Genomic DNA, 230,686 nt, shown 5'->3' with positions numbered 1-230,686 from the left:
TTTCGAAAAATATGCTTTTCCATCTTTTGTAGCATGTAAGAAATACAAATATTCTGTAGTTTCAGCGTTATTCAGTGCTTCATATGAAGCCACTCCTACTGAAGCGATAGGCCCAGGAGGTAGTCCTACTGTTGTATATGTATTATATGGTGATTGTAGAGATAATTCTCTTTGTGTAGGAGCTCCAGATAACTTATCGGCAGCATAGTTAGCTGATGGATCTGTCTGCAGTTTCATTCCTTTTGCTAAACGATTGAAAAACACGCTGGCAATAAGTTTATTTTCATTTGTTTTAGTTGATTCTTTTTCTAAAATACTTGCCATTGTAATGTAGTCATGAATAGAAATTTTTACTTTTTTATTATTAATTACCCATTCCTTTTTGTTTTGTTTATACAGTGGAACAACTCTATCATTAGTAGTTTTCACCATTTTAGTGATTAATGATTCTACAGTCTCATTATCTTCTATATTGTAAATTGCTGGATATATATATCCCTCAAGTGCATATTTAATATCTTTACTATATATATCATCTGTAATAAGCTCAGGGAATTGTTTTTGCAATTTTTTTATAAATTCAGCATCATTAACTTTCTCTAAAAAATCTTTACTACTTAATTTAGTTTTTTCTAGCTTTTGAGCGAGTTTCAGAATATTATCACCCTCAATAACAGCAAAACTATTGGTTGATTTAGCTTTATCTTTTGAACTAAGTTCATCTATGATTTTTGTCATACTCATACTAGGTTTTAAAGAAAAGCTACCTACGTAAAATGATGTATTTGATTTTATTCTTGTATAAAGCTTAAAAACAGTTTGGTTTCTGATTAAACCTTTATTTTTTAATTCTTCTGCTATTTTAGTACTACCATAATTTTCTTTAATTTCAATTGTTATGTCATTATTATTACTTTTATCTACAGGTGTTGTCATGTAATAAAAGAATGATAATACCGAAATAGCTGCAATCAATATTACTGTTAGAAAAATTGGAAGTATAGGGGATTTTCTCTTAATTTTTCTATTCTTTTTTCTTAATTCTTCTCTGCGTTTTCTTACTTGTTCTTCGTTCATTCTTTACTCACTCTCGTCATAATAAAAAGTATCTAATACTTCTGAAATCATATCATATTCTTCATCAGTTTCTACTGGTTCAAAACGAATATTATCTTCATCATCTTCTACACATACCATAGGGAAAATGCTAATTTCCTCTTCATCAATAGTTTCTTCTTCTGCAAAAATATAATATAGGTTACCATTAGTCGGGTTTGTAAACTCTAAAATTTTACGATATTCTTTCTCTTCCCCTTCTAATGTACTAAGCGTGTAAACTTCCTCTGTATTATCTATACTAATATTTTTTAAGTCTTTCTCTTGCATCTTATTATCCTCCATAATTTTAAAATTTATCTAAATAAGTTTGTAATATAAGAACTGCTGCCATTTTATCAATAACATCTTTACGTTTTTTTCTTGAAACATTAGCTTCAAGAAGCACTCTTTCTGCCCCTATTGTTGTAAGACGTTCATCTTGTAAAATAACCTCAACAGTTTTTATTTTTTTCTTAAGAACTTCTACAAAATATAGTGTAGCTTCTCCTCTAAACCCAATACTATTATCCATATTTTTTGGTAAACCTACAACTATTTTGCCTATGTTATATTCATTAACTAGTTCTTTTATACGTTTTATCTTGAAGTCTTTTATCTGTTCATTAATATTAATAGTCTCTACACCTTGTGCAGTCATTCCTAATAAATCGCTAACAGCGACTCCTATTGTTTTTGAACCATAATCTAGTCCCATTATTCTTTTATCTAACATTTATGACTCCTGTATAAAAAAGTATAGTAAGTATTCTAATATATCATCTATTTCTATTAATCTTATTTGCTCTCTTGCATGGTTATCACGAGGAATATAAATAGGGTCTCCTGTTTTAATATATCCCATAAGTTGATTAATAGGATCATAGCCACGTTGTTTTATCGTACCTACAACGTTTTTTAGTATACTATGGATATCATTTTTGTCATAAAAATTGTTATCAAATAATCTTGTTTCGTCAAAGTTTGTCATAATCTTATCCTCCGATTATACTAATTCTATTAAAATACCTACTGCGTTCTCACCTGTATGAGTTGAAATTATTGGTGTAGTCGTAAAAATATCATTATCATTCACTGTATAATTATATTCTTCTTGCAATTCCTCTTTGATTAGTTTAATATACTCATCTGCCAAAGTATTAGGAAGACAAATATGTTTAATCTTTTTATCAATTTTTTCCTTATTAATATGTTTAATTAATGAATGTACTAATTTTTTCTTTCCTCTAACTTTATCTATGGCAACAAGTTCAGTTTCTTTTAATTGTGTTAAAACTTTTATATTAAGCAATCCACCAATCAATGCTGCTGACTTGCTAAGTCTTCCACCTTTTACTAAATTGTCTAGATTATCAATAGTAACAAACGTTAAAATATTCTTAGCTTTTTCACGTAAATTTTCAGAAATGGTATTTATATCTAATCCAGTTTTCAATTGTTCAATACAAGAATCTAAAAGATAAACCATCCCTCTTGTTGTTGTTTTAGTATCAACAACTTCAATATTATCAAAACCAGCAGCTGCAGCTAGTGCCGTATTGTAAGTTCCGCTTAATGCTGAAGAAATAGTAAGAACAATTATTTTATACCCTCTATTAGTCCATTTTTCAAATGCTTCTAAAAATTTACCGATAGCCGGTTGACTTGTAGAATATTCATTTGCAGTACGCATACGTAGTATATATTCGTCATTATCCATACTTTGATAATCATATTCTTGTCCATCTATATTAAAAGTCAATGGAACAACTTCAACATCATATTTATTTATTTCTTCATTTGTTAAATCGCTTGATGAATCAATAATGATTTTTACTTTTTCCATATTTTACATCTCTTTCTTTTTTATGTAATGCATAAAAACATAATCGTAATCATTGTTTTCGTCTTTTTTAAATTCTTCACGACTAACGAGTTCCCAATTATTTTCATCGAAATTTGGAAACTTAGTATCCGCCTCAGCTATAGTATCAACTTCTGTTATAAACATTTCATCACATCTATCGAAATATTTTTCATAAATTGTACCACCGCCAAAAATAAATACCTTTTGAGTAGTTATATTTTCTAAAATACTATCATCTGTATAAATCTCGACATCATCATAATCTTTCAATAGGTCTGGATTTTTTGTTAATACTCTATTTATTCTATTTGGAAGAGCTTTTCCTATACTGTCAAGTGTTTTTCTTCCCATAATTATTGTTTGATTAGTTGTTAGAGCTTTAACCCTTAACATATCTGCACGGAGGCGCCATGGTATCGTATTTTCATTTCCGATAGATTTATTTTTGTCGTACGCTACTATTAAAGATAACATAAAACCCCTCCTTACTAAACTGCTATAGGAGCTTTTATAAATGGATGACTATTATAGTCTACAAGCTCCACATCACTAATTTCTAAATCAAAAATACTATCAAAGTCATTTATTCTAAGGCTAGGAAGTTCATATGCCTCTCTTGAAATTTGTTCATTCACTTGTTCAAAATGATTTATATAGATATGAGCATCTCCTAATGTATGAACAAATTCTCCTACTTCTAATCCACATTCCTTAGCAATTAGAATAGTAAGTAATGAATATGATGCAATATTAAATGGTACTCCTAAAAATACATCCGCACTGCGTTGATAAAGTTGACAACTAAGCTTTCCATTACTCACATAAAATTGGAACATAGTGTGACAGGGTGGGAGAGCCATACTATCAACCTCAGCTGGATTCCATGCAGAAACAATTAGTCGACGTGATGAGGGATTCATTTTTATCTGTTCAATAACATTTTTTAATTGATCAATACCATTAAAATTTCGCCATTGTTTACCATAAACATTTCCTAAATCACCGAATTTTTTAGAAAAATTGTCATCATTAAGGATATTTTCTTTAAAAATATTCATTTGTTTTTTATATTCTTCTGCAAAATCTTTATCTTTAAGTGCTCTATGTCCAAAATTAGTCATGTCAGGACCTGTATAGTTTTCACTTTCAATCCACTTTTTAAATGCCCATTCATTCCAAATATTATTTTTATTTTCTAATAAAAATTTGATGTTTGTGTCACCTTTAATAAACCATAGCAATTCAGACCAAACCAAGTTAAAATTAATTTTTTTTGTTGTTAATAGTGGAAAGCCCTTATTTAAATCAAACTTCATTTGATAACCAAAAATACTTTTAGTTCCTACCCCTGTTCTATCATCTTTAGTGATTCCATTTTCTAAAATAGTTTTACATAAATTTAAATATTCTTTATCTGCCACGCCACTTCTCCGTTATGCTTTATAATTATTTTTTTTAAGATACTTCATAAGATCTTTTATCTTTTCTAGGGAACTTTTTCCAAAGTGATGTTCAATTCCCTCTACCTCTTCGTAAATCTTATCTTTATCCACCCCTATTAAAAGTAAAAATTCTTCTAATAATTCATGCCTAGTAAGAGCGTATTCACCCATTTTTTTTCCTATATCAGTTAATGCTATTCCTCGATATTTTTCATATACTATATATCCTTCAGCATCAAGTTTTTTCAACATTTTTGTTACTGTTGAAGGATAAACTTCTAATTTTTCTGCTATATCTGCACTTCTGGCATAACCTTTAGTTTTCACTAATGAATAAATGACTTCTATATAGTCTTCCATAGTTGGTGTTGCTTTGGCCATGTATGTTCCTCCTTATAGTGTTTTAAATGGCGATTGTTCGACTTTAGATTTTTGTACATTTATAGACAATTCGCCTATGTATTCAAGAAGTAAGTCTTTTACAAGATGTTCTGTAAAATGTCCCACATCTATGATATTTTTTTTCATTTCTAATGCATCTAAAGCTACATGATATCCTACATCACCTGTTAAGTAAATATCTACTTCAGGTAATGTATAGATAAAATCAGCTCCACTTCCACCTAGAAGGGCTACTGTTTTTATATTATCGTTATTTCCTAATACCGCCGAAATAGTCTCCAAATTGAACTTTTCTTTTATATATGTAATAAACTCCTTTTGAGTAAATTCCTCTGATAACTCCCCTATTCTACCTAGTCCAGCATTTTTATATATTTCATGTTCAAAAAGTATTCGTATATTTTTCAATTCTAATTTTTTCGCGAGAAAATCATTTAAACCATATGTCGCTGAATCTAGATTAGTGTGAAATGAAATAACTGAAATATCATTTAGAATTAAATCCCTTAGTATGTTAGACTTGAAATTATCTGTAAAATCAAGTGATTTCAAGGGCTTAAATATTAATGGATGATGAGAAACAATTAAATTAACATTATTAGCTATTGCTTCATTAACTACTTTCGTTGTAACATCTAAACATACTAATACTTTTCTTGCTTCACTATTATAATCACCTAGCATCAAACCAACATTATCCCATTTTTCTGCAAGTTTTATGTCAGCAAGTTTATTTAAATGATCAAATACATTTCTTACAGTAGTCAAAAACCTATTCCTCCTTTAATCTTATCATATAATTATAACATTTTATAAAAAAAATTGCCATAACGAAACTTATTTTGTAATTAAAATAAAATATCTACTCCCAATTTAAATATCAGAAGTAGATATTTTATTTTATTTAAGTTTATTTTTTAAATTTTTTATGTAATTCTTTGTAGAATAATAAACCTATTAACGTTAATCCAATCCCTCCTAAAGCCAAAGTAATTTGAGATGTTAGTGTACTGATTAAAGTATATAATCCTCCCAAAATTGCTATTATAGGGACAATAGGATATAATGGAACTTTATATGGGCGTTCTAAATCAGGGTCTTTCTTACGTAATATTATAACTGCAAAGAATGTTGCAGTATAGAAGAACCACATTACAAATACTAATAAATCTGTTAACATGTCAAAGCTTCCTGTTAACATCATAATTCCTGACATTACCAATAGTAGTAGACCTGAATTTACAGGAATTGCACTTTTATTTAATTTTGTCCAAACATGTTTAAAAGGTATTTGATCGCTCAATGCCATAGCGTATGGAATACGAATACCAGCCATAGTGAATCCATTTATAGCTCCGTAAACACTTATTAAAATACCAATTGTTAGTATTTTACCACCTAGCCCACCAAACAATTTAGCAGCAACTTCACTGGCTACTGTTTGGTTCCCAGCAACTCTATCTAGAGGTAAACTCATTAAATATGCAATATTTATAAGAACATAGACTGCCATTACGACTGCTAGACCTAAAAAGATAGCTCTAGGTAAGTCTTTTTTAGGATTTTTCATTTCTCCTGCCATGCTTCCTACATTAGTCCAACCTTCATATGCAAACATTGCAGCAAGTAGTGCTCCACCTAAGCCCCCAACAAATGAAATATCTTTTCCAGCTTCTATTGGGAATAATTGTAAAGGTTGAGAATTTTCTTGGAATAACCCAAAAATTATAATAGCTCCCAATGGTATCAATTTACAAATAGTAGCTACTGTTTGTATAATCCCCCCCGTTTTCCCACCTAAGAAATTTAAAAACATAAGTGAAGCAGCTGTTATAAATGCAATAGGTATATGCCATGTTTTATCTAAATTTAATAAACTAAGAACTTGAGTAGAAAATATAACAGCTAGTGCAGCTATCATTGCAGGAAAGTAAATAATTGATTGCGCCCATCCAAGAAGAAAGGCAGCTGTTTTCCCATATGTTTTTTCTATCCAAACAACCATCCCCCCCACTTCAGGAATAGAGGCAGCAAGTTCTGCAACAGTAAGACCTGCACAAATTGTAATAACTCCGGCCAGAACCCATGCAAGTATCCCTAAACTCATAGTTCCGGTAGTTTTATAAATAACAGCAGCTTTAAAAAATACCCCTGCTCCAATTACCGATCCAATAACTGTCATAAAAGCAGGCATAAAACCTATAGTCTTCTTTAATTCATTCATAAAAATATCTCCTTTGAAATCGTTTTATTTGTAATTATATTATATCTTATTTTTTTAAAAAAATAAAGAGAAAACTAAAATAAAAAAACTATAACAGTTTTTTTATTCGCTAAATTTTAGTAATTATATATAATAATAAAGTAAAACACATATTTTTCCAGTATATACTACAGACATTAAATATAGATTGAATATAATTAAAAATAAAAACATTTCTATAGCACTTGAATGTAAAAAATTCTGCTAAGCTAGACTTTTTTGAATTTATATATTATTATTAATATAATCAAAATATGTATGTAGGAGTTTATTATGGAGACGGTAGAAGGTTATCTTAATAAGATTATTTTTCACAACAAAGAAAATAATTATTATATTTTATCTATTTTCTTAAATGATAATTACGATTTTATTGATAGTGATTATCTTAGTGTTGTAGGAACTTTTGATGATATTGATTTTATAGAAGATGATTTGTATTTATTTAAGGGACAACTAGTTCAGCATCGAAAATATGGAATGCAACTTTCTGCAATTATTGCTGAACCTGTAATTGAAAAAGATAAAGATGCTATTGTCTCTTACTTATCTAGTTCGATTTTTCAAGGTATAGGAAGAAAAACAGCTGAATTAATAGTTGATAGTTTAGGGATAGAAGCTCTAGATAAGATTTATAACGATAAGACAACTCTATATGATATTAAGGGAATTTCTACTTCAAGGAAAGATGTTATCTATAACACAATAGTCGCTAATAAACAAACTCAAGATATCATTTTGAAATTAAACGAATATAATCTTAGTAATAATCTTATTTTAAAAATCTATAACTTTTACAAACATAATACACTACGCACAATAACAGAAAATCCATACTCTCTTATTAAAGATATAAAAGGAATTAATTTTAAAACTGTTGATAAGATAGCCGAATTAAATAAAGTAGAAGCCAATAATCGCGAAAGAATTTTATATGGCTTTATATATACAGTAAATTCATTTTGCTTCTCTACTGGAAATACATATATAATGAAAAATGCCCTGCTTTATAATACATTTAATGTCCTCTATTCTTCTCGTAATATAGCTGTAGATAAGGATGATATACTAGATGCTCTTACCTATTGTTTAGATACTGGAAAGCTTATAGAACTAGAAGAAAAAATTTTCCTTCCAGAAATTTATTATTCAGAGTATGCGATATACAATGATATAGAACACCGTCTGACTAAACAAAAGTCCATAAACATTAGTGATAAACTTTTAGATAAGTATATTAAAGAAATTGAAGAAGAACTTGGAATTGAATATGACATAGTACAGATAGCTGCAATTAAAAATTCTATAGTTAATAATTTTTCCATCCTTACCGGAGGTCCAGGGACAGGTAAGACAACAATTATTCTTGCAATAATAAAAGTATTTCAAAAGATTAAGAATTATAATCTTGTGGAGCTTCAAGATGAAACTAAAAGTATATTAACATTATGCGCTCCAACAGGAAAAGCTGCAAAACGAATGGCTGAAAGTACAGGACTTTATGCATCAACTATACATAAAGCTATAGGTTGGACGGTAGAAGATGAGAATATGGAAGAGTTTGTTAGTGAAAAAAGGATAAAATCAGAATTAATCATAATCGATGAAACTAGTATGATTGATGTATTTTTAATGTATAATTTACTTAAAATAATTCATCCTGATGCAAAAATTCTTTTAGTTGGAGACAACGATCAATTACCATCAATCGCTCCAGGAAATGTCCTTAACGACTTAATTAACGCTCAAGTAATTCCAACTGTTAAATTAAATAAAGTTTTTAGGCAAAGTGAGCATTCAAGTATAATAAATATTTCTCACTCTATTAAAAATAATATTCCTTTCGATATACTTGAAAACTTTGATGATAAGGAATTTCTACTAGCAAATAAAAATGAAATATTAGATGTTATAACTACAACATACAATAGTATATTACAAGAATCAAAAAAGGAAAAAATACAGATACTTGCTCCTATTTATAAAGGTGGGGCTGGTATCAATGAAATCAATAAAACTATTCAAACCCTCTTTAATCAAAATGAACTTCAAGTTGAATATGGAGATTTAATATATAAGGTGGATGATAGAGTTATGCAGCTTGTAAATCGTCCAGAAGACAATATTTTTAATGGCGATATTGGATATATTTATGATATTTTTAAAGAAGCAGGAAAAATAAAAATAGTTATTGATTATGATGATAACTTTGTAACATATGAAAAACAAGAACTTAATCAAATAACCCTATCATATGCTTGTTCAATTCATAAAGCCCAAGGTTCGGAATTTGAGAATGTAATTATACCGTTTATTGATAGTTATAACTTTATGTTAAATAAAAATCTAACGTATACCGCCATAACTCGTGCTAAGAAAAAATTAATTTTATGTGGGGATCCAAATGTGTTTTATAAATCAATAGAACCTACTAATACAGTAATAAGGCAAACAGCATTATCTACTTTCTTTACTAATGAGAAAACAAAAGAAATAAATATAGAACTAAATGAAGACTATATTTTAACGTATAAAAACCTTAATACCATTGACCCTATGATTGGAATGAATGACATAAAACCTGAAGATTTTATTTAAAAAAACTTTCGAAATAATTCGAAAGTTTTTTAAATATTAGCTAATTCACGAGTTAGTCTATCTATATCATTGATAATTAAAAATGCAGAAGCTATCGCTGAACCGTTCTTAGATGTAATTGAACTATTTACTGCATTAATAATTACTGGAGTTAATTTTTCAATTCTCAATAAACGGCTGGTTAATTCGTTGAGTTTATCATATTTAGTGTTTTCACTAGATAATAATTTAAAGAAAGTGATATCTGAAGTTATACGTTCTTTCACTTCATTAAAGCTATTGATTTTATTCCCTAAGTCTCTTCCTTTGTTAAGATCTGTTTCAATCGTTCCTGCAAGTTCATCTAATGCTATCAAATCTTTTGTGAAATTTGATAGTTTATTTTTTATATAATCAACTGAATATTTTTTGTTATCAACACTATATTTTTTGTTATCAACACTACTAGTATTAAATGATATACTATTGCTATTTTTAGTGACTATCTCTATATTGAAATCTTTATTATCAAATTCTTTTGAATTAATTGATTTTTCAACAAGTTGCTTTCCAGAGAAATTATTAATTTTTAATGTTGATAATAATTTATCTAATTCTTCTTTGGTTACAACCTCTTCTTTAGTAGTAATAACCAGTTTATTCTCTCCTACGTTAAATTCAGTTTTTTCTAGCTGGTTAATAGTTACTGAATTTGTAAGATTTTGGAGCTGTTCTGTTGAGAACTTTTCTTTAGAACTACAGCCCTGCAATAAAAGCAAGGCTGTAATCATTATAATTAATTTTTTCATATTCTTAATTAGAATAACTCTGGTGCTGAGATGATGTTTAAGTTTTCATCGATTTCAAATACTAATGGAGTACCTGTTGGTAAATTAAGATCTAAGATTTTTTCGTCCGAGATATTTAATAAGTATTTGATTAACGCTCTTAAACTATTTCCATGAGCAGAGATAAGAACATTTTTACCAGCTTTTATTTGTTTAGATATATCGCTTTCCCAATAAGGAAGCACTCTATCAATAGTAAGTTTTAAACTTTCTCCTGTTGGGATTTCTCCTTCTGGAATATCTTTGTATCTATCAATATTTCCAGGGTACATATCGCTATTTTTATCTACTTGTGGAGGTGCTACATCAAAACTTCTTCTCCAAATATGTACTTGCTCATCTCCATATTTTTCGGCAGTTTCAGCTTTATTTAATCCTTGAAGAGCTCCATAGTGTCTTTCGTTTAGTCTCCAACTTTTATAAACAGGAATCCATAATAAATCTAATTCCTCTAAAAATAAATTTAATGTTTTAATTGCTCTTTTTTGATATGAAGTATAAGCTACATCGAAAGTAAGACCTAATTCTTTTAAAGTTTGTCCACCTTTAATAGCTTCCTGTCTTCCTTTATCAGTGATATCAACATCAACCCATCCAGTAAATCTATTTTCAAGATTCCATTGACTTTCACCATGTCTAGTTAATACTAATTTCATTTAAGAAATCCTCCTAGTTAATTATTATATTTTTCATTATACAATAATTTTAAACAAGTGTACATACTTTTAAATAAAAACTATTAAGAAAACGTTCTATCATTTGTTTTAAGTTTTATTTTTTATTTACTATTGGCATTATTAAACTATACATAAATTTTTCCGTATAAAGTTTTCTTAATAAACTTTACGATTAATTTTGTTTCTTTTTACAACTTTTAACTTATTAGTTTCAAAGAAAGTAAATACTTTCGCTAATAAAAATACAATAATCACCCAATATATAAACATAAAATTACCTTCTTTCTTTTTGTACGTAAATCTTAATTTATTCTCTATTAATATAATAACATACGGAAAACCGAAAATCAAGTATAAAATTCATATTTCTTAATTTTTTTATAAATATACTTGATTTTTATTACGGTTTACTTTATAATTTAAGATAAGAATAAAGTAACGATTGGATAGAATATTATGACAACTATATTTAGCATTAGATTTAAACAATGTTTAAAAGAAAAAAATATAAAACAAGCGGAACTTGCTCGCTCTACAAAAATTACCCCTTCATCTATAAGCGATTGGTCAAAAGGAAAATATGTTCCTAAAAGAGATAAACTCCTTGCTATTGCAGAATATTTATCTGTTAATCCTGATTGGTTAGTGGGTGATTGTGATAATATGTTTGTGGAAGAACATATAACTTCCTCTTCTGATGAAGATTCAGATGAGTATATCGACAACACTTCTAAACTTCCAATACTGGGGACTATTTGTGCTGGAGATGGGGTTTATATAGAAGAAGAATATGATGAACATATTTTTATAGATCAAGGAATGGGTGCTGATTTCGCTCTTCGAGTCAAAGGAGATAGTATGATTGAGGCTGGAATTTTTGACGGAGATTTGGTTTTTATCCGTCAACAGTCTTCTGTTCGCAATGGTAAAATTGCAGCTGTTCGTTTGACTGAATGGAATGAAGCATCGTTAAAAAAGATTTTCGTTAAAAATGATAATGTAATTCTTTATCCTTGCAATCCAGATTATGAGCCTATAGTCACTCGAAATGTTGAAATCATAGGGGAATGCGTTGGGGTTTATAGAGAATTATAATAATACACTAATAATATAAAGAATACGAAGTTTGACACTTAATTTTTAATATGGTCATACTTCGTATTTTTTATATTTGTGATTTCAATACCGCTATTCTATCTCTACCATTTATATCTTTATAAACGACAGTTTCAAACTTATTATTTTCTCCTAAGGTAATTATTTTTTCTTTTTGATCATAACCTATCTCAAAAAATATAACTCCTTTTTCATTTAAATATTGTCTAGATTTCTCTATTATATTTCTATAAAAGTACATTCCTTCTTCATCAGCGAATAATGCTAAATGAGGATCATAATTTAAGACATTTTCTTTTATAGTTTTCTTATCATCATGTGCAATGTACGGGGGATTAGATACTATTATATCAAACTTATCTTGTATATTAGAAAATAAATCTGATTCAACAAAAGATATATCTGCTTCCAAAGAACTAGCATTTTCTTTTGCGACCGTTAGTGCTCTACTACTAATATCGCTTGCTAAAATTTTGACATCAAATTCTTCTAATTCTTTTTTTAATGTAATACCTATAATTCCACTTCCAGTACAAAGATCTAATATCTTTATATTAGTTAGATTATTTTTTCTAATATAATCAATTACTTTGTAAACAAGTTCTTCTGTTTCCATTCTTGGAGATAATACATCACTTGTTACCTTGAATTTTCTATCATAGAAATATTCAAATCCCACTAAATGACTAAGTGGAGTATCATCTTTTATGTGTTTATTAATTAATTGAAAATATTTTTGTTCATCTTCTTCTGTTAATTCAAGTGCTAAATTCTCATTAAATTCACGCATTTCATCTAACATATACATTAGTAAAAATCGTGCTAAACTCTCTTCTTTTGCTTGTCTTCTCAAAAGAAGACAAGCCTTTGTTATAGCTTGCCTTCTGTTCATTATAGTTCTTCACCTTTATTAAGTTCTGCCATTTTTTCAGCTTGTTCAGCTATACGAAGTGCTTCTAAAACTTCATCAAGTTTACCTTCCATAATTTGGTCCAGTTTTTGAATTGTTAAACCAATTCTGTGGTCAGTAACACGATTTTGAGGATAGTTATATGTTCTAATGCGTTCAGAACGATCTCCTGTACCTACTTTAGATTTACGTTCCGCATCAAACTTAGCTTGTTCTTCTTGTTGATATTTATCATAAACACGTGCACGAAGTACTTTCATGGCTTTTTCTTTGTTCTTAATTTGAGAACGTTCATCTTGCATTGATACTACTACTCCTGTAGGAATATGCGTTAAACGAACAGCAGACATAGTCGTATTAACAGATTGCCCTCCTGCTCCACTAGATGCAAAAGTATCAACACGAATATCATTCTCGTTAATATCTATTTCAATTTCTTCAGCTTCTGGAAGAACAACAACAGTTGCTGTAGAAGTATGAATACGGCCACTTGATTCAGTTGTAGGGACACGTTGAACACGGTGTGCTCCACTTTCAAATTTCATCTTAGAATATACATCCTCACCCGAAATAATAAAGATAGCTTCTTTAATTCCACCAATACCTGTCTCAGAACGTTCTAATACATCAACTTTCCATCCTTGAGATTCTGCAAATCTAGTATACATACGAAGAAGATCGCCTGCAAATAATTGTGCTTCGTCCCCTCCCGCTGCTCCACGAACCTCAACAACAACGTTTTTACCATCATTCGGATCTTTTGGTAATAATAAGATTTTTAATTCTTCTTCCATAGGAGCAAGACTAGGTTCTAACTCTTTAATCTCATCCTGCATCATTTCTTTCATTTCTTTATCTTCTTCGATTTCAAGAAGTTCTTTTGTATCTGCTATTTGCTGAACGATATTTTTATATTCTCTAAATACCACAACAGTTTTTTCGATAGAACGTTGTTCTTTTGAATATTCCATAAGTTTTTTTGTATCGCTAACAACATCTGGATCACTTAATAGTTCATTAAGTTTCTCATAACGTTCTTCTACAACTTCCAGTTGTCCTAATATCTCCATCTGGTCCTCCTAATAATTTATTTTCTTATTTCATGACAATGTCTACATCTTGCTTCGTATGATTCACTAGCACCTATTACTACTATTGGGTCATCAAAACGCGCGGGCTCACCATTAATTAATCTTTGACTACGACTTGCCTCTTGACCGCACTTATTACAAACAGCATGTAATTTTGTAACCATTTCGCTTATCGCTATAATTTCAGGCATCGGTTGGAATGGTTCAGCTTTAAAATCCATATCTAACCCTGCGACAATTACACGAACGCCACTATCAGCAAGTGTATTTATAACACTAACTATTTTGTTGTCAAAAAATTGTATTTCATCAATACCTATAATATCATATTTTTTATCTTTTACATAGTCATAAATTTGCTCAGCACTATCTATACTAACAGATTCATAGCTATTTCCATTATGTGTTGAGACTTTGTTTTCATCGTATCTGTTATCGATACTTGGTTTGAATAACAAGACATTTTGTTTTGCTATTACTCCTCGTTTAATCCTTCTTAATAATTCTTCTGATTTACCAGAGAACATACTTCCACAAATGCACTCTATCCAACCAAATTTTCTATTTTCTACCATAAATTATTTCTCCAAATTAGATTAGTATAAATACTTTACTGTTTCAGAATTTTATACGTAATATATAGAATAAAAACAGACAATCCGAAAAGATATGTCTGTTTTATTTTTCTTACTTGATACCGTATTTTTTGTTGAAACGTTCGATACGACCATCTGCTTGAGCGAATCTTTGACGCCCTGTGTAGAATGGGTGTGTGTCTGAACTGATCTCAACTTTTAATAATGGGTATGTATTTCCATCTTCCCACTCGATAGTTTCTTTAGATGGTTTTGTAGAACCACTTAAGAATTTGAAACCACTAGTAGTGTCCATGAATACAACTTTACGGTAATCTGGGTGAATTCCTTCTCTCATTATTATCGTCTCCTTCTGCCCTGAACGCTTTTAATACGAACAGAGTTATTTTTGAAGTGATCTAATCACATACCTATTTATTATAAATAATAAGTAGGAAAAAATCAAGTACTTTTATTAATATTTGTAAACTTTTTTTGTTGACAGCTAAACAAGTAGAAACTACATTATTCAATAATGAATTATTATAAAAAATACATAGCAGTATATTCTTTAAAACTTCTATTTACTTTTTACTTCTTCAGTTGCAACATCTTCTCCAAACCATTTATTTGAAATTTCTTGAAATTTACCTTCTCTGTATAATTCATAAAAGGCTTCGTTTATTTTTTTAACAAGTGTAATATCAGCCTTTCTAGCTCCTACTGCAAAAGATTCACTATCAAATCCAGCATTTAAAATATTAAAATCATCAAGTTTATTTTGTTGTTTTAAATAATAATTAGCATAAACTTTATCTATAAGCAATGCGTCTATTCTATCATTTTCTAAATCAATTAAAGCCTCATTAAAGCTTTCATATTGTGTTGCATCATTGTTTTTAACAATATTTTTTAGTACTTCTGGACTTGAATTAAATGTATCATAACCTGATGATCCATTTTGGGCTCCTAGTACTTTATCTTTTAAGTCAGAAATAGCTTTAATATTTTTCGATTTTTTAACGACAATAACTTGTTCATTAACCATGTATTGTTTAGTAAATTGAATTATACTTTCTCTTTCGTCAGTCTTAGAATATCCATTCCATATTAAATCAATATTACCATTTTTTAATTCTGTTTCTTTTAAATCCCAATTTATAGCTTGCCATTGTACTTTTATACCATATTTTTCGAAAACTGCATTAGCAAGATCGATGTCAAATCCCACATCTTTTCCACTTTTATCCTGAAATCCCATAGGTACAAATGTGTTATCAAATCCTATTACTACTTTTTTATCTATTTGAAAATCGTTCCAGTTATCTTTTCTTGGTTTTTCTTTTCCACCAGAAGCGCAACCGGTAATTACTAATACCATTACAATAAGTGTAATAACAAATTTAAATTTTCTCATTTTATCACCTCTTATTTAGGTTCTACTTTCAAAATACTATCAGCAATATTTTCAGCAAATTGTAGATCATGGGTAACAACAATCTGAGTAATACCTAGTTCTTTATTTTGAAGAATTAATTTTTCTACCTCTAATCTTAATTCTGGATCTAATGCGCTTGTTGGTTCATCATATCCAATAATTTTTGGATTAATCATCATTGCTCGTGCCAATGCAACTCGTTGTTTTTGTCCACCAGATAGGGAATTAGAATAACTATTGATTTGTTTACTTAATCCAAGTTTTTCTAGCAATAATAATGCCTTTTGTTCGGCTTCTTCCTTTGACATATTCATTGTCTTTATTGGCGACAGCACTAAATTTTCTAATACTGTAAGGTGTGGAAATAACTGAAAATCTTGAAAGACAAACCCTAATAAATTTCTTTTCTCTAACTCATCTATAGGTAATGATTCTCCATTATAAATAATTTCTCCAGAATCAATTTTTTCTAAACCAGCAAGCATTCTTAGTAAGGTAGTTTTTCCTCCACCAGATGGTCCAACAATTGCTAAAATTTTATTTTCTTCTACAGTTAAATTAAAGTTAGATAGTATCTGTCTATCTTTAAACCTTTTACTAATATTCTTTAATTCTAACATATCTTACCTCCTATCATAATCATAACGTTTTTCAACACGTTTAGATACAATCGTTACAATACCAATTAAAATTAAATAAATTGCTCCTGCAACAAACATAGGTAACAGACTAGCATCTCTGTTAGCTGCTGTTCTACTTGCTAAAATCAAGTCGCTAATACCTAACGCATATACTAAAGAAGTATCTTTAACTAAACTCATTATTTCATTAAATACACTCGGTAATACAATTTTTATTACTTGTGGAAGAATAATAAATCTAATTGCTTGAAATTGTGTAAATTTCAGTACTTTTGCTGCCTCATATTGACCTTTAGGAATTGATTCTATACCACCTCGAAAAATTTCTGCAAAATACGCCGCATAATTTAACGTAAATGCAAGTATTGCTGCAGGTAATCTATCAAAGCGTATCCCTACTGATGGTAATACATAGTAAATAAAAATTAACTGAAGTAATAAAGGTGTCCCTCTCATAATCCATATATAAATGTTGAGGAAGTAATTTAACACTTTAATATTAAAGCGCATGATAAATGCAATAAAAACACCTAGTGGAATAGATAAAATTAAAACTAGAAAAAATACTTCTATTGTGATAAGAGCACCTTTTATTAAACTTGGTAATATATTAATTAAATATTCCATACAATAACCTCCTTATAAAATATAAAAACTTCATTTTTAATGAAGTTTTTATTTAAAATTTATAGACTATTATAACATATTTTCATATAAAGAAAAACCTCTTAAAATTAAGAGGCTAAATAACTATTATTTATTTAATTTTGAATCGTGGAATTTTTTCATAATTCCTTCTTTTGATAATAAACTTCTAACAGTGTCAGAAGGTTGAGCTCCATTACCTAACCATTTTAATGCTAACTCTTCATCGATTTTAACTTCTGCTGGGTCTTTAACAGCATTGTAAGTACCGATAGTTTCGATAGAACGTCCATCACGTGGAGATCTTGAATCAGCAACAACGATACGGTAGAAAGGTGATTTTTTAGCACCTAATCTTTTTAAACGGATTTTTACTGCCATGTTTGTACTCCTTATATTTCAACTTTTTATTAATTTTTAATGTGTGTTTATGAAGTGTTTAATGAAAAAGTTGAATCTATAACGCTAAGTTTTTAAGCTAGATATTATTCTACCATTAAAATAAATGTCTGTCAATACTTTTTAAAGAAAAATGTCAACTTTTTTTCTTGACTCTTCTAATAGCTATTGTATCAGTATATATTAAGCATGTAAAGAAAAAATATTTATAAATAATTATTCGGATAAAAGCAAGATATACGTTCTTGCCTTTATCTGAATATTTTAGTCCTCTAATACCTTTTCAATTTCTTTTAATACTTTGTCTTTTCCTAATTTAGTAACTGATGAAAATGGAATTACCGCCATACTATTTGTTAAATCCAGTTCACGTTTTATAATAGCTGTATTTTTAGCTAGTTCATTTTTTGAAATTTTATCTATTTTTGTTAAAACTACAACAAATGGAATTTCGTAGTAATTTAAAAATTCATTCATTTCTATATCATCTTGTGATGGTTTATGACGACTATCTATAAGATGTAGAACAAAACCTAGATTTTCACTAGTTGTGAAATATTCTACAATCATATCATATAATTTTTCTTTTTCTGACTTTGATAATTTAGCATAACCATAACCTGGGACATCAACTAGAACTACTTTATCATCAATGTCAAAAAAATTTAATGTACGTGTCTTACCAGGTTTCGCTGAAACACGTGCATAATTTTTACGTTCTAGTATAGTATTAATAAATGATGATTTTCCAACATTAGAGCGTCCGCACATCGCTACTTCTGGCTTAGTATGCTCTGGATATTGTTTCTTTGAAACCGCACTGATTAATAAATCTACATTATGTGTATTTAACTTTGTCATTATTTTTCTCCAAATACTATATTGAATACTTCACTTATATTATCCACAGTATAAATAGTAAGTTTTGCCAAAATATCTTTTGGTATATCTATTAAGTCCTTCTTATTTTTTGTAGGAATAATAATTTTATTAATATTCATTTTTTCTGAACTTAAAATTTTCTCCTTAATTCCACCTATTGGTAATACTTTACCATGAAGCGTCATCTCGCCTGTCATCGCAATATCATTATTAACTGCTTTTCTAGTTAATGCAGAATATACCGATGTTGTTATAGTAATCCCTGCTGATGGTCCATCTTTTGGAACGGCACCTTCTGGAACATGAAGATGAATGTCTATCTCAGAAAAATTAATTTCATCTATTCCCAACTGTTCGGCATTAGAACGCAAGTAAGAGATAGCCATTTGAGCGGATTCTTTCATTACATCCCCTAGTTTTCCGGTCAAAATGATTTTACCAGTTCCTTTAGATATACTTGTTTCTATTTCAAGAGTATCTCCTCCAACAACAGTGTACGCTAAACCATTAACCAACCCTATTTCTGGATGAGAGTTTTTATCTTTTGAACTATATTTTTCAGGCCCAGCATACTCTTCTAAATTATTAACACCAATTTTGATCCTTTCTTCACCTTTAAGTATTTTTAAAGCAACCTTACGACAAATTGAACCAAGTATACGTTCCAAATTCCTAACTCCAGCTTCGTAAGTATAACCATTAATAACTTTATTAATCGCTTGTTTCGTAAAAGAAATTTGTTCTTTTTTAAGCCCATTTTCTATGATTTGACGAGGAATTAAATATTTAATCGCAATATTTTCTTTCTCTTTTACCGTATAAGATTCTAATTCAATAACTTCCATTCTATCACGTAATGGTGCTGGGATTAAGCTTAAATTGTTAGCTGTAGCAATAAATAATACTTTTGATAGATCAAATGGAATATCTAGATAATGATCGACAAATTCATTGTTTTGAGCTGGGTCTATTACTTCTAACATTGCAGAAGCTGGATCACCTTTAATATCAGATGCCATTTTATCTATTTCATCTAATAAAATTACTGGATTTTTTGTCTTTATTTTTTTCAATGATTGAATAATTTTTCCAGGTAAAGCTCCTAAATATGTTCTTCTATGACCTCGAATTTCCGCCTCGTCTCTTACTCCACCTAAAGAAATACGTACAAAGTTACGCCCCATAGATCTTGCTATAGACTTGGCAAGAGAACTTTTCCCAACTCCAGGAGGTCCAGATAAGCATAAAATTGGTGATTTCATATCATCTCTAAGCTTTTTAACAGCAAGAAACTCTAAAATTCTTTCTTTTATTTTATCTAAGCCATAATGGTCTTCATCAAGAATTTTTTCAGCTGTTTTTATATCAATCTCATCTTTTGTCAATATATTCCAAGGTAATGCAACAACTGTATCCAGATACGTTCGTATAATAGAATGCTCCGGACTCATAACAGGAGTTTTTTCTAATCTATCTACTTCTTTTAATAATATTGTTTTATCTTCATCTGATAATTCAATTTCGGCAATTGCTTTTCTAATCTTTTCAACATCATCATCTTCTGGTGAAATTTGTTTTAATTCGTCTTGAACTACTTTCATTTGTTCACGTAAAAAGTATTCTTTCTGTTGTAAGTCAAGATTTATTCGAACCTTATCATCAATTTCACGTTTAAAACTATTTCCTACTAAAAATGTTTCTAAGCTTCTACTTAAGAAAATCGCTTTTTTTTCTAAATCTAATAAATACAAAATACGTTTCTTTAATAATCTATCTAAAGGGAAGAACTTCATATTTTTATTAATAAATTTTTCCAGATTATCTGTTTTATAGTAATCTATTTCAAAATTCTCTCTATCAAGATATTTCTTAAATAACTCTTCTATATTGTTAAGCATAGTGTTTTTATCAAAACCATTATCTTCTATATTTTTTATAGTAATATCTAAATACTCTACTTGATTGTCATTGTACACACCACTTTTCACTTCAGCAACACCATAACAGTGATACTCATATTTATTAGCTTTTTTATCTATTGTAAGTTGACCATATGTTCCAAAGAAAACGTTGAATCCTTGGTTATCAAACATGTCATCTTCTGAAAACTTTTCATCATATGTATCTATTGGTTTTCTTTTACTAGTAACAAATACAGATATTTTATCTTTCTTCAAGCCTTTTATAGTCTTTAAGAATTTTTTGTCTGTTACATCAATATTATATGTATTAGACGGAAAGAATATATCTCTATTTTCTAATAAGTAATATTTTGTCAAAACAAACTCCTTTCGTTATATTATTATTTTAATTTAGGTGTAGTTTTATTAACTATATTATCCTTGGTTATTGTACAAGTTTTAACACCTTTTGTACTTGGAAGTTCAAACATAACATCTAAAAGAGCTTCTTCTATAATTGAGCGTAATCCGCGCGCTCCAGTTTTTCGTTTTATAGATTCACGAGCAACTTCTTCCAATGCATCTTTTTCAAAAACAAGATTTACTCCATCTAACTTAAATAAATATTCATATTGCTTAACAACTGAATTTTTAGGTTCTGTTAAAACTCTTACTAAATCTTGTTCATCTAATTCTTCTAGGTAGCATATCACCGGTATACGCCCAATAAATTCGGGTATTATACCGAATTTTACCAAATCTTCATGTTTTACTTTAGAAATAATGTCAGAATCATCATTAAGTTCATCGCTTTTTGAAAAACCTATTATTTTATCACCTAAACGACGTTTTATTATTTCTTCAATCCCTGAAAAAGCACCACCTATAATAAATAATATATCTTTAGTATTGATTTTTATCATTTCTTCGCCAGGATGTTTACGCCCACCTTGTGGGGGAACGCTGGCCACAGTACCTTCTAGAATTTTTAGTAATGCTTGTTGCACCCCTTCTCCAGAAACATCACGTGTAATCGATACATTTTCACCTTTTTTAGCAATTTTATCTATTTCATCAATATATATAATTCCTTTTTCTGCTCTTTCTATATCATAATTAGCATTTTGAATTAGACGTAATAATATATTTTCAACATCTTCCCCAACATATCCTGCTTCTGTAAGTGTTGTTGCATCAGAAATCGCAAAGGGTACATCTAACATTTTGGCTAAGGTTTGAGCGATTAAAGTTTTCCCCGAACCTGTACTTCCTATTAATGCTATATTACTCTTTTGTAATTCTATAGTTTCATCATTTCGCTTAGCCATAATACGCTTATAATGATTATAAACCGCTACAGCAACTGATTTTTTTGCTTTATCTTGACTTATCACATACTCATTAAGGTAATCCATAATTTCTTGAGGTTTTAATAACTTAAATTCTGGTTCCTTTGTTATATCTCTATATTCAATCTCTTCATCTATTATATCTGAACATAGTTCCACGCACTCATCACAGATAAAGACGTCATTTCCTGCTATTAATTTAAATACTTCGTTTGGATTTTTACCACAAAAAGAGCATCTCATATCTTTTTTATCGTTTACCATAATTACACCTCATTTGCCTTGAACTTTATTTTATATCTTATTGTTATTTCAATATAAAGCCCAAAAAGATACAATATATTATAACATAAATAGATATTTTTTTCTAGTAAATTAATTTTTATAAACCTTGATATAAACACTTTTTTTTAATTTATACACTTAAAATTTCTATTTGAAAAGAAAAAGAAAAAATATTACCATAATTAGTAACTACTTTTTTATAATAGAATAATCACATTAAAATATAAAATAAAAAGTTAATTATAAATATTAATTTTACTTTTATAGGCTGTAATTTAATGTTATAATTAAAATATAAAATTTAGGAGGAAACATTATGTCATTTTTTTCAAAATTAGGTGAAAACATCATACTTCCACAAGACGTACTTATTCAATCAAAAGAAACATCTGTTGTTCCAAACGCTGTTAATGCTACGATAGGAATTGCAACAGATAACAAAAAAGCATTATCACTTCCATCAATTAATGAAGTTATAAAGGAACTAAGTACAACAGATTACCTACCATATTCTCCAACTCCAGGTTTATTAAAAATAAGGGAAGTATGGAAAGAGAAAATTTTTAAAGAAAATAGCATTATCAATCCAGAATATTTGAGTTTACCTATGGTTACTACTGGTATCACCCAAGGGATTGATATTGTGGCAAATTTATTTAGTGAAAAAGATGATGCACTACTATTACCTAATCTATTTTGGCAGAACTATGCCCAAATATTTACTATTAAACTGGGGAATAATATTTATAAATACAATCAATTTGATAATGAAAATAATTTTAATCTATCTGATTTTAAACATACGTTATATAATATTAAAGAAAACAAAATTTCTATAATACTTAATTTCCCCAACAATCCAACTGGTTATACCCCATCAACAGAAGAATTAACACAATTGGTTAGCATCATAGATGTGTTCGCAAAAGAAAATCCAAATAAAAATCTAATAATAATTTCTGATGATGCTTACTTTGGATTATTTTTTGAAGAAAATCACAAAACTCCTACTTTAAGTGCTACATATAGACTTGCAGATAATAATAATTGTCTAGTAGTCAAATTAGACGGAATAACTAAAGAGTACTACGGTTGGGGGCTTCGTGTCGGATTTATAACATATTACACTAGTGATGATAAATTACGAAAAATTGTATTAGAAAAAACTCAAGGATACCTTAGAAGCACTACATCATCACCATCAAATCTATCGCAACAAATTGCTCTTAGATTATTAGAAAGTTCACAAGCAAAACAAGAAAAAACATATAATGACAGTATAATAGAAGAGCGCTATCACATTTTAAAAGAAGCCATAGTTAAATATAATTTAGATAATGACGTAACTATATTGCCATTTAATTCAGGATACTTTTTCACTATCAAGATGCCAGAACACATTGATGCACATAAATTCAGATTAAAATTCCTTAATGACTATAAATATGGTGTTTACTCTATGGATGATTCTCACATAAGAATAGCTTTTTCATGTCTTGATAAAGAATTAATACCAGATTTAATTAAAAATTTCAAACTTTGTATTAAAGAATTTTCTAAATAGTATAAATACCTCCTAAAGTTGAAACTTTAGGAGGTATTTATTATTTAATTCCTTTTTTTAATAATTCTGCCATAAATTTATTAGCATTATACTCAACCGAATCGTCCAACTTTGGAAAATCATATGAAGAGTATTTGTTATCTAATGCTGCTTTTATTAAATAATCTGTAACACGAGGGTTTTTAGGTAAAATAGGACCATGTAAATAAGTTCCAATTAAATTATTGTATAGTAACCCTTCCTTTTTATCATCATCGTTGTTTCCAAATCCAACAATTACATTACCTAATGTTTCATAATTATGATAAGTTCTTCCTCCATGATTTTCAAAACCAACTATGTTTCCAAATTTCTCTGATTCAAGCAAAATATTACCAATTAAACGAGGTTTATTAGGTAAAGACTCAGTGTAAAAATCGAGAATATTTAAACCCGGTAGCTTAATTCCATCGACAGTCTTATAATATTCTCCTAAAAACTGATATCCTCCACAAATTGTTAGTGCAGGAGTCCCATTTTCTATAGCTGCTTTAAATTCATTTTTTATTTTACTAAATTGCTCTGTAGCTATACACTGTTCTCTATCTGAACCACCACCTATAAAGAATATATCGCAATTAGATAACTTTATACCTGATGTAGAGGTGATATTTTCAATTTTTAAATCTATTCCACGCCATTCACAGCGTTTTTTCAAGGAAATCACATTTCCTATATCACCATACAAATTTAATTTATCTGGCATGAAATGATACAATTTTAATTCCATATAACTATTTCTCCAATTCCTTTTGAGTTTCAGTTAACGCTGTATAATTTGGTATAGCAATAGCATATCTCTCAGGGTATTTTTTTAATTCTAAAACCGCCTCTGTAATATTCTCATTGACTGTTATATTAGCTCTAATATCACTATATTTCAAACGTAATGCTAATTCTTTAGCTCGCTTTCCTGAGCAAATAATATTTTTAATATTTTGATTAAGTAAAATATTAAAATCAGTATCCCAAATCCATGATATATCTAAACCATCAGCACCATTATCATTTAATACTAGAAGATAATTTATATCTTCCTTGATCGTATTACCAATTGCCAACGATGCATTAAGTCCTGCTGGATTTTTCGCTAAGTTAAGCAACACTGTAGCATCTTTTGATATACTAATACTTTGCATGCGTCCATTTTTAGATGTATAACTGCCTAATCCTTGCTGAATTTCTTCCTCAGTTAATCCTAGCTCTTTTAATAGTGAATATGCTGCAAGTAGATTATATATATTATAGTCTCCTGCCAATCTTGTCTCAATAGCTTCACTATTATTAACGCTAAACTTTATAAATGGCTCGACAACCGCATTTGTTACTTTATATTTTACTTCGGGGTGTTTAAAATTACATTGTATACATTTATAAAAACCTAACTGACTATAATGAATATAATCATAGTCTAATTCATGTCCACAATTTGGGCAAAATTTCGATTCCGGAATACCATAATCAACAAAGCTATATGCATCCTTACTTATTCCAAAACAAACATTATTCTTACCATATTTTGATAATCGTGTAACAAAAGGGTCATCGCTATTTAAAATAAGCTGTATACCTTTCCCTTCTAATTGATTACCGATTGTTTCAATTAAAGTATCTATTTCTCCAAAGCGATCAATTTGATCTCTAAAAAAATTATTAATAACAAATTTTGTTGGTGTTATATAGTTCATAACCTTGGGAATAGAGCCCTCATCTATTTCAATGACAGCTAATTTTGTATTGTTTTTTGACTGGATAGCAAACGTGGATATAATTCCATCTAACATATTTGCCCCTTCAAAATTATTAATAAAATCTTTATTACATGCTTTTAATGTATGCCCTATTAAATTTGAAGTTGTTGTTTTACCATTTGTTCCAGTTACAAAAACAATTTCATCATAATTAGTAGCCAATTTAGAAAGCACATTACTATCAAGTTTTCTTAATACTTTTCCCGGTAAATCTGTTCCTTTCTTGCCTGCTGTTCTACTGGCTTTTCTTGTCAATTTAGCCAAAAATTTGTAAAATTCTAACATAACATCTCCTGTTAAATCTCTTAAAGGTTATTTTGTGATGTATCAAACTTATATCCTATCCCCCACACAGTAACAATCATTTTTGAAACTTTTGAAGAAATTTTATCAAATTTTTTCCTTACTCTTTTTATATGAGTATCTACTGTCCTAAGATCCGAATAAAAATCATAGTCCCATACAGCTCTAAGAATTTCATTTCGTCTAAATGCTTTATCTGGCGATTTAGCTAAAAACAATAATAAATCAAATTCCTTAGGTGTAAGAAGAACCTCTGTATCCTCTACGATAACCTTATGTGAATTCACATCTATTATCAACCCTGGGAAAACTAATACATCTTTTGTATACAATTCTGGTGTATAAAAAACACTACGTTTAGTCCTTTGTAAAATTGCATTTATTCTTAACATAAGTTCTCTAGGACTGAATGGTTTTATTACATAATCATCTGCACCTAATTCAAATCCTTCTACACGGCTTTGTTCGTCGGCCTGTGCAGACATTATTATAACAGGTGTCGCTTTAGTTTTTCTAAGTTCAGATAATATTGATTTTCCATTCAGAATTGGCAAATGCACATCTAAAAGAACACATGAATAATCCATGTATTTCAAACGTTCTAAACCATCTTGACCATTACTAGCCTCATCAACAATGTATCCTTCTTTTTCTAAGTACATTATTAATAGTTTTCTAATTCTCTCCTCATCATCTATCACTAATACTCTTTCTGCCACTAAATATCACTTCCTATAAATTACTTATCTCCATTTTTAGCTTTATTAATTAATCTTTTTACTTCATGAATAGTAAGAATCCTGTACTCACCCTTACGTAATCCATCTAGTGTCAAATCTTCAATAGATTCCCTTTTTAATTTCATTACCTCATAACCTAACGCTTCGAACATTCTACGTACTTGCCTATTTTTACCTTCATGAATTGTTAATCTTACTAATGTATTACCACTCTTATTTTTATTTTTTACAATATTAACCTCTGCTGGAGATGTTTTGTAATTATCAATCCTTACACCAGAACGTAGTATTTTTAAGTGATGTTCTTCTAATTTTCCGTTAATTTTTGCAACATATGTTTTTCTTATTTTGTGCTTCGGATGGGTAATTAAATTTATAAACTCTCCATCATTAGACATAATTAATGCACCAGATGTGTCATAGTCTAGACGTCCAACGGGTACTACTCTTTCAGTAACTGCTTCAAAGAAATCTTTAACACAAACTCTATCTTTTTCATCAGACATTGATGTAATAACCTTTTCAGGTTTATAAAATAGATAGTATCTTTTATTTTCTTTTAATAAGCGTACTCCTTCAACAATTATAACGTCACTTGGTTCGGCTTTCATTCCTAACTGATTGACAACCTTACCATTTACGCTAACTTTTCCTTCTAGTATTAATTGTTCAGCTTTTCTTCTAGATGTATAACCTGAAGCTGCTATCAATTTTTGTAGCCTTTCCGCCATGTCATCCTCCTATTTTTCCAAAAATTTACTTATATCACTTTCACTTATATCCTCTGATTTTGGTAACTCATTTAGACTTTCTATACCAAAAACATCTAAAAATGTTTCCGTTGTTTCGTACAGTTTTGGTTTACCTATTGTATCCAATGTTTTATTTGAGATAATTAGATCTTTAGAAAGAAGTGAGTTTATTATAGAGTCACTGCTAACCCCTCTTATTTTATCTATTTGAACCTTTGTTATCGGTTGATTATAAGCGATTATCGCTAGTGTTTCTAATGAAGCTTTAGATAATTTTACGAGATTTTTTGAAACAATAGCTTTTTTAATCATTTCCGATATCTCTTCATTCAACAACATTTTATATACTGTTCCAAACTTTCTTATTATTAGAGGGTTATCTCTTGTATTATATTCCTCCAAAAATATATTAAGCATATTCTCTGCTTCATGAGGCTCTACTTCCATAAATGTTGCAAAAAAATCAATGCTTAAACCTTCTTCACCTTTCATAAAAAGTAAGGCTTTTATAATCTTTTTTGTTTTATCTAATAACATAGCTTATTCCTTTAATTTATATTCCAGAATTATTTCATTTTCATTATCTATACATATCAATTCCTGATCTCTAATCATTGTTAAAACACTAACAAATACTAAAACAATTTCATTTCTTTCAGTATAATTTTTTATTAGTCCAGAAAAAGATAATTTTTTATTTTTATTGAATCTTTCAGTCAATTCTTGTTTTATATCTTCAAATGAAATCTCACGGCGATAGCCAACGAATGCTTTATCATTCTCATTATTATTAAAAGTTTTTAAAATATTTTCCATAGCTTTCAGCAACTTTATTGAAGGTATTCTTAAAGATCCTATATTATCTTGTATATCTAAATCTATACTTTCTTTTTCCAGGTATTGAGCTCGCTCTTTTTGCAAAATTTCCAATTTAGTACTAAGTTCCTTATAGTTTTTATAATCCAATAACTGTTGTACTAAATCTTCTTCCTCTTCCGCAACATCTTCTTCAAATTTTGGTAGTAGACTTTTACTCTTTATATGGAGTAAAGTTGCTGCCATTACTATATATTCTTCTGCAATTTCAAGAGAAAACTCTTCACTAGTATTTATATACTCTAAATAACTCTCTGTTAATTTTGCAATAGGTATATTATATATGTCTAACTCCATTTTTTCAATTAAATGCAATAATAAATCAAGTGGTCCTTGAAAAATCTCTAAATTAACATTATACATTTACTATTATTCCTTTAATTAATTGTTTTTCTTGGATGATTGATTAGAGTTCTCTTTTGCCCTGGTTTTTTTAGATTATTAAAATACAACTTTAAACTATGAATATTTTTTAATCCTAGAAGTTCTTGTACTTCTTCTGCTGGAACCTTATCTTCTAAAAGATGAATAGCCAATGAGTTTCTAAAATTCATTGTATTGAGTTCTTTCTCAAGCCCTAAATCTTGTTGACGCTTTTTAAAAATTTTCCAAAAGCCTTGACGACTTATTCCTTCACCATCATGATTTAAAAATAACTTACTTTCATCCTCAATATCAGGATATTCTTTTTTCAATTCTTCAATATACTCTTTAATTGCATCAGTCGATTCTCTATTCAATGCAACTGTTCTATAACCTTCTTTTTTCTTATATTTTAAATATCCTATAGTTGTGTTAACATCTTTTAATTCCAAATTAATACATTCTGTTGGTTTAATACCTATAGAATATGATAATTCAAAAATAGCCTTATCTCTATAATCCATCCAATTTTTTGTATCAATATCTAAAATTCTAGCTATTTCCTGTCTTGTGAAAATAATAAGATTATGTTGATTATCTTTGTCAATATGAACATCTATATTGATTCTATCATTAATTATCCCTTTAATATAAAGATATTCAATAAAAATATGAACTGTAGAAATTGTTCTTGATAATGTTGCTGATGAATAGTTTTTTTCTTTTAGATACCTCAAATATCTTGTAATTAATTCCTCATTCAACCAAGAATATTCCTCAATTGAATATCCCATTTCAACTAAATACAAAAAGATTTTTCTCAAATCCCTATCATAAGAATTAATTGTGTTCATAGAGAACTTTTTCTTATTTTCTAAATATTCTCTAAAATCGTTCAATAACTTTTCACTCATAAAAATACCCCCTTAGTATCTCATAACACTCCCCAATATTAAGTCCTATATAATGATTATATCATCTATAAAACTTTATGTAAATGTATTTGTAGCATTTTAACATTCACTATTAAAAAACTTTGAATAGTTTTTTGTAATAAACAAAAATCTCCCAAAGTTTTATATTTATTTATTATACTAAATTTTTTTTCTCCCAAATTTATTTCGAATCCCTATCGCAAAAAATAAATTAATTATCATTATTGCGATTGGAACTAAAATAGCATTGTGAAAATAATATTTAGACATTGCTGCGCCAAAAATAACACCAAATAAAAATACTAAAACTACTGTTAAATAAATTAAAAGTGGATATCTACTTTCACTTTTTTTTTGAAAAATATATTTGTGTAAATGTTCACTCAAAGAACGTAAGTTCCCAGTACAAAATACACTAGCAAAAACGAGATTATTAACTTTTCTAAATCCATCAAATTGGATAGCACAAACGAATGAAATAACAATTGGCCGAATATCTAAACCAAATAATGAACCTTTGAAAAATATAAAAGTTAATGCCATAATTTGAATAAACAACAACATATAAATATGTTTAAAAATAGACAATTCTTTATATTTTGATTCTATATATTTACTAATTAAAACCCCTATTATAAAAGATAGTACAGGAATAAGATAATGTCGGACTTCATATAAATCCCCATTAATCAAACCTATTCCTACAAAAATTAAATTTCCTGTTTGTGCATTAGCAAAAATTCCTCCACAATTAACGAAAGTGTATGCATCGAAAAAACCGCCTACTAAGGTCAATAATAAACAAAACATCAACTGTTCATGTACAGGTAGATTTTTATTAATTAATGTCTCACGAATATTCATATATCAAACCTCTCCTATATTATTATAAATTAATCAAAAATTGTTTCCCATTTATCAGGATTTTCAAAACAAGAAAAACACATTTCTAATTGTTTTTTAGTTGTTCTTTGAACTGAAAGCTCTGGTAGATTATCTAAAGAAAAGAAATCTGCAGCTAGCGTCTCTGTATTTGCTTCAAAATCATGATCGATATACTCACACAAGACAAAAATTTTAACCATACCAAGTGGAAAGCTGACTGGATGATGTCTGTTATAATCTAACACCGCAATAATTTTTTTAGGTTTAATAATAGCTCCTGCTTCTTCTTTCGCTTCTTTTATAACATTTTCCCTTACACTTTTTAAAGCATCTTGATAACCACCAGGAAGAGCCCATTTTTCGTCTAACTGTTCCTTAACTAAAAGAATTTTATTGTCTTTGATAATAGCAGCTCTGGTTTCTACTTTAGGAGTTTGATATCCTATTTCACTAGCAAAATTCTCTTTGATTTTTTCTGGAGATATATCATATTTATAAGCAAGCATTTCACAGGAAATTTCTCTAATTCGTTCTGAACGTTCTCTATCAAATTTATCTTTGCTATACGCAAGAGAACATTGAGCTAAAAATTGCAACTCTTTAGCCCACGATTGCCAGATACCTTCCATATAAACTCTAACCACATCTTCTATTCTTCTTATAAAAATTGCATCTTTTACATCTAGAAAATCATAGTCATCGCTCATTAAAAAAACATTAGCTAACTTAGGATTAATACTATTTTTATCAGCAGTCAAATACAGTACATTACGTTGAAAGGAGTCAATCCCTTCTGAAAAAGTATAGTTAATGTTATTATTACTAAATACTTTTTCTAAATCTTTCGTTATTTTACATTCTAATTTTTTATCTATTAATAATTTTTGGTACATAACGCAACCTCCACACTTATCTATATATTATAACATACTTATTTTCATTTTTTCTACTTAATTTTCTACTTAATTTCCAACACTTACAAAGTTATGATCAATACAATATATTTTTTATTAATTATCATATAAAATTACTGTTAATAATTAAAAATTTTCTCAAACTTCTTGTAAGTTTTGATTATTAGTTGTATAATTACTATTGTAAGTATACAGTAAGGAGGGAATAAAATGAAATATATTATTTCTTTATTTTGGGCTTTTATTTTTTCATTTATAACAATATTTATAATTACATCTATTTTGGGGAGCAACTCTGAAGTTAATACACTTAGAGATTGCGCAGTTTTATCTGTAATTTTCACAGCATTCGTTGCACTACTTGATGCCGTTGGTTTAGACAAAAAACGCCGAGAAAATTAATTTATTTTAAATAAAAATTATTATTAAAATAGGAATAGCGCGTGTGTTGCTTTCCTATTTTTTCTAAATAGGAGTACTACATATATGAATAATTTACTTGCAACTATGTGTTATATTGATAATGGTGATAGTTATCTTATGCTCAAACGTAATAAAAAAGAAAATGATATTCATGAAGGGCTTACTATAAGTGTTGGTGGTAAGTTTGAAATTGGAGAAAGTCCTGAAGACTGTGTTATTCGAGAAGTAAAAGAAGAAACAAATCTTGATATTATTAAGCCAAAACTTCGTGGTATAATCACTTTTCCAAATTTTGATGGACGTAAAGATTGGTATACATATGTCTTTACAGCAAAAGAGTATACGGGTAACCTTACAAAAGACTGCAACGAAGGTGACTTAGTTTGGGTGAAAAAAAATGAAATTCAAAATATAAAAACCTGGGAAGGTGATTATATATTTCTTGATTGGCTAGTACAAGATAAACCTTTCTTTTCAGCTAAATTTAATTATAAAAACAATAAATTTATTGATTATGAAGTAACTTTTTACGACTAAAGGAGCAATATTATGAATATTGAATTAAATAAAATTTTTGAAACACACTATACTGTCAAAGATGAAAATAGTGCTAAAAATATGGGAAGTGGTGATTTAGAAGTATTATCTACACCTAGTCTAGTGGCTTTTATGGAAAATGCTGCAAAAAATTACTTAAATAATTTTCTTAATGATGAACTAGGCAGTGTTGGTAGTAATATTAATATAAATCATCTTGCTCCAACTCTTATTGGAAAAAATATAATTGTCAAAGGCTCAATAAAAGAAATTATTAAAGAAAAGATAATTATCTTCAACCTTGAAGCATATGAAAGTGATACACAAATTGCAACAGCTAATCATACACGTGTGATAATTAATAATAAGATATTTATGGAAAAATTAATATCTAAATAAGCAAAGAGAAAAACCTCCTAAATAGGAGGTTTTCTCTTACAATTTTACATTTTAAAATTCATTAGAGAATATTAGTTCTAAGAAATATTCTTTAAGTACTTTTATGTATGTACCTTTCATACCTAATGATTTTGATTCTATAATACCCGCACTTTCTAATTTCCTAAGTGCATTTACTATAACTGAACGAGTAATTCCTACCCTATCTGCAATTTTACTTGCGATAAGCAATCCTTCTGTTCCATCCAATTCTTTAAAAATATGTTCAATTGCCTCTTTTTCTGAATATGACAATGAGTTAAGAGCCATATTAACCATATCCTTATCACGAGCTAGATTTTTTTCTTTGTCTTGTTTTTCGTGAAGAATTTCTATTCCTACTACTGTTGATGCATACTCTGCCAACACCAAGTCGTCATCCTGAAAATTGTTATCCATTCTTCCAATAACTAGTGTCCCTAGACGCTCACCGCCACCTCTTATTGGTAAAATTACAGTATATGTATTTCCCTCAAATCTTTCTGTTTCTTCTTCGGGAAAAATAGAAAGTGGATCTTGAAACGGAATATTAACCTTCGTTGCATATACTTTCAATGTAGCATCTAAATAAACTTTAGGAACTTTCCTAGCACGAATAATTTCTTCCATACGCTCATTAGAATAATCCATAATTGAATCATATCCAAGAATATTACCTTCTACATCTAAGATATAGACAACTGAATCTAAAATAGGACTTAAACGCATTGCCATCGCTTCAAAATCGACATTTTCATGACGTCCTTCTTGTAAAATTGTACTTATTTTTCTTGTTTTTTGTAATAAACTCGCCATTTTTTTCTCCTTACAAAAATGCTTCCTTGACTATTATACCACTATTCCAAGGGAATTGTAAGACTTTTTGAGAAAATTTTTTAATCTATTCTGAAATTTTCTAAAATTTCTAATGATCTTTTTGCGTATTTTTCATATTTTTCCTTCTTATCTCTTATTTTCTCTGGAAGAGGTTTTATTATACCGAAATTTGCATTCATAGGTTGGAAGTTTTTACTCGTATTATCCACTATATAATTTGCCATTGCTCCAATCATAGTTTCAGTTGGGAAAACTACTTCTTTTCCTTCAGTGTTATATAATGCATTTAGCGCTGCTACAATTCCAGAAGCTGCACTCTCAACATAACCTTCAACACCTGTCATTTGTCCTGCAAAATAAATATTTTTTTCATCTTTTAGACGATATGTTTTTTCTAACAATTGAGGAGAATTTAGATATGTATTTCTATGCATAACTCCATAGCGAACAATGCTGGCATTTTCTAAACCGGGAATCATATTAATAATTCGTTTTTGTTCACCCCATTTTAAATGTGTTTGGAATCCAACTATATTATATAGCGTTCCCTCACTATTATCTTGACGAAGTTGTACTACAGCATAGGGACGTTTATCAGTTTTTGGATCTTCTAGACCTACTGGTTTCATTGGTCCAAATAATAAAGTTTTTTCCCCACGTTTAGCCATTTCTTCAAAAGGCATACACCCTTCAAAATAAATTTCTTTTTCAAATTCTTTTAGTGGAGCTGCTTCTGCCGTAATTAATTCATTATAAAATGAAAGAAATTCATCTTTTGTCATCGGACAATTTAGGTACGCAGCTTCCCCTTTGTCATAACGTGATTTTAGATATACTCTATTCATATCTATAGAATCTTTTTCAATAATTGGGGCTGCCGCATCATAAAAATACAATCCATCCTGTTTTGTATATCCCTTAATGTTCTCACTCAGTGAATCAGATGTTAAAGGTCCTGTAGCAACAATAACAGGATTTTCTCCTTTAGGAATTTCTGACAACTCTTCTTCTATAACATTAATATTTGGATGGTTTTTAATAGTATTTGTAATCATTTCTGAAAACTTATCTCTATCAACCGCTAACGCTCCTCCAGCAGGAACTTGCGTAGCATCTGCACATTTCATGATTAAAGAATCAAGCATTCTCATTTCTTCTTTCAATAAGCCTACAGCATTCGTAATATTATTAGCTCTTAATGAGTTTGAACATACTAACTCAGCAAAATTTTGCGTTTTATGTGCTGGGGTCATCTTTTTTGGACGCATTTCATAAAGATCAACTTTAATTCCACGCTTAGCAAGTTGCCATGCTGCTTCGCTTCCAGCAAGACCGGCTCCAATTACAATTATTTTCTTTTCCATTAACTATCTCTCTTTCTATTTTATAATAAATCCGAAAAATCTTCTTTTTCTTCTTTGTTTTCTTTTATATCTTGTGTAATTATACGACCATTTTTATCAAAAAGATATGTCTCAATACTTGCTAATGTTTCATCAATAAGCTCTGAATAATCATCACGTGATTCATAAGCGACAATTTTTTCTAATCTCGGTTTTGTTTTTGGAGCTTTTGGTGTGAAAATTGTACAGCAATCTTCAAATGGAAGATTAGAAATTTCTAACGTATCTATTTCTTTTGCAATTTTTATAATATCCACTTTATCCATAGTTAACAATGGGCGTAGTATAGGCATATAAGTTACATTATTGATGCAATTCATAGATTCCAATGTTTGGCTAGCTACTTGCCCTAGTGATTCTCCAGTTGCGATAGCTAAACATCCCTCTTTTTTCGCTACTTCTTCAGCAATACGAAGCATAAATCTTCTTGTAGAAGTCATTGTATAATTTGATGGGACACGTTTAACTATTTCAGTTTGTAACTTAGTAAAATTAACAACGTGTAATTTTATTTTCCCTACAACTTGGCTAAGTTTGATAGTTAAATCGAAAATCTTTTTCAATGCATCAGCTGATGTAAATGGTGGAGATTGGAAATGAATCATTTCTACTTCCACACCTTTAACTTGTAACATATGCGCTGCAACAGGAGAGTCTATTCCTCCTGATAAAAGAAGCAATGCTTTTGATGAGGTATTGACAGGAAAACCTCCAATACCTTTTATAAAGTCTGTGAAAATAAAAATTCCTTCACTACGAACTTCTACATTAATGATAAAATCTGGTTGTTTTACATTAACTTTTAAGTTTTTATAATTAACAAGAACATGACTACCAAAAATATTATTCATTTCATTGGTATTATACTCAAAATTTTTATTAGCGCGTTTTGTTTGAATCTTAAACGTATATTCTTTATCTAATTTTGTTTTTAATAGATTATCTACTACTTTCTTCGCTTCTTCTATATCCAGCGGTGCTCGTAATACTGGTGAAAAATTGTGGATTCCTGGAACGCGTTTTAATCGATTCATTATTTCTACCACATCATCGTTATTATCTAAATGGATATACATTCTATCACGTTTTGTTTGAACATGAAATCCTTTTAATCCTTGAAGATTGTAACGAATATTTTTTGTAAGCTTTTTTAAAAATTCATTTCTATTTCCAGACTTCAGAGTAAGTTCTCCATATCTGACTATTATATGACTATATTCCACTTTCAATTACCTCTTTAAATTTTTTATAATATTCATCTTTAAATACTTCGATAAATTTTTTAACTTCTTCTAGTTTTGTCTCATATGAGAAACTAACTCGAATACTTCCTTCAATATTTTCTCTTGATAAACCACGAGCGTATAAAGCTTCATTCAAATGAAAAGTTCTTGACGAACAAGCACTCGTTGTTGAAACCATAATTCCACGTTCATTTAATGCATTGATAATGGCTTCTCCTTTTATTTTCGGAAGACTAATGTTAATTATTGAATCTACAAAATCATTTTGTAACGGCGAATTAATTATTACGTGCCCTATTGCGCTTAATTCATCAACAATTAATTTCTTATATTCATAATGTTTTTCTTTAACATCATTTACTTTCTCTTGAGTTAGTCTCAATGCTTTAGCAAGACTTACTGCTCCAGGAACATTTACAGTACCACTTCGAAGACCATTTTCTTGCCCTCCTCCAAAAGTAATATTGTGCGTCGTTCTTCGTGATTTTAAATATAATACTCCTACACCTTTCAAGCCGTGAAACTTATGTGCAGAAATAGAATAACTATCAATCACAGTTAAATCAATTTTTTCTTTCAGTACCCCCTGAACTCCATCAACATGAAAATGAATTTTTGGATAATCTTTGAGTAGTTCTACAATTTTACCAATAGGTTGAATGGCTCCAAAAATATTATTAACATGCATTACACTAACTAGAATAGTTTCTTTTGTTAACAATGATTTTAAATGTTCTAAGTCGATAAATCCATTTTCATCAACATTAACATAGTCTAAAATAAAACCACGATGTTCTAATTCTCTAAACGTCTCTAATACTGAAGGATGTTCTATCCTCGAAACTATAATTCTATTTCCAAAATCTTTTTTATGTTCAACACTCCCTAAAAGAGCTATATTATTACTTTCAGTTGCACAAGATGTGAAATATACTGTATCACTTTCCACACCTAATATATCTGCAACTTGTATTCTAGCTGCATTAAGAAGTTTATTCACTGTTTTCCCATATTTATTAATACTAGCGGGATTCCCATAATAATTATTATTAACCTCAACAAAAGTTTTCAAAACTTCATCATAAGGTTTTGTAGTCGCACAATTATCTAAGTATATCATTTTTGACACCTTTCAATTACATATTTGTTGTTAACAAATCACTATAAAAGTATATAACAAATAGCTAGTTTTATCAATTGAAATAAATTTAATTTCAATTTTCTTTAATTACTAAAATTGTATATATCTGGTTGACTTATATCTATGTTTAATCAATAAATATAAAAACAGCTAAAAATAAATTACTTCCATTTATTTTTAGCTATTTCTTTATTCTCCATTAACTACATCTTTTAAAATCTGATCCCATTTTGGAAGATTTCTATCAATACGAACAGCTCGGTCGCTATCAGTCCCTAAAATATTATGTGATGAAGTTGCAAGTGCTACAACAACACCATCAACAGATAATTCATAAGAAAAAATAGTTTTTATTCCATTATGTTTTTCTATCCACGTCTTAATAAACATATCTTGATTCTCAAATCTGATGTTATTTTTGATAGAATATTTAACCTCTATATCAGAATAATATAGATTATAGTTAATTAGAGAATCTACATCTATCCCCAAACTATTTAGATAGTACTTTTTGGCTAAATTAAGCCAATCATAAATATACTTATTATCTAAAAAGCCTGCTGAGTTAAAAAATTTTTTTTCTAATTTGAATTTTATAGTTTTTTCGTACATATTACTTCTCCTTTACTATTAAATCAGAAATAGCTTGCATTAAGATAGCTGTAATTTCGTCATGACTTTTTTCTTCTTCTTTCAAACTAGTGGCATCTATTTCATCACCTACAACTATTTTAATTTCTGAAAATAATCTAAAATTTTTACTTGGAATTATTGCAAACGGAATGATTTTCGTTTTAGCTCTTGTTGCAATAAAAGATGCACCGTTATGTAATTGACCTAGATCTAACTCTTTTGAATGGGAACGTGTACCCTCAGGGAAAACACCAACTACTTCTCCTTCTTTTAATAACTTAATACTATAATTAATAGCTGCTCTATCGAAAGTTCCGCGTTTAATAGGAATTGCTCCAGTTGCTTTTAATGATTGCTTTATGAATGGAATTTTAAATAATTCTTCTTTTGCAATAAATCGAATTTTTTTATCAAAAAATGCTGGAAACAATAATGGATCATGATTGCTCAAGTGATTTCCTGAAATAACAACACCTTTTGCATTCTCTATTTTTTCGCCATTAATTACTGTTACTTTATAAAAAATTTTATAAAACAATAATAACAATGTTTTTACAAAGTTATACATTCTTTTCTCCTTATCCTTCTGCCTTCTTAATTAATTCTGTCATCTTTTCTACTACTTCAGTTATAGTTAAATTAGTTGTATCTATCAACACTGCATCATCTACTTTTACAAGTGGTGCTATATCACGGTTTTCATCTTGATAGTCACGCGCCGCTATATCAGCTTTAACCTTATCGAAATCAATATCAACTACCCCTTGTCGGTCAAAATCTAAAACACGACGTCTCGCTCTTTCTTCAACGGATGCTGTCAAGAAAATTTTTACATCCGCGTTAGGTAACACTACCGATGCTATATCTCGACCATCCATTATTATATTATTACTCATTGCAAGGTTTCTTTGAGTGTCAATTAAAAATTCGCGAACCGCAGGTGATTTAGCAAATAGTGACGTAAATTTTGACACTTCTGCAGTTCGAATTTTTTCACTAACATCTTCACCATTGACGAAAACATATTGAACTCTATCTATAAACTTCACTTCAAACTTTACTTTGCTCAATAGTAACTCTATTTTTTTTTCATCTAATTCTGTTAAATTATTTTTCAAAAAATCATATGTTAATCCACGATACATAGCACCTGTATCAACATAATTATATCCTAAATCTTTTGCTACCATTTTAGTTATTGTGCTTTTACCTGAACCAGCTGGTCCATCTACGGCTACTGATATGTATTTCATTATTTACCTCTCAGTCAAATTTTTTCATGATTAATTATAGCATAAACTCATACTAAACACTAGCTTTTAAAGAGAAAAATTCCATTTATAGCAACTTGAACTATACTCTTAGATTTGTTTTTTAACATCATAGTATAACATTAATTAAATTTGTATAAAATCAAATACTTATTTTAATTTAAGTCCTAATAGTTTATCACGTAAGGCATTATTTTCCAAACTTTCCTGCTTCATATATTTTTTCATATCAACACGACTCGCCTTATCTTTTTTATTATTTTTTATACGTTTATCTACTTCTTTTTGCTTTAATGAATTTCCGCATACACATCTATAAGTAGAGTTTTCTCCACTTCCGAATAAAGTCATCTTCTTATGACAATTATCACAGCGAAGATTTGTCAAACGACTTATTACTTTTCTATTTCTACAAGTAGGAGATGAACATTTTAACATCTTTGTTCCTTTTTTATCTACCTCAAGCATATAGCTTCCACACTCTTCACACTTTTTCCCGCTAATATTATCATGTTTAAACTTATCCTGACTATCTTTTATTTCTAAAATACATTCCCTCGTATAATCCTTAATATCTTTTAAAAACTTATCTTTTGATAGTTTGTTTTTAGCAATATTGTCTAATTGTTTTTCCCACGTTGCAGTAAGCGAAGGGCTTTTTAGATTTTTTGGTACTAAGTTTAACAGTTGCTTAGCTTTGTTTGTTGTTTTTATCCTACCGTTATCTAAAACCAAATAATCATTAGTAAATAATTTTTCTAGAATATCTGCACGAGTCGCTACTGTTCCTATACCATTAGTTTGTTTTAGAATTTTTCTTTCATTATCATCATCTACAAACTCAAAAGGATTTTCCATCGCATAAATTAAACTACCTTCTGTGTAATAACTCGGTGGTGTTGTTTGTTTTTTATTATACTGCAAACTATCCAAGCTAAATTCTTTAGTAGAAAAACTAATTTTTTTATCCTCAATCTCGCTTCTACTTAACTCTTTAAAACCAAGTTGAATTACTTTTGCACTTTTAGCGGTAAATACTTTATTATCTAATTTAAAACTATAACTTGTCTCTTCATATTTATAATCAGGTAGAAGGTTTTCAAGGAATCTTTTTACTACTAAATTATAAATCTTAAGCTCTGTATCAGATAAAGACATATAATTTGGCTTTTGCTCCGTTGGAATAATTGCATGATGATCACTTACTTTAGAATTATTTATAATTCTCTTCGTGTTAAAATCTTTTTCACGTAGTAGTTTAGCAGTTATTTCCTTATAATCACCACCAATAGCTCGTAAGCGATCAGCTAAAGTATTTTTCATATCAGTTGTCAAATATCTACTATCAGTACGAGGATATGTCAGTACTTTATGAGATTCGTATAAACGTTGAATAATATTAAGTGTCTGTTTTGGAGACAATCCAAATAATGTACTTGCTACTTGCTGGATATCAGTTAAATTATATAGTGGTTTCGGGATAGAAGTTTTAATCTTAACCTCTACCTTATCAAAATTAATAGTTTTATTTTTATTATCACTAACAAACTTTTCAGCTTTAGCAAAATTATACTCACTTTCTCCACAGTTAAATCTAATACCATCAACTACTGCTTCAAAAGTATAATACTCACGCGGTTTGAAATTCTTAATTTTTTCTTCACGTTCAAACACCATCTGCAATGTTGGAGTTTGAACACGACCACAATTTAATGACGCATTATACTTCAATGTTAACGCTCTTGAAGCATTAATTCCAACTAGCCAGTCAGCGTTAGCTCGGGCAACACCAGAGTAATAAAGTCCAAGATAATCATCACCAGCTTTAAGATTTTTGAATCCATCTTTTATAGCTTTATCTGTAACAGAAGAAATCCATAAACGTTTAACTTTCTTTTTGCAATTTGCTTTTTCAAGAATATAACGTGCAACAAGTTCTCCCTCACGTCCAGCATCTGTTGCTATAATAACTTCATTAACATCTTTTCTATTAACTGTAGTTTCTATTATTTTATATTGTTTAAAAGTTTTCTTTATAATCTCTGTTTTCATATACTTTGGAATCATTGGCAAATTTTCTAAACTTACATTGCTGAACTCCTTATATTTATCAGGAGTTTGCAGCGTTACCAAATGCCCTAATGCCCAAGTAACGATGTACTTATCTCCTTCTAGACAACCATTCTTGTTATTTTTTGCACCAAGATTTCTCGCTATATCACGAGCAACAGATGGTTTTTCACACAATACTACACTTTTCATTGTTATTCCTCACAAAATTTTGATAATTCAATTAAAATATTCATATTTTAGTATTTTTAAAATTTTCTCTATGTATATTTATTATAATGGAAATTTATTTAAATATCCAGTAGCCACCTGATTAAAAAATTTATATTTACTCTTATAAATATTAAATAATTAATTTAAAATCCATAAAACATATAATCATTATCAATATATAAAAACATTAATTGTAAAATTCAAATAAAAATATTATAATTTACTTATATTACTATTGGAGGTCTTTATTTTATGAAACTTTATTTAGCTGGAGCATTATTTAATGAGGGAGAAATTTCTCAACGTTTGAAAGAAGGTCGTTTATTAAAGGAACGTTTTGGAGAAAAATTATCAGTTTTTAATCCAATTGAACAACCGTTTAATGAAGATAAACAAACTTTACCTACTCCACAAGAAATTTTTCGTGGAGACACAGAAGCTATACATAACTGTGATATATTTTTAGTTGATATTACTAATGAAGATAGTGGCGTTATGGTTGAGTTAGGCTTAGCAATTGCCCTAAAAAAACGAATTATCGTCATCAATTCTGATATCCGTCTAAAATCTGCAAATAAATATGAAATTCCTAGTTATGCAATGAACCATTACGTTCTTGGTGGGATTTTAGAACACGGAAAACTTGTATATTCTTTTGATGAAGCATTAAAAGAATTAGAAGGACTATTTTGCTTAAGTAAATAGTCTTTCTACTACTGTAACAACATTATAATAAAAAACATCCTTAGCGTTAGTTTTACTATAACTAACCTTAAGGATGTTTTACTTTAAATATCATCTTTTTCTTTATTTTCTATTCTAATTTTAAATCTCATGCCTTGCTCATATGGTTTAAAGCTATATTCTAAATCATAACTTTCTAATATATTTTTTACAATATATAACCCTAGCCCCGTACCATTTTGCGGTTTATTAATTACTTGAGTATGATAAAAAATCTTGAATAAATTTTTTTGTGCTCCTTCACTTAATGGCTTACACGGATTATCTATATATAAATATTCTTCATCGTCATATATTTGAATACTGCTGCCTTCCGAAGAGTATTTAACTGCGTTACTAACAACATTAGATAATACTTTATCTAATGCCTGCTTACTCATAAGTATAGTTGTAGTATCTTTTACGCTATTATTTATCTTAATGTTCTTCACCAAATACATTTCTCTATATCTATCAATCATAATTTCAACAGCGTTCTTTATATTTAATATTTGTTTATTTTCAGTCCATTCTTGAAACTTAGAAGATTCTAAAATCTCTCCTAATAATATACTTAGACTATCAATCTTTAAAATAGTTTCAGATAAATATTTATTATGATCTTTATAAACACCCACATTATACTTCATATTTTCTAAAATAATTCTAATTCCTGTTAAAGGTGTTTTTAGTTCATGAGAAGCCGCTCTCAAAAACGCAACTTTTTGTTCTTGCAATTCGATAATATTTTTATTCTTTATTTCCAAATCATTTATAGTAGTTAACAATTTACTGTATACTTTATTAATTTGTGAACCTACTTCTCCCAATTCACCTTTATTCCCTTCGTCAAATCTAGCATCTAACTCCATATTTTGCATTTTTTTAGTGATTTTTGAAATATATAAAAGTGGCTCTGCCAGTCTCTTAGAATAAACATATGAAAATATAAAACTAAATATTAACGTTAATACAAGTGTATATGGAAGATACACCAATACAATGTCTATTGCCTCATCTATTAAATTAGTGCCTGAAATAAACTGTACTGATAAGTTTTTATTATCTTTTGTTTTTAGTGTTCTTTCCTCAATAATAATATATGTAGATTCATTATTTTTATTAATATTTAAATCCTTTACTATTTGTGAATCATCTTTAGGTGTTTCTTCCTTCAAATGTACAGAAATCCTCAAATTTTTTGAATATGATTCCAATAATAATGGAATCTCATCCGAATTTTTTTCTTCCAAATACTTTATTAAAATATCCGCACTCTCATTTATTTTATTTCTTTGATTCTCTGCATAAAAAATCGGAAAAGTAAAGTATACTATAGCATGAATAATAATTATAGCTGTACCTAAAATTCCTAATGTCTTGAAAAAATTTCTTGAAAAAATTCCCATATTTTTTATCATAATTGCAACTTATACCCCACATTTTTTACTGTAACTATACAATCCAGTTCTAATTTTTTTCTTAAATTTTTAATATAGACATCTATTACTCTATCATATGGTACATCATCACTATTATTCCATACATAATCTAATATTTGCTCTCTACTCATTACTTGATTAGAATGCTTCAGAAGAAATTTAAGTACATCTATCTCTTTTGGCTTCACATCCACCTCTACATTAGCATATACAGCCTTATAACTTGTAAAATCCACTATAGCTTCTCTATATTTCCAAATTTCATGATTACCATAATGTCTTTTTAATAAGGCGTTTACCCTTTTTGCTAATAAAGGAAGTGAAAAAGGTTTAGTTACATAATCATCCGCTTCTAAATCAAAACCTTTTAATTGAGATATTTCATCTTCCACAGCACTTAGGATAATAACTGGGATATTACTTTGTGCTCTTATTTCTTCTAGTACCTCATAGCCATTTTTTTCTGGCATCATTAAATCTAATATAATTAAATTAATTTCAATCTTTTCAAAAATCTCAATTGCTTCCACACCATTTCCAGCTGTAAAAACATTATATCCATATTCTTTTAAATATTCTTCTACTCCTGTTAGTATTGTTTGTTCATCATCTACTACTAATATATTCATCGTTATATTTTCCTTTGGTATTATTCTCATATTTAAGAATAACATGTTGATATATTTTTTTCAACACTATTAATTAATTGCTAACCTTAGTAAACTAAAATTAGCAATTAATATGTTTTATATTGTTTTTAATTTTTTATCCTGTAATTGTAATACAACGTCCGCTTCTCTTGCTAGTTGATTACTGTGAGTTACTACAATTACACATTTATTTCTTTTCTTCGCTGAATCTTTTAATATATTAATAATATCCTCAGCCGTTTTTTCATCTAAGTTACCAGTAGGTTCATCTGCTAATATTATTGGTGCTTCTGAAACAAGAGCCCTGGCGATAGCAACACGTTGTTGCTGCCCTCCTGAAAGTTTCATAATATTTCTTTTTATTTGTTCTTCTTCTAATCCTAATTGTAATAAAATATCTTTATTCGCTTTTGAAGATACTAATTTTAAATTTTCTAACGGTGTTAAATAATCAATTAAGTTGTAATTTTGAAAAACTAATGATATTTGGTGACTTCTATGGTAATTATATCCTTTCTCACTAATATCTTGATTATTAAACAAAATTTCTCCACTAGTAGGTGTATCTAATCCTGCAAGTAGCGATAATAGTGTAGATTTACCTGCCCCAGATTTACCTACTATTGCATAAAATTTTCCTTCTTCAAATTCAACATTCAAATTTCTTAAAACTTTTTCTTTTCTGTTTTCATATGAATAACTAACATTTTTAATTTTTAAAATTGACATATACTTTGTTCCTCTCTTAGCTCATTTTTGATAAAATTTCTTTTGGCTTCATTCTTAATGTTATTAAAGATGTTATTACAATAGAACACACTATTATTAAGAATAATATAGCTGATACTGTTAGAACATATCCTAACTCTACTTTTACATTTAAAATTTGTTGGGAAATTGCTTCTGGTAAATTATCTACCCCTAGCTTATCTATAGCATTTTTTACTCCATATTTTAAAATAACATTTTCTAAAACACTAGATAAGATTATGCTAAACACAGCGATATATACTAATTCTATTATCTGTTGCAATATAATTTTTGTTTTTGAAGTTCCTATAGATAATAATATCCCTATTTCGTGTAATCTTTCTCTTAGCCAAAATATTAGAACTAATGATAAAATTATCACACTTGCTATAATACTTCCTATTTTTACTATATCTATTATCTTTTCTATACTTTGTAAAGAAGCGATAACTGTTTGGAAATTTTTATTAGATTTTACTACTTCTGTATCTTCTATTGCTAGATTTTCTGCTGATTTGGCAACATCTTCTAACTTCTCTGGATTTTTTACAAAGTAATCTACAGACGTAACCTTTTTATCACTTTCAGAATATCCCATTAATTCTTGACTTGATTTGTAATCTGTATAAACTGTGTTTTCTATGAAATCTGAACTCAATCCTTGAAATTCATTATTCTTTGTTCCTGAATAAATACCTACTACTTCATAGTCTTTGTTAGTAGTCTTTTGTTCAGAACTATTTGCTTTTTCTAATTTTATTTTACTTCCAATATCAAGATTATTTAATTTTGCAAATTCTTCATGAACCAGTACTTTATTACGATCTTCAGGACCTATATGTCTTCCTTTTTTCAATTTCAATACTTCGCTTTTAAAGTCTGAATTATCTGCAGTATTAGTATTTGCATTTAACATAACTAAATTGTTTTTATTTGTTTTCTCGTCTAAAATAAGATTATTTTGTCCCTCAACAACCTTACTCCCTAAAAGATTAACAGGTGTTGCAAATTGATAATTTGCCCCTTTTATATCAGGTAAGTTTGTAATTTTATCCAATTTTTTCACAGATATTTCTTTATCAGTTTTTGATAAATTTTTAACAGTAAATCCGAAATTAGAGCTCTCATATATCTTGTTTGAAATACCCTTTACAGTATGATTTAAAATATTACTACTTAATAATACCGTTGATATAATTGTAAGTAGCATAAACATAATTATACTTCTAACCTTTTTTCTAGTTATATATAGATAGGCTCTTTTAAAAGTTGTCATAGCTATTACTCCTTTCTTTTACCATTTACTCATCTACAAAGTATAACTAGTTAATATTTTGTAACAATTCTTTTGGTTTTTTGTAAATTAATCGAATTGATGTAATACAAATCGCTATTACAATTACCGCTAATCCTATTCCTACAACACTCATCATATCTGTAAGGTTTACACTTACATCTAATGATGTTATCATTTTACTCGCTCCTTCTACCTCTGCATTAGCTCCTAGATTTAGACCTTTTGTTTGATTAGCAACACTCTCTGTAACAGATTTTATAGATTGTGATAAAATTTGATTTCCTATACTTTGACTTACTGCTTTACCTATAAAGTATGAAACGATAAAACTTGGAATACTGATTATAACTAACTCTAAAATAAATTGTCCTACTATTTTCGCCTTAGAAACTCCTAGAGCAAGGTTAACACCAATCTCTTTTCTTCTACCATTAATCCATAGGAATAATATTAGAGATAATATAATAATACTGAATGCTACTGTTCCTATAAATACTCCATTAGTAATACCATATATAGAATCAAGTGATTTTTGTAATACTGGGAAGTTTTGATTACTTTTCACTAGTTCAAATAATTTCCAGTTAATAGGTAACTTCTTAGCTTCTGCTATAACTTTATCTACATTATCTTTACCATCTACTAAAAATATAGCATCTTGATAAATTTCTTTTCCATCTTCGTAATTATATAAAGTCTTAGTCGTTGTTGTATCTGCTATAAATATATTATCATACAACTCCATGTGACTAGATGTATTTCCTTTGTTTTGACCTGTGAATATACCTACAATAGTTACTTCTGTTTCTTTATCAGATTTTTTCTCATTATCGGCATCATTCGGATTACCTTTTAATTTAATTTTGTCCCCTAATTTTAAATTATTCTTTTTAGCGAAACCTTCATGTATTAAAACGCTATTTTTATCAGAATCTCGTAAATGTCTTCCTTCTTTTAATTTTAATGTTTCTGCAGAAAATCTATCATCTAGTGAAGAGTCGTTAGTTCCACTTACAATTACTGTTTTACTAAATTTCTTTTTGTTTTCTGATTTGTTTTCTTCTAATCTGTGATTAGCTAATTTCAATGGTTCTAATCCAATTAAATCAGCTGACACATTCATTCTTTTTATGTATTTTTTTATACCTGGTATATTTTTAATTTGTTCAATATCCTTACCAACGAGGTTACCAGCACCCCTTGCTGTTCCAGGATTTGTTCTTCTATTTATTTCCATAGAAAAACTACTTGTTATATTTTGGAATGTTTCTTTCGATACCTTATCTGTTGATTTCTTTATAGATATTGTACTTAAAATCATTGTAGACATACTTACTAAAATAAGAAATATGATTAATGTCTTCAATATCTTTCTTGTAATATAAAACCATGCTTTTTTTAATATTGACATACATGTTCACCTCATAAATTATTTTTTTGCTGATTTTAATATAACAAAGCAAAATGAATTGTAAATGAAATAGAGAGAACAAATTAAATTTTTATAATTTGTTCTCTCTATAATTTATTTATACTATTTCCATAAATCTTCTAATAAGTGTGTTTGTGTTCTATCTGGTCCAGTAGAAAAAATAGAAATCTTAACTCCAACCAACTCTTCTATTTTACTTAGATAATTACGTGCATTTTCTGGTAATTCTTCTAAAGTAGTTACTCCTGTAATGTCTTCATCGAATCCAGGAAGTGTTTCATAAATTGGTTTACATTCTTTTATAATATTTTCACTAGCTGGATATTCTGTTAGTATTTCACCTTTATAATCATAAGCTGTACAAATTTTAATTTCTTTTAGACCACTCAATACATCTAAACAGTTAACCGAAAGATTAGTCATACCTGATACACGCGCAGAGTGACGCATTACTACTGTATCAAACCACCCAATACGACGTGGTCGTTTTGTAACAGTTCCATATTCATGACCTACTTCACGAATAGTATCACCAATTTCGTCGAATAACTCCGTTGGGAATGGGCCATCTCCTACACGAGAAGTGTAAGCTTTACTAATTCCTAAAACTTTAAGGCCATTTGTTGGGACAAATCCATTACCAACAGTAATTCCCCCAGCACTAGGATTTGATGATGTAACATATGGGTATGTACCATGATCAATATCTAACATAACCCCTTGTGCACCTTCAAATAGTATATTTTTATTCATTTTATGTGCATCTTCTAAAACTTTTGATGTATCTGTTACATATTCAGAAAGTTGTTTTCCATATTCAAAGTATTCATTGAATATTTCCTCAACAGTAAATCCTTCAACACCATAAATTTTCTCAAATACTTCATTTTTTTCAACTAGATTTTGTTCTAATTTTTTCTTAAATAACTCTGCATCTAATAAATCTGCTACACGGACACCACAACGTTTATATTTATCAACGTAAGTGGGGCCTATACCTTTTTTAGTAGTTCCTATCTTATTTTCTCCACGTCGTGCTTCTTCTACCTCATCAAGTTTTAAGTGATATGGTAAAACAATGTGCGCTCTATTAGATATTCTTAATCCTTTACAAGTAACTCCGCTTTCTTTTAATCGATCAATTTCACCACATAACCATTTCGGATCAACTACTAATCCATTACCGATTATTGATAATTTATCTTCATTAAAAATTCCTGATGGAATTAATTGAAGTTTATATGTTTTACCGTCAAATTTAATTGTATGTCCTGCGTTATTACCTCCTTGATAACGCGCAATAACATCAGCTTTTTCTGCTAAGAAATCGGTAATTTTACCTTTTCCTTCATCTCCCCATTGTGATCCAACTACTACTATTGTAGACATAAATTACCCTCCTGTAAAAGTAAGATTTATTTAATTATATTTTTATTTATTCAAGCAAAAAATTATTATGTTTCTTTGATTATTCGGTTAAAACACAAGTTACTTTATTATTCCTACTCAAACATATTCATTATAACATATTTTACACTGGTTTTGTATATTTTTATGTTAAAAATTCGTAAAAAAAGAAACCTTTCGGCTTCTTTTATAATTTTAGAATATCCCTAAAATTGTTTCTGTTTCTTCATCAATATCGATATTTAATGCACTAGGTACTTTAGGAAGACCCGGCATCGTTAAGACTTTGTTAGCATAAGCAACTACAAAACCTGCACCACTGCGAAGTTTAACATCGTTGATCGTAATTTTGAATCCTGTAGGACGGCCTTTTATTTTTGCATTATCAGTTAATGACGCTGGTGTTTTAGCCATACAAACTGGTAAACTACCAAAACCTAATTTTTCTATTCTAGCGATTTCTCCTTTAACTTCATCAGTTAGATTTACACCATCTGCTCCATACATTTCTCGACAGATTATTTCTATTTTTTCTGCAATTGGTGTTTCATCACTATAAAGAAGTTGTAAATCTTCTTCATTGTTATCTATTGCACGAATTACTTTTTCTGCAAGGTCAAGTCCGCCTGCACCACCATGTTCCCAAACTTCTGTTCTTGAAAGTTCAACACCTTGGTTAGCCGCCCACTCTTCTAAAAATGCTAATTCTTTTTCAGTATCTGTTACAAAAACATTTAAAGCAACTACAACTGGCAGATTATACTTTTTCATATTTTCTACATGTTTTTCTAAGTTGGCAACACCAGCTGCAAGTGCTTCTATATTCTCTTCTTTAAGATCCTTTTCCTCGATATTACCATGAAGTTTTAAAGCTTTTACTGTTGCTACTACTACTGCTGCTTTTGGTTTTAATTCAGCTTTACGGCATTTGATATTTAAGAATTTTTCTGCACCAAGGTCTGCACCAAATCCTGCTTCAGTTATCACATAATCAGCATATTTTAAAGCAGTTTTTGTTGCTAAAATTGAGTTGCATCCATGAGCAATATTTGCAAACGGCCCCCCATGAATGATAGCTGGATTATTTTCTAAAGTTTGAACTATATTAGGTTTAATAGCATCTTTCAATAAAGAAGTTATAACACCTTCAATTTTTAAATCTTTCAGATAAATAGGTTCACCTTTTGAGTTATAAGCGACAAGAATATTACGAAGTTTTTCTTTTAAATCAGCTATTCCTTCTGATAAACATAGAATTGCCATGATTTCACTAGCAACCGTAATATCAAAACCATCTTCTCGTTCTAACTCTGTTCCTGCATTTACTTTAATGTGACGTAAATCACGTGCATTCATATCCATAACACGATTGAACACAATTTTATCAATATCAAGTTCGTTGCCTTGGAAAACATGGTTATTTACTAAAACAGCAATGGCATTATGAGCTGTTGTAATTGCATGCATATCTCCAGTAAAATGTAAATTAATTTCTTCCATAGGTACTACTTGAGCATACCCACCACCTGCAGCACCACCTTTGCGACCGAGTACTGGGCCTAATGATGGTTCACGAAGTGCTACACAAGATTTTTTCCCAAGTTTGTTTAGAGCATCTGATAACCCAATAGTTACTGTTGATTTCCCCTCACCACTTGATGTTGGATTAATTGCAGTTACTAAAATTAATTTAGCATCTTCTTTTATATCATGCTTAATATTTTTTGTTTGAATTTTTGCTTTATAATTTCCATAAAGAATTAAATCTTCTTCTCTTAAACCTAATTTTGCAGCAACTTCTGCAATATGTTTTTTCTCACATTCATTTGAAATTTGAAAATCTGACTTCATATTTTACCTCATTGTAGCGAAAGTTGCTAGGTAGTTCCTATATATCTTTCGCTTTTCTACTTTTATAATTCTCTGTATAAAACTTTTCAATCTATATATCACTTATTTTAATCTTCTAAACCTGGAATACGTTTATAAATCTTATCAATATTAACCAAATGTACTTCTAGTGCAAAGCAGCTATCTAGTACTTCTTTAGAAACAGTGTTTTTAATAACTTCGTTTTCCTCTAAAAGTTGTCTAAATGGTATACCTTCGAACCAAGATTTCATGGCAAGTGGTTGAACTAAATCGTATGCTTCTTCACGAGAAAAATCATATTTTTCTATTAAATTACTCATTGTTCTTTGAGCAAAGATAACACCATTAGTCGCATAAATATTTTTAATCATATTATCAGTAAATACTGTTAAGTTTTTAACAACATTTGTAAATCTATTCAACATATAATCTAGTAATGTTGTTGCATCACTACTTAAAATACGTTCTGCACTTGAGTGAGAAATATCACGCTCATGCCAAAGTGGAATATTTTCATACGAAGCTAACATATATCCACGCATAATTCTTGCACATCCCGCCATATTTTCACTTGATATTGGATTACGTTTATGAGGCATCGCACTTGAACCTTTTTGATTTTTTGAGAAAAATTCTTCTGCTTCGCGAACCTCTGTACGCTGTAAGTGACGAATTTCTACACCAATTTTTTCAATAGAACTTGCTATTAAAGCCAATGTTGAATAATAATCGGCATGACGATCACGTTGTAATGTTTGTGTTGAAATGTTACTTGACTGAATTCCTAATTTTTCACACACATAATCTTGAACTTCAGGTGGAGTGTTAGAGAATGTTCCAACTGCTCCAGAAATTTTACCTACTTCTATTATTTTTCTAACTGCTTTAAAGCGCTCAATATGACGGTTGAATTCATCATAATATAAAGCAAATTTCAATCCGAAACTACTGATATCAGCATGTACCCCATGAGTACGGCCGATACATGGTGTAAATTTATATTCTAAAGCTTTTTCTTTTAATACCTCTTGGAATTTTAGTAAATCTTCCATGATGATATCGTTAGCTTGTTTGTATAAATAACCATATGCTGTATCAACAACATCAGTCGAAGTAAGCCCATAATGAACCCATTTTTTTTCTTCTCCCAAATAACTAGACACATTACGAGTAAACGCAACAATATCATGTTTAGTTTCTTTTTCTAATTCTAAGATTCCTTCTAAATCGAACTTAGCATTTTCAAATAATTTTTTTACATCATTTTCTGGAACAACTCCTAGTTTACTCCATGCTTCAGTTGCAAAAAGTTCTACTTCTAAATATGCTTTAAAACGATTTTCATCACTGAAAATACTACGCATAGGTTCTCTACTATATCTTTCTATCATTAAAGTATCTCCTAGATTTTATATTTTTACTTCATTTACATAATATTATAATGAATGGTGACCTATATCTTTACGGAAAAACAAGTCATCACATCCTATTTTTCCTATTTCATTATATACTTTTTCACGTGCAGCTTGCAAGTTTTCACCACTTGCACAAACTAATAAGACGCGTCCTCCATTTATTACAATACTACCATCTACTTGTTTTGTTCCCATGTGAAATACCGGTGTTGTTAATTTTTCTAAACCATTAATAACTGCACCTTTTTCACTTTTTTCTGGATAACCTTTCGCAGCCATAACAACTCCAATAAATGCATCCTTATTCCATTTCAACACAACATCCTTACCATCGATGATATTGTTAGAAATTTCATATAAACTGCTCTCTAGTTTTAATAGCAAGACTTCGCTCTCTGGATCTCCAAAACGAACATTAAACTCAATAGTTTTAACACCATCAGCACACTTCATAAGACCAGCATAAAGTATTCCATAAAATGGCATCCCCTCACTGCTCATTGCATCTACCATCGGTTGCACTACCTTCTCCAGACCTTCATTTACATCATCTTGTGTAATCTTTTTAAGTGGACAATATGCTCCCATTCCCCCTGTGTTTAATCCTTCATCATTATCAAAAGCACGCTTGTGATCTTGAGCAATTTCCATTGGATAAACTTTTCTATCGGAAACAAAGCACATTAGAGAAAATTCTTCTCCAGATAGAAACTCTTCTATTACGACATTTACCCCAGCTGCAGCGAATTTAGAATTACACATCATTTCTTTAAGTTCATATTGAGCTTCTTCTAAGGTTTCAGCTATGATTACCCCTTTACCTGCAGCAAGTCCGTCAGCTTTCAAAACGATTGGAGCTTTTTGCTGAGATAAATATTCACTTGCTTTTTCATAGTCGCTAAAACTTTCATGTTTAGCTGTAGGAATATTATATTTTTCCATCATCATTTTAGAAAATACTTTGCTTCCTTCTAATTGTGCTGCTTTTTTACTTGGTCCAAAAGCACGAATACCTTTTTCTTGGAGTTTATCAACCAAACCATTTACCAACGGTACTTCTGGTCCAACAAAAACTAAATCAATATTATTTTCTAATGCATAATTTGGGATATCATCTTCTTTGATGTCAATACAAGTCCCAAATTTTTCAACTGCTGGATTAATACCAACCATATAAACTTCGTGTCCTTCTTGGTTAAACTTGTAAGCGATAGCGTGCTCTCTTCCACCTGCACCCACTACTAATACTTTTGCCATTAGTGTTTAAAGTGGCGTATTTTGCTAAAAAGCATCGCCATACCTTTCTCATTACAAGCATCTATACTTTCCTGATCGCGTATTGAACCACCAGGTTGTACGATTGCTGCAATATTATATTCTGCTGCTAAATCAGCGCTATCTCGCATTGGGAAGAAGGCATCTGAAGCAAGAACTGCACCATCTGCAAGAGCACCAGCCTGTTCAAGAGCTATTTTACATGAACCTACTCGATTCATTTGGCCGGCTCCTATTCCTAATGTCTGACCATTTTTAACTACAACAATTGCATTTGATTTGACATGTTTAACTACTTTAAGACCAAATTCTAAGTCCGACATTTGTTCTTTAGTTGGCTGTTTATCTGTAACAACTTCATAACTTTCTGCTAGCTCTGAATTGAAATCTTGGACCAAGATTCCCCCACGAACACTTTTTATTTGTTGTTCATGATTATTATTTTTATCACCAAGTTTGTAAATACGTAGATTTTTTTTCTTAGTTAGTATTTCTAGCGCTTCATCATCATAATCAACTGCTAAAATAATTTCTAAGAAAATACTATGCATTTTTTCTGCGGTAGCTTTATCTACAACGCCATTAATCGCAACAATCCCTCCAAAGATAGATACAGGATCCGCATCATAAGCGCGTGAATATGCTTCAAAAACATCTTTTCCTATTGCAACACCACATGGGTTCATATGTTTTACAGCAACACATGCAATCTCATCAAACTCTGCAAGAATATCTAATGCAGCAGAAGCATCTTGAATGTTATTGTAAGACATTTCTTTCCCGTGCAGTTGTACTGCATTTTGTAAAGCATAGCTTTCATTATTATCTTGTACATAGTGATACGCTTTTTGATGAGGATTTTCTCCGTAGCGTAAAGTATCTTCTAACGTATAAGATAATGTTAATTTTTCAGGGATCAAGTTATCAGCTTTATTAAAGTAATTTGCAATAGCTGCATCATAACTTGCAGTAGTATTAAACACTTTAATAGCTAATGAACGACGTGTCGCAAGAGTAATTCCACCATTTTCTAATTCATTTAGTATACGGTCATAATCTCGAATATCAGTTACAACCGTTACATCATTAAAGTTTTTCGCAGCACTACGCAACATACTCGGTCCACCGATATCAATATTTTCTATAATTTCTTCTTCGCTTACTCCTTCTTTTTTAACAGTAGCTTCAAATGGATATAAATTAACACATACTAAATCAATGTATTCTATATTATTTTCTGCTACATGTTTATTATGAAGTTCATTTCCACGTTTTGAAAGTAATCCACCATGGATTTTAGGATGAAGTGTTTTTACACGACCTTCCAAAATTTCTGGAAAGTGCGTAACATCCTCAATACTAATACAGGCTACACCATTATTTTTCAAATAAGTAAAAGTCCCACCTGTACTGATAATTTCAAATCCATACTTTTCTAATCCTTTTGCAAATTCTACAATATTTGTTTTATCACTTACACTTATTAAAGCTCTTTTCGTCATAGTGCCTCCTCAACTAATTTTAAAATAACATTTGGATAAAGTTCATGTTCTAATTCATGAATCCTTGTGGTAACTTCTTCTAGAGTTTCACCATCTTTCACTGTTAATGATTTTTGAGCAATAACTTCTCCACCATCTAACTCCTCATTAACATAATGAATACTAATTCCTATTTCACGTTCCTGCGCTTTATATGCTTGTTCAATCGCATCTTTACCTTTATATTTGGGTAAAAGAGAAGGATGAAGATTTAAGATTGTTTTTTTGTAATTTTCCAGAAAATACGGAGAAATAATTCTCATATAACCAGCTAAGAAAATATAATCTAAATCTTTAACTTGCTCCAAAATAGCTGCTTCATAATCTTGTTTTGATCCAAAATCTTTTGTTGAAAAAACATAAGTATTTATGTTACGATCTTGCGCCTTTTTTATTACAGCTGCATTTGATTTATCACAAACTAGAAGTGCAATATCCATTTTTTCTTTAAGTCTATTATCATCTGCAATTTTCTCAAAATTACTTCCGGTTCCAGATGCAAATATTGCTACTTGTTTCTTCATATTATTTCAATTCCACTTTCATTTACTACTTCACCTAGAACAAATCCATCATCTAACAATGATAAAGTTTTTTCTACATCTTCTTTATTAACAACAAGTGCCATTCCTACACCCATGTTAAAGATATTGTACATTTCTGCTTCATCGATATTTCCTTTTTCTTGTAAGTACTTAAATATTTCTGGTACTTCATATGAATCTTTATTAATTTTCATGCCTAAACCTTCTTTTAGACAACGTGGTAAGTTTTCATGGAATCCTCCACCAGTTATATGAGCAATTCCTGCAACTTTCACTTCTTTTAGCACTTTTAATACTTCTTTAACATAAATTTTTGTCGGTGTTAATAAAGTTTTTCCTATTGTACTATCACCAAACTTTTCATCAAGACTAATATTATTATCACGAATAATTTTTCTTACTAATGAGAATCCATTTGAATGAACACCAGTCGAAGGAAGTCCGATAACTACTTGTCCAGCTTTAGTATTTTCTGGACTTAATAAATCTTCTTTTTCAGCTGCTCCAACACTAAATCCTGCAATATCATATTCTCCATCATCATAAAATCCAGCCATCTCTGCTGTCTCTCCACCAACAATGGCACACCCTGCTTGAACACAACCTTCTGCTACACCCTCAACAATCTGTTCTACTTGTTCAGGATAATTTTTTCCAACAGCTAAATAATCTAAGAAAAATAGTGGTTGAGCTCCTTGAGCAAGAATATCATTAACGCACATTGCTACAACATCAATCCCAATTGTGTTATGAATATCAAGCTCAAAAGCTAGTTTTAATTTAGTTCCTACACCATCGGTACCGCTAATTAAAACAGGATTTTTGAAATTATAACTGCTTAAGTCAAATGCACCACCGAATCCTCCAATTGCAGACATCATCCCTAAATTTTTAGTACGTGCTACATGTTTTTTAATAAGTTCTACTGATTTATATCCAGCCTCTAAACTTACTCCACTTTCTTCGTATTTTTTACTCATTATTTTTACCCCTTTCTTGCAAAAATTTCTTTTGGATATTCGTCATTGATTTTAAATAATCTTCTTCATAATCATATAGTCCAGCAGAATAATCACCATTGAAACAATCCATACAAAGACCTGTGTATGGCGCATCATAATCCAAACCTATAGATTCAATTAAACCATCTTCACTCAAATACCCTAATGAATCTGCACCAATTATTTCACAAATCTCATCTTGTGTCTTATTAGCAGCGATTAATTCCTCTGTTGTGGAAATATCTATACCATAAAAACTTGGGAAAATCAAAGGTGGTGCCGAAATTCTCACATGAACTTCACGTGCCCCAGCTTCTTTCAAAAGTTGAACTATACGCTTACTAGTCGTTCCACGAACGATAGAATCATCAACTAGAACAATGCTTTTACCACTAACAACACCTTTAACAGCAGATAATTTCATTCTTACACCTTGTTCACGCAACTCTTGCGTAGGTTGAATAAATGTACGTGCAACATACTGATTTTTTATAAGTCCCATTTCGTATGGCAATCCACTTTCTTCTGCATATCCACTCGCAGCTGATAGTGATGAGTTAGGTACACCAATTACCATATCTGCATCAGGTGCTGGTTGTTCAATAGCAAGACGACGTCCTGTTCTTTTACGCGCAGTATGGACGTTAACTCCAGCAATATTAGAGTCAGGTCGTGCAAAATATACGTATTCCATAGCTGCTATTGCAACTTTTGTGTCCTCTGTATATTTTTCAATACGAATACCCTTATCATCTATAATAACTAGCTCTCCTGCACCAACATTACATACAAACTCCGCTCCTACTACATCAATAGCGCATGTTTCACTAGCAGCAACGTATGCACCATTTTTCATTTTACCGATAGCAAGTGGACGCAAGCTATTCGGATCAACAGCACCATACATAGTATCTTTTGTTAATACTAAGTAGGTAAAACCACCTTTAATTTTACAAAGGGCATCTTTAAGTTGTGCTTTAAATTCCTTTTCCTTACTTCGTCGAATTAGATGAATAAGTACCTCTGTATCAGAAGAAGAATGGAAAATTGCTCCATCTTGTTCTAATTCACGACGTAGTGTCTTTGCATTAATAAGGTTTCCGTTATGACATATTCCAACACTCATATCATAAAAATGAAATAAAAATGGTTGAATATTTTGGATATTATTGCTACCTGACGTTGCGTAACGAACATGCCCAATGGCACTACTCCCTAGTAGTTTTTCTAACTTTTTCTTATCACGGAAAACCTCAGATATTAATCCCAGATCTCTATATCCACGTAATACTTGTTTATCATTAGAGACTATTCCTCCACCTTCTTGTCCACGATGTTGCAAGCTATGTAACCCAAAATATGTAACATTACTTGCTTCGGGATGTCCCCAAATTCCAAACACTCCACATTCTTCGTTAAGCCCTCGCATCTTCTAATCTCCTTAAAACTTCTTCGTAAGCTTCCATTACAGAACCTAAATCACGTCTAAATCTATCTTTATCTAATTTCTCATTTGTATCTTTATCCCAAAGTCGGCATGTATCTGGAGAAATTTCATCAGCTAAAATGATTTTACCATTTTTATCTTTTCCAAATTCAATTTTGAAATCTACTAATACTAAGTTTGCTTTTAAATATAATTTTTGAAGTAAAGAATTAATTTTTAAAGCTTGCTCACGTATATTCGCAAGTTCTTCTTCTGTTACTATTTCTAATGCCACAGCGTGGTCATCATTAATAAGAGGATCATTCAAATCATCATTTTTATAGCTAAGTTCAAAAACAGGTTTTGCTAATTTTTTTCCTTCTTCTATACCATACTTTTTAGCCATTGAACCTGCTACTATGTTTCTTACAATAACTTCTAACGGAATTATCGTAACATGTTTACAAAGTTGGTCTGTTTCATTAATTTTTTTTATAAAATGTGTTTCAACACCTTCTTTTTCTAAATACTCAAAGATTAAAGAAGTAATTGTATTGTTAAAAATTCCTTTATGTTCAAATTCTTCTTTTTTCACTCCATTAAATGCTGTCGCACTATTTTTATAATGAACATAAATTTCATCTTTATTTTCACATTCGAATAATTGTTTTGCTTTTCCTTCATATAGTAATTTCATTTTATTTTTCCCCTTTGAAATAATTTACACCATTTTTAAATATATCTTGTTTGACTTTTATTGTATTTGTTTTATATAAACTTTCTCCAAAACGCTCACTGTGTCCCATCTTACCAAGGATAAGTCCATCTTCACTTATTAAACCTTCTGTTGCTAAGTAAGATCCATTAGGGTTAAATCTACCATTTAATGTTGCATTTCCATTAAAATCACAGTATTGGAAAGCAATTAAGTGTTTGAATTTGTCTATATTAAGACCAACTACTTTTCCTTCTCCATGACTAAATACCACTTCGTGTTCAGTTCCGATTGTAAAATCTTGTAACCAAGGTGAATTTGCATTTGCTACACGAGTAAATGCTGTTGTTGAAATATGTTCATAACTATCATTTCGGTATAACGTAAGGTCATCCTCATTCAATTCACGTATTTCTCCATAAGGAAGTAATCCTGATTTAAGCAATGCCTGGAATCCATTACAGATTCCTAATATAAGTTTTTTCTCAGCTAAATGTTTGTGAATAGCATTTTTTACTTTTTCATTTTTTAAGAAGTTAACAATATACTTAGCACTTCCGTCTGGTTCATCGCCACTAGAAAATCCACCTGGAAACATAATGATATGAGATTCTTTTACTGCATTTACAAACTCTTCTATTGATTCATTAATATCATTTTCTCGAGTATTTCTGATTACTACTGTCGTAGGAGTTGCTCCTGCTTCAATAAATGCTTTCTCACTATCATACTCACAGTTCGTACCAGGGAAGACAGGTATAACTACTTTTACATCCTCTACATATTCTGGATAATATTCTCGTCCTTTATTTTCTGTGTGAAGATTTTCTACAGTTCCTTTATCTTCGTTTTGATACATCGGATAAATATCATTTAGAGTAGCTGTATAAGCTTCATATATATCGTTATGTGTAAATAATTCATTATTAATAATGATTCTGCTGCTTACTTTACCAATAAGTTCAAATGGTAATTTTTCTTTTGCTTCTACTACTAATGATGCTGGATCAAAGTTTAAAATATTTTCTTTTTCTACTTCAAATCCCAAATCATTACCTAACGACATTTTTACTAGAGAAGCGGCTAAGCTACCTTCTTCTTGAACATATGCTGAAACTACTTTACCTTCTTTAATATATTTATGAACAAGTTCATAATTTTCTAAAGTAGCTGCAATATCTGGATATCCTTTTTCATCTTTTACTACTGGCACATAATAAAGTTTGTTGCCAACTTCTTTCAACTCTGGAGTTATAACATCATTTATTTTTACAGGCACGCAGGCAAATGAAATTAGTGTTTCTACAACATTAAGATCATTGAAAGTTCCTGACATACTATCTTTTCCGCCAATACTTGGGCGACCAATTTCACGTTGAGCATAAATACTTCCTAATAAACTTTGAGTAACTTTACCCCATTTAGAACTATCTTTACCAAGTTTTTCGAAATACTCTTGGAATGAGAAGTAAAGACTTTCTCGTGTACCACCGACTGCATAAACTTTAGCTACTGATTCTAACACTGCGTAGATAGAAGATAAAAATGGTGAATAGTATGAAATTTTCGGAATAAATCCATATGTAAGGATCGTTGCCGTATCGCTTGTTGAGTGCAATGTTGGTAATGCTTGAACACTTGCTTGAACAGGTGTAAGTTTATGGCGACCTGCAAACGGCATAAGAACTGTTGAAGCTCCAATTGAAGAGTCGAATTTTGAAGCTAATCCTTTTTGGCAAGTTACATTTAATTCTCCAAGTTCTTTTAACACAGCTTCTCTAGAAAATTCTTTATCTGTAAATAGATTTTCAGCTTTATTATCCACTAATGTTGCTTTAGTATGTTGTCTTACCCCACTTGTTTCTAAGAAATCTGCACTCATATCTACTACTTTTTCATCATTGTAGTACATTTCTAAGCGACGACGGTCTGTTACAGTCGCAACATGTGCATACTCAATATTTTCTTTTTCACATTCACGAACAAATGCATCATAATCTTTTTTGTCAATCGCAACAGACATTCTCTCTTGCGATTCACTAGTAGCAAGTTCCGTTGCATTAAGTCCTTTATATTTTGTTAGAACTTTATCAAGGTGAATTTCAATACCGTCTGATAACTCTCCGATAGAAACACAAACTCCGCCAGCACCAAAGTCATTACATTTTTTAATAAGTCTAGTAACTTCTGGTTTTCTAAACAACCTTTGTAATTTTCTTTCTTCAGGAGCATTACCTTTCTGTACTTGACTTGACATAGTTTCTAAAGAATCATTTGTGTGCTCAACACTTGAACCACTTGCGCCTTGGATACCATCACGACCAGTACGACCACCAATCATTACAACAATATCACCAGCGACTAAAGTTTCACGTTTATAATCTCCTTCTTTTACAGCTCCTACAACAGCTCCAACTTCCATATGTTTAGCAACATAACTATCATCATAAATTTCACGAACAAACGTTGTTGCTAAACCAATTTGATTCCCATACGATGAGTTACCATGCGCTGTTCCTTTTGCTATCTCTACCTGTGGAAGTTTATGCGCTAAAGTATCTTCACGTTTTTGGAGAATATTTCCGCTTCCAGAGATACGCATAGCTTGATATACATAACTACGTCCTGATAGTGGATCTCGAATAGCTCCTCCTATACAAGTACTTGCTCCACCAAATGGTTCAATTTCACTTGGATGATTATGTGTTTCGTTTTTAAACTGAATTAACCAACGTTCTTCTTTACCTTTATTTTGAATAGTTGTAAAGAATGAACATGCATTAATTTCTTCACTTACTTCGATATTTTCATCATTTAATATACCAACATGATATTTACCAATAATACTTGCCATATCCATAAGTGTTAATGGTTTATCTTCACGATTAAGCTCTCCACGAACTTTTAGATAGTAATCAAACGCATCTTGCATTTCCTTTTTGAAAAGTTCAGACTCAATATTAATTTCATCAAGAACAGTTTCAAATGTTGTATGACGGCAGTGATCACTCCAATAACAATCAAGAACATAAATCTCAGTTTCAGTTGGAACACGTCCTTCTGTTTTAAAATAACTTTGAATAAATTCTAAATCTTCTATATTCATCGCTAGAGAAAACTCTTTTTTTACAGCTTCTAACTGCAAGTGAGAATATTCCAAAAATCCATCAAGTTTTTTAAGAGGTTTAGGTTCAGAATTTAGTGAAAATTCTAATACTGATAAATCCTTAACTCGTGCTTCAATTGGATTTACTAGATAATTTTCCACTAATTTCAATTCATCAGAATTTAATTTTTTATCAAAAATAACTAGCTTACCACTTCTAACAGTTGCTTCGCTTTTCGCATTAAGCAACTTTATACACTGAGTCGCACTATCAGCTCTTTGATCGTATTGAGCAGGGAGCACTTCATATGCGAAATATTTTCCTTCTTCTAAATCAATACTCTCAAAAACTTCATCAACAACGACTTCAGAAAATACCGAAGTTTTAGCTAGTTTATAAGTTTCTTCATCAATATTATAAATATCATAAATAACATACACCTGAACATTATCTAAATCTAGATTATACTCTAGATTTAGCGTATTTTTCAGCTGTAATTCTTCCTTATTATATCCTTGACGCTTTTTAATAAAAATTCTTTTGTTACTCATCGTATCCTCCTAAATGTACATCACCATAAAAGTTAATATGACCTATTTTTCTATTTTCACGAGCTTCCTTTTCATAAAAATGTAAGTAGCCTTGTTTTTTAGTAATTAGATTTTTAAAATAATCTTCATCCTGACCTAGTATATTGTATAAAGTCGTCTCACGGTTTTCAATCTTACCAACTCTTAAGCCACATATAGCTTCCACATGTGCTCTAAACTGACTTTTAGTTGCACTTTGCATCGTTATATGTCCAGAGTTATGAACACGGGGAGCAATTTCATTGAAAATTACTTTCCCATTACTTATAAAAAATTCAACAGTAAGTACACCGTAATATTCGATATTATCTAGTATTTTTTTTGTATATTCTATTGCAAGACTTTCTTGTTCTATTGTGGCTGACGTTGGAACTTTCGAACGATATAAAATATTATTACGATGTTCATTTTCAACAACAGCAATAATTTGAACTTCGTACTTATCTTTAACGGCAACAACCGATATTTCTTTATCAAGCTTTATAAGTTCTTCTAATATAGTTTGTTTTTCTATTTCTTCCTTCTTAGAAATTTTTTTCTGTCCCTTACCGTCATAACCAAAGCGTAAAGTTTTCATCAAATACACTTTATCTATCTCAACATCAGTATTATCTTCTATATGAATATAATCAACAGTTGGTATTTCCAAACTTCTCGCAAATTCTTTTTCATAATACCTATGTTGAGTAATACGCAATACTTCCGAACTTTGAACGAAATTATATTTTTTTTCTAATTTACTTAGTGCATCAGCATCAATGTTTTCGAACTCAAAAGTAATAACATCACTATGCTTACATAGTTCCTCTACTTTTTCGAAATCATCAAAATTTGCTTTAATAAATACATCGCTAAAAATTTTGGCGCAACACATATCACTTGGATCTAAAATAGCAATCTTGTACCCCATCTCTTTTGCACTCATAGCAAGCATTCGCCCAAGTTGTCCACCACCAATTATTCCTATTGTTTTTCCTGGTAAAATTATTTTTATCATATCTTCATCTCTTCCAATACTATACGTTCTTGTTCTTTTTTGAAATCTAAATATTTCTGTTCATAATTTTCATTCGTCATTCCCAAAATTGATAGTGCGCTAATTGCTGCATTTTTAGCACCAGCGACTCCTATTGCCATAGTAAGAACAGGAACTCCTGCAGGCATCTGTACTATTGAGTATAGAGAATCTACTCCACTAAGAGTACTAGACTTAATAGGTACTCCTATTACAGGTAATGTTGTCATTGAAGCTACCATACCTGGTAAATGAGCCGCACCTCCTGCAGCAGCTATTATAAGAGAATAACCATTTTTTCTAGCATTTTTAGAAAACTCTACTAGAAGATCTGGTGTTCTATGAGCACTAACTACTTTTTTGTCATAAGGGATTTCAAATTGCTCTAAAAGATTACACGTTTCAACCATAGTAGTATAATCCGAATTTGAACCCATTATTACCGCTACTTTCATACATTTAACTCCTTTTCAAAGCGAATAGTTCGTTTTTTAAACTATTTATTTTTAATTTTTGTTTTAACGTCCGTTTATATTTCCATTATACTCCTTAACCAGCATTTAATCAAGTATTTATATGAATTATCTTCACATATATTTTTGTTATGCACTCTTCGGTAAAATAAGAGTAAATAAAAAACAGTAAACTTTTAAAATCTACTGTTTTGATTACTTCTGGTTTAAATATATATTATTGTTTTTCCTTAATAAATTTATTTGCCAACATATACACTTGATTAATTTCTTTATTTTCCAACTTCCAAGTATTCAATTCATCTTTAATTAATTCTGGAAACTTTTTGCTTATATCCCTTAGTGCATTCCCCACTGATTTTCTTACATATTCACTCTTATCCTCTTTTAAATTCGCTATTCTTCTGATAGCCTCTTTGGGATTTTCTTTAAAGTATGGTCTACTTGTCCATATTCTTAAACCTTCCGTTACTGCTCTTCTTGTATTAGGATTATCATGATTTAGCCATTCATCAATAACAGTAAGTGTTTTTTCATACCCTATTGATTTACAAAATTCGTCAAACGACTTAGCTAATACTTCCTGAGCCCTCCAATTATCATCTTTAGAAACTTCTTCTCTCATAAATGTCAAAATTTCTTTATCTGTAAACAAATAACCAAAAAGGAATACACCGTACATTCTCACTTGATAAACTTCAGAATGATATGCTAGAAAAGCTAATTCTTTTATATATTCAATACTATTTGATTTATAATCATTTATCGCTTTTTTTCTTGCTCTTTGAAGCCATTTTTTATTATAGAAAATTCTTTTTCTAAGTTTTTAATGTACTTATTCATTTTAGTCCTCCACTATCTACATCATACTAAATATTTTTTATATACTTATCAATCGCATATGCAACTCCATCATCATTATTAGATTTAGTAATAAAGTCCGCATATTTTTTCACATCGTCTGTAGCATTTTCCATAACTACTATATGCCCAACACTTTGAAACATTGGTATATCATTTTGACCATCTCCAAAAGCTGCTAGTTCATTCTTCTCCAATTTTTCAAGTTTTTGTATGTATTCAATACCCTTTGATTTCTTTGCATTAATATGAGTAATTTCTAAATAACCACTTAAAGATTTTTGAATAGTTAACTGTTCTTTAGAATAGTTTTCTTCTACATAATCTATCAATTTTTTAAAAACTTCTTCGTCATGCTCAATAAATGATACTTTATAAATTGTTTTATTTGTATTTTCAAAATAATTTTTAAAATTTACAATCTTGTAACCTACTTTTACTATATTATATTCTCTTTTTATGCCCATAGTTTCTAAATCTGTATTCCAGTATAATTCATCATAGAGACTAATACCAATATTTTCAAACTTATTTCTTATATCTAATACCAATCTTCTTGCTAAATTATACTCCAATGGTACACTATGTAATATTGTATTTTTTTTATTATTTTTCTCAAAAATCAAGCCGCCATTAAATGCAACATGAATTCCATCAATACCAAGATTATTTATTATTTCTTCCATTTTTTGTGGAGAACGAGCTGATACTAAAGTAAATGGCAATCCACTTTCCTTTATTGTTTTTATCGTAAATTCGCTCATTTGTCCGTTACTATTCAAAACAGTCCCATCCATATCAGAAAACAAATGTTTAATCATACAAATACCTCCATAACTACTTACAATTATATTTTAATATTATACTAATATTTTTCCAAGTTTTTTAGTAATATTCAAAATATTGTTCTTATTTCTATATTCAGCCAAATATACTTATATCAAAAAAGAACCATAATTTAATAAATTATGATTCCTCTTCTAAATTTTATTTTTCTCTAATTCTTGTTGCAAATATCGTTCCTACTAGAGCGATTCCTGCAGATACATAAAACACTAAGGATGAATTTATATCCCATATTGCCCCCATAATATAAAGACCAATGGTCATGCTAAGTTGGTAGCATATCGCTGTATATAATATTTGCATATCAATTATTTTTTCAGTATTAAATCTACTATTTAAAATTAAAATAAAAGCAATGTGAGATACTGCAAAAGTTATTGCATGAAAAGTTTGCATTACGGCAAATACATATATATTATGAAATAATGCTAACATTAACCATCTTATTATTGCTCCCACTCCTGAAAAAATTAGTAATTGAGTTGGCTTTATTTTCCCTATTATTTTTTTAGAAAAAATAAAAAATAAAATTTCAGCTATTACTGATATATTTAATATTAATCCTGACATCCATTTAGCACTAATATTCATACTATCCAAGTATAATGCGTTATAATTATTATATGCTGTATGTGACAACTGATATAAAAATATAACTAAAATAAGTAATATAGCATTTTTATCTTTTAATATCCAACTATATAATTTACCTGTATTATTGTTATCACCTTTATTAACAGTAAGAGTACAAACTAGCTTAGGTTGAGGTAAAAACATAAAAATTACATATAAAACTAATAATATAATAAGTATATAATACAATGCGACACTACCTACATATCCTATAATTCCACCAGCAGCTATCCCAACCAATGTAAAACTTACAGATCCCCATGTCCTTGCTTTTCCATAATCAATACCTTCTTCTTTTAAAAATAAAGATGCCAAACTTTCTATAAATGGTGCAACTGTATAATAAACTAGACCAAACATAAATGTTATAAGAGTCAAGACTATTTTGTTATTTGTAGTTCCATAGCTCAGTGCAAGTAAAACGCCAGCTATCACCGATATCTTTAGCGATAAACTAATATTATATCTCTTTAATAAATATGGATTCAAAAAAATTCCACCTAGAAATCTAGCAAAATATAACATCGAAAATATTGAACTTGCTTCTAAAACAGTTAAATTTTTCACACCTGTGAGATACAAAATCCAAAATGGTAAAAATACTCCATTAACTGCAAATTGCAAAAAATAATTTATTGATAACCAATTTTTTGATGACATAACGCCTCCTACTGTATTGCAAGTTGAGCTATTACTACTATTGTATTCATAGTAATATGTGCTACCATTGGTGTCAAAATACTTTTAGTTTTTAAATATAAAAAGCTAAAGACAAATGACATCATTATATATAATATCATGATTGGAGAAAATCCATCATGCGGTATAGCAAATAATATGCCAGTTATTAACGCTGGGATTACAAATCTAATCCATCGTTTACTTCCCAACATAATATCATAAAAATATCCAAAAACTGCTTTTCTAAAGAATAATTCTTCCATTATCGGACCTAAAAAAATAACATATACTATAAATAAAGGATTTAATTTTATTATCTGAACAACATTACTTGTATTTTTGCTACTTGCTTGAAACTCAAAAATTTCAGACAAATATTGTAATGTCCAATTTATCACCCCTTGTAATAGCATCATTGCGACAAATCCTGCTAACCCTATCGCTATATTTAGCAAAATAGTTGATTCTTTTTTTCCTCTATCAATATCATTATGCGACCTAGATGCTATAAAAATCATAATAATAGTTGCTAATGCTGCTATTCCTAATGAAATATTCAATCGTGAGTTAACACTTAATGTTAGTGGTAATAGTGATGGTATAATAAATACCGCTACAAAATAAATAACACCACTAGTTATAAGATGTTTTATATCGCCTCTTTGAAATGAAACCCTCATATAACCTCCTCAATAACTTAATATTAGTTTATTATAACACTTATACTTTATACTTACAATAAATCACGAACAGTTAAAATAATTTTTTAATCTTTTCCTTGAAAGTTTTTTAGTTAAATGTTAGAATAATAGATATAGTAGCGAGCTGTTGATGGTGAAAGTTCAGCAAAATATTTGGCATAATTTATTATATATTGAATATTAAAGATGAGTTTTTACTAATCAGGGTGGAACCGCGGAATTTATTTCGTCCCTAGGTATACTTTAGAGTATATCTAGGGATATTTTATTTTAAAGGAGGAATTAAATATGGAGAAAATTTTATCTCTTGCAAAAAATAGAGGATTCGTATTTCAAGGATCTGAAATTTATGGTGGACTAGCTAATACTTGGGATTACGGTCCATTAGGTATTGAACTAAAAAATAATATTAAAAGAGCATGGTGGAAAAAATTCATTCAAGAATCACCATATAACGTTGGATTAGATGCTGCTATCTTTATGAATCCACGTACTTGGGAAGCATCAGGTCACGTTGGAAACTTCTCTGATCCAATGATGGACTGTAAATCATGTAAATCACGTCTTCGTGCTGATAAACTTATTGAAGAATATTATTTCAAAGAAAAAAATGAAGATGTTGTTGTTGATGGACTACCATTTAAAGAATTAGAAAATATTATTGAACGCGAAAATATTAAATGTCCAGAATGTGGTAAACATGATTTCACTAATATTAGACAATTTAACCTTATGTTCAAAACAAATCAAGGTGTTGTAGAAAACTCTACAAGTGAAATCTATCTACGCCCAGAAACTGCACAAGGTATTTTTGTTAACTTCAAAAATGTTCAACGTAGTATGCGTAAAAAACTGCCATTCGGTATAGGGCAAATTGGTAAATCATTCCGTAATGAAATTACACCTGGTAACTTTATCTTCCGTACTCGTGAGTTTGAACAAATGGAACTTGAGTTCTTCTGTGTACCAGGAACTGAATTAGACTGGCACAAAACATGGAAAGATACATGTGAAAACTGGTTATTAGATTTAGGGATGACAAAAGAAAATATTCGTTTACGTGATCATGATCCAGAAGAGCTTTCTCACTATTCTAATGCAACAACTGATATCGAGTTTAAATTCCCATTTGGATGGGGAGAACTTTGGGGAGTTGCTTCAAGAACAGATTACGATTTAAAACAACATATGGAACACTCTGGTCAAGATTTAACTTATCAAGACCTTATTACAAATGAAAAATATATTCCATATTGTATTGAACCATCTGTTGGTGTTGATCGCGTCCTACTAGCATTCTTATGTGACGCTTATAATGAGGAAGAAGTAGGAGAAAATGATACTCGTACAGTTCTTAAATTCCATCCGGCTCTGGCACCATATAAAGCAGCTATTCTACCACTTTCTAAAAAATTAAGTGATAAAGCAAGTGAAGTTTATTCACAGCTTGCAGCTGATTTTATGGTAGATTTTGATGAAACTGGTTCTATCGGTAAACGTTATCGTCGTCAAGATGAAATCGGTACTCCATTCTGTATCACTTATGACTTCGAATCTGAAAATGATGGTATGGTAACTGTTCGTGAGCGTGACACAATGGAACAAACTCGTATCTCTATTTCAGAATTAAAACAATATATAGAAGAAAGAATTAAATTCTAATACTAAAACCTCTAACTAATAAACTAGTTAGAGGTTTTCTCTATACTTAGCATCCCTGCTTGAAGCTGGTACATTTTGTAATATGTTCCTTTTTGTTGTAATAATTCAGCATGTGTACCACTTTCAATTATCTCACCTTTATCAAGTACATAAATACAGTTTGCATCTTGAATAGTGGATAATCTATGAGCTATTGCTATCGTCGTACGTCCCTTTCTCATTTTCTTTAATGAGTTTTGTATTATTTCTTCTGTTTCAGAATCAATATTTGCTGTAGCTTCATCCAAAATTAAAATCTTAGGTTGTGCTGCTATAGTTCTTGCAAAAGTAAGTAGCTGACGTTGTCCACTTGAAAAAGTTGAACCACGTTCTGTAACTGGACTTTTATATTTTTCAGGTAGCTGCATAATAAACTCATCAGCATCGACAAATTCAGCCACCGCTTTGATATCACTTTCAGTTAAAGACTTATTATACATTTTTATATTAGATTCAATAGTTCCATGATATAAAAATGGATCTTGTAGTACTAAACCTATTTTATTTCGTAATTCTTTCATTGAATAATCTTTTATATCCCGTCTATCAACCAGAATTTCCCCACGGTCAAATTCATAAAATCTTAAAAATAGATTTATTATTGATGATTTCCCAGAACCAGTTGATCCCACAAATGCAATAGTTTCTCCTTTATTCACCTTAAACGAAATATTTTTCAAAACATCATTCTTCCCATCATAAGAAAAACTCACATTTTTAAATTCAATATTTCCTTCTTCAATTTTATAATTACTATCCTTTTGAGCAGGTTCATATTCCTTATTATCAATAAGTTCAAAAACGCGCCCTGCAGCTATCATAGATGTCTGTAAAACAGAAAAATTTTGCATAAGCTCTATAAGTGGATTGAACAGCTGATTTGTATATTGAATAAATGCGTAAATTATCCCAGCTGTAAAACCTGCAGTTTGCCAACTAAGCCCAAAATAAGTCAATATTACTCCATAGGCCAAAATTTTTAACAATGCCATGGCTGGGCGAAGTAATAAACTATCCACCGATAAAGAGCGACTCATGTAATGTAGATGTTCTTTATTTACTTCTTCAAAATCTTTTATTAAGCGTTCTTCTTGATTAAAAGCTTGAATAATTCGCATACCTTCTATCGATTCCGATAATTTTGTATTTAAATCACTAAGTTTAGCACGAGTAATTTTTACTAGCTTACTAGATAATCTTTGGTACAAATAAACTGAACCTATCATTATTGGAAGAAACAATATCATTAAAACTGTTAATCCAGGGCTAAGAGAAATCATCGCTCCTATCGTTACAACAAACATCAAAATAGAGTTAAGAAAACTAGAAAAAATTGTTCCAAACATATCAGCAACTGCTTGTGTATCATTTGTTAATCTTGAAACAATCGAACCTACTGGTGTTCTATCAAAATAAGACATTCTTAATTTTTGAAGATTTGTAAAGCTCTCCTCACGCAAATCGCTGACTATACTATACGCAACTTTGGAAAAGTAATATTCACCTATAAAGGTAGAAATAACCCTAAATAAAAATAGCCCATAATAGATGATTAATAAACCAAGCCCTGCACTTGCAATACCTTTTGTTATATAGTTATCAATATAATATTGAGCTAAAAGAGGAATTGCAGTAGCTACAATACTTGTTAAAAGGATAAATGTTAATGCGACTGCTGTAAAAGTTTTATATCTTAGCATATAATTAAGCAATCTTAAAAAAGTATTATTTTTTTTCAACCTATTCTCCTCCTTTTAACTGTTCTTCTAACTGTTGGTTACTGTATGTTTCTTTATACCAACCATCTTGGGCTAACAACTCATCATGCGTTCCACGTTCAATAATTTTTCCATTATCCATAACGATAATTAAATCAGCATGAACAATAGCTGATAATCTATGGGCAGTAATAATCGTTGTCTTCCCTTTTCTCTCTTCTTTTAGATTTTCTAAAATAATATTTTCCGTTTTTGCATCAACTGCTGATAGAGAATCATCAAGTATTAAAATATCCGGGTTCATAATTAATGCACGGCTCATCGCTATACGTTGCTTTTGACCTCCAGATAATGAAACACCTCTTTCTCCAATAATAGTATCAATTCCATCTGGCATACTTTTTATATCATTATATAAGCCACAAAGTTTTGTAACTTCTTCTACTCTTTCATCCGAATATGCTGGATCAGCAAAGCGAATATTTTCTTTTATAGACATCGCAAATAATACTTGATCCTGTGGAACATACCCTATTAAACTACGCAAATCTTTTAATTTATAGTTTTTAATATTTTCACCGTTTAAAAGAATTTCTCCATCCACTACATCATATTCTCGTAGTAATAACTTCAGCAATGTTGTTTTCCCAGAACCTGTAACTCCAACAATACCTAATGTCTGACCCTGCTCTATTGAAAACTTAATTTCTGACAATACTGATTTATCTAAATATACAAAATTAGAAATATTATATTCTAATCGGCCATTGACTGCTACTAATCCTTCTTTTGCCGTTTCTTTTACAGAACTTTCTTCAGCTAGTAATTTTTCAATACGTCCATAAGAAACATCACCACGTTGACCTATATTATACAACCACCCTATTGCTTGAAGCGGCCAAACTAACATATCTAAGTATGTTACAAAGGTTACTAACTCTCCAACGGTCATCTCTCCATTAGAAATAAAGATTCCTCCAGAAATTAAAGTCAAAGTATATGAAAGTCCAATAAAAACAAGCACCATAGGATTAAATAGTGCATTATATTTTGAGGCAGTAATATTTTTAATAAAAACTTCCTTATTAATTTCTTTAAAGCTTTCTATTTCATCATTACCGTAACCAAACGACTTAGTAACACGAACACCCGAGGCATTTTCTTGAACCTTACTATTTAAATCTGAAAACGACTCCTGCGCCTCTTTAAAACTTTCATAGTTTTTATCACCTAATTTATTAACTGCATATGCCATAAACGGCAATGGTAATATCGCTATAAAACTTAACTTTGGACTTATTAATAATACCATTGTTCCTAAAGTTACCAATGCTGTAATAGACGCATCAACCGCCGACATCACGCCTCCACCTGCAACCATTACAACAGAGTTAATATCATTTGTAGCGTGCGCCATCAAATCACCTGTACGATATTTTTGATAAAACGATGGAGACATCTTTGTAAAATGTTGAAATAGTCTAAAACGTAATAATCTTCCAAGATTATACGCTGCACCAAAGATATACACTCGCCAAACATACCTTAACCCATACATTATTAAAGCTGCTGATACTAAGTAAGCTAGATTTATAAATAAATACTTATTTGTTAACTCTCCTGACGCAATATTATCAACAACATTTCCTATCACTCTTGGCGGTATTAAATTAAAAACACTTACTAACGATAATGCAAGTATTCCTACTATATATCGTTTCTTTTCGAGTTTTAAAAACCATCCAATTTTTCTGATAATATTCATAAAATCTCCTTTCTCGTTTAGTTAATTATATTTCACTACTTTACATTATTTATCTTTTCGAAAACTTCCCCTATTTTTCCACTAATAACTAATGTTGCCATTCTATCTTGAGATGTTGAAGTTTTATTTATAACCACCAAATGATTTCCTCTAAAATGTCTTATTAGATTTGCCGCTGGATATACACTAAGTGAGGTTCCTCCTATTATTAATACCTCTGCCTGCTCTATATACTTAATCGCAGAACTAAATACCGTCATATCCAATTCTTCTTCATATAACGTAACATATGGTTTTATAATACCACCACACTCACATAGAGGAATAATACTCTCTTTTGCTAAAAACTCCTCTAAGTTATAATGCTTTCCACACTTACGACAGTAGTTACTATCTACCGTACCGTGAAGTTTTAAAACATTTTTACTTCCTGCTATTTCATGTAAAATATCAATATTTTGAGTAATAACAGCACGAAGTTTTCCTTTATTCTCAAGTTCTGCCAAAAAATAATGTGCTTTATTAGGCTTAGCATCTGGATATATCAAATGTTCTTTATAAAATTTAAAAAAATCTTCTGGGTACTTCTCGAACATCGTACGTGATACCAGTTGTTCTGGAGTAAAATGTCGTCCTAATTCTACACTAAATATACCATTAGCACTACGAAAATCTGGTATATTTGACTCGGTAGAAACTCCAGCACCACCAAAGAACACTATATTATTACTTTCTTGAATAATTCTTTTTAATTCCTCTATTTTTTTCATAAAACCACTCCATTTCTATTACATAATTTAAGATAAGGAAACCTATACTATAAGTTTCCTTATCTGTTAAAATACTATTTCTCTTCTTTTTGCTTTTGAGCTTTTAACTCTTTGATACGTTGTTTTCTCTCAGCAATACGTGCTTTTTTCTCTTCGCGAGATGCACTTCTTACTGGACCACGAGAAATATGCTCTTTACTGTCATTAGTAACAAGATTTGTTTTTTCTTCTTTAAGCTCTATTTCTTCATGACGTTCAACCTTGATACGTAATAAGTTAGCAACTACTTCGCATTCTATCTCGTCTATCATATATTCAAACATTTCGTGTCCTTCGTTTTTATATTCACGAAGCGGATCTATTTGACCATATGAACGTAAGAAAATACCTTTGCGTAGTTGATCCATTTGGTCGATATGGTCTGTCCAACGATCATCTATTACATTTAAAAGAATATATCTTTCAAATGAATTCATAGTCTCATCACCAAGAAGCTCGCGTTTTTGTTCATATTCATTATTAATTTTTTCAAGAGCAAGTTGTTTAATTTCTTCATCAGACATAACTTCACTATACTCATCTTCTTTTATAGGACATTGTCCTAAGAATTTTTCATTTAGTGATTTTACAATTTCTTCTGTTTCTTCTTTTTCACTATGTGCTTCTAATGTTTGAGTTGCATATTCGATAGTTTTCTCAACTGCTTCTTCTGTCATTCTATCAATAATATCAGTAACTACTTCATTTTCTAAAACTTCATTTCTTTCAGCATACATAATTTCACGTTGTTTACGTAAAACATCATCATACTGAAGAACTTGTTTACGTGCATCGTAGTTGTTACCTTCTACACGTTTTTGAGCACTTTCTACAGAGCGGCTGACCATTTTACTTTCAAGAGGTGTATCATCTGTTTTACCCATAAGTCTTTGTAATCTGTCAGCACCGAAACGAACCATAAGTTCATCTTCTAATGATAGATAGAATCTACTATATCCTGGGTCACCCTGACGTCCAGAACGCCCACGTAACTGGTTATCAATACGACGTGATTCATGACGTTCTGTACCAATTACAGCTAAACCACCTAGTTCACGAACACCTTCACCTAGTTTTATATCTGTACCACGCCCAGCCATATTAGTAGCGATTGTTATAGAACCTTTTTGTCCCGCTTGTTTAATAATTTCTGCTTCACTTTCATTTTGTTTAGCATTTAGCACTTTATGAGGAACTCCATATTTATACAGAAGTCTAGAAACCAATTCACTGGTTTCGATAGATACTGTACCTAAAAGTACTGGTTGTCCTCTATCGTAACATTCTTTAACCTCACGAGCAACCGCATTAAATTTGGCTTCCATAGTAGAGTAAATAAAATCCGGAGCGTCTATTCTCATAATAGGTTTATTCGTTGGTATTGTTGTTACATACATATTATAAATATTTCTAAATTCTTCTTCTTCTGTTTTAGCTGTACCCGTCATACCGCTAAGTTTTTTATACATTCTAAAGAAGTTTTGGAATGTAATAGTCGCCATTGTCTTACTTTCTTTTTGGATAGCTACACCTTCTTTAGCCTCAATAGCTTGGTGCAATCCTTCAGAAAAACGGCGGCCTGGCATTGTACGCCCTGTAAATTGGTCAACGATTAGAATTTCTCCATCTTCTGCAACCACATAATCTACATCAAGTGCCATAGTATAGTTCGCTTTTAACGCTTGGTTTATGTGGTGTGTTAAATCAACATTTTTCAAATCATAAAGATTTTTTAGTCCAAAGTAACTTTCTGCTTTATCAATACCATTTTCAGAAAGTTGAATAGCCTTAGTTTTTACATCTAGAGTATAATCGCCATCGCTACCATCCTCTTCCTCAGCGCGTTTCAAGGTTTTAACAAAAGCATTAGCTACTTGATATAGTGATGTAGACTCTTGTCCTTCTCCCGAAATGATAAGCGGTGTTCTCGCTTCGTCAATCAAAACAGAGTCGACCTCATCGATGATTGCATAGTTTAGTGGACGTTGAACACGAGCTTCTACAGATTTCACCATATTATCACGTAAATAATCAAAACCTAATTCATTATTCGTCGAATAAGTAATATCTGCATTATAGGCAGCTCTTTTTTCTTCAGAATTCATTGAATTTAGATTTAAACCTACTGATAATCCTAAATAATTATATAAAACCCCCATCTCTTCAGCATCACGTTTAGATAAGTATTCATTGACTGTTACTACATGAACACCCTCTCCTGCTAAAGCGTTTAAATATACAGGCATTGTAGCCGTAAGAGTTTTCCCTTCCCCTGTTCTCATCTCTGCGATATCACCACGGTGTAGTGCAATACCACCCATAACTTGAACTTTATAAGGTTTCATACCTAATGCACGGAAAGCTCCTTCACGTGCAGTTGCAAATGCATCTACCAATATATCATCTAATATATCAGCAACTGCTCTGCCTTTTTCTTTTTCTTCTTCAATATATTCTTTAAATTCTTCAGCTTTGTTTTGTAACTGTTCATCACTAAAACTAGCATATTCTTCTTCCTTAGCTAATACTTTATCAGCTAATTTTGCTAAACTTTTTACTTCTCTTTTATTAGCATCAAATAATTTTCCTAAAATAGCCATTAAAATTTTCCTTCCGACATATTTTCTGTGAAAATGATATTATATCATTTTTATTCATCATTTAATTATAACACTCATTTCATAGTAACGCAACAACAAAGTAACGATTTTAAGTTGGTATTAACTTGATTATCACATATTTCAACATCTACTTTTTCCTGAAAATTTTTAAGAAATTAAAAGAAAATATTTATATCTCGACATGAAAAATATTTTTTATTAGTTGGATTATTGATAATAAAGTATAAAAAATTCGAACTAACTTAAGTTAGCTCGAATTTTCTACTTTATTATTTATTTAAAATACTGTGACATCTGTGGCAAAGACTTTCTTCAGTCACTTCTTCCACAATGTTCCAACAACGTTCACAACGGTGCCCTTGGGCTTTTGTTACTTTTACAGTAGCTAAATCATAAGTTGCTCCGTCATTTTCTTTTACCTCTACACTACTTACGATAAATAATTGGTGTAGGTTGGCAACAGAGTTCAATAATTCAACCACTTCACTATCATTACTGTAAATTTCCACAGCAGCTTCTAGAGATTTACCGATAACTTTTTCATTACGGCTTTCTTCTAGCGCTTTGTTAACATCATCACGTACTTCTAAAAGCTTGTCCCATTTTGCTTCTAATGCGGCATCTTCAATTACATTTTTCTCAGGGAAGTCTAATAAATGTACAGACTCAGCATCTTCGTATGGCATATTGTCATAAATTTCTTCTGCAGTAAATGACAAGATTGGTGCGAATAATCTAACAGACTTGCTCAAGATAGTGTAAAGAACTGTCAGCATACTACGACGTTTAGATGAATCTTCACCTTCGATATAAAGAATATCTTTACCGTAGTCTAAGTAGAATGAAGATAATTCAACGTTAAAGAAGTTTGTAAGTTCACTAGTAATACTATTGAATTGGTAGTTTTCATAGTAATCAAGAACATTTGCTACAACTTTTTCAAACTTAATCATCATGTACTTATCTAATTCTTCTAAATCAGCATATTCTACTAAGTCTTTTCTGTTATCAAAACTTCCGTTAAATAAGTTTCCTAATAAGAAACGATAAGTATTTCTGATTTTTCTATAAGTTTCTGATACTTGTTTCAAGATATCATTAGAAATACGAACGTCTTGTGTGTAGTCTACACTTGCAGACCATAGTCGAATAATCTCTGCTCCTAATTGTTTACCAACATCATTAGGTGAAATAACATTACCTAGAGATTTACTCATCTTGTTACCATTACCATCCATAACAAATCCTGCAGATACTAACTCTTTATATGGAGCTGCACCAGAAACTGCTACTGATGTAATTAACGAAGAGTTAAACCAACCACGATATTGGTCACTTCCTTCTAAGTAAAGGTCAGCTGGGTAAGTTAGATCATCACGAACTGCACAACATCCTTGGTGAGATGTTCCAGAGTCAAACCATACGTCCATGATATCCATTTCTTTAGTGAATTCACCATTTGGACTTCCTGGATGAGTATATCCTTCAGGTAATAATTCTTTAGCTTCTTTGTAGAACCAAACATTTGAACCTTCTACTTCGAAGATTTTCGCTACATGTTCAATTAATTCGTTATCAAGGATAGCTTCACCATTTTCAGCATAGAATACTGGAATTGGCACACCCCAAACACGCTGACGACTGATTACCCAGTCACCACGGTCACGAATCATGTTATATAATCTTGGTTTACCCCATTCACTGTAGAATTTAGTGTTATCTACAGCTTCTAACAATTCAGAACGGAATGCATCAACAGAACAGAACCATTGTGGTGTCGATCTGAAGATAATTGGCTTTTTACTACGCCAGTCATGTGGGTATGAGTGTGTAATATTTTCTTGTTTTAATAATGCTCCTGTTTCAGCTAAGTAAGCAATAATATCTTTGTTTGCATCAAATACGAATTTACCAGCAAATTGTCCAGCTTCTTCTGTAAGTACACCTTGGTTATCAACTGGTGATAATACTCCAAGTTTGTATTTCCCTTGACCAACAAGATAGTCATCAACCCCGTGTCCAGGTGCTGTATGAACTAATCCAGTCCCTGAGTCAAGTGTTACATAATCAGCTAAGATTAATGTAGATGTTCTATCTAAAAATGGGTGTTGACATAAAAGATATTCAAGTTCTTTACCAAAAATTACTTTACCTTCTTCATAATTTTCCCAACCAAATTGTTCAGCTAAGAAGTTTACTCTCTCTTTTGCTAATAAATAGCTCTCTCCGTTATATTTAACTACTTGATATTCAAAATCAGGATGAACCGCAATACCTAAGTTAGCTGGTAATGTCCAAGGAGTAGTTGTCCAAATAACAAACTTAGTTCCTTTTTCTACAACTCCATCTTCACTTACTAAATCAAATGCAACATAAATAGATGGCGAAGTATGATCGCGGTATTCAATTTCTGCTTCTGCAAGAGCTGATTCAGAAGATGGTGACCAATAAATCGGTTTTAATCCTTTGTAGATATATCCTTTGTCTACCATTTTTCCAAATACACGGATTTGTTCTGCCTCAAATTTCGGGTCAAGTGTTAAATATGGGTTATCCCAATCTCCAATAACTCCAAGTTTTTTGAAGTCTTCACGTTGTTTATCAACTTGTTTAAGAGCATAGTCTTTACATTTATTTCTAAACTTAGTAGCTGGCATAGATTTTCTATCTACTCCATTGTTTACTAATACTTGCTCGATTGGAAGACCGTGTGTATCCCAACCTGGAACATAATTAGAAACAAAACCATTCATATTTTTATATTTAACGATAAAGTCTTTTAAAATTTTATTTAATGCATGTCCGATGTGGATGTTCCCATTTGCATATGGAGGTCCATCATGAAGAACATATGTAGGTTTCCCCGCATTTTTTTCTAATACTTTTCTGTATAAATCCATCTCTTCCCAACGTTTTAAAAAGTTAGGTTCTTTATTTGGAAGATTTCCACGCATTGGAAAATCAGTTTTTGGCATTAATAATGTATCTTTTAATTCTACCATTGTTTCTCCTTTCAAAATAAAAAGCTCTTAGTAAAAGTTATAGAGGGCGAAATGTATCCACGGTACCACCTCTTTTAACTCTTACTAAGAGCACTCGTTAAGTCATATTTTATTTTTAAGTAAAGTGATAACTATCTATGCTTTTATGAAGCTTTTCACCTACCAGCTTCTCTCTAAATAATCCACATATTAGCCTTGTCTTTACTCACGATAGACTTATTATATTACATTAGCAATAAACTTTCAAGTGTTTTATGTGAATTTTATAGCAAATTATCAGAAAATAATTTATATAACTATAAAAATATAGAAATAATAATTTATGTTATACCATTTTTTGTACCCTAAAATTATTTTATAAACTACATTATTACGAAAATAGTTTATTTCCTATTGATATAAACATATATAAAACTTATTCTTGCATTATTATAGACGATATGTTAGTATATATAATTATAACTTTTAAGAGGAGACAAAACTAGTGGATAATAAATTTTTAAAAAAACTTGGTTGGATTGCAACATGTACATCAATGCTTATGTATATTTCATATATTTCTCAAATATCTGGGAATTTACATGGTCATAAAGGGGACTTTATTCAACCTTTTGTTGCAGGTATTAACTGTTCTCTTTGGGTTCTTTATGGTTTCTTAGGAGAAAAACGTGATTGGCCTTTAGTTATAGCTAACACTCCTGGTATAATTTTTGGATTTACTGCTGCATTTACAGCATTGTAAAACAACTAATTTAAAACTAAAAATATAAGTAGGTATCCAATAAAAATATTTAAATAAATCCCCATTAGATATTTTTATATACTCATTATATTTTTTAATAAGAATTACTTCTAAACACATACCCTCTTTACCTAATAACAACAATATTAGGTAAAGAGGGTAATTTTATCTACTATATTGTAATAATTGTGAATTAGTAAGCGAGGCTGTGACAGTTATCTTTCCGCCAACGACTTCTATTCCTACTACTTTTACAGGCAATCCTAGCGACTTAATAGTAATCGTATTCCCACTAATACTAACACCCGTCCCAGTTAATACTTCTTTTAAATATTTTTCTAAAGCAAAATCAGGGATTGGAACCTTACCAATTTTCGCATCTTCTAAAATTAATTCTACCTTATTATTAGCTCCTAGCACTCTTATTTTAGCTGATATTTGAGTATCCCATAAACCTAGTTTAACTGGCAATTTAGCTTCGATTCCATTACCAACCAATTTAAAACTTCCTTCTAGTAATTGGGAATCTTTCCCAACAGAGTTTTGAAGAATTGATGCCAACATATCATCGTCAATCTTAGCAGTTGTTAATAATTTTGAATTTTTATAACTAGCATTTTTTGTGAATTCTATATTCAAATCATTTATAGTTTTTGTTGGCTTTATATTCGCTAGTTTTTCAGATTTTTTTATATCTACACTCGGCGTCAAAGCATAAGTTGCCCCACCACCTATAAGCGCCAATACTATCACCAAGGATAGCAATTTTCTCAATGTTTTCATTTTAGACATCTCCTTATTTCCATTACACTCTACACTATACTAAAAAAAGTTAAAACATGGTTAATAAATACAAAAAAATAAACCTAAAGTGTTAGATAAGAACTAACACTCTAGGTATTTTTCGCTATTAATATTTTAATCTTAAAGTCATTATTTAGAATGGTAGAAACGCAAAGATTACCGCTATTATTATCGCTGGTAACATGTTTGCTATTCTTATTTTCAATTTCCAAATAATATTAGCACCTACACAAAATATTAAAACTGAACCAACTAATGATAAATTAGATAATGCTGTTGGTGTCATAATAGGCTCCATAAACTTCGCAAGAACAGTTATTCCTCCTTGGAATATAACTAACGGAACTACAGAGAAAATACTTCCACGACCATTTGCAGCAGTAAATATTAAGATTGTTATCCCATCTAAAACCGTTTTTGCCATAAGAACGGAATAATCATGAAATAGCGCATCTTGAATAGCTCCCAATATAGACATTGCACCGATACAAATGGTTAGTGAGGCCATAATAAATGAATCTACAAATCTATTATCTTTATCACTCTTTGTAATTTTTTTCAAATAAATTCCTAAATTTTCAAAAAGGCGCTCAATGTTTAGCAGCTCGCCTATCAAAGTACCTAATGTTAAACTTACAACTAACATCATCGCCCCTTGAGAAACAACCTTATTTTCACTAATCCTAAGAGCATGTTCACACGCACCAATTATTCCTAAAAATATAACAGAAATAGCCGCAGCTTTCATAATAGCTTCTTGCATATTTTTTGATATTCTATGCCCTATAAGCATACCGACGAAACCACCTGCTAGCACACCTAATGCGTTAATTAGAGTCCCTAATCCCATTAAATTATCCTCTTTTCTTAGTTTTATAATAAATATAAAATCATACTTTCCTAAAACTAACTATATCTCGCTTTAACAACTAATGTTTTATTTGTTACACAAGACATCCCTTATTTTCTATACACTATAATTTTATCATGCTTGGTATTTTCTCGCAATATTTTTTGAAAATTGAAAAAACTTTTTTATATAATTTATTATAAAAAACTAACTAAAAATATATTTCTAGTTAGTTTTTTAGCTATTTACTTTTTAAGCTTTCTATCATAAAAATACCAACATCAATTATTGATAATTTTGTAATTTTTTCAAGTTCTTCTTTTATATATGGGAAATGCGTGCAACCTAGAACTACAGCCTCTACTTCTGTTTGTTCGAAATAATTAAATAAATTTTCAAAATCAAAATCAGCAACTATTTTATCTGGACTATTTTTCTCTTCAATAGCTTTTACCAATTCTAGCATTGACAGGCCAAAAACTTTTAACTCTGGATTAGACAAATATAAATTATTTTCTACACCAGTCAGACCATGAGAATTCGCAGCCATAACAGCCAAATATTTATACTCTAATCCCAAATTTCTATACATTTGCATCGGAGTAATAATATTTATTTTGTTTTCAAGAGCTAATCTGTCAAAATCGACAACAGAACTCAAAGAATTACAATAAACAAAAATTGCACTATATTGCTGCTCTTTAATCTCATTTATAAGTTTTACTATTATATCTTCTCGCTCACTGTCATCTAAGGCTTGAAACGTAGTTTGTTCTACAGGATTTTTCGAAATAGGTATTTTTACTATATCTTTATAACCATATTTTTTTAGCAAATCTTCACCAAGTTGCGAATCAATTGGCGTTCCAGCCATAACCGCTATTTTCATCAACATTCCTCCTCATAACCAAAATTCAATTACATTTAATTATACTACAAACAAATCTAATAAAAAAGAGAATTCTATACAACATTATTATAAACCCATAAAAGTAAACCTCGAATACTTTGATTTACTCATACTATATACCAAAGAATTCGAGGTTTATCTTAAAACTATTTTATTTCAATTTTTAATTCATCATCTTGGTAATCAAGGTTGACTTCCATTCCGTCTTCTATACCATGACGAATAAGTTCTACAGAAAGTTTGTTTTCTATATGACTTTGGATAAATCGTTTAAGTGGACGTGCACCAAATTTCATATCAAAACCAGCTGTCGCAACCCACTCTGAGATTGCTGGTGTGTAACTAAGTTCAATATTTCTAGCTGCAACACGTTTAACAAGCTCATTAAGAAGTTTATTAGCAATACCTTTAATGTTATCTTGTGTCAATGGTTTAAAAATAATTATATCGTCCATACGATTAAGTATCTCTGGTTTGAAGTAACCGTAAAGTTGGTTAGTAACATTTTTACGAGTTTCTTCAGAAATAACACCGTCTTTTACTTCTTCTAATAGTTCTAATGAACCAATGTTAGAAGTCATAATGATAATTGTATTTTTGAAGTCTATTACTACACCTTTAGAATCAGTTAAAGTACCTTCATCTAATAGTTGTAATAAGATGTTAAATACATCTGGATGAGCTTTTTCTATTTCGTCCATTAAGATAATACTATATGGATTACGTCTTACACTTTCAGTAAGTTGTCCACCTTCTTCATAACCGATGTATCCTGGAGGAGCCCCGATTAAACGGCTGACTGAGTGTTTTTCCATATATTCACTCATATCTATTCTAACGATATTGCGTTCATCATCAAACAAGTTAAGAGCTAAAGCTTTAGCAAGCTCAGTTTTACCTACACCAGTAGGTCCTAAGAATAGGAAGCTACCAATTGGTCTATTTGGATCGGCAATACCAGCACGAGAACGTAATATTGCATTAGTTACACTCTCAACAGCTTCATCTTGACCTATCACTTTTTCATGAATAGTATCAGCTAAGTTAAGAAGTTTTTCTTTTTCTGTTTCTACTAATCTAGTAACTGGGATACCTGTCATTTGACTTACGATAAAGCCAATTTCATCTTCAGTTACTTCTTGTTTTAGTAATTTATAATCTTCATGTTTAGATTTTTCTTCTAGTTTTTCTAACTCACGTTTTAATTTTGGTAAAGTTGAGTATTGTAATTCTGAAGCTTTTTCTAAGTTATAGTTATTTTGAGCTTGTTCTAATTCTAATTTAACTCTATCGATTTTTTCACGAAGATCTTTTACCGCAGATAATTTTTCTTTTTCACTATCTACTTGCAATTGAAGTTTATTTTGTTCTTCTTTTAAGTTTGCAAGCTCTTCTTTTAAGTTTTCTAAACGACGTTGTGATACTTCGTCATCCTCACTACTTAAAGCTTTTTCTTCGATTTCAAGTTGCATTACTTTACGATTGATTGTATCTAACTCTGCGGGGTTAGATGAGTTTTCAGTTTTAATAGTAGCACAAGCTTGGTCGATTAAGTCTATAGCTTTATCTGGTAAGAATCTGTCAGTGATATATCTGTTAGATAATTCTGCAGCTTCTACGATAGCACGGTCAGAAATTTTAACACCGTGATAAACTTCGAATCTTTCTTTAAGACCACGCAGGATAGATATTGTGTCTTCTACAGTTGGTTCTTTAACTAGAACTTTTTGGAAACGACGTTCTAACGCAGAGTCTTTTTCGATATATTGACGATATTCATTAAGTGTAGTTGCACCGATACAATGTAATTCACCACGAGCAAGCATTGGTTTTAAGATATTACCTGCATCCATTGCACCATCAGTTTTACCTGCACCAACTAACATGTGGATTTCGTCAATAAATAGGATTATTTTACCTTCTTGTTCTTTAACTTCTTTTAATACAGCTTTTAATCTTTCTTCGAATTCACCACGATATTTAGCACCTGCGACTAAACTAGTAAGGTCTAATTCAAATACTGTTTTGTCTTTTAAGCTTTCTGGTACGTCACCACGAACGATACGTTGAGCTAATGCTTCAACAATAGCAGTTTTACCTACACCAGGTTCCCCGATTAATACTGGGTTGTTTTTTGTTTTTCTAGATAATATTCTAATTACATTTCTTATTTCTTCATCACGACCAATTACTGGATCGATTTTACCGCTACGTGCAGCTTCTACTAAGTCACGTCCGTATTTTTCTAATACTTCGTAGTTGTTTTCTGGATTTTCATTCATAACTTTCTTACCTCCTCTTATACCATCGATAACTTCAGTTACGTGTTTAAGTGTAGTAACTTTATCGACATATTTTTTCACTATACTATTTTTTACATAACTTGCAAGAACAATATGCTCGCAAGAAATAAATTTATCTTCATATTTATCTTTATACTTATTAGCTTCTATTAATAAAGCATTTAAATCATTACTCAAGTAACTGGCATAATTGATATTATCTCCTTCTACTCCACTTACTTTGTTGATTTCATTATCTAACTCAGCTAGCAATGCAGCTTTATCAATATTTATTCTTCCTAATATATCACTATATAAATTACTACCAGTAAGAGCCGCTTTTATAAACATCTCACTAGTAATATTTTGACTTTTTTTCTCAGTTGCAAATTCGGAAGATTTCGCTAAGATTTCTTTCACACTATTTGTAAAACTATTAATATCCATTGTAAATCTCCTTTTTATTTTTAGTAGGTCTATGCCCGTCAAATCTATTTTTTAATGTCAAATTATCTTTGACCTATTTTGACCTTAAATAAATTATAGCACGTTTGACCTTTTTTGACAATAGTTTTTTTAAAAAAATTTTAAAAAAATAAAACACACTTTTTAGTTGATAACAGTAGATATTTTAGTATATAATTTTATATGAATATAACTTAAATAAATTATAAAATTAAAAAGTATAGTAGCTCTCTAAAATGAGGTATACGTCAATATAATAAACATAAGTAAAGAATAACGGAGGATTTAAAATTGGGAACTCAGTTAACGAATAATCAAATATTACTAAAAGAATGTATTAGTCAAGAATTTAATGAAAGCAATGGATACAAAGATCTCAATAATTACTTTGAACATTTTGCAGCTTCACAAGTATTAAAAGATTTTAATCTTAGTGATGAAGAGATTGATAATGGTAATACTGGTGGAGGAAATGATGGCGGTTGTGATAATTTATACGTTTTCCTAAATAGTGAATTAGTTACTATCGATTAAATAGAAAGACTGAATGCTACGAAAGGATCATACTTAGATTTTTTTATTTTACAGTCTAAAAATACAACCTCCTTTAATGAGCAAACTATAACAAACTGGAAAAATGTATCAAATAATCTTTTAAATATGTCAAATAAATTGAATAATTATTCAAAGAGATATAATGAATTAACTATTGAAGTGTTTGGTCTTTTTAGGGATGCAATAGCTAAATTAATTAGAAGTCAAGTAAAAATAAGATTTTACTATTATTATATTACATTAGGAACACAGGTTCATCAAAACGTTGAGATGCAAGCAAATGAATTAAAGGAATTAGTTAAGCGTTATTATCCATCAGCAGAAGTTCAAGTATCGTTTATTACAGCAGATCAATTATTACATATGTATAATACAGATAGCGAAATAATGGTGAATTTAGATTTAGTAGAACAACCAATATCATTAAGCAAAAATGAATATATCAGTTTAGTTAAATTAGGTACATATTTTAAATTTATTACAGATGACAATCAATTCTTACGTAAATCATTTTTTGAAGCTAATGTTAGAGACTATCAAGGACATAACAGTGTAAATTCATGTATCGCTGGTACTTTAGAGGGGGACGAAGCAGAAGATTTTTGGTGGTTAAATAACGGGGTAACAATTCTTTCTACAGATATTAAATTAATTACAAATAAATCATTACAAGTTGTTAACCCTCAAATAGTTAACGGTTTACAAACGTCTAGAGAAATATACAACTATTTTTCTAAAAGATCAGATAAGCATTATGAAGATAATAGAACAATTTTAGTTAGAGTAATACAGCCTAAAAGTGAAAAATCAAGAGATAATATAATTTTTTCTACAAATAATCAAACAAGTATACCTAAGTCATCTTTAAGAGTTACTGATACAATACATTTACAGATTGAAATGTATTTTAAAAATAGAGGGCTATATTACGACAGAAGAAAGAATTACTATAAAAATCAAAAGAAAAAAGCAATAGATATTATTAGCGTTTCTTTCCTTGCTCAATGCTTAATTTCTCTAATTTTAAGAAAACCAGACTTCGCAAGAGCAAGACCTTCAACATTATTAACAGATGAGGAGACATATAAACACTTATATGAAGATAATCTAGACTTAGAAGTATATTACAAAGCCGCACGAATAGGAAGAAGTGTGCAGAATACATTGAAAAAAAGTATGAATATAAAAAATACTGAAGTAAACGATATATTATTTTATGTTATATATGCAGTTGTTGCTAATGAGTTGAAAAAGAAAAAAATAACCTTTGTTGACTTAAAAGAATTTGATTTAAATAAATTAACAGAAAACACAATAATACAAATTGCTAACAAAATATATTCTAAGTATACAAATCTTGGTGGAAATAGTAGTATTGCCAAAAGCAAAACATTTATTGATAATATTTATTTACTATTCAATTTAAATTAAATTACCTTAATACAAAGCATAATATTTCCTACTTTGAAACTTTACTTAAAAAATGAATAAGTGAGTGTGTATAAAATAATGACCACCCCTGAAAAGGGGTGGTTTTCTCTGTGGGTATAACCCTTTGTTACTAACACGCACCTCAAGGCGCTGGCTTTCACATCCGTTCAAGCCCTATTGTATTTTGACACCCGCTACCCGTTAAACGGGTTTATTTTATTTTTTCTTATTTCCAAATGGATTTGTATATTCTTTTGTTGTCAGTTTATCCATCGCAATATCATGCGCTTCTTGTTCTCTTATGTATTTTTTTATCGTACTTTCATTCAATCCTACTGTACTCACATAATATCCTTCTGCCCAAAACTTTCTATTCCCATACTTATATTTTAAATTTGAATGCATATCAAATATCATCAACGAACTTTTTCCTTTCAAATATCCCATTATACTTGATACACTATATTTTGGTGGTATTGACAACAGCAAGTGTATATGATCTGGCATTATATGTCCTTCTATTATTTCTACTCCTTTATACTTACATAACCTTTGTATTATATTTACTATATCTCTTTTATATTGATTATATTCTATTTTTCGTCTATACTTAGGTGTAAATACAATATGGTATTTACATAACCATTTTGTATGTGATAAACTATTATGTTTATTTTCCATATAAAAAACATCCTTTCTTTTTTTAGAGCTTGAACTACTCTTATTTTATCAAGAAAGGATGTTTTTTCAATTGTTTAACTTTTATCTCGCACCCGCATAGCGGGTGGTTTTTTGTTTCGGAGACTTCGCCTCCTCAACTGGCTTAAGCCATTAATTAATTTACCACATATGTTTTATTAAAATACATATGCGGTAATTATTCATGCATCTATACATCTAAACACAATTTTCGAACTGAATTACTTCTATCCCGCTCCATCAGCAAGCGGCACTATTTTCAAATTAGTAGGATAATATTTTACATACAATCAAACATTTTTTTTGCATATGATTCTATATCATTAGGATTTATCATATTGTATTTTTCTATAACGTCTTTGAAATATTTTCCAATATACTCTTTTTTTATTATCTCAGTAGATGATTTCAATTCTGAAATTTTCCCTCTGGTTTTCAGCCATGGGTATTCAGAATGTGTAAATTTTTCTAGTACTTTTCCACTATAACAACAAAAATGTTTTATTACATTTTCTATAATTATCAATTCTGATGATGTAAATATAGTATCTGAAACTTCTATTTTTGATTTAATAGGATCAAATTTATAATGCTTATATTTATAATAAACTTCGGGATATACCGGACCATGTACCCATGCTTGGCAATCTTCTTCAAATAGGAATTCATTATTAAATGCATAATAAAACCCTTGGACATAATACAATGATTTTTGTAACGCTAAAGGCGTAATATCTTCGCAACGATTTAAGATATAATTAATAACCCTATTTATTTTTGACTCTTCACTTAAATTCACTTCAAGAATTTTATCAACTGCTTCTTTACTTTTTTTATACGCAATTTCTGAAGGTAATTTTTCCTTATTATTTTCTAAAAGTTCACTATAAAATACTGGACTTTCATAAATTTTATTTAGTATATCTGAATACTGTTTACTAGGGATATCTCCATTACAGTAACGTGAATAAGTTTGTTCACCCCATCCTAATAACAATGACAACGGACGCTTAGAAATACTATACTTTTCACATATTTCTAATATTCTCTCTAAAGAGATGATACCATTCTTTTCTCTATACACATCATATAAAGCCTTTAGATTATAATCATTTATACTATTCACAAAGATATTAGACTTACATTCTTTACATTTAGCAACTTTACCTGTGTAAGTATAAGTCTCACCCTTTATAGTTCCTATCATTTGTTCTTCAATTACGCTATACTCAACATCATTTCTACAATTTTCACAAAAAACTTTTTCCATATCAGTATTCCTCACTTACATTTACCTATTTCAAAATATACATCATCAATATAATTAGATTATCTAAATGCATAATCTATTTCTTTATTGCATTTATGAAAGGAAATCACTATTGTTCGATTTGTCTCTCCATAATCAATTATATTAAACTTTGTATAAATATCTACGACTTCTTCTACATCATCTATATTATATAAACTTACTTGAGGTACAAAAACATACAACACTTCATGTTCATATCCAACATTTGTATTCTGTAGAGAGTGACAAAAATCATCAACTTTAATATTTAATAATATTCTTTTTTGCTTATCACTTCTAATATTATAATCGTTAACAAATGCGATATTTTCTCGCCTATTTTGATTAAATGAAATAGTATATTTATTACATTCTATACATTTTTTTATTATACATAGAATATTTTCTATATCTTCTTTTGTATAATTTTGATTATAATTAGGGTTCATAAAATCACCTCTTTGTACTATCATCATAACTAAAACTATGACTTTTGTCAATTAAAAATGCATCAATTAGTACACTTTTTTTCGTAAATAGTTATCTTTGTTATTATCTTGTTATAAAAATAACGCTTATCTAGTATACAACCACATAAGCGTTTTTTAATATTAAATTTTCTTTTCTATTCCTTCTTACCTACAAATCCATTTTTCTCTAATAGTTCTTTAGTTACTTTTTCTATACCAGAAGGTTGCGCATAGAAGTCAGCGAATTTCTTAGTCCATGTTTTAGTTTCACGAGCTTCAGCAAAGTCTATCATTGTCTGACGATATTGTTTTAATACTTCTTCATTAGATTTTGGAAACTCATTGTATCCTACGTTAGCTTCATGAGGTAATCTAGGTTTAACTTTTTCTGTAGATTTTTCTTCATCAATTACTCCGATACTAAGTCCACATAAGAACAATGCATTTTCTGAAATATTTAATAATTCAGAAATACCTTTAGCAAATCCTCTCACTCCTCCACAGTAGACAATACCATATCCTAGTGATTCAGCAGCTAATGCAGCGTTTTGCATCGCAATACCAACATCCATAGAACCAATTAATAGAGGTTCATATTGATTAGAAATATCAAACTCTCCACCTTCAATATCAAATGATAATTTAATATTGCTGTAGTCTAGGCAGTATATTAAGAATGCTACAGAGCTTTCGATATGAGCTGCATTACCTGGAGCTTGTTCTCTAATTAAATCAGCAATTTTTTGTTTTGTTTCCCCTGTTGTAGCAATAATACTGTAGTGTTGACCATTCATCCAGCTAGATGCTTGTTTAGAACATTCAATAATTTGATCTAAATGTTCTTTTGGTAGTTCATTTCCTTTTACAAAACTTCTTCTTGTACGATGGTTCATCATTGTTTCTATCACTTTGTTCATACTTTACCTCCATGGTTAAATGAAATATTTGTTGTGTTGATAGTTATATTATAACTCTAAAAAGGAAGGTTGAAAAGGAAAATAGTGCTTACTTTATATAATTCCACTAATCTTTTTGAAAAAATACGATATCCATTCCATCTTTAATATGCTCTATCTTATCTATTCTTCTATAACCTAATTTCTCATATAAATAGATATTACCTTTCTCTTGTAGAATAGTATCTAATTCCCAATGACTAGAACCATATATTTTTTCCAATTCTTTTACAGCTAACTGTGCAAAGCCTTTATTTCTATACGAGGGCATAATCCATAAAGGAGCGATTCTTTTCCTACTTCCATCTTCTTTATCAATAACTCTTACTCCCCCAACCTTGTTGTCATCTTTTACAATAAAGAAATACTTTGTCCATGGTTGATTATATTTATTCAATATATTTTTATAACTTTCAGTTGCTGGACTCATATCATAATCTTTATATTTTTCTAATAAATCTTTAAATGCTTCAACTTGCATTTCCCATATTTCTTTCATGTCAGATTCAGTTGCTTTCAATAATACTATGCTCATTCTTTTTTCACTTCTATCCTCTAATTTTCCAATATAATATCTTTAACAATGTTTAAATTCTCTTCAATTTTCTTCACATCTTCTTTTATATAATCAATTAATTTTTTACAAGATACATCTTTTCTTATATGTGCATAATCGTAAAAATCTTTTTTATAATATGCCTTCCATTTTTTTCGTGAAGATGATTTTTCTAGTATTGGATTGTTTTCTAAGTTAAAGTTAAATAAACATGTTTTTTCTTTTATAATATCACATATTCTTTCTAAATCACCTAATCTCTCTTTATCTTCAATAGAAAAATTAACCTTATGCCTATACTGATTCCCTTGTATCTGAATATCAAATGATGATGTAGTACCTTCAATAGGAAGATCAATACCAAAATGATGTTCTCCTCTTATTCTATCAGAGTATGTTTTATACCCCAAATCAGCAATCTTATTCTGTAAATTCGCATAATGAATCTTCTCGATAACCGATCTTAATCTCATACCTTCAAGTACTTTATTATTAGAATCTTCTAAAAAGTATAATTCACCATAACTTATCTTTTCAATAAATTTTTCCACATTTTTCATATAATCAATATAATCTATTAAGAATAGTCTAAAAGTCTCATCTACTTTTTTAAGTAAATCACTATAATACTCAATTAACTCACCATAACTTCTTCTAAACCAACTTTTAGGAAGCTCAAATCCAGGTTCAACTAAACTAAGAAGTTTCCCTTTAGCACTGGAATTTTTTTCAGAATAACGAATTAATTGATTCTCATCAGGTAAAGACTTAACCTTATTTTCTATAAAAATAACATGATTCTTACTATCCTCATCAATAACCTCAATAGTTAAATCAATTTTATTTTTTTCCCTAAACACCTTCAAGTTTGTGTATTTTTTATTAATATCTACAACATCGCTAAAAAATTTATGATTAATACATTCAGACCTCTCAAGTACAACAGCAAAAAGATTGCTGTGGTATAATTCTAGATTACTTAATGATAGTTGGTAATTTAGTGTATTTTCTATTTTATTCCTAAGGGCTAGTAACTGATTGAAATTTTCCATTTAACAATTCCTTTACTCTGATAATTAATATAACCTGTTACGTTTTATTATAGCATAAATAATAGTATTTTTTTATAAACTAACAAATATGCATTTATGTAAGATAATAATTTTTAAAATTTAAATACAAATCTCTATATTATTCCCTCATATAAATCTTCAGTTTCTGTTCTATCAATTTCAAGTATTAAATTACTTTCTATATTAGTTAAATATTCCTCATGATCGAGAAACTTAATACCTTCCATTAAAGGATATATACTTTGAATAAAATTTATACGTTTTTCAAATAAATGAATAAAACTCCCAAAACCTGACATTGCCCTTGGAAAAAGAGATAGTTTCTTAAATGTTTCAAAATTATAGTTATTATTTAGGAAAATTTTTATTGAAAATTTTCTTAGTTCTTCATTTAATTCACAAATAATATTAAATATATTCACTATATTTTCTTTATTTGCATTCTCGCTAATAATGTGTTCTAACCATATATACTGATTTTCTTCAACTATTTCTTCATCACTAGTATTTGTAAATAACTCTGAAGCCAAACTAGCCTTATCATAATAACCAATATTACTTTCCAAAATATTATAAAATATCAAATCAAAATACTCAATGAAATTTTCTGATTTCCAAAGTCTTTCTATTCGTCCATCTTCGTTACCGGTATTCCATGCTTTTCTCATAATATAAATATCACTATATTTTCTTAAGAATTCTTCATTATTCTTTATAAATGCAATGAAAAATTCTCCTGTATAATCAAAAGTAATTCCTTCTTCTAGCAACTTAAAATAAATATTGTATAAAACTTCTACCTCATCTTTATATGATAGTAATAGTTTTTCAGGTGTATATAAACCTTCATCAAATAGATTTTCCAAATAAGAACAAGATGCAGCTTTATTTTTCGAAAAATTTGCTAGTATTATTTTAGAAATTTCTATATAAATATTAGGGTTAATAATTAAAAATTTCTCTAAAAAATTTAAATTTCTTATGTAATTTATTTTATTATTTTTTATATCAAATTTTACAAAATTTAATAGTTCTTCATACATATCTACGTCAATACAATTAGCAGGTAAAATATCAAAATAGAAATATATCCATTTATTTTTAAAATTGGAATTTGTATTTTTTAAATCCGTTAATATTTCTCTATAGTTCTCATTATTTAATATTTTTTCTAATAACACCTTAGGTTGTATATTTATATTTCCACTTGAGTTAATTAATACATCAAACAACTTTTTATCATCATAGAGATCTAAATCATTAATTAAATATGTTAAAGCTTCATTTATATAATAGTAATCTTCACTTAATAGAGGATCTCCAAGCATATTATCTACTAAAGAAATTAACTCTTTTTCATCTATATTCTTTTTACTACAAAAATATCTTGTAATTTGTTCTTGTCTGCAGTTTTTAGATTCTTTAATACTACATTCAAAAAATCTTCTATTATTTCTAAATAACGAATAAATTTCCCATTCTTTACCAGTAAGATACTTTTCAAGTTCTCCTTTCAAGTTCATCCCAAGCTTTTTGACACTATTTAGAATTTTACTTAGTACTTTTAAATAACCAATTCTAGTAGTTTCATATTGTGATAAAATATTTTCGATTTGTACTAAATCCTCTTCAAGTATTTTAATATCTATTTTACTCGAACTATTTTTATGGTATATTTTATCAGCAAATTCTCCTAAAAAAGCAAGCACCTTATCTTTCCATTCTAATTTAGAAACTAATGAATTTAAAATATACCAACTAGCTTTACGATACTCACTAATATATGAATCATAATCTATGTGCCAACTTCGAATTATAAAACTATTATTTTTATCTGGAATAATACTTTCAAACGAATAAGATAATAAATACTTCGCCCACATATACCCTATAGCCATAGCATTACTATTGCCTTTATTTATATCCTCCAGTAAATATTCACATATTATTTTCTGAGTATTATCAGTACCTTTAGGCTGTAAACTATAATACGCTTCTAACCAGTTATAAGATTCTATTAAAGTCGAACTTGTTTTACCAGCATATTTCATTAATAATTGATAAACCTTCAATAATTCATTGCTATTTTGATATCCTGTTAAATATTCAAGAGGAGAATTACTATTATAAAAATCTTTCCTATCAAAATTAATTTCAGTAATATTAAACTCTTTTTCTTCAATACTTTTTATCTTTTCGTCAGCAATTTTAAACCCTTTTATAGGTTTATAGATATGAAAATCTCTCACAAAAGATTCATAATACTGAGAATTTTCTTTTTCAAATTTATTCCAAACTATTAATATTTCTTCTTTAATATATTCTAACGTTTTTTCTGATCTAAATATATTTAAAATCGTATTTAATGCTTCTATTGTTCTACTACGAGAATAAATATAAAAAACTTCTATTATATCTGATAATTTAATTAACTGTTCATCTAAAAAAACATAATATAGCATATAATTTGACAAACATTGATCATCAAAAATTGCAACTTTTCCTTTTTTTACATTTATAAACTCAATTCTTTTTAACTTATCAATAGCATTTTTAAAATCAAAAATTGATATTCCTAATTCAATTAGAAACTCTTTAAAAAATTCTACATCTTGAAACTTTATTGATTTATTAAAAGCTAAAATTCCTGCTGTAATAAAGACAGCTCTATCAGCTTCTATAAGTTTACTCATAGGTTTTTTATAGTAGTTCTCATACAGTTGTGAAGCATCTGAAATAGAAGATAAGTTTTGTTTTTCTTTCGCTAATTTTCCAGCCATATACGCAAATCTCGGAATTCCTTCAGAAATTCTTATAATCTGGTCTACATATAAATTATTTCTAATTCCAAAATTATTTTCTATAAATTTCTTTATTTCATCATCTGTAAGTTTAGTAATATCAATAGTTATAGGATTTGTATATTCTCTAACTAGATTAATAACCTCTTCTTTTATATAGTCCCTTACAGTCGCAATTATTTTAACATGATAATTATCACTAAGTTTATTTACATATTCTAATATAAAATTAAACTGCTCTAGTTCATTAGCATCATCTACTATAAATAGATAATTCTCACCTTTTTTTATTGTCGATACTAAATCATTATAAATTTCTAATTTATTACTTTTTACACAAAATATTTTATAATTTCCTGTTTTCTCATACAAACTTGCTGCTTCTAGGGCTAATCTTGTTTTCCCAACACCTGATTTCCCTCCAATAATTACTACAGAACTGGTTCCGAGAGAATTGACAATATTTTGTAATTCTTCTTCTCTAAAATGAAAAACAGTATTTAAAGGTGCAGTCATAATATTATTATCATTTAACTTTATAAAGTCATCAATAGGAAGGATTTGATTAGTATTAATACTGAGATTCAATAATCTCAACAACTCAGGATAATCGTTATATACAAGATTAGCTATCTCATCAATACCATAAATTTCTAAGTTTACATCTTTCTTATTACAAAACTCATGTAATTTATTATCTTCTATGACTTTTAAATTCGATGAAGTATGACAACAAATAATCGTTTCAATTTTCTCTACTGGTAGATCTTTTTCTACTAAATCAAAACATTTCCTAATATCTTCAAGTAACTTATCATAAATGTTATTTTGTTGTGTCGTAAATACTACAAATACATAATTTCCATTCTCCTGTCTAGAGTATGTATCTGGATTACCTGTCTTTGTCTTTCCCGTACCTGCTTTTATTCCTAATTCATTAATATTTTTATAACCAATTTTATATAATAATGTACTACAAAACTCTTCAAAGTATGCGGGCGCTAATTCTAATATTTTTCTTTTAACATCTGTTATTTCTGTCATTTTGCCTCCTTTAAAGATCTATTTATTTTTAACTATTGTTGATATTATTATATCAATAAACTCTCATTATTTCCAAGAAATAAAAAATATCGGTTTTCCTTCCTCATAAACTTCGTTATTTTACCTTCTTTTTTGTATGTTTCTACTGCTTTTGCTACTTTCTCAAAGCCGCGTTTTAAGCTGTATGAATAGATATCTCTAAATAATCTATATCCTAGTTTTTCATTTACTTCGAATGCTAGTGTGCATAGTTCATATGTTTCCATTGTGTCAAAGTTTTCGTGTGCTTTTACTACATCTAATAATATGTCATCACTATGCTCTACTATTGCTTTTCTAGTCTATCATTTAGGAATTTTGACTTTTCTAGAGTATGTTTATATAATTCTTTTGATGTAGTTGAGAAGTCTGCTACTAAACTTTCTCTACCTAGTTTATAATATGGTTCATATCCTAACTTTTGATTTACATCTTTTGTAATAACAATCAATTCTTCTGACACTGATTCTAAACTGTATGATGCGTTAATTTTTTCTCCTCTATTTATCCTTCAAAGTATTTGTTATTAATCTATTTTATTTCTACTCATCTTATTTCCTATCTCCCCCACTCCCAATATAACTATAAAACTGATTGTGCAACTCCCTCATTTCATCTAAAGCTTTCATTGAGTGTTGATACATAAATGTATTACCAAATTCACTTTGGAATGTAAAACGCAGTCCTATACTCAATATTTGTACTGGTAGCCTGTGTAATACTTTCATTTTTTTAGGAGTTAGCGTTACTCCTAATTTGTGTAGAGAATCTAGATTTTTCTTTATGGTTATTGCTGTTTTCCTCATTAGCTCTTTGTCTTCTCCGGCTTTTTCAGGAACACTAGCTTCATAATAGGCGTCTGCAATCGGCACTATCATAGCCAAATGACACAGTTGCCATGCATGCATATCTTTTTCTATTTTATATGAGATATGAGATTTTTTAAAGAGAATAGCTAATTGCGATAATCTTTTTGATTTATTACCATTTATTTCACCAAAAGTAGTTGCTTGAATAATACTAGGTGTTAGTTTCGCATTTAGTATATTACCTTCAAAACTACCTCCTGCCCCCGGAAATGCAGGTATTATTCTTCCTTTACCGCATATTTCTTCCCACGTATTATATTTTTCTAATGTATTTAACATTGTCACAATATTTGGACTGTTATTATTTTTCAACTCCTCTAATGCTGTATGAACTTGGTTTGATTTTACAGTTAAAAATACAAAATCGTAAATATCATTAGCTTCTACTTTATCAATAATATTTACTTTTACTTTTTTAATCTTTTTATTTTTAAAATATAATAACCCATTTTGTTTAAAAGATTCTAACCTCCTACCTCTTGCATATATAGTTGTATCAAATCCCGCTTTACTAAATAGTGTTGCATATAAACATCCAATTACCCCTGCTCCATATATTAAGATTCTCATTATCTTCTCTCCCTATTAAAAATTACTCTATTGTTATTATATCAAATATATTCAGCAGTATGTGACTAAAAAAGCAGTATTAAATTAAAAATTTCATCTTTCATATTCACTCCTCCATATATTAGCCATTTTATTAGCATCTATTTACTCCCACCACAAAAACCTCAGAACACTTATAATGTTCTGAGGCTATTTTTATTTATTATCTCTTCGCTATTTCTTCCAATAGCATTTTGTTAATCATTTGTGGGTTGGCTTGTCCTTTAGAAGCTTTCATAATTTGTCCTACTAAGAAACCAATAGCACGGTCGCGTCCGTTTTTGTAGTCTTCGATAGATTTTGGATTGTTATCTAATGCTTCGTTAACCCAAGCAAGTAGTTGTCCGCTATCTGATACTTGTACAAGACCTTTTTCTTTAACGATTTTCTCAGCATCTCCACCGTGTTCGATAAGTTCTGCAAATACTTTTTTCGCGATTTTACTTGAGATTGTTCCATCAGTAATTAGTTTAACCATTCCTGCTAGACCTTCTGCAGTTAATGCTGTTTCGCTAAGTTCTTTTTGAACTTTGTTTAGATAAGCATTTACATCTACCATTAAGTAGTTAGATGCTAGTTTTGCATCAGCTCCTAATGATACAGTTTTTTCAAACATATCTGACATTTCTTTTGTTAATGTCAGTACATGAGCATCGTATGCTGGTAGTCCAAGTTCTTCTTGGTATCTTCTTTGACGAGCATCTGGAAGTTCTGGGATAGTTTTTCTTACTTCTTCCATCCATTCATCAGAGATAATCATAGGTACGATATCTGGCTCTGGGAAGTAACGGTAATCATCAGAACCTTCTTTAACACGCATTAGTTTTGTAGTTCCTGTTGTTTCATCGAAACGACGTGTTTCTTGCTCGATTTTTCCACCTGATAGGATAACTTGTTCTTGACGTTTTTCTTCATACTCAAGACCTTTTCTTACGAAAGTAAATGAGTTTAAGTTTTTAAGCTCTGTTTTTGTACCAAATTTTTCTTGACCGTAAGGACGGATAGAAATGTTCGCGTCACAACGCATAGATCCTTCTTCCATCTTAACGTCTGATACTTCGATATATTGGATAATTGAACGCAGTTTTTCTAAGTAAGCATATGCTTCTTCTGGCGTTCTAATATCTGGCTCGGATACGATTTCGATAAGAGGTGTTCCTTGACGGTTAAGGTCTACTAGTGAATAACCATTTTTGTGAGTTAGCTTCCCAGCATCTTCTTCAAGGTGAGCACGTGTAATACCGATACGTTTTGTTTCTCCGTTTACTTCGATATCAATCCATCCGTTTTCTCCGATTGGTTGATCGAATTGAGAGATTTGGTATGCTTTCGGGTTATCTGGATAGAAGTAGTTTTTTCTATCAAATTTTGACTCGCGAGCTACTGTCATGTTAAGAGCCATTGCAGCTTTCATTCCCCATTCTACCGCTCTTTTGTTTACTACTGGAAGTACCCCAGGGTATCCTAAGTCGATTACGTTAGTGTTAGTATTTGGTTCTGCACCAAAGTGAGCTGGAGATGGTGAAAATATTTTTGAATCTGTTTTTAATTCTACATGGACTTCTAGTCCAATTACTGTTTCAAAATGCATCTTGTTTCTCCTATTATAATTCTATTTTTTTATCGTGTAAATTGTAGTGTTGTTCGAAGTTGTACGCTACATCATACAATGTTGATTCTGCGAATGGTTTTGCGATTAATTGCATACCGATTGGACGTTTACCTTTGAATCCACATGGAATGCTTAATCCTGGTAGTCCAGCCATGTTAACTGGAATAGTCAGTATATCATTTGCGTACATTGTAACTGGGTCTCCGATTTCTTCTCCGATATTGAATGCAACTGTTGGCGCTGTTGGTCCGATGATTACATCATATTCTTTAAATACTCTGTCGAAGTCTTCTTTGATTAAAGTACGAACTTGTTGTGCTTTTTTGTAGTACGCATCGTAATATCCTGAAGATAATACGTATGTTCCTAACATAATACGACGTTTAACCTCAGCGCCAAATCCTTCTCCACGAGTTTTTTTGTAAATTTCTTCTAAGTTAGTTGCGTTTGGACTTCTATATCCGTAGCGAATTCCGTCAAAACGTGAAAGGTTTGAACTTGCTTCAGCTGATGCGATAATGTAGTATGTTGAGATAGCATAGTCTGTATTTGGAAGGCTTACTTCTTCTACTATTGCTCCTTGACTTTCTAGGTATTTTACACCATCAAGAACCGCTTTTTTAACATCTTCATCAATTCCTGCACCGAAGTATTCTTTCGGAAGGGCAATTTTTTTACCTTTAATATCTCCAGTAATAATTTTGCTGAATTCTGGTACTTCTACCGGTGCACTCGTCATATCATGAGCATCTAATCCAGAGATAATTTCTAGTACACGTGCATTGTCTTTTACCGTACGTGTCATTGGCCCGATTTGATCAAGAGATGATGCAAAGGCAACAAGACCAAAACGTGATACACGCCCGTATGTTGGTTTAAGTCCAACAACACCACAGTATGATGCTGGTTGTCGTACTGATCCACCAGTATCACTTCCTAGTGTAAAGCTAACTTGACCTGCTGCGATAGCTGTTGCACTACCACCACTTGATCCTCCAGGTACTGCATCTAAGTCATGCGGGTTACGAGTAAGTTTGTAATAAGAGTTTTCTGTAGATCCTCCCATCGCGAACTCGTCCATGTTTAGTTTCCCCATAAGGATTGGATTTTCCGCATTAAGTTTATTCATTACTGTCGCATCGTAAATTGGATTAAATCCTTCCAAAATTTTTGATGCACATGTTGTTTGGATATCTTTTGTTACGATATTATCTTTAATTCCCATAGGAATACCGAATAATTTTCCAGTTGCTTGTCCACTTTCTTGAAGTTTATCCATAGCTTCTGCTTGTTTAAGTGCAATTTCTTCTGTAACTGTAATAAAAGATCCAACTTTTTCTTCAGTTGCTTTAATTCTGTCTAATGATTCTTTTACTAAATCACTTGGTTTAATTTCTTTATTTTTCAGTTTAAGTTCTAAACTTTCTATTGATTCATGTATTAAACTCATTAAATTATCTCCTTATTATTAATCTATGATAGTAGGTACTTTGAATTGACCTGCTTCTGTTTCATGAGCATTTTTAAGAACTTCTTCTCTATCCATTCCTGGTTCTGCAACATCCTCACGGAAAACATTCACTAAATCTAAAACGTGATATGTTGGTTTTACATTTTCTGTTGGTGCACTGTTTACTTCGTTGAATAAATCTACAACTTTTTCTAATTTTTCAATGTATCCTGCAACTTCCTCTTCTTTGATTTCTAATCTTGAAAGATGTGCAATATGATTTACTTGTTCTCTTGTAATTGTTGACATATATATTCCTCCATTTTTATTATTCTTTTAGCTACTTTTTTAGTGTAGAACCATCTGTTAAGCAATTATATCGAGGTTTTCAAACATTTATATAAATTAAAAAGTCCCACATAGTTAATTAAAACTACATGGGACGATTGCTAATTTCGTGGTGCCACCCTAATTTATATCAGAATACTGATACCTCTATAAAGTATATTTTATTTTATAAAAAGTGTTGCTTATTTCAATCATCAATGTCCAATCTTTCAGCCTATGGATTAAACTCTCTTATAATAGAAACATGAAATAAAAGTCTTTTTACTTATTATTTGTTACGGTTATTTTATTATATTATACCATAATGCCTATAATGTCAAGGAAATTACAGAACTTACACAAATATCATTTATAGTTTACTTTTATATTTTTATTAAACTTAGTTTTTACATAAAACGTATTAGTTTCTAAGTGTATATATTTTCCAAAATTATTTAGTTATTCATATTGAAACATTAATATTATTTTCTCCTTATTCATTAAGGTTATTCATCCTTTTTGGAAACAACACAAAGAATTATTTTGTCAAGCTGTTTTCGTAAAGTTAATTACATATAAAAATCTTCTATAAGTACGTCTGAGTATTGATAAATTACTTAATACTTATCATAGTTAATTAATTTTTTGCTAATTTTATTTTTTAGTACTTAATATACTTCCTTATACATTATTTTTTTAATTTAGAAGCTTTTTTACATCTTCAATATCTAGAACTTTCGCAAAGCGATTATTCCAAATATAATCTTGATAAAAGTCAATAATTTGCTGTGCTTTTAAATGATTATTATCAAAAGTTGTGACAGCATCTCTCACTAAAACTTGTTTAAAGCCATACTCAAAACCAATTTTTAATGAGGTATCAATACAAAACTCTGCTTGCATCCCCACCATAGTATAACTCTTAATTCCTTTACTATCAAGGTAAGCTTTTACATCTGTTTTTTGGAATATAGAGTTAAAATTTTTATTAAAAATTTTGTCCTGAGGTCGTGGACTTAATTCGTGATATATTAACCAGCTTTGGTCCCCTTCTGAAAGGAAACCTTCAGATTCTGTATGGCGGATATAAATAATATCTCTACCAGCTTCTTCAAAACTTGAAATAGTTTCCTTCACTTTCTTAATATAATTCTCTTTATTAGCAGGGCCAAGGTTAATTAATCCTTCCTGAATATCAACAACAATCAATGCTTCCATCATATTTATTCTCCTTTGGAATCCATTATTTATGAAAATTATAACAACTTTTACAATACCTGTCAATCAGCATATTTTTAAATTTTTTGTTTGATTAAAAAGTATAAATAGTGTAATATATGTACATATATTACATAGAATTTAATAACAAAATTATATTATTTTATATTCTAATTAACCCTATTAATAGTTTGATTCTTTTTAATTTTAGACTATAATATAAAATTTAAAATATTTGTGAGGTATAAAATGGAAAATTGGATTGAAATTACAATTCACACTACTAACGAAGCTAGTGAAATAGTTGAATCTATTTTATTAGATTATGGTTCTACTGGTGTTGCTATCGAAGACCCTACTACATTAGAAGAAAATTTACACGATGACTTTGGGACTATTGTCGAACTTAGTCCAACTGATTATCCAGAAGTTGGAGTTATAGTTAAAGGTTATATTAACGAACTAAACTTTGATGATGAAACTTTTAATCGTTTTAAAGATGAATTAGAACAATTAGGAAAAAATATTAATATTGGAGAATTCTTCAAAATCGAAACTACTACTATTCAAGATAGCGATTGGGAAAATTCTTGGAAGGATTATTTCGATATTCTTAATATCGGAGAAAAATTTGTAATTGTACCGACTTGGCGCGAGTATGAGAATGAGGAAGATAAATATGTAATTAATATTGATCCTGGTATGGCTTTTGGTACTGGCGGACATGAGACTACTTCTCTTTGTATTAAAAACTTAGAAAAATATGTTAAACCTCATGATAATGTTATCGATGTAGGTTGTGGAAGTGGTATTCTAAGTATTGCAGCCAGTTACCTAACTAACGGTAGTCTAAAAGCTGTTGATCTTGATAAACTTGCTGTTGACGTTTCTCGTGAGAACTTCGCTCTTAATAATCTTGAAAATCGTATTGAAGTAGAGGAAGCTAGCCTCCTTACTAAAGAAACAAAAAAATATGATGTTATAGTTGCTAATATATTAGCTCATATTATTGAACTTATGTTAGAAGATGCTTATAAACTACTTGAAGATGGTGGATACTATATTACTTCTGGTATTATTAAAGATAAAAAAGATGAACTTCTTGAAAAAATGTTAGAACGTGGATTCAAACTAGTAGAAGAAACTTCTGATAATGAGTGGTACTCATTTGTTGTAACTAAATAAAGTTAATAGAAAAGAGACTAAAAATAATTTTTAGTCTCTTTCTGTTTCTTATTTTGCTTCTGGTAGTTCAATAGCATTGCTTGTTGAACCTTTTGTTAATACATCGTTTAAATTATCAAAGCTGATTTCAATCATATTTGATAATGCTTCGTCTGTATTCGATCCAACGTGTGGTGTTACTAATACTTTTGGATATAAATCAACTAATTCTCTAACTACTTGATCTGAAATTTCGTCTCCATTTTCAAAGTTCTTGAAGAAGAATGCTGCTTCATTCGCAAATACATCTGTTCCAAAACCATCTAATTTACCTGATTTGATACCTTCTAAAATAGCTGCATTATCTTGTAATTCTCCACGAGCAGTATTAATTAAAATTGCTCCGTCTTTCATTTTAGATATGAATTCTGCATTAACCATTTTATCATTTTTACCTGGGAAGTAAGGAACATGTAAGCTTACGATATCAGATTCGGCAAGTAGTTCATCCATTTCAACAAATTTTACTACTTCTTTTGCCGCATCACTTTGGAATACGTCATAACCTAATACTTCTGCTCCTAAACCTTTGAATAACATCGCTTCTGTTAAACCGATTTTTCCAGTTCCAATGATTCCAACTTTACAATTTCGGATTTCTTTACTAAACATAGTACCATCTACACGGAAATCATATTTTGACGTTTTGTTTACTGTATGAGATACGTGGCGTAATAAACTCATTGCAAGTGTCAATGATAATTCTGCAATTGCATTTGGTGAATATCCTGGAACACGTGCTACACTCATATTGTAATCAGCTGCTGCTTGCAAATCAATATGATTAAATCCTACTGTACGTGTAAATAAATATTTAATTCCATATTCTGACATTTTCTCTACGTTTTGTCTGTCTGCAACACAGTTTCCACGTAATATTACAGCATCCATTCCTTCTGCTGTTGCAATATTGTCATGAGTTAATAACTCTTCTACTAATTTTAATTCAAAGTTATATTTATTTAATTTTTCAAAAAATGGTACTTCGTTAGGACGAACACCATAACACACTACTTTTAATGACATTTTAAATTCCTCTTTCTCTTTATAATTTATATATTAAAAACGAGACTGTTTTGGACAATCTCGTTTGTTGTTAATTTCGGAACGAGATTGTCCAAAATACTGTCTATATTTATTAATGGAAAATTCCTAGTGAACCTATGATTTGGATAATTACAATCCAAACTGGTGTTAATACTACAGCACCTAGTGTACCTAGTAATGAAGCATTTGATGCTAGTACTGCGTCTTTATCGAAGCTAATAGCATAAGCTGCAGCGACAGTTGCTGGTGGTGTAGCCATCATTACTACGATAGTTCCTAATGCAGTAAGATCAACTGGTAAAACTTTTGTTACTGTTAATACTGCTAAGATAGCAACATTAATAGCTGGAATAACTAATAATTTAACAGCTGTGTAGTACCAAGTTGGTTTGTTTGATAATGCATCTTTGAATGATACTGAACCAAGTGTCGCACCGATTGCTAACCAAGCAAGTGGTGAACATAAACCTGCAAGATAAGTTAAAATTTGTTTAAATTGAGGTAAAGTTTGATCTAAACGCAAGAATGCATATTGTTTAACTACGCTAGCACCAGTTTTTGCATCTACCACTGATACTCCAACTTTTGGCATGTACCCTTGGAATAACCAGATAAATAACCCTAAGAATGTTGCGATAACTATTGGGTTTAAGAACATTGTCTTAACATTTTTCATAGTCATTTTTAATCCACTCATCTTAATATACCCATATGAGTATAAGAAGATACGGTATCCAATATTAAAGATAGAAGCATATAATGTTCCTGTTGGTCCATAAATAGCTGTTACAATTGGAATTCCGAAAAATGTAGTTGAACCAAAGATTGCAAGAACACGCATTGTATCTTGTTGATCACCTTTGAATTTCATAAATAACGGTTTACTGATGAAAATTAAAACAATATAAACTGCTATTCCCCAGATAAGAACGTTAATACCTTGGTTTAATTTTTTCTCATCAATATCAACTAAGAACGAATTAAACGCTAATGCTGGAAGTGATACTGTAAGAACTACATTAGTTAATACTTTCGCAGTTTCATCCTTGAATATCCCCTTCTTACGACAATAATATCCTAATAGGATAATAGCAATACTTGAAATAATTGCTGTATTTATTTTTTGGTTTGTTAATGTTTTAGAAAAAACATCTAAAAAATTCATAATAAATATTATCTCCTTTAATTTTTTGTGTACTATTACACCTTTTCGTGTTTCTAATATATCATTTATAAAAAAATATTCCTACTTTATAAAAGTATTATAACTTATGTAAATAAAGTAAATATATAATAAAAATAGCTAATTAAAGACTATTATCCTTTAATTAGCTATTTAAAAATTTATTATTTTTATACACTATAGAAGTATTTTTATAAATAATTTTGAGTGCTTTTAAGTTTTTGAATATAATACAAAAGCATCAAAAATTATAATACAGCTATAATAATTTTTCTAATTCTTTTATAGATACTACTTTGAAAATTGATACAGGTCTACCTAATGTATAATAATCTGCATCTTCACTAAGAATACCCACATCTACCAAATAATTTAAATATTTCCTTATTGTTATTCTAGAAATATCCGTAGCATCTGCTATATTTTGTGTTGTAAATCCCTTTGCCCTATCACGCAAATTTTCTATTATTTTTTTCAATGTTATTTTTGATAGCCCTTTAGGCAACTCTCCCATAACTTCATTTTCCTTAGAATAACTAAAATATTCATCTATCATATCTTGACTTACTTTTTCTTGTGACATCAACGATGTAAAATCTCGGACTTTATCTATCGCTTGAGAAAACCTCTCATATGTAAATGGTTTAACTAAGTAATCTATAACTCCATTTGACAAAGCACTTTCAACTGTATTAATATCATTTGCTGCAGTAATCATAACTACTGGATAACCTTTTAATTTTGGTAAAAATGATATACCTTGACCATCTGATAAATAATTATCCAGTATTATTAAATCTACATTATTTTTTTCTAAATATCTTTGAGCTTCTTCCAATGATATTGCGTGTATAGTTTTAAAGTCTAAGGCTTTTCTTTTAAAGTATTCTTGATGAATCATCGCTACCATTGGATCATCTTCTATTATCAATACTTTCATTTATTAGTCCTCCAATATAGGTATTTCTATTTTTATCTTTGTTCCCTTATTCTCTTGACTATCCAATTCTATTAAACCACTATATTTCATAACTGTACTTTCTACCGCTTCTAAACCATATCCCCTATTATTTCCTTTAGTAGAAAATCCTCGTTTAAAAATATTTTTCTTATGTTTTTCCTTTATTCCTTCTCCATTATCTTCAACTGAACATAATAGTATCTTTTCTTCTGTATTCAAGTATAAATAAACATCTATCTTCCCATTATCTTTATTTTTTAAAGCATCAAACGCATTATCTATTAGCACTCCTAATATAATTACCAACTCGTTATATAAAGTTTCTAAGCCTTCTTGCTGACAAATCACAGAGTCTGAATCAATCACCAATTTTATTGATTTTTCTCTAGCTTCTCTCTCTTTAGCTAGTAAGAATCCGGCGATAGAGGGTACTTTTATATTTTCAGTTATATGACCTATTTTTTCATGGTAATCATTCTTTAAGTAAGCTATATATTTTTCGACATCATCATATGATTTTAATTCTATCAAACCTTGTAAAACATGAAGTTTATTCATGAAATGATGACTTTGCTCTCGGAGGCTATCATTATATTTTTCCGTACCACTTAGTTCTGTAATTAATTGTTTCATTTCTGATTGGTCACGCAACGATACAACCGCCCCATATAGACTTTCATTATTATATATTGGATTGCTGTTTAATAATATATCAACATGGTTTATTATTATTTGTTCATCTAAACTTTTAATACCATTTTCTAATACTGTTTTAAATAACAAATTATAAAGTTCCTCATCAATTATATCACCTATTTGAATCTTTATAGGTAGTTTCGCTTTACTTAGAATACTATTAGCACTACTATTTACTACTATTACTTTTTTATTTATATCTATCGCTATAATACCTTCTGATACATGATCAGAAATAAGTTCTTTTTCTATGTAATGATGTGCAATTTCTTCTGGTTCATAGTTTAATAAAATTTTCTTCAACTGTTTATAAAATATTGAAGCTAGTAATACTGCTACTCCTAATCCAATAAACAATGAGAGAATCAGATTTCGTTGTGCTTTTGCTAACTGGCTTTCTACTGTTTTTTTAGTATACCCTACACATACCACACCAATATTATTACCCGCATCATCTTTTATAGCAGTAAAGAATCTAACACCTTCACCTAATGTACCAGTTTGTTTACTGTAATGATCTCCTTGGGTAAAGGTTTTACTAATATCTTCTATACTTGAGAATTTTCCTCCTATTAACTCTGGTGTAGGATGAGAATATCTAGTAAAGTCAATATCTGTTACTACAATAAAATCTGTACCCGTTTCTTTCATTGCATTAAATGTATAACTTTGAATATCAAGATTATTTTCTTTTTTAGTTACAGCTTCTTTAATTTCTTTATTTGTAGCAATTATCTTAGCTGTAGCAGATATCTTTTGACGAATTACCTCATCTTCTCGTGTTTTTATGTACTCTCTTAAAAATACTGTGGTTATTAAAAGTGATATTACTACCAAACTCATCATAAATACGATAAGTTTGAATAATGTACTTTTTTGTTTTTTCAAAGTACTATCAACTCCTTATGTAAAAATCGTTACCAAAGTCATTATAATTTATATTTGAACTGAATTCAAGAGATAATAATTTTCTTCAGATAGTTAAATTACTTTAAAATGTAGATACTTTATTAATGTTATATTTAAAGTACAATTAAACCTATATAACATTATTGAAACTTTCTTTTGTCAAAATAGTTATTCTATTATTACCTTTTTATCTAATAATTTTTATGTATATTTATTTCTTATTATCTCTATCAACTCATATTATCTTGATTATTAAAATATTACTATATACTACTAATAATATCACTTGAATAATTATATATATTATGCTAATATCTTCATAATGCATATTGCAGAAATATAATTATATATAGGAGGAAAAATATTATGGAGAAAGAAGCTAAAAAAATATTTTGGTATACATTAGCTTTTATGGCCTTCTCGACTGTTTGGGCATTTGGTAATATTGTTAACGGCTATTCAGAGTTCGGCGGACTTAAATCTATTTTTTCATGGGTTTTAATCTTCGCAATCTACTTTATTCCATACTCTCTTATCGTTGGAGAATTGGGTTCTACATTTAAAGATGCTGGTGGTGGTGTTAGTTCTTGGCTTAAAGGAACTCACAGTAAATTACTAGCCTACTATGCAGGATGGACAACATGGGTAGTTCACATGCCTTATATTTCTCAAAAACCATCACGTATTATTGCAGCTTTTAGTTGGGCTACATTCCGAGATAATCGTATTAGTAAAATGGATATTACTTTTGTACAGATTACTTCACTTATAATATTCTTAGTAGCATTATTCTTAGCAGCAAGAGGTATTAACTTTATCAAAAAACTTGCAACATTAGCGGGTTCATCAATGTTTATTATGTCATTATTATTTATCTTGATGGCTATTACGGCACCTTCTATCACAGGAGCAAAAACTTTTAAAATCGATTGGTCTTTAGATACATTTATGCCAACATTCGATATTAAATATGTAACATCAATAGCGATTCTGGTCTTTGCCGTCGGTGGTTGTGAGAAAATTTCACCTTATGTTAATAAGATGAAAAAGCCTTCAACTGATTTCCCTAAAGGAATGATGACTTTAGTTCTTATGGTTGTAACAACAGCTATTTTAGGAACATTCGCACTTGCTTTAATGTTTGATACTAATAATATTCCAAAAGATTTATTAACTAATGGTACATATTATGCATTCCAAACATTAGGTAACTACTATGGAGTTGGTAATTTATTCTTAGTTATCTATGCTATAGTTGACTTTATTGGACAAGTTTCTATCGTTATTATCTCAATCGATGCGCCATTACGTATGCTATTAGGAAGTGCTGATGAACAGTATATACCGAAAAAATTACTAGTTAAGAATGATAACGATGTTTATACTAATGGTCTAAAACTAGTTGGTGTTATCGTATCTATCCTTATCATAATTCCAATGTTTGGAATTAAAGAGGTAAATGAGCTATTCAGATGGTTAGTTAAATTAAACGCTGTTTGTATGCCACTACGTTATTTATGGGTATTTGCTGCTTACATTTTCTTGAAAAAATCAGCAGAAAAATTCCAATCAGAGTACAAGTTTGTAAAAAACAAATACATTGGAATTGGTTTAGGAGCATGGTGTTTCTTCCTTACTACATTTGCTTGTATTACTGGAATGTACACACCAGGAAGTCCATTCCAAACGACAATGAACGTAATTACTCCAATAATTCTTATCTCACTTGGTTTAATTATGCCAATTCTTGCGAAAAAAAATAATAGTAAATAAGTATATTTATCTCCCTACAATGTATGGAGGCCAAGATATACAATTATAAAATGCTAAGTAACATTTAGATACTTAGCATTTTCTTTTTATTAGTTATTATATTTAAAATACTTCCTTCTTTTAATCCACCCTATTACACTTACGCTAAATCTTATAATTATCATTATAGCAGTTAATACTAATAAAACTATATTTAATTTGAAATAAAATAATGTACTTCCATCATCTGTCGTAAAAATACTAACAAAAAAGCCAAGAGATGCCCACGGCATCACAATAAGATATTCTAACAATAAACTTACTATATTATATATTTTCCATTTTTTTGATAGCCATATTTTCTCCTGTTTGTTTTTTCTTTTTATCAACATACGGATTAATATTAAAAAAAGTACTAACTCTATTAAAAAATATCCATTTAAAGCAAATAAAAGTATAACCTCTTCTTTTATATTCATAACTTTCTTATCTCCAATACCCAATTTAAATTTCCGATTACCCTACATTATAATTTATATTAATATACTTTTCAAGAAATATTGAATTACACTATCATTTCTTATTATAATCAAAGAACTTTTACTATTTACACTTCTATTATATAATTATATAGAAATATATTATTTGAATATCTCATTTTTTGAAAGGAGTGAATTTTTTGGAAGCTAATAGATTACATGTCGACTTTGATCTTCAAAGTAATTATGAACCAAAAGGTGACCAAGTAAATGCCATTCGCGAGCTTACCGAGGGTATTAATAACGGAGAAAAGTACCAAACTCTTCTTGGTGCTACAGGTACTGGTAAAACTTTTACAATAGCTAATATTATTAAAAATGTTGGCAAACCTACTCTTGTCCTTGCTCACAACAAAACATTAGCTGGTCAATTATATAATGAATTAAAAGAATTTTTCCCAAATAATCGTGTTGAATACTTTGTATCTTACTACGATTATTTCCAACCAGAAGCATATGTTCCATCAACTGACACATATATCGAAAAAGATTCTTCTGTCAATGATGAAATAGATAAACTACGCCACAGTGCGACATCTTCATTATTTGACCGCGATGATGTTATTATTGTTTCTAGTGTCAGCTGTATCTATGGTCTTGGATCTCCAGAGGAATATTCTTCACTTGTATTATCATTACGAGTTGGCGATGAAATCAATCGTAATAAAATATTAGAAAAACTAATTAATATCCAATATATGCGTAACGATATAGACTTTACCCGTGGAACTTTTAGAGTACGTGGTGATGTTATTGAAATCTTCCCTGCATCACGAAGTGAAAACTCTGTTCGTATCGAAATGTTTGGTGATGAAATAGAACGTATCCGTGAAATTAATTCTCTTACAGGAGAAGTTCTCTCTGAACTTAATCACATAGCTATTTATCCTGCAAGTCACTTCGTTGCAGGTGAAGAAAAAACTAAAGAAGCAATCAAACGTATTCGTGCTGAGTTAGAAGATAGGCTTAAAGTTTTTAATATGGAAAATAAATTATTAGAAGCACAACGTTTAGAACAACGTACTAACTATGACCTAGAAATGATGGAGGAAATGGGATTTTGTTCAGGAATAGAGAACTATTCACTACATTTAACTTTACGTGAACCTGGTTCTACTCCTTATACATTGTTAGATTATTTTCCTAAAGATTGGCTACTTGTTGTCGATGAATCTCATGTTACCCTACCTCAAGTAAGAGGTATGTTTAACGGTGACCGCGCTCGTAAACAAGTTCTTGTCGATTATGGTTTTAGATTACCTACTGCTTTGGATAATCGTCCACTGAATTATACTGAGTTTGAAAATAAACTAAATCAAGCAATTTTTGTTTCAGCTACCCCTGGTGATTACGAGTTAGAACATAGTTCTAAAATTACCGAACAGATTATTCGACCTACAGGACTTCTTGACCCACTTATCGATATTCGTCCTGTTAGCGATCAAGTATTTGATATAACTAAAGAAGCAGAAAAAATTATCGCCAAAGGTGAGCGTGTTCTTATTACAACACTTACTAAAAAAATGGCAGAAGCACTTACCGCTTATCTTAAAGAAAATGGTCTTAAAGTAGAATATTTACATTCTGATATTAAGACTTTAGAGCGTACCGAAATAATTCGAAACTTGCGTCTTGGAAAATTTGATATCCTTGTCGGAATAAACTTATTGCGTGAAGGACTTGATATTCCAGAAGTATCATTAGTAGCTATATTAGATGCCGATAAAGAAGGTTTCTTACGTGGAGATAAGACGCTATTACAAACAATAGGTCGTGCTGCTCGTAACGCTAATGGACGTGTAATAATGTATGCTGACAATATTACACGAAGTATGCGTAAAGCAATAGATGAAACTAATCGTCGTCGCGAAATTCAAATGGCATACAATGAAGAACATGGAATTACACCACAAACGATTATTAAAGGAATTCGTGATAGTATTAGTGCTAAGAAAGAAGTTGTTCCTGATGAATCATTAGAACTTGTACAACAAGATACAACTATTACTGATGACAATATAGAAGAACACTTAGCAGAACTAGAGCAAGAAATGTTCGCTGCTGCTGGAAAATTCGACTTTGAGCGTGCAGCAGTTCTTCGTGATACTATCGCAGAGCTAAAAGAAAAATACAAAATTTAAAATAACAGCTAGATACTAATTTAAACATTATATCTAGCTGTTATTTATTATAACTTTATACACACTTATAAAATTTTAATTCCCGTTGTTTATTTTTTAATCTCAACTAAATGTCCATCTTCCATACGATAGACTCGATCAACTTTATCTAATAAACGCGTATCATGAGTAATCATAACAACACCTTTATTTTTTTTATGAGCAATTTCCGCCAGCAAATCTGCCACTTGATGAGCACGATTAGTATCTAAACTCGCCGTTGGTTCATCTGCCAAAATAACTCTAGGATTATTATATAGTGCTCGTGCTATAGCTGCCCTTTGACGTTCTCCTCCTGATAATTCTTTCGGATAAGAATTTTTTAGCTTTTCTAGTCCTAACATATCAAATAGTTCTTTACGATTCATCTTATCTTTTTCTGGGGTGCCCAACTTATCTATCAAGTCTAATTGTTCTCCTACTTTTAGAAATGGAATTAGATTAGACGCCTGTAATATAAATCCAAATTCTTCAAAACGAAGTTCTGTTTTTCTCTTTTCATTTAGATTAGTTATATCTTCTCCACAAAATGTTATCTCTCCACTTGTTGCTTCTTGTAAATTCCCAAGAATAGTCAAGAAAGTTGTTTTACCCGAACCTGAAGGGCCTATAATGGCAACAAATTCTCCTTCATTAAGATAAAATTCAGTTGGATGTAATGCTGTAAATTGCATATCTCCATCATTATATACTTTCGTTATATTAGTCATTGTTATTAGATTCATTATATCCCTCCTATTCAGCTATTGCTTTAATTGGCGATACTTTTAAAATTTTTGGTAATGAAATTAATCCACCAATTAGCGATACTAAAATAATAGAAATACTAAGTACTGTATACGCTAGCCAATTCACTTCAAAAAATAATGTCTTAGGAATAATATACCTTGTTCCTAGCACCGCGAGTAAAGCTGTTCCTACACCAATACTTGATAAAATTAAAATCTGCCAAAACAATGCCGACACGATATCTTTAACCTTTATACCTTGAGCTCTCATAATTCCATAAAGTCCCAATTTCTGTATAGTTATAATATAAATAAAAATACCTATAACCAAACTTGTTATTAACACTAATGCTCCTATCATTCCAGCAAAAACACTCTTTTGTGCCGAATAACCTGGTATACTCTTAATCACTTCTTCTGTATTCAGTTGTAATAATCCATCTCCAACAACTGCTTTATTATTGACTTTAACTATTGCTGATATCGCCTTGCTACCATTTATAGTTCCTTTTATAGTCCAATATGTTTCCAAGTTTGTATATATCATAGTAGATGTTAAAAATTTATTATTTTTTGTTATTCCAACAATTGTATATTCATCTTTACTACCATTAATAAATATTTTACTTCCTAACTGTATTCCATAATTATTAATAGATTTATCTGCGACTACTTCAGTATTGCTACTGGGATATCTGCCATCTTCTAATTTTGGAATAATCTTACTATTCCATTCTTGCGCGAAAACCGAAATATTAATTTTTTTATCATTATTTTCTAAATTCACAACGGCTGGAGTATACCCCATAGGTATAGAATCTTCATCTAAATTATTTTCATATTGATTTTTTGGAATAAACGATGCTGTTAAATTTTTGTTAGCATATTCTGATAGTACTACAGAACGTGCTTGCCAATTATCTATTGCCGACCTATTATCTTTCATTAAGCCCAATGCAAGACTTGTCATGAAAAAGACCATGTACGTTATAAGAAAGGTGATTACCACAACTAATGTATAACGTAACTTATTGTATAATATTTCTTTTAATGCTAAATACATATATCACTAACCTCTTCTATTTTATTTGTTTCTTAACATTAACATAAACCTGCTCATTCAGCAATTAATTGAATTTTATATTTTAAAAAAATATTCCATTTTTATTTTTTATGGTATAATGTAATAGTAGACTATTACTATAGTCAATCTCATTTTTAGTTAGGAGATGTTAAAATGATAAAACAAAATATCGGAATTATATATGGTGGGAAAAGTGCTGAGCATTCTGTATCACTATTAACAGCAAAATCAATTATTAATGCAATCAACAAAGAAAAATATAACGTATTTCCTATCTTTATATCTTTAAGTGGAGAATGGGCCCGTGGAGAAAAAATAACATCTGAAATAAAAGATCACAAAGAACTTATCTTCTCTAATTTTGATAACGATATAAGTGGATTACTATTTGAAGATAACCATAAATTTGATATTGTGTTCCCTGTTTTACACGGACCAAATGGAGAAGACGGAACAATTCAAGGTTTATTAGAAATTATGGATATTGCTTATGTTGGCAATAATGTACTATCTAGTGCAGCTGGTATGGATAAAGTAATTATGAAGCAATTATTTGCAGCATATGATTTACCACAGTTACCATATACTCACTTTATCGAATACAATTGGGAAAAGAACAAAAATAAAATTATCAAAGAAATTAACGACAATCTTAAATATCCTGTTTTTGTTAAACCTGCTAACTTAGGTTCATCTGTAGGTATTAGCCGTTGTAATGATGAAAAACAATTAATAAAAGGTATTGAAGAAGCTCTTAAATTCGACAAAAAAATCGTAGTTGAACAAGGTGCTGTTGGAGCTAAAGAGATTGAAGTTGCAGTTCTTGGATACAATGAAGTAAGAACTACAGATCCTGGAGAAATTGTAAATATTTCTACAACTGAATTCTATGATTATGAAACTAAATATACTGATGGGCAATCTCGCATGGATATTCCTGCTCCTATTGATACAGCTTTATATTCAGAATTTAGAGAAATGGCAGAAACTGCATTTCGCGCAATTAGTGGATCAGGTTTAGTACGTGCAGACTTCTTCTATACTAAAGAAGGAAAAATCTTTATTAACGAAGTAAATACAATGCCAGGCTTCACACCATTTTCTATGTTCCCATCACTTTGGGCGAATATGAATGTTACCTACCCTGAAATAATTGAAGAACTATTCGATTTAGCATTAGAGCGTTACGAAGACCGTAAAAATTTATTAACAGAAGAATAGGAAATTACTATGAAATATTTTGTTAAAGATTTAGAAAAGATATTAAATGCTAAAAAAATAAATTTGGTAGATAATAAAGAAATTACAGGAATTGCCATTGATAGCCGAAAAGTACAAGAAGGAGATTTGTTTATTCCTTTTTTAGGTGAAAATGTTGATGGTCATAATTATATCGAAAGTGCCTTCGAAAAAGGCGCTGTGGCCTCATTATCTTTAAAAGATGATTTTGAAAGTGATAATAATGTAATTTATGTAAATGATAGCTATGAAGCTATTCAAACATTAGCTAAACATTATTTAAAAAATTTAAATGCAAAAATTGTTGCTATAACAGGAAGTAATGGAAAAACAACAACAAAAGATATAGTTACAAGTATTTTAGAAACAAAATTCAAAGTTCACAAAACTCAAGGTAACTTCAATAATGAGCTAGGAGTTCCGCTGACTATTCTTGCTGCTCCAGAAGATAGTGACATTCTTGTGCTTGAAATGGGAGCTGATAACTTTGGTCAACTTGACTTCTTGTCAAAATTAGTAAAACCAGATTATACGATAATTACTAATATCGGAGAAAGTCATATCGAATTTTTCGGCTCACGAGCAGGTATAGCCAAAGCAAAATTTGAAATTACAAATGGTATGAAAAAAGACGGCTTCTTCGTCTACAATGGGGACGAACCATTATTAAAAGAATTGGTAGAAAATTCTAGTATAAACGCTACTTCATGCGGAGAAAATTCCTACAACGATATTATTCTAGAAAATTACACTATCACCCGTAATAAAATAGATTTCAAACTTAATATCGATGAAAATAATTTTTCTACTACATTAAAAGGTAAACACAATTTATTTAATATAATGTTCGCAGTAGCAATAGCTAAAAAAATTGGTCTAACGAATGAAGAAATTCGTCACGCAATAGATAATATTTCTAAAATTACTAATATGCGTTTAGAGAGTGTCCCTTATGGTGAAAATTCATTAATTATAAATGATGCTTATAATGCTAGTCCTACTTCTATGAAGGCTGCTGTTGATGTTATTAGTGATTTTAATGATTTTGGATTTAAAACGCTTGTTCTTGGTAGTATGTTTGAGCTTGGACCAAATGAAGTCGAGTACCATAGCGGAGTTGGTACTTATATAAACAATAATTCTCATGATATTAATTTAGTTATTAGTGTCGGTGATCTTGCTAAAAACATTACAGATAACATTAATAATAAAGATATAACCACCCTTCACTTTTCAACTATTGAAGAAGTGACTGATTATCTAAAAGCTAATAAACACAAAAATGAAGTAATCTTGTTTAAAGCAAGCCGTTCTATGAAACTAGAAACTATTATTAGCAATATAAAATAAAAAATAAAAAGTTGAGTATAGCCTACAAAATGAAGCTATATTCAACTTTTTTATTTTCATTCATTTTCTAAAATAATTTCCAAAGTGTGAAGACACACTCATTTTAGAATTTTTATTTTGTCTTTTCATTTAAGACAAAATATTTTATAAGATTCAAAATTTACATATCTCTCAAACTATAAAATACCGTATTTATGATTTTACACGTATTTCCTAAAATAATAATATTTATCTGTATATAACTATTTTAAAATTTTTACTTACCATTTCATATAATTCAAAATTTACAATTCTCTCAAACCGTCATCCACCGTATATTCTCTATTCATTTGTTTGGTGTAACTCAAAATTTACATATCTCTCAAACAAAAATCCTATAGCGTTGTACCATTCGTGAGTTTGGTGTAACTCAAAATTTACATATCTCTCAAACTTTACTTCATCTAGTTTTGACACCCCTTGCGTTTGGTGTAACTCAAAATTTACATATCTCTCAAACGAATCCCGTCTAGATAAATCGGATGAATTAGTTTGGTGTAACTCAAAATTTACATATCTCTCAAACCGAGGATCTTCAACAAAAGGTATTTGGCTTGTTTGGTGTAACTCAAAATTTACATATCTCTCAAACAGCAACTGGGTTCCATCTAACCCCAAAATCGTTTGGTGTAACTCAAAATTTACATATCTCTCAAACTTATAAGTTATGTTCGTATTCTTAGTCCCTGTTTGGTGTAACTCAAAATTTACATATCTCTCAAACTAAGTACCGTTTGATATCTCAATTGAAACGTTTGGTGTAACTCAAAATTTACATATCTCTCAAACAACCACTGGCCTACAGTAGAAAATATAGAAGTTTGGTGTAACTCAAAATTTACATATCTCTCAAACCTGTTGCCATTTATTTATCCTCTTTTCTTTGTTTGGTGTAACTCAAAATTTACATATCTCTCAAACGTAACTCCACAAATTTATGAAACGTATAATGTTTGGTGTAACTCAAAATTTACATATCTCTCAAACTGTTGTTGAGTCAAGGCTGCAAAAGTAACTGTTTGGTGTAACTCAAAATTTACATATCTCTCAAACAATAAGTACCGCCATCTAAATATACTTGCGGTTTGGTGTAACTCAAAATTTACATATCTCTCAAACACTTCTGCTACTAGTTCATTTATATTTCGGTTTGGTGTAACTCAAAATTTACATATCTCTCAAACTATTATTCTTTTATTTCTCCCAAAATATTAGTTTGGTGTAACTCAAAATTTACATATCTCTCAAACGAGCCGATTAAGAATGGCATTGATGTTAGTGTTTGGTGTAACTCAAAATTTACATATCTCTCAAACAAAGGCTTATGTTTGATTAAATGTTAACAGTTTGGTGTAACTCAAAATTTACATATCTCTCAAACAAATGAAACATGGTTTACAGCAGATGAAGCGTTTGGTGTAACTCAAAATTTACATATCTCTCAAACAATAATTCTTGAGGACGTGCATATAGATATGTTTGGTGTAACTCAAAATTTACATATCTCTCAAACAGAAATCCCCCTACTGTCTTCCCCTTGTTAGTTTGGTGTAACTCAAAATTTACATATCTCTCAAACCTAAAATGCTTGACAGCATTCAAAGTAGCAGTTTGGTGTAACTCAAAATTTACATATCTCTCAAACAAAGGTTCAACATCTCTGTTAATCTTACTTGTTTGGTGTAACTCAAAATTTACATATCTCTCAAACAGAATCCAAAAGAAAAGCTAACAAGAAATGGTTTGGTGTAACTCAAAATTTACATATCTCTCAAACTAAGGCTGTATTTTCACGCCAACCTTGATTGTTTGGTGTAACTCAAAATTTACATATCTCTCAAACACAGCTATAGTAGAATACGTTCCTAGTGTTGTTTGGTGTAACTCAAAATTTACATATCTCTCAAACTTTCAACTAGCTAGCGATAAGGAATTAAAAGTTTGGTGTAACTCAAAATTTACATATCTCTCAAACTCGCGTTGAAGAAGTCTTCTGTTTTTACAGTTTGGTGTAACTCAAAATTTACATATCTCTCAAACAGATCTTTCAACGGAAATTCCTGTCAGTGGTTTGGTGTAACTCAAAATTTACATATCTCTCAAACTGAACAAATATTCTCGATATTGTAAGCCAAGTTTGGTGTAACTCAAAATTTACATATCTCTCAAACTAATCTTTCGTTTTGTGTTTTTAGTTCTTTGTTTGGTGTAACTCAAAATTTACATATCTCTCAAACTGTTGAGTTTTAAGTGCTTCTATTTCAGATGTTTGGTGTAACTCAAAATTTACATATCTCTCAAACCATATTATGTCCTTTTGCTCCAGCTTGATATGTTTGGTGTAACTCAAAATTTACATATCTCTCAAACTCAAAAATTTCAACTAAAGAAACAGAGGATGTTTGGTGTAACTCAAAATTTACATATCTCTCAAACGATGTTCTATATCTTTTGAAATTTCCTCAGTTTGGTGTAACTCAAAATTTACATATCTCTCAAACACAGCTATAGTAGAATACGTTCCTAGTGTGTTTGGTGTAACTCAAAATTTACATATCTCTCAAACCTCAAATTGAGGTTTGGAAAAGAAATTTTGACTACTAAACTTTAAAAACTAATTATATACAAAAAAATGGACCGACACCGATCCAGCCATAAGGCAATATAGATAAATCTTTATTTGAACTCGAATGTAAATTTTGAATCTATCTTTATTATACAATTATTTTCTTTAAAAATCAATACTAAACTTCGCAGTTATCTTTATCAAAAATATATACTAACTCCTTATAATCTTGGTCGCTATAGTTATTAAATTGTTGTGTTTCTATATTTATTATGTTTATTTTATTTAAACAAATTTCTTTATAGAACTTCTTTATTTCCTCATCATTAAAAATCGAGTGTAAGCCAACTAAAAAAATAACTTTTGTACCGCACAAATTATTAAGAACTTTCATATATTTAATCATTTTTTCCAAATAATTATTTTCTTCTAAATGAATTTTCAAATTTCCTAACTTTAATAGAGACATTATATCTATTTCTTCATCTTGTTCTAAATCTAAACTATTATTGAAAATAAGACTTTCAAAGTACTCTTTTATCTGAGATATTAGTTTATTATATTCTATTATATCTTCTTCTACTTGCCTACATAGTTTTGCATGTACCTTTGTTAAAACTTTTTTATTATTTATGTCTATATTAAATAAATCACTTATAAAATAACTATACTTATCAAAGGCTATCTCCTTATTTTGCTCAGATAAAACAAAACTTCCCTCTAGTCCCTTATGTTGCCTTAATAATTCTAGAATTATTTCACGATAATATATTTTATTTTCAAATACTAAAGTATAGATAGTATTTTCTTTTAACTCTATTTGTCGATGCCACTCCCTATTTATAATTTTCATAATTCTATAAACCTCTCATCCGAATCTACATAATCTGTTTGTGTTTCTCCTACTAAAAATTCCATTTTAGAAAATTGCTTTTCTGTAACTTGTAGAATTTGTACTAAACCTTTTACAGGACAAAATCTTCGTATATTCTTTACTACTAAATCTGCGCTACCTTGATTCATAGCTAATCTAACATATACAGACTCTTGCATCATAATAAAACCGTTTTTTATCAAATTTTTTCTAAACTTTCTATAATTTCTTCTATCTTCTGATGTTTCAGTTGGTAAATCAAACATTACTAATATTCTCATAAATCTATAACTCATATTTATACATTTTCACATACTCTAAATCATTTTCTACTAAAGCAGAAAAAAGACTACGACAATATATCTTTATGGCATTAGCTACTGTTTGATTCTTATCATCTATTACAACAGTTTTATTTAAAATATTGATAAGTTTATTTTTATGATCTTTTGTAAATTCTGTCCCTTCCAAATTATACACTTCTTCATCTATCAAAATTCTAAAAGGTTCCATAAAGTCGCTAGAGAGATTAAATTTATTAAAGGGATTCCTATGACAAAGGCCTAATTGTGTAAAATATCCAGAAGAAACTATTTCTCGATTAAATGCTGAAAGAATTATCGAGTATCCATAATCTAATGCTGCATTAATGAAACACTCTTTATTGCGACTAAATTCCATACCATAGAGTGCATTAAAATAAACTTTTGCTGCAAAGCCTTCACGATTAGAACTATCATTCCATTCTAATTCTGATAAATATTGTTCTAAAAGTTTATATTCTTCTTTATTTAATTTTTTTAAAAATTGCATTTGATTAAAAATTTTTTCATAGACTATTCTTGTCCAAATTCGTTCTTTACTTTCTTTACTCCATTCAAGTTGATTTTTGTATTTTAAACTAGTATCATGACTACCATAATATTGTATTAATTCTGAACTAGGATTACGTTTTTCATCACAAAATACAACCTTTATTTTATTTTTTATCAATTCATTTAGAAGAACGGCGGTAAGACTTACCGCCGTATTTTCTACAATAACCATATAAATTTCGCCTAAACTAATTTTTTTAACTCCCGCTTCTTGACGTACTGTCATAAAGTTAAGACTATAATCTAGTTTTGCTCTTTCCCTAATTACTACAGTTCTCCAAGTCATCATTCTTCTCCCTAATTATTACTACTTCTTTCTCATAAACTCCTGTTACCGACTGTTCTATTATTGAAAATTGAGATTGATTTGATAAATTAAATCCATATGCTCCGCGACTAGTTTTCACATTAATATTTTTTAAGTCAGATGTAGATTTTTTATTTGTTAAAAGATTTAAGATTTCTAGCAATATTTTAGCTTGCTCATCCTTGGTAATATTTTTAAACTTATCTCTTACTTCTACTGTTGATAACTCATTATATTTATTAGGTGTTTTTCTAATAAATATTCCAGTATTCATTTTTTCTACAAGAATATTATATAGCTGAGTATTTTTAACTTCAGTTATATTATTCCAACGTCCTGCATCTTTATTCTCTTTATTCTCTTTTTTCCAATTTAAATATTTAGTTAATTCTTTTATATATAACTCACTTTCCTTATCTAATACTACTTGAACAGCACTATCATAGAAGAAATTGTCATTAGTTTTTCCACCCATGTAGTAATAAAAATTATTTATTTTTAGAAAACTACCTATACACAGTTTTCTATATTTTAATTTTAAAGCTTTTTCTGGTAATTGTTTCTGTGCGTATTTTAATAAATCTTTATCATTCTTTATATTTTGAGCTATATATATAGGAATCGGTACTACTCTAGTAATCTTTTTCTTACCTTTTTTACTATCTAAAATATATTCAAAAATTGAATAATAGGCAATTTTAATACTTGTAAATCCTCCATATCTTCTAACATCTTTAATTTTATTATCAGTAGTTTTTAATGGGTAATATGCTCCTTCTTTTGCCTTTTCTGCTATTTTTGCTTTATAGACTGTCGCATCATATAAAGCTCCTTTTTGTTCTGCAGTTCTTCTTGTTACTAGGATATTGTTATTATTCATTGTTTTCTCCACAATATGAACTGTTTTATCCATTTCCCATGCCACTGTATTAGCATTTTTTACATCTGTGTAGAATAGAGTATTTAATGAATATTTTCTCGCATCTTTTTTATTTTTTATGAAATTATAAACATTTCTTGTGAACTTAACATCATAGACATTTCCTACTACTATATTTAAATAAGCATCTTTGGCATGATGATAGTCATTAACTTCACGTACTTTAATTAATTTTTCATTATTTTCAGCTTTTCTATTTCCCTCTTTTATTTTTCCAAAGTTTTGTCTAAACGCACTCACATTTTCTGCTTTTGAGTAACAAATAGCTGTTTTTGGATTTAGCTCACCTAAAATCGTTGAAATAGCTTTTATCGCTTGTGATGTTTCTACTAGTTGGCGAGCGATAAATCCTGTCAGTTCATCATCGTTAAATTCTCTTGTTCTTACTAAACGATTATATTTTTCATCAGTTATTAGCTTTTTTTCTTTTAAGAAACGCCAAAGTCTCTTATTTTCTTCTGTTTGGAACTTTCTTTTAAGAGGAAATATATCTCCTTTTTCCTCATTGCTTTCTCGAGTTACTAAAACAGTATTATTAAAACTGTCATCCTTCACTTTGCTTTGAGGATAGATATGATCTATATCATATTTATTATTCTTTAAAAGATTATTTAGCTCTATTTTCTTACCAGTATACATACAGCGACCTAATTGTGTATAGTATAAATATAATTTCTTAGCTTTAAGTCTTGATGATTCTTCTTTAACTAATCTATCTTTATTAATAGAAAAATCTAATGTACTATTTAATTCTTTTTCTAGTTCAAATATCTCTTTATCTTTTATAGTTTTATATTTAGCAATCAAATCATTTTGGCGTGAGGTAGGCACCTTATTAGATCCTTGATTTTCTCTTGTTGTCTCAACAAATATTTTAGTTGGAGCACAACCAATTATATTTTTTAGTTCTTCTACTATTCTAACAGTTTGCCAAATAGATCGCTTAACGGCTGGACTTACATAAAGATTTTCTAAAATATCTGGGGTTATTTCCGTTATATCATCTTTATTTTCTTTATTATAATTTTTAATTTGATTCATATAATCAAACTTACCAGCTAACAGTTCCATAAAAAGAATTGTACTTTGTCGCATAGCGCCTATTATATTTAAACATTCTCCTGTTTCTTCATTATATAATTTTTCACTCACTAATTCTGTTAACAGTTTTCTACTTAGTGTTCCCCAGTCTTTATAGGTTAATCGTGACATTTTTTCTATTTCATCAGTTGTATAGAAATCCCCATAAACTTTTTTAATTTTTTCTTTTATTAATTTACGCGATTCTCCATACAATGTAATCCACAAAATAATATTTTCTACACGTTCTTCATCAAATTTGTCTCCAAGAATTTTTTTAAAATCACGATATGATTTCAAATCATTTTTTACTATATTATCTATTCCTGCAATTTCACCTTTGCCATCGATAAATCCTTCTGTTTTCAGAAGTTCTTTTATAGTTTTTTTAGTAACTTTTTTACCTTGTTCTTTAAATAGTTTGGTTATTATAATATTACGTGCTTCTACACTAATTCTATCACCTTCGTATTTAAGCGCATTTAATTCATTTAGTAAAGCATATTCAGAATATAATAGTGAATTTTTAGGAAGTACATCTTCTCCTGCAAGATAGGTGCACTTATTTGTTAAATTATTAATAAATGCTTCCGCACTTGCACTCTCATCTATTACATCTTTAAAATTCCATGGTGTAACTGCCACATCTTCCATACCTTCTTTACGGATTGCCCAAGAATATCCATTATTTTTTGTATTATGGTGTGTATTTAATGGCCCTATATAATACGGTATTCTAAATTCAAGTAATTGAATAACTTTTTCTCGTGTACTATAGCCACTATTATCTTTTTTGCTTAAAAAACTATGGTATTTAGCTGCATTGTCTAAAATTTTTATAAGTTCTTCTTTATGTATTTGATAAGGTACTACTGAATTATCTTTCGTTCTTTGTAGTGGTAGAAAAGTTTCTAAGTCAAGTTCTCCTAAAATTTTGTTTTTAATTTCACTATCTTGTAATTTTTCTAACTCTTTTTTTAAGAATTTTTTAAAATCTTCATATGAACAACTTTTTCCATTTTTACTTTTATGAGCATAGTTTACATAGTTTGTTCCTTTATCAATATCCACTTTAAAAATTTCATTATAGACTTCTTTTTTCTTATCTTCAGATAATTTATTATCTGCTTTTACCAGATTTTTAAGATTTTCTAGATCTTTTTTATGTTTATTGTATAATTCTACTTTTGATTCTGATATTGTTTTTCCTTCTTTTTTTATTTCAGCTAAAACAATATTATCGTATACTAATTTAGCTAAATCTAGTAATTCTATATAATTCGATAAAATTTGTTCATAGTCTGGGCGTACTTCTTCATATACCTTTTCTTTAAATGAAATACTTTTTACACTAGCATCTAATTCTTTATATTCTTCCATTTCATATATTTTATCTAATGATGTTTTACCACCAAAAATTAATTTAAAAATTTCTTGAAGTTGTTTTTCTTTTGGATAAAGTTTTTTTACATCATTATTTTTATCTGATAAATTTTTCTTTTGTAAAGCAATTTCTTTTAAACTATATATTACTTCATCTGTGACTTCAAAAGTAATATTGACTATATCTAGCTCTAATAGTTCTTTAATAACACTATCAATGTTACTATCGCTAAAACTTTGACCTTGAAGTAGGAAATGACCACGATTTTTTAGAATACTGTGTATCGCTAAATAAACTTTTCTTATATCTGGATTTTTTTCTGTCATAAGACTTGAACGCAGGTGATAAATAGTTGGATACTCTTTATAATAATCCTTATCTGTATAATCTTTGTCATTAAAAAGTATATAGTCATTCATTAAACTCTTATCTTCAAAACGATATTTACTTTCTTTAAGTCTAAAAAAGAAATTAGAATCCTTTTTAGAAACTTCTTTAATAAATAGTTCTTCTAATAAATTAATTCTCCATTTTCTTCTTGCCAAACGTCTACGCCCTGCTCTATAAACACGTCTGTCCGCTGCTGTTGTCGCCCCTTCAAACAAGCGAGTTCCCCATAATCTCTTTTTATTTTTACGTAGTAATTTATAATTACTATCTGTAGCGGCCCAACCTACACTAGCAGAACCAACATCCAATCCTAGATACCATTCTTTATTTTTCATCTTTATTCTCCTTTATATATATATCACTTACTATTTTATCATATTTTATTAAGTAATTATACAAATTTTATCGTATAAAAAATAATAATCCATAAAATTATGATATCGCATAACTACTATATATTACGCCATCTATCTATTTCTATGGATTATTATAAATTTATGTTTTATTTTATGATTTTATTAATTATAGAATCCAGAAACATCATCTGTCAAATCAATTAAGATATTTTTCATTTGTGAATAGTGATCTAATATTACTTTGTGAGTTTCACGACCTATACCAGATTTTTTATATCCACCAAATGGAGCATGCTCTGGTATTTGATTGTATGTGTTAACCCAAACTCTTCCTGTTTCAACACTACGAGCAATATATAGTGCTCTTGTAATATTTTTAGAGAATACTGCTCCAGCTAAGCCATATTCACTGTCATTTGCTTGTTCAATGACTTCTTCATCTTTTTTAAATTTGATTACAACTGATACTGGTCCAAAAACTTCTTCTTGAGATATACGGCAACCATTATGCACTCCTGTTATAAGTGTTGGTTTAACAAATGCTCCTTTGTCACAACCATTTTCAGTGTATCGTTCTCCTCCAACGAGTATTTCTCCACCTTCTTTTTTAGCAATCTCAATATATTTAATAATTTTCTCAGCTTGTTTTTCATCTATTTGGCTTCCCATTTGGGTTTCTGGATCTAACGGGTTGCCAATTTTTAATTTGTTGAAACGTTCTTTTATTTTCTCAACAAACTCGTCATAAATTCCTTCTTGAACAAAAATTCTAGAACCAGCACAACATACTTGACCTTGATTGAATAATATACCTAGTTGTGCTCCATCAAGAGCTTTTTCAATATCAGCATCATCTAATACTATGTTAGCTGATTTTCCTCCTAATTCTAAAGTTGCAGGTATCAATTTTTCAGCTGCTGCTATAGCAATTTTTCTACCCACCTCTGTAGAACCAGTAAATGCTAATTTATCAAGTCCTGTATGATTTTTTAAGAATTCCCCTGATTTACTTCCACGTCCTGTTACTACGTTTAACACTCCTTTAGGAAGTACATCTTGAATTAATTCTACAAATGTTAATAAACTTAATGATGTTAAACTAGATGGTTTAATAACAATAGTATTCCCTGCCGCTAATGCCGGTGCAAGTTTCCAAGCTGCCATTAAGAACGGAAAGTTCCAAGGAATTATTTGGCCAACAACCCCAATAGGCTCCCTTAATACTATACTTAAGTATTTTTCTTCTAAGACTGTTGCCTGTCCTTCATCAGCTAAAATACAACCCGCAAAATATCTAAAGTGTTTGGCACTAAGTGGAACATCGACCGCCATTGTTTCACGTATTGGTTTACCATTATCTAAACTTTCAGTAGTAGCTAAAAGCTCTGTATTTTCATCTATAATATCTGCTATTTTATTTAAAATAGTAGCACGTTCACTTACTGTTGTTTTTTTCCAAGTTTTAAATGCTTCCCTTGCAGCATCTACAGCCTTGTCTACATCACTTTCACTTGCATCTGGAAAGTTCGCTAGGTATTCTGAATTAGCTGGATTATAAGCTTCAAAAATAGCCTTATCCGCTGCATCTACCCATTCTCCATTTATAAACATTTTAAAATTATCTTTTTTTAATTTTATCATATTGTTTTTCTCCTTTTTTAGTTTACACATATACTATCATCTTAAGTTAGCGTTTACAAGCTTTCTGTTTAGTCTTTATTTTTCTGTATCAAATATCATTATATTTTTTAATTTATATTATATATTAAAAAGTTTTATATAACTATGTTTCTTTTCTTAATATTTAATGTTATTAAGTAAATTAATTATTTATTATATTTTAATGTTTTCAAAAAAGAAGTCTATAATTTTTTAATAACATTTAATACTAAAATTCTATAAATTAAATATTAAATTCAAATAAGATGTATCAACCATTACTTAAATTAAAAGGATATTATAACTTTAAAATAATCAAAATACATGTTAAACTTAAAGTACAATAAAGGGGGGAATAATTATGAATAAGAAAAAAGTATTTATTATCTTTTTTCTTGGTTTTACAATTTTAATTTTTGGTATATTTGCTTTATTTAATAATAAAAAAGAAGTCTATCATATATCTAATATAAACGGAATTCAAATAAAGGGTGATACTACTCGCTATCCTGTAAAATTATTAGAAAAAATTGATGGTGATACTATCATAGTCATATTTAATAATAAAGAATTAAAAGTTCGTTATTTACTTATTGATACTCCAGAAACCGTAAAACCTGGCACACCAGTTCAAAAATATGGACCAGAAGCAAGTAATTTAAATGGAGAAATTTTGAAGAAAGCTAAGAAAATAGAGTTAGAATTTGATATCTATGAGAAACAAGATAAATATCATCGAGCATTGTGCTATGTATACGCAGATGGAAAATCAGTTCAAGAACAATTACTAACAGCTGGTTTAGCTGAAATAAAATATATTAAAGAACCCGACACTAGATATTTAAAAATTTTTAAAAAAGCACAGGGCGTTGCTAAGAGTAATAAACGTAATCTGTGGGCATAATCATTTTTAAGAAGATTGCAATACAAAAAACGACTACATATATTTGATATGTAGTCGCTTTTTATACCTCTATATTATTTTAATTTACTATTTTTATACGAGAATGCAAAGTATATGATTATACCTACAATTACCCAAATGATAAAAATAATCCATGTTGTTAATTTAATACTATATAGTAATGCAGCAAATAACACTATTGATATCATTGGTAATACTGGCATTCCTGGCACTTTGAATCCACGTTTTAAATCTGGATATTTTTTGTAGAATACAATTGTTGTGTAACTCACTAAGGCAAATGCTATAATAGAAGCCACATTAGCTAAGTCAGCTAATTGTCCTAATGGCAGGAACCCTGCTAAGATAGCTGTTGTTATTCCTAAGCCCCATGTTACTGTACTTGGAACATTACTTTTATTTACTTTTGTAAAAGTTTTTGGCAATAGACCATCACGTGCAATTGTATAAGTAATACGAATACCTGCATAAATAAATGACAAGATACCTGCCATTAATCCAATTACAGCTCCAAGTGAAACGATACCTGCTACTCTATTTTGACCAACTTCTTCTAATACGAATGCTAGAGCATCACCTGTTCCTAATTTAAAATATTCAACAACACCAGTTAATACTAGACATACTATAATATAAAATGCTGTACAAACAATCATAGTTATAATAATAGCTTTTGGTAATGCTTTTTCTGGATTAATAGTTTCTTCTGCTGATGTAGAAATAGCATCAAACCCTAGATAAGCGAAAAATACAGTAGTTGCCGCAAGCATTACTCCTGAAAAACCAGTTGGAGCAAAGTTATTTGTCCAGTTAGTAGGTTCTACATAAAATGATCCTACAACAATAAATAAAATTACAATACCTACTTTAGCAGCTACCATTAGGTTATTTACAAGCTTACTACTAGATGTCCCTTTTGATAGAATAAATGTAATTAATAATACAACTATTACTGCTGGAATATTACCATATCCACCAGCTGAAGGCAAAGTATAAATTTCTTTTGGAATATTTACACCTAGTCCCGCCAATAGACGAGAAAAATAACTAGACCACCCATTAGCAATTGTTGCTGCAGTAAGAACGTAACCACCAATAAGTACCCAACCAATGGCATAAGCGACTATTTCACCTACTGATACGTAAAGATAAGTATACGTACTACCACTTGACGGGATTGTAGAAGCTAATTCTGCATAACATAAGGCTGCCAAACAACATGCAAACCCTGCGATTAAAAATGAAAATATTACGGCCGGTCCTGCTTCTGATGAAGCTTTTCCCGTTAATACCAAAATTCCTGAACCTATAATCGCACCAATTCCGAATAAAACTAAATCCATAGTCTTCATTGTTGGAGTTAATGTTTTATTTCTTGATTCGGCTAATATCGATTCAATTGATTTTTTTCTAAAGATACTCATGATATCCTCCTCAATGTATTAGTAAATATTATCCACTATTGATAATATTCTTATATTATATCACAATTATATATTATATACCACAAATGGATTTTATTATATAAAAATTGTACAAAACAAATAATAAAAATATTAATAAAGTATTAAAAATATTTTATATCTCTAATGTGATTAACACTTAAAAAGAGGAAGTAGAAAAAGACATATAGATTATTTTCTACTTCCTCAATAACATAACTATTTACGTTTTGTTTATATTATATAATTCTACAAAGCTTTTTCTACTGGAGTATATTCATAACCTAAATCATCAGCAACAGCTTTAAATGTTACTTTTCCATTAGCTACGTTAACACCAGGTGCTAACTCAGGGAATCTAGAAACTGCTTCTTTAACTCCTAAATTAGCGATAACTTTAACATATTTTGCAGTAGCATTACATAATGCAAAAGTAGCTGTTTCTGCAACTGCACCTGGGATATTAGCTACAGAATAGTGAAGAACTCCTTCTTCAATGAAGATTGGATTATCATGGCTTGTTGGACGACCTTCAGTATATTCTGTTGTACCACCTTGGTCAATCGCTACGTCTACGATAACACCACCATCTGGCATATCTTTAATCATCTCTTTAGTAACAAGTTTAGGTGCTTTTGCTCCTGGAATTAATACTGTACTTACAACTAAGTCAGCTGTTTTAATTGCATTAGCAATATTCAATTTGTTTGAGTAAACAGTTTCCACTTTACCACCAAAGATATGCGATAATTCTGTTAAACGATCTAAGTTTACATCTAACATAGTTACACGAGCACCTAATCCTGCTGCTGCTGTTGCTGCTGCTGTTCCTGCAACTCCGGCTCCAATAACTACAACATGTCCTGGTTGAACCCCTGGAACACCTTGTAATAATTTACCTTTACCGCCTTGTACTTTAGATAAGAATCTAGTACCTTCTTGAATAGCCATACGTCCAGCTATTTCACTCATAGGTCTTAATAATGGTAATGTTCTACCCACTTTAACTGTTTCAAATGCAATACCGATAGTCCCTGTTTCTACCATTGCTTTTGTTAATTCTTCGTCAGCAGCTAAGTGTAAGTATGTGTAGATGATTAATCCTTTTCTGAAATATTTATATTCAGATGGAATTGGTTCTTTAACTTTATAGATTAAGTCTGATTTATTCCATACGTCTTCTGCTTTATCTAATAAAATAGCCCCTACTTTTTCATATTCAGCATCTGAAATACCAGAAGCAAGTCCTGCTCCTTTTTCTACGTATACAGTGTGCCCATCATGGACTAATTCAGCAACAACTCCTGGAATTGCTGAAACCCTACTTTCGTTATTTTTTATTTCTGTTGGTACTCCGATAATCATTTCCCTTACCTCCTAATTTTTTTTCTGTATTATCATCATAACATATTTAGATATAAAATGAAAGCGTTCTTCTGATGAAAGTATTGTTTGAAAACATTTTCTCATTATAACTTGTGTTTAATTTTTTAAAACGCACTGTATTATAGGTTTTTATTACCTATAGTACAGTATTTTTCTGTTGGATATGTGATTATTTTTATCATGAAAATAATAATGAAAAACAGATGTTATTTGCAATTAGAAATTATTTATATATATATTCACAAATAATATATATATAAATATATTTTTAATTAGATACATATTTTATGCTTTTTACAATACTATATAAAAATTATTTTATAATGTATTAAAAATTTAAGTTAAAATTATTTTCAAATTTCTATTAATTCTGATAATACAAAATTAATTCGTGTGTTATAATAGTGAAATTAGTTATTTTTTATAATTATCATATGACATCTAACTTTTTATGTTCATTTTTATTCCCTAAGTATACAATTCCTTCAATAAACACTCACTTATACAAAAAATACTTCACCGATATATAATTATCAGTGAAGTATTTTCTATTAACGGCTATAGTACTCAACGATAAGTTGTTCGTTGATTTCTGGGTGTAATTCACTTCTTTCTGGAAGTCTTACTAATGATCCTTCTAATTTATCAGCATCAAAAGTTAAGTACTCAGGTACGAAGTTAGTTACTTCAACAGCTTCTTTAATAATTTCAAGGTTTCTAGATTTTTCTCTTACTGAAACTACTTGACCTGGTTTAACAGCGTAAGAAGCGATATCTACTTTTTTACCATCTACAAGAACGTGTCCGTGGTTAACTAATTGTCTAGCTTGACGGTTAGTTCTTGCTAATCCTAAGCTATAAACTACTGAATCTAAACGTGTAGCAAGTAATGCCATGAAGTTTTCACCGTGTAGACCTTGTAATTTACCAGCTTTATCGAATAATTTACGGAATTGTTTTTCATTCATACCGTGTAGGTAACGAAGTTTTTGTTTTTCTTGTAATTGTAAACCATACTCAGATAGTTTTTTTCTTAAGTTAGGACCGTGTTGTCCTGGTGCGTAAGGACGTTTTGCTAACTCCTTACCAGTACCGCTTAGTGAAATTCCTAAACGACGAGATTTTTTCCAAGTTGAACCTGTAAAACGAGCCATTATTGTGCTCCTCCTTTTTCTTTTTGTTTTTATTTTGAGTAAAACAAAAAGCACGATTATCGTTGTTGTATATGTTATAAAACTGGAACTTCGCCTAGCAGCATAGGCTACGAGTTGCCACATTATAAAATGTATAACATAGAGGCAATAACAAATAATCCACTGCTATTATTTTACATAAATACTAGTTTATCATTAAATCTAGTATTAGTCAACTATTTTAAATAATATTTTAACTATTACATAATTCTAAAAATTTTTTAAATGTATTATATTCAAAATCAACTTCTGGATGCCACTGAACCCCTATTAAGTTTCCTTTTTCTATAGCCTCTATCGTTCCATCTTCTGCAGTAGCTGTGATTTTAAATCCATTAGCTACTCTATTTATTGATTGATGATGAATAGTATTTACTTCGGATGACTTTCCATATAATGAATATAAAAATGAATCCTCTTCTATATTGATATTATGTTTTATAAGAGTATCCTCACTCGAATGATTTTCTATATGTTGCTTTAACGTACCACCAAAATATACATTCAAGCTTTGTAAGCCGCTGCATATCCCAAAGATAGGTTTATCTTTTTTTTCAAATTCTTCTATTAATTTGAAATCTAACTCATCTTCATAATTGTCAACAGGATATTCTAATCGATTATCGGGTTTTTCTCCATAATATTTAGGATGTATGTCTCTATCTCTTCCAGCAACAATTAGACCACTACACATGGAAGCAATTTCCTTTATTCCATTTTGCGAGCATACAGGGAATATTATAAATCCTGCTTTTTCTGCTACTTCTGAAAAGAATCCATTTACATACAATCTTCTTTTTTCTAATCCAATAGCAGATTTATAATCAGTACTTCTTGCCGAAATTGCTATTATTTTCATGTATAGTCCTCCTTACTTACTTTCTATCTTCTTGTCAATAAAAGTATATAGTTCAATATTATATAAATTTTGATAATTATTGTCAAGTTTGTTAATATAAACTTATATTTTTAAGCTTATTCTGTAAATAAAAAGACACCAAAGAAAGTTCTTTGATGTCTTGACGTATTTGGTATATAAGACCAATATTAACGTTTTGAGAATTGAGGAGCACGTCTCGCACCACGAAGACCGTATTTTTTACGTTCTTTCATACGAGGGTCACGAGTTAGTAGTCCTGCTGGTTTTAAATCTTTACGGTATTCTGGATTTACTTCTAGTAAAGCACGTGCAATTCCGTGACGGATTGCTTGAGCTTGTCCTGTATATCCTCCACCACTAACGTTAACTAAAACGTCATAGTTACCTGTAGTAGATGTAACTTCTAAAGGTTGCATTAAGTCTAATACTAATGATTCTAATGGTAAGTATTCACGCATTTCTCTGTTGTTGATAACAACTTTCCCTGTTCCAGGTACTAATCTTACACGTGCTACTGAGCTTTTACGGCGTCCTGTACCGCGATATTCTACTTGTGCCATTTAATTATTTCCTCCTATATTATCCACGTAATTCGTATTTTTCTGGTTTTTGTGCTGCATGTGGGTGTTCAGCTCCACGGTAAACGTGAAGTTTCATTCCTTGAGCTCTACCTAAAGTATTTTTTGGTAACATACCTTTAATAGATAACTCTAAAAGTTCTTCTGGATATTTTTCTACCATTAATCCAGCAGTTCTTTCTTTTAACCCACCTGGGTGCATTGTGTGACGACGGTAAATTTTATCAGATAATTTTTTACCAGTTAACACAATTTTTTCAGCGTTGATAATGATAACATTATCCCCAGTATCGATGTGTGGTGTATAAGTAGGTTTGTGTTTCCCTCTTAAAATTGAAGCTACCTCTGATGATAAGCGACCTAAAGTTTGTCCTTCAGCATCGATTACATACCATTTTTTTTCTACAGTTGATGGCTTTGCCATATATGTTTGACGCATGTCTTTTTTCCTCCTAGATGTTGTTTTTAATCTGTCATAACGACTAAGTTTTCCGGGGCTTACTCGTGAAGATATATAAACAATATCGTAAATAATGATACATTATTTGCGTGTAATTGTCAAGTTTTTTTCTTTACTTTAAGCTATTTTTCTAAGAAAAAAGTGGGATTAAATCATATTGAATTAATCGTAGATTTAATCTCCTCTTTTTTTCGATAGTTTTAACTATTTAATTAACTCTAACGCTGATTTTACGCGTGCTACTACACGATCACGACCTAATAATTCTAAACTTGTATTTAATTCAGGTCCGTGCATAGAACCAGTTGAAGCTATTCTTATCGGCATAAATAGGTTTTTACCTTTCACACCTGTATCTTTTTGAATAGTTTTTATTAAAGTTTTAATGTTTTCAGAAGTAAAGTCTCCTGCTACTTCTAATTTTTCTAAGAAATCTTCAAATACAGCTACTGTTGTTTCTTGTTTTAAAATTTCTAGTTCTTCTTTATCAAATTTAATTTCTTCAACAAAGAATTGTTTTGTTAATTCTACGATTTCAGCACCATAACTCATTTGTGGTTGATATAAAGAAATTAATTTTTCAAACCATGCTCTGTTATTATCAACTTCTTCTTGAGTTGCTACACCTTCTTTTACAAAGAATGGTAAAGCTAAGTTTACGATTCTTTCTATAGGTTGAGCTTTAATGTACTGATTGTTAATCCATGTAAGTTTATTGTTATCAAAGAACGCTGGAGATTTACTTAAACGTTTCTCATCAAAAATCTTAACAAATTCTTCTCTTGTAAAGATTTCTTGTTCTCCTTCTGGTGACCAACCTAATAATGTAATAAAATTGAATAATGCTTCAGGTAAATATCCTAAATCATCATATTGTTCAATAAATTGGATAATTGTTTCATCTCGTTTAGATAATTTTTTCTTATTTTCATTAACAATAAGTGTCATATGCCCAAAAACTGGTGGCTTAAAACCTAACGCTTCATAAACTACTAATTGTTTTGGTGTATTGGATACATGATCATCTCCACGAAGAACGTGAGAAATTTCCATCAAGTGATCATCGATTGCTACTGCAAAGTTATAAGTCGCTACTCCATCATTTTTTACAATAACAAAATCTCCAAAATCTTTTCCTTCAAATGATAGTTCACCTTTTACCATATCGTTAAAACTATAGGCTCTATCTTGGGGTACACGAATACGGATAGATGGTTTACGTCCTTCTTTTTCAAATTGCTCTTGTTCCTCTTTTGTAAGGTGAGCATGTTTCCCACTATAACGTGGTGGCAAACCATTTGCAATTTGTTCTTCCCTTTCTGCTTCTAACTCTTCTGCTGTCATGTAACATTTATACGCTTTATCTTCTGTTAAAAGTTGCTCTGCATATTTTTGATAGATTTCTATTCTTTCTGATTGACGATATGGACCAAATTCTTTTTCTTTTCCAATACCTTCGTCATAGTCAAGACCTAACCAGTCCATATATTTAAGCTGGCTACGTTCTCCTTCTTCTTTATTACGTTTGAAATCAGTATCTTCGATTCTTAAAATGAAGTCTCCTCCATAGTGTTTCGCAAATAAATAGTTGAATAATGCTGTTCTTGCATTTCCGATATGTAAGTTTCCTGTTGGAGATGGTGCATATCTTACTCTTACTTTTGTCATAGTTATCTCCTTTTAATCTTTTAAAATTTATATACTTAATAATTATAACATATATTATATTTATTTTTCAATGGGGGAATAAAAGTCCCATTATTACTAGTTAGAAATATAAGACTTTGAGTATTTTCATCTCAAAGCCTTATATTTACTTTATTTCTACTGGATGTTTTAAACTCTTTTCAATCGAATTTATCATCTCTGCTATTCCATTCTGGTTTAAATGCACTCTATCAGGTTCGAAATAATCACCTTGTGAATTTGCCACAGTATACCAGTCTACTATAGTAATATTTTGGTGCTTTTCTTTAAGGTCATTTAGAGCTGTATTAACTGTCTTTTCCCATGCACGTGGTACTTTTACATTAACAAAATAAATATCTGATTTATCAAAAAGTTTAATTAACTCTTCAGCTTGCCCTTCTGTAAATGGACCATTAGTTCCTAATTGAAATATAACGGCTGTGTTCTCACTATTATACTTAGTATAATTTTGAGCAGTTGTGGTTGCCGCTGTTAATTGGCGACTAATTTTCCCATCAATAATAGCGCCTGGGTATTTTTCTTTTAATTTTTCACCTATATCAACTGTTAGAGAATCACCAATTATTAATAATGTACTATATTTTTTCTCTTCTTTATTTTGGTCATTACCTTTCTTATCTTCCGATGAATCAGAATTATTGTCTGCATTTTTATCATTATTTACAAATTGACTTTCTTTATTTGTATCCATTTCTTTTACAAAAGCTGTTGAAAGGAACGGGATACCTTTTCCAAATAATCCCATCACAAATAATATTAATATGACTACAAAGCTTGAAGCTACTCCACGTTTTATATTTAATCGGAGTTTTAACAATTTCTTATATACCAAATTAATATAATTAACAAAACCTAATTTCCTAATTGGTGTTTCTACAACTAAATAACTTAGTGTGGCTGCTATAAATGTTAAAATAATTCTTAAAGTAACATAAAATAAATTTGGATTTCCTATTTCAGATACTGGTGTTGTTAATACAATAATTGGGAAATGCCATAAGTATAAACTATATGAAATTTTTCCTATAAACACAATCGGTTTAAATGACAGTGCTTTTGATATAAATGTATGCTGCTTTCCACTACTTATAATTATTATTAACCCCAAAACAGCAACTAATAAAAATCCTCCCCTATACAACCATATATTATATTCGGTTGTATAGAACATTATTGTTATTAATATAGATATTGAAATAATAGAAACTACACTATATGCTAAATTTTCTTTAGAGTTGGTTGGGTTCGATAATTTATCGATTGGATAAAGTAACGCCCCAACTACACCAACTAATAATGAAAATGCTCGCGTATCAGTTCCAAAGTAAATTCTATTTATATTATTAATATCAAATAATAATATATGTATTATCAGTGATATTAAAATTAACCCTAGTACAATATATAAAAAATTTTTATTTAATGACGGCCCTTTCCCCTCTTCTTTTTTTCTACGATTAAATATTAAAAATATTAGCGGGAAAAACATATAGAACTGTTCTTCTATAGCAAGTGACCATAAATGTTTAAATGGGCTTTGTGCTCCAAAACTATCAAAATAGTTTAGCTTATGAAAAATATACCACCAATTACTTGAATAAATATAACCAAATACAGCGTCAAGGTGACTTTTACGAAGTAGTACTCCATTAAACAATACCATAAACACCAAACAAACTGTTATCATAAAATAAACAGCTGGTAATAATCGGCGAGCCCTTCTCATATAGAAATTGTATAAATTAAGCGTCCCCGTTTTTTTATATTCTTTTATTATTAACGAACTAATTAAATATCCTGATAAAACAAAAAATAAGTCAACACCTAAAAAACCACCAGGTAAGTAATTTACATCAATATGATAAATAATAACTGCTAGTACTGCTAATGCCCTCAAACTATCTATACTCGGAAGGTATTTGGCTTTGTTATTACTCATTTTTACCTCCTTTAATCTTTAAACATTGCTAGTGCAACACGGCCTCTTTGTTTATCTATGTCTATAACGTAAACATCAATAATTTGCCCTACACTAAGAACATCTAGTGGATTTTTAATATAGTTTTTACTAATTTTAGAAACATGAACCATTGCATCCTGTTTTAATCCAATATCAATAAATGCCCCAAATTGTGTGATATTCCTTACTGTACCGGCTAACTTAACACCAACTTGAAGATCATCAATTGTAAGTATATCTGATTTGAGCAATGGTTTAGCAAAAGATTCACGCTCATCTCGAAGAGGCTGTTTTAAATCTTTTATAATATCTTCAAGAGTTTCTATACCAATACCAATTTTTTCAGCCAGCTGTTTTTTATCAACACTATCTACAATACTAGAAAATTCTTCTGTACCTACTTCTTTTGTAGATAGATTTAGCTCTTTAAGTAATGCCTCTGCTGCTTTATAACTCTCTGGGTGAATACCTGTTGCATCAAATATATTTTTACTATCTGGTATTCTAAAGAAACCTACACATTGTTCAAAAGTCTTCTTACCTAATCTAGGAACTTTGGCAATTTCTTTAATAGTTTCTATCTTCCCATTTTCCTGTCGATAAGCCACGATATTTTTAGCAATTTGCTTATTAACTCCTGATACATAAGACAATAGTGAAACTGATGCTGTATTTACATTGACCCCAACTTTGTTAACAGCTGTCTCTACAACAAATGTTAATTCTTTTTCTAAGTACTTTGGAGTTATATCATGTTGATATTGCCCCACACCTATTGATTTTGGATCAATTTTCACAAGCTCACTAAGTGGATCTTGAATACGACGTGCAATAGATACTGCACTTCTTTCTTCCACATTAAAGTCAGGAAATTCTTCACGAGCTACCTCACTAGCAGAATAAACACTTGCTCCTGCTTCATTAACTATTACGTAATCTAATTTTAATCCCGCTTCTTTTAAAGTATCAACTACAAATTTTTCAGTTTCTCGTGAGGCTGTCCCGTTACCGATAGCAATCAAATTAATATTGTGCTTATTAATAAATTTAATTAAATCTTTTTTTGATTTTTCTTGTTTTTCAGCTGAAGCAGGCTTATGTGGATAAATAACCATTTTATCTATAAAATTACCATATTCATCTACTATCGCCATTTTGCACCCTGTTCTAAATGCCGGATCTATACCTAGAACTTTTTTGTTTTTTAGTGGGCTTTGCATTAACAGTTGCTTTAGATTTTCAGAGAAAATGACCACTGAATCTTCCTCAGCTTTTTTAGTTAAATCACTACGAATTTCTCTTTCAATTGACGGATAAATTAAACGTTTCATACTATCAGCAATACACTCTAATAATAGTTCATTTATTTCCGTTGGATAATTTCTTGTTAACCCACGAAGGATGTAATTGTATAATCTTTCTTTGTCATTTTCTATGCTAACTCGGATAATACCTTCTTTTTCTGCCCTATTTAGTGCTAATATCCTATGTGAAGCTATTTTTGAAACTTGTTCACCATATTCATAATAATTTTTATATGTACCATTTTCATCTTTTTTCTCACCATCTTTTTTTACACTAGCTGTAATTTGGCCGAATTTTCTTGTGTTTTCTAATACATATTCTCGGTATTTTGCATTATCTGAAATATTCTCTGCAATAATATCTAAAGCATAAGTAATAGCATCTTCAATGCTATTTACTTCTTTTTCTTCACTTATATACTTTTCAGCTTCTTTATTTAAATCTTCTAATTTCTTAGGTAATTTTAATATAAAGTTAGCTAAATTTTCTAAACCTTTTTCTTTTGCTATTGTCGCTTTAGTTCGTTTTTTCTCTTTAAATGGGCGATATAAATCTTCTACTCTTTGTAATTTTTCTTGAACTAAAATATCTTTTTTTAGTTCATCCGTTAATAAACCTTTTTCTGATATTAATCTAATTACTTCTTCTTTTCTTTCTTCAAGTGACTTTAAATAATTAAATTCATCTTGAATTTGTTTTATAGCAACTTCATCTAAAGAATTAGTTAGCTCCTTTCGATACCTCGCTATAAAAGCTATTGTATTACCCTCTTCAAGTAAATTAAGTACATTAGTAACATACTTTTCATTTATCTTTAGCTTATTAGCTAGATTTTTTGTAATAATTCCGTACATTCTATAACTCCGTATTGTTTAAGTAATATTTTCTTGGTACTCTACGATTTATACAACAAAATATCTCATAACTAATAGTTTTTTGATAATCAGCAAAATCATCTACTGAAATTTTTTGATTATTGTATTCACCGAAGACAAGAACATTATCCCCCACTTTAATATTTTCTGAGCATCTAACCATCAGTTGATCCATACATACTCTTCCTACAATTTCACATTCTTCTCCCGCTACATTCAGTTTAAAGCCTTGTGCTCTTCTTAATAAACCATCTGCATAGCCTATTGGAATTGTAGCAATATACTCATCTTCTTGAGTTTCATAAGAAATCCCATATCCAATTTTTGTACCTTTAGGTAATTTTTTCACATGAGTAACTTTACTAACTAATGATGCTACTGGTTCTAATGATAACTTATTCAATTTTTCTATATTTGAACTTGGGTAACATCCATATAAAGCTATACCTATTCTCGACAGATTACAAATATCATCTCTATCACTATATTTTATTGTTCCCGCTGAATTTTCAATATGAATATACTTAGGTTTAAGTTTAAATAACTTAACCAATCTATTAAAATTAGCTGTTTGATAATCATCATATTCATTATCTTCACCATCTGCATTAGAATAATGAGAGAATATTCCTTCAAATTCCACTTTCTCAGAGTAGAAAAGATTATGAATTTTCATAAGCTCCTCTGTCTCAGATGTTCCTATTCTATTCATACCCGTTTCAAGTTTAATATGAACTTTTAATTTACCATCAATTTTATCAAGCTCTTTAAGTGTTTCCACAAGCCACTCTTTTGAAGGGCAAGTTAAAGATATATTATTTTCTACTGCATATTTTACATTTTTAGGATTAGTTACACCTAATACTAAAAGTAAACTTTCTTTAATATATTCTTTTAATTCAAGTGCTTCCTCAAGTGTTGCAACCGCAAAATGTCTTACCCCATTTTTATATAAATGATCTGCAATAACTTTTGCTCCTAATCCATAAGAGTCAGCTTTAACTACCGCTAAACTAGTTTTTGATTCGTTAAGTTTATCTAGTTTTCTATAGTTATTTAATAACGCATCTAAATCTACTCGTAAATATGTTGGTCTATCATTAATCATCGTTTTGTCCCCCTTTTTCTAAAATAACAAATGCGACCACAGTTAAATCAGTATGACTTATCGTAAGGTGTGTGTGAAAGCCCTTATATTCTATATAAGGTTTTCCAAATTCATCTTTCTTTACCTCTACATCATGAAAAGAAAAGTCTTTCGAAATTCCAACTCCTAATGCCTTTGACATTGCTTCTTTCACTGCAAAACGTCCTGCTAAAAATTCCAATTTTCTTCTATGATTAGATATTTTATAAAACTCATCTAATTCTCTTTTTGTATATAATTTTTCTAGTCGTTTATTATTATCAACATACTTTTCGAAGCGATGAATATCGACTATATCACAACCTATCCCGTAAATCATTTTACACCTCTTCACTTATATGTTCTTCTGATATTATAACATTAATATAGTTTTTATGAAAGTAACGCACATAAAAAAATAATAAATTCTAATTATATTAGAATTTATTATAGTATTCCTTGTTTAATCTATGAACAAGGTTTTTAATTTATCTTTTTTTAAATCTGTACCAATAATTACAACATTATTACCAAATGTCTCTTCACTTCCAGTAATCTCATAGTTAGTTCCAACTAAATCAAATTTATAGTTGTTATTTTTTATTGTTAGATATCCTTTAACTCTTTCTATATTACCTAATCTTTTAGACATCAGATAAAGAAGTAAATAACTAAGCTTATCTAGTGAATTTATTTGTATATTTTCAATAGTATACTGGTCTAATTTTTTCTCAATTTTATTTTTATTTACCTTTAGCCTTAATGATAGCTCGTTTCCTATTTTCTCAATTGTACCACTTGTATTAAATATATATTCCCAAATATCATCTTCCCATTTAGAATAGTGCGCTAATGGAAATACCGATTTATTATCAACATTTAATATATTTTTTATTTCTAAAAACTCTTGCTCTGTCATACTTTCAGATTTACTAACTACTACTAATCCATTGTATTTAAGCTCATCACTTAAATAATCATTATAATTATTCAGTACATTATCTAAATTTTTTGAATCTACTATTAATATTGGTAATCCCAATTCAATTCTTTCATAACTAATAGTTTTTATTTTTTTTATAATATTTTTAATTTTTGCTACACCACTAGGTTCAATAATTAAAAATTCAGGGTTTATAGTATTTGCTATTGTAAGTATAGAGTGTGTAAAGTCAAGATTAGTTGAACAACATATACATCCATTAGTCAATTCCCAAACCTTAATATCATCTTGATTGTTATTATTATTTTTTAAATATTCACCATCAAGATTTAAATCACCAAACTCATTTTCTAAAATAACAATACTTTTAGTTGTTTTTTCAACTAATGTTTTAATAAATCGCGTTTTCCCTGCTCCTAAAAATCCAGTAATTAAAATAATTTTCATAAAAACACCACCAAATACAAATAGAGGAAAAGCTAACTAGCTTTTCCTCTTAAATTTTATTTTTCTTCTAAAATAACTATTGGTTTAATTAGATCAGCTGGTTTATCTTTCATAAGCAATAACGCATCTTCTACTTTATCAAAGCCTTTAAATTTATGTGTTATTAAATGAGTAACATCTAATTTTCCACATTGAATTAATTTTGCAAGTTTTTCTAAACGTAATCGTCCTCCAGGCATTAATCCACCTAGAATTTGTTTATGTCCCATACCTACTCCCCACTCAACACGAGGAATATTTATATAAGTACCTTCACCTAAGTAGTTTACATTTCCTACTTTACCACCTGGTTTTAAACATTTAATTACTGGTTCTAGAGTTTCTACAGTACCACCAGCAATAATAGCTTTATCAACACCTTCACCATTAGTAAGTTTTAATACTTGCTCATCAATAGGTCCCTCTTTATATCCAATAAAATCAGTTGCTCCATATTTTTTTGCAGCTTCACGGCAAACTGCTCTAGTCCCTACAGCTATTATCCTTGAAGCACCTCTTAAGTTTGCTCCTGCAACAGCCATTAACCCTACAGGTCCAATTCCTACTACTAATACAGTATCACCAAATTGAACATCTGCCAATTCTACGCCATGAAATCCTGTTGGAACCATATCAGATAACATACATGCTTCTTCTATACTGACTCCTTCTGGTATAAGAGCTAAATTACCATCTGCATCATTAACATGGAAGTACTCCCCAAACATTCCATCTTTAAAATTAGAAAATTTCCAACCCGCTAACATCCCCCCTGAATGCATCGCAAAACCAGCTTGTGCTTCTAGTGAATTCCAATTTGGTGTTATGGCAGCAACCATTACTCTATCCCCAACCTTGAAGTCTTTAACTTGATCTCCAACTTCAGCTACGATTCCACAGCCTTCATGTCCTAGAATCATATCTTTTCTTTCTCCAATTGCACCTTCCCATACTGTATGAACATCAGATGTACACGGAGATAGTGCCAATGGTTTTATTAAGGCATCATTCGGGCCACAATATGGTTTCTCTTTTTCTACCCAACCAATTTCCCCTATCTTCTTCATTGCTAATCCTCTCATAATGTTTTCCTCCTTTTTAATTTTATATCTTAATTATATTATTATTTTACTTATTTATCAACAATTTAAAGAATAAAATTCATAAGTTAGATAAATATATTTTTATTATATATATTTATTAACTATAAACATATATAATATAATTTTTTTATATAATATTTGTATAAATATTAATTAATATTTATACGATTAAATTTTTTTACTAAAAAGATTTTATAATAAATATAGTTGATTATAGAAATTAGCAATACTTAAATTATATAGATAATGAAAAAATACTATTTATGTAGGAGTTAAAACCAATGACTTATATGTAAAATAGAAAAAGACCATACTATATTAATATAGCATGGCTCTTCCCCTATTTTTCTACCAAATTCCTTTGATAGAAGACTTTCTTATTAAATTAATCTCTACTATTATTAAGTAGAATAAAAATAAATCTTAACATTTCCATTAAAGCTACTAACGCTGCCGCTACATAAGTTAAAGCTGCTGCAGTAAGCACTTTACGACAATGTCTATTTTCTTGTTCATCTACTATATTTAAATCTACAACTTGTTCTAGTGCTCTTTTTGATGCATCAAATTCCACTGGTAATGTAACTATTTGAAACAACACTGCAAAGAACATAAAACCAACACCTATCCAAGCAATAGTATATCCAAATTGACTGAATTGGCTGATTAAAGTTGTTAATAGCAGTCCTACTATGATTAAAATTGTTGATAAGTTTCCTCCAAGATTTGCTAGTGGAACAAGAGAATGTCTCCATCTCATCGGTTTATAATCTGCAACTTTGTCTTGAATGACATGTCCGATTTCATGAGCAGCTATTGCTACTGATGCCACAGTTGGTTGTGAATAAACAATCGGTGATAATACAACACGATTACTCGTTGGATCATAATGATCTGATAGTTCTACTTCACCTTTTACAACTTCTACATCTGTTATTCCATTTGCTTTCATAATAATTTCAGCAACTTCTTTTCCTGTTAAACCTGATTTCGTTCTTACCTTTTTATATCTGTTATATGTACTTTTTACTTTAAACTGTGCCCATAAAGGAATCAACATAATTAATAAAAAGTAAAATATATATGCTCCTGACATTCCATAGTATCCTATTGGCATATTATCTACCTCCTAATTACTAAAGTATATAAATAGAATTATACCATGTTCTAAATTTATTTGCTAGTATTTTGACTATTTTTTACTATTAATATTTATTAGTTTTATGTTTTCTTTTCTATATGTAAAAACAGGTAAAAGTAAACTTTACTTTATACCTGTTTTCCTAAATTATTTTTAACCTATAATCTGCAATATTTTATATTTGAAGTTAAACCATGGATAAGTTCTAATAATTAATTATTAGTTTCTTTGTCTAGCCAATAGTTTTATTGGTGTCCCCTCAAAATTAAATGAATCACGAATTCTATTTTCTAAAAATCTTTCATAAGAGAAATGCATAAGTTCCGGATAATTCACAAAGAATACGAATGTTGGTGGATTAATTGCAACTTGTGATGCATAGAAAATATTAAGTCTCTTACCTTTATCTTGTGGTGTTGGATTCATCGATACCGCATCAACAACAATTTCATTCAATGTAGAACTTTGAATACGACGTTGTCTATTTTCATAAGATTCTTTGATTAATGGGAATATATTGAAAACGCGTTGTTTTGTTTTTGCTGATACATAAATTATTTTTGCATAATCTAAGTATGCAAAACTGTCACGAATTTTCTCATCAAATTCTTTCATAGTTTTATCATCTTTTGCTATAGCATCCCATTTATTAACAACGATAATTACACCTTTACCAGATTCATGAGCATATCCTGCAACTTTTTTGTCTTGTTCAATAATTCCTTCTTCAGCATTAAGAACAACTAGGACGACATCTGAGCGCTCAATAGCTTTTAGTGAACGTAAAACAGAATATTTCTCACATGCTTCATATACTTTACCACGTTTTCTAATCCCCGCAGTATCAATTACAACATACTCATCACCATTATGTTTAAAGTCAGTATCAATAGCATCACGTGTGGTTCCAGCTATATCCGAAGCAATAACACGTTCTTCCCCTAGTATAGTGTTGATTAAACTTGATTTACCAACATTAGGTCTTCCAATAAGAGAAAATCTAATTTTTTCGTCTTCCTCTTCTTCATCCAATACTTTAAAGTTTTTACACACTTCATCTAGTAAATCTCCAATACCTAGTCCATGAGATCCTGAAATAGGGAATGGATCGCCAAAACCTAATGAGTAAAAGTCATAAATCATATGATTCATATCAAAATTATCAATTTTATTAACCGCAAGCACTACAGGTTTATCTGTTTTATATAGAAGTTTTGCTACTTCTTCATCATCACTAGTAACACCATCACGACCATTAGTTAAAAAGATAATAACATCTGCTTCATCTATAGCTAGTTCTGCTTGGGCACGAATTTGTTTTTGGAATGGTGTATCTTCTAATTCTATTCCACCTGTATCAATCATAAAGAATGAATAGTTTAACCATTCTGCTTTCGAATATATTCTATCACGAGTAACTCCCGCAACATCTTCCACTATAGAAAGTCTATCTCCAATTATTTTATTAAAAATTGTCGATTTACCTACATTAGGTCTTCCTATAATAGCTACTGTTGGTTTTGCCATTTTAGTTCCTCCTTATATATTTGTTTTAACTCTCATACCTACTTAAAAAATAAAAGCAATAGACCAGTTAATCTACTGCCTTTATTTTATTTCTGAATTAAAGTTCGATATCTTTAAATTTATCAGCCATGCTAAATGAAGTATCTTCATCTTTTAAATAAGAAGTGTCAAATTCTGGTTCTTCTTTTACTTCTACTTCTTCTTTGACTGGTTTTTCTTGTAATTCTTTAATAGATAGAGATAATCTTTCATTTTCAAAGTCAATGTCTAATACTTTAACAGTTACTTTATCTCCTTTTTTAAGCACATCTTCTACATTATCAACACGCTCATGAGATAGTTGAGAAATGTGTACTAATCCTTCTACATCATCCATTACTTCAATAAAAGCACCGAATGCCGTTATATTACGAACAACTCCCTCTAATACATCTCCTGCTTTGATTGTTGCACGAGCTACTTCCCATTGTGTTGGTAGTAAAGTTTTTGCAGATAATGAAATTTTTTCATTTTCTTTATCAACTGAAATTACGGCAACTTTTACTACATCTCCTACTGCTAAAACATCTGAAACTTTAGAAACACGAGCATGAGAAATTTCTGAAATATGTAATAGTCCATCTACTTCTCCAAGGTTAATAAATGCACCAAAGTCTGTAATACGACTTACTTTACCTTCAATTACATCACCTTCGTTAATGTTTCCATAAACTTCAGCTAATTTTTTCGCTCTTTCTTCTTCTAATATTACGCGTCTGTTTAAGATAATTTTATTTTTATCTTTGTCTACTTCTTCAATCTTGAATGTATATTCTTGACCTACAAATTTTGATAAATCTTTTCTGAATTTTGTATCAATATAAGAACCTGGGATAAACGCGCGTAATCCTTCTACATCAGCAAGTAATCCACCTTTAGTTTGTCCAGATACTGTTGCAGTGATAAATTCACCTTTTTCAAATTTTTCAATTAATTGTGTCCAAGATAATTCCATTAATTTTCTAAATTCAGCATTTTCTAAAATTTTATGTGATAAGTAAATTACACCTGGAACATCTTCAGATCTTTTTTCACGATCCGCACGAATACCTGTTACTTGTGCTTCTATTTCGTCACCTACAGATAATACTTCCTCAATATTTTCAAATGGTTTTCTTGTAATTTGATTACGTAAAATTACGCAGTCATATTGTGCTCCTGCTACATCTACATATACTTTATCATTTTCTATTTTTGATACAGTACCTGTTACTTTATCTCCTTTTTTTAGCATTTCTGAGCTATTTAATAATTCCTCAAATGAAGTTGTCATTACTTCTAATCCTCCTGTGCTTGCAAATACATACTATAATATTATTATACATTAAAATTTTAAATATGTCATTTATTTTATGTTAATTTTTTAATTCTTTTTTTATTTCATTAAGAAGTTTCTCTTCTTGTTCACTTAGTTCATAATTTTCTAGTAAATCTGGTCGTCTTAAATATGTTCTTCTTAGGCTTTCTTTAATTCTATAGATTTCAATATTTTTGTGATGACCAGATGTTAATACATCAGGAACTAACATTCCTCTAAAATCTTTAGGACGAGTATATTGTGGATATTCAAGTAGACCAGTTGAAAATGAATCGTCTTTGTGAGATTCTTCTTTTCCAAGAACTTCAGGAACTAACCTAGCTATACTATCAACCATAGTCATAGCAGCAAACTCTCCACCTGTCAAAATAAAATCTCCTATTGACAACTCATCTGTTACAAGATATTCACGAATTCTTTCATCATATCCTTCATAGTGACCGCAAATGAAAACTAAATGCTCTTCTTTTGATAATTCTTCAGCTTTCTTTTGGCTAAATCTTTCTCCCTGTGGACAAAGTAGAATAATTCTTGTTTTATCGGTCTTATTCAAACTTTCTATTGCATTAAATATCGGTTCTGGTTTTAGTACCATTCCTTGACCACCTCCAAAAGGATAGTCATCTACCTGGTTATGTCTATTTTCAGAAAATTTTCTATAGTCAACAATATTTATATCAATAAGTTCCTTATCTTTTGCTTTTCCTAAAATAGAATGATTAAGTGCATCAAACATATCAGGAAATAACGTCAAAATATCTATTTTCATTAGTCAATTAACCCTTCCATAACCTCAATATTAACTTTTTTGTTTGTAATATCAATTTTTTTCACTACATCCTCTATATACGGAATTAAAATCTCTTTACCATTTTCTCCTTTTATTACCCAAACATCATTAGCACCAGGTGTTAGGATATCGATGATCTCTCCAAGATTTCTATCATTTTCATCAAATACTTGACATCCTATAATTTCATGGAAGTAAAACTCATTTTCTTCTAACTCTCCTACTTCATCTGAATCAATTTTTATTTGTAGATTTTTTAATTTTTCTGCTTCCCCAACTGAATCAATTCCTTCAAACTTAACAAGAAGAAAATTCTTATGGTTACGATAACTTTCAACAATAACTTCTCTTATTAGCTGGTTTCCTCGTGTTATTAATAATTTATTTCCTTTTTTAAAACGCTCTTCTTCAAAATCTGTTGAAGAAATAACTTTCACCTCTCCTTTTAAAGAATGAGTGTTTACAATTTTTCCTACTTTTAAATGCATCCTAATCTCCTTCTATTTTTTTACTTTAACTCTTATTAAATACGATATATTTTCAATAACTATTATAGATAAACATAAACCTATTAATAAGACGGAAATTCTATTCCAATTTCGATATTCTATATTATTAACTAATAGATGCCCTATTCCTCCTGCACCTACCATACCAAGTATTGTTGAGTTTTTTATATTTGCCTCCAAACGATATAGGGCTATAGTTATAAATTCTGGAAAATATCCATTAAATATTATTTTTATATAACTTATAAAATTACCTAGGCCCAAACTTTTTGTGGTAAGTAAAATATTGTCATTTATTCCTTCTAATACTTCATTATACATTTTTGTCATAACACCAACTGTATAGATATACAAAGCAAAGAAGCTACTTATTGCGCCTGGCCCAAATCCTCTAAAAAATATTAACGCAACAATAATTGGAGGAAATGTTCTAAAAATATTAATAATTACTTTTCCTACTATTGCTTTATATTTACCAAAAAGATTTGCTGATGATAAATATGATGTAAATATAGCTGTTATCGCTGCAAAAATTGTTGAACTAATAGCTATCTCAATGCTCACTAAAAGTGCGGAAATCATCTTGCCGCTATATGCCCAATCTGGATTTAATATACCTGTTATTAAGGTATTTAATTGTTTTATCCCTAAAGCAAATCGTTCTCCAGTAATATCGATAAAGTTACTAACATATATAATACTAAAAATTATAATTCCTAATAATAAACTTCTGAAAACATTTTTCTTTAAAATAAACACTTTATATGTTGTATTTATATTATTTTCTAGATTTCTAAAGTAGAAGCTAATCAAATCAATAATAAAAATTAAAATTACTAGTATTAGAATTATTAATGATACACGATCATAACGCAGATGGTTAAGTTCTTGCCATAACCTTTGCCCTATTCCTCCTGCACCGACTAATCCCAAAACACTAGCTCCTCTTATACTCGATTCTAGCATTAAGAAATAAACTGATATTATAAATGGCTTTAAGTTAGATAAGATTCCATTTTTGTAAATAATAAATTTTGATACACCTAGCGTCTCCATTGCTTCTAGATGTTTTGTATCTATTTCTTCTGCGTACTCTTTTAATAGCTTCGAAGCTGTTAATAGATTTATAATATACATACTTACAAAGCCACTAAATACTCCTGTACTAAATAAACTTACTAATATTGCTGCAATAATTAGAAATGGAATAGTTCTAAATATAGAAAAGACTCCACTTATAACTTTTGGAATTATTTTAAATTTAAATAAAATATTAGTTAAGATAGGTAATAAAAATAACGCGGTAATTAGTGCTAAAACTGATGAAAATAACGCAATATTTATTGTTTCAATAATTGGTGGATATAGTTCTTTAATTATTGTAAAGTCTAACGGATACATCCTTAATAATAAATTATGAATTCTTGAAAATCCTATAGAAAAATTTTCCACATGATATGAGTCATATCCTATAATAAAAACTAAAAGTATAAAAATACATATAACTAATCTTTTCAACTGTCTTTTAACTATAAAGCTCTTCAAATTCATCATCGCTCACCTTATCAGAATCTTTATAAAATAAAATCTTCCCGTCTTTTAAACCAAGTATTTTTGTGCTGTATTTTCTAGCCAAATTAACATCATGTAAATTGATTAATACTGTTATTTTATTTTCTTTGTTTAGTCTTTTAAAAGTATCCATTATTAAAGTTGTATTCTTTTCATCCAAACTACTCACCGGTTCGTCAGCCAGTAACAATTTAGGATTTTGTGCTAAAGCCTTAGCTATAGCCACTCTTTGTTTTTGTCCACCTGATAAATACTTAGATTTTCTAAATGCTTCTTCTTCTAGACCTACTTGTCTCAAATATTCTAAACCTTCCAGATAATCTTTTTTTGTATATCCCGCTAATAATCCAAAGAATGACTTTTTAGCTAAATATGGTGTTAGAACATTTTCTACGGTATATAAATTATCTAAAACATTATAATCTTGAAATATAAATGCTATTTCTCTTCTTACTAAGTTTAATTGTTTTTTTCCATATTTTAAAATATTATCCGTACCAAATATTATTTCACCTTGTTTAGGTTTATTCAAAACATTAAGGCATCTTAATAATGTTGATTTACCTGCTCCACTTTTCCCAACTATAGCAATGAAATCTCCACTTTCCACTTTAAAAGATATATTATTTAAAACATTTTTATCCGCATAATTAAAAACTAGATTATTTATCTCTAATTTTTCACTCTTCATTCTACATCCCCCATATATCTATAGCAATGTATAAAACAAACTACCACACAATAGTAATATTTCATAAACACTATTATATCACTTTATATTATTTTTTTCAGCAATTAATTAAAATAAAACTTGCTATTAACAAATAGCAAGTTAATAAGATTATGCATTTATAAATGTTAAAATTTCATCTACAGTTAAACTAGAATTACATACTACTCTAACTTCACCGTTTTCTGAAACTAGTAATCCTGGAACTGTTTTTACGCCATATTTTTCACGTAATACCTCTATACCTTGTAAATCTTCAAAGCTTTCTGTATTAATAAAATATGCTTCTATATTATTTTTTTCAACAACTTCACTTAACTTTGGCATGAATTTTTGACAAAATGGACACGTTGCTCTACCTAAAAATAAAACAAACTTATCTTCTTGTTCTAATTTTTCAAATGCTGTTTTTGAATCAATTATCTTATAATTTTCTAAATTTTCTTCAAATGTTTTTACCATAATTTTATCTCCTATATTTATAACTTATTATAATTATCTACTATTTTACTCTTCTTTAATATAAGAAGCTATTTTTTTGCTTGAAAATAACTCAAAAATAAAAAAGTAACATGCAAAACTGCATATTACTTCTACTTACTTTTCAATAAAATGGGGCGGCTGATGGGAATCGAACCCACGAATGTCGGAACCACAATCCGATGCGTTAACCACTTCGCCACAACCGCCAAAATGCTATAAAAATAAAAAAATGCCTTGAGACAGAGTCGAACTGCCGACACATGGAGCTTCAATCCATTGCTCTACCAACTGAGCTATCAAGGCAAAATGGCGGTCCCGACGGGAATCGAACCCGCGATCTCCTGCGTGACAGGCAGGCGTGATAACCGCTACACCACGGGACCTAACTCTTATTCTCAAATGGTGACCCGTACGGGATTCGAACCCGTGTTACCGCCGTGAAAGGGCGGTGTCTTAACCACTTGACCAACGGGCCAATAAAAAAAACGGAGCAGGAGGGATTTGAACCCTCGCGCCGGTTTCCCGACCTACACCCTTAGCAGGGGCGCCTCTTCAGCCTCTTGAGTACTACTCCAACTCCACAGGCAGGACTCGAACCTGCGACCCTCTGATTAACAGTCAGATGCTACTACCAACTGAGCTACTGTGGATAAATATTCACTTTGCAATGAACATTATTTATTATACAAAAGTATTAACATAAAGTCAATACTTTTGTATAATTTTTATTTGTACATTTGTAAATGATATGAGACAAAAAAAGAGAAAAATAAAAATACTCACAATTATAGTTATAAATATGAAAAAATAACTGATATTAGATACCAGTTATCCTATACAAGTTTTAATACTTTTATTCTATATTTCAAGCTCTTTTTATTTTGAGTATGCTCTTTTAAAATAAATCTCCCATATCTTCTTATAGAAATCACGTCCCCATTGACACAATTTTTTTCTCCATTTTTTATTACAGAATGATTTAATTTTATAAACTCTTGTTCTAAAAATTCTTTGACTTTACTTCTTGATTTATTAGTAATTTTGGCCACTAATGAATCTAACCTAAATGAAGAACTTATAATATCAAACTCCTCGTATTCTTTTTCAATACTAACTTCCACTAAATCTATTTTTTCAAATTGTAAATTTATCCTACCTATTTTAGTTAATTGCATCATAATATAATCGGCAATCTCTTCGTCCACAAAAATATAGATTTCTCTTTCGAGAACAACTACATCTCCAATTCTATTAAAATTAATTCCCATATTGTGAACTGCACCAAGTACATCACGATGTTGAATTTTATCAAACTTATTATTATAATTTGCCCTCAAACAAGTTATTTCATAATCAATGTCATAATACTCATTAGCGATTATCTTAGCTTTTTTTCGTTCAGCATCTGCTGTTCCACCAAAAAAGTTAATACTTATATTACTATAATTATACATAATAATTTTTTTTAATATAACCTGTTCAAAATTTGTTAAAAATTTAGTCACTGTATTCCTATTATCAGAAATACTAACACTCTGTAATAATTTTTCTGTGGCATCTCTTTCTTCTTGTGTTAAAAAGGATAATACATTTGTCTTTTTCATAATTAAATTAAACCGTGAATAGTAAGCTAATCAACACTCGTTGAATAATATTAAGCCCAATAAACGCTATAATTGGAGAGATATCTAACATTCCAAAAGGTGGAATAATTTTTCTGAAAATTTTTAAATATGGCTCACAAATAGCAGCTAAAAACTCAACTATAATGTTATTCCTAATTTGAGGAACCCATGAAGTAAGAATATAAGCTAATATGCTATATTCATAAAAAGAAAATAAATAATGAATAAACTTATAAACCCAATAATACTCTGTTATATTCAGCAATATTAATACTCTCCTTCGTAAAAATCTCCAGATACTTCTACACCATTTGGCACACATAGATAAATATCTTCACCAATAGTTTTTAATTTAGCTCCTAATGCATAAATACCACCAGAAATAAAGTCTAATAATCTATCCGCTGTTTCTAAATCTAATTTACTCAAATTGATTATTACCACTTTATTTCGTTTAATATCATCAATAATATCCTTGCTGTCAGCAAAAACTAAAGGTTCTGTTAATATAACATTGTTAGTTTTAGTAGATGGAGTTACAGTCTCCACAGATTTGCTAACCGGTACTTCTTTTTTTACTTTTTGTTTTTCAATCGAAGCTGAATTTTTTTCTACATTTTCATCTCCAAAGTCATCCTCATTTACAAATAAATTATTAAATTTCTTCATCATACTCATAATTCTAAACCTCAATCACTATATTTTAACTACACAATTATATCATAAAAAAACATCTTTTTAAAATAATATACTGTCTATGTATAAATATATATTAAAAAAATAACCTTAAAACTAATTAAATTTTGTACCGTTCTCCAAAAAGTTAGATTTTCTGTCTAACTTTTTGAGGTCGGTAAGTTTAAGGCTATTTTATAATTATCCGTAATATTTATCATATCTATTTTTTAATAATGTTAATAATTTAACTATTAATACTTTTAAAATAGAATACACTGGTATACCTAAGATCGCACCTACAACACCTGACATGTTTACTCCGATTAAAATAACAAAGATTACAGTCAGAGGATGCATTTTCATGCTTCTTCCCATAATATTTGGAGAAATAATATTCCCCTCTAAAAACTGAACAATTCCCCAAACAACTAGCATTTTAATAACCATTACCCAACTTGTTGATGCTGCTACCAACATTGCTGGTGTTATAGCAATAACTGGCCCTAGATAAGGAACAATACTTAAGAATGCTGCTATAGTAGCTAATGAAAAAGCATAATGTAATCCTATAATGTTGTATCCTATAAATAACATTACCCCTATACATAATGATACAAGCATCTGTCCTTGAATATATGATCCTACTTTATCATCTATTTCTTCAATTGTCTCAGCCACAGGTTTCTCTAATTTTTTAGGTAAAATACTTATAAAATACCTATTAAATGTAGTAGCATCTTTCAGTAAAAAGAATAATACAAACGGCATTGTAATAAGTACTGACGCAGTTGAAGATAAAGACGAAGCTATATTTTGTGCTACTAATGTTGCAACTTCTACTGCTTTTGAACTCAGCTGGGAAATATTCAAATTATTGTTCATATACTCTATCACTACTTGAACATAAGCATTGTCTGAATAAGTATCTAGATACCCTTTTACTATTTCGATATATCTAGGTAATGAAGTTATTAAATTTTTTGTTTGTTCCGCTACTATTGGAACCATACCAATTATAACGACTAAAATAACGATAACTCCAACTACAATGGCTAATAAGCTCGCTAAAAATCGAGACATCTTTTTCGAAAAGAAATTTACCAACGGATTTAAAATATAGTAAAATATATACGCTACAATAATGGGAGTCATAATACTTGATACTATCGCATTTATCGGTGTGAAAATATAAGAAATTTCTGTGTATAAGTAAATTGCTATCCCTAATAAAATAACGATTAGTAATATATATATTATAAACTTACCACCAAGAAATGCTAGTAGCTTATCTTCTTTCGTTATTTCAGACTCTTTATTTAATTCTTTTTTACTATTTTCTTTCATAGGCTCTCCTCTCTAAATATTTATTTTACTAATGTGAGCGATAACTCATATATAGTAATTATAGTCATATAAGAAATATACCCTATTACCAACGATAACAGGCTAACTAGTATCTTTATCTCTCTAGTACTATTTCTTTTGAAAAATTTACTAAAATCTACTTTTAACATTGAATAGTTGGAAAGTATAATCATAGTAAACAATACTATTAATTTAAAAATATTCATAAGCATATCCTTTTTGTTGATATTATTTAAACATATCAAGCCAACCTTTTTTCTTGAAAAACCATAGCATTCCAACAGCTACACCTAACATCAACGCACAAATGATAAAATAGCCGTACTTCCATTTAAGTTCTGGCATATAATCAAAATTCATTCCATAGAGTCCTACTATGAAAGTCAACGGTAAGAAAATAGTAGATATAACTGTTAGTGTCATCATAATGTTGTTAGATTTAAGTGAGTTATATGTCATAAAGTTTTCACGAATATCACTGGCAAGCTCTCTGTTAGCTTCAATTATCTCTGTTTGTTGAACAAGGTCATCATAAATGTCGTGGAAATATTTTCTATCATTGTCCGTCATTTCTACACGACGGGAAACTAAGAATCTGTGTAATACTTCTCTCATCGGACGTAGGCCTCTACGTAATTTTAGAAGATCTCCTCGTAATTCAAAGACCTCATCCATAATTTTGCTACCCGATTTATAAAAATCTGATTCCTCTATCTCATCTAACCTATTTTCTATTTTTGAAATAATAGGGATATAGCCTTCTACTATTTCCGAAACTAACATATGCATTACATGCAGTGGTGAATATTGTTCACCTTTTTGTAAAATTTTAGGAATTATCTTATTAATGTAACGAATATGAGAGAGGTGAAACGTTACAATATAATTTTTCCCAACAAACATATTAATAGTTTCATAATCATTATCTAAGTTTTTCAATACGTGCGAAACTAAAAATATTTGTTGTCTTGTTATTTCTATTTTAGGCCTTTGTAAAAGTGTTAAACAGTCTTCTATTAATAATTCGTGGAATTTAAAAAAAGTTGATAGTAAATTTATTTCGCTACGAGTTGGATTTTCCAAATCCACCCAATACCAAGCTATATCCTGGTCTTTAAGTCGTTCTAAATTGATATCAGTTAAAATATTTCCTCTTTTATCAACAGCTAGTGTTTTTAACATTAGACTTCACCTCTCTTCATTTTTTACATCTACAATAATACCATAATTAACTAAAATAGTAAATTTATTATTTTAAATTACTAGAAATATAATGCATGACAATTCCTGCTGCTATTGAAACATTCAAACTTTCAGCACAACCTGGCATACTTATTTTAAGTAAATTATTTACTTTACCTAATATTTTCTCATCAACACCCGAGCCCTCATTACCGAAAATGACTGCTACACGACCTGTTATATTGTCTAATTGTTCTAAGTATTTATCAGCTTTAAGAGATGTTGCATAAATATTAAATTCTTTCATTTCTGATATTAAATGCTTAATATCTATATTTTCAAAACAGTCTATATGGAAATTACTTCCTTGAGTACTTCGTATGACCTTTTGTCCATAAATGCTTGTTGTACCTTTTCCTAAAATAATACAGTCAAAAGCAAAGGCATCTGCTGTTCTTATTATAGTTCCAAGGTTCCCAGGATCTTGTATTCTATCAAGAATCAATACTTTATTGTACTTAGTTATATCTAGTTCTCTTTCTTTTATACCACACACACCTATTATCCCTTGCGTAGCAATAGTATCCGTAATAGATTTCATCACACTCTCTGATACTACGGTTACTTCTCCAGTAAAGCATGATAATAAGCTTTCATCAGAAAAGTTTTCAGAAATAATTATTTCTTCTACTACATTTGCTCCTAAAGCTTCTTCTATTAGATGTTTACCTTCTACTAAATACTGTTTATATTTTCTGATATTTCTATTTTCTTTCAGTTTTTTTAAATCTTTTATTTTTTTGTTACTAACCGATGTAATCATTATTTCTCCATATTAATTTATTTTATTAATAATTTAAAACTATACTAATAAAGTTATACACTATCTATAGTGCATATAGCTATCTACTTTTATAATTATAATCAATATTGAACAAAATTACAAATTATGATATAATGCTTTTATTAATATTTATGCAAAGGAGTACACTATGTCATCATTTTTAGTATCATCTTTAATAATACTAGCTATTTTTGCTGTAGTTGGGCTATTTAATTACTTCAGATTAAAAGGTGCTGTTACTAAGCTTCCTTATGAAGAATTTAGAAAAAATCTTAGAAAAGTTCAATTAATAGACGTTAGAGAAAAGGAAGATTTCAAATATGCTCATATTAATGGGGCTAGAAATATGCCTAGTTCTCAATTTAATTTCTTATATTCTTCACTTAGAAAAGACCAACCTATTTATCTTTGTGATAAAAACGGAACATTAGCTCCCCGTGCGGCTCTCACACTAAAAAAACACGGTTATACTAATGTTTATATGTTAAAAAATGGTCTACAAGATTGGAAAGAAAATTTAAAAACAAAGAGATAATAATTATAAAGAGTTTTTTTGCTTAAATCCCATTTAATTAAGGCAAATTCCTCTTTTTAATTCTTATATTATCCTTTTGAAAACCATATAAAAAAGACGGTTTAAAACCGTCTTTTTTATATTTATAAAATTTACTCCATAAATCCTTTTAATTTATTTAATTTAGAAGGGTGTTTTAATTTTCTTATTGCCTTGGCTTCTATTTGACGAATACGCTCTCGCGTTACTCCAAAGGCACTTCCTACTTCTTCTAAAGTGTGTGTCTTTCCATCTTTTAAGCCGAAACGAAGTTTTAGAACATTTTCTTCTCTATCTGTTAATGTTTCTAGAATCTCTTCTAATTGCTCTTTTAACAACTCATTAGCAGCATGTTCCACCGGAGATTGAGCATCTTTATCTTCGATAAAATCTCCTAAATGTGAATCATCTTCTTCTCCTATTGGTGTTTCAAGAGATACTGGTTCTTGAGCAATTTTTAAAATTTCCCTAACCTTATCTGGTGTCATATTCATCTTTTTAGCAATTTCTTCTGGTTTAGGTTCACGTCCTAAATCTTGAAGTAATTGACGTTGCACACGAATAAGGCGGTTAATTGTTTCAACCATATGTACTGGAATACGGATTGTTCTTGCTTGGTCGGCAATAGCACGTGTTATAGCTTGACGAATCCACCATGTAGCATATGTACTAAATTTAAAACCTTTAGAATAATCAAATTTTTCAACAGCTTTAATTAATCCCATATTCCCCTCTTGGATAAGGTCTAAGAATAACATTCCACGTCCAACATATCTTTTAGCGATACTAACTACAAGACGTAAGTTTGCTTCTGCTAAATCTTTTTTAGCTTGTTCCTTTTCTGATTCTGTTCCACTTTCAATTATTTTAGATAATTCTAATTCTTTTTCTTTTGATAAAAGAGGTACTTTCCCAATTTCTTTAAGATACATTCTTACTGGGTCATTAGTTCTAATCCCAGCAGGCACTGATAAATCTTCTAAATCTAGTTCTTCCTCTTCTTCCTCGTGATTTTCATTAATTAAAATAATATCTTCATTATTTAATTCTTCATAAAAATCATCCATTGTTTCTGAAGAAATGTCTAATTTAGATAAAGCTTCTATAATTTCTTCTTGAGTAAGCTCACCTTGTTTTTTACCTTTTTCCAATAATTCTTTTCTTATTGTTTCAAAATCTTTTATCTTTTTATTAGCCATCTTCTTCTCCTTACTTTTTATACTTTTTCAATTGCTCTAGCAATTCTTTTTGTGCTTCTACATCCATTTCTTGAATAGCAACTTTTAGTAGTTCTTTTAACTTCTCAATACTAATCTCTTTTTTCTTGAAATATGCTATATAATCTATAACAATTTCATTCGTTGGATTTTCTTCTATTAAAAAGTCTGTTTCATCTATATAAGTCGCTAATCGTGCAACCTCTTCATCATCAATACTATGAACAAATTTATAAATTTGAAATTCTAGATTATTGTTGTAGTAAATAATTAAATAATCTACTAATCTTTCAAATATCTCTTGTGAAAACTGACATTGTTCCAATTTCGAATAATTATCAATAAAAATATTTCTACTTGTAAAGAAGTATTTAAATAGTTTACACATTTTTTTATCATAATTTAATGCCTTAAACAACAACTTTGGATTTTCTGGTGCTACCCATTGCGAGGTTTGGTTTTTTCTTTTTGTCTGTAATTGATTTAATTCTCTGTTAAGGACTTGACGTTCTATTCCAAATTCCTCAGCTAAGTATGTTAATAATATGTATTTTAATGACTCATCTTCTACATAAGAAATATTAGTTAAAATTTCATTTTTAAACTTAATTCTTTGCTCAATATTAGTCTTAGCTATATCTTTACAATACTCTATTTTAAAATTAATAAAATGTTCTTTGTTATTAGTGACGTAACTTTGTGCATCGAAATTTGTATTTTTCAAATTTTTATCCGTTAAAAATTCATCTAAATCCTTAGCTCCAGAAAATTTTAATTTATAAACATTGTCTGTTTTCTTTATTATTCTATTTCCTATTTCTATTTGCGCTTCTGTTCCTGCAACATCATTATCAAGACTTAAAGTGACTTTGTTAACTAAATTTAAAATTTCATGTAGCTTATTATTATCAATATTAGTTCCCATTAGGGCTACTACATTTTTTATACCATTTTGGTACGCTTTTATAACATCCATGTACCCTTCACACAAAATAATTTCATTCTCTTTTGCTATAAAAGACCTAGCATCTGAAAAATTGTATAATACCGTTCGTTTTTCAAAAATTTTTGTTTCATGAGTATTATAGTATTTAGGTACATTTTTATCCTGAGACATTGTTCTTCCTGAAAATGCAACAACTTGATTTTTATTATCTTTTATAGGAATCATTATTCTATCCTTAAAAACATCATAGTAATCATTATTTTCATTTTTTCCCAACAAGCCTGCTTCTACCATTAAATCTAAATTTAAGTTATTAGATTTAAAAAAATTTAACGCGATATTATTGTCTCGTGGTGCATATCCCAAATTAAAATATTTTATTACATCAATACTTAAGCCTCTATCTAATAAATACTTCAACGCTCCTTCAGCTTCTTTTGTATTTAATAGAATATAATTGTAATAGTCTGCTAAAAGTAAATGACCATAATACATAGAATCAAGCTCATTATTCAAATCATAGCTAACTTCTTTTCTTTCATTCGACTCTAAATTTAGTCCTAATCTTGTCCCCAATTTTACAATTGCTTGATTATATGTAATATTTTCTATTAATGATATAAACTGAAAAATATTACCACCTTTCCCACATCCAAAACAATGGGCAATTTTTTTGTCAGGAGATACAGTAAATGATGGAGTTTTTTCATTATGAAAAGGACATAAGCCTAAATAGTTTTGTCCTCGTTTTTCCAACTTTATATACTCACTAACTAAACTAACTATATCTATATTTTCAAAAATATAATCTATGTCTTGTTTAGAAATTTTTGCCATTTTACTCCTCCTCCATCACAAATTTATTACTTAATTAGATGAAAAGCGATAAAATTTCCCTTTTATAATTATATCACAAATTCATGAATTTTGGTATAGTTTATCAAAATGTTGTTATACTTTTCTTTTTATTTTTCCCTTTGAACTTCACACTTATTCTATGTATGGACAGCTTTATATTATATATTATAATTCTTTACTTTAAAGTATGAAACTTTTTTACATTAAAATTGACTTTGTTTGATAATAATTTTATAATATGGTTATCACTCAAAAAAGGAGTTTTACATGTGAAAGTAGTTATAGTTGGTGGGGGAAAAGTTGGCGAATTACTTTGTGCTGATTTTTCCGACATCTTTCAAGAAGTAACAATTATTGACACTAATGAATTACGTGTTGAAAAGCTCGTTGAAGCTTATGATATTAATGGTATATTAGGAAATGGAGCTAACTACGAAGTTCTTACAAGAGCTGATTCAGCAAAAGCTGATATGTTTATTTCTGTTACAGCAAGTGATGAAATTAATATGATTTGTTGTATTGCTGCTAAACAGATGGGGGCAAAATATACAATAGCTAGGATTAGAAATCCTGAATACTCTAAAACAAAAGAATTCTTACGTGAATCACTAGGAATAGACCTTATGGTTAACCCTGAGTATGAGGCTGCTAAACAAATTTCTCATATGTTAAAATATCCAACAGCAACAAAAGTTGAAAGTTTTTTTGGCGGAAAATTCAATATATTAGAAGTTATTATTAATAAAAATAGTATATTAAATGGTATCTCTCTAATAGATAGTAAAAAAATAATTGATTTTCCTTCACTAGTTTGCTTAGTAGAGAGAAAAGGAGAAGTATTTGTTCCACGTGGTAACTATATCTTTAATGTTGGCGACAAGGTTCATATTACAGCTGCAAATAAGAATCTGAAAAAATTCTATAAATTGCTAGGTAATAAAGATAACCTTGAGAAAAAAATTACATCTTCTCTTGTTATTGGTGGTGGAAAAATAGCTCATTATCTTGTTGAATTTTTACAAATTGCTAATTTCTACATAAAAGTAATAGAAATTGATAAAAATAAAGCTATTTCTCTTAGCGAGTCTTTCCCTGATATTGATGTTATTTGGGCTGATGGTAGTGACCGTGATACTCTAATAGAAGAAGGTATTCAAGCTTTTGATAGTTGTATTTCTCTAACCGGTTTTGACGAAGAAAATATTATCATAAATTTATATGCTGATAAGTTAGGCATCAAAAAAACTGTTGCAAAAGTTAATCGAGCTTCTCTTAAACAAATCGCTGAAGATATTGGCCAATATTCTTATATTACCCCTAAAGAGATCGTTGGTAATATTATTACAAAATATACGAAATCCCTTCAATGCAGCAAACATTCTGATATTGAAAACTTTTATCGTATAGCAAATAACCAAGCGGAAGTAATAGAGTTTAAAATCACAAATAACAGTGCTAAAATTTTAGGTATAAAATTAAAAGATTTATCTATTAACCCTAATATGTTAATAGCATTCATAATAAGAAATAATAAACAAATTTTCCCTAATGGTGATGATGAAATTAAGCTGGACGATAATGTTGTTGTTGTTAGCTATAAGCATAAAATTGAGCATATTGATGATATTATTTCTAGGGGGCAATAACTATGAATTATAAAATGATTTTCTATGTTCTTGCCAGAATGCTTAAATTACTAACTGGTCTTTTGATTATTCCAATGCTGGTATCTTTAATGTATAATGAGTCTTCAAAAACAACTGTATCTTTTCTTGTTGCAATAATAATGAGCCTTGCGCTGTATTCTATTATTGATGCCTTTACCGAGGAAAATAGAGAGCAAGATTTCTATAAAAGGGAAGGATTTGTTATTGTAACTCTGACTTGGATTGTATTTTCCCTTATAGGAGCATTACCCTTTTATTTATCCGGGGAAATTCCTAGTTATATTGACAGTCTTTTCGAAACGGTTAGTGGTTTTACAACGACAGGTTCTACTATTTTGCAAGATATAGAAAGTTTAAGTAAGAGTCTCTTATTTTGGAGAAGTTTCACCCATTTTATTGGTGGTATGGGGGTTATTGTTTTTGCACTAGCTATCCTACCACGTTCTCCTCACACAATTCATATCGCAAAAGCTGAAGTTCCTGGACCATATTTTGGTAAAGTAGTATCGTCTATGAAACAAACCGCAAGATATTTATACGGAATTTATATAACTTTAACAGCAATTTTGTTTGTTCTGTTATTATCTGGTGGTATTGGTATATTTGATAGTATTAATCTAGCATTTTCTACTGCTGGAACTGGTGGATTTGCTCCAAGAAACCTTGGTATTGGTTATTACAATAGTACTTACATAACTGTAGTTATCGCTATATTCATGCTTATATTTTCAATGAATTTAAGTTTAATATATTTTATTATCTTTAAACGTTATTTTAAAGTTTTAAAAAGTGAAGAATTACGTTGGTTTTTAGGGATGATAAGTATTTTATCTGTAATTATGTTTTTAGATATTTATCGTTCTTATGATACTCCTAACCACAGTTTATTAGATGTTTTCTTTACAGTATCATCTATAGTTTCTACAACCGGGTTTACTTATAATGATTTTAATATCTGGCCAGTTTTTTCTAAAATGATTATTCTTATTTTAATGCTTGTTGGAGGATGTACAGGTGGAACGGCTGGTGGAATTAAGATACCTCGTTTAATATTCTTTATAAAAAATGCTAAACAATCTATTGGCAAGGCCCTTAACCCACGAAAAATATCAATGTTTAAAATAGATGGTAAAATTGTAAAAGATACTACACCGCTTGCTAATTATTTACTATTATTTGGATTTATTTTCGTTATTATATTATTTTTAGTAACATTCCAAATAAATGATTTTGAAGATGCAATTTCATTAACAGTTACTTCTATTAGTAATGCAGGCCCCGCATTTAATAATTTTGGGCCAATGAGCAATTTTTCATCTATTCCGTACTTTACAAAGATAATTTTATGTTTTTCTATGCTACTTGGGCGTTTAGAGTTAATACCACTAGTTGTATTTTTCTCTGCTAAAACATGGACAAAACGCAGAAAAAAAGCAAAAACTACTAATTTTCATAAATAAAAGAAGAGATTTACTTATAAATCTCTTCTTTTATTATCGTCACTATTTCTGCTATTTCTTCATTTATTTTTTCATCCATTTCATTTTTAGAAATCATACCCTCATTATGCGCTTCTGAATAACCTAATATAACAGATAATGAATTTTTCACTTTATGTAATACTATTTTTTTCTTTTGCTCATTTTTATCTAACGTTAAACTTTTTATGTAAATCACTGCAATATTTAATATTAATAATATAGACAATGGAATGAAGAATATTTTATTCCAAAATGATAAGACTAAAAATAATACTATCAAAATATTAATTATTAATAAACTAATCATATTTTTCATGATACAAACTATAGACCTCTTTCTTATTAATACCAAATTCTTTTGAAATATTTTTTATAGCTTCTGATTTTTTTTCACCATTTTGAACTTTTTGATAAACAAGTTCAACTAATTCATCAAAATTAACATCTTCTGACTTTTCATCTCTATTTGGAGAAATTATAACAACAAATTCTCCTTTTTCCTTTATCTTATCCCCTAATATTTCCAGAATTTCTTTTGCTGAAGAAGTCTCTATTTGCTCAAACATCTTTGTTAGCTCACGCGCTACTGAAATCTTTCTAGTTGAGTCAATTTTCGAAATCTCTTCCACTAAATTCTTTACCCGATGAGGTGATTCATATAAGATAGCGGTAGTATTTATTTTTAAAATTTCTTCTAGTTTTAATTTTAAATCTTTTGTTTTTCTTGGTAAAAAACCATAAAATGTGTAGTTATAAGATTCTATACCACTAGCTACTAGAGCGGTTAACCCTGCATTTGCTCCAGGTAGTGCCGTAATAGGAAGTCCTATTTTTTTAATTTTTTCTACTAAAATATATCCTGGATCAGAAATACACGGCATCCCAGCATCTGTAACAAGTGCTACTTCTCTTCCTTCTTCTAAATAACTAATAATCTTTTCACTCATTTTTTCTTCATTATGTTCATGATAACTTATTAACTTCTTACCTGTTATTTCATAATGATTTAGCAATTTTTGCGTATTTCTTGTATCTTCACACGCTAAAATTTCTACACTTTTCAGAACTTTTAACGCCCTTAAAGTTATATCCTCAAGATTACCTATAGGAGTTGCCACTAAATATAACATGTTAATCCTCCTTTATTTTTTTATTATAATATCTTATCTTATTTTCTTTCTCTTTACTGATATTTTCAAAAATATATTGTTCTTTCTGCATCCGTGTCAGTTTCTTAAACGAACTTTCTGCTTTTGTCGCTTCACTTTTTGTTTCATACTCCTCAAAATATACCAAAGTGACAGGGCCTCTTGCCCTAGTGTACTTAGCTCCTTTTTTAGCATTATGCAATTTTATTCTACGTACTATATCTGTAGTATATCCTGTGTAAAAGCTTCTATCAGCGCACTCAACTACATATATATAACTAACTGTCAATTCCATACACCTTCTTCATTTCTTCTGTATATGTCTCATCTTCTTTATAAATGTATAACGGTTGTTCTACTTTTATATCACTTACATTAGAAATACTTCCCTCTACTAAAACTATTTTACTATTATTACTAGATTCTTTACCATAAACAAACTTTATTCGCTTTATAGCCAAACCATTTTTCTCACATTCTGATATAATGTCAGAAATACGATAAGTACGATGAACTAAACTAAATTTCCCATTTTGCTTTAACAAATATTTTATAGCTTGTATAACATCACTAAGATTACATAATATTTCATGACGTGATATATTATGATTAAACTTTTCCCTTTGGTTAGGCATATTTTTCACTGGAAAGTAAGGTGGATTACATATTACATAATCAAAAGATGACGGTTTATAATAATTTTTTGTTTTTTTTATATCACCATTTCTAACATTTATTCCCGTTAAATTATTAAGCTCAATACTTCTTTTACTTAATTCCACCAAATCTTCTTGGATTTCTAACATTTCTATCTGCGCCTGACTCTTCTCACGTAAAATAATAGAAATCCCTCCATTTCCACTACAAAGTTCTATTATGTTCTTTTTAGAACTTTTAGGGACATTGGCAAAATAAGGTAATAAGAAAGAATCTGTCGACATACTGTAATGGTCTATCTTCTGTAAAATTTTATAATTTTTAGATACTATATCTTCTCTTATATTCTCAATCATTTAATCTAATCTCCAAGAAAATCTAATCTATTCTCATCAAGAATAAGTGAAAATAAAAATTTTTCTAACACTAATACTGAATTTACATTAGCTTTTATATCATAAATTGCCTGTAACACTTTTTCATGAACTCGGCTGATATTCTTTATATTTTCTAAAGAAGAGGACATAGTATAGCTAATTTCTATTTTCTTATTAACTGTTTCAAAAAAATCAAGTATCTCTTCCTTATTTTTTAATTCGTTTAAAAGATAAATATTTGCAAAGTGTTTTTTATACTCAAATTTATTTTTAAATTCAAAAATTATTTTTTCTAAAAATTCTTTACCTTCTAGTTTTTCCTCTTTTTTTCCTACAAGTTTAATTTGCTGGCAACGTGAAATTATTGTTGGTAAAACTGCACTTGTATTTTTACAACTCAAAATAGCTATTATGTCTTCTTCTGGCTCTTCTAAAAATTTAAGCAGACTATTAGCTGCTTGATCAGTCATTTTCTCTATGTCTTTTATCCAATATATCTTTTTTCCATAGTAGGACTTAATACTAAATTCTTTTTTTAATAATTGTATCTCTTCTTTTTTTATTGACGTTTCAGTATCTACTTTATAGAAGTCTACATAGTTATTATGTTCTATGCTAATGCAGTTTTTACATTTTCCACAATTCTTAAAGTCTTTAGAATTATTATCTAAACAAAAAACTGCTTTAACAAATTGTAAAATAAACTCATCACAATATAAACTATCCTCACTTACTACTAGATAGGCATGGGATAGTTTATTATTTTTTAATGAATTTGTTAAAGATTTTACAGCAATATCGTCTTTATTAAAATTCATTGTTTAAAAATCCTTCCAATATTTTAAATGCGTCTTTCTCTACTTTTTCATAATCTTGATTTGCATCGATAACCTTTATACGTTTTTTATAATCATTAGAAAGTTCATCATATCCACGTTTTACATCTTTATAAAACTTCAAACTTTCATTGTCCATTCGATTATTTTCATCACGACCTTTTGTACGAGATAACCCTATTTCTACATCTACATTAAAATATAGAGTTAGGTCAGGCTCTAAACCATCAGTAGTATATTTATTAATATCAATTATATCTTGTTTATTAAGTCCTCTACCGTAGCTTTGATATGCTATAGAACTATCAACAAAACGGTCACAAATAACTATATATCCTTCTTCTACATATGGAATTATTTTTTTTATAATATGATCACGTCTACTTACGCAAAACAGTAAACTCTCTGTTTTAGCATCTATTTCATTTGAACTATCAAACAAGAGCTCACGAACTTTTTCGCTAAATTCTGTTCCTCCAGGTTCACGAGTAGTTATTACTTTATAACCTTTTTTTACTAAGTATTCTGTTACAGAATTTATAAATGTAGTTTTTCCTGACCCATCAGAGCCTTCCACAGTTATGAATTTTCCTTTCATTAGTCTTAACCTTTCTTTATATATTATTTACAACCATAAACTTTCTTTATAATTTTTATTATGTAACTTTCAATATATGTTTAAATGACCTAAACATTATTATCTTTATCAGTTATAATATTGTAACATACTTTAATTAAAAATAAAAATGCTACCAACTAATTTAATTTTTTTCAATAATCTATTTCTATAATTACTTTTCTATTCTCACTAAATAAATATCCGATTTTTCATCTAAAATTTCAGAAAATTTGATAAAAAGTATTGAAAAATTCTTTTTTTGGTATTATAATACATATAAAAATAAATTAAAAGGCACATGAAGGAGATTTATATATGACAAAATTAACAGTAAATGATATCCGCGTAGAACTTACTACTGCACCAAAAGAAAAAACACCAGATGATAAATTAGGTTTTGGGAAAGTATTTACAGACCATATGTTCATTATGGACTGGACTCCAGAAAAAGGTTGGTATGATCCTCGAATCGTTCCTTATGGTCCAATTCCTATGTCTCCAGCTCTAAATGTCCTACACTACGGTCAAAGTATCTTTGAAGGTATGAAGGCATATATGGCTAACGGAGAACCTGTTTTATTCCGTCCAGAACAAAACTTCAAACGTTTAAATAAATCAGCTGATCGTATTGCACTTCCTGAACTTGACGAAGAGTTTGCATTAGCAGCGTTGAAAAAATTAATTTCTATTGATAAAGACTGGATTCCTAAATCTGAAGGAACATCTTTATATGTTAGACCATTTGTTTTTGGAGCTGAAGAAGCATTAGGTGTTCATCCAAATAATGAAGTTAAATTCATTATTATTTTATCTCCATCAGGAAGTTACTTTAAAGCCGGTTTACAACCTAATAAAATCTTTGTTGAACATGAATATGTTCGTGCTGTACGTGGTGGATTTGGTTTTGCTAAAACTGCTGGTAACTATGCTGGATCTCTTAAAGGACAGAAAAAAGCACAAGAACTTGGCTATTCTCAATCACTATGGTTAGATGGAGTTGAGCAAAAATATATTGAAGAAGGTGGTGCTATGAATATCTTCTTCAAAATTGACGGAGTGTTCGTTACACCAGAACTAAATGGATCTATCCTTCCAGGTATTACACGTGCATCAGTAATCGAATTACTTAAATCACTTGGAGAAAAAGTAGAAGAAAGAAAATTATCTTTAGACGAAGTTTACGAAGCGTATGACAATGGTAAACTTGATGAAGTATTCTTATGTGGTACTGCCGCTGTAATTGCTCCAGTCGGTGAATTATTCGATGGAACTAAAAAATTAGAAATTATAAAAGATGGTAACCCAGGTGAATGGACAAGTAAAATTTACGACTTACTTACTGGAATCCAACTTGGAAAAGTTGAAGATAAGTTTGGTTGGGTAGTAAAAGTAGAAGAATAATATATAAAAGAGGCTTAGAAAAATATTCCAAGCCTCTTTTATTATAGATACTAAATTAATCTTACATCTAATTAACTATTATTTTCTGAATTTTTCTTTTTATATGCTAATGTATATAGCCCCGCTACTAAGATAGCTCCACCTAAATAGTTTCCTATAAATACACCTACCATGTTATTTAAAAATTGTCCCATAGTAATGTTTGCTCCTCCAAACATAGCTGCCGGAATTACAAACATATTTGCCACAACGTGTTGGAATCCAATAGCAACGAATGTCATTATAGGGAACCAAACACCTATAATTTTTCCACTCGTATCTTTAGCACAGAATGCAAGCCAAGCTCCCATTCCAACAAGCCAGTTACAACCTATTCCTGAACAAATCATTTGAATATAATTTGCATTAATCTTTGCCTCTGCTGTATGTACAGTTTTTTCAAAAACTGCTCCTTCTGTAAGACCTGTTAGATGTCCTAAAAAATAAGCAACAAATAAAGCCCCAACTAAGTTAGCTAGTGTAATAACAATTAAATTTTTTAATAATAACGAAGGTTTTAATTTTTTATCAAATACAGATAACGTAACGGCCATCATATTACTTGTAATTAACTCTCCCCCACCTACTAAAATACATATAAGTCCAATAGGGAATATAGCTGCCCCTAAAAGAGTTCCTAATCCACCCCATTCATGTGGTAATGTCCCTGCTACACGAATATATGCCAGATAACCAACTGAAATAAATGCTCCCCCTAAGAAACCTAAACTAAGCATATATTTAAGATTAGCAGTAGCTTTTGCAACACCTTTCTTACTAGTATATTCATAAATTTCCTGCGGCTCTAGATATGTTTTTGTCATATTTGCCATAATAATTTTTCTCCTTATTTATTTATATAAATTATTATACATTATAAAAACGTTTTTTTCAAACTGTTTTATAATACTTTATTCTATACGGATTATGAAAAAACATTTACAAATATTATCCTATTGCTAATAATTCAATATTATTTATATAACAATATCTTTAATTCTTTATAAATAAAATTTTACATATATTTATGATTTATTAGATTTTTAAATTCTAACCATTACTATATATATAATTATTAAAATAATAAAAATAAAAAAGTGATTGAATTTTAATCAACCACTTTTTTATTTTTATCTTGCTAGCTTAACAGCTCTTACTTCACGAATAACATTGACTTTAATATTACCCGGATATTGCATCGTTTCTTCGATTTTATTTTTTACTTCTTTGGCAATTTTATAAGTTTTTGTATCGTCAACTTCTTGAGGATTTACAATTACACGAATCTCGCGACCGGCTTGAATAGCAAATGTTTTCTCAACACCTTTATGTTCATTTGCAATTTCCTCAAGTTTTTGTAGACGTTTAATATAATGTTCTAATGACTCTCTTCTTGCTCCTGGACGAGATGCTGAAAGTGCATCTGCAGTGGCAACTATAACCGAAATAGGGTTAGTTGGTTCAGTATCTCCATGGTGCGAAGCAATTGCATTGACTACAACTGCATTTTCCTTATATTTAAGTGCTAACGCAACACCAATTTCTACGTGTGAACCTTCAACTTCATGATCAAGCGCTTTACCAATATCATGAAGCAGTCCTGCACGTCGAGCTAATGCAACATCTAAGTCCAATTCAGCAGCAATAAGCCCAGAAATATAAGCTACTTCCATTGAGTGTTGAAGTCCATTTTGTCCATAACTTGTTCTATATTTCAACTTACCTACTATTTTTACTAAATCAGGATGCATATTATGAATACCTAAATCAAATGTAGCTTGCTCTCCTGCATCACGAATTACTTGATCAATATTTCTTTTTGCTTTATCTACAGCTTCTTCAATTTTAGAAGGATGAATACGTCCATCATCAATAAGTGATTTAATAGCTGATTTAGCCACTTCTCGACGAATTGGATCATATCCTGATAATATAACTGCTTCTGGGGTATCATCGATAATTAAATCTACCCCAGTTAAAGTTTCTAAAGTACGGATATTTCTTCCCTCACGCCCGATAATACGTCCTTTCATGTCATCACTTGGAAGATCTACTACTGATACTGTTGTCTCACTAACAACATCTGTAGCAAAACGTTGTAATGACTGAACAATAAGTTCCTTAGCGCGTTTATCCGCTGTACTTTTTGCTTCTAACTCTTTATTTCTAATATAGATTGCCATATCTTTGGCCATATCAGCTTCCACTGTAGCCATAATCTCTTCACGAGCTTGTTCTTCTGTTAAGTTTGCAATTCTTTGCAACTCTGTTTCTTGTTGAATCTTAAGTTGACCAACCTCATTACTTTTTTCATCAAGTAATTGAGACTTTTCTTCCAATTTCATCTCTCTAGAACTTAGCAATTCATCTTTTTTGTTTAAAAGTTCTGTTTGACGTTCTAATGAAGATTCTTTTTGAAGAATTCTATCTTCTTGTCTTTGAATATCTTGCTTTTTAAATTCTACTTCTTTGTTTGCAATATTAATTATCTCTTCAGCTTCTTTTTTTGCAATAGTAGTTTCTTTTTCTACTATATATCTTGCTTCTTTTTTCGCTTCACCAATAATATGTTCTGCATCTTGTTTAGATAATTCTAATCTTTTTTGAATCGAATTTTTTGAAATAATATATCCAAATAAAAGTCCAACAAGTAAAGCTGCAACACTGATTATTCCATAAATCATTTTGCAACCTCTTTCTATTGAAAAAATTTCTTATGATATACTAAATTATTTTATTTAAAACTATACTCAATAAAACGGTTAATACACCATAAATATAATTCTACACTACTGACACTAAAAAGTCAATACAAGACAAACTTTCAAAACTTATTTCTGTGTTATTAATCACATAATATATTAATTAATAGTTCTGAATTAAAATTAAATATTTTTCACAAAAATATCAACAAAATACTTGCAATATAATTGTTGGTATGTTATCATATTCAGGTATGTAAAAATACAAAACTTGATTGAGTGGGAGAACGTAAATTTATACAACGTTCAAATGACCACATCACGAAAAAATATATTAGGAGGTTTTATCGTGGCTAAAAAAATTATAAAAGTAGTTAAATTACAAGTACCAGCAGGTAAAGCTAACCCAGCTCCACCAGTTGGTCCAGCGTTAGGTCAAGCTGGTGTAAACATCATGGGATTCTGTAAAGAATTCAATGCACGTACACAAGACCAAGCAGGATTAATTATCCCAGTGGTAATTTCAGTATATGAAGACCGTTCATTTACTTTCATTACTAAAACACCACCTGCTCCAGTATTACTTAAAAAAGCAGCTAAAATTGAAAAAGCATCTGCTGTCCCTAACCGTGACAAAGTTGCTACAGTTTCAAAAGCTCAAGTTCAAGAAATTGCTGAACTTAAAATGGCTGACTTAAACGCAGCTTCTCTAGAAGCAGCTATGCGTATGATTGAGGGTACTGCAAGAAGTATGGGTATCTTAATAGGAGAATAGGAGGATAATTATAATGGCAAAAAAAGGTAAAAAATATCTTGAAGCAGCTAAATTAGTAGATTCTTCTAGTCTATACTCTGTAGTAGAAGCAATCGAATTAGCTAAAAAAACAAGCACAGTAAAATTTGACGCAACTGTAGAAGTTGCATTCCGTTTAGGAGTTGACACTCGTAAAAACGACCAACAAGTTCGTGGAGCTGTTGTACTTCCAAAAGGAACTGGTAAAACTGCTAAAGTGTTAGTATTTGCTAAAGGTGATAAAGCAGCTGAAGCTGAAGCAGCAGGAGCTGACTACGTAGGACAAGGTGAATATATCACTAAAATCCAACAAGGTTGGTTTGATTTTGACGTAATCGTTGCTACTCCAGATATGATGGGAGAAGTTGGTAAAATCGGTCGTGTATTAGGACCTAAAGGATTAATGCCAAACCCTAAAACTGGTACAGTAACTATGGACGTTACAAAAGCAGTTAATGAAATCAAAGCTGGTAAAGTTGAATACCGTGCTGAAAAAGCTGGTGTTGTTCACACTCCAATCGGTAAAGTTTCATTCTCTACTGAAGATTTAGTAGAAAACTTCAAAGCTGTTCAAGAAGCTTTAGCTAAAGCTAAACCAGCTGCTGCTAAAGGTACTTACTTCAAATCTGTAGCTGTTACTACAACTATGGGACCTGGAGTTCGTGTTAATACAGCTGAATTCAAATAAGAATTTAATTTAAAGAGTATTTCTTCGTGGAAGTACTCTTTTTTATTTTCCAACTAACTCAGTCCATTATGAGTTAAAAAGCAGAATAATGATATTCCTCTTCATTCAAAATATCTTACTCTGCTTTTATTATCATTATCTTCTACCCCAATATATACCTTGATATAATTGTAGTACCAATGCTAATGTTATGGCAACTATAAATATTAATTTGTAGCTCCTACTTATAGTTTCTTTTCTTCTTAAATCTACTATGAATTGTGTACTAAATATTTGAAATATTACTGCTAATACCACCAACATTAATATTTTTACTAAATTAAATTTTGCATTATCAAATGTTGTTAAGTATAATCCATTTAATATTATTGATATTATTTTAATAGCTAATGCATATATTAGTACATCCATTGCTATAAAATTCCAAAATGAACGTTTAGTTAATATCATTTGAATAATAGCTAAATTTGATATTATTATCACTATCAATAATACGTATATATACTCTATAATATTTACTTTATAATAAATATAGTGAAATATAAAGTCTATGACCATTGAAGGTATTAGAAATATATATGTTGTTAAATATATTTGTCTTACTCTTTCCTTAAATGGAATTGGCAAATATTCTGTTATAAGCCTTTCTCTATCCTCATATTTTCTCCCATTTACTACAAATACTATTGCAGATAAAATTGCTAATATTACATAATTTTTATTCAATAATATGATAAGTGTTATTATTATTGTTAAAAAATAATACCCAAAATAGAAAATTTTATAAATTTGTGGTGTTGAATAATTTCTATTCGAGATAATATTTAATAAAGCTCCCCATTTTGTTTTATATTCTACTTTATTCATTTCTCCCAACTCCTTTTAATATTGAAATTAAAATCTTTTCAATATTTTCATTATTATAGCTATCTTGTAATTCTACTATATCGGCATCTATAACTAGTTGCCCGTTTTCTAGTACAAGTATATAATCTGCTAAATTTTGAATCACACTAGGTTCTTCGGTAACTATAATTGTAATCCTATTTTCATCCATATACTCTCGGATCAGTGAAAGCATCTCTTTTTTAGCTATCAATCCTACTCCTGCTAATGGGTTATCTAAAACTAAAACCTGTGAGTTAGTAAAAATGCCTATACCAAACAGTAAAATCTTTTTTTCTCCTTGAGATAATTCATAAATTTTTTTATATTTATAAATATTATATTTTTTTAAATATTCATAACAACTCTGTTTATTAAACCTAGAATCTAATTTTGAAATTTTACTTATGATAGTTTCCACACTTAATTTATCTGAAAATAAAGGGTTATCGGCTACATAGGAATACTTTGCTTTTATCTCTACTTCATTTTCATAAAAATTTAAGTTATTATATAAAATCATTTCTTTTTTTATATCTATACTTCCTAAAATACTTTGCAAAAATAGTGTTTTCCCACTGCCACTATTTCCTGTTATTGCATAAACATAGCCTTCTTTGAAAGTATAATCAATAACCCCTAGTTTAAAATTCCCTTTTTGCACCTTTAAATTAGTTATCTTTAGTACCATAGTTTCTCTCCCCCAATACTATCTCCATAATTTCATTTATATCTATCTTTGTTAAACCATCATCAAGTGCTTTTTCAACTATCTTCTCTATTTCTTTAGAATATTTTCTTTTTTTAATCTCCCGTATTTCCTTTGTATTTATCTCATTTACAAAATATCCTACTGCTCCTTTTGAATAAATAAGATTTTCCTGTAACAACACTTCATAAGCTTTTTTTATAGTTATAATCCCTACTTCTAGTTCTTTAGACAATGTTCGAATTGAAGGAAGTTGTGTATTGGAACTAAGCTCATCCAATAAAATCTTATTTCTTATTCCACTTGCAATTTGTTGATAGATTGGCATTGATGATAAATTAGAAATTTTTATATTCATCTTCCCACCTCTCTTGTATCTACTGTGATTATACAATAGATACAGTTATTTGTCAATATTATTTTAAAAACATTTATTATGGAGATTTTATTTTTTTATAACTAGATATATGCTATAATATATACGTTAATTATTATTTTATGGAGGAATTTTATGATTTCTATTATAGTTCCTATTTACAATGAAGAAACAATTATTCGAGATTTTATTTATAATCTATATTGCTTACGTAATATTAAAGAACATGAAGTTATTTTTGTAGATGGTGGTAGCCAAGATAAAACTTTAGACATATTAGAAGAACTCTCTCATTTTGGATATTCATACTATATTTCTACCAAGAAAGGGCGTGCAAATCAGATGAACTTTGGGGCGGAAATTTCTCACGGTGATATACTTTGGTTTGTTCACGCCGATAGTGTTCTTCAAAAAGATGTTATACAAAAAGTTATCGATTGTCCTACTGAGGTTGGTTGTTTAAAGATTAAATTTTATCCAAATAGTTTTCCTATGCGTGTTAATTCTATTGTTTCTAATATGCGCGCAAGTATTACTAACCTAGCTTTTGGGGATCAAGCATTGTTTCTTTCTAGAGAAGCTTTTAAAAAAGTTGGAGGATATAAAGATATGCCAATTATGGAAGATTATCGAATTTCAGAAGATTTAAGCGCTAATGGATATAAAATTACAGTTATCGATTCTTCTGTGACAACCTCTACACGTCGCTATAAAGGGCATGTAAAAAAAACTATGTGGCAAATGCAAAAATATCAAAAAATGTACCGTCGTGGTGTACCTGTAGAAGAAATCGCCAAGATGTATCGTGATATAAGGTAAGTTTTAATAAAAGATTTTCTCCGATTTAATTGAGAAGAAATTTTTTTTATTTTATGTATAATTTGTCATTTCTTTGATTATTTTTCTATTCTGATTTATAATGAAATTATATATTTTTTAAAGGAGAGAATAAATATGGCTGATTATTTTAAAAAGAAACATTTAATAGAGTTTGGAGAAGGTAAATTCGGTGAAGATGCTGCTGAACATTGGAAAAACTTTATGAATTATTACGGTAATGTAATGGCAGAAGGTGAATTAACATCACGTGAAAAAGCTCTTATAGCTCTTGCTGTTGCACATTCTGAAGCTTGTCCTTACTGCATAGACGCCTACACTAGTACTTGTTTAAGTGAAGGTTGTGATCAAGATCAAATCGCTGAGGCTATTCATGTTGCAGCAGCTATGAAAGCAGGAATTACTTTAGTACACGGTCTTCAAAGTAAAGAGCTTTCTGACAAACTTACTAACTAGGAACTATTATGTCAGAGTTAAACATTCCTAAATTCTTCGATATGGTAGAAGACAAACAATACTTACTTGCCGAAGAATATCCTGATACAATGCAAATAAATGTCGGGAGTTTATGCAATATAACTTGTAGTCACTGTCACGTAGATGGTGGGCCTCACAGGAAAAATAATATGGTTCGTGAGACTTTCGAACAAATTATTGAAGCATTCAAAGTTGGTAACTATAAAATTATGGATATAACAGGCGGAGCTCCTGAAATGAATCCTAACTTTAGATGGTTTTTAAAAGAAATTTCAAAATACGCAAAAACAGTTATGGTTAGAACAAACTTAGTTATTTTAGCTGTACCCGCATATAGTGATATTCCTGAATTATATCGTGATTTAAAAGTCCAAGTTATCGCATCTCTCCCCTACTATAATGAAAAAGTTGTTACTAGACAACGTGGTAAAGGAGTTTTCCCTAAATCTATAGAGGTATTACAACGTCTAAATGAACTTGGTTATGGTAAAGAAGAAGATTTAGTTATTAATTTAGTCTACAATCCAAATGGAGCATATTTACCACCAAAACAAGAAGCTCTAGAAAAAACTTATAAGAAAAAACTTTTTGATAACTTTGGAATTGTATTTAATAACTTATTTGCAATTACAAATAACCCTATTGGGCGTTTTTCTGAATTTTTACATCGTGAGGATTTATATGCAGACTATATGAATAAACTTTTTCGAGCATATAATCCAGCTACATTACCTGGACTTATGTGTCGTAATATGATTTCTATTGGTCCAGACGGCTCTCTTTATGATTGTGATTTTAATTTAATTGAAAAACTAAACGTTTCTGGAGAAATACAGCATGTTAGCCAACTTACCAAAGAACATATTGGTGTTCGTAGAATTAGAACAGGTATGCATTGCTACGGTTGTACAGCTGGAGCTGGTTCTTCTTGAGGTGGCGAAACTTGTTAACATAGGTTATGTTAATTATTAAAAATAAAACAAGAAATATTCATTTTCTACTAGTATTAAAATGAATATTTCTTGTTTTTTCTACATTCTCTAATTATTTAATATGAAGTTAAGAGTGCTCTTAATTTTGATATTTTTCTTCTTTTTTATCTTCTTTGGGGCGTTCTATCTCATCATATTTTGGAGTTATCTCCTTACCTTCAATAATGCTTTTAATCCATTCTAATTGATTTGGAGATAGAATTAATCCACCTGAGCGATTTTGTCCCCCATTTTGGTGAATACCTATCACTTCTCCTTTATCATTAAGTATTCCTCCTCCACTCATACCTGGTGCCCCACCTTGATACTGTACACCATATGTATTTTTTGCATATTGTTGTTCTAACTCTACTGACACATCTTTAAGATGAGTATATTTTCCTTTAGGATAACCATAAACATTTAATTTATCCCCAACATTAACTTTATTATAATTTGAAGTCAAACTAACATACTGGTTATTATTAACATTTGGTAGTTTTATCACAGCTAAATCATTAATATATCCTTTAGGATACTCTTTTTTATTATAAAAATGAATATCTTTTGCACTAAACGTTCCTTTTTTCCCATCTGGTGTTATCCACTCATAAATATTTTCTTTTTCAGATCCTATTAGCTCCCCTGTCATATTATCTTTAGAACTAGTAATAAAGTTATGCGCTACTGATAAGAGTACATTAGGCGATATAAAAGTTGCTGAACCTACACCTGAATTTTCTATATTGTTTGATATAAATCTCATATTAAGCATTGCACTAGCATTCTTTTCCATAATATTTTCTTTTGGTAATTTATCTGTTTCAGGTTTTAATGGTTCAATCTTTCCAGTATATTCTGGTTTTTCTAACTTCTCTGGTTCTACTATTGCTCCTGATTGTACCCCTGTATATTCTGGTCTTTCTAATTTCTCTGGCTCTACTATCGCTCCCGATTGTACCCCTGTATATTCTGGTTTCTCTAATTTCTCTGGTTCTACTATTGCCCCTGATTGTTCTCCTGTATATTCTGGTTTCTCTAATTTCTCTGGTTCTACTATTGCTCCTGATTGTACCCCTGTATATTCTAGTTTCTCTAATTTCTCTGGTTCTACTATTGCCCCTGATTGTTCTCCTGTATATTCTGTTTTTTCTTCTTTTTCAGATTTTACTACTGCTCCTGATTGTTTTCCTACATACTCTGGTTTAATTATATTCCTATTTTTTGAACTTTCACCAGAATTACTGTTTCTTATATCTTCTAATTCTTTATCATTTTTATTTATTTTAAAATTACTATATTCATTTTTTACAAATCCTACATAATTATACCCAGGAATTTCTATTGGATTCGGTAATTTTCCATTCTTAAATACACTAAAATCTGTATTATATATTGATAATTTTGAGCTATCCACTGCTATAACAGGGATTTGTAAAGTATTTACTCCTAAACTTGTAACCAACATTACCGATAATATTTTATACTTTTTATTTTTTCCTCGAGTAACAGCTATTATTAACATACCTACTACTCCAGCAAGTAAAATACCATTTACTCCAGTATATATTCCTGTATTAGGCAAAGTACTTATCTTCGTTTCTTGTGAAGGTTTATAGACTAAATAATAAATTTCTTCATTTGATTCTGCAACTTTAGGAAGCTCTTTTACTATTAATTCTTTTTCTTTTTGTGTTAATTCATCATCACTAACATATCTATAATGTATATTTAATTTATCTTCAGCTTTAGCATAATTATTATTAATTTCTATATTTCCTAATACAAACATTCCAAGAGTAGCCGAAATAACTCCTATAGTAAATTTTCTAATAGCAAACCTACTATATTTTTCTCCAAAAAAATTTTTCATTTATATTCTCCTTTTTCCATAATTTATGATTACTTATGATTTCTCATAATTTAACATATTAATTTTAATTCTTTCATTTAAAAAAATCAAGAAATCAGTATTATGTAAAAAGTATAAATGTTAAAAAAAAGAATCTAGTTTTAGATAATACAAAACTAAATTCTTTATATAATTTTTAATTTAAATTATTTTCTTTCTTCTATTACTCTTACTAAATCTTTAATAGCAACAATATTTTCTGCATCTTCATCAGAAAATTCAAATCCGTATTTTTCTTCAATATCCATTACTACATCAGCGATATCAATTGAATCAGCATCTAAATCCTCATTAAGTTTTGATTCTAATGTGATTTTTTCTGGTTCGATTTTTACATATCTTGTAATTATTTCTTTTACTTCTTCTAAAATTGCCATTTTTTATTCTCCTTTTTCCATTGTTTCTATCATTATATCATAAAGTTTTGTTTTGTGTATTTGTTTTGCTTGTTGAACAGCATAATATAGTGCATTTTCATCGGCAGCACCATGAACTTTTATTGTAGGTTTCTTTATTCCAAGTAAAAATGCTCCACCATATTCACTGTAATCAAATTTTTTCCTAAATGCATTAATACCTTTTTTTACTAATAATGCCCCTATTTTAGTTTTTAAGTTCTGTAAGAAAATTCCTTTTATCATTTTTCCTAATGACTTCGCAACTCCTTCTATAGTTTTTAATAAAACATTTCCTGCAAAGCCTTCAGCCACTACTATATCAAATTGATGCTCTAATATTTCTCGACCTTCTATATTCCCCTTAAAGTTTGCTACTTCGGCCTTCATAAGCTTATGTGCATCCTTATAAACTTTGTTACCTTTACTTTCTTCAACACCTACATTCAACAATGCTACGCTCGGTGTTTCTATATTATAAATGTACTTCATATACAATTGACCAAGTTTTGCATAATTAAGTAGATCGTCCGGTTTTGCCTCAACATTCGCCCCAAGATCTGTTAATAAAAACTTATGATCTGACCTTGTTGGTAGTAGAGAAGCTAAGCCTGGTTTTGAAATACCCTCGATACGACCAATCATAAATACTGAACTTGCCATAAATGCACCTGTACTTCCTCCAGAAATAGCTACATCTATTATTTGATTGTTTAAATCATCTAACATTCTAATCATAGACGCATCTTTTTTCTTTCTATGAACTCGCGCCGGATCATCTGACATATATACTTCTTCTGTACAAACATTTTTTACAATATTTTCAGTTTTTGTTACTTTTATTAATGTTTCTTCCAATCCATAAACATATAATTCTGCTTCGCTGTCTTTATAGTTATTTACAAAGTTAATAATTCTTTCTGGGTTATCTATCCCTAAAATATCTATTCCTATTTTCATAATATTATGCACTCTCTTCTCCTACTAATTTAGCTTCTACAACAAATCTACTTTCCCATTCTCCTGTTTTAGGATTATAATTATCGCAAGTGAATAATGTAAGTTTTTTAGGTTGATCTTTATGTTGCTCTAGTATTTCTACCTGTGTTGCAGCCACATCATATAGTTTACTTACCTCATATGTACGCAACTTATCCTTTGAAATAACCTGAACTTTGTCACCCATTTTTATTTTATTAAGATTATTAAATCTTATACCTACTCCTTGGACACTGTGTCCAGCTATAACAACATTTTGAGCATCTAGTGTTGATGGCTCTTGTGCCGTTGCAACACCATTAATTAAGTTTATTTCCGTTACATCTTGAAATATTGGCTCTTCTATATTTACAGAATCAATTTTTAAAATTCCTAACATTGAATCAGTTAATTTTATTTTAGATGCATTATCAGTAAATAATTTTTGCCACCAAGGTATATCTACCTCTCCTTTACCATTTCTATATGCAGTTATTATTTTATTATTAGCATTTCCTGTTAAATACTCTCTTATTTGATTTTTAAAAATAAGTACCACCGAAGTAAGCAATAATACCGCAATAAGAATATTCATTAATCTATTTTTCCACTTCTTACTCATTTATTCCTCCTACATTGTTGTTTCCTTTAAACCTATATACTCTAACAAACGCTCTTTACTATCTGTTACCTCTATAATTTTTAAAGCTAATTTTTTAGCTAAATACATAAGATCTACATCATTAATTAAATCTGCAACTTTAAAACTTGGAACACCACTTTGCTTCGTACCAAAAAAGTCACCAGGGCCACGTTGTTTAAGATCAAATTCTGCAATTTTAAATCCATCATTTTCCAAACACATAATATCTATTCTCTCACTTTTTGAATCAGTTATCAAGATACAATACGATTGAAACTTACTTCTTCCTACACGTCCTCTAAGTTGATGAAGTGTCGCAAGTCCAAATCTATGCGCATCTACTATAATCATAAATGTTGCATTAGGAACATTCACTCCTACTTCTATTACGGTCGTTGAAATTAAAATATGTATCTCTTTATTTAAGAACTTTTCTACTATTTCATCTTTTTCTTTATTAGTCATTTTCCCATGTAAAATGGCTATTTTATAAGAATCTGATAGATAGCCTCTTATCTTCTCATATGTATCTTCCACATTTTGAAGATCTATTTTTTCCGATTCTTCTATCAATGGACATACAACATAACCTTGTTTTCCATTTTCAAGTTCCATCTTAATATTATCCAAGACTTTATAAAAACTTTTATTATTTGCTTTATATGTCTGGACTTTTTTACGTCCTGCTGGAAGCTCATCTATTGTTGATACTTTTATATCAGTAATTAATGTTATTGCTAGACTACGCGGGATTGGCGTTGCTGTCATCATCAATGAATTTACTGCCTCTCCTTTATTATTTAAAATTTTACGTTGCCTAACACCAAAACGATGCTGTTCATCTGTAATTACGTATTTTAAATTCTTAAATTTGACATCTTCTTGAATTAAAGAATGTGTCCCAATTAATAATTCTACTTCTCCTACTTCAAGTAAACTTAAAATTTTATTACGTTCTTTTTTAGGTGTATTACTAGTAAGAAGCGCTATAGATATATTCAATTCTCTAAAAAACTCGAAAAATGTTTCAAAATGCTGATTAGCAAGGATTTCTGTCGGCGCCATAATAGCTGCTTGATAGCCAGATTTTATAACTCCATACAAAGTAGCCGCTGCTACAGCTGTTTTCCCACTTCCTACATCTCCTTGAAGTAACCTATCCATTTTATAAGGTGTACTTAAGTCTGCAATAATTTCATCTATTACCCTATTCTGTGCATTTGTTAAATTAAATGGCAGTTGCTTTTTAAACGTATTAATTTCATTATCATTAATATAAATACTATATTTTTTATCTTCTATCCTTCTATTTATACTTTGCAACTGTAATTTCAGCTGATAATTAAATAACTCATGGAAAGCATACATCTTACGGGCTTTATCAAACTGCTCAATATCTTTTGGAAAGTGAAGCGTGTATAAGATTTTTTCTAATTTCCAAATTCCTTTAAAGTTTTCAGGAACTAAATCTAAAATAACATTTTCTTCATCAATCATATTAAATGCTTCTTCTACAAGTTTTACAAATCGTTTTTGAGTTATTCCTTGTTTTAAATGATAGAAAACCTCAATTTTATCGTTATTGTCCTTTTTTTCTTCTTTTCCAAAGGAAATACTAGAAGCTGTTATAGTATTATTAGCTCTGTTATACGTCCCCTTAACAACTAAATCACGTCCCTCTAAAAGATTTTTTTTAAGGTAATGTTGATTAAAAAATACTATTTTTATACTACCTGTTGCCGTTAACAATGAAAAAAATGAACGGCTTCTTTTCTTTCCATAAAACTGTGTACTTACACGCGTTTCTACTTTCCCAGTTGCTACTACTTTTTCATTATCTTTCACAGATATAGAAAAATCAGTAGAACTAGACACTCTGTAAGGAATATTATACAAGACATCACGAATAGTATATATATCCAATTCATTCAATGTTTGTAGATATTTTTTTCCCACACCTTTTATAGTTTCTACTGACTTTTCCAATATATTAATCATTACCGAATAATAAACTCCTATATTTTTCTCCAGTTTTTGTAATCGCCAACCCACCTTTGGCAGTTTCTTTTAGTGTTGTCGACATTTCTAAACCAATCTTATACATGGCTTCTAATACTTCATCTGCAGGTATACGACTCTTAATACCTGCAAGTGCCATATCTGCTGCCATCATTGCTATAGATGCTCCTGCAGCATTACGTTTTACACAGGGAACTTCAACTAATCCTGCTACAGGATCACAAACAAGACCTAACATATTTTTTAAAGCAATTGCGAAAGCATGCGCACTTGTTTCTGCATCACCACCCATAGCCTCTACTATCGCGGCTGCAGCCATTGCACTAGCTGAACCTATTTCAGCTTGACATCCACCTTCTGCTCCCGAACAAGATGCATTATTGGCTACAACAAAACCAAAAGCCCCTGCTGTAAATAACATTCTGAGTTGTGTTTCTTCATCTATATTAAACTTTTGTTTTAATGCATGAACGCATCCAGGTAAAACCCCTGCTGACCCTGCTGTAGGTGTTGCGCAAATTAATCCTAGTGAAGCATTAACTTCATTAGTTGCTATAGCTGCCGCAACTCCTGTCAAAAAATCACCACCAGTAATTGATTGGCCACTTTCTATATAATTTTGTAATTTTTTAGCATCTCCTCCAGTAAGTCCTGTCTTTGAACTTACCCCTGCTAGGCCCTCTTCTACGGCTTGCATCATTACTGATAAGTTGCGTTTCATTAATTTTTCCACAGCAGAACGACTAACTCCATTCAACTCCACTTCTTGTTCAATCATAAGCTCCGAAACAGGTTTCTTTTCATGTTTTGATTTTTCCACTATATCTTCTAAACTTGTAAACATAACGGTTCCCCTATAATTTATCTGCAAATTTTACTTCATTAACATATTCTAAGTTAGTAATTTTTTCTAACTGCTCCTCACTAATTTTTTCTAGAGTCTCAACTACTAAAAGATTTTCCCCCTCTAATATTGAATCAGAAAAATTAGTACTTACTTTATTATTACCAAATATAGTTTCTACCTCTAATAGTAGTTGCACTTTATTGCTTTCACTAAACTTATAAAAAATAAAGTAATTAGGAAAATCTCCAGAAAGATTTACATCGAATCCTAATAATTCAAAAATAATCATCTTCCCTCCACCAATTGATTTCCCAACTAAGTCCAAACTATGTCTACCTGCTTCCACTTCTAATTTAGCAGTATTTGGATGAATATGCTCAACTTCACTTTCTATAAATTCAAAATCTATCCCTGCTTCTTTGGCATCTTCTAAACTAGTTCTTATACGTTTATCTGAGGTATTATACCCTAATAGTCCCCCTATTAATGCTATATCTGTTCCATGTCCTTTATATGTTTCTTTAAAAGAACCATATAAAGTAATCTTTATTTTTTCAGGTTGATATCCAAATATATATCTAGTAAGTAATCCTATTCTAACAGCTCCAGCTGTATGTGAACTTGATGGACCAACCATTATTGGTCCTATAATATCAAATACACTTCTATATTTCATATTTATACCTCCAATATAGTAGGCAGTATCACAGGCTTTCTTCCAATCTCTTGTTCTAAAAATTGTCCTAATTTCTCTACTATTTGGTGACGCACTTGATATACCCCTATTTCTTCATCAGAAAGTGTGTTTAATACTGCATCTTTAACTACACCTTTACACGCACCAAACAACTCCATAGATTCATTAATATTAACAAAACCACGGCTTATTATATCTGGATTATTGAGTAATTTTTTATTTTTAAAATCTAAAGCTACAGATACAACAATGACACCCTCTTCTGAAAGCTCTTTTCTATCTTTTATAACTACACTTCCTATGTCTCCAATTCCAAGTCCATCCACATATACATCTGATGCCTCAAATCTTCCAGCAATACGAGCACTATCGCTTGTTAACGCTAGGACCTCTCCATTTTCCATAATAAATGAATTTTCTAGAGGAATATCACATTCTGCGGCAGTTTGAGCATGAATAACTTGCATACGATACTCACCATGAATAGGCATAAAGTATTTAGGTTTAATCAATCTAAACATTAACTTCTGTTCTTCTTTTGATCCATGCCCTGATGTATGAACATTATTTACACTAGATGTAATTACATTTGCCCCAAGTTTTGATAGTAAATCTATATTTTTATTAATAGATAAGGTATTTCCAGGAATAGCAGAACTTGCAAAAATTACCGTATCTGTAGGCATAATAGTAATCTTTTTATGCGTACCATTAGCAATTCTACTAAGGGCTGCAAGTTCTTCTCCTTGAGTTCCTGTACATAAAATAAGCAATTTATTTGGATCAACTTGATTTAAATATTTACTATTAACAAAAGTATCTTTTGGAGCTTTAATATATCCTAATTCTGTACCAATTTTGATAGCTTTCTCCATTGAGCGACCAAAAACAACAATTTTTCTTCCATGTTCTATACATGCTTCAACTACCTGTTTTACACGATAAACGTTAGAAGCAAATGTAGCAAATATTACACGGTGTTTTTCTTTACGTAATATATTAGAAATTGTTTTTCCTACTTCTTTTTCGCTTTGAGTAAACTCTCCTCTTTCGGAGTTAGTTGAGTCTGAAAGTAAACATAGTACACCTTCAGCCCCAATCGCCGCCATTTTATGTAAGTTTGTACCTTGTCCCACTGGAGTAAAGTCAAATTTGAAATCTCCTGTATGAACAATATTTCCTTGTGGTGTATTAACTATAACCCCAAAAGAATCTGGAATAGAATGCGTTGTATTATGAAATGACACTTTTAAATATTTAAACTCTAAAATAGTATCTTCATCAATAACATTTAATTCGGCTCTTGCCAATAAATTATGTTCTTCTAATTTTGATCTTATTAACCCAATAGCAAGTGGTCCGCCATAAATAGGTAAATTCACTTTTCTTAGTAAAAATGGCAATCCGCCAATATGATCTTCATGCCCATGCGTTATCACTAAGGCTTTTATTTTAGATATATTTTTTTCAATATACGAATAATCAGGAATTACATAATCAATTCCTAAAATATTATCTCCAGGAAACTTTACCCCTGCATCAATAATAATTATTTCATCACGATATTGAATAGCGTAAGTGTTCTTCCCTATTTCGCCTAATCCACCAATGGCAGCTACACCTACTTCATTTTTTTTAATGATTTTATCCATTAACTTTCTCCACTTTAAAATCTTCCACTTGTTTTTCAAATTCTAAATATGCGTCACTTAATTCTTGAACAAGCTCTATATTATAATCTCTGTCATCCAAGTATTTTCTAACCTCAGGAACACCATCAGCTTCTACAAATAATACTTGTGTATTCTCCCTTACTGGAATTTCTTTTGAATTTTCTTGATAAAATACTTTAAATACTGGCATTAATTCTCTCCTATCATTTCTTTTAATATACTTAGTGTATAATCTATTTCTTTTTTAGTTGTGTTTATATTTATAAATGAGAACTGAATTATATTTCTTTCTAATAAGTATGAACTCTTATAATGAATAAATATATTATTTATCGCAAGAGATGCTCCTACATTAAGCGAAGAAATACTTTCAGGAAGTTCAACAGTTATTATGACCGGTGACACTTCACTATCTTTAATTTTCATAATTGGAAGTCCTAAAGCTTTTAATCCTTCTTTCATATAAGTATACTTACTTTGGACTTTTTCATATCTTTCATCAGTTTCAAAAGAGTCTAAAGCTGTATTTAGAGCTTCCATTAAAATTGATGGCTGTGTAAATGGTATAGATACCATCTTGTTAGCATAATGTAAATCTAAATATAATGGCGTATTTTCTAATGGAACCAACTCGCAATTTGAACCTACTATAGCAAGTCCTGCTACAGAACAAAATGCTTTTCCTGATGAACACGCAACGTAATCTACATTTCTATAACTATACTTTACTGCTCCTACTGCTGATACAGCATCAACAGCTAAAACTTTATTATGTTTTTCTTTCACAATTTCTGTAATTCTTTGTAAATTATTTAAAATTCCAGCACTAGTTTCATTATGAACTAAATAGACAAAGTCATAATTGTCCTCAGATAACTTTCTATCTAATAATTCTAAATCAAAACTCTCTCCAAAACCTACGGTATAATCATCTATATTTAACCCATGGCGTTTACTTTCACGTATCAGTCTACTTCCGAATTCTCCATTTGCAAGAACCAACCCATTGTAAAGTTCACGTCCCTTAAGCTGAGCCATGATAGCTTCATTAGCTAAAGTTGCTGAACCGTGAAGTATTGTTGCACACTCAACATCAAGAATTCTTTCTAACTTAGATAAAGTATCTTTTGTCAATGTGACAAACTCGTTACTTCTATGTGAATAAAGTTTCTTAGATAATTTCGCAACAACATCATCTAACAAATCTACTGGGCCTGGCAAAAAATTTATACGTTGAGCTACTGCAAGCCTATTAAGAATTTTGTTTTCAGCGGTTAAATCTAAATACATCGGCATATATTCTGCATCTTTTGTACCTACATTTTCATGAAATTGAACAAACCCTATATGATTATATAATTTTTTTTGTCTAACTGTTCCCGAAATAAAAACAATATCATATGAATTTTGAATAATATAATTAAACGTTCTTTGTATTAATTCTGTAAATACTTTTGTTTTTCTATACTGATGTTTTATTGATAACAATCTAATTTCAACAGGTTTTCTATATTCTCCATTGTAATATTTATCTATATTATTTAATTTTTGATCCAGAGAAAACGGACGTGTATCAGATAATGAAATCATTCCTACTACTTCATTATCTTTTTTAGCTATTATATAAATGTTTTTATCATGAAATTTATCTTTTAATTTCTTAGTTTCATTTTTTTTGTGCTGAGGAATCTCATCAACAAATGTTTCATAATTTAATTTGAAAATTTGTTCATATTCTTCTTGTGTATTCGCTATTTTATATATCATAATGTTTCCTCATAACTTTATTTGGTTAAATTTTCCCTACACTATATCTTACCATATTTATAACTATTTTTCAATTACGCATACTATAAAACTTATTAAAGACAAAATTTATTATTGTCAGGAAACTGCATTTTATAATTAATTATTTAAGCTAAAAAATAAAAAACCCAACAAAAGTTGAGTTTTTTATTTTGATAAAATTAAAGAATACGTTGATTTTTTAGCGCTGTTACAAAATCAGTTAATTCATAAATAGCTTTTGCTTCAATGATTTTTTTCAATTTAGCAGCTTTAAATCCTTTAGATTTTTTTCCACCCATAACATCTGCAATACCATCTTTATGTCCTAAAGAACATACAACTCCACGATTAACATATTTGAAATCCCCAACTTGTTTTCCACTAATACGAGCACCTACATAAGCTCCCATCTGGTTAGCGATTTGCGCTGTAGTTGGATATGGTCTTTCTTGACCTGTTTCAATAAATGCAGCACAGTCACCCACAATATAAATATCTTCCATACCAGGAACAGTTAATTGTTGAGTTGTTACTAAACGGCCACGTTTTGATAATTCTGGGAAAGTTTCGTCCATAAGTTTATTACCACGAACTCCTGCAGTCCACACTAATGTACTAGCTTTCAGTTCTTTTCTTTCTCCATCAACTTCGATAATAAAGCTATCTGCAGTGGCACCTTTAATTCCTGCACCTAAAATAATTTCAATTCCATTATCTTCTAAATATTTTCTAGCATAATCGCTATATTCTTTAGTGAACATTGGAAGTAACGTTGGAGCTGCATCTAATCCATAGATTTTTACTAATTTTTCATCAATTCCATATTTAGAACATAATTCTTTTTTACGATGTACTAATTCGCCTAAGAATTCCATACCAGCAAGACCTGTACCACCTACGATAACAGAGATATCTTTAACATCTTTCTCTTCACTAGTTGCATATTTTCTGAAGTTATCTTCTAACGTAGTTGCAATTTTTTCTGCTGCTAATACATCTGCTATTGGCATAGCATTTTCCGCCATTCCTTCAATACCAAATGTTTCTGGTTGGAATCCTAATCCGATTACTAATACATCATAATCAATTTCATGTTTTTTAGTTAATACTAATTTTTTCTCAGTATCAATTTTAATCACTTCATCTTGAACAAAATTAACACCTGGTGTTACTACATCTTTAATATCAATGCAAATATCACGTGATGGAATATTCCCAGCAGAAACTTCATGTAAGTTAACAGTATCATAATGATATGAGTTTTTATTAACTAATGTTACTTTTACCTCTCCAGCTTTTGCAGCTTTTTTTAATCCTTTTAATGTCGTTAGTCCTGCATAACCAGCACCTAAAATTACTACATTTTTCATAGTATACTTTTCTCCTTTTTATTATTTGTTATTAGCAACAGCAACCACTTCCACAGCAACCGCCTTCTTCATCATCATATATTTCTATCATATTAGGATTGTGAAGCGTAAACTCACTTCCAAATTCATCCTGTACATAATCAATTTCAAGACCTTTTAAAAGTAGTTCGTCTTCTTCATTTACAAGAACTTTTAGTTCCCCAAAGTTATAGACTTTATCTCCTTCTTCTAATTCGTCTTTGATATCAATAGCATAATGCATTTGCGTGCCTTCTAAAGCTATAGAAATTTTCAAGTAACTATCACGCTTGTCGGCATCAAATAACATTTCTTGAAATTTAGATACAGCTACATCTGTTATTATAATTAATTGTTCTCCTGTATTTGTCATAGAATTTTCCCTCTTTATTTTATTTTCTATATATTATTATACTCATTTTTATAATAAAAGAATAGTAACTTGCTTACTTTTTATTAATTTATTTAATAAGTTGATTTTTTTAAAATTTACAAGTATAATTAGGTGTAGCGAGGTGTTTATATTTTGGATAAAAAATATTATGATACGGTGGATAAAATCCAATTAGAACTAGAAAAAATTAGACCTAAATTAATAGCAGATGGTGGTAATATTGAGTTTATTAATTATAAAGATGGTATTTTAAAAATAAGATTTTTAGGAGAATGTGCACATTGTGAACTTTCACAAATCACTCTAAAATTTGCTATAGAAAAAACCATAAAAGAAAAAATCCCAGAAGTGAATAAAGTTATTGAAGTAAAGATGAGTATTGTCTAATCCCTCATCTTTTTTTATTTTGATGTTTATTTTTCACATAAAAAAAAGCAGGATAAACTACCCTGCTTTTTCAGACGTCCCAGAAGGGATTCGAACCCCTGACCGACGGCTTAGAAGGCCGTTGCTCTATCCTGCTGAGCTACTGAGACATTATTTAATTAGTACTTAATGAAAGTACCTTAATAGTATATCAACATTTCTATATTATGTCAATACTTTTCTAAAGAAATTGGAGAAGTTTCTAAACCTCTCCAATCTATAAAAAAATTATCTTCTTAATCCTAGCTCTTTAATTAATTCACGGTATCTTTGGATATCTTTTTTAATTAAATAGTCTAGTAAGTGACGACGACGGAAAACTTTTTTAAGTAATCCACGACGACCTGCGTGATCTTTTTTATGAGTGTTTAAGTGCTCAGTTAAAGCATCAATTTCTGCAGTTAATACTGCGATTTGTACTTCTGGAGAACCAGTATCTGATTCATGAGTACGGAATTTAGCGATAATTTCTTGTTTTCTTTCTTGACTAATTGCTGCCATTGCAATTTCCTCCATATAATTTTATTTTCCCCTTAATCCTAGTATAGAATCTGGAGTGTTTCTAGACCACGAATAAGGAACTTTAGTTATTGTACACTATTTTTTTATTAATTTCAAGTGGAAAAATTTTAAAATATCTTTTTTTCACAAACATCCTTATCTATTTGCAGTTGTTTTTTTAAATGATTAAAACTATCAAATTTTTTTTCAGGTCGGAGAAACTCATAAAAATATACTTCTATTTTTTCTCCATAAATATCTTCATCAAAATCTAAAATATGAGTCTCTATAGATTTTTTATCTTTAATGCCTGATACAGTTGGATTATATCCTATATTTGTTAATGATTTATATATTTTTTTACCAACCATAGTTTTAGTCAGATAAACTCCATTCGTTTTCGGTAATAAATAATTTTCTGTTAAATCTAGATTAGCTGTTGGAAAATTAATTGTTCTACCTAATTGTTTACCCTTTATTACTGTACCAACAATAGAATATGCTCTACCTGAAAATTTAATATATGAAACAAAGTCATTATTTATGACAAAGTTTTTTAAAGTTGTTGTTGATATCTTATGATGCTCTATCTCTTCCTTTTCGTGAATACTAACCTTTATTCCAGAATCTAGAATCATTTCTGGCGTACCCGAACCTTTTACACCATATTTATAGTCATACCCGAAAAAGACCTTTTCAACCTTTAATTTTTTTAAAATTTTATCAATAAATTCTATTGCTTCTAAATTTTGTAATTGTTCATTAAATTCCAAATAATAAACTTCCTCTACACCTAGTTCTTCAAAAATTTTAGATTTCTTTTTTAATGGTGTTAAAGATTCTTCTTTAGATTTTGCAAAATATTCTTTTGGACTTTTATCTAGTGTAATTACCGTTGGTACATATCCTTCTCTGGCTTCTGATACCATTTCAGAAATTATCTTTTGATGAGCTTTATGAACCCCATCAAAAAAGCCCAATGCGGCTACCCTCTTTTTATTACTTTTTTCTATTATATTGTAATCAGAAATATTAAAAATTTTCATTTCTTATTTACCTACTCTATTATTTTTGGAAATGTAGTTTTCACATATAATAATTCATCATCTGAATTTTTCAGATAATAAATAGCTATGGCCTCGTTTTCATATGTGAATACTATTCCATCTGTAAAATCATAGTCTGGGAATTGATTTTTTCTAAATCTAAGTCCATTCATAACTTGTTGCGCCCTAAATTTAGGAATTTCTACAAACTGATATTCCTCTAAGGCATATTCTTTTTTTAATAACTTTTCTTCTAGCTTATTTTTTTCAAGTAATTGTTCTACTTCTGAAAGTGTTAAACAATTATCTAATTCTATTTTCCCACTACGAGTCCTTGTTAGCTTACTCATTGTACTCGGTAAATTCAATTTTTTACCAATATCAGTAGCTATAGTTCTGACATAAGTTCCTTTCCCACAAGAGATATTAATAGAAAAATAGAATTTATTATCTTTATAATAATCACTACCCTCAATAAACTCAACATCATAGATATTAACTTTTCTTGACGGAATTTCTACATCAAACTTTCCTGCGCGTGCGTATTCATAAAGTTTTTTACCTTTCACCTTTACAGCTGAGTAAATTGGTGGAGTTTGTTCAATTTCTCCTATCAAGGTTTGTAAAACATCTTTTATTTTATTTATATCTATATCACTAACGTTACATTCTTCTAAGACTTCTCCGGTCAAATCTTCAGTGGTTGTTTTAATACCTAAACATACTTCCGCACGATAGCTTTTACCCAAATCCATAGCGTAATCACTAACTTTAGTCGCTCCTCCTAATAAAAGTAGTAACACTCCATCTACTTCTGGATCTAACGTACCTGCATGGCCTATTTTTTTCATTTTCAGGATTTTTCTTGCTTTGAAAACAACATCATGACTAGTTACTCCACGTTGCTTATAAATCGGCAATATACCCTCAAACATTATTTATTTTCCTCTTTTTCTAAGCATTTAGGGCACAGTCCATATACTTCAAATTTGTGACCATCAATCCTATATCCTTTTAATTCATCAATTTGTAGATTATCACAGACATGAATATGGATAATTTTTGCTTTACCACACCCTAAGCAAATGTGATGATGATGGTGATGATCTTCTTCTAAACATCCTATTTTAAAATATTTTTCACCCTTTATCTCTGTAGTTTCTAAAATTCCTAGTTCTTCATAAGTACTTAGGTTACGGTATATCGTATCAAAACTTAACCCTGGATAAACCTTTCCTAAGGTTTCCGAAACAAACTTTGCATTTATATATCTATCTTCAGTTACTAACAACTTTACCATAGACTTTCTTTTATCTGTATATTTATATCCTTTTTCTTTTAAAAGCTTCATGATTTTATCAACTTTTTCTTCTGTTGTTGTCATAATAACCTCCAAAATTTATTTTTTGAAATCTATAAATTCTCCACTTCTTAACATAGCTATTTCATCTTTATACGGTGCTATGTCCTTATTTTCACCATACCATGGTGTTTCTAGGATTTTCGGAATATTAGTGAACTCTTGTAAATGAACTATATGATTAATTGCTTCAAAACCAATTCCACCATAACCAATGTTTTCGTGGCGATCTTTATGTGCTCCTAAAGTATTTTTACTGTCATTGATATGTAAAACTTGAATACGATCAAGCCCTACTATTTTATCAAACTCAGTTAGTACTTCATCAAGGTTGTTTACTATGTCATACCCACCTTCAAAGACATGGCATGTATCGAAAGTAACAGTAAGCTTTTCATTTAAAGTTACACCGTCGATTATTTTTGCAATTTCATCAAATGTTCGTCCACACTCACTACCCTTACCAGCCATTACTTCAAGAGCGATATTTGTTTTCATATCTTTTGTTAAAACTTCATTAAGTCCTTTTATTATACTAGCTATACCAACATCAGCACCAGCTTTAACATGAGAACCTGGGTGTAAAACTATATTTTTAGCACCAATTTTTTCAGTTCTTTCTATTTCCAGTCGTAAAAAGTCAACAGCTAACTGATAAATATCAGGCTTTATTGTATTAGCAAGATTAATTATATACGGAGCGTGTACTACTATATCACTAATATTGTTTTCTTCCATTGCCTTATGTGCTTCATCAATACGCAATTCATCAATAGGTTTTCTTCTCGTATTTTGAGGAGCACCTGTATAAATCATAAATGTATCACTGCTATAGCTCGCTGCTTCTTTAACAGAGCCTAACATCATGTCTTTTCCAGACATTGATACATGAGATCCAATCTTTAAATTTTTCATTATTTACCTCTATTTGCTTTATTACTTCTTTTAGCGAATTTTCTTCTTTCTTTTTGTTTAAGTTTATCCATTTTATATTTATATTTTTTCTTATAACCTGGTTTAACTTTTTTAGAAACACGCACTTTTGATTTTAATTTTTCCGTTAAATTATGATCAGCAACAACTTTTTTTCTACTTTGACGTTTATTTCTATCTTTAGTTTCAATAAACTCACCATTTTTTATATCTTGGTGATTAAATTCTATTCCTCGGCTTTCAAGAATTTGTAATTTTTCTTCATCTTTATTATTGTAGATTGTAATACAATCGCCATTTAAACCAGCACGTCCTGTACGTCCAGCTCTATGAATAAAGAAGTCTAAATCATTAGGAATATTATAGTTAATTACATGGCTAACACCTTCAATATCGATTCCTCGACTCATTAAATCACTAGCGACTACATAAGTAAAATCTAAATTATTAATACGACGTTGCATTTGTTTTCGTTCACGCGGTGTTAAATCTCCGTGAAGAACTCCAACATTTAGTCCTTTTGAAATTAAGTAGTTACTTACTTCCTCAACTTCTGTTTTCTTATTTGCAAAAATAAGTGCTAAATAAGGATTGATTACAGTAGTAATTTCATACAGTTTTTCTAAACGCGTTGAACTTTTTTCTGGAATTAAAATATATTCGATTTTTCCAAATTTTGCATTATCAACTTCGATATATTGAGCATTTTTCAAATATTTTTTTAAGAAATGATGCATTTGTGTAGGAATAGTTGCTGAAAAGACTAAGAATTGACAGTTCTCTGCAGTACGTTTAGAAATTTTATCAATATCTTCCATAAATCCTAAATCAATCATCATATCACATTCATCGATAACTAAAGTCTCTACTTCTTTAACAGCAAGAGCACTTGCACGATCTAATTCTAAAACACGAGTAGGCGTTCCAATTATAATGTGTGGTGCATTTGATACTCTTTCTATATCTCGATTCAAATCTTGACCACCAATGCATAGCGTAATTTTTATATCATCTTCACTAAACTCTGCAATATGGACTGCCATATCATAAAGTTGACGAGATAATTCTCGTGTTGGCGCCAAAATTATACTTTGAGTCTTTTTCTTTTCTACATTTAGCTTACTAAAAATTGGTAATAGGAAAGAGTGACTTTTCCCACTTCCTGTTTGTGATTTTGCCACAATATTTTTACCTTTTAATACAGGTGAGAATACTCTCTCTTGAATTTTTGTAGGATTATCAAATTTTAAATCTACTATTGCTTTATTTACAAATTCATTAAATTTATATTGTTCAAATGACTTTGATAACATAAAAAATCTCCTTTTTATTTTTATCTCCATTGTGAATTTCTTAAGATTCACGTTTCAAATATTAAAATACTAAGTTCCTCTAGTATTTGATGTACACAATAAACCATTCTCTATTATACAATAAATACCGCTAATAAGCTATAAAAAACAATTAAAAAAGTTAGCTTAATCATTAATTCAAACACTAAGCTAACCTTTTTATTATCTTAATTATTTTATTATTTCAATACCTGAACTTGTGCCCAAACGCTCTGCACCTAATTCAACATATTTTTCAGCAGTTTCTTTATCTTTTACACCACCGCTAGCTTTTACTTTTGCGTTGTTTCCTACAACACTTTTCATAAGCTTAACATCTTCAAATGTTGCACCACCTGTACCAAACCCAGTTGAAGTTTTAACAAAATCAGCTTTTGCCTTCAATGATAATTCACAAGCCTTAACTTTTTCTTCATCACTAAGGTAGCATGTTTCTATTATAACTTTCAAAACATTTTTTCCTATAGCTTCTTTTATTTGACGGATTTCTTCTTCAACATATCCATATTCTCCATCTTGCAACTTAGCGACATTTATAACCATGTCAATCTCACTAGCACCATTTTCTATTGCTTCTTTCGCTTCAAAAACTTTAGCTGCTGTTGTCATTGCTCCTAGCGGGAATCCAACTACAGCTGCAACTTTCACATCTGTTCCTTCCAAGTATTTTTTAGCATTTTTCACATAGCAACCATTGACACAAACACTATAAAACTTATGTTCAGTCGCTTCTGCACATAATTTTTCTATATCTTTTTGACTTGCTGTTGCTTTTAATATAGTATGATCAATATATTTATTTAATTCCATATTTCTACCTCTATTCTATTATTTCTAAAATATTTTTTATACCTTTTTGTTCTTTAGAACCAACGACATATGCATCTATAATCATAGCCCTGCTTTGTTCTATATTTTTATCATCATTATAATGAATTTCTGCTATTAAATCACCTTTTTTTACTAGGTCTCCTGCTTTTTTCTTTAGTAATATTCCTACTGCATGGTCTATTTCATCTTCTTTCGTTGCGCGTCCAGCACCTATAACCATAGCTGCTTTTCCTATTTCCTCAGCCTTAATTTTTTCTACAAAACCATCTTTAGTTGAATAAACTCCAGATATTGATTTTGGCAATGGTAACAACTTATAGTTATTAACTACCTGTCCATCTCCACCACTAAGTGAGATAAAGTCTTTTAAAATTTCTAAAGCTTTCCCATTTTTTATTACTTCATCTATTTTTTCGCTAGCCTCTTCAAAAGTCTCAACTTCACCTTTATGTTTAAGTGCAATATAAACAATTTCATAAACAACTTCTTTTAAATCAGCCGACCAATGACCTTTTAGCGCCTCGATACCTTCTTTTATCTCATTAGCATTACCTATATTATATCCTAATGGTTCATCCATATTAGTAAGAACAGCAATAGTTTTTCTACCAACACTATTACCTATCTCAACCATTCGACGAGATAATTCACGTGCATCTTCTATGGTCTTCATAAAAGCCCCATCACCAACTTTCACATCAAGTATTATTAAGTCAGATTGTATGGCTAACTTTTTACTCATAATACTGCTGGCTATTAACGGGATACTATCTACTGTTGCTGTAACATCACGTAACGCATAAATTTTTTTGTCCAATGGTACAATGTTATCACTGTATCCCATAAGTCCAACTCCTGTTTTACCTGCTACTTCTACCAGCTCTTCTTTTGTTAAGCTAAACTTGAAATTTTCTATTGATTCAAATTTATCAATAGTTCCTCCTGTATGCCCAAGCCCTTTCCCAGAAAGTTTTGCGGTAGCCATTCCTAAAGCTGCTAAAATTGGCCCTAAGACAACTGTAACTTTGTCACCAACTCCCCCAGTAGAATGTTTATCAACCAAGTAATAATCAAGATTATCAAAAGTAATAATGTCCCCTGAGTTGCGCATTTTTAATGTAAAATACGTTAGCTCTTCTTTTGTCATATTGTTAAAATACACAGCCATTAAAAAAGCACTCATTTGATAATCAGGAATAGTTTCTGCTAGATAACCCTCTAATAGAAAATCTATTTCTTCTTTAGTTAGTTCTTGCCTTTTCTTTTTTTTATCTATAATATCGACAGCTCTCATAGTAATCTCCTTTTATTTTCACGACTTAATAAGGAGTAATCATATAACTATACTCCCTCTAAATTCTTATTATAATTTCTGCTAAAATAAAATATGTTTTTAATATATAATCTATTATATACTCATATCCTAAACTATAATTAACAATCTTTACAATAATATTTTGTCATTCCATACTTATCGATTTCTAAAAATATGTTATCAGATATCTTTATAATCTGTAAAAATTTCTTTTCTTTCAAAAACTTATTTAATTCTTCTTCATTTTTTTTGCTATAGATTATCTTATCACGAATAAAGTACATTTTATATCCTAATAATGTTAAACTGTAATTTTTATATTTGAATAAAATTTTAAATAAAATAAAAAATATAATTAATAAGAACGCTAATTTAAAACTAAAATACAGCTTTTCATTTATAATTGAAAATGTCATAATAATCATTAAAATCAAGTATCCATAATCAATTCCTCGTTGTTTTTTTAATTCTTTATTTGAGCATACAAAAATATCGCTAGGTCTAGAACAAACTAATAAAATTAGTGAAAAAATAGAATATAAAATAAGAACTAAGCATAATATTGTATCTATCAGATCCTGTTTTATTATAGTATAAATTAACAGGACAAAATAAAGAGGTATAAATGAATATATACAATAACTTATATAGTTAAAAGTTTTCTTCATAATTATACCTCCTAATTTTTATCTTTTACTTTTTGGTTTTGACAAAATTTCCGAAAAAATTATATCATTCACAATTTTTTCTTTATCGATAATTTTAGAGTTTGAATATATCTCTTTTTCTCTATCTACTATTACACGAGTATTTTTTTTAGGGCTATTTTTAAATTCATTCGAGCGCTTAATTTCTTGAGAACTTTTCTCTGAAGCTTTTGGGTTTTTCTTTAGCTTTCTGGTATTTTGGGTATTTTGTTTTTTAGGTTTACCATCTTTCATTTTATCTAAAACAAAAGAAATTAATGCAATTAATGCAAAAAATATTGCTGTATTCATACTTTACCACCTTGTTTCCTATTCAAGTATTCTTTTGCAATTAAACCTCTTACCAGATTTTCTCTAGAAAATTCTAACCTAGGTATATTATTTTGTTTAAATGTTTGTTGTCTGAAATTTCGCTGTTGATTGAATTTACTTCTTCCTTTATTATAATTGTCATTATAATATTTTTGATATTCGTTAATAGTATTTTTATTTGTCCTATTTTCTACTGAAACTATATTTTTTCGTGCTTGAGCTTTTTGTTGTATTAATTCACGTGAAATTTCTTTTTCATTTTGTTTAGACGCAGTTTCGGTTATTTCCTGTTGTACTGATACTTGCTTACTTGTTTCATATTCTGGAGCAGCAGTTTCTTTTATACGTCGCATTTCTTCAACAGCTTTTAGTGCAGATTCTCTAGCACGATCTAGTTCCATCTGTTTAGAATTATCTAAATTTTTACGATATTTTTTACTATCTGAAGCCAAAACTGTAACAAAAATAACTAAAAATATGATAACTATTATTGGTACGGCAAAAATTAAAAATGTCATTTTAGCCCCTCCTTTATTTAGTTATTATTTTTCTTGTACATCTGGTTGAGACATACGTTTGATTGAATCTCTCATTCCTGTATCTGCTTCTAGGTTTTTATAATTCATATAATCCATAACTCCTAAATTACCATCTTGGAATGCTTTTGCCATAGCAAGTGGTAACTGTGCTTCTGCTTCTACTACTTTCGCGCGCATTTCTTGAATTCTTGCTTTCATTTCTTGTTCAGCTGCTACCGCCATTGCACGACGTTGTTCAGCTTTAGCTTGCGCGATGTTTTTATCAGCAATAGCTTGTTCTGTTTGTAAGTTTGCACCAATGTTTTGGCCGATGTCTACATCTAAAATGTCAATCGATAGGATTTCAAATGCAGTACCTGCGTCAAGACCTTTATCAAGAATTGTTTTAGAAATTCTATCTGGATTTTCTAATACTACTGTGTGTGATTCAGATGAACCAATAGTTGATACAATACCTTCACCTACACGAGCGATAACTGTTTCTTCCCCAGCTCCCCCAACAAGTCTTTCAATATTTGCACGAACTGTAATACGAGCTTTGGCCTTAACCTCAATCCCGTTGATAGCTACCCCTGCAATATAAGGTGTTTCTATAACTTTCGGGTTAACGCTCATTTGAACGGCTTGAAGCACATCACGTCCTGCTAAATCAATAGCGGCACATCGTTCAAACGTTAAGCTTACTATATTTGCACGGTGTGCAGCAATAAGAGCATTAATAACTCTATCTACATTCCCCCCAGCTAAATAGTGACTTTCTAGCTGGTTTATTGTTACAGCTAATCCCGCTTTATGAGCTTTAATCATCGGATTAATTACTCTACTTGGAATAACACGTCTTAAACGCATACCAACAAGTGTAAAGATACTAACTTTAACACCAGCTGCTATAGCACTAATCCAAAGTCCAAGCGGAAAGAAAGTGAAAAATATTGATAATACAATTAGTACTACCACTAAAATTATACCTGTGAAAACTAATTCTGGCATAACATTTCCTCCTTTAAATTATTAAATTTTTTTTACAACTATACGCATACCTTCGACACGTATAACTTCAATTTCATTACCTTTTTCTACAAAATCCCCATCTGTAACTACATCAAATTTTTCATTATTTAGAGCTGCTACTCCCGCTGGACGAAGGTCAGTATACGCTAGCAATTTTTTACCAATTAAATCTACTCGGCTCTCACTTGCAACATAACCTTCTTCTGTAGAAATTGCGTCATTCAACACTAGTTGATTTAAGAAAGTTAATTTTTTATTTAACATTTTTCTATTAAATAAATATAAACCTACGCCTAACATAAATGATACAATTATGATGAATGCAATATTATAAGTTGATTCATTAACATAAATTATTGCATAAATCAAGGTAATTATACCTACAGTCCCAACTATTCCTCCTGGTATAAACATTTCCAAGCCAATAAGTGCTATTCCTCCAAGGAAAAGAACAAATACAAAAATACTTAACCCTGTTGAATAAGAATGTAAAGCAATATATATTGCCAAACTTAGAATGGAAAGTACTCCATAAAAATTAAATTTTTTTGAGAATAGTTGTTGACAAAATGTAAGTGACATTAAGATTAAAAGAATCCAATCAAGGTACAAATATAAATTTGCCATTTAATCACCTCATTTTTATATATTCTTTTTCTAAATAAGTTAGTAACTCATTTCTCGTAAAAATATTTCCATGTCCTGGAATTGCATACTCGAAATCAATTTTACTAATCTTATCGATATAATCGTGAAGTTTGATTTTATTATAACTCATTGGCTGTGTATAATAATTTTTAGCATGACTATCTCCTAAAAATAATACCTTTTCGTCAGCAATATAAATTAAAAATGCATCATCAGAATGCGAATTATCATTATTGAAACAGATTATCTTTACTCCACCTAAATTAAGCGTGAAATCTGCACGTTTAGGCATATCTGGAATTTTTATTTTTATTTCATGATTCTCATAAACTTTTTTTAATACATCTGCGCTATATTTTATTTCCGTTCCCTCTTCTACTCTTTTATATAAGCTTTCATCATCCCATTTTAACTTAGATAATTCTATTAAAGAACTTTTTGCGCGTTCTGTAGAAATTACTGGAATATCTAGGTATCCCGCTCCAAAACTATGATCCCAATGATGATGGGTAAGAATAACATAACTTGGCATAGGCAAAGAATTCTCCTCAAGTTCTTTTAAAAACATCTCTACTTGGGTTGGACCATTTCCTGCATCAAGCATGACAGAAAAATTTTCTCCTTTTACATAACCGATGGTTGGTTCCAAATACATATATCGTTGTTTTGTATAATAAAGCTTTTCTGAGAATTTAATTAGCATCCTTTTTTACTTCCTTTTGATTATAGGTATATTATAGCATAACTGATAACTATTTACAAACTTGTCTTCTTACAAAAAATGGCTATAAAAGAGCATTTAAAGGCTCCTTTACAGCTGTTTTTATTTTATAATGTATACTCTTAAAATAATACTAATGCTACTAAATAAATATAGTACAACACAAATCCTATTGCGATTATTACCGTCATTATATATATCAACCAAGTTACTAGATATAAAGTATATCCTAATGCTTTAACAATATTGGTTATGCTTAACCATAAATGTCTACCTATCGCTAGAAGTATAGATATTACACCGCCATTATAAACTTCTTCTTGGTTGTCTAAATCACCAAATTTAAATACTGACTTTAATTTCATCATAATTATCGCCTCCCAAGATATTTTTTCTCTACACCATTATTATACTATATAAATCTTTATATTAGCAAATAATTATAATTAACTTTTATAAGAAAAAAATTAAAAAATTAATTTCGCTGACTAATATATAAAAAAATACTAGAGTATTTCTACTCTAGCAACAGTATGGAGATGGCGGGATTTGAACCCGCGTCCAAGAAAACCTCCCCTTAGCTTCTACATGTTTAGTTTACCTATTAAATTTAATTTTTCACTTAAGCCGATAAACAGGCAATGAAAAACGAGTTTGATTATTCTCTTATTTTTTACTACAAACGGAAGTAAAAAATCGTAGACTGCTTATAATGAACCGATTAGCTTTGCCACAGTCGAACAAAGTAATCAGCCTTTAGCTATTAAGCTGCTAAAGCGTAATTTGTTTTTTCGCCAGTTATATTTAACTGAGTGTGTTGTTAAAGGAGCCAACCCTCCTACATGCCACCAAGAAGACTAGCATCCCTGTCGAATCCTAAACATCCCCGTTTTGATGATGAATTTATTTTACCATAAAATTTACATTATGTAAAATTTAAAATTGTATGGTATAATCAAGTTGAATTAAAAAATTGGGAGGTAAATATGCAAACACTTATTAATGAACTTCGTCCAAAAAAAATTACTGATATAATTGGACAACAACATCTTATTGGAAAAAATAAAGTTCTAACAAAAATAGTAGAAAGCAAAAAAATGTTTTCATTTATTTTATATGGACCTCCTGGTACAGGTAAAACTTCAATAGCAAATGCATTAGCTAACGAATTAGATTATAAATTCAAAATATTGAATGCTGTAAACTGTTCTAAAAAGGATTTAACTACGGTTATTGAAGAATCTAAACGATTTAAAAAAGTTCTTTTACTTTTAGATGAATTCCATAGACTAACAAAACCTATGCAGGATATTCTTCTTCCTGAAATTGAATATGATAATATTTATGTTATCGGTTGTACTACCAACAACCCTTATCATACTGTTAATCCTGCTATAAGATCTCGCCTTATGATTTTTGAACTAAAACAAATTAATGAAGATGATATTTACAATTATCTAAAGAAAATAGCAAGAAACAACGAAATATTTTCTAAAAATCTTTCTATTGATGATGATGTCTTTAAAGCTATCGCACTTAATTCATCAGGTGATTTAAGATTTTCACTTAATACATTTGAAATTTTATATAACTTATCCAACGAGGATGAACATATAACAAAGGAAAAACTTCTGAGTTTATCACTAGGAAAATTCAAAAACTATGATAAAGATGGCGACGCTTTTTATGATATTATTAGCGCCTTTCAAAAGTCTATTCGAGGAAGTGATGTTGATGCATCTTTATATTACCTTGCGTTATTAATTGATAGTGGTGATTTAGATACTATTTATCGTAGAATGACAGTTATAGCCTATGAAGATATCGGGCTTGCGAATCCGAATATTGGTCCATTCGTTCATGCTGCGGTAGAAAGTGCAAAAATGCTGGGTCTTCCTGAAGCTCGTATTCCTTTAGCAAATGCTGTTATTCAATTGGCACTTTCGATAAAATCAAACAGTGCAATTATGGCAATCGATAATGCCTTAGCTGAAACAAATCGTAATCCTAAGTTTATTATTCCAGACCACTTACGTGATAGTCATTACTCTGGAGCAGAAAAACTTAATCGTGGAGTCGGCTATAGATATCCCCACTCTTATCCGAATGGCTATGTAAAACAGCAATATTTACCTGATAACTTGGTAGATTCTTCATTTTACACGCCGAAAACAAATAATAAAAACGAGCAAAATCTTAGTGCCTATAAGAAATTTATTGATAATCAAAAATAATTTTATTAAACATATTAGCGCATTCCTATATAAAAAAACGTTAGTCATAAAATTATGACTAACGTTTTTACTATTCTCCTAGAACTTTAACTTCACATTCTAGTTTAACGCCAGAATGTTTAAATACTTCTTCTTGAACTTTTTTTATTAAATTTTTATAATCTTCACAAGTAGCATTATTTATATTCACCATAAATCCAGCATGTTTTGTTGAAACCTGAGCTCCTCCCACAGTCAATCCTTGAAGACCAGCATCTTGAATTAATTTCCCTGCAAAATAACCAACCGGTCTTTTGAAAACAGAACCACATGAAGGATACTCTAATGGTTGCTTTTCTTCACGCATTTTATTTAGTTCATTAACTCTAGCTATTATTTCTTCTTTGTTTCCATCTATCATTTTAAAGTAAACTTTAGAAATAGTCTCTCCTGTTTCTTGAATTACAGAATGTCTATAAGAAAAATTCATGTCCTCATTAGAATACACTTTCTTATTACCTTTTCTATCAAAAACTTCTACTTTTTCTACTACTTCTTTCATTTCACCACCATAAGCTCCAGCGTTCATAAAAATTGCACCGCCTACACTTCCTGGTATACCGCATGAAAATTCAAGATTAGTCAAACTATTTTCTATACAAAAATCAGTAAGTTCTTTCAATGTTGTTCCTGCATAGCACGATAATATATTTTCCTCTGATAATTCTATATTATTCATATCACTAGTTATAACAACAATTCCACTTATTCCAGTATCAGAAATTAAAACATTAGATCCATTTCCTAAAATAGTCAATTCTATTTTGTGGTCATAACTATATTTGATTATATTCTGAAAATCTTCTTCTGTTTTTACACGTACTAAAACCTCAGCATTGCCTCCCGTTTTAGTAAAACTGTATTTTTTTAGCGGTTCATTAAATAATACTTCACTATTACGAACAACGCTTTCTATACCTTGTGCTTTAATCATCTATTCTTACCTTCTTTAACATTTTATTTATAAACTCTAATTTTTTATTTGAGTAATCTTTAAACGTATATTCTTTATTAATAAGTTTAAATTCATTATACTCAGCCTTTAATTCCTCTTTTTCAAACACCTTTTTTAATTTTAAAAAATCATTATGTATTTCTGTCCCGCGTTGAACTACATATAATATTACATCATAGCTCATAGAAAAATAGTCTGTAAGTCTCACATACTTAATTACACCCTTAGTACCATTATGAGCTATTCTATGATAACTTATATTATTTAATCTTTTTTCGTCAAATGTTGTTATCTCATGTAAATTTTCTACAACAACAAGTATATCAACTATTTTTTCCCCAATAACATCTGTTGTACTTGTTGCTCCGATATGGATAAATTCACATTTGGGCATTTTAGGAATTTCTCTTATTTTTTTTATCTCATCATCGAATATTTTAATGTATTTTTTGTTTTCTATAATTTCTTCAATACTAACAGTTCTCTTATTCATACTAAATCCTATCATAAAATTTAACACTTTTATTATTATAGACGTTATTCGATATAAAGTAAAGTTTATAGTTAAATTTTAATACAATTATACAAATTTTATTTTAATACTTATCTACCTACAGTCGCTATAACAAAAGCAGTCTACTTGGTGATCGTTTATCATTCCTATCGCTTGCATATAGCTGTATATGATTGTACTTCCTACAAAAGTAAATCCTCTTTTTTTCATATCCTTGCTTATTTTATCTGATAATTCAGTATTACTAGGCGTATCTTTATAAGATTTCAGATTTGAACTAAGCGTTTTAAAATCTGTAAATTGCCAAATGTAGTTGTCGAAAGTTCCAAATTCTTCTCTTACTTTCAAAAAGGCTAATGCATTTTTTCTCACACCATATATTTTTAACTTATTTCTAATAATACCCTCATCTTCTAGTAAAGAGTTTAAATAGTCATCGCTATAATTCGCGCAAATATTATAGTCAAAATTATCAAAAGCTTTTCTAAAATTTTCTCGTTTTTTTAGAATTAATGACCAACTAAGTCCAGCCTGCATTCCTTCTAAAATTAAATATTCAAACAACTCTCTTTCATCATGAGTTTTTTTTCCCCATTCAGTATCGTGATATTTTGTATCTAACTCTCCTTTTGCCCATGGGCATCTAATCTTTGTCATTAGTTTCCTCCATATTTTCTTTTACTAGATTTATCATATCTCTAATACGACGAATACTGTAACGCTCTTTTTTATCTATTTCTAAAAAGAACCCATCTTTAGCAATAATTCTCACATCTTTATGTGGCATCAAGGCAGCAAACAATTCTTTTCCTTTTAATTTATTTACTATATCTTTTTCAAAAGTTACAATTACTTTGTTTGCAAGTTCTTTGACACTTGTAACTCTCGACTCTTTTGCTTTAACTTTTAAGTAACAAATATCAATTAAATTAGTAACCTCTGTGCCAAAATCAGAAAATCTATCAATTAAATCTTCTACCATACTATCAATCTCCTCATCAGTAATAACACTATTTAATCGTTTATAAAAATCTATTTTGTCTGCATCACTACTAATATATTCTTTTGGAATAAATGCATCTACATTTAATTTAATCTCAAAATCATCATTTTCTGCTTCAAAAAGATCTTTTTGAAGTTTTGGAGCGGATTCTTTTATTATATTTTCATAATACTCTGCATCTTGTGTTTTATCTCGTTCCAAAATAGGTTCTAATATACCTTTTTTCATTTGAATCTCTTGCTCTAACATTTGTGAATATAATGTATACCCTACAGAGTCAATAAATCCATGTTGACGTCCACCAAGAACATCTCCCGCTCCTCGAATTGATAAATCTTGCATAGCAATTTTAAATCCACTTCCTAAAGTTGTAAAATTCTTAATTGCGGATAATCTTTTCTCAGAGTTTTCTGTAAGAGCTTTAAATGGCTGATACATTAAATAAGCATAAGCTTCTCTACTACTTCTTCCTACACGTCCACGAAGTTGGTATAGCTGACTGAGACCAAAACGATCTGCATCTTCTACAATAAGAGTATTAACATTAGAAATATCAATTCCTGTTTCTATTATTGTAGTTGTAATTAATAAATCATATTTTCTATCAATTACATCAGACATAATACGCTCAAGTTCACGTTGTGTCATTCTACCATGTGCGTATGCGATATTTATATCTGGTAATAATCTTTTCAACTCCAAATATTTTTCATCTATGCTATCTACTCTATTATAAACATAAAATACCTGCCCACCACGAGAAACTTCATTCATAATCGCTTCTTTAACTATCATGCTATTTTGTGCGGTAACAAAAGTCTGAATCGGTTGTCGTTCACTTGGTGGGGTTTCTATTACTGACAAGTCACGAATACCTATCAAACTCATATGTAATGTTCTTGGTATTGGTGTTGCACTTAGTGTCAGAACATCAATCGTATTTTTTAAGTGTTTTATCTTCTCTTTGTGTTTAACACCGAAGCGTTGCTCTTCATCAATAATCAATAAACCTAAATCTTTATATTTAAATTTATCATTAAGAAGTTTATGTGTTCCGATAATAATATCAATTTTCCCTTCTCGTAATCTTTTGCAAATTTCTGTAATATCTTTTGCACTTTTGAAACGACTAACTACCTCTATATTAACAGGAAAGTTTGCAAAACGATTAACAAAATTTTCATAGTGTTGCTCAGCTAAAAGTGTTGTTGGTACTAAAACTGCTACTTGCTTTGCATCCATAACTGCTTTAAACGCAACACGCATGGCAACTTCAGTTTTCCCAAAACCTACATCTCCACATAAGAGTCTATCCATAGGACGTTGTTTTTCCATATCTCGTTTTATTTCTTCAGTTGCTTTTAATTGGTCATCGGTAGGTATAAAAGAAAAGTCATCTTCAAATTCTTGTTGCAAGCTACTATCAAAACTATATGCATATCCTGAACTTAACTCACGTTTTATATACAATTTAATCAAGTCTTCTGAAATATCTTCAATTTCACGACGAACTTTATTTTTTACTTGTTGCCATTTTTTAGTTCCAAGTTTATTTAGTTGTGGTTTTCTGTTATCTGTTGAAGCAGTATATTTTTGAATATAATTCATATTGTTAATATCAACATAAATAACATCTCCACCATCATAAACTATTTTTAAAAAATCTTTATGCACTCCGTTGACTTCGATATTCTCTATTCCCTCATAAAGACCAATACCGTGGCTTATATGAACAATATAATCACCAATATTTAATTCTTGATAATTTCTTATTTTTTCAGAATTTGTATATTTAAATTTTACACGGCGTTTTTTTCGTTCTTCTTCTGTAAATAATTCACGCGGTGTTAATAAAAATATTTTATTTTTCTTATCTTCAAAACCTTTCAAATGGTATTTATTAACGTCAATGAAAATCTTCCCATTTTTTATTCCGTAATAAATATCATCATAAAAATAATTATCAAATAAAATCTTTTCAACATAATGTCTTTGTTTTTGGGTATTTAAAGAAATTAAAACTTTATAATCATTATCTAACTTTTCTCTTATTTCTTTAGTTAAATATTCTTCATTAACATAATACACCAAGTCCGTAATATCTATATTATAGCTTTTCTCTATAATTTTTTCATTTAATTTTAAATTAGATAAATAGTACTTTCTCACTTTTTTATTTTGAATTTTTTCAAATGCATTATCGTCAATAATATTTTGGTGAATATATGTTCTATTAATTTCTTGTAAATTTGTTAAAAAATACTGACGCAAACTTTCAACTTTTTCTGTGATTTTATGATAATTATCAAAGAAAATAACAACATCCTCTGTAAAATAATCTACAATACTAAAAGTATGTTCATATATTAGATTAGAAAAACTCTCTAATTCACTAAAATCCCCAGTAGCTCTATATATTTCTATTTTTTCTTGTAAATAGTCACTAATATCCTTATAGTTTTCCTCTTGTTTAAGTTTTTCATCTTTCAATCGTTCTAATATTTTTGTTACGACAATATCTTTTTCTTCATTCGTTAAGAAAAAGTCATTCGTTGGATATATAGTCACATTTTCTACTTTTTCTAGAGATTTTTGCGTAATTTCATCAAAAGTACGAATACTATCTAACTCATCATCGAAAAAATCCAAGCGTATAGGTTTTTCATTTAATGGACTAAAAATATCAACTATACTTCCTCTTTTCGAAAATTCTCCTACTACATCGACACTGTCAACACGATTATAACCCATATCAACTAGTTTTTTCTGCAAGTCCTCAAAATTTATTACTGTCTCTATATTAATTTCAAATGTAGTATTCAAAAATTTCTCAGGATCTTTTAATGTTCTGTAGCTTGCTTCAATAGGAATAATTATTATACTTGGAACTTTTGAAACTAAGTTTTCTAGGACTTTTATAGAATTTTGTACTAAATCATTACTTTTAGCTGTGTGTCTTTTTAAAATATCTATTTCTGGATAAATATATGTTTCTTTTTCTAATGTAGTAATCAATGAAAAAAGTTCTTCTGCTTCCGCTTTATCTTGTGTAATTACAACAACATTCTTATTGCTTTTAACAAATTCATTATAAATTTCTAATGCTTTTGTTGTTATATTTTGTCCATAAATTCCAATATTATTAATTTTTTTGTCATAATCAAAATCTACTATCTTCAACAATTCTTGTTTTAACATGCTCTCTCCTTATCTTTTCATGACAAAGAGCAGGACTCAAAACAAGTTTCCTACTCATTTTTTATCACTGCTTTTATACTAATTATATTTATTCATTAACTCCACAAAACTCATTTTTGAAAAATCTTCTATGCAATTTATACTCTTTGAATAAATTTTTTCAATATCTATCATTTCATCTTTAGAAAATCTTCCTAGCACATAATCTACTACTTTCATAGGTGGAGTTGGTCTATCTATTCCTATTTTTAGACGATTGAATTTTTCAGTTCCAAGGTGACTTATAATACTCTTGAGACCATTATGACCACCGCTACTTCCTTTAGCTTTTAATTTAAAGTTAGCTGTCTTTGTATCTAAATCATCATAGATTACTAGAATGTCTTCTATGTCAATTTCAAAATAATCATAAAATTTTCTTAACGCTTCACCTGAAAGGTTCATGTAAGTTGTCGGTTTTATAAGTAAATATTTAATTCCATTGTAGTACGTTATTGCATAATCAGCATTAAATTTATTTTTATCAAAATTTATATTCCACGCTTTTGCAAGTTTGTCTAAAATCATGAAACCTATATTATGTCTTGTATTTTCATATTGTTTTCCTGGATTTCCTAATCCTACTATTAATTTCATTTGTTGCCTCTTTCAATATATATTTTACTATCGACTCTATTAGAACTACTTAAAGAAGGCAACGAACTCGTTGCCTCCTTTTATTTTTATTTTTTAAAATTATTCAAAAAGAACACTTACTGGTTCATTATGGTGTATTCTATAAATAGCCTTAGCTATTAAATCACCAACACATAGTGGAACCATTTTATCTAATTTTTTCTCTTCAGGTATATCTATTGTATTAGCATATACTAATTCTTTAATTGGAGAATTTTCTATTCTTTCTAATGCTTGTCCACTTAATACCGCATGCGAACAACTTGCATAAACTTCTTTTGCCCCTCTATCTTTAAGTGCTTGAGCACCTAAAGTAATTGTACCTGCTGTATCAATTATGTCATCGATAAGAATGCAAATCTTCCCTTCGATATTTCCAACAATATTCATAACCTCAGCAACATTTGGTTTAGGTCTTCTCTTATCAATTATTGCAATAGGTGTATTAAGAGCATCAGCTAATTTTCTTGCACGAGTAACTCCTCCATGATCTGGTGATACTACAACTACTTCTTCCATATTAGAAAGTTTACCTTTGAAGTATTCAGCAATAATAGGCACTGCCATCAAGTGATCTACTGGAATATCAAAGAATCCTTGAATTTGTAATGCATGAAGATCTAAAGCAATAATACGATTTGCTCCTGCAGTTTCTAATAAGTTTGCCACTAATTTTGCTGTAATTGGTTCACGACTTCTCGCTTTTCTATCTTGACGTGCATACCCATAATAAGGTATTACAACGTTAATAGTATCTACAGAGGCACGTTTTAATGCATCAATCATAATTAATAAAGTCATTAAATTATCATTTACAGGACCACTAGTAGATTGAATAACAAAAACTTCACATCCACGTACGCTTTCCTCTATATTAATAGAAACCTCTCCGTCACTAAATTTTTTAACACTACATTTACTTAGCTCTACTCCTAGTGACTTTGCTACTTGTTTCGCTAATGGAATATTAGAGTTCAATGAAAACAGCTTCAATGGTTTATCTACAAGCATATTAAATTTTCTCCTTAAAATTTTGGTTCGATAGTAATACAGACGTATCCCGCTTATTATTATAGCATAAATATTTTCTAATTTCTACTAAATTTAGTAGAGTCACAATAAAAATAAAAAAATTTAAGATGTAACAAATTTTATTTATTAAATAGTTTATAGAAAATAAAAAATTTAGATAATTATTTTATTTTTTCTATATACTATGCTATGATATAAAACAATAAGGTAAAAAGTATTTTTGTATTTTATTACAATCCATATAATCTCTAAATTATTACTTCTTAATTTATAAGTTGTTATAATTAGATTATAGACTTTCTTACACTTAAAATAATTTATAAAGGAGTGTTTTTATGGATAAAATTTTTGAACTTATTGAAAAAGAACAACACAGACAAAATACGAATATCGAGCTTATAGCTAGTGAAAACTTTGTATCGCAAGATATTTTAAAAGCTACTGGAAGTATATTAACTAACAAATACGCTGAAGGTTATCCTGGTAAAAGATATTATGATGGGTGTGAGGTTGTTGATGAAATTGAAAGCTTAGCTATCGAGCGTCTTAAAGAATTATTTGGTGCAAAATTTGCTAACGTTCAAGCTCATTCAGGTTCTAGCGCTAACATCGCGGTGTATATGGCATTACTTTCTCCTGGTGATACTGTTTTAGGTATGAGTATGGATGCTGGTGGACACTTAACTCATGGAAGCCGTGTAAACTTTTCTGGAAAGTTATATAATGTTGTATCTTATGGAGTAACAAAAGGCACTCATACTATTGATTACGATGAAGTTTTACAATTAGCCAAAGAACACCAACCTAAAATGATTATTGCTGGGGCTAGTGCCTACTCTCGTATAATTGACTTTGCTAAATTTAGAGAAATTGCTGATGAGGTAGGTGCATATCTTATGGTTGATATGGCTCATATAGCTGGGCTTGTCGCTACTGGTCTTCATCCTAGCCCTCTTCCTTATGCTGATGTTGTAACATCTACAACCCATAAAACTCTTAGGGGACCACGTGGTGGAGTTATTTTAACAAATAATGAAGAAATTTCAACAAAAATCAATAAAATGATTTTCCCAGGTGCTCAAGGTGGTCCACTAGAACATATCGTGGCTGCCAAAGCAATTTGTTTTGCAGAAGCATTAAAACCAGAATTTAAAGTGTATCAACAACAAGTACTTAAAAACATTCAAGTAATGGTGAATACTTTTAAAGAAAATAATATTCCTGTTATTAGCGATGGTAGTGATAACCATTTATGTCTAATCGATACCTACTCTACTTATGGAGTAACTGGTCATGACGCTAGCCTTTTATTGAGTAAAGCTAATATAACATGTAATAAAAATGGTATTCCTTTTGATACACTACCTCCTATGAAAACTAGTGGTCTTCGTTTAGGTGCTCCCGCAATGACTACTAAAGGTTATATGGAAGAGGATTTTATAGAAATAACAGATATTATCTGCTCACTCCTTAAAAATGGAGAAAATTACTTAGAAGAAGCAAAAACTAGAGTGGATATGCTGGTTTCAAAAAAGAGAAAAGAATTTAGATAATATTATACCGAAGATTACATATCTTCGGTTTTTTATATTTTAAAAATTCCATTCTATTCTCTTCCTTGAAAAATACGAACGTTAGCCTCTAAAAACACATTTAATTCTTCGTAAAATCTATTTTTATTTACTTTTAGAAAATTTTACATTGACATAGTTCGGTTCTTGTGGTATATTTATTAAACTTACAAGGAGATATAAACATATGACTATAAAAAATATTTTTAAAGCATCTCTTTTTCATAGCATTCACTACGGAAAAATCGAATTTTTAAAAGATGCTATCATCACAGTATTAGAAAATGGAATTATTAATGAAGTTATAAGAAATAATGATCCTAATTATGTGGAAAAATTAACTGAATATTCTTCTCATCAAAATTTTTATGATTTTGGGGATAAGATACTTTTACCAGGATTTATAGATTTACATATCCATGCTCCTCAATGGCCACAAGCAGGATTAGCACTTGATGATGAACTTAGTTGTTGGTTAGATAATTTCACCTTCCCTTTAGAAGCTAAGTACGAAGACGTTAATTATGCAAAAGAAGTTTATACCGATTTAGTAAAAACTCTACTTGCTAACGGAACTACATCTGCTATGTATTTCGGTACTATCCATAACGAAGCAACACTTGAACTTGCAAAAATTTGCGCTGACCTTGGTCAACGTGGGTTCGTTGGAAAAGTCGTTATGGATGATAAAACTATGAACCCAAATTTTTATCGTGATTATTCAACAGAAGAAGCATTAAAAAATACTGAACAGTTCATAAAAGATGTTATAAAACTAGGGAAAAACGTGCCTCAAGGTGTCTATCCAGTCATTACACCACGCTTTGTTCCTAGTTGTACTGATGAATCACTAAAAGGATTGGGTGTTTTAGCCAAAAAATATAATACTTACATTCAAAGTCATTGTAGTGAGAGTGATTGGGAACATAATTTTGTTTCTGAAAGATTTGGTCGTCGTGATACTAAAGTATTGGCTAGTTTTGGTCTTTTAACTGACAAAGCAGTTATGGCTCATGGAAATTTTATTAACAGTAGCGATGCAAAAATTTTCTCACATAATCACTCATCTGTTTGTCACTGTCCTATTTCAAACTCATACTTTGCTAACGCCGTTCTACCAGTAAACAAACTTAAAAATGAAGGTGTAAATATTTGTTTAGGAACTGATATATCGGGTGGTTTTTCTCCAAGTTTATATGATAATATCAAACAAACCGTTATGTCTAGTCGCCTATTAAATGATGGAGTTGATAATAATCTACCTTCTAATCAACGTGGGATTAACAACTCGAAAGTATCTATTTTTGAAGCATTTTATCTTGCAACTCACGGCGGTGGAAAAGCACTCAAACTTCCGCTTGGTATATTTAAAAAAGGTTACATTTGCGATTTTCAAGTTATTGATATAAACACACCAAATAATAAACTACCTAATTACCTAGATAATGAAGAAGATAAACATTTACTACAAAAAATACTTTATCTTTCTACAAAAGAAAATATTCGTGAAGTTTGGATTCAAGGTAAAAGAGTTTTAAAAAAATAATTAATGTTATTTTAATCACTTTACAAAGTTAGTCTTTATTAATTACTATATTTAATTTTGTAAAATTTTAAAATTAAACTGAACGAGCAGTTATACTCGATTATTAAATAAATTTTTTAAGGAGTTTCATTTTATGTCGAAAAAAAATAGACATCTTACCATTGGAGTTGATGAAGATATTCCATTTTCTCAATCCGCAATTTTAGGGTTACAGCACGTTTTAGCAATGGACGTTTATGTACCACCATTTATTTTAGCAACCGCACTTGCATTATCACCTGGTGATGCTGCAGGGCTTATTCAATCTACATTTTTAGGAGCCGGACTTGCCTCTTTAATTCAGGTTTTATTCTATCTTAGATTACCTGTCTGTCAAGGTCCATCTTTTATACCGCTTGGAGCAATTATAGGAATCTATATGGGTTCTAAGAACCTGGGAACCGTTCTTGGCGCGAGTATTGTTGGAGCTATTTTAATTATTATTCTTGGATATTCTGGTATTTATAAATATATCGTTAAAAACTTTATACCTTCTATAGTTAGTGGTACTATTATTATGATTGTTGGATTAACACTTCTGCCTTCTGCGTTTGTCAACAACATTTACATTGAAGGAAATGGATTAACTATGAAACAAAATATCTTACTTGCATTTATCACTGCAGCTTCATTAATTTTCTTTTCATCTTTAGGAAATTATATAACAAGTAGGTTTAAACGTATTTTCCAAATTTCTTCTGTTATTATTTCATTAGGAATAGGTACTTTCTGTGCTTATTTAATGGGTGGTTTTAGTACTCAGTCAATTAAGGATGCTAGTTTTTTCTCAATGCCAAAAATTTTATTTTTAGACTATGATATACATTTTGAAGCATCTGCAATTATTACTATGATTATTATTTATATGGTACTACTTGCTGAGACAACAGGTACATGGTACGCAGTAAGCTCTGTTATGGTTAAGCCTCTTAACGACACTCAAATCAACAGAGGAGTTATTGGTGAAGGTATTGGATGTCTTCTAGCCGCTTTAGTCGGAGCAACTCCAGTTACAGGTTACTCTACAAATGCTGGTATTATCTCTATTACTGGTGTCGCAAGTAGAAAAGTTTTTGTTGTTGCATCTGGTTGGTTTATTGTTCTATCATTCTTAGGAAAACTTTCAGCAATTATCAATTCTATACCTGCTGCTGTTATTGGAGGAGTTTTTGCAGTAGTATGCATTATTATTCTACTTAACGGTTTTAGAGTTGTTAAAAACCTTGATTTTTCTGAAAGAGAATTATATATTATCGGTGTTCCTTTAATGTTCACTATTGGATTATTATTTATCCCTGCTGGCCTTAAAGCTAGTGCACCACAATTTTTACAATATTTAATCGGTTCTCCAATCGCAGTTGGCGCTATTGTGGCAATTATTATGAACAAACTAATTCCAATAGAGAAATATTAAATAAGCTTGAAGAGATGAATTCAAACTCATCTCTTCTTCTTTTTTATTTTAATTAAATATAGTATAATAATCTTAACAACAATAGAAATGGAGAATATCATGACTGAGAAAAAAATGAACGTTGAAAGTTTCAATCTTGACCACACTAAAGTAGTTGCACCTTATATTCGCCTTGTCGGTGTTTATAGTGGAGAAAACGGGGATAAAATTTATAAATATGATATTAGATTTTGTCAACCTAATAAGGAACATCTAAAAATGCCAAGCCTTCACTCACTTGAACATTTAATCGCTGAACTTATTAGAAATCATCTTGATAATGTTCTTGATTTTGGGCCTATGGGGTGCCAAACAGGATTCTATCTTTCTGTAATAAATAACGATAGCTATGAGAATATCGAAGAAGCCCTTGCTAAAACTTTAGAAGATGTTCTTGTTGCAACAGAAGTTCCTGCTTGTAATGAAGTACAATGTGGCTGGGCTGCTTCTCACTCTCTAGAAGGAGCACAAGAAGAAGCGAAAAAATTCTTAGAAAAACGTTCTGAATGGAAAAATGTTTTTTCTAAATAAATACCTGTTTATTTTAATAAAGAAGTAATTACTTGAATCTAAGTAATTACTTCTTTAAAATTTATATTAATATATAGTCGTGCTGTACGCAAAACTATTATATTTGGTTATTTTAATTTTTTTCTAACTAAAGCAGCTCCTATTAACAATGTCATCCCTATTATTCCTGTTGTTTTTGTGTTATCAATCCCTGTATTAGGTAATTTTTTTATAGTAGTATTTTTAGAACTCGGTTTATTAACAACCACATACTCTGTATCATTACTATTTTTAGTGAATTCTACACTTGGTACAACACTATTAGCTACTTTACTTACAACAGCAAACATACTAAAATGATTAATCTTAAATTCTATATTTCCACCTACTATTTTAGAAGAGAGCTTAACCAACGTTCCATCTTCTAAAACATGATATACATTAACATCATTAGCCCCCTCATCTGATAATGCGATGCGAACTGTTCTTTCTTTTTCTAAATTTTCTACTTGACCTTTTTTCAAAATTTTTAAATCCAAAATTCGAACAGAAATTACTTCTCCTAATTTAGTTTTTATATTTTCTACTACATTAACATCATCAATCTCTGTTACACCAAGGTTCAATCCTTTTAATCCAGCATTTCCAAAATCAACTTGAACATCACCATTAATTAATAAATCACTAGGAATCTTATCTTCTGGATATTCTTCTAATGCTGGTTGCACCGCACTTTCTCCTTTAGAGTCTGTATATACAAAAACTGGAACTTTTATGATATCTTCTGTTTTATCACTATATATTACCTTAACTGTAACAGAATTTTCACCTAATGTACTTAGTTTATCTTCTACCAACTCATAAACTACATTTTTAGGTAATTTTTCAGTATTAACTGCTTTTAGTATAGTATCTATTGATAATTTTTTATCTTGTCTTACTTTGACTGTATTAGCTGTTATTAGTTTTGGTGTATATTTTTCTGCTTCAGTAATATACTCAGGTAATGCTTCTTGAACTAATGATTCACCTTTTTCAGAAGTGTAAATTTCATAAGGAACTACTACTCTATCTACAGTTTTATCTGGATAAGTAACTTTTACAACGACATTTACTCTACCGATATTACCAAAATTAGAAATACTTTCTACTTCTAATTTTGTTTCTGCAGGCAAGCCAGTTGTTGCTATTTTTTGAATAACCTCTAATAAGTTTAAGTTTTCACCTTGTTTCACATAATTTACTTTGTTTTCTTTTAATTGTGGATCATATTTCGCATAATCTAATAATTCTAAGGCCTCTTTTTTAGCTATTAAATCTAATCCAAGATTAGCAATTTCTTTAGTTATAGCTGTTACCGTATTTATTGAAGCCAATTTATTATTTATAACCTCTTCAGCATCTTTTAATTTATTAGATAATACTACTCTACTTTCCTTATACAATGCAGCCGATTTTTCAGTTTTATCATTCAATTCTACTATAGCATCAACTAAACTTTGTGCGGCATTAACTACTGAATTTAATTGCACTTTGTTAGCTTCATTAACTAAAACTGGCACATCAATCTCATTAGTTGTATTATCATCTAAGTATAAGACTTTAACCTTAGCATTTTTATTTCCTAAAGTTGATAAGTCTACTTTTTCCAATAATGATAATGATATATTCACCGGTAGTTTCGTTTTATCAATTTTGTCAAAGATATCTTTGTCCTTAAGGCTCTCCCCCATCATAATAGACACTGGGTTTTTATCTATCAATGTTGGTAAGAATGTAGAACTTAGTGTTCCTTTTTCTGGAGAAACAATCTTCAATTTTTTTAAATTTGGATCAATATATCCTACACCATCTACTCCTTGTCGTTTACCAAAATTAAAATCTTTATGCGAGTTTATTCTTGACTCAAAGTATGATGTAGAGCTATGTTGCCCTGCACTTTTTCCAATACTTTTAACATGTTTTGGTTTTAAAAATCCTGGAATAACATTGTCATTATCTGTATAATAGTTAGTGATTTTTCCAGATGTTGCTAACTTATCTGTAAGATCACTTTCTTTTTTCATTTCTCCGCCACCAAAGAAATTAAATAAGCCTGAATAAATTTTGGGAGCATTAAATGTATATGACCCTTTGAAAGCTTCCATTTTATCTTTTTCCGCTTGAGCTGTAGCACGTAGAGTTAAGTATCCTCCTAACGAATGCCCTGTAATATATAGATTTGTTATACTTTTATCATTTTTCAATGCTTTTATTAAATCTTTTGTCGCTATACTTTGATTAGATTCATTACCTAGTACTAAAGCTGCATCTGCACGCATGTCTCCTGATTGTTTTACGTTAGTTCCCTGAATTGCTAAAACTTGTATTGTACTATTTTTCAAAAATGGATAATTAGCTTTTGTTTCAAATAGCACTGCGTCTAAGCCATTATCTTGGTGAAAAGTTTTCTTAACAGTCCAATATGGTGCCAATTCATTATGCATAAATTGAAATTCTTTTTTCTTAAGTGATGCCACATTTGTATTTGGATCCAAAATACTTTTTATTTGATCATCTTTTTCATATACAAGATTCATTAGTAAAGCCATATCCCTTGCTGATATATTCCAAATAAGTTTATCCTTATCCTCTTTATCGTTTTGGCCGTCTCCATCAGTATCTGCTAATTTTGGATGAACATCATATCCCAAATAAGTCCTTCCATCTTTTTTATAAATATATAGTTCATCTTTATTCAAGATGCCATCACCATCATCATCACCATCAGGATTTAACACGACATTTTTATAAATTAAACTATCATATTTTCCACCTTCTAGACCAATATATCCCTTCGATATTGCTTCAGCATATTCAGAAGTTAAACGTGAAATTATTTGTACACCTGGTTTTATATTTTCTACAACAACTTCTTTATCTTTGTCTGATTTTGCTGCTTTTTCGTTATTTTTTATTATATTAACTAATAAGTCTTTGATATTAGTACTATCTGTTGTACGTTTATCAAGAACATTTAATATTTTTTCTGATGTACTAGGTTCTTCTTGAGCTTTTACTAAATTAGAATCTGTTTCATTTTTAGTAATTTCTATATTTTTATTCTTTTCAACAACTTCTGTATTTTCTTTTTTATTTTCCTTAGGTGCTAATGTAGAATCTACCCTCTCCACTGAAACTGGATTAACTGTTTCTTTAATCTCATTATCACTTGCTTGCGCATTACTACCTAGAAAAATAATTGCGCCTATTGTTACTGATGCAATACCTACTGTTAATTTTTTTATTCCATATTTTAATATACCTGTCTTTTTAAACATATATTTCTCCTTGAAAAAGCCAAATTCTTCATCTGTCTTCTTTCTTTCCTTTTGTAAAATTTAGCATTTTATTTTTATAAAAATTCACTCTTAACAAATGCAAATAATTTAACCTAATAAGTTATTTACATAGTAAGAATATTCTAATTATAAATTAAAAGTTATATTTTTACAACATTAAATAAATATTTAAAATACTATTTAAGATAATATAAAAGTTTTCTTTTTTATGAAGTTTTATATATGTTTTATATGTTATGTACATTAAATATCTCTCTTTATTTCATCGAAAAATTAATTTTACCTTTATTAATAATATATAATAATATAAAATTTTGTTGTTTTTATCTAAGCAAAAAATAAATTTTTATATTATCTTACTATACTACTTACACAAGAAAACTCCAATATCATGGAATAAATTTTTTTAAAAAAACTAAGAATAAGACTTGTCTTATTCTTAGTTTCTTGTATTTCCTATTATTTTGACACTAGACTACGTATAGCATTTCTATCTAATTCAATTTCCACTTTTGGTGCAATTCTTAATTTTATTGTTAGTGTCCCTACCTCTACGATTTCTCCATAGATTCCAGCAAAAGTAACAATTCTATCTCCTTCTTTTAATGAATCTTGAAGAAGCTTCAATTCTTTATTTCTTTTAGATTGTGGTCTTATAATCATGAAATACATAAATCCAAAAAGAAACACAATCATTAATATATTAATGTATGAACCTTGCATGTTATACCTCCATTTATTTCTTTACTATATTATTCTACTATATTGACGTAGAAAAATAAACCATTTACTATAAATTTTTAGAAATTTTTAGGATTCTTCTCATTTAACCCATATTTTTCAAAAAATTCTTCTTTAAAATCTAGTAATCTATCTTCCATGATTGCCTGACGAATATCTTTCATCATATTAATTAAAAAGTGAATATTATGCGTTGTTGCAAGTCGTGCTCCAAAAATTTCATCTGCTTTAAATAAATGACGAAGATATGCTTTTGTATAATTTTTACAACAATAACAAGAACACTCTGAATCTAATGGCGTGAAGTCTTCTGCATATTTAGCATTTTTTATTACCACACGCCCCTGAGATGTCATACACGTTCCATTTCTCGCAATACGTGTAGGTAACACGCAGTCAAACATATCTATACCACGTAATACACCCTCAAATAATGCATCTGGAGAACCAACTCCCATTAGATATCTCGCCTTATTAGCAGGAAGTAATGGTGTTACATACTCTAGCACTCGATACATTTCTTGCTTAGGTTCTCCTACCGACAATCCTCCTATGGCGTAACCTGGAAAATCCATACTAACTAAATCTTTAGCGCTTTGTTCACGTAAATCATTAAAACCTGCCCCTTGAACTATTCCAAAAATACTTTGTGTCCTTGGATTTTTATGTGCTTCTAGGCACCTTTCTGCCCAACGGCTTGTTCTTTCTACTGATTGTCTTATATACTTATAATCGTGATTAAAATCTGGGCATTCATCAAATGCCATCATAATATCCGATCCCAAAGAATTTTGGATATGCATAGCCTTTTCTGGGGATAAAAATAATTTTTCACCTGATAAATGATTTTTAAAGTGAACCCCTTCTTCTTCAATTTTCCTAAAGTCACTTAATGAAAATACTTGAAAACCTCCAGAATCCGTTAAAATACTTCCATCCCAATTCATAAACTTATGTAGCCCACCGGCTTTTTCAACAATCTTCTCCCCTGGTCTTAACCATAAATGATATGTATTAGATAAAATTATATCTGCACCCATACTTTTGACTTCCTCAGGTGCCATAGTTTTTACAGTTGCTTGTGTTCCTACTGGCATAAATACTGGTGTTTCAAAGCTACCATGTGGTGTATGTACTATCCCTAGCCTTGCTCCAGATTGTTTACAGGTCTTGATATGTTCATACCAAACTGCATTTTCTTTTACATCTCTCATCTTTTAATAAATTCCTTTCTTAAACTATTATCATCGCATCGCCAAAACTAAAGAAGCGATATTTATTTTCTACTGCTATTTTATACAAATCTAAAATCTTTTCTCTTTCATAAAATGCACTTACAAGCATTATTAACGAAGATTTTGGTAAATGAAAATTTGTAATTAGCCCATCAACACATTTAAATTTAAATCCTGGATAAATAAAAATATTTGTCCAACCAGATGCAGCTACTATTTTGCCATTATTATCTCTTGCGATTGTTTCTAGCGTTCTAGTAGTTGTTGTTCCAACAGAAAAAATTCTACCATTATTTTCTTTTGTTTTATTAATAATCTCTGCAGTTTTTTCATCTAATGTATAATATTCAGAATGCATATCGTGTTCTTCAATATTTTCCACTGCAACCGGTCTAAATGTTCCAAGCCCTACATGTAAAGTTAGGTATGCAACATTAACTCCTTTAGCCTTAATTTTATCTAACAATTCATTGGTAAAATGCAGTCCTGCTGTTGGAGCCGCTGAACTACCTACTTCTTTTGAATATACCGTTTGATATCTTTCTTTATCTGTTAATCTTTCCTTTATATATGGAGGTAATGGCATCGTACCAAGCTCATCCAAACGTTCTTGAAAAATACCTTCGTATTTGAATTCAAAATATCTAAAACCATCATCAAGTACTCTTGTACATATTGCCTCCATAATTCCATCACCAAATGAAACTACACTTCCTATTTTTATTCTTTTTGCTGGTTTTACTAGACATTCCCAAATATTATCGACTTCATTTTTTAATAATAATACTTCTATCGCTGCACCTGTATCCTTTTTTTGTCCATACAGACGTGCTGGCATTACTCTTGTATTATTAAGTACTAAGGTATCGCCTGCTTCAAAATAGTCTATAATATCTGAAAAAGTTTTATGCTCGTAATTATTTTCTTTTTTGTCAATACAAAGTAATTTACTAGTATCTCTTTTTAACAGAGGGGTCTGCGCAATCAATTCCTCTGGTAAATAAAAATCAAACTGTTCTAATTTCATGTAATATCTCCTTTAAAAGTTACCTTTACTATTATAGCTTGAATAAGATAACTTCGCAAGTTTATCCATTCTTTTTATTGAAAAATAGAGATAAAGTCGAACTTTATCTCTATTTACTTTATTTTATTTTTGTTCTCTTAAATATTTTACATGTGATAGAACATTTGTCGCTATTCCTAATCCCACACTCAAAATAAGTAGTGAACTACCCCCATTACTTATAAAAGGTAATGGTACACCTGTCATAGGTATTGAGGCTGTTACACCACCAATATTTACAACAGCTTGGACTATTAGCAAGCTAGCAAACCCAAGTGCATACATTGCTGAAAATGTATTTTTTGATTTAGTACCTGCAAAAATGACTTTTCCTATAAGAAGCCCTAGTAACGCTATTACAAATAGAACTCCAATAAGCCCTAATTCTTCTGCGATAATAGCTAATATAAAGTCAGTATGTGCTTCTGGTAAATATCCTAACTTTTGAATAGAGTTTCCTAATCCTCTTCCTACTAAGCCTCCATTTCCAAAAGCAATATATGAATTAATAACTTGATCAGCAGCCGCACTTAAATTTTCTGAAAAAGGATTTAAAAATACTTTTAGACGGTTCGTTCTATAAGAAGTTCCACTTGAAAAAACTCCCTTAACTACTAAATACATAATAAGTAGTGTGGCTCCTATTATTGCAAGCGAAAGTATTTTTTTTATATTTTTAAAATGTATATTAGAGCACAATGTCATTATTCCTATAACCGATAAAGTAATTAAAATCATCCCTGTATCATTTTGCAATGCAATTACAGCAATTAAAATTAGCGGTATACTAAAAATACTATACAGCTCGCTACTAGTACAGAGCTGACGAAGTTTAACTTTTCTTGTTTCCAATATAAAAGCCATATATATTATAATAAATAACTGTGCCAAGGTAGACGGTTGGAAACTTAAAGGTCCTAGTCGAATCCATGAGTGGGCACCATTTATAGCAGGTAATAATAAGGGGATAATAAGTAAAAATACTATTATCCAAAAGCCATATTGCAATAGTTTTTTATTTTTGAAAAACTCATGCGGTACTGCTACACTAAAAAATAAAAATGCTACATAAGATAATACTGCCCAAGCTGCTTGCCTTTTTAGAAAATAACTAGCCTCTACCGGATTAGAAGATGTGAATGTCCCATACTTGTTACCAATCATACTTGCACTATAAACCATAATACAACTAAATATCAGCAAGATTAATAATGTTAATGCAACCATCCAATCGACTCTTACATGCCTACGTTCATGCTTTATAGATTTTCTAATTTCTTTAATCATGCCTAATTCGCTTTACTCTCTAAATCTGAATTTGTGTACATGGCACTTGTTTTATCTTCTAAACTAGCCAAAATATCACGACCTTTTTTATATGATATACACCCTATCTCAACCGCCAGATTAATCTCTTTTGTCAATCCATAAATTTGTGTGTCTATTACATCTTGATAAAGTGGACATTTTTTCTGTCCTTTTATAGTTAAACAAGCATTAATCATATCTTCAATTTGCATAACATCTTCTTCTATTCTTTTTCTTACCTTAATAAATATAAGACTGTTTTCCAATTCCTCTCACCTATCCTTTTGATAATTCATAATTAACTTCCTGTTTTATTATTAGCATTGCTCTCAAAAACTCTTCCTTGGAAATTAATTCTATACGACGTAATTCTCTTACTTCATATTCTACCATACTAAGAGTATGTTTTCTATCCTTCATGTATATTATTATACCAAAAGTTTTTAAAAATTGCTGTAAATCATAAAAATTTTCCATGAAATTTCCTCTTTTAATTATTATTCAACTCATCTACCAAATTTTTATATTTCTCTACTTTTTCTAACTCATACGCCCTTTGAGCATATTCTTTACTTTTACTATAATTTCCTTCTTGACGCTCTATTAAAGCCAGATTATAATACATAGGCGCAAATGTATTATCAAAATTTAAACCTTCCAAAAAGACTTTCTTAGCATCTTGCTTAGATGATGTCATCAACTTAATCATACCTAACTCGTAATAAGTCAATACCGATTTATTATTTGAAACTAGTTCTTTTTCTAGGTTAAAAACATCATCATCTGAAGGCTGCTTTAATAATCTTTTTTCAACTTTATTTACACGGTAGTTATTTATAAGTCCCTTAGTATTAAGTCCTGTAAATAAAACTACAAAACCAAAAACAACAATTACTATAACATTCAATAATACTATATATATATTTCTTTGCTTTTCTAAGAATAATTGTATAAACACACCTAAAATGAAAGCAAATATAAATAAGATCAACGTAGTATCAAAGAATATAACTGCACCTACTAAATATATAATCGACAGACTTCCACTATATATAAATTTAAGGTTATCATTTTTCTTTGTAAGTTGATTTATAAATATAGACCCTAACAATCCAAAATTAGATACTACAGCTATATCTAAATTGCCAGAATATCCAAAAATCAAAAATAAATTAAAGACCAACGAAATAGTTACTAATATACTAATTGACTTAAGCATATTGAGAGTCTTATTGAATAATACTGAAGTTGCTAGTAGTGTAAGTAATATCACGATCAAGCTCTTTACATTCTCTATTACAAAAACACTCGTAAAAAAGCGATAAAATTGACCACTTATTATTTTTTGATAGTTATAATTCAAATATTGATATAAAGAAATTCCCCTATTTGAGAAATAAATCAGTAAGTAGTTTAGAATAAATGTTATCAAATAAAAAATTGCTATACCACTATACTTTATATCTAAAATATTTCTATCTAATGTTTGTCTTTTGTATAATTCTACAACTCTATTCTTATATCGAAGAGTATCTGGAGTATTATCTATAAACTTAACATCTGCTTCTTTAATAAATAATTTTCTATTCTTATCATTGTAGAGCATTCTTTCAATCATTAAACTTGAAGAAATTCTATATTTTTTATAATCAACTACAGCACTATCAAAATCTGGAGAAACATACAAAATTTTTATTTTTAAACAACTTAGTTTAAACATTTTTTTTAGTCGTTCTTCATTTCTTATGATATTAGAAACAATACCGTCTATTTCTGAGGACTTAAAACTATCGCTATATATAAATCTCACTAACTCATTATTTTCATCTATAAGCCAAACATCTTTTTTCTCTGGTCGGTAATGTAAAATATTATAGTTATATTTTGTTATATATAAATAAATAATTTTCCAAAATTTTTTGTCATTCATAACTTTTATACTAATAGTAAAACTTAAATAGACTTTGTCTATTTAAGTTTTACGCTTGCTACTTCTTGTGAAAAATCAACAGTTTCATTTAATTTTAATACGTTAATACTGTCAACTACATCCATATTTGTTACTACACAAGGAGTAATTGTATCCTTCGCTTTTTCTTTTACTAATTCTAAATCATATGATAACAAAGTTTGACCTACTTCTACTTTATCTCCAGCAGAAACTTTAACATCAAATCCTTCACCTTCCATAGATACTGTTTCTAAACCAACATGAATAAGCAATTCAACATTTCCTGCCTTAATACCAAAAGCGTGTTTTGTAGGGAATACTTGAATTATTTCTCCAGCTACTGGTGATACTAATTTACCTTCTTCTGGAATAATTGCAAATCCATCACCCATCATTTTTTGAGAAAACACTGGGTCTGGTACTTCAGTAATATCTACTACTTTCCCTTTCATATAAGAGTTAATTACTAATTCCTCTATTTTTTCTTCTTGTTTTCCGAATAATTTAGATAAAAATCCCATTACAATCCTCCATATATATAACCTCTTTAATATATCTATTATATACTTTTCTAGCCTATATTTCAATTGTTTTAAAGCATATTGCATAATTAATTTAAAAATATACATTATAGTAAAAAGAGGTCCCACTTTGTACCGACCTCTTTCTAGTTCTATTCTTCCTCTTCTATTTTTTCTTTATAAAATAGCCCGTATATATATTGTTCTGGATCAAATACTTCTAAATCATCAATATTTTCTCCAAGACCAACTAATTTTACAGGAATGTCTAGTTCTTTTTTAATAGCTATAACTATTCCACCTTTTGCTGTACCATCCAACTTCGTAAGAATTACACCTGTAACATCACTTACTTCTTTAAATGTTTTAGCCTGAAGTATACCATTTTGCCCTGTAGTAGCATCTATCGTTAAAAGCACCTCATGTGGTCCTTCTGGAATTTCTCTTTTTATCACTCTGACTATTTTTTCTAGTTCTCTCATCAAATAGTCTTTATTTTGCAGGCGTCCAGCTGTATCGCAAAGCAGGACATCATATCCTTTGGCTTTCGCTGATTGAATAGCGTCAAAAATAATTGCTGCTGAATCTGCACCTTCATGTGATTTTACAATATCAGCTCCACTTCTTTTTGCCCAAACGTCAAGCTGATCAATAGCTCCCGCTCTGAATGTATCTCCAGCAGCTATTAAAACCTTTTTACCTTCTTTTTTCAAATTATGTGCTAGCTTTCCGATAGAAGTAGTTTTTCCTACACCATTTACTCCTACAAATAGGAATACTGATAGTTCTTTTTCTGGCGCATACCTTAAATCTGCTTTAACAGTTCCTTCCATATAGATATCTACCAATTTCTCTATAATCATCTCTTGAAGCTCTCCTGGCTCTTTTAGATTTCTTCGTTGAGATTCTTCTTTTAGATAGTCTACCAATTCCAATACCGTATTATAGCTAACATCTGATTGAATTAATAATTCTTCTAAATCTTCAAAAAACTCTTCGTTAATTTCTCTATATGAACTTATCAAATTATTAAGTGCATTAGAAAAACTATCTCGTGATTTTTTCAAACCTTTTTTAAATTTTTCTGTTACTAACTGAGTCTCGACAAATTCTTCATATTCATCAAGCGAAATTAGTTCTTCATTTAGCTCTTCTTTAGCAGAAAATTTTTCCTTTAATTTTTCAAAAAAACTTGTCATGTTATTCTCCTTGTCCACCATATTCTGTATATAAAAAGGAAGAATATCCTACCTTTTAAATCCCACTGAACTTTTCTTTTATAAAAAAATATTTAACTTTAACTCCAAGAAATTAAATGTACTATGAATTTCTTTATTCAAAAAAGTATGATATATTTTAATATTATCGTTTCTTATATACGTAATTATATCATTCTATGTTTTATAAATCAACTACACATCAAAAATGATTAATATACTTTTTATTTTATTTCAGTATAATTATTAATTTCTAAATCTCCCTCTTCGAATTGCTAAAACAATAATAATCTCTAGAGAAATTATCTTCCCTAGAGATTATCATTAGCTAATAAAGCGTTATTTATTTAGAAAACTATTAATCATTTAATTTTATTTTTTTTTTGAAATAAATATTATTTTTCTTTTTTTCGTCTTCTTGTTGCTAACGCAATACCACCAAATAATCCAATTAAACCTAATACAGAACTTTCTGTTGAATTTAGACCTGTTGAAGATAAACGGCCTTTATTATCAGTTGCTTTATAATTTGCGTCATCTACACCATCCCCATTTTTATTATTATCAGAAGGTTTTACTTCTTTTGGTAAAATAGTTTGAGCAGGCGTTAATATCGCTACTGAACCGTCTTGGAATGTTACTGTTGCTGTTCCATCTGCTCCTACTTCTACATTTGTAGCTGTTGGATTCGCTGCTTTCACTGCTTTTTTAACTTTTTCTTTTTCATCTGAAGTTAAGTTTCTTGGATTCTCAACGATTGTTAATGAAGGAGTTTTTATGCTTTCAGATTGTTTTGGTGTTGGTAGTGGTGTTGCTTTTTGCTCTACTAATGATCTTCCTGGTATTACTACTACTTTTCCAGTATTTTGATCTGTTAGTTTTGCATTTCCTTTAGCATCCACTACTACTGTTTTTCCTGGATTTACTTTTTCAACTTCTTCCTTAACTTTTGCAATTTCTTCTGGCGTTAAGTTTTCTTTGTTCCCAACTGGTACTTTGTTTCCTGGAACATTAACTACTATTGGTGTTACTAGTTTAGCTTCTTCTGATTTTTCTTTTTCAACAACTAAGTTATCTCCAGGTATTATTGCTGGTTTTGCAGTAGGATCATTCGGATCTGTTACTGTTGCATTTCCTTTTGCATCTACTACTACTGTTTTTCCTGGATTTACTTTTTCAACTTCTTCCTTAACTTTTGTAACTTCTTCTGATGTTAAGTTTTTAGAATCAGCAACTGGTACTTTTACAGTTGGCACTTTTACTTCAAATTTATCAGAAGGTATAATCGGTGAAGGCGTTGGAGCTGGTTGTGGTTGCTCTTTTAGTTTTACCAATTCCTCTGTTGGAATTACTAATACTAAATTAGTATTAGGATCTGTTACTGTTGCATTTCCTTTTGCATCTACTGCCACTGTTTTTCCTGGATTTACTTTTTCAACTTCTTCCTTAACTTTTGCAATTTCTTCTGGTGTTAAGTTTTCTTTATTTCCAACTGGTACTTTATTTCCTGGGATATTAATAGTTCCTGGAGCTTCAGGGGCAACTG

The 230,686-nt window shown here is 29.7% G+C and carries 213 protein-coding genes, 7 tRNA genes, 1 other RNA gene and 1 CRISPR repeat array (1 of these 222 cut by a window edge); of the genes, 32 read left to right on the top strand and 189 right to left on the bottom strand.

Features of this window, described 5'->3' with window-relative positions; translation table 11 throughout:
• From mltG to O3802_RS02405, 10 genes are all read right to left on the bottom strand, one after another.
• A protein-coding gene (gene mltG / locus O3802_RS02450) for an endolytic transglycosylase MltG (RefSeq protein ID WP_371458144.1) crosses the window boundary here: on the bottom strand, positions 1-1,077 show its 5' portion. Its footprint begins 66 nt before the window's first position; the window shows 1,077 of its 1,143 coding nt (coding positions 1-1,077); its start codon is at positions 1,075-1,077; its stop codon lies off the left edge, out of view.
• Positions 1,078-1,080: 3 nt separating this feature from the next.
• Positions 1,081-1,386 carry a DUF1292 domain-containing protein gene (locus O3802_RS02445; RefSeq protein WP_111743126.1) on the bottom strand — a complete coding sequence of 102 codons (306 nt, stop codon included), beginning with the start codon at positions 1,384-1,386 and terminating at the stop codon, positions 1,081-1,083.
• 19 nt (positions 1,387-1,405) lie between these two features.
• Entirely contained in the window at positions 1,406-1,831 is a 426-nt protein-coding gene (ruvX, locus tag O3802_RS02440; RefSeq protein ID WP_371458143.1) for a Holliday junction resolvase RuvX, read from the bottom strand.
• Positions 1,832-2,086, bottom strand: a complete 255-nt coding sequence (locus O3802_RS02435; RefSeq protein ID WP_371458142.1) for an IreB family regulatory phosphoprotein — start codon at positions 2,084-2,086, stop codon at positions 1,832-1,834.
• Between the two features lie 15 nt (positions 2,087-2,101).
• On the bottom strand, positions 2,102-2,941 hold the full coding sequence (locus tag O3802_RS02430; RefSeq protein ID WP_371458141.1) for a DegV family protein: 840 nt from the start codon (positions 2,939-2,941) through the stop codon (positions 2,102-2,104).
• Between the two features lie 3 nt (positions 2,942-2,944).
• Entirely contained in the window at positions 2,945-3,436 is a 492-nt protein-coding gene (locus O3802_RS02425; RefSeq protein ID WP_371458140.1) for a dihydrofolate reductase, read from the bottom strand.
• A gap of 14 nt (positions 3,437-3,450) precedes the next feature.
• Positions 3,451-4,383, bottom strand: coding sequence for a thymidylate synthase (locus tag O3802_RS02420; RefSeq protein WP_371458139.1), 933 nt, complete (start codon positions 4,381-4,383; stop codon positions 3,451-3,453).
• A 12-nt stretch (positions 4,384-4,395) separates the two neighbouring features.
• Positions 4,396-4,785: a transcriptional regulator MntR gene (mntR, locus tag O3802_RS02415; protein WP_371458138.1), complete on the bottom strand. Its 390-nt coding sequence runs from the start codon at positions 4,783-4,785 to the stop codon at positions 4,396-4,398.
• Positions 4,786-4,797: 12 nt separating this feature from the next.
• Entirely contained in the window at positions 4,798-5,574 is a 777-nt protein-coding gene (locus tag O3802_RS02410; RefSeq protein ID WP_371458137.1) for a Nif3-like dinuclear metal center hexameric protein, read from the bottom strand.
• 142 nt (positions 5,575-5,716) lie between these two features.
• Positions 5,717-7,030, bottom strand: coding sequence for an APC family permease (locus O3802_RS02405; protein WP_371458136.1), 1,314 nt, complete (start codon positions 7,028-7,030; stop codon positions 5,717-5,719).
• Between the two features lie 312 nt (positions 7,031-7,342).
• On the opposite strand from O3802_RS02405, the gene recD2 reads away from it, so the two are divergent.
• Positions 7,343-9,667: an SF1B family DNA helicase RecD2 gene (recD2, locus tag O3802_RS02400; RefSeq protein WP_371458135.1), complete on the top strand. Its 2,325-nt coding sequence runs from the start codon at positions 7,343-7,345 to the stop codon at positions 9,665-9,667.
• A gap of 29 nt (positions 9,668-9,696) precedes the next feature.
• On the opposite strand, the gene O3802_RS02395 is transcribed toward recD2, so the two are convergent.
• Together O3802_RS02395 and gpmA are read right to left on the bottom strand one after the other, a co-directional pair.
• The gene (locus tag O3802_RS02395) at positions 9,697-10,455 is read right to left on the bottom strand and encodes a hypothetical protein (protein WP_371458134.1); all 759 of its coding nucleotides are present in this window, start codon (positions 10,453-10,455) and stop codon (positions 9,697-9,699) included.
• 8 nt (positions 10,456-10,463) lie between these two features.
• Positions 10,464-11,150, bottom strand: coding sequence for a 2,3-diphosphoglycerate-dependent phosphoglycerate mutase (gene gpmA, locus O3802_RS02390; protein WP_004632058.1), 687 nt, complete (start codon positions 11,148-11,150; stop codon positions 10,464-10,466).
• A gap of 477 nt (positions 11,151-11,627) precedes the next feature.
• Here gpmA and O3802_RS02385 point away from each other — a divergent pair, with 477 nt between their 5' ends.
• Positions 11,628-12,266: a LexA family protein gene (locus O3802_RS02385; protein ID WP_371458133.1), complete on the top strand. Its 639-nt coding sequence runs from the start codon at positions 11,628-11,630 to the stop codon at positions 12,264-12,266.
• A 70-nt stretch (positions 12,267-12,336) separates the two neighbouring features.
• Here the strand turns inward: O3802_RS02385 and prmC are convergent, their stop codons facing one another.
• The 11 genes from prmC to clpX form a co-directional block, all read right to left on the bottom strand.
• The gene (gene prmC, locus O3802_RS02380; RefSeq protein WP_371458132.1) at positions 12,337-13,179 is read right to left on the bottom strand and encodes a peptide chain release factor N(5)-glutamine methyltransferase; all 843 of its coding nucleotides are present in this window, start codon (positions 13,177-13,179) and stop codon (positions 12,337-12,339) included.
• Positions 13,179-14,267, bottom strand: a complete 1,089-nt coding sequence (prfA, locus tag O3802_RS02375; protein ID WP_371458131.1) for a peptide chain release factor 1 — start codon at positions 14,265-14,267, stop codon at positions 13,179-13,181. Before prfA ends, prmC begins: the two co-directional genes overlap by 1 nt.
• Positions 14,268-14,284: 17 nt before the next feature.
• Complete coding sequence (locus tag O3802_RS02370; protein ID WP_276686075.1) at positions 14,285-14,863, bottom strand: thymidine kinase; 579 nt, start codon at positions 14,861-14,863, stop codon at positions 14,285-14,287.
• A gap of 112 nt (positions 14,864-14,975) precedes the next feature.
• Entirely contained in the window at positions 14,976-15,221 is a 246-nt protein-coding gene (locus tag O3802_RS02365; RefSeq protein WP_003145327.1) for a type B 50S ribosomal protein L31, read from the bottom strand.
• Between the two features lie 222 nt (positions 15,222-15,443).
• The gene (locus O3802_RS02360) at positions 15,444-16,280 is read right to left on the bottom strand and encodes an amino acid ABC transporter substrate-binding protein (RefSeq protein ID WP_371458130.1); all 837 of its coding nucleotides are present in this window, start codon (positions 16,278-16,280) and stop codon (positions 15,444-15,446) included.
• Positions 16,281-16,291: 11 nt separating this feature from the next.
• Positions 16,292-16,921, bottom strand: a complete 630-nt coding sequence (locus O3802_RS02355) for an amino acid ABC transporter ATP-binding protein (RefSeq protein ID WP_276766804.1) — start codon at positions 16,919-16,921, stop codon at positions 16,292-16,294.
• A 3-nt stretch (positions 16,922-16,924) separates the two neighbouring features.
• Positions 16,925-17,569 carry an amino acid ABC transporter permease gene (locus O3802_RS02350; RefSeq protein WP_276686072.1) on the bottom strand — a complete coding sequence of 215 codons (645 nt, stop codon included), beginning with the start codon at positions 17,567-17,569 and terminating at the stop codon, positions 16,925-16,927.
• Positions 17,570-17,695: 126 nt separating this feature from the next.
• Positions 17,696-17,968, bottom strand: a complete 273-nt coding sequence (rpsP, locus tag O3802_RS02345) for a 30S ribosomal protein S16 (RefSeq protein ID WP_006365091.1) — start codon at positions 17,966-17,968, stop codon at positions 17,696-17,698.
• Between the two features lie 282 nt (positions 17,969-18,250).
• A complete protein-coding gene (gene yihA / locus O3802_RS02340; RefSeq protein ID WP_276766805.1) occupies positions 18,251-18,847 on the bottom strand; it encodes a ribosome biogenesis GTP-binding protein YihA/YsxC in 597 nt (198 codons plus the stop codon).
• Positions 18,847-21,147, bottom strand: a complete 2,301-nt coding sequence (gene lon, locus O3802_RS02335; RefSeq protein ID WP_371458129.1) for an endopeptidase La — start codon at positions 21,145-21,147, stop codon at positions 18,847-18,849. The genes yihA and lon overlap by 1 nt, the downstream gene beginning before the upstream one ends.
• 23 nt (positions 21,148-21,170) lie before the next feature.
• A complete protein-coding gene (clpX, locus tag O3802_RS02330) occupies positions 21,171-22,382 on the bottom strand; it encodes an ATP-dependent Clp protease ATP-binding subunit ClpX (protein WP_371458128.1) in 1,212 nt (403 codons plus the stop codon).
• Positions 22,383-22,719: 337 nt separating this feature from the next.
• Here clpX and O3802_RS02325 point away from each other — a divergent pair, with 337 nt between their 5' ends.
• Entirely contained in the window at positions 22,720-23,967 is a 1,248-nt protein-coding gene (locus O3802_RS02325) for an aminotransferase class I/II-fold pyridoxal phosphate-dependent enzyme (protein WP_371458127.1), read from the top strand.
• A 40-nt stretch (positions 23,968-24,007) separates the two neighbouring features.
• Here the strand turns inward: O3802_RS02325 and O3802_RS02320 are convergent, their stop codons facing one another.
• The 9 genes from O3802_RS02320 to O3802_RS02280 all read right to left on the bottom strand — a co-directional run bounded on the left by O3802_RS02320 (position 24,008) and on the right by O3802_RS02280 (position 31,504).
• Positions 24,008-24,736, bottom strand: a complete 729-nt coding sequence (locus O3802_RS02320; protein WP_371458126.1) for a type 1 glutamine amidotransferase — start codon at positions 24,734-24,736, stop codon at positions 24,008-24,010.
• Positions 24,737-24,740: 4 nt separating this feature from the next.
• A complete protein-coding gene (locus O3802_RS02315) occupies positions 24,741-26,042 on the bottom strand; it encodes a MurT ligase domain-containing protein (RefSeq protein ID WP_371458125.1) in 1,302 nt (433 codons plus the stop codon).
• A 20-nt stretch (positions 26,043-26,062) separates the two neighbouring features.
• Positions 26,063-26,779, bottom strand: coding sequence for a response regulator transcription factor (locus O3802_RS02310; protein ID WP_371458124.1), 717 nt, complete (start codon positions 26,777-26,779; stop codon positions 26,063-26,065).
• 20 nt (positions 26,780-26,799) lie between these two features.
• Positions 26,800-27,531, bottom strand: coding sequence for a pseudouridine synthase (locus tag O3802_RS02305; protein ID WP_371458123.1), 732 nt, complete (start codon positions 27,529-27,531; stop codon positions 26,800-26,802).
• A gap of 9 nt (positions 27,532-27,540) precedes the next feature.
• Positions 27,541-28,089, bottom strand: coding sequence for an SMC-Scp complex subunit ScpB (gene scpB, locus O3802_RS02300; RefSeq protein ID WP_371458122.1), 549 nt, complete (start codon positions 28,087-28,089; stop codon positions 27,541-27,543).
• Positions 28,090-28,092: 3 nt separating this feature from the next.
• On the bottom strand, positions 28,093-28,791 hold the full coding sequence (locus O3802_RS02295) for a segregation and condensation protein A (protein WP_371458121.1): 699 nt from the start codon (positions 28,789-28,791) through the stop codon (positions 28,093-28,095).
• Between the two features lie 14 nt (positions 28,792-28,805).
• On the bottom strand, positions 28,806-29,705 hold the full coding sequence (locus tag O3802_RS02290; protein ID WP_371458120.1) for a tyrosine-type recombinase/integrase: 900 nt from the start codon (positions 29,703-29,705) through the stop codon (positions 28,806-28,808).
• 180 nt (positions 29,706-29,885) lie between these two features.
• Entirely contained in the window at positions 29,886-30,590 is a 705-nt protein-coding gene (locus O3802_RS02285) for a YoaK family protein (protein WP_371458119.1), read from the bottom strand.
• A gap of 29 nt (positions 30,591-30,619) precedes the next feature.
• Entirely contained in the window at positions 30,620-31,504 is an 885-nt protein-coding gene (locus O3802_RS02280) for an NUDIX hydrolase N-terminal domain-containing protein (RefSeq protein ID WP_371458118.1), read from the bottom strand.
• 231 nt (positions 31,505-31,735) lie between these two features.
• Between O3802_RS02280 and O3802_RS02275 the strand changes: the two genes are divergently transcribed.
• The 3 genes from O3802_RS02275 (at position 31,736) to O3802_RS02265 (ending at position 32,884) form a co-directional block, all read left to right on the top strand.
• A complete protein-coding gene (locus O3802_RS02275; RefSeq protein WP_371458117.1) occupies positions 31,736-31,927 on the top strand; it encodes a DUF2929 family protein in 192 nt (63 codons plus the stop codon).
• 84 nt (positions 31,928-32,011) lie between these two features.
• Positions 32,012-32,485 (top strand): NUDIX hydrolase, encoded by a 474-nt coding sequence (locus O3802_RS02270; RefSeq protein ID WP_371458116.1) that lies wholly within the window; start codon positions 32,012-32,014, stop codon positions 32,483-32,485.
• 12 nt (positions 32,486-32,497) lie between these two features.
• Positions 32,498-32,884: a thioesterase family protein gene (locus O3802_RS02265; RefSeq protein ID WP_371458115.1), complete on the top strand. Its 387-nt coding sequence runs from the start codon at positions 32,498-32,500 to the stop codon at positions 32,882-32,884.
• A gap of 51 nt (positions 32,885-32,935) precedes the next feature.
• On the opposite strand, the gene codY is transcribed toward O3802_RS02265, so the two are convergent.
• The 8 genes from codY to O3802_RS02225 form a co-directional block, all read right to left on the bottom strand.
• Positions 32,936-33,718 carry a GTP-sensing pleiotropic transcriptional regulator CodY gene (gene codY / locus O3802_RS02260; RefSeq protein WP_371458114.1) on the bottom strand — a complete coding sequence of 261 codons (783 nt, stop codon included), beginning with the start codon at positions 33,716-33,718 and terminating at the stop codon, positions 32,936-32,938.
• An 80-nt stretch (positions 33,719-33,798) separates the two neighbouring features.
• Positions 33,799-35,103, bottom strand: a complete 1,305-nt coding sequence (gene trmFO / locus O3802_RS02255) for an FADH(2)-oxidizing methylenetetrahydrofolate--tRNA-(uracil(54)-C(5))-methyltransferase TrmFO (RefSeq protein WP_371458113.1) — start codon at positions 35,101-35,103, stop codon at positions 33,799-33,801.
• A 20-nt stretch (positions 35,104-35,123) separates the two neighbouring features.
• The gene (gene thiI / locus O3802_RS02250) at positions 35,124-36,365 is read right to left on the bottom strand and encodes a tRNA uracil 4-sulfurtransferase ThiI (RefSeq protein ID WP_371458112.1); all 1,242 of its coding nucleotides are present in this window, start codon (positions 36,363-36,365) and stop codon (positions 35,124-35,126) included.
• The gene (locus tag O3802_RS02245; protein ID WP_371458111.1) at positions 36,355-37,506 is read right to left on the bottom strand and encodes a cysteine desulfurase family protein; all 1,152 of its coding nucleotides are present in this window, start codon (positions 37,504-37,506) and stop codon (positions 36,355-36,357) included. Before O3802_RS02245 ends, thiI begins: the two co-directional genes overlap by 11 nt.
• Positions 37,507-37,716: 210 nt before the next feature.
• Entirely contained in the window at positions 37,717-38,139 is a 423-nt protein-coding gene (locus O3802_RS02240; RefSeq protein ID WP_111743101.1) for an acyl-CoA thioesterase family protein, read from the bottom strand.
• Between the two features lies 1 nt (position 38,140).
• A complete protein-coding gene (locus O3802_RS02235; RefSeq protein WP_371458110.1) occupies positions 38,141-38,728 on the bottom strand; it encodes a lysophospholipid acyltransferase family protein in 588 nt (195 codons plus the stop codon).
• Positions 38,729-38,738: 10 nt separating this feature from the next.
• Positions 38,739-39,413, bottom strand: a complete 675-nt coding sequence (gene cmk, locus O3802_RS02230) for a (d)CMP kinase (protein WP_371458109.1) — start codon at positions 39,411-39,413, stop codon at positions 38,739-38,741.
• A 168-nt stretch (positions 39,414-39,581) separates the two neighbouring features.
• Positions 39,582-41,693: a DNA topoisomerase III gene (locus O3802_RS02225; protein WP_371458108.1), complete on the bottom strand. Its 2,112-nt coding sequence runs from the start codon at positions 41,691-41,693 to the stop codon at positions 39,582-39,584.
• A gap of 273 nt (positions 41,694-41,966) precedes the next feature.
• Here O3802_RS02225 and O3802_RS02220 point away from each other — a divergent pair, with 273 nt between their 5' ends.
• Entirely contained in the window at positions 41,967-42,419 is a 453-nt protein-coding gene (locus tag O3802_RS02220) for a nucleoside 2-deoxyribosyltransferase (protein WP_371458107.1), read from the top strand.
• An 83-nt stretch (positions 42,420-42,502) separates the two neighbouring features.
• Here the strand turns inward: O3802_RS02220 and O3802_RS02215 are convergent, their stop codons facing one another.
• From O3802_RS02215 to O3802_RS02115, 21 genes are all read right to left on the bottom strand, one after another.
• Positions 42,503-43,858: an ATP-binding protein gene (locus tag O3802_RS02215; RefSeq protein ID WP_371458106.1), complete on the bottom strand. Its 1,356-nt coding sequence runs from the start codon at positions 43,856-43,858 to the stop codon at positions 42,503-42,505.
• A complete protein-coding gene (locus tag O3802_RS02210) occupies positions 43,855-44,508 on the bottom strand; it encodes a response regulator transcription factor (RefSeq protein ID WP_371458105.1) in 654 nt (217 codons plus the stop codon). The genes O3802_RS02215 and O3802_RS02210 overlap by 4 nt, the downstream gene beginning before the upstream one ends.
• A gap of 117 nt (positions 44,509-44,625) precedes the next feature.
• Positions 44,626-45,258, bottom strand: a complete 633-nt coding sequence (locus O3802_RS02205; RefSeq protein ID WP_371458104.1) for an ABC transporter ATP-binding protein — start codon at positions 45,256-45,258, stop codon at positions 44,626-44,628.
• 16 nt (positions 45,259-45,274) lie between these two features.
• Positions 45,275-46,555, bottom strand: coding sequence for an ABC transporter permease (locus O3802_RS02200; protein WP_371458103.1), 1,281 nt, complete (start codon positions 46,553-46,555; stop codon positions 45,275-45,277).
• Between the two features lie 46 nt (positions 46,556-46,601).
• On the bottom strand, positions 46,602-47,987 hold the full coding sequence (locus tag O3802_RS02195) for an ABC transporter permease (RefSeq protein WP_004632128.1): 1,386 nt from the start codon (positions 47,985-47,987) through the stop codon (positions 46,602-46,604).
• Between the two features lie 123 nt (positions 47,988-48,110).
• Positions 48,111-49,397, bottom strand: coding sequence for an adenylosuccinate synthase (locus O3802_RS02190; RefSeq protein ID WP_111743095.1), 1,287 nt, complete (start codon positions 49,395-49,397; stop codon positions 48,111-48,113).
• A gap of 213 nt (positions 49,398-49,610) precedes the next feature.
• Positions 49,611-51,266 carry a formate--tetrahydrofolate ligase gene (locus O3802_RS02185; protein WP_371458102.1) on the bottom strand — a complete coding sequence of 552 codons (1,656 nt, stop codon included), beginning with the start codon at positions 51,264-51,266 and terminating at the stop codon, positions 49,611-49,613.
• A gap of 107 nt (positions 51,267-51,373) precedes the next feature.
• A complete protein-coding gene (gene purB, locus O3802_RS02180) occupies positions 51,374-52,678 on the bottom strand; it encodes an adenylosuccinate lyase (RefSeq protein WP_371458101.1) in 1,305 nt (434 codons plus the stop codon).
• 45 nt (positions 52,679-52,723) lie between these two features.
• Positions 52,724-53,959 carry a phosphoribosylamine--glycine ligase gene (gene purD, locus O3802_RS02175; RefSeq protein WP_371458100.1) on the bottom strand — a complete coding sequence of 412 codons (1,236 nt, stop codon included), beginning with the start codon at positions 53,957-53,959 and terminating at the stop codon, positions 52,724-52,726.
• Entirely contained in the window at positions 53,959-55,479 is a 1,521-nt protein-coding gene (purH, locus tag O3802_RS02170; protein WP_371458099.1) for a bifunctional phosphoribosylaminoimidazolecarboxamide formyltransferase/IMP cyclohydrolase, read from the bottom strand. Before purH ends, purD begins: the two co-directional genes overlap by 1 nt.
• On the bottom strand, positions 55,476-56,042 hold the full coding sequence (gene purN / locus O3802_RS02165) for a phosphoribosylglycinamide formyltransferase (RefSeq protein WP_371458098.1): 567 nt from the start codon (positions 56,040-56,042) through the stop codon (positions 55,476-55,478). Before purN ends, purH begins: the two co-directional genes overlap by 4 nt.
• A complete protein-coding gene (gene purM, locus O3802_RS02160) occupies positions 56,039-57,043 on the bottom strand; it encodes a phosphoribosylformylglycinamidine cyclo-ligase (RefSeq protein WP_371458097.1) in 1,005 nt (334 codons plus the stop codon). The genes purN and purM overlap by 4 nt, the downstream gene beginning before the upstream one ends.
• Entirely contained in the window at positions 57,036-58,493 is a 1,458-nt protein-coding gene (gene purF, locus O3802_RS02155) for an amidophosphoribosyltransferase (protein ID WP_371458096.1), read from the bottom strand. The genes purM and purF overlap by 8 nt, the downstream gene beginning before the upstream one ends.
• Positions 58,480-59,187, bottom strand: a complete 708-nt coding sequence (gene purC, locus O3802_RS02150; protein ID WP_004632146.1) for a phosphoribosylaminoimidazolesuccinocarboxamide synthase — start codon at positions 59,185-59,187, stop codon at positions 58,480-58,482. The genes purF and purC overlap by 14 nt, the downstream gene beginning before the upstream one ends.
• A gap of 1 nt (position 59,188) precedes the next feature.
• A complete protein-coding gene (locus O3802_RS02145; protein ID WP_371458095.1) occupies positions 59,189-62,863 on the bottom strand; it encodes a phosphoribosylformylglycinamidine synthase in 3,675 nt (1,224 codons plus the stop codon).
• Entirely contained in the window at positions 62,856-63,899 is a 1,044-nt protein-coding gene (locus O3802_RS02140; RefSeq protein ID WP_371458094.1) for a 5-(carboxyamino)imidazole ribonucleotide synthase, read from the bottom strand. The genes O3802_RS02145 and O3802_RS02140 overlap by 8 nt, the downstream gene beginning before the upstream one ends.
• A complete protein-coding gene (gene purE, locus O3802_RS02135; RefSeq protein ID WP_371458093.1) occupies positions 63,896-64,372 on the bottom strand; it encodes a 5-(carboxyamino)imidazole ribonucleotide mutase in 477 nt (158 codons plus the stop codon). Before purE ends, O3802_RS02140 begins: the two co-directional genes overlap by 4 nt.
• 235 nt (positions 64,373-64,607) lie before the next feature.
• Positions 64,608-65,123 (bottom strand): DNA alkylation repair protein, encoded by a 516-nt coding sequence (locus O3802_RS02130; RefSeq protein WP_371458147.1) that lies wholly within the window; start codon positions 65,121-65,123, stop codon positions 64,608-64,610.
• Positions 65,124-65,259: 136 nt separating this feature from the next.
• Positions 65,260-66,072, bottom strand: coding sequence for an HAD family hydrolase (locus tag O3802_RS02125; protein WP_371458092.1), 813 nt, complete (start codon positions 66,070-66,072; stop codon positions 65,260-65,262).
• A gap of 166 nt (positions 66,073-66,238) precedes the next feature.
• Positions 66,239-67,390 carry an MFS transporter gene (locus O3802_RS02120; RefSeq protein ID WP_371458091.1) on the bottom strand — a complete coding sequence of 384 codons (1,152 nt, stop codon included), beginning with the start codon at positions 67,388-67,390 and terminating at the stop codon, positions 66,239-66,241.
• 8 nt (positions 67,391-67,398) lie between these two features.
• Positions 67,399-68,091: a CPBP family intramembrane glutamic endopeptidase gene (locus tag O3802_RS02115; RefSeq protein WP_371458090.1), complete on the bottom strand. Its 693-nt coding sequence runs from the start codon at positions 68,089-68,091 to the stop codon at positions 67,399-67,401.
• A gap of 309 nt (positions 68,092-68,400) precedes the next feature.
• Here O3802_RS02115 and O3802_RS02110 point away from each other — a divergent pair, with 309 nt between their 5' ends.
• Positions 68,401-69,774 (top strand): glycine--tRNA ligase, encoded by a 1,374-nt coding sequence (locus O3802_RS02110; protein ID WP_371458089.1) that lies wholly within the window; start codon positions 68,401-68,403, stop codon positions 69,772-69,774.
• Positions 69,775-69,797: 23 nt separating this feature from the next.
• Here the strand turns inward: O3802_RS02110 and O3802_RS02105 are convergent, their stop codons facing one another.
• The 5 genes from O3802_RS02105 to ileS form a co-directional block, all read right to left on the bottom strand.
• Complete coding sequence (locus O3802_RS02105; protein ID WP_371458088.1) at positions 69,798-71,552, bottom strand: ABC transporter ATP-binding protein; 1,755 nt, start codon at positions 71,550-71,552, stop codon at positions 69,798-69,800.
• Position 71,553: 1 nt separating this feature from the next.
• Positions 71,554-73,296, bottom strand: coding sequence for an ABC transporter ATP-binding protein (locus O3802_RS02100; protein WP_371458087.1), 1,743 nt, complete (start codon positions 73,294-73,296; stop codon positions 71,554-71,556).
• A 35-nt stretch (positions 73,297-73,331) separates the two neighbouring features.
• The gene (locus O3802_RS02095) at positions 73,332-74,066 is read right to left on the bottom strand and encodes an NAD-dependent protein deacylase (protein ID WP_371458086.1); all 735 of its coding nucleotides are present in this window, start codon (positions 74,064-74,066) and stop codon (positions 73,332-73,334) included.
• A gap of 74 nt (positions 74,067-74,140) precedes the next feature.
• Positions 74,141-76,705 (bottom strand): preprotein translocase subunit SecA, encoded by a 2,565-nt coding sequence (gene secA / locus O3802_RS02090; RefSeq protein WP_281665571.1) that lies wholly within the window; start codon positions 76,703-76,705, stop codon positions 74,141-74,143.
• Positions 76,706-76,995: 290 nt separating this feature from the next.
• Entirely contained in the window at positions 76,996-79,728 is a 2,733-nt protein-coding gene (gene ileS / locus O3802_RS02085; RefSeq protein ID WP_371458085.1) for an isoleucine--tRNA ligase, read from the bottom strand.
• A 484-nt stretch (positions 79,729-80,212) separates the two neighbouring features.
• Between ileS and O3802_RS02080 the strand changes: the two genes are divergently transcribed.
• A complete protein-coding gene (locus O3802_RS02080) occupies positions 80,213-80,470 on the top strand; it encodes a SemiSWEET family transporter (protein WP_371458084.1) in 258 nt (85 codons plus the stop codon).
• Between the two features lie 165 nt (positions 80,471-80,635).
• Here the strand turns inward: O3802_RS02080 and O3802_RS02075 are convergent, their stop codons facing one another.
• The 4 genes from O3802_RS02075 to clpB all read right to left on the bottom strand — a co-directional run bounded on the left by O3802_RS02075 (position 80,636) and on the right by clpB (position 85,763).
• Positions 80,636-81,253: a hypothetical protein gene (locus O3802_RS02075; RefSeq protein ID WP_371458083.1), complete on the bottom strand. Its 618-nt coding sequence runs from the start codon at positions 81,251-81,253 to the stop codon at positions 80,636-80,638.
• 154 nt (positions 81,254-81,407) lie between these two features.
• Positions 81,408-82,124 (bottom strand): DUF554 domain-containing protein, encoded by a 717-nt coding sequence (locus O3802_RS02070; RefSeq protein WP_371458082.1) that lies wholly within the window; start codon positions 82,122-82,124, stop codon positions 81,408-81,410.
• A 241-nt stretch (positions 82,125-82,365) separates the two neighbouring features.
• Positions 82,366-83,013 (bottom strand): glutamate racemase, encoded by a 648-nt coding sequence (locus O3802_RS02065; protein WP_371458081.1) that lies wholly within the window; start codon positions 83,011-83,013, stop codon positions 82,366-82,368.
• Positions 83,014-83,180: 167 nt separating this feature from the next.
• Positions 83,181-85,763, bottom strand: a complete 2,583-nt coding sequence (gene clpB, locus O3802_RS02060) for an ATP-dependent chaperone ClpB (protein WP_371458080.1) — start codon at positions 85,761-85,763, stop codon at positions 83,181-83,183.
• A gap of 309 nt (positions 85,764-86,072) precedes the next feature.
• Here clpB and O3802_RS02055 point away from each other — a divergent pair, with 309 nt between their 5' ends.
• Positions 86,073-86,315 carry a hypothetical protein gene (locus O3802_RS02055; RefSeq protein WP_371458079.1) on the top strand — a complete coding sequence of 81 codons (243 nt, stop codon included), beginning with the start codon at positions 86,073-86,075 and terminating at the stop codon, positions 86,313-86,315.
• A gap of 126 nt (positions 86,316-86,441) precedes the next feature.
• A complete protein-coding gene (locus tag O3802_RS02050; RefSeq protein ID WP_371458078.1) occupies positions 86,442-87,767 on the top strand; it encodes an AIPR family protein in 1,326 nt (441 codons plus the stop codon).
• A 216-nt stretch (positions 87,768-87,983) separates the two neighbouring features.
• Here O3802_RS02050 and tnpA read toward each other — a convergent pair whose 3' ends face one another.
• The 14 genes from tnpA to O3802_RS01980 form a co-directional block, all read right to left on the bottom strand.
• Positions 87,984-88,448, bottom strand: coding sequence for an IS200/IS605 family transposase (gene tnpA / locus O3802_RS02045; protein ID WP_371458077.1), 465 nt, complete (start codon positions 88,446-88,448; stop codon positions 87,984-87,986).
• Between the two features lie 298 nt (positions 88,449-88,746).
• Positions 88,747-89,736: a type II TA system antitoxin MqsA family protein gene (locus tag O3802_RS02040; protein ID WP_371458076.1), complete on the bottom strand. Its 990-nt coding sequence runs from the start codon at positions 89,734-89,736 to the stop codon at positions 88,747-88,749.
• A 59-nt stretch (positions 89,737-89,795) separates the two neighbouring features.
• On the bottom strand, positions 89,796-90,206 hold the full coding sequence (locus O3802_RS02035; RefSeq protein WP_371458075.1) for a hypothetical protein: 411 nt from the start codon (positions 90,204-90,206) through the stop codon (positions 89,796-89,798).
• 176 nt (positions 90,207-90,382) lie between these two features.
• Positions 90,383-91,144: a nitroreductase family protein gene (locus O3802_RS02030; protein ID WP_371458074.1), complete on the bottom strand. Its 762-nt coding sequence runs from the start codon at positions 91,142-91,144 to the stop codon at positions 90,383-90,385.
• A 106-nt stretch (positions 91,145-91,250) separates the two neighbouring features.
• Positions 91,251-91,718, bottom strand: a complete 468-nt coding sequence (locus O3802_RS02025; RefSeq protein ID WP_371458073.1) for a GNAT family N-acetyltransferase — start codon at positions 91,716-91,718, stop codon at positions 91,251-91,253.
• A 20-nt stretch (positions 91,719-91,738) separates the two neighbouring features.
• A complete protein-coding gene (locus O3802_RS02020; RefSeq protein WP_371458072.1) occupies positions 91,739-92,791 on the bottom strand; it encodes a PD-(D/E)XK nuclease family protein in 1,053 nt (350 codons plus the stop codon).
• Positions 92,792-92,925: 134 nt separating this feature from the next.
• Positions 92,926-96,657: an nSTAND3 domain-containing NTPase gene (locus O3802_RS02015; RefSeq protein WP_371458071.1), complete on the bottom strand. Its 3,732-nt coding sequence runs from the start codon at positions 96,655-96,657 to the stop codon at positions 92,926-92,928.
• 47 nt (positions 96,658-96,704) lie between these two features.
• Positions 96,705-96,923: a hypothetical protein gene (locus O3802_RS02010; RefSeq protein WP_371458070.1), complete on the bottom strand. Its 219-nt coding sequence runs from the start codon at positions 96,921-96,923 to the stop codon at positions 96,705-96,707.
• Between the two features lie 59 nt (positions 96,924-96,982).
• Entirely contained in the window at positions 96,983-97,159 is a 177-nt protein-coding gene (locus O3802_RS02005) for a hypothetical protein (RefSeq protein ID WP_371458069.1), read from the bottom strand.
• 88 nt (positions 97,160-97,247) lie between these two features.
• The gene (locus O3802_RS02000) at positions 97,248-98,135 is read right to left on the bottom strand and encodes a ketopantoate reductase family protein (protein WP_371458068.1); all 888 of its coding nucleotides are present in this window, start codon (positions 98,133-98,135) and stop codon (positions 97,248-97,250) included.
• 202 nt (positions 98,136-98,337) lie between these two features.
• On the bottom strand, positions 98,338-99,765 hold the full coding sequence (gene gatB / locus O3802_RS01995; RefSeq protein ID WP_371458067.1) for an Asp-tRNA(Asn)/Glu-tRNA(Gln) amidotransferase subunit GatB: 1,428 nt from the start codon (positions 99,763-99,765) through the stop codon (positions 98,338-98,340).
• A 13-nt stretch (positions 99,766-99,778) separates the two neighbouring features.
• A complete protein-coding gene (gene gatA / locus O3802_RS01990) occupies positions 99,779-101,236 on the bottom strand; it encodes an Asp-tRNA(Asn)/Glu-tRNA(Gln) amidotransferase subunit GatA (RefSeq protein WP_111743055.1) in 1,458 nt (485 codons plus the stop codon).
• An 18-nt stretch (positions 101,237-101,254) separates the two neighbouring features.
• Positions 101,255-101,545: an Asp-tRNA(Asn)/Glu-tRNA(Gln) amidotransferase subunit GatC gene (gene gatC / locus O3802_RS01985; RefSeq protein ID WP_004632186.1), complete on the bottom strand. Its 291-nt coding sequence runs from the start codon at positions 101,543-101,545 to the stop codon at positions 101,255-101,257.
• A gap of 714 nt (positions 101,546-102,259) precedes the next feature.
• Positions 102,260-102,784, bottom strand: coding sequence for an isochorismatase family protein (locus O3802_RS01980; RefSeq protein WP_371458066.1), 525 nt, complete (start codon positions 102,782-102,784; stop codon positions 102,260-102,262).
• Between the two features lie 246 nt (positions 102,785-103,030).
• Between O3802_RS01980 and prmA the strand changes: the two genes are divergently transcribed.
• Positions 103,031-103,966 carry a 50S ribosomal protein L11 methyltransferase gene (gene prmA / locus O3802_RS01975; protein ID WP_371458065.1) on the top strand — a complete coding sequence of 312 codons (936 nt, stop codon included), beginning with the start codon at positions 103,031-103,033 and terminating at the stop codon, positions 103,964-103,966.
• Between the two features lie 48 nt (positions 103,967-104,014).
• Here prmA and O3802_RS01970 read toward each other — a convergent pair whose 3' ends face one another.
• The 4 genes from O3802_RS01970 to O3802_RS01955 form a co-directional block, all read right to left on the bottom strand.
• The gene (locus O3802_RS01970) at positions 104,015-105,031 is read right to left on the bottom strand and encodes a 2-hydroxyacid dehydrogenase (protein ID WP_371458064.1); all 1,017 of its coding nucleotides are present in this window, start codon (positions 105,029-105,031) and stop codon (positions 104,015-104,017) included.
• A gap of 112 nt (positions 105,032-105,143) precedes the next feature.
• Entirely contained in the window at positions 105,144-106,217 is a 1,074-nt protein-coding gene (locus O3802_RS01965; protein ID WP_371458063.1) for an AEC family transporter, read from the bottom strand.
• A 277-nt stretch (positions 106,218-106,494) separates the two neighbouring features.
• Positions 106,495-107,175, bottom strand: coding sequence for a response regulator (locus tag O3802_RS01960; protein ID WP_371458062.1), 681 nt, complete (start codon positions 107,173-107,175; stop codon positions 106,495-106,497).
• Positions 107,176-107,178: 3 nt separating this feature from the next.
• A complete protein-coding gene (locus O3802_RS01955) occupies positions 107,179-108,780 on the bottom strand; it encodes an ATP-binding protein (RefSeq protein WP_371458061.1) in 1,602 nt (533 codons plus the stop codon).
• A gap of 387 nt (positions 108,781-109,167) precedes the next feature.
• Between O3802_RS01955 and O3802_RS01950 the strand changes: the two genes are divergently transcribed.
• Entirely contained in the window at positions 109,168-110,574 is a 1,407-nt protein-coding gene (locus O3802_RS01950; protein ID WP_371458060.1) for an APC family permease, read from the top strand.
• Positions 110,575-110,663: 89 nt separating this feature from the next.
• Here O3802_RS01950 and O3802_RS01945 read toward each other — a convergent pair whose 3' ends face one another.
• The gene (locus O3802_RS01945; RefSeq protein WP_371458059.1) at positions 110,664-111,032 is read right to left on the bottom strand and encodes a hypothetical protein; all 369 of its coding nucleotides are present in this window, start codon (positions 111,030-111,032) and stop codon (positions 110,664-110,666) included.
• A 200-nt stretch (positions 111,033-111,232) separates the two neighbouring features.
• Here O3802_RS01945 and uvrB point away from each other — a divergent pair, with 200 nt between their 5' ends.
• The gene (uvrB, locus tag O3802_RS01940) at positions 111,233-113,233 is read left to right on the top strand and encodes an excinuclease ABC subunit UvrB (protein ID WP_371458058.1); all 2,001 of its coding nucleotides are present in this window, start codon (positions 111,233-111,235) and stop codon (positions 113,231-113,233) included.
• 89 nt (positions 113,234-113,322) lie between these two features.
• On the opposite strand, the gene O3802_RS01935 is transcribed toward uvrB, so the two are convergent.
• Positions 113,323-113,997, bottom strand: a complete 675-nt coding sequence (locus O3802_RS01935; RefSeq protein ID WP_371458057.1) for an ABC transporter ATP-binding protein — start codon at positions 113,995-113,997, stop codon at positions 113,323-113,325.
• A gap of 10 nt (positions 113,998-114,007) precedes the next feature.
• A complete protein-coding gene (locus O3802_RS01930) occupies positions 114,008-115,063 on the bottom strand; it encodes an FtsX-like permease family protein (RefSeq protein WP_371458056.1) in 1,056 nt (351 codons plus the stop codon).
• A gap of 174 nt (positions 115,064-115,237) precedes the next feature.
• Here O3802_RS01930 and O3802_RS01925 point away from each other — a divergent pair, with 174 nt between their 5' ends.
• Together O3802_RS01925 and O3802_RS01920 are read left to right on the top strand one after the other, a co-directional pair.
• On the top strand, positions 115,238-116,305 hold the full coding sequence (locus O3802_RS01925) for a D-alanine--D-alanine ligase (RefSeq protein WP_371458055.1): 1,068 nt from the start codon (positions 115,238-115,240) through the stop codon (positions 116,303-116,305).
• Between the two features lie 9 nt (positions 116,306-116,314).
• Positions 116,315-117,673, top strand: coding sequence for a UDP-N-acetylmuramoyl-tripeptide--D-alanyl-D-alanine ligase (locus O3802_RS01920; RefSeq protein ID WP_371458054.1), 1,359 nt, complete (start codon positions 116,315-116,317; stop codon positions 117,671-117,673).
• A gap of 141 nt (positions 117,674-117,814) precedes the next feature.
• A CRISPR array of direct repeats spans positions 117,815-120,278; the repeat unit is 36 nt; unit sequence GTTTGGTGTAACTCAAAATTTACATATCTCTCAAAC.
• A 178-nt stretch (positions 120,279-120,456) separates the two neighbouring features.
• On the opposite strand, the gene csn2 is transcribed toward O3802_RS01920, so the two are convergent.
• From csn2 to O3802_RS01895, 5 genes are all read right to left on the bottom strand, one after another.
• Entirely contained in the window at positions 120,457-121,131 is a 675-nt protein-coding gene (csn2, locus tag O3802_RS01915; RefSeq protein ID WP_371458053.1) for a type II-A CRISPR-associated protein Csn2, read from the bottom strand.
• Positions 121,128-121,433: a CRISPR-associated endonuclease Cas2 gene (cas2, locus tag O3802_RS01910; RefSeq protein ID WP_371458052.1), complete on the bottom strand. Its 306-nt coding sequence runs from the start codon at positions 121,431-121,433 to the stop codon at positions 121,128-121,130. The genes csn2 and cas2 overlap by 4 nt, the downstream gene beginning before the upstream one ends.
• Before the next feature lie 4 nt (positions 121,434-121,437).
• The gene (gene cas1 / locus O3802_RS01905) at positions 121,438-122,313 is read right to left on the bottom strand and encodes a type II CRISPR-associated endonuclease Cas1 (protein WP_371458051.1); all 876 of its coding nucleotides are present in this window, start codon (positions 122,311-122,313) and stop codon (positions 121,438-121,440) included.
• Positions 122,288-126,463 (bottom strand): type II CRISPR RNA-guided endonuclease Cas9, encoded by a 4,176-nt coding sequence (gene cas9, locus O3802_RS01900; RefSeq protein ID WP_371458050.1) that lies wholly within the window; start codon positions 126,461-126,463, stop codon positions 122,288-122,290. Before cas9 ends, cas1 begins: the two co-directional genes overlap by 26 nt.
• Positions 126,464-126,646: 183 nt before the next feature.
• Positions 126,647-128,125: an aldehyde dehydrogenase family protein gene (locus O3802_RS01895; protein WP_371458049.1), complete on the bottom strand. Its 1,479-nt coding sequence runs from the start codon at positions 128,123-128,125 to the stop codon at positions 126,647-126,649.
• 379 nt (positions 128,126-128,504) lie between these two features.
• On the opposite strand from O3802_RS01895, the gene O3802_RS01890 reads away from it, so the two are divergent.
• The gene (locus tag O3802_RS01890; RefSeq protein WP_371458048.1) at positions 128,505-129,047 is read left to right on the top strand and encodes a thermonuclease family protein; all 543 of its coding nucleotides are present in this window, start codon (positions 128,505-128,507) and stop codon (positions 129,045-129,047) included.
• Between the two features lie 74 nt (positions 129,048-129,121).
• Here the strand turns inward: O3802_RS01890 and O3802_RS01885 are convergent, their stop codons facing one another.
• The 34 genes from O3802_RS01885 to O3802_RS01720 form a co-directional block, all read right to left on the bottom strand.
• Entirely contained in the window at positions 129,122-130,495 is a 1,374-nt protein-coding gene (locus O3802_RS01885) for an amino acid permease (protein ID WP_371458146.1), read from the bottom strand.
• Between the two features lie 264 nt (positions 130,496-130,759).
• Positions 130,760-131,875, bottom strand: coding sequence for an alanine dehydrogenase (ald, locus tag O3802_RS01880; protein WP_371458047.1), 1,116 nt, complete (start codon positions 131,873-131,875; stop codon positions 130,760-130,762).
• A gap of 572 nt (positions 131,876-132,447) precedes the next feature.
• Positions 132,448-133,050, bottom strand: a complete 603-nt coding sequence (rpsD, locus tag O3802_RS01875; RefSeq protein ID WP_004632201.1) for a 30S ribosomal protein S4 — start codon at positions 133,048-133,050, stop codon at positions 132,448-132,450.
• A gap of 232 nt (positions 133,051-133,282) precedes the next feature.
• The gene (locus tag O3802_RS01870) at positions 133,283-133,948 is read right to left on the bottom strand and encodes a gamma-glutamyl-gamma-aminobutyrate hydrolase family protein (RefSeq protein WP_371458046.1); all 666 of its coding nucleotides are present in this window, start codon (positions 133,946-133,948) and stop codon (positions 133,283-133,285) included.
• 188 nt (positions 133,949-134,136) lie between these two features.
• Entirely contained in the window at positions 134,137-134,529 is a 393-nt protein-coding gene (rpsI, locus tag O3802_RS01865; RefSeq protein WP_004632202.1) for a 30S ribosomal protein S9, read from the bottom strand.
• Between the two features lie 19 nt (positions 134,530-134,548).
• Positions 134,549-134,986, bottom strand: coding sequence for a 50S ribosomal protein L13 (rplM, locus tag O3802_RS01860; RefSeq protein WP_004632203.1), 438 nt, complete (start codon positions 134,984-134,986; stop codon positions 134,549-134,551).
• 225 nt (positions 134,987-135,211) lie between these two features.
• Positions 135,212-136,675 (bottom strand): glutamate--tRNA ligase, encoded by a 1,464-nt coding sequence (gltX, locus tag O3802_RS01855; protein WP_371458045.1) that lies wholly within the window; start codon positions 136,673-136,675, stop codon positions 135,212-135,214.
• Positions 136,676-136,820: 145 nt separating this feature from the next.
• Positions 136,821-138,656: an acyltransferase family protein gene (locus O3802_RS01850; RefSeq protein ID WP_371458044.1), complete on the bottom strand. Its 1,836-nt coding sequence runs from the start codon at positions 138,654-138,656 to the stop codon at positions 136,821-136,823.
• Positions 138,657-138,667: 11 nt separating this feature from the next.
• Positions 138,668-140,836: a Tex family protein gene (locus tag O3802_RS01845; protein ID WP_371458043.1), complete on the bottom strand. Its 2,169-nt coding sequence runs from the start codon at positions 140,834-140,836 to the stop codon at positions 138,668-138,670.
• A gap of 1 nt (position 140,837) precedes the next feature.
• Positions 140,838-141,965, bottom strand: coding sequence for an alanine racemase (alr, locus tag O3802_RS01840; protein ID WP_371458042.1), 1,128 nt, complete (start codon positions 141,963-141,965; stop codon positions 140,838-140,840).
• Positions 141,958-142,323, bottom strand: coding sequence for a holo-ACP synthase (acpS, locus tag O3802_RS01835; RefSeq protein WP_371458041.1), 366 nt, complete (start codon positions 142,321-142,323; stop codon positions 141,958-141,960). The genes alr and acpS overlap by 8 nt, the downstream gene beginning before the upstream one ends.
• A 123-nt stretch (positions 142,324-142,446) precedes the next feature.
• The gene (locus O3802_RS01830; protein ID WP_371458040.1) at positions 142,447-143,373 is read right to left on the bottom strand and encodes a GTP-binding protein; all 927 of its coding nucleotides are present in this window, start codon (positions 143,371-143,373) and stop codon (positions 142,447-142,449) included.
• A 56-nt stretch (positions 143,374-143,429) separates the two neighbouring features.
• A complete protein-coding gene (locus O3802_RS01825; RefSeq protein WP_371458039.1) occupies positions 143,430-144,494 on the bottom strand; it encodes an NAD(P)-dependent alcohol dehydrogenase in 1,065 nt (354 codons plus the stop codon).
• A 406-nt stretch (positions 144,495-144,900) separates the two neighbouring features.
• Complete coding sequence (locus O3802_RS01820) at positions 144,901-145,632, bottom strand: zinc metallopeptidase (protein WP_371458038.1); 732 nt, start codon at positions 145,630-145,632, stop codon at positions 144,901-144,903.
• Positions 145,633-145,875: 243 nt separating this feature from the next.
• Positions 145,876-147,183 (bottom strand): ribosome biogenesis GTPase Der, encoded by a 1,308-nt coding sequence (der, locus tag O3802_RS01815; RefSeq protein WP_371458037.1) that lies wholly within the window; start codon positions 147,181-147,183, stop codon positions 145,876-145,878.
• Positions 147,184-147,280: 97 nt separating this feature from the next.
• Positions 147,281-148,495, bottom strand: coding sequence for a 30S ribosomal protein S1 (rpsA, locus tag O3802_RS01810; RefSeq protein ID WP_371458036.1), 1,215 nt, complete (start codon positions 148,493-148,495; stop codon positions 147,281-147,283).
• A gap of 82 nt (positions 148,496-148,577) precedes the next feature.
• Complete coding sequence (gene trmD, locus O3802_RS01805) at positions 148,578-149,309, bottom strand: tRNA (guanosine(37)-N1)-methyltransferase TrmD (protein WP_371458035.1); 732 nt, start codon at positions 149,307-149,309, stop codon at positions 148,578-148,580.
• Positions 149,309-149,818 (bottom strand): ribosome maturation factor RimM, encoded by a 510-nt coding sequence (gene rimM, locus O3802_RS01800; protein ID WP_371458034.1) that lies wholly within the window; start codon positions 149,816-149,818, stop codon positions 149,309-149,311. The genes trmD and rimM overlap by 1 nt, the downstream gene beginning before the upstream one ends.
• Before the next feature lie 12 nt (positions 149,819-149,830).
• The gene (locus tag O3802_RS01795; protein WP_371458033.1) at positions 149,831-151,291 is read right to left on the bottom strand and encodes a PhnE/PtxC family ABC transporter permease; all 1,461 of its coding nucleotides are present in this window, start codon (positions 151,289-151,291) and stop codon (positions 149,831-149,833) included.
• Positions 151,292-151,364: 73 nt separating this feature from the next.
• Positions 151,365-152,102 carry a phosphonate ABC transporter ATP-binding protein gene (gene phnC / locus O3802_RS01790; protein ID WP_371458032.1) on the bottom strand — a complete coding sequence of 246 codons (738 nt, stop codon included), beginning with the start codon at positions 152,100-152,102 and terminating at the stop codon, positions 151,365-151,367.
• Between the two features lie 150 nt (positions 152,103-152,252).
• The gene (locus O3802_RS01785) at positions 152,253-152,603 is read right to left on the bottom strand and encodes a DUF6568 family protein (protein WP_371458031.1); all 351 of its coding nucleotides are present in this window, start codon (positions 152,601-152,603) and stop codon (positions 152,253-152,255) included.
• 151 nt (positions 152,604-152,754) lie between these two features.
• Positions 152,755-152,830 (bottom strand) — tRNA-His (locus tag O3802_RS01780).
• A 24-nt stretch (positions 152,831-152,854) separates the two neighbouring features.
• A tRNA-Phe gene (locus O3802_RS01775) sits at positions 152,855-152,927 on the bottom strand.
• A 4-nt stretch (positions 152,928-152,931) separates the two neighbouring features.
• Positions 152,932-153,007 (bottom strand) — tRNA-Asp (locus tag O3802_RS01770).
• A gap of 17 nt (positions 153,008-153,024) precedes the next feature.
• Positions 153,025-153,099, bottom strand: a tRNA-Glu gene (locus O3802_RS01765).
• Positions 153,100-153,110: 11 nt separating this feature from the next.
• Positions 153,111-153,198, bottom strand: a tRNA-Ser gene (locus O3802_RS01760).
• A gap of 2 nt (positions 153,199-153,200) precedes the next feature.
• Positions 153,201-153,274, bottom strand: a tRNA-Asn gene (locus O3802_RS01755).
• 183 nt (positions 153,275-153,457) lie between these two features.
• Positions 153,458-154,228 carry a YlmH family RNA-binding protein gene (locus O3802_RS01750; protein WP_371458030.1) on the bottom strand — a complete coding sequence of 257 codons (771 nt, stop codon included), beginning with the start codon at positions 154,226-154,228 and terminating at the stop codon, positions 153,458-153,460.
• Between the two features lie 7 nt (positions 154,229-154,235).
• A complete protein-coding gene (locus tag O3802_RS01745) occupies positions 154,236-154,514 on the bottom strand; it encodes a YggT family protein (RefSeq protein WP_004632221.1) in 279 nt (92 codons plus the stop codon).
• 2 nt (positions 154,515-154,516) lie between these two features.
• Positions 154,517-154,921: a cell division protein SepF gene (locus O3802_RS01740; protein WP_371458029.1), complete on the bottom strand. Its 405-nt coding sequence runs from the start codon at positions 154,919-154,921 to the stop codon at positions 154,517-154,519.
• A gap of 204 nt (positions 154,922-155,125) precedes the next feature.
• Positions 155,126-156,271 carry an AI-2E family transporter gene (locus tag O3802_RS01735; RefSeq protein ID WP_371458028.1) on the bottom strand — a complete coding sequence of 382 codons (1,146 nt, stop codon included), beginning with the start codon at positions 156,269-156,271 and terminating at the stop codon, positions 155,126-155,128.
• A gap of 20 nt (positions 156,272-156,291) precedes the next feature.
• A complete protein-coding gene (locus tag O3802_RS01730; RefSeq protein WP_371458145.1) occupies positions 156,292-156,465 on the bottom strand; it encodes a DUF1146 family protein in 174 nt (57 codons plus the stop codon).
• Positions 156,466-156,520: 55 nt separating this feature from the next.
• A complete protein-coding gene (gene corA / locus O3802_RS01725) occupies positions 156,521-157,474 on the bottom strand; it encodes a magnesium/cobalt transporter CorA (protein WP_371458027.1) in 954 nt (317 codons plus the stop codon).
• Positions 157,475-157,541: 67 nt separating this feature from the next.
• Positions 157,542-158,297 (bottom strand): TrmH family RNA methyltransferase, encoded by a 756-nt coding sequence (locus O3802_RS01720; RefSeq protein WP_371458026.1) that lies wholly within the window; start codon positions 158,295-158,297, stop codon positions 157,542-157,544.
• A 169-nt stretch (positions 158,298-158,466) separates the two neighbouring features.
• On the opposite strand from O3802_RS01720, the gene O3802_RS01715 reads away from it, so the two are divergent.
• A complete protein-coding gene (locus O3802_RS01715) occupies positions 158,467-158,853 on the top strand; it encodes a rhodanese-like domain-containing protein (protein ID WP_281665717.1) in 387 nt (128 codons plus the stop codon).
• A 131-nt stretch (positions 158,854-158,984) separates the two neighbouring features.
• On the opposite strand, the gene rpoD is transcribed toward O3802_RS01715, so the two are convergent.
• Positions 158,985-160,070, bottom strand: a complete 1,086-nt coding sequence (gene rpoD, locus O3802_RS01710) for an RNA polymerase sigma factor RpoD (RefSeq protein ID WP_111743030.1) — start codon at positions 160,068-160,070, stop codon at positions 158,985-158,987.
• A 10-nt stretch (positions 160,071-160,080) separates the two neighbouring features.
• Positions 160,081-161,871, bottom strand: coding sequence for a DNA primase (dnaG, locus tag O3802_RS01705; RefSeq protein WP_371458025.1), 1,791 nt, complete (start codon positions 161,869-161,871; stop codon positions 160,081-160,083).
• Between the two features lie 290 nt (positions 161,872-162,161).
• Here dnaG and trkA point away from each other — a divergent pair, with 290 nt between their 5' ends.
• Entirely contained in the window at positions 162,162-163,538 is a 1,377-nt protein-coding gene (trkA, locus tag O3802_RS01700; protein WP_371458024.1) for a Trk system potassium transporter TrkA, read from the top strand.
• 2 nt (positions 163,539-163,540) lie between these two features.
• A complete protein-coding gene (locus O3802_RS01695; protein WP_371458023.1) occupies positions 163,541-165,019 on the top strand; it encodes a TrkH family potassium uptake protein in 1,479 nt (492 codons plus the stop codon).
• A gap of 10 nt (positions 165,020-165,029) precedes the next feature.
• Here the strand turns inward: O3802_RS01695 and O3802_RS01690 are convergent, their stop codons facing one another.
• The 6 genes from O3802_RS01690 to tmk are packed head-to-tail and all read right to left on the bottom strand — an operon-like array spanning position 165,030 to position 168,656.
• Entirely contained in the window at positions 165,030-165,347 is a 318-nt protein-coding gene (locus O3802_RS01690) for a hypothetical protein (RefSeq protein ID WP_371458022.1), read from the bottom strand.
• The gene (gene rsmI / locus O3802_RS01685) at positions 165,340-166,170 is read right to left on the bottom strand and encodes a 16S rRNA (cytidine(1402)-2'-O)-methyltransferase (protein WP_371458021.1); all 831 of its coding nucleotides are present in this window, start codon (positions 166,168-166,170) and stop codon (positions 165,340-165,342) included. The genes O3802_RS01690 and rsmI overlap by 8 nt, the downstream gene beginning before the upstream one ends.
• A gap of 1 nt (position 166,171) precedes the next feature.
• Entirely contained in the window at positions 166,172-166,483 is a 312-nt protein-coding gene (locus O3802_RS01680; RefSeq protein WP_371458020.1) for a GIY-YIG nuclease family protein, read from the bottom strand.
• Positions 166,467-167,201, bottom strand: a complete 735-nt coding sequence (locus O3802_RS01675; RefSeq protein ID WP_371458019.1) for a tRNA1(Val) (adenine(37)-N6)-methyltransferase — start codon at positions 167,199-167,201, stop codon at positions 166,467-166,469. The genes O3802_RS01680 and O3802_RS01675 overlap by 17 nt, the downstream gene beginning before the upstream one ends.
• Positions 167,202-167,206: 5 nt before the next feature.
• Entirely contained in the window at positions 167,207-168,040 is an 834-nt protein-coding gene (locus O3802_RS01670; RefSeq protein ID WP_371458018.1) for a DNA polymerase III subunit delta', read from the bottom strand.
• A complete protein-coding gene (gene tmk / locus O3802_RS01665) occupies positions 168,030-168,656 on the bottom strand; it encodes a dTMP kinase (RefSeq protein WP_371458017.1) in 627 nt (208 codons plus the stop codon). The genes O3802_RS01670 and tmk overlap by 11 nt, the downstream gene beginning before the upstream one ends.
• A 336-nt stretch (positions 168,657-168,992) precedes the next feature.
• Between tmk and O3802_RS01660 the strand changes: the two genes are divergently transcribed.
• Entirely contained in the window at positions 168,993-170,078 is a 1,086-nt protein-coding gene (locus O3802_RS01660; RefSeq protein WP_371458016.1) for a branched-chain amino acid aminotransferase, read from the top strand.
• Between the two features lie 71 nt (positions 170,079-170,149).
• On the opposite strand, the gene O3802_RS01655 is transcribed toward O3802_RS01660, so the two are convergent.
• A complete protein-coding gene (locus O3802_RS01655; protein WP_281665330.1) occupies positions 170,150-170,950 on the bottom strand; it encodes a formate/nitrite transporter family protein in 801 nt (266 codons plus the stop codon).
• A 297-nt stretch (positions 170,951-171,247) separates the two neighbouring features.
• The gene (rny, locus tag O3802_RS01650; RefSeq protein ID WP_371458015.1) at positions 171,248-172,801 is read right to left on the bottom strand and encodes a ribonuclease Y; all 1,554 of its coding nucleotides are present in this window, start codon (positions 172,799-172,801) and stop codon (positions 171,248-171,250) included.
• A gap of 367 nt (positions 172,802-173,168) precedes the next feature.
• Between rny and rplK the strand changes: the two genes are divergently transcribed.
• Entirely contained in the window at positions 173,169-173,594 is a 426-nt protein-coding gene (rplK, locus tag O3802_RS01645; RefSeq protein WP_281665332.1) for a 50S ribosomal protein L11, read from the top strand.
• 13 nt (positions 173,595-173,607) lie between these two features.
• On the top strand, positions 173,608-174,300 hold the full coding sequence (gene rplA, locus O3802_RS01640) for a 50S ribosomal protein L1 (RefSeq protein ID WP_004632247.1): 693 nt from the start codon (positions 173,608-173,610) through the stop codon (positions 174,298-174,300).
• Between the two features lie 135 nt (positions 174,301-174,435).
• Here the strand turns inward: rplA and O3802_RS01635 are convergent, their stop codons facing one another.
• From O3802_RS01635 to O3802_RS01625, 3 genes are read right to left on the bottom strand one after another with little or no spacing between them, the layout of a single operon-like run.
• Entirely contained in the window at positions 174,436-175,167 is a 732-nt protein-coding gene (locus O3802_RS01635; protein ID WP_371458014.1) for a hypothetical protein, read from the bottom strand.
• Positions 175,160-175,876 (bottom strand): ATP-binding cassette domain-containing protein, encoded by a 717-nt coding sequence (locus tag O3802_RS01630; protein WP_371458013.1) that lies wholly within the window; start codon positions 175,874-175,876, stop codon positions 175,160-175,162. Before O3802_RS01630 ends, O3802_RS01635 begins: the two co-directional genes overlap by 8 nt.
• Complete coding sequence (locus O3802_RS01625; RefSeq protein WP_371458012.1) at positions 175,857-176,252, bottom strand: GntR family transcriptional regulator; 396 nt, start codon at positions 176,250-176,252, stop codon at positions 175,857-175,859. The genes O3802_RS01630 and O3802_RS01625 overlap by 20 nt, the downstream gene beginning before the upstream one ends.
• A 153-nt stretch (positions 176,253-176,405) precedes the next feature.
• Between O3802_RS01625 and O3802_RS01620 the strand changes: the two genes are divergently transcribed.
• The 3 genes from O3802_RS01620 (at position 176,406) to arsS (ending at position 178,516) form a co-directional block, all read left to right on the top strand.
• Positions 176,406-177,089, top strand: coding sequence for a TIGR04283 family arsenosugar biosynthesis glycosyltransferase (locus O3802_RS01620; protein WP_371458011.1), 684 nt, complete (start codon positions 176,406-176,408; stop codon positions 177,087-177,089).
• 135 nt (positions 177,090-177,224) lie between these two features.
• Positions 177,225-177,563: an arsenosugar biosynthesis-associated peroxidase-like protein gene (locus O3802_RS01615; RefSeq protein ID WP_276685852.1), complete on the top strand. Its 339-nt coding sequence runs from the start codon at positions 177,225-177,227 to the stop codon at positions 177,561-177,563.
• An 8-nt stretch (positions 177,564-177,571) separates the two neighbouring features.
• Positions 177,572-178,516: an arsenosugar biosynthesis radical SAM (seleno)protein ArsS gene (arsS, locus tag O3802_RS01610; RefSeq protein ID WP_276685851.1), complete on the top strand. Its 945-nt coding sequence runs from the start codon at positions 177,572-177,574 to the stop codon at positions 178,514-178,516.
• Between the two features lie 139 nt (positions 178,517-178,655).
• Here arsS and O3802_RS01605 read toward each other — a convergent pair whose 3' ends face one another.
• The 12 genes from O3802_RS01605 to O3802_RS01550 all read right to left on the bottom strand — a co-directional run bounded on the left by O3802_RS01605 (position 178,656) and on the right by O3802_RS01550 (position 191,268).
• Positions 178,656-180,428, bottom strand: a complete 1,773-nt coding sequence (locus tag O3802_RS01605) for a trypsin-like peptidase domain-containing protein (RefSeq protein ID WP_371458010.1) — start codon at positions 180,426-180,428, stop codon at positions 178,656-178,658.
• Positions 180,429-180,613: 185 nt separating this feature from the next.
• Positions 180,614-180,844 carry an acyl carrier protein gene (locus O3802_RS01600; RefSeq protein WP_276685849.1) on the bottom strand — a complete coding sequence of 77 codons (231 nt, stop codon included), beginning with the start codon at positions 180,842-180,844 and terminating at the stop codon, positions 180,614-180,616.
• A gap of 3 nt (positions 180,845-180,847) precedes the next feature.
• Complete coding sequence (plsX, locus tag O3802_RS01595; protein WP_371458009.1) at positions 180,848-181,834, bottom strand: phosphate acyltransferase PlsX; 987 nt, start codon at positions 181,832-181,834, stop codon at positions 180,848-180,850.
• Positions 181,827-182,462 carry a class A sortase gene (locus O3802_RS01590; RefSeq protein WP_371458008.1) on the bottom strand — a complete coding sequence of 212 codons (636 nt, stop codon included), beginning with the start codon at positions 182,460-182,462 and terminating at the stop codon, positions 181,827-181,829. The genes plsX and O3802_RS01590 overlap by 8 nt, the downstream gene beginning before the upstream one ends.
• A gap of 9 nt (positions 182,463-182,471) precedes the next feature.
• Positions 182,472-184,481, bottom strand: a complete 2,010-nt coding sequence (gene recG, locus O3802_RS01585) for an ATP-dependent DNA helicase RecG (protein WP_371458007.1) — start codon at positions 184,479-184,481, stop codon at positions 182,472-182,474.
• Positions 184,474-185,346, bottom strand: a complete 873-nt coding sequence (gene sdaAA / locus O3802_RS01580) for an L-serine ammonia-lyase, iron-sulfur-dependent, subunit alpha (protein ID WP_371458006.1) — start codon at positions 185,344-185,346, stop codon at positions 184,474-184,476. Before sdaAA ends, recG begins: the two co-directional genes overlap by 8 nt.
• Positions 185,347-185,356: 10 nt before the next feature.
• Positions 185,357-186,025, bottom strand: a complete 669-nt coding sequence (sdaAB, locus tag O3802_RS01575) for an L-serine ammonia-lyase, iron-sulfur-dependent subunit beta (RefSeq protein ID WP_371458005.1) — start codon at positions 186,023-186,025, stop codon at positions 185,357-185,359.
• A 2-nt stretch (positions 186,026-186,027) separates the two neighbouring features.
• The gene (gene rnjA / locus O3802_RS01570; RefSeq protein ID WP_371458004.1) at positions 186,028-187,698 is read right to left on the bottom strand and encodes a ribonuclease J1; all 1,671 of its coding nucleotides are present in this window, start codon (positions 187,696-187,698) and stop codon (positions 186,028-186,030) included.
• Positions 187,691-187,909 (bottom strand): DNA-dependent RNA polymerase subunit epsilon, encoded by a 219-nt coding sequence (locus O3802_RS01565; RefSeq protein ID WP_371458003.1) that lies wholly within the window; start codon positions 187,907-187,909, stop codon positions 187,691-187,693. Before O3802_RS01565 ends, rnjA begins: the two co-directional genes overlap by 8 nt.
• Complete coding sequence (locus O3802_RS01560; RefSeq protein ID WP_371458002.1) at positions 187,909-189,486, bottom strand: aminotransferase class V-fold PLP-dependent enzyme; 1,578 nt, start codon at positions 189,484-189,486, stop codon at positions 187,909-187,911. The genes O3802_RS01565 and O3802_RS01560 overlap by 1 nt, the downstream gene beginning before the upstream one ends.
• 200 nt (positions 189,487-189,686) lie before the next feature.
• Positions 189,687-190,877 (bottom strand): NAD(P)/FAD-dependent oxidoreductase, encoded by a 1,191-nt coding sequence (locus tag O3802_RS01555; RefSeq protein ID WP_371458001.1) that lies wholly within the window; start codon positions 190,875-190,877, stop codon positions 189,687-189,689.
• A gap of 31 nt (positions 190,878-190,908) precedes the next feature.
• Positions 190,909-191,268: a HesB/IscA family protein gene (locus O3802_RS01550; RefSeq protein ID WP_371458000.1), complete on the bottom strand. Its 360-nt coding sequence runs from the start codon at positions 191,266-191,268 to the stop codon at positions 190,909-190,911.
• 153 nt (positions 191,269-191,421) lie between these two features.
• Between O3802_RS01550 and O3802_RS01545 the strand changes: the two genes are divergently transcribed.
• Positions 191,422-191,676 (top strand): NifU family protein, encoded by a 255-nt coding sequence (locus O3802_RS01545; RefSeq protein WP_276686000.1) that lies wholly within the window; start codon positions 191,422-191,424, stop codon positions 191,674-191,676.
• Between the two features lie 75 nt (positions 191,677-191,751).
• Here O3802_RS01545 and O3802_RS01540 read toward each other — a convergent pair.
• The 17 genes from O3802_RS01540 to ssrA form a co-directional block, all read right to left on the bottom strand.
• Positions 191,752-191,825: transfer RNA gene (locus tag O3802_RS01540), tRNA-Arg, on the bottom strand.
• A 118-nt stretch (positions 191,826-191,943) separates the two neighbouring features.
• Positions 191,944-192,216, bottom strand: coding sequence for a 30S ribosomal protein S15 (gene rpsO / locus O3802_RS01535; RefSeq protein WP_371457999.1), 273 nt, complete (start codon positions 192,214-192,216; stop codon positions 191,944-191,946).
• A 128-nt stretch (positions 192,217-192,344) separates the two neighbouring features.
• Positions 192,345-193,262 (bottom strand): riboflavin biosynthesis protein RibF, encoded by a 918-nt coding sequence (gene ribF / locus O3802_RS01530; RefSeq protein WP_371457998.1) that lies wholly within the window; start codon positions 193,260-193,262, stop codon positions 192,345-192,347.
• Positions 193,263-193,273: 11 nt separating this feature from the next.
• The gene (truB, locus tag O3802_RS01525) at positions 193,274-194,197 is read right to left on the bottom strand and encodes a tRNA pseudouridine(55) synthase TruB (RefSeq protein WP_371457997.1); all 924 of its coding nucleotides are present in this window, start codon (positions 194,195-194,197) and stop codon (positions 193,274-193,276) included.
• A complete protein-coding gene (locus O3802_RS01520; RefSeq protein ID WP_371457996.1) occupies positions 194,197-194,646 on the bottom strand; it encodes a Fur family transcriptional regulator in 450 nt (149 codons plus the stop codon). Before O3802_RS01520 ends, truB begins: the two co-directional genes overlap by 1 nt.
• Before the next feature lie 15 nt (positions 194,647-194,661).
• Positions 194,662-195,537: a deoxyribonuclease IV gene (locus O3802_RS01515; RefSeq protein WP_371457995.1), complete on the bottom strand. Its 876-nt coding sequence runs from the start codon at positions 195,535-195,537 to the stop codon at positions 194,662-194,664.
• Positions 195,537-196,868: a DEAD/DEAH box helicase gene (locus O3802_RS01510; protein ID WP_371457994.1), complete on the bottom strand. Its 1,332-nt coding sequence runs from the start codon at positions 196,866-196,868 to the stop codon at positions 195,537-195,539. The genes O3802_RS01515 and O3802_RS01510 overlap by 1 nt, the downstream gene beginning before the upstream one ends.
• Positions 196,869-197,078: 210 nt before the next feature.
• Complete coding sequence (gene deoC, locus O3802_RS01505) at positions 197,079-197,717, bottom strand: deoxyribose-phosphate aldolase (RefSeq protein WP_371457993.1); 639 nt, start codon at positions 197,715-197,717, stop codon at positions 197,079-197,081.
• A gap of 10 nt (positions 197,718-197,727) precedes the next feature.
• Positions 197,728-199,032 carry a thymidine phosphorylase gene (locus O3802_RS01500; RefSeq protein ID WP_371457992.1) on the bottom strand — a complete coding sequence of 435 codons (1,305 nt, stop codon included), beginning with the start codon at positions 199,030-199,032 and terminating at the stop codon, positions 197,728-197,730.
• A gap of 140 nt (positions 199,033-199,172) precedes the next feature.
• On the bottom strand, positions 199,173-199,721 hold the full coding sequence (locus O3802_RS01495; RefSeq protein WP_371457991.1) for a hypothetical protein: 549 nt from the start codon (positions 199,719-199,721) through the stop codon (positions 199,173-199,175).
• Between the two features lie 18 nt (positions 199,722-199,739).
• Positions 199,740-200,051, bottom strand: coding sequence for a hypothetical protein (locus tag O3802_RS01490; protein ID WP_371457990.1), 312 nt, complete (start codon positions 200,049-200,051; stop codon positions 199,740-199,742).
• Positions 200,048-200,590 carry a crotonobetainyl-CoA--carnitine CoA-transferase gene (locus tag O3802_RS01485; protein ID WP_371457989.1) on the bottom strand — a complete coding sequence of 181 codons (543 nt, stop codon included), beginning with the start codon at positions 200,588-200,590 and terminating at the stop codon, positions 200,048-200,050. Before O3802_RS01485 ends, O3802_RS01490 begins: the two co-directional genes overlap by 4 nt.
• 24 nt (positions 200,591-200,614) lie before the next feature.
• Positions 200,615-201,601, bottom strand: coding sequence for a flotillin-like protein FloA (gene floA / locus O3802_RS01480; protein ID WP_371457988.1), 987 nt, complete (start codon positions 201,599-201,601; stop codon positions 200,615-200,617).
• A gap of 21 nt (positions 201,602-201,622) precedes the next feature.
• Positions 201,623-202,249 carry an NfeD family protein gene (locus tag O3802_RS01475; RefSeq protein WP_371457987.1) on the bottom strand — a complete coding sequence of 209 codons (627 nt, stop codon included), beginning with the start codon at positions 202,247-202,249 and terminating at the stop codon, positions 201,623-201,625.
• Between the two features lie 4 nt (positions 202,250-202,253).
• Entirely contained in the window at positions 202,254-202,973 is a 720-nt protein-coding gene (locus tag O3802_RS01470) for an MBL fold metallo-hydrolase (RefSeq protein WP_371457986.1), read from the bottom strand.
• Positions 202,974-203,113: 140 nt separating this feature from the next.
• Positions 203,114-203,359 (bottom strand): hypothetical protein, encoded by a 246-nt coding sequence (locus tag O3802_RS01465; RefSeq protein ID WP_371457985.1) that lies wholly within the window; start codon positions 203,357-203,359, stop codon positions 203,114-203,116.
• A gap of 163 nt (positions 203,360-203,522) precedes the next feature.
• Positions 203,523-203,879, bottom strand: a transfer-messenger RNA (tmRNA) gene (ssrA, locus tag O3802_RS01460).
• Between the two features lie 98 nt (positions 203,880-203,977).
• Between ssrA and O3802_RS01455 the strand changes: the two genes are divergently transcribed.
• A complete protein-coding gene (locus tag O3802_RS01455; protein ID WP_371457984.1) occupies positions 203,978-205,225 on the top strand; it encodes a replication-associated recombination protein A in 1,248 nt (415 codons plus the stop codon).
• A gap of 70 nt (positions 205,226-205,295) precedes the next feature.
• On the opposite strand, the gene murB is transcribed toward O3802_RS01455, so the two are convergent.
• The 6 genes from murB to O3802_RS01425 all read right to left on the bottom strand — a co-directional run bounded on the left by murB (position 205,296) and on the right by O3802_RS01425 (position 212,620).
• Positions 205,296-206,198 (bottom strand): UDP-N-acetylmuramate dehydrogenase, encoded by a 903-nt coding sequence (murB, locus tag O3802_RS01450; RefSeq protein ID WP_371457983.1) that lies wholly within the window; start codon positions 206,196-206,198, stop codon positions 205,296-205,298.
• Positions 206,191-206,712: a GrpB family protein gene (locus O3802_RS01445; protein ID WP_371457982.1), complete on the bottom strand. Its 522-nt coding sequence runs from the start codon at positions 206,710-206,712 to the stop codon at positions 206,191-206,193. The genes murB and O3802_RS01445 overlap by 8 nt, the downstream gene beginning before the upstream one ends.
• Positions 206,713-206,826: 114 nt before the next feature.
• Positions 206,827-207,390, bottom strand: coding sequence for a DNA-3-methyladenine glycosylase I (locus O3802_RS01440; protein ID WP_371457981.1), 564 nt, complete (start codon positions 207,388-207,390; stop codon positions 206,827-206,829).
• Positions 207,377-210,934 carry a transcription-repair coupling factor gene (gene mfd / locus O3802_RS01435; RefSeq protein WP_371457980.1) on the bottom strand — a complete coding sequence of 1,186 codons (3,558 nt, stop codon included), beginning with the start codon at positions 210,932-210,934 and terminating at the stop codon, positions 207,377-207,379. The genes O3802_RS01440 and mfd overlap by 14 nt, the downstream gene beginning before the upstream one ends.
• Before the next feature lie 78 nt (positions 210,935-211,012).
• On the bottom strand, positions 211,013-211,570 hold the full coding sequence (gene pth / locus O3802_RS01430) for an aminoacyl-tRNA hydrolase (RefSeq protein ID WP_371457979.1): 558 nt from the start codon (positions 211,568-211,570) through the stop codon (positions 211,013-211,015).
• Positions 211,571-211,669: 99 nt separating this feature from the next.
• A complete protein-coding gene (locus O3802_RS01425; RefSeq protein WP_004632328.1) occupies positions 211,670-212,620 on the bottom strand; it encodes a ribose-phosphate diphosphokinase in 951 nt (316 codons plus the stop codon).
• Positions 212,621-212,976: 356 nt separating this feature from the next.
• Here O3802_RS01425 and glyA point away from each other — a divergent pair, with 356 nt between their 5' ends.
• The 4 genes from glyA to O3802_RS01405 all read left to right on the top strand — a co-directional run bounded on the left by glyA (position 212,977) and on the right by O3802_RS01405 (position 217,781).
• Complete coding sequence (gene glyA, locus O3802_RS01420) at positions 212,977-214,194, top strand: serine hydroxymethyltransferase (protein ID WP_371457978.1); 1,218 nt, start codon at positions 212,977-212,979, stop codon at positions 214,192-214,194.
• Between the two features lie 205 nt (positions 214,195-214,399).
• A complete protein-coding gene (gene guaD, locus O3802_RS01415; protein ID WP_371457977.1) occupies positions 214,400-215,758 on the top strand; it encodes a guanine deaminase in 1,359 nt (452 codons plus the stop codon).
• 133 nt (positions 215,759-215,891) lie between these two features.
• A complete protein-coding gene (locus O3802_RS01410) occupies positions 215,892-217,211 on the top strand; it encodes a uracil-xanthine permease family protein (RefSeq protein WP_371457976.1) in 1,320 nt (439 codons plus the stop codon).
• Between the two features lie 99 nt (positions 217,212-217,310).
• Positions 217,311-217,781, top strand: coding sequence for an S-ribosylhomocysteine lyase (locus O3802_RS01405; protein WP_371457975.1), 471 nt, complete (start codon positions 217,311-217,313; stop codon positions 217,779-217,781).
• Positions 217,782-217,888: 107 nt separating this feature from the next.
• On the opposite strand, the gene O3802_RS01400 is transcribed toward O3802_RS01405, so the two are convergent.
• From O3802_RS01400 to O3802_RS01350, 11 genes are all read right to left on the bottom strand, one after another.
• Positions 217,889-221,080: a Rib/alpha-like domain-containing protein gene (locus O3802_RS01400; protein ID WP_371457974.1), complete on the bottom strand. Its 3,192-nt coding sequence runs from the start codon at positions 221,078-221,080 to the stop codon at positions 217,889-217,891.
• Between the two features lie 480 nt (positions 221,081-221,560).
• Positions 221,561-221,824 (bottom strand): preprotein translocase subunit YajC, encoded by a 264-nt coding sequence (yajC, locus tag O3802_RS01395; protein ID WP_371457973.1) that lies wholly within the window; start codon positions 221,822-221,824, stop codon positions 221,561-221,563.
• 77 nt (positions 221,825-221,901) lie between these two features.
• On the bottom strand, positions 221,902-223,056 hold the full coding sequence (gene tgt, locus O3802_RS01390; RefSeq protein ID WP_371457972.1) for a tRNA guanosine(34) transglycosylase Tgt: 1,155 nt from the start codon (positions 223,054-223,056) through the stop codon (positions 221,902-221,904).
• 19 nt (positions 223,057-223,075) lie between these two features.
• Positions 223,076-224,104: a tRNA preQ1(34) S-adenosylmethionine ribosyltransferase-isomerase QueA gene (gene queA, locus O3802_RS01385; RefSeq protein WP_004632353.1), complete on the bottom strand. Its 1,029-nt coding sequence runs from the start codon at positions 224,102-224,104 to the stop codon at positions 223,076-223,078.
• A gap of 123 nt (positions 224,105-224,227) precedes the next feature.
• Entirely contained in the window at positions 224,228-225,430 is a 1,203-nt protein-coding gene (locus O3802_RS01380) for an FtsW/RodA/SpoVE family cell cycle protein (RefSeq protein ID WP_371457971.1), read from the bottom strand.
• A gap of 2 nt (positions 225,431-225,432) precedes the next feature.
• Complete coding sequence (locus tag O3802_RS01375) at positions 225,433-225,717, bottom strand: DUF1507 family protein (RefSeq protein ID WP_371457970.1); 285 nt, start codon at positions 225,715-225,717, stop codon at positions 225,433-225,435.
• 10 nt (positions 225,718-225,727) lie between these two features.
• Positions 225,728-225,928 carry a YqgQ family protein gene (locus O3802_RS01370; protein ID WP_371457969.1) on the bottom strand — a complete coding sequence of 67 codons (201 nt, stop codon included), beginning with the start codon at positions 225,926-225,928 and terminating at the stop codon, positions 225,728-225,730.
• A gap of 13 nt (positions 225,929-225,941) precedes the next feature.
• Entirely contained in the window at positions 225,942-227,381 is a 1,440-nt protein-coding gene (locus O3802_RS01365; RefSeq protein WP_371457968.1) for a tetratricopeptide repeat protein, read from the bottom strand.
• Between the two features lie 38 nt (positions 227,382-227,419).
• On the bottom strand, positions 227,420-227,923 hold the full coding sequence (locus O3802_RS01360) for a PTS sugar transporter subunit IIA (protein WP_371457967.1): 504 nt from the start codon (positions 227,921-227,923) through the stop codon (positions 227,420-227,422).
• A gap of 152 nt (positions 227,924-228,075) precedes the next feature.
• Positions 228,076-229,122, bottom strand: a complete 1,047-nt coding sequence (gene ftsY, locus O3802_RS01355; RefSeq protein ID WP_371457966.1) for a signal recognition particle-docking protein FtsY — start codon at positions 229,120-229,122, stop codon at positions 228,076-228,078.
• Positions 229,123-229,535: 413 nt separating this feature from the next.
• A partial coding sequence (locus O3802_RS01350; RefSeq protein ID WP_371457965.1) for a MiiA motif-containing surface protein occupies positions 229,536-230,686 on the bottom strand: 1,151 nt, incomplete at its 5' end.

Source organism: Gemella sp. 27098_8_92 (assembly GCF_041433685.1).
In the GTDB taxonomy this organism is placed as follows: Bacteria; Bacillota; Bacilli; order Staphylococcales; family Gemellaceae; genus Gemella.
The sequence above is the reverse complement of the archived record's forward strand: the minus strand, read 5'-3'. Positions and strand labels throughout refer to the sequence as shown.

Bases quoted from the DNA above. Each gene is read 5' to 3' on its own strand.
- O3802_RS01625 (WP_371458012.1), bottom strand. From the start codon at position 176,252: ATGAATATAAAAATTTCTAATTTATCATCAATGCCAATCTATCAACAA.
- O3802_RS02185 (WP_371458102.1), bottom strand. From the start codon at position 51,266: ATGAAGTCAGATTTTCAAATTTCAAATGAATGTGAGAAAAAACATATT.
- O3802_RS01980 (WP_371458066.1), bottom strand. From the start codon at position 102,784: ATGATGGAAGCATTGATTGTTGTTGATATTCAGGAAGGATTAATTAAC.
- O3802_RS02035 (WP_371458075.1), bottom strand. From the start codon at position 90,206: ATGAACCCTAATTATAATCAAAATTATACAAAAGAAGATATAGAAAAT.
- O3802_RS01925 (WP_371458055.1), top strand. From the start codon at position 115,238: ATGATAAAACAAAATATCGGAATTATATATGGTGGGAAAAGTGCTGAG.
- O3802_RS01970 (WP_371458064.1), bottom strand. From the start codon at position 105,031: ATGTCATTAAAAGTAGTGTGTTATGGTGTTCGTCCTAACGAAGTACCA.
- codY (WP_371458114.1), bottom strand. From the start codon at position 33,718: ATGGCGAGTTTATTACAAAAAACAAGAAAAATAAGTACAATTTTACAA.
- rplA (WP_004632247.1), top strand. From the start codon at position 173,608: ATGGCAAAAAAAGGTAAAAAATATCTTGAAGCAGCTAAATTAGTAGAT.
- O3802_RS02100 (WP_371458087.1), bottom strand. From the start codon at position 73,296: ATGAATATTATCAGAAAAATTGGATGGTTTTTAAAACTCGAAAAGAAA.
- O3802_RS02360 (WP_371458130.1), bottom strand. From the start codon at position 16,280: ATGAGAAAATTTAAATTTGTTATTACACTTATTGTAATGGTATTAGTA.
- O3802_RS02040 (WP_371458076.1), bottom strand. From the start codon at position 89,736: ATGGAAAAAGTTTTTTGTGAAAATTGTAGAAATGATGTTGAGTATAGC.
- O3802_RS02430 (WP_371458141.1), bottom strand. From the start codon at position 2,941: ATGGAAAAAGTAAAAATCATTATTGATTCATCAAGCGATTTAACAAAT.
- alr (WP_371458042.1), bottom strand. From the start codon at position 141,965: ATGATTAATGATAGACCAACATATTTACGAGTAGATTTAGATGCGTTA.
- glyA (WP_371457978.1), top strand. From the start codon at position 212,977: ATGGATAAAATTTTTGAACTTATTGAAAAAGAACAACACAGACAAAAT.
- corA (WP_371458027.1), bottom strand. From the start codon at position 157,474: ATGTTAAAAACACTAGCTGTTGATAAAAGAGGAAATATTTTAACTGAT.
- O3802_RS01735 (WP_371458028.1), bottom strand. From the start codon at position 156,271: ATGAAAGAAAATAGTAAAAAAGAATTAAATAAAGAGTCTGAAATAACG.
- O3802_RS02065 (WP_371458081.1), bottom strand. From the start codon at position 83,013: ATGAAAATAGCGGTTATGGCTGGAACGCCAATTGATTCGCAACTTGGT.
- O3802_RS01510 (WP_371457994.1), bottom strand. From the start codon at position 196,868: ATGTTATCAAAGTCATTTGAACAATATAAATTTAATGAATTTGTAAAT.
- O3802_RS02210 (WP_371458105.1), bottom strand. From the start codon at position 44,508: ATGAATATATTAGTAGTAGATGATGAACAAACAATACTAACAGGAGTA.
- murB (WP_371457983.1), bottom strand. From the start codon at position 206,198: ATGATTAAAGCACAAGGTATAGAAAGCGTTGTTCGTAATAGTGAAGTA.
- O3802_RS01380 (WP_371457971.1), bottom strand. From the start codon at position 225,430: ATGATTAAAGAAATTAGAAAATCTATAAAGCATGAACGTAGGCATGTA.
- O3802_RS02225 (WP_371458108.1), bottom strand. From the start codon at position 41,693: ATGAAAAGTGTAGTATTGTGTGAAAAACCATCTGTTGCTCGTGATATA.
- O3802_RS01400 (WP_371457974.1), bottom strand. From the start codon at position 221,080: ATGTTTAAAAAGACAGGTATATTAAAATATGGAATAAAAAAATTAACA.
- mntR (WP_371458138.1), bottom strand. From the start codon at position 4,785: ATGGCCAAAGCAACACCAACTATGGAAGACTATATAGAAGTCATTTAT.
- O3802_RS02350 (WP_276686072.1), bottom strand. From the start codon at position 17,569: ATGGAATATTTAATTAATATATTACCAAGTTTAATAAAAGGTGCTCTT.
- guaD (WP_371457977.1), top strand. From the start codon at position 214,400: ATGACTATAAAAAATATTTTTAAAGCATCTCTTTTTCATAGCATTCAC.
- O3802_RS01660 (WP_371458016.1), top strand. From the start codon at position 168,993: ATGACAAAATTAACAGTAAATGATATCCGCGTAGAACTTACTACTGCA.
- rplM (WP_004632203.1), bottom strand. From the start codon at position 134,986: ATGCGTCAAACATATATGGCAAAGCCATCAACTGTAGAAAAAAAATGG.
- O3802_RS01405 (WP_371457975.1), top strand. From the start codon at position 217,311: ATGACTGAGAAAAAAATGAACGTTGAAAGTTTCAATCTTGACCACACT.
- floA (WP_371457988.1), bottom strand. From the start codon at position 201,601: ATGCCAGAATTAGTTTTCACAGGTATAATTTTAGTGGTAGTACTAATT.
- O3802_RS01965 (WP_371458063.1), bottom strand. From the start codon at position 106,217: ATGAATTTTTTAGATGTTTTTTCTAAAACATTAACAAACCAAAAAATA.
- clpX (WP_371458128.1), bottom strand. From the start codon at position 22,382: ATGGTAAACGATAAAAAAGATATGAGATGCTCTTTTTGTGGTAAAAAT.
- gatB (WP_371458067.1), bottom strand. From the start codon at position 99,765: ATGCATTTTGAAACAGTAATTGGACTAGAAGTCCATGTAGAATTAAAA.
- queA (WP_004632353.1), bottom strand. From the start codon at position 224,104: ATGAAATTAGAACAGTTTGATTTTTATTTACCAGAGGAATTGATTGCG.
- ruvX (WP_371458143.1), bottom strand. From the start codon at position 1,831: ATGTTAGATAAAAGAATAATGGGACTAGATTATGGTTCAAAAACAATA.
- O3802_RS02445 (WP_111743126.1), bottom strand. From the start codon at position 1,386: ATGCAAGAGAAAGACTTAAAAAATATTAGTATAGATAATACAGAGGAA.
- O3802_RS02435 (WP_371458142.1), bottom strand. From the start codon at position 2,086: ATGACAAACTTTGACGAAACAAGATTATTTGATAACAATTTTTATGAC.
- rpsI (WP_004632202.1), bottom strand. From the start codon at position 134,529: ATGGCACAAGTAGAATATCGCGGTACAGGACGCCGTAAAAGCTCAGTA.
- O3802_RS01920 (WP_371458054.1), top strand. From the start codon at position 116,315: ATGAAATATTTTGTTAAAGATTTAGAAAAGATATTAAATGCTAAAAAA.
- purC (WP_004632146.1), bottom strand. From the start codon at position 59,187: ATGAAATTACTATATGAAGGAAAAGCAAAACAATTATTCGAATGTGAA.
- O3802_RS01675 (WP_371458019.1), bottom strand. From the start codon at position 167,201: ATGATTGAGAATATAAGAGAAGATATAGTATCTAAAAATTATAAAATT.
- O3802_RS02095 (WP_371458086.1), bottom strand. From the start codon at position 74,066: ATGAAAAAAATAGAGGAATTAAAAAGAATTATTCAAGAAAGTAATAAT.
- gatA (WP_111743055.1), bottom strand. From the start codon at position 101,236: ATGAGTTTAATACATGAATCAATAGAAAGTTTAGAACTTAAACTGAAA.
- O3802_RS01960 (WP_371458062.1), bottom strand. From the start codon at position 107,175: ATGAAAGTATTGATAATAGAAGATGATCCAATGGTAGCGATGATTCAT.
- recG (WP_371458007.1), bottom strand. From the start codon at position 184,481: ATGATTAATATATTGGAAAAGTCAGTAGAAACTATAAAAGGTGTGGGA.
- purM (WP_371458097.1), bottom strand. From the start codon at position 57,043: ATGAGTAAAAAATACGAAGAAAGTGGAGTAAGTTTAGAGGCTGGATAT.
- O3802_RS01845 (WP_371458043.1), bottom strand. From the start codon at position 140,836: ATGTACGGAATTATTACAAAAAATCTAGCTAATAAGCTAAAGATAAAT.
- O3802_RS02010 (WP_371458070.1), bottom strand. From the start codon at position 96,923: ATGGAAACATATGAACTATGCACACTAGCATTCGAAGTAAATGAAAAA.
- O3802_RS02235 (WP_371458110.1), bottom strand. From the start codon at position 38,728: ATGTATAACTTTGTAAAAACATTGTTATTATTGTTTTATAAAATTTTT.
- O3802_RS02110 (WP_371458089.1), top strand. From the start codon at position 68,401: ATGGAGAAAATTTTATCTCTTGCAAAAAATAGAGGATTCGTATTTCAA.
- der (WP_371458037.1), bottom strand. From the start codon at position 147,183: ATGGCAAAACCAACAGTAGCTATTATAGGAAGACCTAATGTAGGTAAA.
- O3802_RS01555 (WP_371458001.1), bottom strand. From the start codon at position 190,877: ATGAAAAATGTAGTAATTTTAGGTGCTGGTTATGCAGGACTAACGACA.
- O3802_RS01730 (WP_371458145.1), bottom strand. From the start codon at position 156,465: ATGATTATACTTTCCAACTATTCAATGTTAAAAGTAGATTTTAGTAAA.
- O3802_RS01945 (WP_371458059.1), bottom strand. From the start codon at position 111,032: ATGAATATAAAAGAAGAGGTTATACTTTTATTTGCTTTAAATGGATAT.
- O3802_RS02295 (WP_371458121.1), bottom strand. From the start codon at position 28,791: ATGTATAATGTTAATTTAGAGATTTTTCAAGGACCACTTGATTTATTA.
- O3802_RS01455 (WP_371457984.1), top strand. From the start codon at position 203,978: ATGCAAACACTTATTAATGAACTTCGTCCAAAAAAAATTACTGATATA.
- O3802_RS01615 (WP_276685852.1), top strand. From the start codon at position 177,225: ATGGCTGATTATTTTAAAAAGAAACATTTAATAGAGTTTGGAGAAGGT.
- csn2 (WP_371458053.1), bottom strand. From the start codon at position 121,131: ATGAAAATTATAAATAGGGAGTGGCATCGACAAATAGAGTTAAAAGAA.
- trmFO (WP_371458113.1), bottom strand. From the start codon at position 35,103: ATGGAAAAGAAAATAATTGTAATTGGAGCCGGTCTTGCTGGAAGCGAA.
- O3802_RS02245 (WP_371458111.1), bottom strand. From the start codon at position 37,506: ATGATATACTTAGATAATTGTGCGACTACAAAACCTTATGATGAAGTT.
- O3802_RS01515 (WP_371457995.1), bottom strand. From the start codon at position 195,537: ATGAAAAATTTAAAGATTGGATCTCATGTATCAATGTCTGGAAAAGAC.
- O3802_RS02140 (WP_371458094.1), bottom strand. From the start codon at position 63,899: ATGATAAAAATAATTTTACCAGGAAAAACAATAGGAATAATTGGTGGT.
- purB (WP_371458101.1), bottom strand. From the start codon at position 52,678: ATGATAGAAAGATATAGTAGAGAACCTATGCGTAGTATTTTCAGTGAT.
- prmA (WP_371458065.1), top strand. From the start codon at position 103,031: ATGGAAAATTGGATTGAAATTACAATTCACACTACTAACGAAGCTAGT.
- arsS (WP_276685851.1), top strand. From the start codon at position 177,572: ATGTCAGAGTTAAACATTCCTAAATTCTTCGATATGGTAGAAGACAAA.
- O3802_RS02220 (WP_371458107.1), top strand. From the start codon at position 41,967: ATGAAACTTTATTTAGCTGGAGCATTATTTAATGAGGGAGAAATTTCT.
- O3802_RS02365 (WP_003145327.1), bottom strand. From the start codon at position 15,221: ATGAGAGAAGGAATTCACCCAGATTACCGTAAAGTTGTATTCATGGAC.
- O3802_RS01500 (WP_371457992.1), bottom strand. From the start codon at position 199,032: ATGAGAGCTGTCGATATTATAGATAAAAAAAAGAAAAGGCAAGAACTA.
- rpsP (WP_006365091.1), bottom strand. From the start codon at position 17,968: ATGGCAGTAAAAATCCGTTTAAAAAGATTAGGTGCTAAAAAATCACCT.
- gpmA (WP_004632058.1), bottom strand. From the start codon at position 11,150: ATGAAATTAGTATTAACTAGACATGGTGAAAGTCAATGGAATCTTGAA.
- O3802_RS02275 (WP_371458117.1), top strand. From the start codon at position 31,736: ATGAAATATATTATTTCTTTATTTTGGGCTTTTATTTTTTCATTTATA.
- O3802_RS02190 (WP_111743095.1), bottom strand. From the start codon at position 49,397: ATGTCTACAATAGTAGTAGTTGGATCACAATGGGGAGATGAAGGAAAA.
- O3802_RS01470 (WP_371457986.1), bottom strand. From the start codon at position 202,973: ATGCTAATTAAATTCTCAGAAAAGCTTTATTATACAAAACAACGATAT.
- O3802_RS01485 (WP_371457989.1), bottom strand. From the start codon at position 200,590: ATGACATTTTTAATTTTTGCCGTACCAATAATAGTTATCATATTTTTA.
- rnjA (WP_371458004.1), bottom strand. From the start codon at position 187,698: ATGGATAAAATCATTAAAAAAAATGAAGTAGGTGTAGCTGCCATTGGT.
- clpB (WP_371458080.1), bottom strand. From the start codon at position 85,763: ATGGATATTAATAGTTTTACAAATAGTGTGAAAGAAATCTTAGCGAAA.
- O3802_RS01490 (WP_371457990.1), bottom strand. From the start codon at position 200,051: ATGAATACAGCAATATTTTTTGCATTAATTGCATTAATTTCTTTTGTT.
- O3802_RS02320 (WP_371458126.1), bottom strand. From the start codon at position 24,736: ATGGAATTAAAATTGTATCATTTCATGCCAGATAAATTAAATTTGTAT.
- O3802_RS01825 (WP_371458039.1), bottom strand. From the start codon at position 144,494: ATGAGAGGATTAGCAATGAAGAAGATAGGGGAAATTGGTTGGGTAGAA.
- cas2 (WP_371458052.1), bottom strand. From the start codon at position 121,433: ATGAGAATATTAGTAATGTTTGATTTACCAACTGAAACATCAGAAGAT.
- rpsO (WP_371457999.1), bottom strand. From the start codon at position 192,216: ATGGCAGCAATTAGTCAAGAAAGAAAACAAGAAATTATCGCTAAATTC.
- O3802_RS01410 (WP_371457976.1), top strand. From the start codon at position 215,892: ATGTCGAAAAAAAATAGACATCTTACCATTGGAGTTGATGAAGATATT.
- O3802_RS02215 (WP_371458106.1), bottom strand. From the start codon at position 43,858: ATGATAAAAAATATGGGAATTTTTTCAAGAAATTTTTTCAAGACATTA.
- purH (WP_371458099.1), bottom strand. From the start codon at position 55,479: ATGACGAAAAGAGCTTTAATAAGTGTAAGTGATAAAACAAATATTGTA.
- O3802_RS02405 (WP_371458136.1), bottom strand. From the start codon at position 7,030: ATGAATGAATTAAAGAAGACTATAGGTTTTATGCCTGCTTTTATGACA.
- O3802_RS02120 (WP_371458091.1), bottom strand. From the start codon at position 67,390: ATGTCATCAAAAAATTGGTTATCAATAAATTATTTTTTGCAATTTGCA.
- ftsY (WP_371457966.1), bottom strand. From the start codon at position 229,122: ATGACAAGTTTTTTTGAAAAATTAAAGGAAAAATTTTCTGCTAAAGAA.
- O3802_RS01360 (WP_371457967.1), bottom strand. From the start codon at position 227,923: ATGGGATTTTTATCTAAATTATTCGGAAAACAAGAAGAAAAAATAGAG.
- O3802_RS01550 (WP_371458000.1), bottom strand. From the start codon at position 191,268: ATGACAAATACAGGAGAACAATTAATTATAATAACAGATGTAGCTGTA.
- cas9 (WP_371458050.1), bottom strand. From the start codon at position 126,463: ATGAAAAATAAAGAATGGTATCTAGGATTGGATGTTGGTTCTGCTAGT.
- O3802_RS02285 (WP_371458119.1), bottom strand. From the start codon at position 30,590: ATGAATATTCGTGAGACATTAATTAATAAAAATCTACCTGTACATGAA.
- rpoD (WP_111743030.1), bottom strand. From the start codon at position 160,070: ATGGCTAATAAAAAGATAAAAGATTTTGAAACAATAAGAAAAGAATTA.
- deoC (WP_371457993.1), bottom strand. From the start codon at position 197,717: ATGGAATTAAATAAATATATTGATCATACTATATTAAAAGCAACAGCA.
- O3802_RS01740 (WP_371458029.1), bottom strand. From the start codon at position 154,921: ATGATGAAGAAATTTAATAATTTATTTGTAAATGAGGATGACTTTGGA.
- rpsA (WP_371458036.1), bottom strand. From the start codon at position 148,495: ATGACAACTTCATTTGAGGAATTATTAAATAGCTCAGAAATGCTAAAA.
- O3802_RS01560 (WP_371458002.1), bottom strand. From the start codon at position 189,486: ATGATATATAAAATAGCGAATACACAAGAAGAATATGAACAAATTTTC.
- gatC (WP_004632186.1), bottom strand. From the start codon at position 101,545: ATGTCAACAATTACAAGAGAACAAGTAAATCATATTGCACATCTTTCA.
- gltX (WP_371458045.1), bottom strand. From the start codon at position 136,675: ATGACAAAAGTAAGAGTAAGATATGCACCATCTCCAACAGGAAACTTA.
- rsmI (WP_371458021.1), bottom strand. From the start codon at position 166,170: ATGTTATATTTAGTGGCAACTCCTATAGGTAATCTTGAGGATATAACT.
- O3802_RS02025 (WP_371458073.1), bottom strand. From the start codon at position 91,718: ATGAGCATAGTATTATTGAAAGCAACTGAATCTGACATGAAAGAAATA.
- O3802_RS02200 (WP_371458103.1), bottom strand. From the start codon at position 46,555: ATGACAACTTTTAAAAGAGCCTATCTATATATAACTAGAAAAAAGGTT.
- ileS (WP_371458085.1), bottom strand. From the start codon at position 79,728: ATGGTAGAATTAAAAGATACATTATTAATGCCAAAAACTGATTTTCCA.
- O3802_RS02280 (WP_371458118.1), bottom strand. From the start codon at position 31,504: ATGTACCAAAAATTATTAATAGATAAAAAATTAGAATGTAAAATAACG.
- O3802_RS02265 (WP_371458115.1), top strand. From the start codon at position 32,498: ATGAATATTGAATTAAATAAAATTTTTGAAACACACTATACTGTCAAA.
- cas1 (WP_371458051.1), bottom strand. From the start codon at position 122,313: ATGACTTGGAGAACTGTAGTAATTAGGGAAAGAGCAAAACTAGATTAT.
- O3802_RS01365 (WP_371457968.1), bottom strand. From the start codon at position 227,381: ATGAATGACAAAAAATTTTGGAAAATTATTTATTTATATATAACAAAA.
- ribF (WP_371457998.1), bottom strand. From the start codon at position 193,262: ATGAAAATTTTTAATATTTCTGATTACAATATAATAGAAAAAAGTAAT.
- O3802_RS02195 (WP_004632128.1), bottom strand. From the start codon at position 47,987: ATGTCAATATTAAAAAAAGCATGGTTTTATATTACAAGAAAGATATTG.
- O3802_RS02290 (WP_371458120.1), bottom strand. From the start codon at position 29,705: ATGAGTGAAAAGTTATTGAACGATTTTAGAGAATATTTAGAAAATAAG.
- O3802_RS01600 (WP_276685849.1), bottom strand. From the start codon at position 180,844: ATGGCAATTTTAGAAGAAGTAAAAGAAATAATTACAAGATATGTAAAA.
- O3802_RS02270 (WP_371458116.1), top strand. From the start codon at position 32,012: ATGAATAATTTACTTGCAACTATGTGTTATATTGATAATGGTGATAGT.
- yajC (WP_371457973.1), bottom strand. From the start codon at position 221,824: ATGCAAGGTTCATACATTAATATATTAATGATTGTGTTTCTTTTTGGA.
- O3802_RS01680 (WP_371458020.1), bottom strand. From the start codon at position 166,483: ATGGAATTGACAGTTAGTTATATATATGTAGTTGAGTGCGCTGATAGA.
- O3802_RS01690 (WP_371458022.1), bottom strand. From the start codon at position 165,347: ATGATTAGTTTATTAATAATTAATATTTTGATAGTATTATTTTTAGTC.
- mfd (WP_371457980.1), bottom strand. From the start codon at position 210,934: ATGTTAAAACAAGAATTGTTGAAGATAGTAGATTTTGATTATGACAAA.
- scpB (WP_371458122.1), bottom strand. From the start codon at position 28,089: ATGTTATTAGATAAAACAAAAAAGATTATAAAAGCCTTACTTTTTATG.
- O3802_RS01750 (WP_371458030.1), bottom strand. From the start codon at position 154,228: ATGAAAAAGACAAATGTATTATCCTTTTTAACACAAGAAGAAAGAGAT.
- O3802_RS01670 (WP_371458018.1), bottom strand. From the start codon at position 168,040: ATGAATTTTAATAAAGACGATATTGCTGTAAAATCTTTAACAAATTCA.
- O3802_RS01370 (WP_371457969.1), bottom strand. From the start codon at position 225,928: ATGGAAAATTTTTATGATTTACAGCAATTTTTAAAAACTTTTGGTATA.
- prfA (WP_371458131.1), bottom strand. From the start codon at position 14,267: ATGGAGATATTAGGACAACTGGAAGTTGTAGAAGAACGTTATGAGAAA.
- O3802_RS01830 (WP_371458040.1), bottom strand. From the start codon at position 143,373: ATGAAAATTATTTTAATTACTGGATTTTTAGGAGCAGGGAAAACGCGA.
- O3802_RS01715 (WP_281665717.1), top strand. From the start codon at position 158,467: ATGTCATCATTTTTAGTATCATCTTTAATAATACTAGCTATTTTTGCT.
- truB (WP_371457997.1), bottom strand. From the start codon at position 194,197: ATGTTTGAGGGTATATTGCCGATTTATAAGCAACGTGGAGTAACTAGT.
- rpsD (WP_004632201.1), bottom strand. From the start codon at position 133,050: ATGGCTCGTTTTACAGGTTCAACTTGGAAAAAATCTCGTCGTTTAGGA.
- O3802_RS01850 (WP_371458044.1), bottom strand. From the start codon at position 138,656: ATGAGTAATAACAAAGCCAAATACCTTCCGAGTATAGATAGTTTGAGG.
- O3802_RS02355 (WP_276766804.1), bottom strand. From the start codon at position 16,921: ATGTTAGAATTAAAGAATATTAGTAAAAGGTTTAAAGATAGACAGATA.
- O3802_RS02125 (WP_371458092.1), bottom strand. From the start codon at position 66,072: ATGATTAAACATTTGTTTTCTGATATGGATGGGACTGTTTTGAATAGT.
- O3802_RS01425 (WP_004632328.1), bottom strand. From the start codon at position 212,620: ATGCTTGTAGATAAACCATTGAAGCTGTTTTCATTGAACTCTAATATT.
- O3802_RS01655 (WP_281665330.1), bottom strand. From the start codon at position 170,950: ATGGCAAATATGACAAAAACATATCTAGAGCCGCAGGAAATTTATGAA.
- yihA (WP_276766805.1), bottom strand. From the start codon at position 18,847: ATGACAAAGTTAAATACACATAATGTAGATTTATTAATCAGTGCGGTT.
- phnC (WP_371458032.1), bottom strand. From the start codon at position 152,102: ATGAAGAGTGAAAAATTAGAGATAAATAATCTAGTTTTTAATTATGCG.
- O3802_RS02325 (WP_371458127.1), top strand. From the start codon at position 22,720: ATGTCATTTTTTTCAAAATTAGGTGAAAACATCATACTTCCACAAGAC.
- rimM (WP_371458034.1), bottom strand. From the start codon at position 149,818: ATGCATTTAAAAGTAGGAAAAATTGTAAACACTCATTCTTTAAAAGGA.
- O3802_RS01630 (WP_371458013.1), bottom strand. From the start codon at position 175,876: ATGGTACTAAAGATAACTAATTTAAAGGTGCAAAAAGGGAATTTTAAA.
- secA (WP_281665571.1), bottom strand. From the start codon at position 76,705: ATGGCTATTTTAGGAAAATTATTTGATGCTAATAAAAGAGAAGTAAAA.
- O3802_RS01440 (WP_371457981.1), bottom strand. From the start codon at position 207,390: ATGACAAAGATTAGATGCCCATGGGCAAAAGGAGAGTTAGATACAAAA.
- tgt (WP_371457972.1), bottom strand. From the start codon at position 223,056: ATGAGAGATGTAAAAGAAAATGCAGTTTGGTATGAACATATCAAGACC.
- O3802_RS01565 (WP_371458003.1), bottom strand. From the start codon at position 187,909: ATGCCAGTATTTAAAGTATTTTATCAAGAAAATTCAAAAGAAATTCCA.
- O3802_RS01930 (WP_371458056.1), bottom strand. From the start codon at position 115,063: ATGTATTTAGCATTAAAAGAAATATTATACAATAAGTTACGTTATACA.
- rny (WP_371458015.1), bottom strand. From the start codon at position 172,801: ATGATTTATGGAATAATCAGTGTTGCAGCTTTACTTGTTGGACTTTTA.
- sdaAB (WP_371458005.1), bottom strand. From the start codon at position 186,025: ATGAAATATAGAAGTGTATTTGATATTATAGGACCAATAATGGTTGGT.
- pth (WP_371457979.1), bottom strand. From the start codon at position 211,570: ATGAAATTAATAGTAGGATTAGGAAATCCAGGAAAACAATATGAAAAT.
- O3802_RS02015 (WP_371458071.1), bottom strand. From the start codon at position 96,657: ATGACAGAAATAACAGATGTTAAAAGAAAAATATTAGAATTAGCGCCC.
- O3802_RS01950 (WP_371458060.1), top strand. From the start codon at position 109,168: ATGGAGAAAGAAGCTAAAAAAATATTTTGGTATACATTAGCTTTTATG.
- O3802_RS01475 (WP_371457987.1), bottom strand. From the start codon at position 202,249: ATGGCAAATTTATATTTGTACCTTGATTGGATTCTTTTAATCTTAATG.
- O3802_RS02425 (WP_371458140.1), bottom strand. From the start codon at position 3,436: ATGTTATCTTTAATAGTAGCGTACGACAAAAATAAATCTATCGGAAAT.
- O3802_RS01785 (WP_371458031.1), bottom strand. From the start codon at position 152,603: ATGGTAAAAACATTTGAAGAAAATTTAGAAAATTATAAGATAATTGAT.
- ald (WP_371458047.1), bottom strand. From the start codon at position 131,875: ATGATTATCGGAGTACCAACAGAAATAAAAAATAACGAAAGTAGGGTT.
- O3802_RS01635 (WP_371458014.1), bottom strand. From the start codon at position 175,167: ATGAATAAAGTAGAATATAAAACAAAATGGGGAGCTTTATTAAATATT.
- O3802_RS01695 (WP_371458023.1), top strand. From the start codon at position 163,541: ATGAATTATAAAATGATTTTCTATGTTCTTGCCAGAATGCTTAAATTA.
- O3802_RS01590 (WP_371458008.1), bottom strand. From the start codon at position 182,462: ATGAGTAAGAAGTGGAAAAATAGATTAATGAATATTCTTATTGCGGTA.
- O3802_RS01720 (WP_371458026.1), bottom strand. From the start codon at position 158,297: ATGATTACATCGGTTAGTAACAAAAAAATAAAAGATTTAAAAAAACTG.
- O3802_RS01870 (WP_371458046.1), bottom strand. From the start codon at position 133,948: ATGAAAATAATAGCAATTTCGGCAAGAAGTACTGATTATAAATCTGCT.
- purF (WP_371458096.1), bottom strand. From the start codon at position 58,493: ATGCGAGGGCTTAACGAAGAATGTGGAGTGTTTGGAATTTGGGGACAT.
- O3802_RS02145 (WP_371458095.1), bottom strand. From the start codon at position 62,863: ATGAGTAACAAAAGAATTTTTATTAAAAAGCGTCAAGGATATAATAAG.
- O3802_RS02070 (WP_371458082.1), bottom strand. From the start codon at position 82,124: ATGGGATTAGGGACTCTAATTAACGCATTAGGTGTGCTAGCAGGTGGT.
- O3802_RS01820 (WP_371458038.1), bottom strand. From the start codon at position 145,632: ATGCCAATAGGATACTATGGAATGTCAGGAGCATATATATTTTACTTT.
- prmC (WP_371458132.1), bottom strand. From the start codon at position 13,179: ATGAACAGAAGGCAAGCTATAACAAAGGCTTGTCTTCTTTTGAGAAGA.
- O3802_RS02395 (WP_371458134.1), bottom strand. From the start codon at position 10,455: ATGAAAAAATTAATTATAATGATTACAGCCTTGCTTTTATTGCAGGGC.
- O3802_RS02205 (WP_371458104.1), bottom strand. From the start codon at position 45,258: ATGTCAATTTTAAAAATTAAAAATGTTAGTTATTCATATGAAAACAGA.
- tmk (WP_371458017.1), bottom strand. From the start codon at position 168,656: ATGAAAGGAAAATTCATAACTGTGGAAGGCTCTGATGGGTCAGGAAAA.
- O3802_RS02000 (WP_371458068.1), bottom strand. From the start codon at position 98,135: ATGAGAATCTTAATATATGGAGCAGGGGTAATTGGATGTTTATATGCA.
- O3802_RS02050 (WP_371458078.1), top strand. From the start codon at position 86,442: ATGTCAAATAAATTGAATAATTATTCAAAGAGATATAATGAATTAACT.
- O3802_RS02385 (WP_371458133.1), top strand. From the start codon at position 11,628: ATGACAACTATATTTAGCATTAGATTTAAACAATGTTTAAAAGAAAAA.
- cmk (WP_371458109.1), bottom strand. From the start codon at position 39,413: ATGAAATACATATCAGTAGCCGTAGATGGACCAGCTGGTTCAGGTAAA.
- O3802_RS02030 (WP_371458074.1), bottom strand. From the start codon at position 91,144: ATGAACAAAGTGATAGAAACAATGATGAACCATCGTACAAGAAGAAGT.
- O3802_RS01605 (WP_371458010.1), bottom strand. From the start codon at position 180,428: ATGAAAAATTTTTTTGGAGAAAAATATAGTAGGTTTGCTATTAGAAAA.
- tnpA (WP_371458077.1), bottom strand. From the start codon at position 88,448: ATGGAAAATAAACATAATAGTTTATCACATACAAAATGGTTATGTAAA.
- O3802_RS02115 (WP_371458090.1), bottom strand. From the start codon at position 68,091: ATGAGGGTTTCATTTCAAAGAGGCGATATAAAACATCTTATAACTAGT.
- O3802_RS01445 (WP_371457982.1), bottom strand. From the start codon at position 206,712: ATGAATAAGAGAACTGTTAGTATTGAAGAAATTATAGAAAACAAAAAA.
- O3802_RS02240 (WP_111743101.1), bottom strand. From the start codon at position 38,139: ATGTACGAAAAAACTATAAAATTCAAATTAGAAAAAAAATTTTTTAAC.
- O3802_RS01935 (WP_371458057.1), bottom strand. From the start codon at position 113,997: ATGAATCTAATAACAATGACTAATATAACGAAAGTATATAATGATGGA.
- purE (WP_371458093.1), bottom strand. From the start codon at position 64,372: ATGAAAGTAGCGGTAATAATGGGTTCAAATTCGGATTATACTACTATG.
- O3802_RS02305 (WP_371458123.1), bottom strand. From the start codon at position 27,531: ATGGCGGAAAGGCTACAAAAATTGATAGCAGCTTCAGGTTATACATCT.
- dnaG (WP_371458025.1), bottom strand. From the start codon at position 161,871: ATGGCAAAAATTTCTAAACAAGACATAGATTATATTTTTGAAAATATA.
- purD (WP_371458100.1), bottom strand. From the start codon at position 53,959: ATGGCAAAAGTATTAGTAGTGGGTGCAGGTGGAAGAGAGCACGCTATC.
- O3802_RS01620 (WP_371458011.1), top strand. From the start codon at position 176,406: ATGATTTCTATTATAGTTCCTATTTACAATGAAGAAACAATTATTCGA.
- O3802_RS02370 (WP_276686075.1), bottom strand. From the start codon at position 14,863: ATGGTAGAAAATAGAAAATTTGGTTGGATAGAGTGCATTTGTGGAAGT.
- O3802_RS02315 (WP_371458125.1), bottom strand. From the start codon at position 26,042: ATGTTAGAATTTTACAAATTTTTGGCTAAATTGACAAGAAAAGCCAGT.
- O3802_RS02075 (WP_371458083.1), bottom strand. From the start codon at position 81,253: ATGAAAACATTGAGAAAATTGCTATCCTTGGTGATAGTATTGGCGCTT.
- O3802_RS01895 (WP_371458049.1), bottom strand. From the start codon at position 128,125: ATGATAAAATTAAAAAAAGATAATTTTAAAATGTTTATAAATGGAGAA.
- recD2 (WP_371458135.1), top strand. From the start codon at position 7,343: ATGGAGACGGTAGAAGGTTATCTTAATAAGATTATTTTTCACAACAAA.
- acpS (WP_371458041.1), bottom strand. From the start codon at position 142,323: ATGATTTACGGGATAGGTTGTGATATAGTCGATATTCATCGCTTCGAA.
- purN (WP_371458098.1), bottom strand. From the start codon at position 56,042: ATGAAGAAACAAGTAGCAATATTTGCATCTGGAACCGGAAGTAATTTT.
- sdaAA (WP_371458006.1), bottom strand. From the start codon at position 185,346: ATGTTTACAAGTTTAGAAGATATAGTGGAAAAATCAAAACATGAAAAG.
- O3802_RS01890 (WP_371458048.1), top strand. From the start codon at position 128,505: ATGAATAAGAAAAAAGTATTTATTATCTTTTTTCTTGGTTTTACAATT.
- O3802_RS02020 (WP_371458072.1), bottom strand. From the start codon at position 92,791: ATGGAAAATTTCAATCAGTTACTAGCCCTTAGGAATAAAATAGAAAAT.
- O3802_RS01495 (WP_371457991.1), bottom strand. From the start codon at position 199,721: ATGAAGAAAACTTTTAACTATATAAGTTATTGTATATATTCATTTATA.
- O3802_RS01520 (WP_371457996.1), bottom strand. From the start codon at position 194,646: ATGACAACAACAGAAGAAAAAGTTGATAAAATCATGAAGCTTTTAAAA.
- trmD (WP_371458035.1), bottom strand. From the start codon at position 149,309: ATGAAAATAGATATTTTGACGTTATTTCCTGATATGTTTGATGCACTT.
- O3802_RS01465 (WP_371457985.1), bottom strand. From the start codon at position 203,359: ATGATGAAATTAAAGTCAGTATTTAAATTTGGTGATTTAGACAACCAA.